Here is a 230,686-nt window from a genome sequence, read left to right as displayed (position 1 = left end):
TTACACCTGGACTTGGTCTTCGTGTAAAGGCTCAAGGTATCTGGGGTAAGACTGTTGGAGGTAACTATGTACCTGGTGCACAAGTACCATATGATAAGAATACTTACTTCAACAGATATTGGATCTTGAACGGTCACGCATTGTTCAATGTAAGTAACATGTTGTTCGGTTACAATCCTAACCGTGTTTGGAATGTAATTCCATTCGTAGGTGCTGGTTTCGGTCGTACAATGACTCACAATCTTTACGCTATGGATCTAAGCGGTGGTTTGTTAAATGAATTCCGTTTGTCTAAGAGAGTAGCTCTAAATGTTGAAGTTGGATTGAATCGTTTGGAAACAGATATCGACGGAACTGAAGTAACTAACGGTCACCGTGGTTGGGATTCACACGATAACAACTTCTATGGTGAAATTGGTTTGACATTCAACTTGGGTAAATCAACATGGGAAAGAACTCCAGATGTTGACGCTATCAAAGCGCTTTCTCAATCTCAAATCGATGCTCTTAACGCACAACTTAACGATGCAAATGCTGAAAATGCACGTTTGAAAGACTTGTTGGCTAACCAAAAGCCAGCTGAAAACACAACAATTAAAGAGTTCATCACAACTCCTATCTCTGTGTTCTTCAACCTAGACAAGACAAACATTGCATCTCAAAAGGATCTTGTTAACGTAGCAGCTCTTGCTAAGTATGCTAAAGCAAACAACTCAAATATTCTTGTAACAGGTTATGCTGACAGCGCAACAGGTAAAGCTCCTCACAACCAATGGTTGTCTGAAGAACGTGCTAAGACAGTTGCTAACGAGCTTGTTAAACTTGGTATCAACCGTGATAACATCTCAACTGTTGGTAAGGGTGGTGTAGATGAACTTTCACCAGTTTCATTCAACCGTCGTGCTACTGTTCAAATTACAGAATAATATTTGATAGTAATTTTTTTATTATCTCTGAAATTGGGGATGCTTCTTTCGTAGAAGCATCCTTTTTTTATGCCCTTTTGTTTACAGAGTGCCACGAAGTAAAATGCTATACTTATACCTTGGGACTTCAAAAGGATAGAAACGAGCCTCCTTTTGATTTTTTTGGTAAGAAGAACGCATTGCAACAACTTTTTCCTTGTTTGTTCCTTATACGTAACGCCATCGCTTTTATCTTCAAATTGTGAAACAATTACGCATAATGACATTGCCTTTATCCCCAAATAGAGATATAATTCCCCGCATAATATCATTGCTTTTATGACGCAAACACAATGCTTTTGTCGCCTAATTGCAATGCTATTGCCCATGGAACGCAATGCTTTTACATTGCACCTACACAATAATATATTTGTATCGGGGAGATATCGGAAGAAGAGAAGATTGATTTTTTTTAAGAGTAGGATACTTTTCAATATAGAAAGATAGATAAAAGCGCTTTAAAGACTCCAAGAAAAACCCTTTAAGCGATGCTGAATGAGATATCGTTAGCAAAGATAAAGAGAATGAAGAGTAAGAATATTGTGGAATAAGGGCAAAGAAAAACACCTCGATCAACATCAAATAGAGAGTTGAACGAGGTGTCGTTATGTTTTAAGAGTAGTTGAAAAACTCTTTATAAAGATCTAAAACCGATGATTTTTCTAACCTCTTTAAGAGTTGCCGAAGCGCTTTCTCTCGCTGCATCAGCACCTTGTTTAGCGATTTTATCTAAGAGTTCTTTGTTAGAACTGAACTCAGTTATACGCTCTCTGATAGGTGCAACGGTTGCACAAATGTCTTGTGCGATTTGCTTTTTCAATTCTCCGTAGCGAATAGTAGCATTGTTCCATTGCTCATTAAAATAGTCGTAAGTATCTTGTGTTGAGCAAATTTGCAAGAAAGTAAATAGATTTTCAATCACTTGAGGCTTCTCACTGTTCAGCTCAGTGGGTCCACTATCAGTCACAGCCTTCATCACTTTCTTAGTGATAGTCTTGTCATCATCGTGAAGATAGATACAGTTTCCTTCACTTTTACCCATCTTTCCGCTTCCATCTAAACCAGGAACCTTCACCGCTTTAGCGTTGAAATAGAAGTTTTGAGGCTCTGGGAAGAAATCAACACCATAGATATTGTTAAAACGTCGAGCACATTTTCTCGCCATTTCCATATTTTGTTCTTGGTCTTTTCCTACAGGAACCTTTACCGCTCTGTGCTGAAGAATGTCCGCAGCCATAAGAGTTGGGTAGGTAAACAAACCCGCATTCACGTTGTCTGGTTGCTTTCTTGCCTTTTCCTTGAATGTTGTTACACGACCTAACTCGCCAATATAAGTGTTCATATTTAAGTAAAGATACAGCTCAAGTGTTTCTTTTACATCGCTTTGAACATATATTGGGGCCTTGTTAGGGTCGATTCCACAAGCTAAATATTCTGCAAGAATGACACGTGCACTATTTTGAATGTCCTCGGGTTTTGGTGAAGTAGTGAGCGAATGCCAATCTGCAATGAAGAACATAGAATCATAATCATTCTGCATTTCAATAAAACTCTTCACCGCTCCGAAATAGTTTCCGAGGTGAAGGAAGCCTGTTGGGCGTATTCCACTAACTACTTTTTCCATATTTATTGTCTATTTTAAATTATAATAGTGCAAAGATACTACTAAAATTTGAATAATTATATAATAATGTGTGGTAAGTTTCAATGTAAAATGCAACTCTTTTTACATTAAATAGCATTGCTATTGGGGTGTAAAGTGATGCTTTTAGGGATTTAAAAGCAGTGTTATTAGATAGGAGTAGGCGAGGGTTAGAGTAGGAATATTTGAAAAAATAAGAATAAAAAGTAATTGAAAATTTGGAGGATTAAAATAAATGTATTACCTTTGCAATCGCTTTTAAGAACTAAAAGACGGGCGTTTAGCTCAGCTGGTTTAGAGCATCTGCCTTACAAGCAGAGGGTCGGCGGTTCGAATCCGTCAACGCCCACCGTTTCAAAAGACTTTATTTCAATCGAAATAGAGTCTTTTTTGTTTTATAATAGTTTCTCTCATTCGTTTTGAAAGAGACATAAATATATTTCCTTTCTTTTGATTTTCAGATGGTTAAGTCGTGAAAGTCGAATGCGAAATAGTTTTTGTTTGAAAAATAAAAGTGCTCTTGATAAAAATAAAAAAGTGCAGCTTTAAAATAAAAAGCTACACTATTGAATCGAGTTGTTTCTTCAAATTTTTCAGTTCATCACGCAAATTAATCATCATTTCTAAAATATCTGCGCTCTTGTCAACATTCTTTCTGTTTTCGTTTAGCATCTTTCTTGCTGCAGCAAGCTTAAATCCTCGAACCTTAACAAGGTTATAAATCACTTTAATTTGTTCGATATCTTTCTCTGTATATTGTCTAACGTTCTTGCTGTTTGTCTTGGGTTTGAGATGAGGAAACTCGCTTTCCCAATAACGAAGAGTGCTTTCGTTAATGTCAAACATCTTTGCTACTTCACCAATAGAGTAGTAAAGCTTTAGGTTTTTATTCATATTCAGAGCCATAATGCGATGCTTTTTGTTAAACAAAAACTAATTTATTTGCAAAAATAGTCAAACTTCGGTATCTTTGCAAAACTTTTAATAGAAATTTAAAATAATACATATAAATGATGACAGCTAACGAAATACGTGAGTCTTACAAGCAGTTCTTTGCTTCAAAAGGTCACACTATTGTGCCTTCTGCACCAATGGTGATTAAAGACGACCCCACATTGATGTTTACTAACGCTGGAATGAATCAATGGAAAGATATCATTCTTGGTACAAAAGACCCAGAACCACGTCGTAGAGCCGATTCTCAAAAGTGCTTAAGAGTAAGCGGAAAGCATAATGATCTTGAGGAAGTAGGACACGATACCTACCACCACACTATGTTTGAGATGCTTGGTAACTGGAGTTTTGGCGATTATTTCAAAGAAGAAGCCATTGACTATGCGTGGGAGTATTTAGTTGATGTACTTCATTTAGACCCCAAAGACCTTTACGTTACAGTATTCGAAGGCTCTCAAGAGGATAACATTGCTCGTGATGATGATGCCGCTTCATTCTGGAGAAAGCATCTTCCTGAAGACCATATCATCAACGGAAACAAGCATGATAACTTCTGGGAAATGGGCGATACAGGTCCTTGTGGACCCTGTTCAGAGATACATCTCGACTCAAGAACGCCAGAAGAGAAGCTAAAAGTAAAGGGTTCAGAGCTCGTTAACAAAGATGATCCACAAGTAATCGAGATTTGGAACATCGTATTTATGCAGTTTAACCGTAAGTCGGATGGTTCATTAGAGCCATTAAGCATGAATGTTATCGATACAGGTATGGGCTTTGAACGTCTAGTTCGTGCACTTCAAGGCAAGAACAGTAACTATGATACAGACATTTTCCAACCTATCATAAAAGAGATTTGCAAGCTTTCTCATAAGAACTACGGCGAAGATAATGCAGTAGATGTGGCTATGCGTGTTATTGCAGACCACCTTAGAGCTGTTGCTTTCTCTATTGCTGACGGCCAATTGCCAAGCAATGCAAAGGCAGGATATGTGATTAGACGTATTCTTCGTCGTGCTATTCGCTACGCATACACCTTCTTACACCAAAGAGAAGCGTTTATATACCGACTCATTCCTACTCTTATTGCAGAAATGGGACAGGCTTATCCTGAGCTAACAGCACAACGTGAATTGATTGGAAGAGTGATTAAAGAAGAAGAAGATTCATTCCTTCGCACCCTAGAAAAGGGTATTTCAATGCTTAACGATGCTATTGAAGTGTTGCAAAAAGAAGGTAAGAGCGAATTAGATGGCGTGCAAGCGTTCCGTCTTTTCGATACTTATGGCTTCCCACTCGACCTAACTGAGTTGATTTGTCGTGAACATCAAATTACAGTTAATGCTGAACAGTTTGATGAAGAGATGCGCAAACAAAAAGAAAGAGCACGTAATGCGGCTGTAGTTGAGAGCACAGACTGGGTTGAACTCGCTGCAGGTGAGCAACAATTCGTGGGATATGACTATACAGAATACGAGTGTCAGATCCTTCGTTATCGTCAAGTTACACAAAAGAAGAACACCTATTTCGAACTAGTTCTTAACAATACGCCTTTCTATGGCGAAATGGGTGGACAAGTAGGAGATAAAGGTGTGCTTGTAAATGAGAACGAAACCGTTGAAGTTATCGATACAAAAAGAGAAAACGGACAAAGCATTCACATTGTAAAAGCATTGCCTAAAGACGTTAAAGCAAGCTTTATGGCTTGTGTAGATACCGACAATCGCAATGCAAGTGCAGCTAATCACACCGCTACTCACTTAGTAGATTATGCGTTAAAGCAAGTACTTGGCGACCATGTTGAGCAAAAAGGATCTTATGTTTCGGCAGAATCTCTACGCTTCGACTTCTCTCATTTCCAAAAAGTAACAGACGAACAACTTCGTGAAGTGGAACGTCTTGTGAACCAAATGATAAGAGAAGACTATCCAATGGACGAACATCGTGACACACCTATCGAAGAAGCGAGAGAGATGGGTGCTGTTTCTATCTTCGGAGAGAAATATGGTGACAAGGTAAGAGTAGTGCGTTTTGGTCCTAGTTGCGAGTTCTGTGGTGGTATTCACGCAACATCTACAGGCCGACTTGGTATGTTTAAGATTGTAACAGAAACAAGTGTGGCAGCTGGTGTACGTCGTATTGAAGCTATTACAGGCGAGAACTGCGAAGAATTGGTCTACTCTTTAGAAGATACTATCAAAGCTATTAAGGGCCTATTCAATAACACTAAGGACCTAAAGAGTGCCATTGAGAAGTTTATTGAAGAGAACGAAGCAATGAAGAAGGAAGTAGAAAAGTTCAATGCACAAAACGTTGAACGTCTAAAAGAATTCTTATTGAATGGCGCTAAGCAACAAAACGGTGTTACAGTCGTAACAGGTGTGTTGCCAATCAATGCTTCAAACGCTAAAGACCTTGTGTTTAAGGTTCGTGAAGCGAATCCTTCTCACTTGCTATGTGTTATCGGAACCATAGCAGGAAACAAACCATTGTTGAGCGTTATGTTAAGCGATGACTTAGTGAAAGAGCACAACTTAAATGCTGGTGCAATGGTTCGAGAAGCTGCTAAGCTTATAAAAGGAGGCGGAGGAGGTCAACCTCACTACGCTTCTGCAGGTGGTAAAGACCTTGAAGGCTTAAATGCTGCAATCGAAAAAGTGATTGAATTAGCACAATTATAAGTATTTTTCAATACGAAATAATATAATAATAGACGAGCATTGATGAACAATCGATGCTCGTCTATTTTGTTTTTACCCGTTTGGTGATGCCTTACTCGAAGAGAGTTCGAAAGCTTTAGTCATCAGATATTTATCTCAAAATAGAGAAAAAGACGTGCTATTGCAATGCAAAAGCAGTGTAATTAAGATGCAGTTACATTGCTTTTAGGTTGTAAAAGCATAGCAATTGTTTTCCCCTTTCAGTCCCTTTGTTTTTCCTCGCCATGCTCATTGTCTTCCTCTTGCTTTGAGATAGAAAAAGATGCTCATTCATTTCATCTTTCTTTATCGACCTCTTTTCTTTCCATTTTCAATAAAGTTAGAACACTCTTGCTGAGGAAAAGAGAACTATTTTTATTGCTCAGTCGAAACAAAGACGCATCAAAAAAGGAAGAGTTTACCCCTTCCTTCCATCTTATTTCACTATATATTGATTTATTTCTCGCTCTTTTCTTTCCTCACCAGTACCACAGGTTGCAAAGACTTAATCACCTCTTCAAACTCATTTCGGGGCGTTTTAACTCCTCGCAGACTTCTAACTGTCGAGAAATGACTGAACCTTTCGTCGCTACTTTTATACCAACTAAATTTCAAGTTGTGCGTTGTTCGCTTTAATTCGTTTTGAATTTTAAACGCATAACGAGGGTTTATCACCGACAGAAAGCAGGTTCCATCGCTTTGTTCGATAGCTAAAATTAAGCGTTCTTTTATCTTTTTCGCTTTCGAAGAACTTGTCGTTTCGTTCGTTTTATAGTCTTTTGTATTGACAGAAACAGTTAGTTCCCATCCAAATTCGTTGTTAAATTGATTCATCAATCGCCTAAAAACAGGGCCGTGAGCCGACTTATCCTTGATATTTTTAAAGGCTATATAGAAGTGAATCATCTCGTGAAGCAAGATATTTTGCGCTTGTCGCTCGGTGAATTGATAGTGAGTTGACATACCAATTTTATAATCATACGACCGAAATCCTCTGAAGGTGAAATGCTTTTTGTGCACAAACCAACCCAATTTTGTCTTTGTTTTCGACACTAAAAACAACGGAGTGGGTAGCACCTTATCGAAATAAAGCGTATTGAAAAGCTCGAATTGCTGAGCTATCCACTCTATGTTTACAGTCATTGTCTGCACGTTTGCCTGCTTATCGATTAGAGAGTTCTGCTACAAGGTATTCAGATTGCGTTCCAATTCTAAATTTTCCGCCCCAAATACCAATACCACTGGTCACAAAATATTGCGTCTTTCCCTTTGTTAAAGGTCCGTATGCCTTTTCATAAATAAGGTCTTCGATCCACGAAATAGGCCAAACTTGTCCATAATGAGTGTGTCCGCTCAACTGAAAATCGATGCCTTCATGCTCCGATTGTTCAAGATGATAAGGCTGATGATCGAGCACAATGGTGTAAAGATCTTTGTCGATGCCCTTCGTAAGTTCGTGAAGAGTTTTGCGATGTCCATTTGTTCGGTCGTCTCGTCCAATGATATTGATTCCGTTTATCGTTGCAACCGAGTCACGCAAGAGCGTAATTCCAGCATCTTTATAAAACTTTTCGCTGTTTTGTTCGCCTCCAATATATTCGTGATTTCCAAGACAAGCATAGATAGGCGCCTTGATATTTCTAAACTCTTGTGCCATATTCTCTTCCCAAAGTGGGCGCAAGTTGCCATCAATAATATCACCACTAATCAACACAAGGTCTGGCTTTTCGTTGTTAATCAATTGCACCCAGCGTTTAAACTCCTCTTTTCTGTTGTGATATCCCAAGTGAACATCGCTAATCATTACTATCTTTTGCGCCTTAGGAAGCTGCTTTTGTGTGGTTAAAGTGATAGGTATTCTCACCTTTTTCTTGTAGTTGATGTTGCCATAAACAAACAATGCAGTGACGAAAATAAAGATACTTGCCGAGCCAATGACGCTCTTTCGCAAAAAGGTTTCGGGCAGAATGTGAGCTAATTTAGCTATATCTAACACGCCAAAGATAAGCGCAAGATAGAGAAGAATCATGGGCCAAGATGTTCCAAGCTCGTAAACAAACGACGCAAAGTTAAGCGGTAGTTTGTCGATTAAGCCCGAACCATAAATAATAAACGATGCTATTGCCATGAAAGGAATAATAAAAAGCAATCCTTTTATGGTGTTGGTAAACGGCAACATCTGCCATATTCTGGTGAGAGTGTAGCCCAATCCTGTGATGAGGACAAGCAACATAACGATTAATCCTACTTTCATTTCGATGTTATTTAAATTATCCTGAATGCTTGTTTTGTCTGTTTTCTATTTCTTTAAAATACAAATTGCAGTCCTTTTACATCAAACAAAAGACGTGCCAACATGTATATAAAATGTGATATGTTACGGTTTTTTAGAGCGAAAAGAGAACGAAAAAGGCAGTATATATCTTCAAAAAAATGTCGAAAGATACATACTGCCATTGTATTTTAGCATCAAAAGCGATGCAAATGAAAGTCTGTTGGGTTGCGAAAGAGCAGCTTATACCAATGCAGCAATAAGTTCTTCTCTATCACCTTCGAGCATATCGATAACAGGAATCTCAACCATTGTGTAGCAACCTGGTTGCAAACGCATTGAAGCACGAGCCACATTCACAAGAACTTGTGCTGTTAGTGCAGGATTGTTAATGCTCATATTGAACTCAAAGTGTTGGTTTTGGGTTTCACCACTCACACCTTTGCGAACCAAATGCACGCCATGTCCCATGTCTTTCACTTCATCTACCGATTTAACTGCAATGACATGAGTTTCATCATGTGCAAAATAAGGATCAGCTTTAATTGCTTTTGTCACCTCTTCAAGGCTTGCATTCTCTTCAAGTTCAACATAAACCATTCTTCTATGAATGCTTTCGCCCAATGGAATGGTCATTGAAAGGGCGTCTTTAACCCCTTCTTTGCCCTTAGCACATACACTATGACCCATTGACATGCCTGGTCCAAAGTTGGTATAGCTTAGTCCTTTGGGTGCAAGACTTTGCATAAGGGTGCGTACAATTGAGTCAGAACCTGGGTCCCAACCTGCAGATATCACGCAAACAGCTTGCTTCTCTTTGCAAAGTGGCATCATCTCGGCACGATATCCCACAATTCCTGTGTGAATATCATAGCTATCTACGGTGTTAATACCTAAGCTAATGATGTCTTTTGCATATTCTGGACAACTGCGAGTAGGCACTGCAAGAATGGCAACATCAACGTCTTTAAGATCTCTAATGTTCTTAACTACCTCATAGTTAGCCAATTCTTCAGGTTTGTTCTCTGCGCCATTACGACGCACAACGCCTGCAATTTCAAAGTCGTTAGCGGCTCTTAATGCCTCTAAAGTGTAACGACCAATGTTGCCGTAGCCCACAATTGCAGCTCTAATTTTCTTCATTTCACTCATATCCATTTCGTTTTTTAAGTTTTATGAGCACAAAATTACAAGAAAAGTATAAAAAGTTATGTTTTTGATAGTTTAATTTTTTATAAAAGAAAGGCGGTAAAAAGCGTGATGAAAAGGGATTCTTCGATTTTAAAAAGCATGCTTTTGTGGGCAAATCTTCAAAAAAATAGTATCTTTGCAAGTATGATTGATAGACTTACTGTTGAGAAAATAAAAGACGCTGCCAATATAGTTGATGTCGTTTCAGAGTTTGTTTCGCTTCGAAGAAGTGGTGCAAATTATAAAGGTTTGTGTCCTTTTCACAACGAAAGAACACCCTCTTTCTTCGTATCTCCATCGAGAGGAATATGCCATTGCTTTAGTTGTGGACGTGGAGGAACGCCCATTAACTTCATAATGGAGCACGAACAGATGACCTATGTTGAGGCACTTAGATGGTTAGCACGCAAATATAATATCGAAATTAAAGAGCGAGAGCTAACCGATAAGGAGCGACAAGAACAGAGTGAGCGTGACAGTATGTTTATAGTTAATGAGTGGGCGGCAGACTATTTCAAGCAAATCCTACTCGAAAGTGAAGGCGGAAACTCAATAGGATTGCAGTATTTCCGCTCAAGAGGCTTTAGAGATGACATCATTTCGAAGTTTCATTTGGGCTATGATGTGCAAGATCGACATCAATTAGCACGTGAAGCGCAAGCCAAAGGCTATCAACTCGACTTCTTATTAAAAACTGGAATATGCTATAAAAACGATAGATCGGAATACATTGACAGGTATGCTGGTCGTGTAATATTCCCTTGGTTGAGTGTAAGTGGAAAGATTGTGGGTTTTGGAGGACGCTTATTAGACTCGAGAACCAAAGGAGTTGCGCAGAAATATGTGAACTCTCCCGACTCAGAAATATACCATAAAGATCAGCTTTTATATGGTATTTATCAGGCAAAGAAGGCTATTTCGAGAGAAGACAGGGTGTATATGGTGGAAGGATACACCGATGTTATATCTATGCATCAATGTGGAATAGAGAATGTTGTGGCGAATTCGGGTACTGCTTTGAGCGTACATCAAATTCGAATGCTGCACCGTTTCACCTCAAATATCACCCTTTTATATGACGGAGACGCTGCAGGTATCCACGCAGCACTACGTGGAACGGACATGATTCTTGCCGAAGGAATGAACATTAAGGTGCTTGTTTTACCCGATGGAGACGACCCTGACAGCTTTGCACGTAAGCATTCGTCGGCTGATTTTAGGCAATATATAGAAGATCATCAAGTGGATTTCATTCAATTTAAAACCAACTTGATGCTCAATGGCGTGACCGACCCAGCTAAAAGGTCTGAAGCTATCAACTCAATAGTACAAAGTATTGCCGTAGTTCCTAATCAAATACTTCGTGATACCTATATTCACGACTGTGCACAGCGATTGAATATTGCCGAAAGCACATTGATAAACACAATGAATAAGTTTATTCGTGAGGCGCAAGACCGCATGAATAAAACGCCTAATGCAGAGGCTCAGCAAGCTAATTCGGCAAGTGCTACCACACAGAAGTATATCAATAATCCTTCAATTCCTAAGGTAGAAACCATGTTAATGCAGGTAATTATCCGTCATGGAGACTTTATTATCTATCGAGATATTGAAGATGAAGAGGGCAATCTCATTAATCTTACGGTGGCAGAGTGGATTAATTACAGTCTATCAGCAGAGAATTTGCGCTTTAGTGTGGAGATTTATAATCGTGTTTTAAATGAAACTTTGGAGCATTTGCGAGACAATAACTTCTCTGCAGAGCAGTATTTCATTCATCATAACGATATTGAAATAAGTCAGTTGGCTACTGAATTGATCTTAGATAAGTATCAATACATTCGTGAACAGAAAGAAGAAAGCACTGGAAAGCAGAATGTTAGCGATGAGGCTCGAATGGAAAAGGAAACAGAAAAGCTAAGAAATGAGGTGTTACACCTATTGTTAGACTTCCATTTCGACCTGCTTGAGCGTCGCTTGCAACAAATAAAAATGGAGATAACACAGCCTAATAACACTCCAGAAAGAATGGCTTCGTTGATGAAAGACTTTAGAGATACACAGCAAAAGCGCAACGAATTGGCTCAACAACGAGGCAATAACATCATTAGATAAAGTGCTTTTGCATTGCAAAGGTGCGTTTAATCTTCAGGTAAATCAGTGTATTTCTTATTCCAATTCACTAAATATACCTTCTCAGAGGCACGAGTTAAGGCCGTATATAGCCAGTGATAATAGTCTTGATTGAGCATATCTTCGGTTAAAAAGCCTTGATCTATGTACACATGAGCCCACTGCCCGCCCTGTGCTTTGTGGCATGTTATGGCATAAGAGTATTTCACTTGTAAGGCATTGAAATAGGCATCGCTCCTTATTTGCTTCATTTTTTCAGTCTTAACGCTAACATCTTGATAGTCTTCTAACAAGCCTTTATAGAGCATTTCGTTTTGTTCTTTACTCAAAGCAGCCGTATCTGAGAGCAGAGTATCAAGTATAATGGTAGTGTAAAGCTCATAATTATCATAGTCAGGGAACTGCAATAGCACATCAGCAAAGTGCAAACCATATAGCTCTCTCTTGTTTCTTACCCTGCGAACGATGGCTCTATCGCCATTAGCAAGAAAGCTAATAGGAGCTTTAGCCTGCTCAGTCCAATAGTAATTGTTCTTTACTACCATGAGAATGTCGCCCGAATTCAGTTCCTCTTCATAGTCGAATACCTTATTCCTAGTGCCTAAATTGTATATTTTAGCACGAGCATTAGAGCGTGTAATCACCATAGTTTCATCAACACCCACCTGCTTATAGCTGTTATTGAGGCACTCAATGAGTTCGTCTCCATACACCACTTCAATGTCACTAAATTGCTTTAGCTTCATAATAGGCAACTCGCCGTATGCCAATTCGTCAATCATTGTGCGAATAATGTTGGCATTCCATAATATACCACTATCCTTATTTTGTCTTAAAACCTCGTTCAATTCACTCTCATACACATAAAATGAGAACCGTTCAATCACCTCTTTGGTTAATGCAGGCGATGTTTCTTCACCTATTGGCGGTAACTGTGCGTTGTCACCAATAAGCAAAAGGCGACAATTAACGCCGTTATAAACATACGACAGCAAATCTTCTAAAAGGCAACCACTACCGAATGTAGAGGTAAAAGACGAAGAATTAGATATCATCGAAGCCTCATCGACAATGAAAAGCGTATCTTTATGAAGGTTATCGTTAAGATTAAAGGTCGTATCTAAGCCTGCAAAGGTCTTTTGTCGATAGATCTTGCGGTGAATAGTGAATGCCGTTGTACCACTATTGATAGAGAAAACCTTTGCAGCTCGACCCGTTGGAGCCATTAAAACTACCTTTTGTTTTAATGAAGTAAGCGATTTTACGATAGCAGAAGCTAATGAAGTCTTTCCCGTTCCTGCACTTCCTTTGATAATCATAATGCTGTTTTGCGCTCCTTCTGTTAAGAAATGAGCAAACGAAAGGGCTGCATTATGTTGGTCGTTTGTGGGAGAAAAGCCTATGAAAGACTCGATTTGATATGTTATTTCGTCTACTATCATCGATTATTAAAAAGTATTTTGTACTTTTGCAGTTGCACCTTTAGAACACAAAAAAGAACCAATAGCAATGCTTTTGTTTTGCTATTGTGCTCAAAACGATGTTTCTTTAGGTATTGCAAAGATAGAAAAAATAGGTAGAACAATGCTTAAAATCAATCAGAATTATATCTTAACGCTTTGTGTTCTTGCATTAGTTATATTGTGTTATTTAAGTATTCGAAATGCAATGGGAGGCTCATCGACAGACAAAGGAGCCACAAAAGCACAGCAAGAGCAACCGATTGAACCCGCCACTCAGCCCTAATTGAGTAGCCAAAAGACCAATATTCCTATTTGTTTTATCCCGAAATAGAGTAGAAGTACATTTTTCTTATTATATAATAAACCGATGCAAGAAACAGAATTCCATTCTTTGTCAAAGCAATTACCGCTTGTTTTCCGAATAGGAAAGCAAACACTTTCATTTGCAGTAAACGACCTTCAGACCGAACATCGTATACTTTTCGAACCTTATACCGTTCGAAGTGGCATCTCAATGGCAGCCAACTTGCGTGAAGCATTTAAGGAAAACGGTTTATTATTGCGCAAGTTTCAAAAGGCACAAGTGTTTGTTGACGCTCCAGTTGTGATGGTTCCTGTTGAAGAATTCGTTGAGGAAGAGGCCGAAAATATGTATAAGTATGTCCTAACAGACTGCGATAACATCGAAACTCTGCATTATATCATGCCCGAAACCAATGCCGTTGCCTTGTTTGGCATTAGTAAAGACCTTAAAATGGTGCTCACCGACAACATTCCTAACGTGCGTTTCATGCCCATTATGCAACCCGTTTGGAAATATATGCATAGAAGAAGCTTCTCAGGACATCATCAAAAGCTCTACGCTTGCTTTCATGATAAGAAGGTAGATGTATTTTGTTTCAATAAGAATAGATTTAAATTCACCAATAGTTTTGATGTTTCTCACCCCCACGATGCTGTTTATTACATTATGCATGTATGGAAATTGTTGGGTTTCGACGCCACAAACGACGAGCTATTTATCATGGGAAACATTCCAGAATACGAGTGGCATATCGAAAATCTCAATCGATATATCAATAAAGTCTACACCATTAACCCCACAGCAGAGTTCAATAGAGCCCCTGCAACACAAGTAAAAGGAATGCCATTCGATTTAATTACACTATTCACTAAAGGCTAATATGAGAGTAATTACAGGTAAATATAAAGGTCGTCACTTTGATATTCCAAGAACATTTAAGGCTCGTCCCACCACAGATTTTGCCAAAGAGAATATCTTTAACGTACTAAATGGTTATATAGATTTTGAAGATTGCAGAGCATTAGATTTGTTTGCAGGAACAGGAAGCATATCTATCGAGTTGTTATCTCGAGAAGCTCAGTATGTTGTTGGATTGGAGTTAGATCGTGATCACTGCACCTTTATTCGTCAATGTATTGATAAATTGGGCGCAGATAATTACTCTTTGATTCGAGGAGATGTGTTTCGCTATTTAAAATCGTGCCGAGAAACATTCGATTTGATATTTGCCGACCCTCCTTATGCATTGAAAAATCTTGAAGAAATACCTCAGATCGTTTTAGATAAAGACATATTAAGCGAAGATGGTATCTTTGTTTTAGAACACGGAAAGCATAATCATTTTGAGGAACACCCTTGTTTTTTAGAGCGAAGAGCATACGGAAGCGTTAACTTTTCGTTGTTTAAAGCAAAGCCAAAAGAATAAAACAAGATTCTTTTTCGTTAGAGATAAATAGAAAAGAGCAACGAAAAGCTCTTTTAAACAGATAGAGGATAAGGCATAAACGCTTTATCCTTCATTTTTTATGTGTGCGAATTTAGATTGAAAGAGAACAATTTTTGCGTAGAAGAATTAGAGTAATGGCGATAATAAACGCAAGATAGATTCCCATAAGCGCACGGCAAACGAACGCTTTTTATTGGCAATATAGTCTACCACCAAAATACTATTGTTTTCGTCTTCGATAAATACCTCCTTCATTCTCTTAGCCATTTTCGAATCATAGAAAATGATGTTCGATTCAAAGTTGTTCTCAAAACTTCTGAAATCGATATTCGTACTGCCACAAGTGCATAAGCTATCGTCGCATACAAGCAATTTAGAATGGTTGAACCCCTTTTGATATAAGAACACTTTTACACCCGCTTCGAGTGCCTCGGGGATGTAAGAATGAGTAGCTAAAGATGTGATGAGCGCATCAGATTGTGCAGGAATGAGTAGTCGAACATCAACTCCTGAGAGCGCAGCATTCGTTATTGCGGCCATAAAAGGCTCGGTAGGAAGGAAGTAAGGCGTTTCAATATAAACATAATTTTTGGCTTCTAAGATGATACGAATAAAGCCTTGCATGATGTCGGGCCACACACTTACAGGGCTACCTGTGACCACTTGTGCTATACACTCGTTGCTAATGTCGTTTGAAAGCGGTGGATAATAAATCGAAGAGGTGAGAAGTGTTTGCGAAACGAAGTACCAATCAATTAAGAACGCACGCTGAATGCCATAAACACCACCTCCAACTACTTTCAAATGAGTGTCTCTCCACTGCATTTTTTTCGTGCCTTTTAAGTAGCGCAAAGCAATGTTCATACCGCCAATAAAGGCAGTTTTGCCATCAACAACACACAGCTTGCGGTGATTTCGATAGTTCATTTTACTTGTAAAGGCAGGGAAATGCACAGGCATAAAGGCATAAACCTCGACACCCCCATTGCGAATGCGTTGCCAAAACTTGTTTTTCACCTTCCAACAACCCACATCGTCGTATATCAAACGCACCTCAACGCCTTGTTGAGCCTTATCAATTAGGGTGTCGGCAACGAGATATCCCAACGCATCATCTTCAAAAATGTAACTCACAAGATGAATATGATGCTGGGCAGAGCCTATCTCTTTTAATAAAGACAAAATGAAATCGTGTCCCGAAGTGTATATTTCTGCTTCGTTATCTTTAAACGGAAACGCCATATTTTGGCTTTGAAAGAATTGTATTAAAGCCGAATGAGCGAGCGGAAGGTGCAGGTTTTGTTGTTCGATATACTCGAACATGGTTTGCTTCGATAGCTTGTCGAGGCTTCGTTGACTTATAAATCGCTCTTTTCTGATGTTCTGTCCGAAGAAAATATATAGCACAAAGCCAACAATGGGTAAGAAAACAAGCACCAAAATCCACGCCATTGTTTTGGTTGGTTGTCTGTTATCCATTATGATTGTTATCATCGTTGCAATGATAATGCTTAGGTAGAATAATAAAAAAAGAATGTTTATATAAGTCATCTTTATTTATTTCTGTGCTTCGTTGGTTTCAATTTGGGGCACAATGATAGCACAAATATACAAAAAAAATAATTTCCTTGTTGTTTTTTGCTGATAATATTCGTTCGTAAGACGTGCGTGTTGGTCTGCTTTTGTTAAGGTTTGTTTACTGAGGAATATTGTTCTTGAATGACAAGAACTGGCGAGTAAAAAGATGTTTTTTGTTGATTTTGCTTGACTCTTGGATTGGTTTTGTGAGAGAAAAGAAAGAGAAAGTGAGGTAAAAGCATTGCTTTTGTTTTGTAGAATGATGTGTTGAGATGAAAAAGGAGAGGGGATAAACGAATAAAAGTGCAGCACTTAGGGGCGAAATAGCGTGGTTTTAGATGGCTGATGAGCTGTTTTTTAGCGAGAGATGATTGAAAGATGTGAGTAAAAGATAAGAGTTTGCATTGCAATAGCACTGCTTTTATGATGTAAACTCAATGAGATTGTATTGCAAACTCAATGCAATTATAACTCTCTGAGGTTGAGTTGCTTGCATGCTGATTTTCTTTTTCAGAACAAATCGATGTGAAGTGAAATAGGAACACAATGAGTTAGCAGGGCAAGAATGTTGCCTTGCGTTTTAAAGTAATTAACTCTTTGGTGGAGTTGGGGGTGAAAGAAGTGTTAAAATGAGAGCTAAAAATACTGGTTTTACTCTTCCTTTTTCTGCTTTTTCTTATCGTTTAAAATCTTAAACATAATGCGAGCGGCGTTGTCGTGTGCCACTTCATTGCCCAAAATAGCGTGCAACTGCTCATAATTGTTGAGCATTTCCTCACGTTTATCGCCTCCAATTAAAAGAGATTGCAATTCTTTCTGAATATCACTCACCACAAATCGGTCGGCAAATAGCTCTGAAACAGCTTCTTTGTCGAGGATAAGATTCACCAAAGAGATATACTTCACTTTGATGATGTGATTGAAGGCAAAGCGAATGACGGGTGGAATTGGGGTCTTATAACACACCACTTGTGGTACATTAAACAAGGCAGTTTCGAGTGTTGCCGTTCCACTTGTAACCAAAGCAGCCGTTGCATGACTTAAAAGTGCATAGGTGCTGTTTTCTATTAGGGTTACATTGCGCCCCTCGATAAAGGGTAAATAATAGCTTTTATCAATCGAAGGCGCACCCGCAAGCACCATTTGATAGTCGGTAAAAGCACTCGCTGCCTGTATCATAGCAGGCAAATTGTCTTTAATTTCTTGCTTTCTACTGCCTGCAAGTAATGCAATAATGGGTTTGTTGTTGGGCAATGAGTGGGCGGTTACAAAGCTATTGAAATCTTCTTGATAGTTGTTTTTAAACAAACGAACTTCGTCTGCGGTGGGGTTTCCAACGTAGTGAATGGGGTAGTTGTGCTTCTTTTCAAAGAAAGGAACCTCGAAAGGTAAGATAGAAAACAGCTCGGCAATATCTCGTTTAATGGCTTTTATGCGCCATTCTTTCCACGCCCATATCTTAGGAGAGATGTAATAGAAGGCAGGAATATTGGTTTCGCTCTTTAAATACTTTGCGATATTGAGGTTAAAGCCTGGATAATCTACCAAAATAACGACATCTGGGTTCCACGAAACAATGTCTTTTTTGCATTGTTTCATGTTGTTTAGAATGGTTCTAAGGTTTAATAACACGGGAACAAAGCCCATATACGCCATGGTTTGATAGTGTTGAAGACATTCTCCGCCTTCTTTTATCATCAAATCTCCACCAATAAAACGAAAGGATGCATTGGTATCTACTTTTTTTAGGGCTGCCATTAGGTGAGAGGCGTGTAGGTCTCCCGATGCTTCTCCAACGATAATATAGTATTTCATAAATGCGTATAGGGTGTTGTTGTGGATGTTATGCGATTAAAAGGTCCACTTCTTGGCCTTTTCTATCATATCATATGCGGTGACATCAATGGTTGTTGGGGTGATTGCCACATAGCCATTGTCGAGTGCCCAGCGGTCTGTATCTTCTGAATTAGGCTCTGAATTGAAGAAATGTCCAGCCAACCAATGGTATTCATGACCAAAAGGATGATTGCGATTCTCTACCTCTTTATCCCAATAACCATGACTCATTCGGCACACTTTAACGCCTTTGAAGGTAGGAAGGTTGGGAAAATTGACGTTAAGAAGGGTGTTTTGAGGTAGCGATTCTTCTAAAACTTGCTTTACAATGGTGCGTACATAGGGGAGAAGAGGCTCAAAATCGGCGTCTGAACGCTCGTTACATAGCGAGAAAGCGATAGATGGAATGCCTTTCATACAGCCTTCTTTAGCTACTCCAACGGTACCTGAATAGTGGTTGTTAATGCTGGCATTGTCGCCATGATTGATGCCACTGAGAATCAATGTGGGCTTTTCGTCTTTAAACCACTTGTCTATTGCTATCTTAATGCAATCTACTGGGGTTCCACTGCACGACCAAACGGGGAAGTCTTCGATGCTTTTTTGCTCTTTTATGGTGATTGGAAGGGCTGCTGAAAAAGCACAAGAGTAGCCCGAACGACCTGAGTCTGGAGCGCATACTACAACGTCTGCTAAGTCGGAAATCATGCTTACAAGGGCCTTTATGCCCTTAGCCTGGTAGCCATCGTCGTTGGAAACAAGTATAGTTGGTTTCTTTTTATTCATTATTCTTTAAGATTTATTTGTATGCAAAATTACAAAAAAGTCTTTTAAAGCATAGCTTTCTACGGTAAAATTGTGTATCTTTGCAATAAGAGAGGCGTCGTCTTAGCAATTTAAAATATCTTTTATTGCGTTCGGCTTGCACTCTCTTTGCATAAGAAAGGCATCGCCTTAGCAATTTAAAATATCTTTTATTGCGTTCGGCTTGCACTCTCAATAAAAAGAAAATAGGTATTTCTATTGATTGAAGATGTATTCTTTATGACTTTAGTTATCATAAGATAATACGATATGGGTAAAATAATCGCACTTGCAAATCAAAAAGGTGGCGTTGGAAAAACAACGTCAACAATTAACTTAGCAGCCTCTCTTGCAACATTAGAGAAGTCTGTTTTAGTGGTAGATGCAGATCCTCAAGCTAACGCTTCTAGTGGTTTAGGAGTGGATTTGAAGGAGGTTGAATGCTCAATATATGAGTGTATCGTTAATCGTGCCGATGTGCATGACGCTATTTACACTACTGATATTGAAGGACTTGATATCATTCCAAGTCACATTGATTTAGTGGGTGCTGAAGTAGAGATGCTCAATATCGATGAAAGAGAATATGTCTTGAAGCGCATCTTAGAGCCTATTCGCAATGAATACGATTATATTCTTATTGATTGCAGTCCTTCTTTAGGCCTTATTACGGTGAATGCTTTGACCGCAGCAGACTCTGTTATTATTCCAGTTCAATGTGAATACTTTGCATTGGAGGGTATCAGTAAACTGCTAAGTACCATTAAGATTATCAAGAGTAGATTGAATACGAAACTCGAAATTGAAGGTTTCTTGCTCACAATGTATGATAGTCGCTTGCGCCTTGCTAATCAAATATATGATGAAGTGAAACGACATTTCCAAGAATTGGTATTTAAAACGGTTATACAACGTAATGTAAAGCTAAGCGAAAGCCCAAGTCATGGATTGCCAGTGATATTGTATGACGCTGATTCTACAGGCGCAAAGAATCACTTATCATTAGCAAAAGAAATTATAAATCGTAATAAGTAGTCTTTAAAGGCTCAACAAGTGCTTTTGAAAACCAAAAGAACACGATTGGAATAAATAAACAAGAACAACGTAAATGGCAGTACATAAGAAATACAACTCATCGAACAAAGGCTTCGCTTTAGGGCGAGGTTTAGATGCTTTGATATCTACTGATGAGGTGAAACCACAAGGAAGCTCTACCATCAATGAGGTGTTATTAAGCGAAATAGAAGCTAATCCAAACCAACCTCGTCGTGAATTCGATCAAGAAGCATTGCAAGAGCTTGCTAACAGCATAAAAGAAATAGGAATTATTCAGCCTATCACTCTTCATCAAGTGGCTGAAAATAAATACCAAATCATTGCAGGTGAACGCCGTTGGCGTGCTTCTCAACTTGCAGGATTAACCGCAATTCCAGCTTATATACGCACCATTAAAGATGCAAGTGTAATGGAAATGGCCCTAGTTGAGAACATTCAACGTGAAGATCTCAATGCTATTGAAATTGCATTAGCCTACGAACAATTGGTAGCTCAAAGCGGAATGACTCAAGAAAAGGTTGCTGAAAGAGTGGGAAAGAGCCGTACTGCGGTTACAAACTATATGCGTTTGTTGCGTCTTCCTGCACAAGTTCAGATGGCATTGCAAAAAAAATCGATCGACATGGGACACGCAAGAGCTCTGCTTTCGATTGATAGTCCATCGCTACAAATCAAACTTTTCAATGAAATTCAAAAGAATGGATACTCAGTTCGCAAAGTAGAAGAGTTGGTTCAGAATATTAAAAGCGGTGAATCTTTAGGTGAAGCGAAGAAGAAAGTCAAAGCAACTACAGCTTTACCAGAGGAGTTTAATGTGCTAAAACAACAGCTATCGAAGTTCTTGAACACTAAAGTTCAAATGAATTACTCGGCAAAAGGCAAAGGAAAAATTAGTATTCCATTTGCTAATGCGGCTGAATTAGAGCACATTATGCAAGTCTTTGATAAGCTAAAGGAATAATAAACGCTTTGCAAACGGCTATATATAATAAATAGGTATAGTGTTAAATGTGTCTTGAAAGAATTGTTATTCTTGCTCAATAGACGATAAGTGAATTATCAATAGAGACACATTAAAAGAGTAGAGGTAAATAAAATAAGGAGTATAAGCAGTGAATATCAATAAAAGAATAAAAACTATTGTTATGTCAGGATTACTTTGCTTAAACGCAAATAATGCTTATTCGCAAACCGATAGTTTACGAATAATGACTGAACAGAACGATAGTATAACCGCATTGCAATCTTCTTTGCCTGCAGAAAATACACTTTCAAAAGACGATAGTGTACTTATTGCAAGGAATATGCCTTTAAAAAAGAAAGAAAAACGCAATTGGGAAACATGGCATCCTGAAGCAAAAAAGGCATTATGGTTGGCACTTGTGATCCCAGGAGCAGGTCAAATATACAATAGAAAATATTGGAAATTGCCCATAGTGTATGGAGGTTTCGTTGGATGTCTTTATGCTTTGCGTTGGAATAACCAAATGTATAAGGATTATTCGCAGGCCTATATCGATATAATGGATAACGACCCACAAACAAAGTCGTATGAATCGTTCCTGCATTTAGGCACTCAAGTAACTCAAGATAATCTTGCTCGCTATCAAACAGTATTCAAACAGCGAAAAGATAAGTATCGTAAATGGCGTGATATGAGTATCTTCTCATTGGTGGCAGTGTATGCTTTATCAGTTATTGATGCGTATGTTGACGCCTCATTGTCAGAGTTTGATATTTCAAAAGATTTGAGTTTAAAAGTTAGTCCAACAGTAATTAATAATAAAAATGAGCGCAATCCTCTCAAAGCAAACGCTTTAGGGGTTCAATGTAGCTTTACATTTTAAGATAAGATGAATAAACTAAGATTATTAGTAATGTCGTTTCTTCTAGGAACAGCGTGCGTAATGCAGGCTCAGAGCGAAGACAATGACACAGAAATAACAGTAACAAACAAGAATGGTAAGCAAGAGATAATCGACATTCCAGAAGCAATGACTTACGAAGTGGATAGTCTTTTGCACCTATATCACACACAACGCTATCTCAAGCCCTCTACAGATTGCAACTTTCCAAACGTTAATCCTGTTTTTGATAAAGAGGTTTATAAGGCACGTTTGAAGCGAATGCCAACCGTAATAGAGATGTCTTATAACGATGTTGTGCAGAAATTCATCGACCGTTACAGTGGAAAGCTACGTCGTTCGGTAAGTATTATGTTAGGATCGGCTAACTTTTACATGCCAATCTTCGAAGAAGCGCTCGAAGCTTACAATCTTCCTTTAGAGCTAAAGTACCTTCCTGTGATCGAATCAGGACTCAATCCTCAGGCAACCTCATACGTAGGAGCAGGCGGTTTGTGGCAATTTATGATCGGAACAGGTAAAAGATATGGCTTAGAAATCAACTCATTAGTAGATGAAAGACGTGATCCTATCAAGTCTTCGTATGCAGCTGCGAACTATTTAAGCGACCTTTATCGTATATTTGGTGATTGGCACCTTGCCATTGCGGCATATAATTGTGGCCCAGATAAGATCAATAAGGCGATACATCGTGCAGGAGGAAGCAAGGATTATTGGCAGATTTATCCCTATTTACCACAAGAAACACGTGGATATGTGCCCGCTTTCATAGCTGCCAACTATATAATGAACTATTATTGCGACCACAATATTTGTCCAATGGTAGCCGATTTACCAGCTAAGACCGATACCGTTATGGTCGACAGAGATATTCATTTCTCTCAAATTGCAGGTGTTTTAGGACTCGATATCAATCAGTTGAAAGAACTAAACCCACAATATCGCCGTAATATTGTTAATGGAAGTAGCAAACTATCAGCCCTTCGTTTGCCCTCAACAGAGGTAAATAAGTTTATAGATAAGCAAGAAGCCATTTACGCTTACAATGCAGATGAATTATTAAGCAAAAGAGATGAGGTTGAAGTAAACGACGATGTGCCAACCTATGTAGCAGCACATAGAGGCTATAGTAGCAGAACTTACGCAGCAAAATCATCACGTCATTCTTCTAAACACGACAGAAAGAAAGGTAGAAGAAGTAAAGAAAGAACCCAAGAGGTATCTATAAAGAGTGGTGATACATTGTCTGAGATAGCTGCACGCAATCATACTACAGTAGCAAAGCTAAAGAAACTCAACAAAATTAGCGGTAGTAACATTCGTGCAGGTAAGAAGTTAAGAGTAAAATAAACCAACTCATCATAGTTAAAACAAAAAGAGTAATATTATTGTTAGCATTCAATAGAACCATTACACCTTATTATATATAGGGTAGGTGAGCAGCAATAGTCTTACTCTTTTTTGCACTTTAAAGCTCGACACCATTCAATCTACGAGCCAATAACAACAAATAAACCCTCAAGATAGTCCTCTTTCACTTAGAAAGAGCGTCTTAACAACAAAGCACATTACATTATGGAGCAAACTAATAATAAAGATGTGAATATAGAAGAGCGCAATGAAAAGCTTATACAAGATGCCTTTCAGCATTTAATAGACACCTATCTTGCGTCACGACATCGTAAGAAAGTTGAAATCATAACCAAAGCATTTAATTTCGCAAAGCAAGCCCACAAAGGAGTAAAACGATTGTCGGGCGAGCCTTATATCCTTCATCCTATTGCCGTTGCACAAATCGCTTGCGGTGAAATGGGATTAGGGTCTACCAGTATTTGTGCTGCTCTTTTGCACGATGTTGTTGAAGATACCGATTATACCGTTGAAGATATCACCAACATCTTTGGTGAAAAGATTGCCCAAATAGTAGATGGATTAACCAAAATATCAGGTGGAATATTTGGCGATAAGGCATCAGCTCAGGCAGAGAACTTCAAGAAGTTGCTTTTAACCATGAGTGAAGACATTCGAGTTATCTTAATAAAGATATGCGACCGCCTGCACAATATGCGCACACTCGATAGTCAACCCGCCAACAAACAATATAAAATTGCAGGCGAAACCCTCTACGTTTATGCTCCATTAGCAAACCGCTTAGGTTTGAATAAGATCAAAACCGAATTAGAGAATCTAAGTTTTAAGTTCGAACATAAAGAAGAGTTCGAGCGCATTAACCAAAAGCTTTCATTCACAAAAGAGCAACGTGACGAGTTGTTCGAAGCCTTTACACAGCCCATAAGAGAAGTTCTTGATAAGATGGGAATCAACTATCAGATCAAAGAACGAGTGAAAAGCCCTTATTCTAGATGGAAGAAGATGGAGACAAAGCATCTTACCTTCGAAGAAATATACGATATATTGGCTGTGAGAATCATCTTCACTCCCAAGTCAAGAGAAGAAGAAATCAACGAATGTTTCAGCATTTACGTTGCAATAAGCAAGATATATAAGTCGCACCCCGACCGCTTACGAGACTGGTTGAACCACCCAAAGGCCAACGGTTATCAAGCTCTTCATGTTACATTGATGAGTAAACAAGGCCGATGGATAGAGGTACAGATTCGCAGTGACAGAATGGACGAGTTGGCAGAGCAAGGCTTTGCTGCCCATTGGAAATACAAAGAAGGAGGCGAATATACCGAAGATGAGAGCGAACTAAACAATTGGTTGCACACCATTAAAGAGATATTAGACGATCCACAGCCCGATGCTATGGACTTTCTCGATGCCATTAAGCTCAATCTTTTTGCCTCAGAGATCTTCGTTTTCACGCCAAAAGGTGAGATAAAGACCATGCCTGCCGATTGTACAGCACTCGACTTCGCTTTCCAAATACACACCTTTTTGGGCAGTCATTGCATCGGTGCAAAGGTAAATCACAAGCTTGTGCCCATTAGTCACAAGCTACAAAGCGGCGACCAAGTAGAGATTCTCACCTCAATGGCACAGCATGTGCAACCTTCTTGGATTAACTTTGTATCTACAGCGAAGGCAAAAGCCAAGATACAAGCAATCATTAGAAGAAAGAATAGAGAAACTCAAAAGAAGGGAGAAGAGGTTTTACAGAACTGGTTAAAGGCGCATGATTTGCGTGTAACCACATCTATTATCGAGAAACTCTGCGCCTGCCATAAGATAGAAACGCCCGAAGCGTTCTTCATTTCATTGGGAGAGCGCAGTACCATACTTGGAGATAAAGACTTAGAAGTGCTTAACAACAAGGGAGGAGTGAGTATTCAAGCTGCTCTTCGTAAGTTTGTTCCATTCTTATCAGGCGACAAAAAGAAGGGAAAAGAGCAAGAGAAGTTTATTGTTGGAAAAGACTTCAACAAGAAAATTCCAATCGTTATCAACGAAGAAAACATCAATACGTTTGTATTCCCAACATGTTGCCACCCCATTCCAGGTGATGATGCGTTAGGATATATAGACAATAAAGGACGAATAGAGGTGCATAAGCGTTCGTGTTCTGTTGCTGCTCGCCTTAAATCGAGCTTCGGTAACAAAATATTAGATGCCAAATGGGACATGCACAAGCGTCTATTCTTCAACGCAACCATTAAAGTTCGTGGAATAGACAGGCACGGAATGCTTCTTTCAGTATCAGAAGTGATCTCTTCGCAAATGAATATCGACATCCATAAGATCACCATTTCTACCGAAGAAGGTATCTTTGATGGAACAATAGAGATAGGAGTTCACGACAAAGATGAGGTGAACGAGCTCATTGCCAAACTAAAAAATATAGAGAATGTGAAAGAGGTTAGTCAATTGGTTTAATCTCATCGCAACATAAAAGTTAAGGAGGACGCTACAAGTTAGTGTCCTCCTTTTTTATATGTGTTATTTATATTGTCAATAAAAGCATAGCTTTTGCCCTGCAAAGTCAATGCTTTTAGCATGTAATTGCATTGCTTTTCCACCCTTAACTCAATGCAATTGCAATTCATCTTTCTACAAGCTGAAATGCAGTTAGAAAGAAAAGAATTATTTTTCTCATGTTGAAATGAAAACTATTATATTAATACTCGTTTACAAAATCCTACCTATTTTTTATTATCTCACCTGCTTAATGCCTGTATTTAGGCGGTTGTTTAATAAAAAAATACATATTAATGGGTATTGTAGGGCATGATAAAACTTAGTACCTTTGCACCATCATGAAAAAATATGATTAATAATTAAAACAAAACAAAAGTATGATGACAATAAAAAAAGCAATATTGCCTTTGCTTTTCTTGTCCATTTCAACATCTATTACTGCGGGAGTAGTGGTAGAATCGACCTACAAAATGACAGGAATAAACGTGCAAGGACATGTTATTGATTCAAAAACTAAAGAGTATGTACCTTACGTTTTGGTAGCAGTAAAGGGTACAACACTTGCAACAACCACAGATGCTAAAGGTTTTTATTCGATTAAAAACATTCCACAAGGAAAAGTAATATTAGAGGTTAAGCACCTTGGTTATCATAATGCAAGCGTAACTTTAAAAACAGACAAAGAAGAAACACTTGAGCAAGACTTTGAGTTGACAGACGATGTACTATCGTTAGACGAGGTAGTTCTCACCGCAAACCGTCAACAAACATTGCGAAGAGAAGCGCCAGTGCTTGTTAATGTGGTAGACAAACGACTCTTTAATCTCACCAACTCTGCAACATTATCACAAGGATTGAACTTTCAACCAGGTGTAAGAACAGAGAACAATTGCCAAAACTGCGGTTTTTCGCAAGTGAGAATTAATGGATTAGATGGTCACTACTCACAAATTCTAATCGATTCACGCCCCGTTTTCTCTGCATTGAACGGAGTTTATGGATTGGAACAAATTCCTTCGAGTATGATTGAGCGTGTTGAAGTGGTGCGTGGAGGAGGCTCTTCGCTTTATGGAGCATCGGCAATTGGTGGTACAATCAATGTAATCACTAAAGAACCTATCCGTAATTCAGCCGAAGTGGGTCACACCCTCTCTTCTTATGGCAATCATTCTGGTTGGGAAAACACCACCAATCTCAATGCATCTATCGTTACAGAAGATGCTAAAGGTGGATTGTTTATCTACGGAAATCACCATTATCGCCCTGGATACGACCACAATAACGATGGATATACAGAGCTTCCTAATCTTAAAAACCAAACACTTGGCTTTAGTGCATTCTACAAATTCACTCCATACTCACGCATAACACTTCGTTATCACAATCTTGCTGAGTTCAGAAGAGGCGGAAATCACCTTGAAAGAGCACCTCACGAGAGTGATATAACAGAGCAGTTAGAGCACGATGTGAATGGTGGTAGTTTGGCATACGACTGGTTCTCGAAAGACACTAAGCGTCAATTAAAGCTTTATTATTCGTTCGAAAACACTGCAAGAAAGAGCTATTATGGTGGAATTGGTGGCGGAACAGAGGCTGCCGACACCATTAAATCGGCTAAAGCTTATGGACGTACAAAGGAAATCAACCACTTGTTGGGTGTACAATATGTGCATTCGTTCGACAATTGCTGGTTTATGCCTGCAACATTAACCGCTGGTTTAGAGTATAACAACGATAAGATGAACGACGAAGTGCTTGGCTACGACCATTATTTGAATCAAAAAGTAAGTATCGGAAGTGCTTATTTCCAAAATGAATGGAAAGATTCTCGCTTCACTTTCTTGTTAGGTGCACGCTTAGATAAGCACAACTTAATTAAAAATGCTGTCTTCTCACCTCGTGTAAACTTTAGATATAACCCTTCAAAAGAGCTTAGTTTGCGTTTGAGTTATGCCGAAGGATTTAGAGCTCCACAAGCTTTTGACGAAGATTTGCACACTGGTTGGACCGATGGTTCACGTCAAATTATTGTAAGAGACCCTAACTTGAAGGAAGAAAGATCTAGAAGTATCAGCGCATCTGCCGACTTCTATCACACATTTGGTAGTGTTCAAACTAACTTCTTGATTGAAGGTTTCTTTACACATCTAACGAATGCTTTCGCAACAAGAACATTGGATAAGGGCGAAACAACTGATCCAAATTATGAAAATAACATTAGAAACATAATGCAACGTTATGGCTTAAGTCGTCCTAATGCTGAAGAAAACGAAATAGCAGAGCGTTTTAATGGTAATAATGCAACTATCTTTGGATTAAATATTGAAGCAAAGGCAGCATTTTCTCAATGGCTTCAAGTTCAAGCAGGACTAACATTGCAACGCAATATGTATAAAGATTCAGTTGAATGGTCGGGAGATGGTGCTAAGAAAGAACGTCGTTTCTTGAAAACTCCTAATGCTTATGGCTATTTCACAGTGAACATTCAGCCTCTAAAGAACTTGAGTGTTGCGCTCACTGGTACTTATACTGGTAGCATGTTGGTGGGACATCAAAAGACAGACGACTACACCTTTACACAAAATGGCACAACCATTACCTACCCAGGTTGGGCAGAAGCTAAGGCAGTTAACACTCCTTCGTTCCTTTCTATGAACCTAAAAGTAGCTTATGATATACAACTTTCACAATATATCAAGATGCAAATCAATGGCGGTTTCCAAAACATTACCAATGCTTTCCAACGTGATTTAGAGCGTGGACCATTGAGAGATGCCGACTATGTCTATGGTCCTGGAACCCCTCGATGCGCTTTCTTGGGCGTGAAGTTCAGCTATTAAGATGAGGAAAGGTAGCAAATAAAAGATAGCTTATTTGCTATTAGAGTAAAAGAAAACTCCTAAATAGAAGTCAATGCACTTCCTTTTAGGAGTTTTTTATTGTGGGTTATGGTTCAATATCTTTACACGAGCGTTTGGATTGTGTAGATATAAACTGCCGAAGCGGGTATTGCTAGCAACGAACTGTCGAAACGATCGAGCATACCTCCATGTCCTGGAAGAATTGTTCCGCTATCTTTTATACCTAAAGTACGCTTGATGAGGCTCTCAACAAGGTCGCCCCAAGTTCCAAATACAGTAACAACAAGTCCTAAACCAAGCCATTGTAGGGTGTTAAGTCCCGACAAATTACCATGGTTTTGATCGAGCAATGAAACCAAGAAAGCAGCAACAAGTACTAAAGTTCCACCGCCAATGCTTCCTTCCCAGCTCTTTGCAGGACTGATTCTGGGGAACAATTTATGCTTACCAAATAAGCTTCCAACGCAATAAGCACCTGTATCACTGGTCCATAAGAAGATGAATACGCTTAAAGGAAGAAGATAATAGAAATGAATATTATCATCGGTTGCAGTTCTAAAAGCAAGAACATTGATTATAGATAGGGGCAAAGCAACATACATTTGTCCCAACATGGTGTAGGATAAGTCGTGAACTGCATTCTTGTTCTTAGTGTATAATTCGCTAACAAACAAATAAATGATGGTTAAAAGATAGGGCATAAATACCGCATTTGTCTGTACAAAGCCACTATTGATTGCCGAAATGGCAAGGAATAGATACACACCTGCCACTGTAGAGATGAACCTATTGATGGTTACATCTTCGATATTATTCACTAATCCTGAGTATTCCCATAGGCTAAGGCATGTTATTAGGGCGAAAAGAAACACCATAGCGACGGGTTGAAAGAAGCATGTTACCATGATAGTAACAAAGAGTACGCCTGTAAAAGCACGCACCGTCATGTTTGTTAGTTTATCTGACATATTCGTATTTGTTTGTGTTTAGGATATTTGTTGTATGATTTAAAAAGAAAGTGCAATGTATGAAACGAACTTCAAACATTGCACTTGTTCTATATTATTCTGCCTCTTGAGACTGTTCGTTCTTCATTCTCTGATGTTCTTCCTCAGCTTTTCTAACCTCTTCGGGCATATTTTCTAATGTCAACTCATTCGCTTTCTCGTTTGCTTCGATAATCTCTTGAGTTCTACTACGCCATGGACGCTTTCCAAATATTTCCTCAACGTCTTCTGCAAAGATAACTTCTTTGGTTATTAAGAGCTCTGCAAGGCGTGCATGTCCTTCCTTATGTTCAGTTAATATCTGCTTTGCTCTGTCGTATTGCTCATTTAATATGCGCAAAACTTCTTCGTCAATTAACTTCGCAGTGGTCTCAGAATAAGGACGTTGGAATTGATATTCTTGGTTATTATAGAAGCATACGTTAGGCAATGCGTCGCTCATTCCAGCATAAGCAACCATTCCATAGGCGCTCTTTGTTGCTCTTTCGAGGTCGTTCATCGCTCCTGTTGAGATGTGACCAGTGCACAATTCCTCTGCAGCACGGCCTCCAAAGAGAGCACACATCTCGTCTAACATTTGCTCTTTGGTTGTAATTTGACGCTCTTCAGGTAGATACCACGCTGCACCAAGAGCCTGACCACGAGGCACAATGCTCACTTTTACAAGCGGATTAGCATGCTCGCAGAACCAAGAAATAGTGGCATGACCAGCTTCGTGCAATGCAATTGTACGCTTTTCGTTTGCAGTCATCACCTTAGTCTTCTTCTCTAAACCGCCAATAATACGGTCTACAGCATCTAAGAAGTCTTGTTTTCCAACTTGTTTCTTATTGTGTCGTGCAGCAATGAGCGCACTTTCGTTACAAACATTGGCAATATCAGCTCCCGAGAAGCCAGGAGTTTGACGTGCTAAGAAGTCGATATCGATGGTCTCATCAATCTTAACGTTGCGCAAGTGCACTTGGAATATTTCCTTACGTTCGTGCAAGTCGGGTAGTTCGACGCTGATTTGGCGATCGAAACGACCTGCTCTTAGTAACGCACTGTCGAGCATATCCACTCTATTTGTTGCCGCAAGGATAATCACTCCACTGTTAGTTCCGAAGCCGTCCATCTCTGTTAGTAAGGCATTCAGAGTGTTTTCACGTTCGTCGTTACCACCTGTTGAAGGGTTTTTACTACGTGCACGTCCCACAGCATCAATCTCATCGATGAAGATGATACATGGAGATTTCTCCTTTGCTTGACGGAATAAGTCTCTAACTCGACTTGCTCCGACACCTACGAACATTTCAACAAAGTCGGAACCACTCATAGAAAAGAATGGAACTCCAGCCTCTCCAGCTACTGCTTTGGCAAGAAGTGTCTTACCAGTACCTGGAGGTCCGACTAAAAGAGCACCCTTAGGAATCTTTCCACCCAATTCAGTATAACGGTTTGGGTTCTTTAAAAACTCCACAATCTCTTGTATTTCTTGTTTTGCTCCGGCTTGTCCTGCAACGTCTTTAAATGTAACTCCAAGGTCATTTCCCTTCTCATACATTTGCGCTTTGCTCTTTCCTACATTGAAAACTCCTGCGCCTCCGCCAGCATCTCCGCCGATTCTGCGCATTAAGAAGTAGCCAATGATGAAGAAAAAGATGAAAGGAGCGAAGTTAACAAAAATGTTTATAAGCTCGTTTCCTTTCTTTGATTCGAACGTGTAGCTTGTAATTTTGTGTTGTTCTTGCGCTTGTGACAAGTAGGTATCGATGTTGTCTACCGAACCAATACCTACGGTTACATAAGGATTTTCACCAAGTTGCTTAGCATCTCGGTGGAACACGTCTCTAATGTGTGCAGGTTTTACATACATTTTGAGCGTTTTCAACTCAGTATTAACAACCACTTCGTCTGCCCAACCTTTATTGATATATTGTTTAAAGTTGGCCATTGAAGTTTCTTTTGATGCAGAACCACCGCCTAATTTATTACCTGTTCCGGTCAGGAAAAAGATAGTTAGTCCCACAATGATAAGCCCATAAATCCAATTAAGATTAAACTTTGGCATTTTGGGTTGGTTGTTATCCTGGTTGGGTTGATTATTTTTCTTATCCATATTTCGACAATTTTGTTTCAGAAAATGCAATCTTCCAAAATCGTGCCAATTATTCTAAGTCGGGAATATTTGTCAATTTGGCATCTTGCCACAACTCTTCAAGGTTGTAAAAGCTTCTTGTTTCGGGCTGAAAGATATGCACAAGCACATCAGAATAGTCCATAGCAACCCATTCGCTATTGCCTAAACCGATGGTATTGATAGGCTTTTCGCCTGCTTCGATACGTGTTGTTTCTGCAATCGAGTCGCTAATAGCTTCGATTTGGTTGGGTGATGAACCTTGACAAATAACAAAGTAATTGGCAATACTGCCGTCAATATCTCTTAAATCTACTATTGTTATGTTAGAGCCTTTCTTCTCTTGTATTCCTTTTACAATTGTTTCTACTAGTTTGTTAATTTCTTTCATTTATAAAAATACTTGATAATTCTAGTTACAAAGGTACATATAATATATGTAAGAAACTGATTTGTGCTTTATCTTTTCCATATTTTTTACAAAAAAAGATGTGTCATAGATGGTGATTTTCGAAAAAATGTGTACCTTTGCAATAGTTTGTAGAGCGTTGATACGCTGCATTTATTGGGATATGGTGTAATGGTAACACTACAGATTCTGGTCCTGTCATTCTTGGTTCGAATCCGAGTATCCCAGCATTAACGAAGAGTTAGGTGATGAAAAAGCATTACTTAACTCTTTCTTTTTATGCTCTTTTATTCCAACAGAAAGATTTTTGTTTTCCAATTTTTCTGTATCTTCTCTATATTATGAATTCTATTTTGTAATAGGCTGATAATTAATGCTTTATGAGAGTATTAATCTCGGCATGTAAACTCATTGTTTTTGCAGGGCAAAAGCATTGCTTTTTCGATGTAAAAGCAATGCTTTTGTGATGAAAATAGGATGCTTTTGGAGAGCTATAAAAATGGAGTGAGATTCTTTTAAAAGGGATATTGTTTTAAAAGAGGGGAGAAGTGGATAGAGTAGAGGACTGATGTTAGAGAGGAGATAAAAAGAAAACAGTTACCTAAAATAGACTTGCCGTTGCTTTGAACGTGTCTGTTTAGATAACTGTTTTGTTGTATTGAGGTTCAACGAGCTGAATTATTCGTTGTCGTTTTCTTCTTTTTGTTGACGATCAATCTCTTTAATTTTCTCTTTTAAGAGTTGCATTTCTTCCTTAAGTTTCTCGGTCTTTTGTGTAAAGTTGCTGATAAGTGAGTTGCCTTTTTTGCTTGCTGCACTTAAGAAACCAAGGTTGTTTTCGTATGTTTGCAATTCTTGTTTCATACGTTCGTAAGCTCTAAACAATTTATTGCGTTCGTTATAAAGAGCGTTTTCACCGTTGCTTACAACATTCTTAAGGTTGTTTTTGAAGTCGTCTAAACGCTTGCGGTTGACCGAAATGTTTAGTTCTTTCTTCAACTGGTCGGTTACTTCCTTGAATTGAGCATACAAACGATCTTTCTCTTTGTATGGAACATGACCTGTTTGGTTATATTCTTTGATCAATTGATGAATCTTTTCGCTTGCATCTTCTGCCTTTGTTTCTATAAAGCTTTTCAACTCTTTTAAGATGCTTTCTTTGTGTTCAAGGTTCTTATGCTCTTCAGAATGACTGTCGCCATTAGCTGCTTTGCGTGCATCGAAGAACTTATTGCAATATTGAACGAATTCTTCCCAAAGCTTGTCGCTCACCTTTTGAGGAACGAATCCCACCTTTTTCCATTCTTTTTGAAGTGCAATAAGCTTGTCACTTGTTGATTTCCATTCGGTGCTATCGGCTAAGTTCTTCGCTTTTTCTATCAATGATTTCTTCTTTTCGATGTTTTCTGCGAAGCTTGCCTTTAGCTCTTTAAAGAATGTTGTTTTGCTTTGGAAGAAGGTGTTGCATGCTTCTCTGAAGCGTTCGAATATCTTTACATTCATTTTTTGTGGTGTAAAACCAATTGTTTTCCACTCTTTTTGAATGTTAGTAACCTCTTCTGTGATCTTTTCCCACTCGTTAATGGTTTGTATTTTCTTTGCGTTGATGGCTTCAACTTTCTCGCATAGATTGGTTTTCTTTACGAGATTTTCTTCTTCTTTGCCTCTAAGCTCTTCGAAATGCTGTTGATGACGTTTGTTGATTATTGTTGAAGCGTTTTTGAAACGAGTCCATATTTGCTCTCTGTTTTCTTTTGCAACAGGACCAATTTCACGATATTGTTGATGAAGTTCTTGTAGTTGATGAAATGCACTAACTACATCTTTCTCTTCAGAAAGCTTCTCTGCTGCTTCGCAAAGTTTGGTTTTTAGTTCTAAGTTCTTCTTAAAATCGTATTCTCTTGCTTCGTGGTTGAGTTTTAAGAGGTCGTAGAACTGTTCTGTGTATAATTGATATGTGCGCCAAAGCTCATTCACCTTGTCGGCTGGCACATTGTTTATTTCTTTCCATTTGGTTTGCAACTCTTTGAATTGGGCGTATGATTTGTTTGCTTCATCTGGAGAAGTTGCAATGGCTTTGATGCTTTCTATGATGGCAAGTTTTTGCTTAAGGTTCTCTTGTCTTTCCTTTTCTTGTTCTTGAAGCAACTTAGCTCTTTTCTCTTTGATTAGCGATAGCTCTGCTTTGAATATCATCTCGTCTTCGCTAGGCGCCACTTTATAAGCCGAAGGGTCGCCTCCTGCTTCAAGATAAGCTTTTTGTTCAGCTTCTCTTTCTGCAAGATGTATTCTATAGAAAGTAGACTTTAAGCTTTCTATCTCTTCTCTTGAAGGAACGGTTTCGCTACTTGCTAACGTCTTAATCTTATCGATTATCTCTTGTTTGGTGGTGTATTGCTTGTTAGATGTATTGCTTTGGTCGTCCAATACATTTTCTTCTGTTTGGATTGTTGCGTCACTTGTTGTTGCAGAAGTTTCATTACCACTGTTAGCATTACTTGAAATTACCTGGCTTTCGTTGTTTTCTGTTGCATCGAAGCCTTGTTCTTGAGAGTTCTTTTGAAGGTCCATTGCTATAGCTGCTTTAAGTTATTGTTTCGGATTTACAATTAATATGATAGGTGCAAACTTACTTAAAAATATTGAAAGTTGCTAATGAAATGCGTTAAAATGTTGTTCAAAAACGTCTTTTTATGTCGTGTTTGACTTTAAATTAGGCGTTTTCGTTTTAACAACCACCATGAAATTGCGGTAATAATAAATGATATGATGAGCGCAAGAGGGAATCCCCAAGGGCTCTGTTCCATTGAGTTGAGAAGGTTCATTCCTAAGAATGAAGATATAAGTGTGGGCACCATCATGATAATACTCACTGATGTGAGGGTACGCATAACGGTGTTCATGTTGTTGTTAATAATGCTAGAGTAGGTCTCCATCGTTGATTCTAGAATGTCAGAATATATCGATGTGGTTTCTCTTGCCTGTGTCATCTCAATGTTTACGTCTTCAATTAGGTCGGCATCTAATTCGTCTACCTGCAACTTAAACTTCAATTTAGCCAGCAAGTTCTCGTTACCTCTGATTGAAGTGGTGAAGAAGGTGAGCGAATCTTGTAGTCTACTTAATCCTATCAAGCTTTCGTTGTTCACCTCATGGTCGAGATTGTGTTTTGCTGTTTCAATGAGGGTGTTGATTTGTTTCAAACGCTTTAGATACCAAACTGCTGATGAAAGGAATAAACGGAAAATCATATCAACATAGTCTGTGAATCCAACTCCACGCTTTTGTTGATAACTTACAAAATCAATCATCATGTTTGTTTCAAAATAACAAACAGTTATGGTAACGTCTCTTTTATGTATAATACCTAAAGGAACGGTGGTATAAGGCGTTCTTGAACGTATTTCTTTCACGTAGGGAATACGTAAAATGATGAGCATCCAGCCGTCATCGTATTCGTAACGGGCACGTTCATCGGTGTCACTAATGTCGGGAAAGAAATAATCGGGAATGTTAAAACGTTCTTCTAACTCGTATTGATCCTCATTAGTTGGGCATGTTACTTGTATCCAACAATTGGGTTGCCACTCAGGTATGACCTTAAGTCGGTCGGTTGTATTCCAGTATGTCTTCATAAGTGCTTATCGTCAAGTATGTAAAAGTAAAGTGAAGATAAGCAACATTGTGCATTATCCTTCGCTTGTCTTTTTGTAATTTTCCGAATGATAATCGTCCATAATTAATTAAAAAAATGATTTGTGCTGCAAAAGTACAGCTTTTTTGTGGGATAAACGAATTTTTGTTGTAAAGAATGTGTTTAACGATTGCAGATGTAGTGTTGTGCTTTTGTTGGTTTTTAGGGTGAGATTGCTTTTAGAAGTGATGAAAGATGGCTTCTAAAAGCCAATAGAAAAGCAAAATAGAGAGAAGAAACTCCGAAGAATTTCAACTCTCTATATATTATAAAATGTAACCTTTTAACTTGTTATTGTTTTGGGTTATTTCACAGGAACAGTCTCGAATGTCTTCTTAAGCAATTGCCAGAATGGTTCAACTGTTTCGATTAAGCAACGTTCGTTGGTTGTATGTGGAGAACGAATGGTTGGACCTAATGATACAACATCCATGTTTGGATACTTGCCAAGAATGATAGAACACTCTAAACCAGCGTGGTCTACTTGCTCAACTGCTTCGTGTCCGAATAGTTCAAGATAGTTCTTTTCGAGCAATTTAAGTATTTCGCTGTCTGTATTTGGATCCCAACCGCCATAGCTTCCGCTGAAAACTGTCTTCATTCCGATAAGGTCGAAGCAGCTCTTTAGAGTGGTTCCGATATATTCTTTCATATCTTCATTAGAGCTTCTTGCAAGAATCTTGATTCCAGCTTTACCGCCTTCGATGTCAATAATTGCAAGGTTTGAAGATGTTTCTACAACAGAAGGAATAGAAGGAATCATTCTCATCACTCCATTATGGCAAGCATATATAGCGTTAACCAAGCTATCTTGTATTTCTTCTGGAACTTGTTTAGCAGGAGTTGGTACTTCTTCTGCAAAGAATTCGATATGGTCTTCGATGTGCTTGAATTCATTAATGAAATCATTTTCCCAGTCCTTAACCAACGCCTTCACGTCTTCTACGTTCTCTTTAGGCATTGTAATCACCACTTCTGCTTTAGGTGGAATAGCGTTTCTCATGTTACCTCCATGCCAAGAAGCAAGGCGAACTTCGCAATCTTCAATAGCTTCACGAAGGAAACGCACCATTAGTTTGTTGGCATTAGCACGTCCAATGTGGATTTCCAAGCCCGAGTGACCACCTTTAAGACCTTTCAATGTAACCTTAAGAGCAGCATCTTCGCTATCAGTGTCAACCTCTTGATAATCTAATGTAGATGTAACATCAACACCACCAGCACTACCAATAACGAATTTCCCCCATGTTTCAGAGTCTAAGTTCAAAAGAATATCGCCATTAAGAATGCCAGTTGGTAAGTCGTTAGCACCAAACATACCAGTTTCTTCGTCTGCTGTTATCAAGCCTTCGATAGGTCCATGTTGGATATCTTTAGCTTCCATAACTGCTAAGATGGCAGCAACACCCATACCGTTGTCGCTTCCTAAGGTTGTATTGCGAGCCTTAACCCATTCTCCATCGATATAAGTTTCGATAGGATCTGTGGTGAAGTCGTGTGTACTATCTGGTGATTTTTGAGGAACCATGTCCATGTGAGCCTGTAAAGTGATCACTTTTCTGTTTTCCATTCCAGGTGTTGCAGGCTTGCGAAGGATAATGTTTCCTGCTGAATCTTTAAATCCTTCCACTCCAACTTCTTTCGCAAAGTCGAGCAAGAATTGTTGTATTCTATCCAAATGTCCTGATGGACGAGGAACTTGTGTAAGCGCATGGAAGTTCTTCCAGATGCTTTGTGGTTTTAAATTTAATATTTCACTCATAACAAAAATATTTTTAATGTTCTATATTAATTCTTGTCTTATTATTTAATGTGTTTGTGTTTTTAATCTTTTTGTGAACGATAAAGACGCCCATCCATAAATTCCTAGAGCCACAACCAATAGTGTTTGAATGGTGTGAACAATAAGAACAAAGTATAAGGCATCTGCTTCGGCAACGCCATAGAGCATCAACATCACCTTAACAGCAAAGTGCCAAGGACCTGCTCCGTTAGGAGTTGGAACGATAACAGCAATACTTCCTACAACAAAAGTAACCAAAGCGCACATCAAACCCAGTTTAGCTGTTGCGCTAAAGCAGAAGAATGTGAGGTAATAGTGTAAGAAATAAGATGCCCAAATGCCTAATGTAAAGAACAAGAAAAGATATTTGTTTCGGACGCTTTTCAAAGAAGTTATGCCCTTCCAAACATTGTTTACTGTGTTCTTCACCTTGTTTATGATAGACAATTTGCGTGCTAATATTCCAATCATGATGAGCATTGCCACCAAACAAGCAATGGTGATGATATAGCCTGTTGATGAGAATGAAGCCAAAATGTCGTCTATTCGTGTTCCCGTTTTGTTAAAGAACGAGTCGAAAATCTTTACTTGCGCTAATATGGTACAACCCGTTATGGTTAAAACGAGCAGAGAATCGATGATTCGTTCGGTAACAACAGTTCCTAAAGCACTAGAGAAAGAAACTCCATCTTGACGCTTTAATATGGCGCAACGTGCAAATTCTCCAACTCGAGGAACCACTAGACTTGCTGCGTATGACACGAAGATAGAGGCAACAAGAGTGCTTTTTCGTGGGTGTTCGTCGAGTGGTTCGAGTGTTTGTTGCCATCTCCAGCCACGAAATACCTGTGCAAGAATCCCGAAAGGGAAAGAAAGTAACATCCAAGTCCAATTCATTTCGTGGAGCATTACATTCTTCACTCGGTCGAAATCGAAGTCCTTATACATCCAAAATAAAATAATACCGCCAAGTAAAAGCGATAAGATGATTTTTATAGAGTTGGATGTAATATTCTTCATAATGAGTAATCAGTTTATAAAATGTATAAGGCAAATCTTTTAAAACAACTTGTTCTTTTCGCATGTTGTTTGCTTTTGAAATGCCTATGTTATGCAAAGATAGTGTAATTTGTCTGTACTTACAAGTCTAAATATTTAAATTATGCCAAGAAAACGAGCCAAATAGAAAGTAAGTGATGTGGAATTAAATATAATTGATTTGATATGAGTCAACCGAAAGGAGTCCTCATGTTGATGAGAGTCAATAATATAGCCATTTTTGAGAAAAATAATTGAAATCTGTTTGCGCACACAATTTATCGCAGTACCTTTGCATCGAACAAAGAGTTCAAACGTAATTAATTAAAAAGAAAGGTAAAACAAATGGCAACATTAATGGTTTTAGCCGTAGTTGCAATCATGATTGCACAGGCAATTAACTTGGGAAATAAGATTAACTTGGGACAAAAGTAATCGAAGTTCCCTTCTTTTAATAAGAGAATAATAGGAAAAGAAAATATTAAGGCGAGACGATTTCTATCGTTTCGCCTTTTTCTTTTGTATATATTTTGTATCTTTGCAAGCATTATAAATAAGGTATGATAAAGCAAGTAAAGCCCAAAAAGAACCTAGGTCAGCATTTTTTGATCGACCAAAGCATTGCCCGTAGGATTGCAGACACCGTAGATGCGTGTCCAGATATCCCAGTTTTAGAGATAGGACCAGGCATGGGAGTGCTCACTCAGTATATAGTTCAGAAGCAACGACCATTTAAAGCCGTTGAGATAGACCGTGAATCGGTTGTCTATTTGAATGAAGCTTTCCCCACATTGCGTGAAAATATTATTGGAAACGATTTCCTTCAAATGGATTTAAACGATGTTTTTGACGGCAAGAGCTTTGTTCTTACAGGCAATTATCCTTATGATATCTCTTCTCAGATATTCTTTAAGATGCTTGATTATAAAGAACTTATTCCTTGTTGCACTGGAATGATTCAACGAGAAGTGGCACTTCGCATTGCATCAGAACCAGGAAATAAGTCTTATGGAATTCTTTCTGTACTCATTCAAGCATGGTATGACGTAGAATATTTATTCACAGTAGACGAAAATGTCTTTAACCCTCCGCCCAAAGTAAAGAGTGCTGTTATCAGAATGACACGTAATAAGGTTGAAAAACTCGATTGCGATGAACAGCTCTTTAAGCGAGTTGTGAAGACAGTTTTCAATCAACGACGCAAAATGTTGCGAGTAAGTTTAAAGCAAATATTTAATGTTTCGGCTGCTCGATCAGCGTTCTACGAACAAGAAATAATGACCAAACGCCCCGAACAGCTTAGTGTTGCTCAGTTTGTTGAATTGACAAACTTAGTAGAAACAGAGTTAGAAGCACTTAAAAAGCAATAGAACTGATTTGTAATATTGAATAAAGAGCACTTCAACCTGCTTATAATAAAGATTTTATATTAAAGAGTTGGAGGATAATAAATTATTCTTTAAATTTGTAGATGCGATATTAATACAAGATTAAATATGATAGATGTAAAGAGTACTTTGACCGATGCAGGCGAAAGAATGGAAATGGCTGCATTGTATCTTGAAGAACAATTGTCACGAATTCGTGCAGGACGAGCAAACATTGCTATCTTAGATGGAGTGCGAGTTAGCTCTTATGGTTCAATGGTTCCATTGAATCAAGTTGCTAATGTGTCTGCCCCCGACCCACGAACAATCGCTATTGCGCCTTGGGACAAGAAGACAATACGAGATATTGAGAAAGCAATTATGGACTCAGATGTTGGTATTACTCCAGAAAACAACGGAGAAGTGATTCGTTTGAACATTCCACAACCAACAGAAGAACGCCGTCGTGAACTTGCAAAACAATGTAATAAGATTGGCGAAAAAATCAAAATTGAAGTTCGCAACGTTCGTAGTGATATTAAAGATAAATTGAAAAAAGCAATTAAAGACGGTTTATCTGAAGATAACGAGAAAGATGCTGAGAATGAATTGCAAAAGATTCACGACAAGTATATCAAGCGAGTTGAAGACCTTTTAGCAGAAAAAGAAAAAGAAATAATGACTGTTTAGGATTATTTCTTTATTCACTAAAATAATTTTTGTTGAATAAACATCTTAAGATATCTATTGAAGAAGAGCGAAAAAGCAATGCTTTTGAGGCTTAATTGATAAGTAATTGAGAGGTAATAGCACTTCTTTTACTTACGAAAAGCAATGCTTTCTTCAATAGATATCTTTTCTTTTTTATAAAAACCAGAAACAAGTTATCCATAAAAGTGCACGGATTAGTAATAAAAAACACAGGCAGTTGGTATTCAGTAAAGACCGAAGACGGACGAATTATTGAAAGTAAAATCAAAGGAAAGTTTCGTCTTCAAGACATCAAAAGTACCAATCCCGTTGCTGTTGGCGATAGAGTAGAATTGCAAATCAACAACGAAGGAACAGCGTTTATCACAGCAATAGAAGACAGAAAAAACTATATTGTGCGTAAATCGCAGAACCTAAGTAAGCAAAGCCATATCTTAGCCGCCAATGTAGATCAGGCTTTTTTAATTGTAACTGTAAACTATCCACAGACATCAACTGGCTTTATCGATCGCTTCTTGGCGTCTGCAGAGGCTTATAATATTCCCGTTACGCTTGTTTTTAATAAGAAAGACCTATTGCAAGAAGATGAATTGCACTATCAAGATATGCTTATTCATCTCTACGAAACCATTGGTTACGAGTGTTTGGCAATCTCTGCAGAGACAGGAGAGGGCGTAGAAGAGCTTAAAAAACAATTGTTTAATAAAATAACTGTGCTCAGTGGCAACAGTGGAGTGGGCAAAAGCACCCTTATAAATAAGGTGTTACTTGCCAATTATATGCGAACTTCGGAAATTTCAGACGTTCATAACACTGGAATGCACACCACAACCTTCAGCGAAATGCTTCCTATTGAAGAGGGAGGGTACATCATCGACACCCCAGGAATAAAGGGTTTCGGCTCTTTCAACATGGAACCTGAAGAGATTTGTAGCTACTTTAAAGAGATTTTTGAGTTCTCAAAAGACTGTAAATTCAACAACTGTTCGCACACACACGAGCCTGGTTGTGCCGTTTTAAAAGCACTCGAAAATCACTATATAGCAGAAAGTAGATACAATTCCTACTTAAGTATGCTTGAAGATAAAGACGGAAACAAATATAGAGAAGCCTATTAAATAATACATTTTGCATAGATTGGTATCGCACTAAATAATCTATTGTCTACCTAAAAATATCGCACAATAATCTAATGCGGTGCACATCTTAAATAATATTGTGCACTTTAAACAGTGTTTTTTTTGTCAGAATACAAAAAATGACTATTTTTGAGCAGAAAATTTCACAATTATAATATATAATATGAGTTTGAAAATTGTTGTGCTTGCAAAGCAAGTACCCGACACAAGAAATGTTGGTAAAGATGCAATGAAAGCCGATGGCACAATTAATCGTGCTGCTTTACCTGCTATTTTCAATCCAGAAGACTTGAATGCACTTGAACAAGCTCTTCGAATTAAGGAACAAAATCCAGGTTCAACTGTAGGAATTTTAACAATGGGACCTCCTCGTGCAGGCGAAATTATTCGTCAAGGACTTTACAGAGGAACTGATACTGGATGGTTACTAACCGACAAACTATTTGCTGGAGCTGATACTTTGGCAACTTCTTATGCACTGGCAACAGCTATTAAGAAGATTGGTAATGTTGATATTGTTATCGGTGGACGTCAGGCTATCGATGGTGATACAGCACAAGTAGGGCCTCAGGTAGCTCAAAAACTAGGTATTAACCAAGTAACTTACGCAGAAGAGATTCTTAAAATAGAAAATGGTGTAGCAACAATTCGTCGTCATATAGATGGTGGTGTTGAAACAGTTGAGGCACCATTGCCAGTAGTTATCACCGTAAATGGTAGCGCAGCGCCTTGTCGTCCATGCAATGCTAAGTTGGTGATGAAGTACAAACGTGCTACATGTCCATTAGAACGTAGTAGCGAAGATCCTTATGCTGCATTATACGAAACACGCCCTTACCTTACATTAAACCAATGGTCGGTTGCTGATATCGATGGCGATCCTGCACAATGCGGTTTAAGTGGTTCGCCAACAAAGGTAAAGACTATTCAAAATATTGCGTTCCAAGCAAAAGAAAGCAAAACACTTACATCAAGTGATGCTGACGTAGAGAGTGTAATCAAAGAATTGTTAGACGAAAATATCATTGGATAGGCTATGAATAATGTATTTGTATATTGTGAGGTTGAAGGCACAAGAGTTCTCGAAGTATCACAAGAACTACTCACAAAGGGTCGTAAATTAGCTAATCAATTAGGCGTTCAGCTTCACGCAGTCGTTGCTGGAACAGGCATAAAGAATAACGTTGAAGAACAAATTCGCCCTTATGGAGTAGATAAATTATTTGTTTTCGATGGCGAAGGTCTATTCCCTTATACTTCAGCTCCTCATACTGAAATCCTCGTTAAGCTATTTAAAGAAGAGCAACCACAAATCTGTTTGATGGGAGCTACTGTCATTGGACGTGACTTAGGACCAAGAGTTTCATCTGCTTTGTTTAGCGGATTAACTGCAGACTGTACTCAATTAGAGATCGGTGACTATGATGATCGCAAGGCAGGAAAGCACTATGAGAACCTACTTTATCAAATTCGTCCTGCATTTGGAGGTAACATTGTAGGCACAATCATCAACCCCGACAACCGTCCTCAAATGGCAACAGTTCGTGAAGGCGTGATGAAACGTGAGATATTAGACGAAAATTACACTTGCGAATGTGTGTATCCAAACGTCAATGACTATGTTCCTGCAGAATGTTATGTGGTTAAAGTAATCGAAAGACACGTCGAAGCAGCTAAGCATAACCTTAAAGGTGCGCCCGTAGTTGTTGCTGGTGGTTATGGAGTTGGTAGCAAAGAAGGATTCGATTTGCTATTCCAATTGGCTAAAGAACTTCACGGAGAGGTAGGCGCAAGCCGTGCTGCTGTTGACGCAGGATGGGCAGATCACGACAGACAAATTGGTCAAACAGGTGTAACAATTCACCCAAAAGTGTATATTGCATGTGGAATTTCGGGACAAATTCAACATACTGTAGGTATGCAAGACAGTGGAATTATCATCTCTGTAAATAATGATCCTGATGCACCTATCAACGCAATTGCCGACTATGTTATTGTTGGTACAGTTGAAGAGGTCGTTCCAAAGCTTATTAAATATTATAAGAGTAACAGCAAATAAATAACACTTTGATGCTTTATGCATCAGAGTTCTATAAAAATAGATAACATGGCAAATTATTATACAGACCATCCAGAACTCGAGTTTTACCTTCATCATCCTTTGATGAAACGTATTGTAGAGTTGAAAGAACGTAACTTTGCAGACAAAGACACCTTTGAAGACGCTCCTGTTGATTATAATGATGCAATTGATAACTACAATCATTTGCTCGAAATAATGGGCGATATCACTGCAAATATTATGGAGCCCAATAGTGAATCGGTAGACTTAGAAGGTCCACATCTTGTAGATAAGCGTATGGTTTATGCTTCTAAGACATACGAAAACCTTGATGCTACACGCAAAGCAGGTTTATGGGGAATCTCAATGCCACGTCGTTACGGCGGCTTAAACCTTCCTATCACACCATATTCAATGGCTTCTGAGATGGTAGCAACAGCAGATGCGGGCTTCCAAAACATCTGGTCGCTACAAGATTGTATTGAAACTCTATACGAATTTGGTAGCGAAGAGCAAAGACAAAAATACATTCCACGTGTTTGTGCGGGTGAAACTATGTCTATGGACCTTACTGAACCCGATGCAGGTTCAGACCTTCAACGAGTAATGCTCAAAGCAACTTACTCTGAAGAAGAAGGATGTTGGTTGCTAAATGGCGTTAAACGTTTCATCACAAACGGTGACTCTGACATTCACTTAGTGCTTGCTCGCTCAGAAGAAGGCACCCGTGATGGTAGAGGTTTATCAATGTTCATCTACGATAAGCGTCAAGGTGGAGTTGATGTGCGCCATATTGAGCACAAACTTGGTATCCATGGTTCACCAACTTGCGAGCTTGTGTATAAGAATGCAAAGGCAGAGCTATGCGGAAGCACTCGTATGGGACTTATTAAGTATGTAATGGCCCTTATGAATGGTGCCCGTTTAGGTATTGCAGCACAAAGTGTTGGTGTGAGTCAAGCAGCATATACCGAGGCACTTGCTTATGCAGAAGAGCGTAAACAGTTTGATACTGCAATTGTAGACATGCCTGCAGTGTACGATATGGTCGCAAGAATCAAAGCAAAACTCGATGCAGGTCGTAGTCTATTGTATCAAACATCACGTTATGTTGATATCTATAAAGCATTAGATGATATTGCACGTGAGCGCAAACTTACTCCAGAAGAGAAGGCAGAGCAAAAGAAATACACCCGTTTAGCAGACGCATTCACTCCTATTGCAAAAGGAATGAACTCAGAATATGCTAACCAAAATACTTACGATGCAATTCAAGTGCATGGTGGTTCGGGTTTCATTATGGAATACAAATCACAACGCTTGTATCGTGATGCACGTATCTTCTCTATCTACGAAGGAACAACTCAGTTGCAAGTAGTAGCTGCTATTCGTTATATCACCAACGGAACATACGCAAGTATGATTCAAGAAATGTTGCAAAACGAGGTTTCTGCCGAAATGCAACCATTGAAAGACCGTGTTGTGAAGATGGTAGCTAAGCTTGAAGAGGCTATCGAAAAGGTGAAAGAAGACAACAATCAAGAAGTTTTAGACTTCCTTGCTCGTCGCCTATATAATATGACAGGAGACGTAATTATGTCGCTTCTTATCATCGAAGATGCAAGTAAAGCTCCTGAACTATTTGCTAAGAGTGCTAACGTTTATGTGCGTTATGCAGAAGAAGAAGTTGTTGGACACCACCATTTCGTGATGAACTTCACAGCAGAAGAACTTCCTTCTTATCGTCAAAGAGAACCAAAAGCAGAATAATCATTATTTTGATACAATTCAAAAGGGAAACATCTTTCGGTGTTTCCCTTTTTTCTTTACCCCAATTCCTTATTCTTTTCCCTTTTGAAAGGTAGGTGATGTTTTCCTCAATACCTATTTATATTATAAGAGCTTTGCTCTGTTTGAGTAGATGTTATGATGTTGTTGAAATAAAAAGCATAGCTATTGCCCTCTAAAAACAATGCTATTGCAGTGTAATATGACTGCAATTACAAGTTAAAGTCAATGCTATTGCAAGTTGATTGTAATTTGAATAAAATAATATGGGTGAAAAATTGTGCAATTTTATCTTTTGTATTTTCTTCCCTTCTCATTCAATGCTTTTATTGTTAATTTGTTTTTTAGAATAATTTTTTTTGTTATTTTTTTGTTTTTTTAGAGTATTAATGCCTAACTTTGCCACCATATTAGTGCTGAAAAATGATCTTTTGCGTATAAAACGCAATATGGAAATGATATAATTGGCTGAAAAAAAAATATACAATAAGCTATATTACAATGAAACGGCAGGTTGAGATATTGTATCTTGGCCTTATTATTTAAAACTGAAATTATGGATTTTAAGAAGCAAGGAACTGAAAAGTGGGCTTATGTAAAGCCTGAAGTAAAGTTATTTGTGTTAGAAAACGAGTTGTCTTTAATGGCGGCTAGTGGTGAACCAGGCTTTAATGGCCAGCATAACAATGCCAATCACCAAGAAGGACCAGGTGAAGAGGAAGATTAGTTAACTCTCTTTTGGGGTAGACTAAAATGTAATCAATTATTTTTCTAATAAGTAACAAATAACAAGTGATGAAAAAAATGCAATTAACTGTACTTCGTTCATTGGCGTTAGCAATGTTTGGTGGTATCATCTTAACATTCAGCTCATGTTCGAATAACGATTTAGTGCAAGATGAAACAAAATCAACTGCGGTTGAAAAGAAAGAAGGTTTAACAACATTTATCGCAGAACTACCTGCAACAGAGAAGGCAGGAACTCGTACAACTGTAGATTATACAACAGGAAAGTATACTTGGAGTAAGGGTGATAAAATCTTTGTGCTAGACGATGACAATGTATGGCAGCAAAGTACTAATGGTGTTGAAGGGCAAAGTTTTCTAGATGACGCTAAAGTTTCAACTTTTAACTTTCAAGTTCCAGGTAAATTTGCAGCAAAAACAAGCTATCAAGTATTATACTTAGGTAAGAATGCGACAAGTGGAAAGGTGACAATTTCTGCAACACAAAAGCAAACAAACCCCAATCAAACACTTCATTTAGGCGAATCAGGTGACTGGGGCATTGCAACTGCAAACAAAACAGGTGAGGGCGCATATTATTTCCGTCTAAACCACAAGTCTACAGTTCTTGCTTTCCAACCATTTAACTCAGCAACATCATTACAAAGCTGTGTAATTCAAAAGATTGTTGTTACTTCAGACAACGATATTGCAGGAACATATACAGTAGATACAACTACAGGTCAATTAAAAAATGATGGTAGTGGTAAAGAAATTGAGCTTACAACACAACTTGAATACTTACGAGGCTTCCCACTTCCAGATAGTGGTTTCCCTGTAAATAACACTAGTGCAAGTGTAACTAATAATGGTGCATTTGTGGTTATTAAGCCAGGTACACACAAACTTGCCGTTCAGTTCCACGTTTATGACAAAACAACTAATGTGCCTGTCGTTATAACAAAGAAGTTTAAGTCGTTTACTTATGCTGAGAATAACATCTATGACATGAAGGTAGACCTTAAAATTCTTAACTTTGATGCTAATTATTATATGTGGGATGCTCAACAAAACTATTGGTATCAACACGAATGGGGTACATCTGATGTATGGCAACCAACCGAAAGTGGTGCAGTTTTTGGTGTAGCAACTGCAGGAACATACAATGCCAACTATCCAAAGAGCAAAGCTACCGATGCAAATCGTTGGTATAACGATTCTTATTCGGGTGATGGCGTAAGCAATTCAGCTCTAACTGCAATCTTTAAGCAGCTTCCTAATGCAAACGAACTTGCTTGGTATTGTGTTCATGGTGATCCTCATGCAGATAAACTTAAGGTATATTCAATCTTCGGACATCTACGTAGAGGTGGTATGTGGTTCAAGAAAAAGGAACATATTGCAGGCTTTAGTGCAGAACGTGCACCAAGTGGAGAAGACTTACGTACTGTAGTTCCAACCGTAGATAACCAAGAATATGCTCAAAATACATCTCCTTCTAAGACTCCACCAGCAGAAAATGAATTAAAGAACTATTTCTTCTTGCCTGCTTTAGGTTGGTATCAAGACGGAAGACTTGCGAATGTAGAATATAATGGATATTATTGGAGCTCTACAGCACGTGCTAAGAATAATATAGCAGGTGATCCTGCGCAATATGCTTTCAATTTATTCTTTAAGAGTGACGATACATTTGGTTATGCAGTTTATGTAGAATCAAGTAATCGTAGATTTGGATTTAGAACTCATCGTTTTGAATAATATAACGAATTAAATATTTCAATGAAAGGAAGATAACACGTATTTGGTGTTGTCTTCCTTTTTTCTTATACCACTTTCCCATCTCTCTCTTAAAGTGACAAGCGTTCTTTGAAGAATTTAAAGCTCAATTCTTTCAAAATATAAAGAGATGTATCGAAAATCAATCTTTTTTCTTTTAGCATTTATTTAATCTACGTTTTTTGTTCGATTTATTTCGATTTGCGAAATTTTTAGTCGCCTTTTGCTTTGCAATAGCATAGCTTTTACCTTGTAATTACAATGCTATTACATGCCAATAGCAATGCTTTTAAGATGCAAAAGCATAATTATTTCTCAAGAAAAATTTGTTCATATAAAATAAATCTTATACTTTTATCGCCGATAAACCTAAACACTACGACGTAAAGAACTATGATAAAGGAACCTCTTGAATGGTAACGTCTTGATAATCAAAATTAAATGGAACTCTTTTTGTGTAAGAAAAACTTTTTAATTAACAATTGACAAGTATTATAAAACGCATAAGTACGCTTCTGTTTGTTTGATTTCAAGCTCCTTTCTTGAGTAAAAAAGAAATAGATACCGATAAAATCAAACTAAAACACATACAATTTATGTTACCTAAAAGACAAAGAAAAATCTATTACAGTTGTTGTTCCTCATTGCGAACAACAGTGTTTGCCTTGGGATTTTTAATGTGTGGCACAGCTGTTAGTGCAGCAATTAATAGTCCTACCTCTCCTAACTACAATGTAGAAGTAGCTAAAACTCATGTAGAGGGTGTTGTTGTCGACGCTAATGGTGCACCTCTTATTGGTGTAAGTGTTGTGCAAGATGGCACTTCTAATGGTTTCGTAACCGACATGGACGGACACTTTTCGCTTTCTGTTCCTGTTAATTCAACCCTAAAAATTTCTTATGTGGGTTATGAAACACAGTATGTTACGGTGAAAGACCAAAAGAATTTGAGAATTGTTTTGCGTGAAGACTCTAAGGCTTTGAGCGAAGTGGTGGTGGTTGGATATGGAACTATCCGCAAAGCAGACCTTGCTGGTTCGGTTTCTGTGCTAGGAAGTAAGAGCTTTAAAGATCAACCTTTGACTCGTGCAGCAGACGCTTTGCAAGGTAGAGTGTCGGGAGTTAACGTTGAAAATAGCGGTATTCCCGGTGGAGCTATTAAGATTAGAGTTCGTGGAACAGGTTCTATTAATAAGAGTAATGACCCTCTTTATGTTGTAGATGGTATCGTTAGAGAAAGCGGATTAGATGGAATTAACCCTGAAGACATTCAATCTATCCAAGTACTTAAAGACGCTTCGTCTACTGCTATCTATGGTGCACGTGGTGCAAACGGTGTTGTTATGATTACAACAAAGACAGGTAAGAACGGAGTTCGTGAGATTATGTTCGACGCTTCGCTTGGTATTGCAACACTTCCAAAGAAATACGACTTGCTTAAACCTTATGAATATGCTAAGGCTTTGGAAGAAGTGAAGGGCGTTAGAGATTTCACTGCCGACCAATTAGAGGCTTATCGCAACGGAAGTGCAGGTATTGACTGGCAAGATGAGATATTTAGAACAGGATATACTCAAAACTATAAGCTTGCTGTTTCTAACGGAAATGCTAATACTCAGTATTATATTTCTGGTAACTTCATGAAACAAAGCGGTATTATTATTAACTCAGACTATAGAAGATATCAAGCAAAAGCAAGTATTTCGTCACAACTAACCGATTGGTTACACGTTAATGCTGACGTAAATGCTTCTCACAATATTCGTCGTGGTGGTGGACTTATGTTCGATAAAGGTAATCCTTTGTGGGTTGCTTTGAACTATTCGCCCACTATGGAGATGCGAGATAAGTCTGGAAAATACAATGTAGACCCTTATAATAGTATCGCTAGAAACCCAATTGGTGATCTTCGTGAGAATACTTCAGAGTTTATGTCTAACGTATTTAATGGTCGATTAGAACTTAAATTCAATATCGCTAAGGGCTTAACATTCACAACTACCAACGGAGTTGACTACAATGATTCGAAAGCTTACTTCTTTACTTCTTCTTTAGTTCGTGCAACTAACGGAATGAGTAACGTTGATAACTATCGAATGATGTTGCAAACTTCGAACACATTGAACTATTTAGGCGACTTTGGTGACCATCATCTTGATGCAACTTTGGTATACGAAGCAACTTCTTCTAATGATAGAATGATTGATATTACAGGTAAGAACTTGTTAACAGAATCGGTTCATTGGTGGAATATTGGTAATGCTAACACCCGAGATGCAGAGAATGGAACTTCAAAATGGGCACTACAATCTTATGTTGGTCGTCTTGTTTATAACTATCACGACCGCTATCGTGTAACTGGTACATTGCGTGCAGATGGCTCTTCTCGCTTCATGAAAAAGAAATGGGGCTGGTTCCCTTCTATTGCTGCAGCGTGGACAGTTAGTAACGAGAACTTTATGAAGGACTTTAATGCACTACAAGACATTAAACTTCGCATGAGTTATGGTGTTGTTGGTAATCAAGCTATTCAACCATATTCAACCTTAGGTCTTCTAAAAACTATCGGTTATGGTTTCGGAAACTCAACAAACCTAGTAGGATATGCTAACGATGCTATCGCAACTCCTGATGTAACATGGGAAAGTACACGTCAATTCGACCTTGGAGTAGAGTTCGGTGTATTCAATAAACGATTGAATGTGAGCTTCGACTACTTCTATAAAAAATCTCCAAATGCTCTTGTTTTGAAAGATATTCCAGGCTATAGAGGCGGTGGAAAGTATTGGGTTAACGACGGTGTAATCACTAATAAAGGTGTTGAATTAACCTTAGATGCAAACATTCTTTCGACAAAAGACTTCTCTTGGAATTCAAATCTAAACGTATCTTATATCAAGAATAGAGTTGAAAAACTTGCAGGTGGCACTAATGACTTCGTTTGGGGCTCTAAACCAGCACCAGGAATGGTGGATCAAGCTACTATTATTAAACCAGGATATGCTATCGGAACATTCTGGGGATATAAGTGGACAGGTCTTGATAAAGATGGTAAAGACACTTACTTAGATGTAGATGGCAAGAATGGAGTAGACGGAAACGACCGTATGGACATTGGTAAGTATGCTCCAGATGTAACCTTTGGTTGGAACAATACATTGACTTACAAGAACTGGGACGTTAACTTCTTTATCAATGGAGCATTCGGTGCAAGTCGACTTAACCTCGTTCGCTTCGGTATGGCGTCAATGGTTGGAGACTCACGATTCATCACTTTGCGTGAAGCTTATACAGAAGGTTTCGACAAAAAGGGTGCAGGTGCATTCTATCCAAGTCTTACTGCAACTGGAAACCGCTATGAAGCAGTATCTACAAAGTGGTTCGAAAAGGCAGACTATGTGCGTCTTGAGAACTTAAGTGTATCTTATAACTTATCTAAAAAAGTAACCAAATTTGCTGATTTACGTTTAACTTTGAGCTGTCAAAACCTCTTTACAATAACAGGTTACAGCGGTTATGACCCTGCAGGAAGCAACTTCTCTGAAGGACATGTTGACGTAGACGGTGGTGTAGACATTGGAGCTTATCCAACTCCACGTACAATTACATTTGGTGTTCGTATGAATTTCTAAAATAAAAACTGAAAAAGTATGAAAGCAAAACATATAATTTTGACCTTAGCTTGTGGACTTACATTCTCTTCTTGTAGTGATTTCTTAACAGAAGAGCCATTAGGAAAAGAAACACCTGAAAAGGCTTTTACCTCTCAAGCTACAGTAGATGCAACCTTAGTAGGCTTATATTCTAGTGCAGTTGCAACACAAGCATGGACCAATATGCAAATATGCGAATGGCAAGGCGATGATATTACCACCAATCCAGGTAGTAATAAGCAGGCTTGTGCAGAGAGTGATAGGTTCGCAATGTCGAATACTAACAAGGGAGTTGTTGCTGCTTGGAAACAATTCTACGGATTGATTAAACGTGCAAACTTCATCATTAATAATGTAGATAAAGCACCAATCACAGACGAAGAGAAAAATATTACATTAGGACAGGCTAAATATTGGCGTGCATATGCTTACTTTACATTGGTTAGATACTTTGGAGCTCTTCCTTTAGTTACTGATGAAACTAATGACAATTACACCATGGAAATGTCGCCAGTAAGCGATATTTACGACCTAATTGTAAGCGACTTGACAGCTGCAGAGAACCTTCCTACAAAGTATGATAAGTATCCTCGCTTTGGAAACGGTGTGAACTTCTTCATCACTCAACAAGCTGCTAAGGCAACACTTTCTGCAGTTTACATGGCAATGGCAGGTTATCCTCTTAACAAAACCAACTATTATGAATTGGCAGCAAGCAAAGCTAAGGAAGTAATTGATGGTGTAAACAGTGGTAAATACGAGTTTAAATTAGACGATGACTTCAAGAAAGTGTATGCAATGGACAACAATTACAATCTTGAAACCGTTGTAGGTTTGAACTATTATCCTGTTATTGGTAGCTGGAGAGACGACACTTCACAGCTTACTTCTACAACTCTTTTCGAGTCATTAGGTGGCTGGGGCGACGCATGGGGTGAATTAAAGTTCTGGAAAGAGTTCCCAGAAGGACCTCGTAAGAATGCTGTTTATGTTCCACAAATCCGCTTAAAGACTGGTCAGTTGGTTAATTTCTGGGACAAAGATCAAGGTGCTCCTGTTGTAAGTGAGCAACATCCAATGCTTTCTACCTTCATGGTTAACGTAGATGAGAATGGTAAAAACGTTGATACTCCATTCGATTATACAAAAGCTCCAAGTAGAAATATGACCAATAACCATCGTCATCGCCTCATACGTTACTCTGAAGTTCTATTGTGGTATGCTGAAGCTAAGGCTCGAACAGGCAACGCAGATGCTCTTGCTTACGATTGTTTAAAGAAGGTAAGAGACCGTGCTGGCTCTACAGAAGCAATGCCAACAACAGCAAGTGAACTTGCAGAAGCAGCTTATAGAGAGCATGGTTGGGAAGTAGCAGGATACTGGGTAGCTCTTGTTACACGTCGTGCTGACTTATTTAGAATGAACCGTTTGAAAGATGTTTTTGCTGAACGTGCAGCTAATAACGGTGTAACTGTGGCTCCAGGAGTAGTATTAAAGGAAATGGAATATGAGAATAAGACATGGAATGAAAGTCTAATGTACATGCCATATCCTGACTCTGACGCTTCAAAGAACCCAAACTTGAAACGTTAATAGAAAGAAATTAGGACATAACTCCTTTTCTATCATTTTATTTCAACCCTTACATTCAGTGCTTAGGCATTGCTTGTAAGGGTTGTTTCTTTGTGTTGTTGACTGATGTTTTCAACCTGAAAAAGAGGGGAGAGATGCGCCAGTCTATAGCAGTAAGCATTCTTTTAGGGAGCTATAAACCGAAAAACGCACTTTTTCTCTTGCGTGTTAGGGCTTAATTTATCAACTTTTTCTATCTTTGCATAAAGTAGAAAGATGCAAGAAAGACCATTGGCACCTCTTTCTTATGATGGTAAAGAATTAGAATTCAGAAACAGATATAACGCAGATAGATGGATTATCAAAGAATAATAGATAAATATTACCCAACTGAAAATAAGCTAAAGAATATCTTAATGGTGCATAGTAGAGCAGTTGCCGACTATGCTTTGGCCGTAATTGCACGACACCCCGAGCTCAATATCGATGCTTCTTTTGTAGAAGAGGCTGCCATGTTGCACGACATTGGTATCTTTCAATGCGATGCCAGTGGTATAGAGTGTTTTGGTTCCAATCCTTATATCTTGCATGGACGTATCGGTGCAGAGCTATTAAGAAAAGAATCGTTTCCTCAACACGCTCGAGTTTGTGAGCGACATACTGGTGCAGGGATAACAAAAGAGCAGATACAAGAAAATAACTTACCCCTTCCACTACTTGATTTCTGTCCAGAAAGCATCGAAGAAAAGCTCGTTTGCTATGCCGATAAGTTCTTTTCTAAAACCAAATTAGATAAAACAAAGACCTTTGATGAGGCACTTCGAAGCTTAAAAAAGTTTGGAGACGATGGCATAGAACGCTTCTGTTCGTGGCACGAAATGTTCAAATAGAATATATCTTGTCTTCTTTTGTGAGTGCAGTTGATAAGTGATTACAAAAGAGGAATAATGAACAAAAGATGCAGTTGCACAGCGTTTGTAGAACGTTAAAAATGAAAAATATAAGATATATGTGCTATATAATAAGTAATTTTGCGGTATAATGAGGTCAAAGTTTTTAATCCTAATATTCTTGTTGGTTGTTACCTGCATGCTTGCAGGCAACTCTTTTGTTGTGCAAAAGCGCAAAGGACAAAACAAAAAGCAAGACACTATATCGTCAAAAGATAGTAATAAGGTTGCACTTCCGCCTGTTTCTCCTGTAGATACAACGGCTTTAGATTCTTTGCAACGAGCTATTTATCAATACAACAAGCACATTGACGATTCCATTCGCTTAGATTCGATTAATAAAACGAAAGCTACTGGAATTGATGCGCCTGTCACTTATCAGGCAAACGACTCGCTTGTTTACGATGCTTACACTAAAAAAGCCTATCTATATGGCTCTTCTCAGGTGAAATATGAGAAGATGGACCTCACAAGTGAAAAGATAAATATGAGCTTAGACAGCAGTTTGGTGCATGCAACTGGTGTGTATGCCGACACAACCAACACCAAACTCAAGGGAACTCCTATCTTTAAAATGGGCTCAGACACCTACGATAACGACACCATTGCATTTAATTTCAAATCTAAAAAGGGACTTATCACCAACGTACACACAAAGCAACAAGAAGGTTTTTTAAGCAGTAAGATTGCTAAACGTGATGGAAAAGGGGATATATACCTTGAACATGGTCGTTATACAACATGTGATAAAGATTGCCCCGACTTTTATATTGCCTTGTCAAGAGCAAAGGTTCGCACAGGAAAAGATGTTGTTTTCGGACCTGCTTATCTCGTAGTTGCCGACGTTCCGTTGCCTCTTGCCATTCCTTATGGATTCTTTCCATTCACCAAAAGCTATTCAAGTGGTTTCATCATGCCTACTTATGGAGATGAAAGTACTCGTGGATTCTATTTAAGAGATGGTGGATATTATTTTGCAGCAAGCGACAAATGGGACTTAAAACTATTGGGAGAGATTTATACAAAGGGCTCTTGGGGACTTTCTGCAGCAAGTAACTACCGCAAAAGATATAAGTATAGCGGAAGTGTTTTGGTGGCTTATCAAGACACAAAGACTGGTGATAAGGGGCTACCCGACTACACAAGACAAAAGAGTTACAAGGTTCAATGGAGCCATAGACAAGACAGTAAGGCTAATCCTTTCAGCAACTTATCGGCAAGTGTCAACTTTGCTTCATCAAGTTATGAAAGAAATAACCTCAATAGTTTATATAATCCGCAAACATTATCACAAAGTACTCGTACCTCATCTGTTAGCTGGGGCACATCATTCTCAAGCATAGGAATGACCTTAAGCAGTACAATGAACTTGACACAGAACATGCGTGACTCGTCGATTGCAATAACCTTGCCCGACCTTAACGTAAGTATCAGTCGTTTCTATCCCTTCAAACGCAAGCATGCAGCAGGCAAAGAGCGTTGGTATGAGAAGATTGCTGTGAGCTATACAGGACAGATGTCGAACTCTATTACAACGAAAGAAGACCGTCTTTTCCATTCTTCTTTGATCAAAGACTGGCGTAATGGTATTCAACATAGCATTCCTATCAATGCCAATTTCACCTTGTTTAAATTCATCAACGTTAACCCTTCGTTTAACTTTGTCGACCGAATGTATTCAAATAAGGTCACACGCTCTTGGAATGCGGTAACACAAAAAGAAGTAGCAGACACCACTTATGGCTTTCATAACGTGTATAACTGGAGCATGAGCCTAAGTATGTCTACCAAACTATATGGTTTTTATGTGCCCAACAGAAAGATCTTTGGAGACAAAATACGTGCTATTCGCCACGTTGTTACTCCTTCTGTGAGCTTAAACTATGCTCCTGACTTTGGAACTGCACGCTATGGATATTATCAAACCTATCAAAAGACCGACGCTGCAGGTAATGTTAGCTTGGTAGAATATTCGCCATATCAGAATAATATCTATGGAGTTCCTGGACGTGGACGCACTGGAAGCATTTCAATGAGCCTCGATAACAACATTGAAATGAAGGTAAAGAGCGATAAAGACACAACAGGTGTGAAGAAAATCAGTATTATTGATGCCTTCGGATTAGGTATGTCGTATAACATGGCGGCAAAAGATAGACCTTGGAGTGACCTTAGTATGAACATAAGACTTAAGTGGTGGAAGGGCTATACCTTTAATATGAATGCCGTATTTGCTACTTATGCTTACGAACTTGATGCCTCTGGACATCCTTATGTGGGCACTCATACAGAGTGGGGAAAAGGCCGTTTCGGTAGATTTCAAGGTATGTCGCAAAACTTCTCTTATACTTTAACCCCCGAAAAGATAAAGAGACTCTTTGGAGGTGGTAGTGATACTGATGATAAAAAGCGTTCGAAGAAGAACCAAGACGATGATGGTATCGACACAGATATCGAGAGTAATGTTGACGAGAACTTAGTAAAAGGTCAGCGAAAGGTGAGAGGTGAGGAACAAAATGCAAAGGCAGAGACCGACAACGATGGATATATGAAATTCTCAATGCCATGGTCTTTAACCTTTGGTTATGGTATAACAATGCGTGAAAACACCTCAGGTCGCTTCAATACCAAAACAATGCGCTATCCATATAAGTTCTCTCAGACTTTAAATGTCAGTGGAAGTTTGCGCTTAAGCGAAGGTTGGAACATCAGTTTCTCATCGGGTTACGATTTCGAAAACCACGCTTTGAGTATGACAACAGCATCTCTTCAACGTGACCTACACTGCTTCAACATGAGTTGTTCTGTGGTTTTAGCACCTTACACCAGCTATAATTTCACCTTCAGATGTAACGCTTCAACCCTAACAGACGCCTTGAAGTACGACAAGCGAAGTGGATACACCAATGCAGTGCAATGGTATTAAAATTTGAAAGCAATGCTTTTACCTTGCAAAAGGATTGCAATTGCACCTCAAAAGCAATGTAATTATAGCGTAAAAGCAATGCTATTACAAGTAGATTAAAATCGAATAAAATGATACAAAGAATGGTAGACGAGTGCAATGACACTTTAGTCTACCATTTTTTATGTCTTATTTTAAGTTAGGATTCAGCTCTTTCGCCTCGTAAGGGATAGGGAATAGCGTCTTATCTCCGCTCTTTCCTGTTGTATCTTTATTGAATTTGTTGAATCGAATGAGGTCAGAACGACGCCAACCTTCCCACATTAATTCCATAAGTCGCTCGTTTAAGATGTTCTCGAGCGTTGCAGTTCTGTTCGAAGCACCCACTCTTTGGCGCACAAGGTTCAGCTCATTATCACCCGACTCGCCATTTCTCACCTTCGCTTCACATAGCATCAACAACACATCTGCATATCTAAATAGAACGATATCGTTGTCTTGTAGCTTGCCATCAGAATAGGCTTTGCGGTCGATCTCATATTTCTTCATTCTCGCCCCCGCATTCTTTATATAGGGAGAGTAGGTTAAATTCAATTCAACAGCAAGTGGAAGATAAACCAAAGGAGTGCCATCTTCATTGCGAACTATCTTATTATCCACCTTAACCGTATCTGAATAGAAATTCAATTCGTAGCGTGGATCCACCGAAGTGGTGCCATATCCAAACGCTTTTACAGTAGAAACAGTGGCAGAAGCACCATTCTCAGAGCCTAATCCTAATGCTCTTCCGTGATTATAGTTGCGTGATCTGAATAAATATTGAAACTGATTGGCATATTTATTCTTATCCATTGGAATGGTAAAAATATTCTCTTTCGATGTTTCGTTATACACTTTAAAGTTCGAAGCATAGCTGTTTTCGAGCGAATAGCCTGCTTTGGTGATCTCGTTGCAATAATATTGGGTGGTTTCCCATGCGTTCTTCTTACTTCCTTCGACATCAAAATAAATCGAAGCTCCATTCTTTCTGGTCTCCGTTCCAGGCTTATTGCAAGTATAAACCTCTGCATTTAGAGCCAATTTAGCTAATAAGAAATACGCAACAGGTTTGGTTATTCTACCATAATAGGCACCTTCGTAGTTCGAATGTTCGTTAGCAAGATGCTTACTTGCCTCTTGTAGCTCTTTAAATACAAACGAAAATACTTCATTTCGGGGTGTTTTGGTCACCTCACTCACCTTTAATGAGGTAGAAGTAACTAAAGGAATGTTGCCAAACATATCCAAAAGATAGAAATAATACATCGCTCTTAACGCTCTAATTTCAGCGTTATAGCTTTGATATTGTTCGTCGGTGAGCACTGCTTTATGTGCTTTTAGAGCTTCAGACGATTGATTGCAGAGCATAACCACTTTGTAAAGATAACACCAAGTGGCATAAAGTTCGCTATCTTTTTCGGTCCATTGTTGTGTAAAAAGACGCTCCCAAAAGCCTCCATCATACCAATCTCCGCCTCGAATAGGTATAATTGCTTCGTCACATGTAAAGGTATTATAATCGTAAACACCTCTATAGGTGCCCTGAAGTCCGTTGCTATCTTCGTTTCCGCCAATGTAATTATAGAGTGTTCCCACAGTGTTGAGATACAAACGGGTGGGGTTGTTATAGCTATCTTCGGGTGAAATGCGGTCTTTCATGGGTTCTGATAAACAAGAACTCAATAACAACGACATTGCAGCAGTTGCGCCAATAGATGCCCAAAGGGCTTTTTTCTTCTTTATGATCATTATCGGTTTTGTTTAAAAGTTAGAACTGAATACCCACACTTATTGAGTAACTGCGGTAGGTTGGATAAGTATTTTTATCTTCAATGCCAAGTGTTTTGCCCACAATGAAGCTATTTATCATTGGCGAAACACCACTATAACTGGTTATGGTGGCTAAGTTATTCACGCTAAGTGATAGTCGAAGTGCGCTAATAAACTTACTTTTTATATCGAAATTATAGCCCAATGTAAGATAATCGAAGTTGAGATAGTCGCCTTTTTCAAGCCAATAGTCGGTGGCTCTTTGGTCTTTTAGGTTCATTTCGGGTGCTTTTCTCATTACATTATAATCAGGAAAGCTACTCATATTCATCATACTTAAAGCTGTTGCGTTGTAGATTTTATGACCAAAAGCACCATTCATTTGGAGCGATGCGTCCCAGTTCTTGTAACGAATACTGATGTTTGAGCCCAAAGTTGCTTTGGGAATGGCTTGACCTGCAATGTATCTGTCGCCTCCATCTTCAATATTTATCTCGTTATTGTTATCTAAGTCGACAATATTATATCGCTTTGAGCCATCTTGATTGGTTGCTAATCCCTTTGAATGAGGTAGATAAAACACGCCAAGAGGCTGTCCTACGATTTGATATACAATGTTATTCTGACCTCCATGGAACCCTGCTCCATCTAAAGAAGCTATCGGAGTGATGTTAGGAGATGATAAATTTTCACCTCTATAGGTACCACTTAGCGACAAAAGTTTATTCTTTTGGAAGGCAACATTCAAGTTAATGTTGAGCGATAGGTCTTTGGTTGCAATAGGAGTGAAGCCCATTCCCAACTCAAAACCGCTGTTACTCATGCTGCCAATGTTTGCTAATAGCGTGTTATAAACGAATGGTGGCACGCTAACTCGATAGTTATAAAGCATGTTTCGGGTCTTAGAATAATAGTATTCGGCTGTGAATACGAGCCTATTCTGCCACAATGCTGTTTCAACTCCAATGTTAAACGAGTTTTTATTTTCCCATTTTAAGTCGGGATTGATATTCTTTAAGTGTCCAAGAGTAATGGTTGGAACTCCCAAATAGGGCACAACTCCAGCAGGAAGCTGCGCAAATTGAGCGTTATACGATTGTATTCCGCCTAAGTTACCACTCATACCATAACTCGTTTTGAGTGTTAATGCGTTGATAACACGATTGTATCTTAACCAAGGTTCTCTCTTTATATCCCATTCGAGTGCAACAGAAGGGAAGAAACCCCAGCGGTTTTTGGGTGCAACAAGCGACGAACCATCTGCTCTAAGGGTTGCACTTAAAGTGTAGGTGTTGAGCAGTTTATATTTAGAAGTAACCAAAAATGATAGTAAAGACGGACTTGCATAACTGCTAAATGTGCCTTCTTGAGGGTGAATAGAGCCTGCTCCGAGGTTATTATAGCCCCATTCGTCATTCATAAAGCCCTTTACCGTGGTGTTAAAAGCCGTTCTTGTGCTCTTTTGATATTCGGTTTGAGCCTCTAAATCCAACACATGTGCACCCCATTTTTGATGGAATTGCGCTGCAAAATTAATCAGCCAGTCTTCTGTTTTGCGTTCTTGTCGATAAGCTTTGCCTTGTGCTTCGGTTGCAACTGGGAAATATTGATTGTGTTCTAAGCTGTTAAAGGCATAGGAACTGAATAGTTTTAGATGCAAAGGTTGTGCAACTGCCACGTCAAAGTTGATATGTGTGATGACACTAACACCATTTTCGTGGTCTTGAACGCTGTTATAAGCAAGTGGAGGAGGTATTTGTGAGGCCCCAGAGTTAAGATCCCAGTTCCCAGAAGCATTGCGATGCGCAGGATAAGTGGGGTTTTGTGCTATCGAAGAATAAATGAGTTTGCGTATGTCTGCAAGGTTTTTGACAGATGTAGACGAGCCAAATATGCCTAAATTAACGGTTAATACGTTGTCGAATGCTTTTTGATTGAGGTCGAATTTGGCTGTAAAATTGTTATAGTTGTTGTTCTTTACAACCATTTCGTGCCCCGAATAGCTCACAGAAGCACGATAGTTCGATTCATCAACACCACCACTAAAGGCAAGATGGTGGTTCTGTATGAATCCAACTCGAGTAATTTCTTTTTGAAAGTTGGTGTTATATCCGCCGTCAATGGCAAACTGGTTGAGTGCTTTGGCAGTGGAAATATATTGTGATCCGTTTAAAACTTCGATCTCAGAAGTGGTGTGTTCAACGCCAATATTGGTGTCGTATGAAATCTTAAACTTTCCTGCTGCACCCTTTTTGGTTGTTACTAAGATCACCCCCGATGCACCTCTTGAACCATAAATGGCTGTTTCTGAGGCGTTTTTCAATATAGTGAACGAGGCAATATCTGCGGGGTAGATGGTTGAAAGAGACGAAAGATCGCTCGAAACACCATCGATAATCACCAAAGGGTCATTGCCTGCAGTTACCGAAGTGGTTCCTCTAACACGCACACTGTTGAGCATTGCGAGGCGTTCGGCACCGCTATGGGCAATGTTTACACCTGCCACTTTACCACGAAGAATATCTAATGGGGCGGCAATAAAGCGTTTATCGAAGCTCTCACTCTTCAGCTTCTTAGTGCTATAAGTCGTCTTCTTCACTACTTTTTTGCGTTTGTGTTTTGTAGAATCGGTAGCTTCTACCGAACTATAAACCCCATTACCCAAAGCTATTGCGCAATAAGTGAGGAGCGAAAGAGTAGAGATGGAACGAAATAATAGCATTGAAGAAGATTTTAAAGGGTGAATTATTTATTATCTTGGTAATACTTTAAGCCTGCTTGGACGTTCTTTATAACTGCGTTTGACGAGTAAGTTGCACCGCTAACAGCGTCAGGTTCAGTCTTACTTGCTTTGCTTACGGTCTTTCCGTCCCATGAAGTTAAGAGATCTTTTAAGCGTGCAAAGAACTTAGGAGTTTCTCTATTGGGAAGGGCTTCTACCTTTATTACTTTGTTTTTCTTGATGAAAATCTTTACAGGTGTTGCACCTTTAAATCCTTTTACGTCTTTTGTTAAACTGGTAGTGTTAACGATAGTCACTCCATTTTCTTGTGTTATAACCTGATCTTCGGTTGATGCACTCATCAAAGTGAGTGAGAATAGGGCGAAACTTGCGCCTAAAATTAAACTAAAATACTTTCTTTTCATTGTCTAAAACATTATAATACAAAAACATCTTGTACCTCGAATTCATCTCACTTTCAATGATGGTACAAAGGAAACCAATATAAGTTATCCATTACAAAGATATAAATAATTGTGTAGTTAGAGGGGTTTTTGAGAGCGATATTTTTATCTTAATATTTTAAAAGACGTTTTTAAAGCTTGCAATTGCACTGCTTTTATGATGCAATTGCATTGATATTGAAGTGTAAAAACATTGCTTTTATTGTGCAATAGCAATGCTTTTAGAATAGAGTGGTGGAGGCTATTGATAATGAAGGCGATGAGTTTGTTATACAAAAACAAAAAAGGCAGACTCTAAAAAGAGTCTGCCCCAATTTCGAATACATTGTTTTGAGAACAAAATTACTTTTTGTTTATGATCAAAATATAAAATTAATCGTCTATAGAAAACAAAGGATCGTCGTATGTAAGCATGATAGGTTTTTGTGCTTCCATCTTAAGTAGGTTCTCAGGAACATACTTTTTGTCTACAACAAGGCGGAACATATATTCGTTAAACCAATCATTTGTCATAATTAAGTAACCTTTTTGTGCGTTATCTGTTCCCCAACTGTTTTCAACTTTCCATTTTGTTGGCTTTCCGTTAGCATCTAAATCCACTGCAGTTAGCGTCATAGCGTGTGTGCTTCCGCTATCAAATGTAGCGATTCTTTCTGCTTTATTCATCTTAAATGATGTGTCGAACAAAGTGGCATAGTCGTAGTTTTTAGGGTCTAAGAAGCCTCTTTCTTTGTCCATTTGCTTGCCAACGTCATAGCTTGAGTACATTTTTCTGCCGTCTTTTAATGATGCAATTGCCAAATTAGCAATGTCTTCCATTGGCAAGTTGAGGTATTTCCAGTTATGACCATCGTATGTATGGCGATCTAAGTCAATCTCATAAGTCTTATAATAAGGGTGTCTTGGGTCGTTCATCACCATGATAAATGAGCCATTAAGCTGTTTTCCAACTGTTTCTTGATAGAAACTTTGTGGTGTATACTTTTTAGTTGGAGTTACAGTTTTGCCTTCTTTGTTGGTGAATGCATAGTTAAACTCTTTAATTGGCTCACCAAGTGTCATGCTTAAGATATAATATATCTTGCTAAGCATTTCGGTTTTACGCTTTTGAATGTCGCTATCTTTCTTCTTGTTAGCTACCATTTGGCGTAGTTCTAAGCCATATTCACGCAATTTAGAAGAGATAATACGAGCCATTCTGCTTGTGTTTTCAGACGAATAAGTCTCTGGAACCACGCTCATAGGCACCAACCCATACTTCTCAACGAGGTCTGCAACACCGCAAAAGGTACCTCCATCGTTGATAGGATGTTTGAAAAAGAAAGTAACATCGTTATGATCTAAAGGCTTATTTGCTGTGTTAATTGCTCCTTGAAGCATGAGATTAGCCTTCTCTAACTGGTCATAAAAGAAGAGATAGCTATGAGAATATTCTACAGAAAGGGTGTCGTTGTGTGCTTTTGCAAAGTTAGCTCTTAGCACATTCAATCCTGTAAACATCCAACATCTACCACTACTCTTTTGATTATGAATGTTTTGTTTGGGTGTTTCTACACTAAAATAGGTGTCAACCTTACCCGAATTGGCGTGATTCTTAGCGAGATTATCGATAGAATTAGCTGTAAGTGCATTGTATAAAGCCTTGTTTTGGTTGGCAGAAACGCTGCCTTTGCTTATTTGTTGCAGCATATCTGCGCTAATTCCGCCATTCTTTTGCTGTGCATTAGCTGCTGTGGTAACGGTCATAAGGATACCTAAAAATAGTTGTTTCTTATTCATATTATCGTTAAAATGTTTGTTTTATGCAAACTTACGACTTTTTTTTTACATTTAATGAATTTGTAATTACATTCTTATTGCAAAGCCGTTGTTTGCCGAAAGCAAAACAATATTATGTTAACATGTTTCTTTGTTTGATGTCAAGATATTTGTTTATGACATCAGCTGTTAGCTTATCAGGAGAGGTGAGCAATGTAAGTACACCGTGATTCTTTAGGTGTGTAACTAAAGAATGCTTCTCTTGAATACCCTTATACAGCATTGCTTGAGTGTAATATCCTTGCACGTCGGTTGGAGTTTCTTTGGATTGGTCTATCATTTCGTTATCTTCAAAGAACACAACAAGCACTCGATGGTGTTGAGCAAGCTGTATAATATAAGGTAATTGGCGTTGTAACGACGATAGATTGATGAAGTTTGTGTAGAGAATAAACAAGCTTCTTTTGTTCACAAGTCGGTTAACTCCAATACAAAGATTCGAGAAGTCGCTCTCACCAAAGGTGTTTTTTTCGTTGTAAAGACGTTCTTGTATTTCTTGCATCTGCGTCTTTTTCTTGGTAGCAGGTAAGAAAGTGTTCACCTCTTTGTCGAAAGTTATGAGTCCAACTTTATCGTCTTTGTTCATAGCAATATACGAAAGCACCAGTGAAGCGTTAATAGCATAGTCTAAAAGAGTCATCTTTTCGAATGCTTGTTGCATCACTCTACCTTTGTCAATCACATTAAATATGCTTTGAGAACGCTCGTCTTGATAGACATTCACCATCAGTTGGCCACGTCTTGCCGATGCTTTCCAGTTCATAGAGCGATACTCGTCGCCCTTAACATACTCTTTAATGTGCTCGAAATCGGTGTTGTTTCCAATCTTTCTAATACGCTTTATGCCTTGATCTGTTATCTTATTGTTGATAGCCATCAGCTCATATTGATGCAATTGCTTATAAGATGGATACACTTTTACGGTTTCAATCTGCTTAAAGTGGTAACCTCTTTGAATTAATCCTATTGGACTTGAAGTGTAAGCGTGTATCACATCAAACTGATAAGCACCTCTTTTGAAGGGCTTTAGGTGATAAACAAGATCTTTGGTTTCTGCCTTTTTAATCTTAATTTTAAACAAAACGTCTCGTCGTTGAAATACAACTGGTATTTCATCGATCACCTCTATGCTAACGGGAAAGATGTATTTGTTCTCTATTTCGATAACAACTTTATTCTCATCTCCATTCGAAAATCGGTTGTTACACTTTCGCTGTGCCTTAATTGCTTTCTTATAGTAGAGTGAAACGAAATCGATTAGTATGAAACCAATTAGCGCAAGCAGCGTGAACCATGATATTTTGAATAACCATGGCAGTGAGTAACTGAGAGAAAACATCACAATGATGATTCCCATTGCTATGTAAAAGCGGAGTGTTAGAAACATTATAGATTCTATTTTTATCGTCTGTTAAATCAGATTAGAATGCAGAGCATTTTAATTACATATTCTTTTGAATCTTAAAAGCTATTCTTTTGCATTGCAATAGCTATCTTTTTGCGTCGTAAAAGCACTGCTTTTGTGAATGAAAAGCAATGTTTTTATTTTGAAAGAGATATTCTTTTAAGAATCAATTACTTAGGCACTTCGATCTTTTCAACAAGTCGTTGAATGATTTTGGTGCTGGTGTAGCCTTCCATTTCTGCCTCTGCGGTGAGCAAGATACGGTGAGCAAGTACGTAAGGTGCGCAATATTTGATGTCATCTGGAGTGATATAATCTCTTCCTTCCAATATTGCTATGGCCTTAGAGAGTTGCATAATGCCCACAGAAGCACGTGGAGATGCACCTAAATAGATGGCTTTGCTGTTGCGAGTTTGTTGCACAATGGCAGCAATATATCTTAAAAGACTTGGTTCGATATACACCTTTTGAAGCAAAGAACGAAGTTCGAGCAACTCTTTTGGAGTGATGATGGGTTGAATATCTTGAACCTTTGTGATGTTAGTCTTTTCATTATGTCTTATAAGAATTTCAACTTCCTCCTCAATGTTGGGGTAGTTCATCTGTATTTTCACAAGGAAACGGTCTAATTGAGCTTCAGGAAGCTTGTATGTTCCCTCTTGTTCTACAGGGTTTTGAGTGGCAAAAATGCTATAAATCTCGTCCATCTTGTAAGATTGTCCGTCGATAGTTGCCTGGCGTTCTTCCATCACTTCGAACAAAGCTGCTTGTGTTTTAGCTGGTGCTCTGTTTATTTCATCGGCCAAAATGATGTTTGCAAAGGCAGGACCTTTATGGAAATCGAAAGTTGAAGTCTGCATGTTAAACACCGTAGTACCTAACACATCACTTGGCATAAGGTCGGGTGTGAACTGTATTCTGCTAAACTTTGCATCAACAAGGCGTGCCATTAGTTTTGCAAGAAGGGTTTTAGCAACTCCTGGAACACCTTCAATTAGAACGTGTCCGTCGCACACTAAAGATGCAAGTAATAAGTCAACAACTTGCTCTTGGCCTACAATCGTTTTAGAAATTGCACTTTTTAGTTCTGCAATCTTATTTGAAAAGCCCGTAAGGTCTAATCTTTCTCTTACTATTTCACTCATATTTATAATGATAATTTATTTGTTATTTTATTGATATTCTTGAGATGTTTGATCATATCTGTTTCGGAAATGTTATATGAAAGCAGCGAAACGAAACGCAATTCCTTTATTGTTTTCTCAATAAACGATAGCTCTAAGCCTGTTCTTGACGCTAAAGCAGCAAAGTTTTTGCTATCATCTTCGGTGTCTTCAAGATGAATAAAGGTGGCTTTATACACATCTTCGATAAACGCTTGATATCGTTTTAAGACGACTTCATTTGTTGATTTGTCTCGTTTATATAGGTTTCCGAGTTGCTTTGCAAACATAATTGAAGCGTTTCGTGGCTCTCTTATGATTGGAATGATGTGCTGTTTGCGGCGTGCAAGCATCAGTAAAAGCACCAAACCCGTGATGACTAGCAATGCAAAAGCAGTTTTAAGACCAGGCTTTCCCGTAATATAACTAAGAATAGAAGGCTCTGTTGTCTCTCTAGCTGCCATGGTTCTGTCGATACGAATGATAGGTTTATCGCTTATTTGTGCCATCAAACGGTGTAGATAAACATTGGTATGAGGGTCGAGAACGCCCACATTTGTGAATACGATAGGGGTGCTAACGAAGGTGATTTTACCCTTTCCTAAAGGAATAGTAGCGGCTATTAGCTCTTGAGTTTCAACGCTACTATCGTTTACTACCGTTATTTCTGCAAGTGGAATAGCTTGAGTTGAGTCTACAATTAGCGTGTTTGCGGCTACTGGACTGTATAAATCAAAGACCTCTTTGCTATATCCTTTATTTGTATTTAGCCATGTTGCAGGTATGAAATTGTTTGGATCATCACTGCCAATGACATACTCTAGGTCTACATAATCATCTAATTGGTATGTGTCTATCAATACAGAATCCTTCTCAGAGTATATCCTAAAGTAGTTACCTGCAACCATAATGTGAGCTCCTTTCCTTACAATATCAAAGAAAGCGTCGGCTTCTATGTCTGAAACATAAAAGTCTCCATCGGCATAAAGTATATTATTTTTCTGATATGCTTTCGATGTTTTCAATTCACTAAAGGTTATATTCTGCACCGAATAGCCCTTTTTTAGGGTTGATTTCATAATGCTATCGAATGCAAAACACCCCAAAGGTTCTTTGTCATTATATGAATATGAGGGATACCAATCGTGTCTTACGGGTTGAATAAGAATGGCAAATGCTGTTAAAATAACTATGACAGCGATGGTGATAATAAGAATTGTGCGTCCTTTCATTTTGCTTTTCCTTTCAAAATAATAGATTGATATCTTTCCATCTCACTGCAAGTAGATTCGTCTGCATTATATTTTCCATAGCGAATCTTCATAAATTGCGATGTCATATAATTGAATTCACTCATCTTAACCTCGTAAGTATACTGCTTAACTGTTTTGTTTGGCAACCAAAGAATGCGCTCTTCCTTGCTCAATAGATACAGAGTTTGCAAATAGATGAGCAGTGTTAAACGATTGAGATCATTGTTTTGGCGAGCCAAGCTAATTTCTTTTTCAAAATCAGTTGTTTGAATATTCTCTTCTTTTAGGGCGTCATCGATTTGCACTTTCTTGTTAAATGAAAAGAGATGAGGGAATTTTCGGTAGATAGCAAAGCATACTATGACTATAAAAACGAAGCCAAAGGTATATAAAACAAAGTCTCTTATCTCTTCACCAGGTATTAATGCATCGAAAAACTTCCCGAGAATATCACCTAAGTTGTCAAAAAGTATCTCGAAAGAGGTGGTTTCTCGTGCTTTTTCAGCAGTGTAATGAAAGGCTTTATCATCATTAAATTGCTGAATAATAGCCGTATCTATCCTTAGAGTATCTATGGGATTATAATTCATTTTAATTACTTTCTAATCTTCAGAACTAATGTCTATATCGTTAATCTCGTCCAATTTTTGGTCTGTGATGTCGTTATTTAGTTGCTCAAAATAGTCGATTGAGCTGTCAATACTCTTGTATTCCGTCTTTTCCATCGTTGATCCATACACCAAAGTGGTGCCTATTGTGAAGAAAATAACCCACAATATATATCCCAGGTGCGACACAATTAGAGTTATAATATTTATCGCATTATAGTTAGATGACTGTGTATAACTATAAAGTGACGATGAATCCACACCCGTAAATATCTGCATAGCGATGAGAATATAGGTAGGAATGCTTGACAATAGGCGAATAAGAAAGAAGATAAGTCCTATTGTAAACACGAAACCTATAATGCTTAACCAATTATAAAAGCCCAATTTTATGCTTTTAGAGATGGCTTTCGACAAGCTAATATCTTCTAAAGCATAGTATGGAGTCAATAAAACTATAGCGGGAGAGAGTATTAAAAAGGTGAAAAATACAAAGCCCCCAATGAGAAGTGCCTTAGCAAAAAAGTCGAAAGAAGTAGTCGTTATTCCTACACTTGGTAAGTATAATGCGCATATAAGCGTAATAGGTATGATGGCAAACACCACTAAACGCTTTGCAATACCAGGTATATGACCTATAATGTCTTTAATTTTGATATTGGTTATATCAGTTGTTCTATCGAAATATACCTTCTCGAATGCAAAAACAATACTCATAAATAAAATGGCAAACAATACTTCTACTATCGAGACACATAGAAATCTGAGCAACATAGTGGTGCTTATAATATCGTTTGTGTCAAATTTAGAGCCAAAACTAAAGTAATTTTGGATAGCAAAATCGATAGGAATATTGATGAAAGCCGTTATCAATGCAATGATAGCAAAGAGCTTAAACAGAACACGTTTATTTTGTTTAGCAAACGAAAACAGCGTATTGATGTTTTCGTTAAAGCTTCTTTCTTCGTATAACTCAATCTTTTTTCTGTCTCTTGTCATATACATTGCGTTTGTAAGGTAAGTAAATATAATAGAAAAGAATAAAGCATAGCGACAAGAAGATGATGAGTCCTCTTACAAAGAAAGGCCACTCGGTGTGTCGAGTGATGTATCCTTCGATAAAACCAGCTGTAATTGTGATGGGAACAACACCCACAAAGATGCGCAAACCCTGCATAGCACTGCGTTTAAAGGCAATCTTTCTTGAATAAGTTCCAGGCACAATCCAACCCAAACCCAATGCAAGTCCTGCCGCACCACTAATCACCATCGTTGCAATTTCAAGCGTTCCGTGAACAAATACCGTAAAGAACGATTCTTTAAATACCCCCTGTTGATATAAGAACGTTTCGAAACAACCCACCATTATACCATTATATAATAGCGAAGTGATGGTTCCATAGCAAGTGATAAGACCCGAAGCGAATGTTCGAATATCTACCCAAAGGTTGTTTAAGGTGATATAAAAGAAGCTAAGAAACTCCCCTTCGGAAGCATAAACCGCCATAGGATTGCCAGCATCGATATTATCTAAGGTCATACTAATATAGGAAGGACCTAATATTGTGTTTGGAAAATCGGGGTCTCCGATGGTTGAAACGATGCCAATAAGCATGCTAACTGCTAATATAATGAGCGAAAGCAGGTGATAATATCTTGTTTTATACACCGTGTCGGGTACCTCTTGCGTCCAAAAAGTGATGAGCCTGCGCCACGATTCTTGCTTACTACTATATATATTAATATGTAGTGTGAGGGCAATATCGTTGAGATAATTGGTAATTGGCGATGAAGGATAATTGGTTTGAGCAAAAGAAAGATCAGAGGTGATATCAAAATAAAGGTTAGAAAGGCTCTCTGGACTTTCTGCTTGTATATTATCTAATCGCTGTTCTACATTCTTCCACTTAGCAAGATTTTGCTTTATAAATACTATTTCTTTCAAAATAACTAACGAGTTTATTTGTATTTAGATCGTTAAAACACACGCAAATATAAGTTTTTTTTGCCGTTCTTACAAGTAAAAAACATCTTTTAAATTTTCTGTTTTATGCCTTTGTGTATCAATGGGTTATTGATGCGCTTGTAAAAGCTATGAAATTGCTTGCAAAAAGCAATGCTTTTAGGGCGTAATAGCACTGCTTTTAGATACCAAAAACAATGCTTTTTATTTTTTATGGTTATGATGTTGTTTTAAAATTCTTCTATTGTTGTGTAATTGATTAATAGTTACTATCTTTGCGAAGTGGAGCTGTTTAGATTGAAAAAGAAACAACTCGCATTGTAATGCTAAAAGCAAAACGAATTAAGAAGAAAAATAATTACTAAATGTACGATAAGAATGATATTATAACTAACCAGTTTGTGCGAATTAAACACGACACGGTTGGAGTTGGACCACGTTTCTTTGCTCATATAATTGATGTGATAATCATCTTTTTCTATGGCTTTTTTATGATAAGACTGTATGATTATTTAGACCGTGGAATGCATTTTACTACCCAAATGGGATTGCTTTTGGGGTTCTTTTTCCTTTTGTTACCCATTCTAACTTACTTTATTGTATCAGAAACAGTAACGGGTGGGCAAACCATTGGCAAGTTTATTATGGGCATAAAGGTGATGAAAGCAGATGGAACTCCTGCCTCAATGGGTAACTATTTAATGAGAGGTATGTTGCTTCCTGTAGAGACTTATGGCTTTTTTTATCTCGGTGCGTGGTTTATGCTTATCACAAAACGACATCAACGATTAGGCGATTTAGCCGCAGGCACAATGGTGGTGCGAGTGAAACGCAAAAGATCTCTAACGCTAAATCTGAATAATTATAGGCATTTAGCACCCGATTATCAACCACTTTACAAGCAAGCTGAAGACTTATCTGTGCAACAAGTAGAGATTATTAAGAAGGCTTTGAAAGTGAATGAGGGTAAAGATACTGAGCAAGTGGTGATACTTGCAACCAAAGTTCGTGATGCGTTGAATATTAAAAAGGTTGAGCAATTGCCCACAGAGTTCCTCAAAAGGATTATAAAAGACTATGAGTTCTTGTCGGTTTATTATGTTTAAACCATAGGGCAACACTCAAAATGCAATATAAAACAAAATGAGTTGTTCTTCAACAACCCATCAACTATAAAAAGAAATAGGTAGGAGAAACATCTAAAAGATATTATCTCGCTACCTATTTTTTTGAGTATTAATCTAGATTATTAAATTCTTATTTAAGCTTAAGATCGTATTTTTCTGGTGTTTGAGATTCTAATTTCAAGTCAGCATTTACAACACGAACTGTAGAATCGTTAACGATTAGAAGGTAAGTATCATCTTCTTTTGTCTTACCTACAAGGCGATAAGCTTGTACTTCTTTACCATCTACGTCTTTTTTGATGTTTTCAACAGTACCAGTTGAAGCGAAAGTAGATTGTCCGTCCTTTGCTTCTAGGTATGTTTGAGTAAGGCTATAACCTACAGTTGAATCGTTAGAAGCGATTGCAACGTTGTATTTTATACCTGGACCATCAGCTGCTGGGATTACACCTTCATAGCGAACGCTATCTCCAAGAGTTGAATCTTGAGCCAAAGAGTCTACACCTGCACCTGTAGATGCTGTTTTTCCTGTGTTGTTGCAAGCTGCAACTAGAGCAGCAGCAACGGCTAATGTCAATAATTTCTTCATACTTTTTGTTTTTAAAATTAATACTACATCAATACAACTCTTATTTTATTGTTTTATTGTATATGATGATAAAAAAAATAATTAATTATCCTTTACAATTGCATTTTTCTTTATTCATAGCAGGACAAAGGCTCACTAAATAGCCATCTACAGAGAATTTTCCTGGTCCTGCGATAAGAAGTAGAGTGAAAACGATGAGGTATGCAAATGCTAACTCACCTTGTTCGATTGATCCTCCGTTTGCAATAAAGAATGCAACAGCCATCGTAAAGATCATAGGAATAAGCACTAAGCGACTTAATACGCCAAGAATAAGAGCAACAGAACATACCAACTCTGCGAAAATAGCAAGGATTAACGATGTTTGTGAGCCTACTCCTAATGGGTCGGGGAAGGCACTTGACATTTGATCGAACGCCATATACTTCTGTAATCCGTGATGAGCTAGGAGCAAAGCAAATATAACTCGTGCTGCAAGAAGCACGAAAGATGTTGTGCAACTTTCGTTATTTGTTGGGAAAATCAATTTTAATAACTTTTTCATTGTAATATGCTTTTTAATTGTTTGTATATATATTATGGTGTAATTGCAATGCTTTTGCAGTGCAAACTCAATGCTTTTAGAGTCTAAACTCAATGCTTTTACAACCTAATTTCAATGCAAAATGAGGGCAACACCACTCTTGATGAGTGTGTAACCCTCTTTAATAATAAATCTGTTCGCTATTTTTTGTATTCTAATCTACTTAATATCGTTTATTTTTTCTTCTTTTCTAAGAAAGAAAGAAGCATCCAAATAAGCTTTTCTTGACCTTTAAGATAGTCGCTCATAAGCGATACTGTTACATCATCATTAGCCTCATTAGCAAGTGCAATGATTGCTCTTTCTTCTTCAATCAAAAGCTTTAGTGTATCAAGAACTCTCTCTAAAGCGTGTCTTCCCTCACGTTCAAAGCCGTCTTCTTGTAGCTTTGACACCTTAAGATATTCGCTATAGCGGTTCTCTGGACGTTCTCCTAATTGAAGAATACGCTCTGCAACCTCATCAACTTTATTGGCTGTGTCGTTGTAAAGGTGCTCATAATGCTCGTGAAGCATAAAGAATCCTTTTCCTCTTACATTCCAATGGAAACCTCTAAGGTTTGCATAAAACACTTGATAGTCTGCTAATAGCTGTGATAAAGCTTTAACTACTGGTGCAACTTTCTCGCTGTTTAGTCCTAAATACTTAAGTGTGTTCATAATTATTATCCTTTCTTTTATTTGTGATTTTTATCTTATTGTTTTATTGATGATGCAAAGTTACAATAAAGATAAACTGCCTACAAATGGTTCTATCTATAGTGTTATAGACAAAATAAATAACTATCGTGAAACACCTTTATATAAAGTACTTTCAGAATTAACCGATAACGCCACGCATTTTGTCTTCGAATGCAGATAAAGAAGCTTTTGCTCCTTCTCCCATAGCAATGACAATTTGTTTGTAAGGCACGCTCGATACGTCGCCAGCTGCATACACTCCAGGGATAGAAGTACGGCAATGAGCATCGATAATGATTTCTCTTGCATTAGTAAGTGTTAGCTCTTCTGCGAAAGGAGCACTGTTAGCCGATAGTCCTATTTGTACAAATACACCGTCAAGAGCAATCTCTCGTTCTTCATTTGTAACTCTATCTTTCACCTTTAAGGCTGTAACCTTAGTGCCATTTCCTATTACTTGAGTTGTTTGAGATGACTTAAAGATTTGTATGTTTGGCATACTTGCAGCCTTGTTTTGTAGCACTTCGTCGGCTCTTAGTGTGTCAGCAAATTCCAAAACAGTAACGTTTGAGCAGATATTAGCAAGGTCTATTGCTGCTTCTATACCCGAGTTACCTCCTCCAATCACTGCAACTGCCTTGTTTTTGTAGAAAGGTCCATCGCAATGAGGGCAGAAATGCACACCTTTACCTAAGTAATCGCTTTCGCCTTCCACATTAAGTTTACGCCAACTTGCACCAGTTGCAATGATAACTGCAGGCGCAACGAAAGTTTCTCCACCTCTAACTACAATGCGTTTTTGTGCTTCTTTTAAAGAAACAGTTTCTATTTTGCGGTTTTCAAACACATCAATTGGATAAGTGCGAACGTGCTCTTTTAAGTCAGCAGCAAGCTTTGCACCAGTTGTTTGAGGCACAGATATAAGGTTTTCGATGCCTACTGTTTCCTTAACTTGTCCACCAATGCTTTCTGCAATGATAGCTACTTTAAGTCCTTTGCGTGCTGAATAGATGGCAGCAGATGAGCCTGCAGGACCTCCACCCAATACAATTACATCATAGTTCTGCTCTTCTTGAGGCTCATTGCTTAGAGTTGAAGATCCAAACTTATCTTCTAATTTCTGTAAAAGCTCTCCAAATTCACCCTTACCAGAATGAACTAGCTCGCCATCAATGAACACTGCGGGTACACCTTGAATGTGTTTTGCTTCCACTTCTGCTTGAAATAGAGCTCCATCAATCATCTCATGGGTGATAGAAGGATTGTTCAAAGCCATGATATTGAATGCTTGTACCACGTCAGGACAATTGGTACAGGTTAGAGATACATAGGTTTGAATATGTATTTCGCCATTAAGTGCAGCCACACGTTTGCATATATTGGCATCAGGAAGATTCTTTCCCTTACCGTCTGAGTTAAGAATTGCAAGAAGAAGAGATGTAAACTCGTGTCCATTAGGAATGCCTCTGAAACGGATTCCTGTTGGAGTTCCATTCTTAACGATATCGAAATAAAGTGTATTTTCTGTGGTTTCTTGCTCTTCTACGCTTATCTTTTCAGATGAAGAAGCGAAGTCTGACAAGAAAGAACGCATGTTATCGAGTTCTTCAAATGCTTTGTTGAAAGTTAATAATAAGGTATATTGGCCTTCAAGAGCACTGAAAATGCCTCTTACTTGTTCTATTATTTGTTTGTCTAGCATAATCTTTTATTTTAGTTAGGTATATGTGTTACGTAAATGTTCAATAAAAAAAGAGTTCCCATTTCTTACGCCTCAGGATGCAAAAGAAAAGGGAACGCTCATTAATAAATAATAAACTTAGATCTTACCAACAAGGTCTATGCTTGGAGTTAATGTCTCTTGACCTTTCTTCCACTTTGCAGGACAAACCTCACCAGGGTGATTTGCTACGAATTGAGCAGCCTCAACCTTACGTACAAGCTCTTCTGCATTGCGACCAATACTGTTGTCTTGAATCTCAGCTAATTTGATTTTGCCTTCTGGATCAACAAGGAATGTACCACGATAAGCCATACCTTCTTCTTCAATATATACACCAAAAGCTTCAGAAAGAGTTGCTAATGGGTCTGCAAGCATTGTATATTGAATCTTTTTAATGCTGTCAGAAGCATCGTGCCAAGCCTTATGTACGAAGTGAGTGTCAGTACTTACTGAGAAAACTTCAACACCCATTTTCTTCAATTCTTCGTACTTTTCTGCCAAGTCTACAAGCTCTGTAGGGCAAACAAAAGTGAAGTCAGCTGGGTAAAAGAAGAAGATTGCCCATTTACCTTTGATATCTTCGTTTGTAACTGTTCTGAATTCGCCATTTTGGAAGGCTTGAACTTTAAACTCAGGAACTTGAGTATTGATAATTGTCTTCATAATTTCTTATTGTATTTACGTTGTTATGTTATAATTTCTGTTTTACTATTACTTTTCTCTTCAATAGAGATGAATCTGTTTTAATGGGGTAGGTGAGAGCTATTTATTATCTTTTTCGACGATAAAACACCGCTCACCTTATCTTTATATTATTTGTTACGTAAAGAATTCTCTTTATTTAAGTCTTGAAGCTACAACGTCCCAGTTGATGATATCCCATACTGCTGCAAGGTGATCAACACGTCTATTTTGATAATCTAGATAGTAAGCGTGTTCCCAAACATCAATACCCATAAGTGGATTTTGACCGTGACGAAGTGGATTTCCAGCGTTAGCCTCTTTTGTAATGATTAGTTTTCCGTCTTTATCTTGTGCTAACCAAACCCAACCAGAACCGAAAAGAGTAGCTCCTGCTTGTGAAAATTGCTTCTTAAATTCATCGAAACTACCAAAAGTAGCATTGATTTCATCTGCAAGCTTGCCTGTAGGTACGTTATCTTTTACAGGTGATTTGAATTGACCAAAATACAAAGCGTGGTTCAATGTTTGTCCTGCATTGTTAAAGATAGGACCATCTGGCGCTGTCATAACAATCTCATCAACACTCTTTCCTTCAAATTCTGTACCCTGAACTAATGTTCCTAAGGTGTTAACATACGCTTGAAGGTGTTTACCGTAATGATAGTTTATTGTCTGTTCACTTATCACTGGCTCTAAAGCATTTGGTGAATAAGGTAACTGTGGCATTGCTATTGTCATCATAAATACTATTTTTGTTAATAACATATTATACTTTTTATTTTACGTTGTCATTTCTTTTAGACGATGCAAAGTTAGATATAACTATAAAACTATAAAACAGATAAAATCTATATGTAAATAGATAAAATCTATATATGTGGCTTAATCCCTTTGTTTATCAATGTTTTACGGAAGCAAAAGGAAAGCAATTGCATGTAAAAAAAGATATATAACACGTTGTTTAGATATAAATTAATGTGTATCTTTGCACAAACGATAAAACTAAAAGATAATGACCTTACAACAACTTGAATATATTATTGCCGTTTATCGACACAAACATTTTGCAAAAGCTGCCGAATATTGCAATGTAACCCAACCTACTCTTAGTTCAATGATTCAGAAGTTAGAAGATGAATTGGGCGTAAAAATATTCGATAGAAAGAAACAACCGATCACAACTACAGAGATTGGAAAGCTTGTTATCGATAATGCTTGGAACGTGTTGCGCCGTGCTAAGAGGCTAAAAGAGGCGGTTGAAGAAGAGAAACACTCACTAACTGGAACCTTTAAGATAGGCATTATCCCCACAATTGCACCTTATCTCATTCCTCGTTTCTTTCCTCAATTGATGAGTAAGTATCCTAATATGGACGTAAGAATCAGCGAAATGAAAACCGAAGAGATTAAAACAGCCTTGAAAAGAGGCGATCTTGATGCTGGAATTCTTGCCCTTTTAGAAGATATGGAAGAGTTCAATTGCGACCATTTGTTCTACGAACAGTTCTTTACTTACATTGCAGAGAATGATGAATTGCACCAACATTCGTCGATAAAGACCAGCGATTTGGCAGATGAATACTTGTGGTTGTTAGACGAAGGTCATTGTTTTAGAGATCAATTAGTGAAGTTTTGTCACCTAAAGTCGGCTACTGCAAGCAAAAAAGCTTATAGCTTGGGTAGCATTGAGACCTTTATGAGAATGGTAGAAAGCGGAAAAGGCGTTACATTTATCCCCGAATTGGCTCTTTATCAGCTAAGCGAATCGCAGAAAAAGCTTGTTCGTCCATTCGCAATACCAGTGCCCACACGTGATGTAGTGATGATTACTTCGCCCAATTTTATGCGCACTTCAATAAAAGAATTAGTGGAAAACGAAGTGAAAATGTCTGTTCCTGAAGACATGTTAGCACTCAAAAAAACAATACAAAAAGTGGTATAGGTTGCCACTTTCATTGTACTTCATTTTCAATCCTTTTGTATTATCGTTCTAATACGATAGCTTTTTGCGTGTAATAGCAATGCTTTTGAGATGTAAAAGCATTGCTATTGTGCTTTAAAAACATAGCTTTTACCAGCCATTTGCAAAGTCGTTGCAATTCACCTATTTATATAATGTATAGAAGAAAAATAGGAGATGCAGTGAAAAAATAAATCTTCTTTTTCGTAATAGTGCCACAATAGGGGTAAAAGACCATTCCTAAAACTTTGTTTTTATAGCCTTTTTTCTTACCTTTGCAATAGAGCAAGGGCAACGAAAGAGCTCTGTTTAATTCGAAAAATAGAAACTCTTGGTTCCAATTTTTTGTAACATTCGTTGCCTTGTGCTTGATAATGATATTAAAATAAGAAGTAAACAACATGAATATTGATGGTGTAAAAGGACTTTTAGAGAAAGATAAAGGCTTGTCGTTAACATTAGGAATGGAGTTTTTTTCAACCGATGATCCTAACACTTGCAAAGCCACTATGCGAGTAGACGAACGCAATCGTCAGCCATTTGGTTTCTTAAGTGGTGGTGCAACCCTTGCTCTTGCAGAGAATTTGGCAGGAGTTGGCTCGTTAGCTCTATGTCCTGACGATATAAGCGTGGGCATTAATGTTAGCGGAAACCACGTAAAAGCAGTGGTAGAAGGCGACACCGTAACCGCAACTGCACACCTAATTAATAAAGGACGCTTGTTGCATGTGTGGCGAGTAGATATTTGCAACAGCGCAGACGAGCTTATATCAGTGGTGAATGTCACCAATTATGTTATTGTTCGAGGCAATAAATGATAGGTTACACTTGGTTTAAAACACCCGATAGCAATTGCTTTCATTGTGTAGAACAGCACAAAGGAAGCATTAAAGAACTGTATTCTTTCGAGCAATTGGCAAGCGAGGAAGGCTTTGTTATAGCCCCTTTTTCGCCCACAACCAATTGTCCTATCGTTGTTTTACACCCCGATGAGTGCTCAACACATAGCTTTCCCACTTTAGAAAGCTGCGAATTGTATCTTCATCAACCCCAAAACGAACATCAACGCAAAGCCTATGCAGAGGTATTTCGTAAGTTTCACACTGCATTGTTAAAGCAACAATTCAGTAAGTTGGTGCTTTCTCGCACCGAAGAATACCCACTTCATATCACCGAAGAGCAGGCAAAGCAACTCTTTTTGCACGCTTGCGCACGCTATCCCCATTTGTTTGTTGCGCTAATCAACACCCCTAAAACAGGTCTTTGGCTAATGGCTACGCCCGAAACTCTGATAGAACAGACCGAAGAAGGGTGGCAAACAATGGCTCTTGCGGGAACTCAGAAAATAGAAAAAGAATGGTTTAGCTCTCTCAAAACAGGCGAGTCGCCCCACGATTTGGCAGTTGTTTGGCAAGAGAAAGAGCAAAAAGAACAACAAATAGTGACCGATTACATCGTAGATTGTTTGAAGAAGGTAGATGCCAAGATAAGCATTTCAAAGCCACACACGGTATTTTCTGCCGAATTAGCACATCTTCGAACCGACATATCCTTTCATCTTACCAACAAAACACAGTTAGGAAAGCTTTTAAATAGCTTGCATCCCACCCCCGCAGTGTGTGGTTTGCCACAGCAAGAGGCCAAAGAGTTTATTTTAAAGAATGAGGGGTATCACCGCAAATATTATAGTGGTTTTGTGGGAATGATGAACGTAAATAATTTTAAAACACATCTTTTTGTAACTTTGCGTTGCTTAAATATAGCCCAAGAGCACATCACCTTTTATGCAGGCGGTGGCTTATTGGCAGCCAGTAAGGAAGAAAACGAGTGGCAAGAAACAGAAAACAAGCTTCGAACAATGAAAGATTTGTTTGTTGAACAATAAGAGATGATCACTAAAAGCAGATATTATTTAATATAAACAGTATGTACTCAAACAAATGTAACGTAAATATTCTTACAGATTTAATGATTCAACACGGCATCAATACAGTGGTGATGTGTCCTGGATCACGCAATACTCCATTATTAAATAATTTCAATGAAAGTCCCAACTTTCAGTGTTTTTCTGTAACCGACGAGCGTTCTGCAGGCTTTTATGCCTTGGGTTTGGCTCAAACAGCAACGCGCAAAGTGGCTGTTTGTGTAACATCAGGCTCGGCATTGCTTAACCTTTTGCCTGCAGTGGCAGAGGCTTTTTATCAAAGAGTGCCTTTTGTTGTGATCTCAGCAGATAGACCAGAGGCGTGGATAGACCAGTTAGATGGTCAAACATTGCATCAACCCAATGCTCTAAAACCTTATGTTTCGACTTCGGTATCATTGCCCGAGCCTTTAAATAGCGAGCAAGAATGGCAGTGTAATCGCCTTGTTAACGAGGTTTTGAACCGCTTTAATGCGCCTGAAGCATGTCCCGTGCACATCAATGTGCCCATTTCTGAACCCTTATTCCAATTCAATCAAGCCGAACTTGCACCTCAACGCAAAATAACAAGCTATTTTTCTGTTGTCCCAAACCAAAGCGGAATGAAACAAGTTGCAACGTTGTTGTTGCAAGCTAAGCGACCTATTGTGGTGTTAGGGCAAGGCAATTACACCTTATTAAATAAAGAGCACATCAATTTTCTCAATAGTGTTGCGGTGCTTTTAACAGAGCCTTTGAGCGGAATTGATGCGCTGTCGAATTTTGATGACATTCTTTCTGCCCACTTCAACGATGAGCGTTTGTTACCCGACTTGGTGTTATACGCAGGCGAGTCGGTTGTTTCTAAACGATTAAAGCATTTTCTTCGCAAACAAAAAGAAGGCAATCAGGTGCGTTTTTCTACTCAAAAGAATATCGAAGACACCTTTTCTCATCTTTCATTGCTTGTCGAATGTAGTGCAATAGAGGGCTTAAAGGCTCTTTATTCCGCTTGCTCTGCTTTGCAAACAGATAGTCATTTGACGGTGACTGATGAGCAATTAAAGGAAAAGAAGGCGTATATCAGTCTTTGGAACGACCTCTCTTGCAAGGTGAAGGCGGTGCGCAACGATTTTAAACCCATTTATTCTTCTATGCAGGCGGTGGCTTTTTTAGAGCAAGAAATAGCACAACAGCAAGTAGATTGCGCTGTGCATTATGCCAATAGTAGCGCAGTTCGCTTGGCCAATATATACGCTTCGCATCGCATTTATTGCAATCGTGGTGTCAATGGAATAGAGGGTTGTTTGTCTACTGCAGTGGGTATGTCACTCGATAGTTCTGCAAACGTCTTCTGTGTAATAGGCGATTTGGCTTTCTTTTACGATCAAAACGCTCTGTGGAACAATCACCTTAAAGGAAATATGCACATTCTTCTATTGAATAATAGCGGTGGAGGAATTTTCAATATGTTGCCAAATATCAGCGAAACTGCAAGCTATGAAACCTTTGTTAAGGCGTATCACAACGCTAATGCACAAGGTATTTGTCAACAGAACAATGTTGATTATATGGCAGTTCACAAGGAAGAGGAATTAAAGAGGTTGTTGCCTCAATTTGTAAGTCATTGTGGCGACAGACCTATCTTGCTCGAAGTGTTCACCAATCAACAAGATGATACAAAGGCATTAAAAACTTATTATCAAGCAATAGCACAACTTTTAACTAAAAAATAAAGTACAATGAATAGACAATGGATACCCATTAAAGGGTTTGATTTTAAAGAAATATTATTCGAAAGCTTCGAAGGAATAGCTAAAATAACTATCAATCGCCCACGATATCGCAATGCTTTCACTCCTTTAACCACATGGGAAATGAGTCAGGCGTTTGCTTATTGCCGTGAAGCAAGCGATATTTCGGTTGTTATTTTAACTGGAGCTGGCGACAAAGCGTTTTGCTCTGGAGGTGATATGAACGTGAAAGGACGAGGCGGATACATTGGAAACGATGGTGTCCCACGCCTTAATGTGCTCGATGTTCAAAAGCAAATACGTTCTCTTCCCAAGCCTGTTATCGCCATGGTAAACGGCTTTGCCATTGGAGGTGGACACGTTTTGCACCTTGTTTGCGACTTAACTATCGCCTCAGAAAATGCTCGTTTCGGTCAAACTGGTCCACGAGTAGGTTCTTTTGACGCTGGCTTTGGGGCCTCATATCTCGCTAGAATAGTCGGACAAAAGAAGGCAAGAGAGATATGGTTTATGTGTTTGCAATACGATGCCTATGAAGCTGAACGCATGGGAATGGTGAATAAGGTCGTAAGTAGCGACAGATTGGAAGACGAATGCGTTGAGTGGGCACAGCGAATGATGGAACATAGCCCCCTTGCTTTGCGCATGATAAAGGCTGGTCTCAATGCAGAACTTGACGGACAAGCTGGTATTCAAGAGTTAGCAGGAGACGCAACAATGCTCTATTACTTCTTAGATGAAGCGCAAGAGGGTGGAAAAGCGTTCTTAGAAAAGCGCAAACCCGATTTTAAGAAATATCCCAAATTACCATAAATAAATAGCTATTGAGAAAGAGAAGCGTTGCAATTGTCCTTTAAACACTTCTCTTTCTTATCTTTTTTCTTGTTGAATATGACCTATTCTTATAGTCTTTCTCCATACGAACTCATTTTTAAAGAGCCTGCAGGAACATCTCGTGGCATTTATAAAACACGCAAAGTGTGGTTCATTAAGCTGTTTGACACAAGCAATCCGCAGGTGTTTGGAATTGGAGAATGTGCCCCTTTACCTAATTTAAGCTGTGATTTAACGGATAATTACGAAAGTATCTTGAAGGCAGAATGTGATTATTTCTGTCGTGAAGGACATCTTGATACAGAGCGATTGCGCCCTTATCCATCTATATTTTTCGGTCTTGAAACGGCTATTCTCAGCTTAAAAGCAACCAAAGAAAATGTGTTATTCAACACATCTTTTACCCGTTCAGAATGTGGAATACCCATTAATGGATTGGTATGGATGGGATCTTTCACCGAAATGATGCAGCGATTGGAGCGCAAACTCGATGAGGGTTTCAGATGTATAAAGCTTAAAATAGGTGCAATAGACTTCGAACAAGAGCTAACTTTATTGAAAGCCATTCGAGAAAGATATGCTTCTGATGTCTTAGAGATACGTGTTGATGCCAATGGAGCATTTAGTTGGGAGGTTGTTCAACAACGACTTGACAGCTTATCGCAATTCTCTATTCATTCAATAGAACAGCCCATAGCACCTGGAAACTGGCAAAAAATGGCGCAACTGTGCCGAAATACGCCCATTTCGATAGCTCTTGACGAGGAACTTATAGGTGTAAACGATCTCAAAAGCAAAGAGATGTTGTTACAAGAGATCAACCCTCAGTATATTATCTTAAAGCCTTCGCTACACGGAGGCATTGCAGGTAGCACAGAATGGATTGAACTTGCGAAGCAAAAGGGTATAAAGTCCTGGATAACAAGCGCACTCGAGAGTAATATTGGCTTAAATGTTATTGCGCAGTTTGCATCCTATATTTATCCAAAAGACCAGCAAATGCCACAAGGTTTGGGCACAGGACAACTCTATACCAATAACATTGAAATGCCATTAGCCATAAAAAAAGACGAATTATGGTTCTTAAAGAATTCTTAGAGCAATGGAATAGTGACGAAAAGACAATCGAAGTGCGCACCAGTGGCTCTACTGGTAAACCTAAAAAGATTGTCCTTTTTAAAGCAATGATGCAGGAAAGTGCCCGCAGAACATGCGACTTTCTGAATTTAAAGCAAGGCGATTCGGCTTTGTTATGCTTGTCTTTAGACCATATTGGCGGTAAAATGATGGTGATAAGAGCCTTAGAAAGGGGCTTAAAGCTAACTGATGTGGGGGCAACGGGTCATCCTTTAAGCTCTTTAAGCATTGCTCCTACCTTTGTTGCGATGGTTCCTTTGCAGGTATTTAATAGCTTACAGAACCCCAAGGAGCGTGAGTTGCTTCGAAATATCAAGCATATTATAATAGGAGGGAGTGCTATTGAGCCTGAATTAGCAGAGCAATTGAAAGATTTTCCCAATGCTATTTGGAGCACATACGGTATGACTGAGACTGCATCTCATATCGCTTTGCGTCGTGTAAATGGCCCTTCTGCCAGTGAGTGGTATATCCCTTTTGATGGAATTCACGTCTCTCAAGATGAGGATAAGTGCTTAATTATTCGTCAAGACTTGCCCCGTCACTTACAAACAAGCGATTTGTTGAATGATGAACGCTTGCAATCTTCGCTCTGTTTGCATACCAATGATATTGTAGAAATAGCCCCTAATGGGCGTGACTTCAAGGTGATTGGTCGCAAAGATAATGTTATTGTTAGTGGAGGAATAAAGATACAAGCTGAAGAAGTGGAGGCTCTTTTGAGGCAATATATACATACTCCTTTTGCAATAGCTAAAAAGAAAGACCCCAAGTTTTGGGAAATTGTGGTGCTATTGGTGGAGAATGGCAATGCAGAAGAATTGGACTTGATTTGCAAAGAGCATCTACCACACTACTGGAAGCCTAAAGAAATCATTGTAACCGATGCTCTTCCACGAACTGAAAACGGAAAGATTAAGCGACAATTATAGTGCTTTAGGCTTTTAATAGTGCATTGTTCTAGTTCGTTTCTCTAAGGAAATCGAGCGCATTTTTAATGTCTTCTTCTCCAACAACAGTGTTAAGAGCCAACGAACCAATATCTTTTAGAAGCGAGAAGTTGATGTCTTGTCCTTTATTCTTCTTGTCGTGACGCATCAAATCGATTATTTTATTATAGTCATTGCATGCAAATGGGAAGGTAGGATATAGCGAATGAATGAACATAAGCGTTTGTTTCATCTTGTCAAAGGGGAACTCTTGCAGTAGAGCAGATAAGTATAACTCACAAATAATGCCGTAAGCTACAGCAAAACCATGTGATAGTTCTTGCTCATTACTAATGCTCCATGCCTCAAAAGCATGTGCAAATGTGTGCCCAAAGTTAAGTGCTTTCCTTATATTTTGCTCCTTTGGGTCCTCAATTACAATCCTTTCCTTTACCTCAACATTCTTTTTTACAAGTAAAAGAAGCTCCTCCCAGTTGGGATTCTCTATGTCAAAACGAAGTGTTTCCGCCCATAATGTCTCGCTATCAATGAGCGCATGCTTAATCATCTCAGCGAAGCCGCCCAGTAATTCGTTATAAGGAAGAGTCTGTAAAAAGGCAGAATGCAAAATAACCGCATTGCTTTCAGAAAACAAACCAATTTCATTTTTAACACCATTGAAGTTAATTCCGGTCTTACCTCCAACCGAAGCGTCGACCATTGACAATAGAGTTGTGGGGATATTGATAAATTTTAGCCCCCTTTTAAATGTAGATGAGGCCATACCTCCAATGTCTGTAACCATTCCTCCGCCTAAGTTTATAAGGCAAGAGTGGCGAGTTGCTCCTTTAGTTGATAGCTCTTCCCAAATGAAACTCAAAGTGTTGAGGTTCTTATTGCTATCTCCGGGCTCTATAATAATGTGCTGAGCGTTGTGCAATAAGGTACTTTTGCCCAATAAATCCCAGCAAAAACGATGCGTATTGCTATCCATCAATACAAATATTTTATCGTATTGAAAAGTCGAAAGCACTGCTTCAACGTCGTGAATTATATCGTTTGTAAAGATAATTTTTTGTTTCATATAGGCAAAGTTACATCAAATAAATGAGAAAAGTTTAGTTAAACTTATTTGAATTGATAAGTTTTCATATCTTTTTTCTTTATATTTGTCTTTTCTTTATTATACAAATAGGATAACATATGGTGAAAAAAATAGGTGTATTTTTAGTTTTGTTATTTTGTGTAGTCACGTCTTTTGCACAAAATATTGTAGTAAAAGGAGTTCTAAAAGACGCAGATACCAAAGAAGGATTGATGCAAGCTACTGTGCAATTGTTGCGCAGTGACAGTACATTTGTGGGCGGTTCTATCTCAGATGAGCAGGGATTGTTCCAGCTTTCGGCACCTTCTGAAGGAAAATATCTTATAAAGATTTCTAACATTGGCTATCTTTCGCATTATCAAAAGATTGATGTTTCGGGCAAAGACACCATCGATGTAGGCTCAATTGTGATGAAAAGCGATGCTGTTATGTTGAAAGGAGCAGTCGTAACACGTAGAGCTACGAAGGTAGTGTTGAAAGAAGACACCTTTATTTATAATGCTTCGGCATATAAAACACCAGAAGGAGCAACCTTAGAAGAGCTTGTTAAACGCCTACCAGGAGCGACAATAGGAGACGATGGCAAGATAACTATCAACGGAAAAGAAGTAACTAAGATCTTAATAGACGGTAAAGAGTTCATGACAGGCGACACAAAGACTGCCATGAAGAACCTTCCGGTGTCGATAGTCGATAAGATTAAGAGCTATGACACCAAGAGTGACTTGGCAAAGGCTACGGGAATGGATGACGGAGAAGACCAAACCGTGTTAGACTTTGGTATTAAACAAGGTATGAATAAGGGTTTATTTGGAAACGTAGACCTTGGTATTGGAACGAAAAACCGATATGCAGAGCGATTAATGGGTGCGCTTTTCAAAGACGATCTTAGAGTAATGATGCTCGGAGCAGCTAATAATACCAATGATATGGGCTTTCCTGGCGGTGGAGGTCGTGGTGGATTTGGACGCAATAACAATGGACTAAATGCCTTAAAGATGGTTGGTGCCAATGTGAACTATGAGAAAAAAGACCGCTTTTTGATTGATGGTTCATTGCGTTGGAACCACTCTAATGGCGATATAGCAAGCATTGTGTCGTCTGAAAACTTTGTGGGTTCAACCTCATCATACAGCAATAGTATTAGTAATTTATATAAAAGAGGAAACGAATGGAATGCAAGAATGCGTGTAGAGTGGCACCCTGACAGCATGACCACTATCACCATGCGTCCCGAATTGAGCCTCACTACAAGCGATCAACTGCAAAAAAGCAGTTCCGCAGTGTTCAATACCGATCCTTACAGCTATGGTTCAGACCCCTTATCGGCATCTATTTTAAGTGCAATAGCAACAAATGGAGCCGTTGTTAATACTCAATCAGAAAACACCATTGCCTATACTGATAACCAAGCATTTAGCTTAAAGCTACAAGGAACACGCAAGTTGAACACCAGTGGTAGAAGTATTACTTTAGAAACAAAGTTCTCTACTTCTAAAACCGACGCCAATCAACTTGCCATGAGCAATGTGCATTTGTATCAAGTAGCCAACTCTTTGGGTCAAGATTCAACCTATCAGGTGAATAGATACATGGTTTCGCCAGAGAGAAGCAATAGTTATAGCGTTAAACTGATATACAGCGAGCCCATTGCACGCCGTGTTTATTTGCAGTTTGGATATAAATTTGGATATGGAGTGAATAAAGGCGACCGCCAAATATACGACTTTAGTAATTTAGGCGAAACCTTCTTCAGTGGCTTGCAACCATCTTATAGACGTTGGGACAGCTATCTTTCGATCTTACCCAATGATTATTCAACTTATAAAGACGATGCTTTGAGCCGTACATCTCGTTACGAAAGCTATACACATGATATTGAATTAGGACTTAAAGTAACTCGAAAAGCATATCAATTGAGTGCAGGTGTGATGTTAGAACCACAAAAAACACACTTCATTCAATCGTACTTAAATGTGAATACCGATACAGTTAGAACAGTATTGAACTTTAGTCCGACCTTTGAGTTAAACTATAAGTTCTCTGATGTGAGCAAATTGAAGTTAACTTATCGTGGAAAAACAAGTCAACCAACCATCACACAGCTGTTAGATATTCGTGATAATAGCAATCCATTGAATATTTATCAAGGTAATTCAGGATTGAAACCAGCCTTTGTAAACAGCTTGCGTTTGTTCTATAACAACTATATTGAGAAGAAACAAAGATCGATGATGGCACACATCAACTTCTCTTCTACACGCAATGAGATAAGCAACAAGGTAGAATACGACACACAAACAGGTGGAATGCTCACACGTCCTATCAACGTAAATGGCAATTGGAACGCTTCAGGAGCATTTATGTTTAACACTGCAATCGACTCTTTGGGCTATTTCAACTTCAACTCTTTCAGTAATGTTAACTACAATAACTATGTAAGTTATTTAGCTCTTAGCGCAGGAACATCAGCATTAAAGAACATTACTCGTGCGCTAACACTTTCAGAGCGTGCATCGTTTGGGTATAGAAATTCGTGGATTGAGGTAGAATTAAATGGTACAGTAGACTATACTCGCAGTAGCAATACATTGAAAGTGGGCAATAGTAATCTCAATACATGGCAGTTTTCGTATGGAACCAACGTCACTTTCATGGCTCCATGGAATATGCAAATCACCACAGGACTTACACAAAATAGTCGTAGAGGCTTTAGTGATAAGTCGATGAACACAAACGAATTGGTTTGGAATGCGCAGGTTTCGCAAAGCTTCTTAAAGTCAAAATCATTAACAGTGAGCCTTCAATTATACGACATCTTGCATAACTTGAGTAGCGTGAGCAGAACAATCGATGCATTAAAGCGTAGCGACACCTCTTATAACACCATCAACAGTTATGCCATGTTACACGTTATTTATAACGTAAACCTATTTGGTGGCAAAGAAAATCGTGACAAAATGCGTCCGAGCGGTGGCCCAGAAGGACGAGAAGGAATGCCACCTATGCCACAAGGAAGAGGCAATAGAGGAGGCTTTGGCGGTGGAATGCCACCACGATAGAAGCCTGAACAGAGGATAATAGCTATCCTATTATAAAATAGAACAGAAGCAAAAGTACAGCTTTAGCGAGGGTTTCTCGATAATTATATGTATTTTTGTTTCTGTTTTTTGTTGATACTTAGATTTAAGAGCATATAGAAATGGAAATAAACCTTACGAATAAAGCAGTGTTTGTGCTTCATGTTAAGAAAGGATATGAAGACAGAGAGCAACATATTAAAGCTATGTTGCAGAAGATGAATATTCCTTTTTCGTGGATTCTCGATGGAGATATTGTCGATTTAACTCCCGAAATTCTTGATAAATACTTTGCCGGTGACATGCATAAGGCAGGTGCAACCGCTTCTTGTGCATACAAACACGTGTTGGCTTGTAAAGAAATTATAGCGAAAAACCTCGATGGGGCATTGATATTAGAAGACGATATTCAGCTCGACCCATGTCTTTTTATTGATATATTCAATAAGAGTTTAACCGAATTGAATAGCGAAGAACAAAAGCCTTCGATTATTTCTTACGAAGACACTCGCCTTCGTTTTGTTCCCAAAAGTAAGAGAGTGGGAGGGAAAGTGTTATATCCTGGCGACAGAGATCGTATGGCTGGGGCTTATTATATCAACAAAAAAGGAGCTGAACTGATTATAAATGAATTGGAAAAGCAGGCGATGGATATTCCTGTAGACTGGTATCATGCTAAGTTGTTGCACGAAAATAAGTTGAAATATTATTGGTGTCAGCCCACTATTGCAACGCAAGGGAGTCATATAGGCACGTTTAAATCGAGTATAAGTATAAAAGATAATCTTTGGATTACGTTGAAATGGCGATTTAAACGCTTTTATAAAAAATGGTTATACGAGTTGAGATAGAACTCTAAGAGAGGGAAAGTGGAGTAGAATTGATATCGAATTGAAAATCAAGAACTTTCTAATTTCGTAAAATGCACATTCTTATTAGAATAAAAAAACAATGGTATTACACTATAAAAGCATTGCTTTTGAGGTGTAATACCATTACTTTTATGCAGTAAAAGCATTGCTCTTACTCCTTAAAAGAAATTGTATCGAAAAACATTCTTTTTTCTTTTTAAATACGAAAGCATCATCGCTACATTCTTATTCGAATGAATTGGCTAATGAGATGCAAACTTTTGGTTTTGATTTGAAGTGCTTTTGAGGTGTTTGCATTGAGGCTTTGCAGGACTTAATCAAGCTCGTCGAAGTCGTCGTCGATACCAAATATAACTGGTTCAACAAACGCATCAAGTGCTCTTCGCTCCTTCTTGGTGGGTCGTCCCGTTCCTCTTGCTCTGTCAACAAAACCACTTATTCTGCTCATCTCAAGTAATTCGTATTGCTTTGGGTCTGTAACATTCTCGTAAATCTCAGGAATGAGCTTTGCACCAACACGCTGTTCAATGGCTTTTAATACCTTGAACGAGTAGGTGATAGGCGATTTTTTCACATGAACTGTGTCGCCTTCTTTAATCATTCTACTTGGTTTTATGGTGCTTCCGTTGAATGTTACTCTTCCATTCTTACACGCATCGGCAGCTAATGAGCGGGTTTTAAAAATACGTGCAGCCCACAACCATTTATCAATTCTTGCTTCCATACGCACTTATTCAACTTCTTTTACAATGTGTTCTATTTGCGATTGAATTGGTTCATGGTGATATCTACTCCCGCAAGAACAAAACTTTTAATGATTTCTACAGCCATATCGATTTGGGGCTGTAGCGTTGTTAGTTCTTCATCGGTGAATTTTCCCAATACCCAATCAACCTGTTTTCCTTTCGAAAAGTCGTTACCTATTCCAAAACGCAATCGTGCATACTGCTGACCGATGAGCTGTTGGATGTGACCTGTGCCGTTATGACCGCCATTACTGCCGCTTGCTTTAAGTCTAAGGGTACCAAGTGGCAAGGCAAGGTCGTCTACAATAACAAGTAAACGCTTTTGATCAATGTTCTCTTGGTTGAGCCAATAGCGAACAGCATTACCGCTTAAATTCATAAAAGTGGTTGGCTTTAGCAAGAAAATCTTTTTTCCTTTCAATGTGGTTTCAGCAACAAAGCCATATCGTTTGTCGCTAAAAACAATATTGGATGCCTTCGCAAAGGCATCCAATATCATGAAACCGGCATTGTGGCGGGTGTTATCATATTCATAACCTGGGTTCCCTAATCCCACAATTAAGTATTTATCCATTTCTAATAATTAGAAAATGTCAATGTATCTTATTTACCTTCTTTTGCTGCTTGTGCTGCCATTGAAGCTGCACGAGTCATCTTAATAGAGCAAACAACAACGTCTTTACCTGTTACAAGTTCCAAACCTTCGTATGAAAGTTGTCCAACTTTGATGCTCTTACCGATTGTTAGAGCTGTAACGTCAACGTCTAAGTGCTCAGGAAGTGATTTGTATGGAGCTTTAACGTTAAGCTTACGCAATGAAAGACTCATTCTACCACCATCTCTAATACCTTGAGCAAGACCCACAAGTTTAACTGGTAGACCAATAGTAATAGGCTTTTCTTCATTAACTTCTAAGAAATCAACGTGAAGAACAGCGTCTGTTACTGGGTGGAATTGAATTTCTTTCAAGATAGCTGTGTGTAATTTACCATCAACTGTTAAGTTAACAAGGTAAATGTGTGGTGTGTAAATAAGCTTACGAAGCTCTGTCATTGGCACAGTGAATGAGAAAGCTGATGGCTTTCCATCGGTTGTTGCGATGCCATACATGTTACATGGGATAAGACCTTCTTTTCTTAAAGACTTTGAAGCCTTCTTTCCTAGGTCGCTACGAAGTTGACCTGTTAAATTAATTTCTTTCATTTTGTGTTACTCTAAATTAAGTGTTTATAAATAAAATGCCTTAATTCGCCATCACACGAGAATCTTTCTCAGATATAGATGTGCCACGAAAAAGCGGTGCAAAGATAATGCTTTTTTCTCGAAATATACACAATAGCATAAAAAAAGCATATTATTAGAAGTGTTTTTTTGTTTATTCAGTAGAAAAAAAGTACCTTTGCAGCATCATAAGAGGCTATAAACTAAGTTGGTCGCAACTGTCGTTTGTCTCTCAAAAATATAGCATTTCAAAAAACACAGATATAAAAACACAAACTTATTTACAACATGATAAATCGTGAATTGATAAGAATTAAAGTGGTTCAGTTGACTTATGCCTACTATCAAAACGGCAATAAAAATATGGATAACGCTGAGAAAGAATTACTATTCAGTATCTCTAAGGCTTACGATCTATATAATTATTTGCTTGCTTTGATTGTTGCAATAACCCAAGAAGAGCGCTTAAGGGTTGAAGTTGCTACACTTAGAGCGGTTAGAGAAGGCACACCTGCACCATCACAGAAATTTGTTAACAATAAGTTTGCGTTGCAATTGGAAGAGAATCTCATGCTAAATGAGTTCTTAGAGCACCAAAAACAAAGTTGGAAAGACGACATAGAATTTGTTAGACGCTTATGTAATACAATTGAACAAAGTAGTGCTTATGTTGAATATATGTCGACATCAACATCTACTTACGATGAAGATAAGGAGCTTTGGCGCAAACTTTATCGCCAAATAATACAAGATAATCCTGATCTTGATGCCCTTTTAGAAGAGAAAAGCTTATATTGGAATGATGATAAAGAGATAGTTGACACCTTTGTTATTAAGACAATAAAGAAGTTTGACGAAGCAAAAAAGGAACAACAAGAGCTTCTTCCTGAGTATAGAGACGTAGAAGATAAGGAATTTGCACGCAAACTGTTCCGTGCTACCATTTTAAATGCAGACCAATACCAAAGCTATATGAGCGAAACAAGTCGCAATTGGGATTTCTCTCGCTTAGCTTATATGGACGTAGTAATTATGCAAATTGCCATAGCAGAAATGCTAACGTTCCCAAGTATACCTGTAAGTGTAACCATAAATGAATATGTAAACCTTGCAAAATTGTACAGTACATCTCGTAGTGGTGGCTATATCAATGGTATGCTCGATGCTATTGCTCGCTTTTTGCTAGACACTGGCAAGATGTTTAAAATGATGAACTCACCTAAAAAGAACGAACAAGCAAACGGAGGACAACAACAATAAGTTGAAAGACCAATGCAAGTCTCTTATTATATGGTGTTGAAATAAAACGAATAATTAACAAACTAAATATTTAAAGCAAAATGAATATATTGTTTTTAGCAGCTCAAGGAGCAGCGAAAGGTGGACAATCATCTTTCTTAATCATGATGGTTGTAATCTTTGTAATCATGTGGTTCTTCATGATTCGTCCACAACAAAAACGTCAAAAGGAAACTCGTAACTTCCAAAATAGCCTTGCAGAGGGTACAAAAGTAATCATTGGAGGTGGAATTTACGGTGTTGTTAAGCACATTGACTTAACAACTAACAAGGTAGACGTTGAAGTTAGCAAGGGAGTTGTATTGACTGTTGACAAAGCAAGCGTATTTGCTGACCTTGCATCTCAAGCAGAAAACAAGGCATAAGCATGCTAAATGAGAAATAAGATACTTAAAAATATAATGAAAGTGAGGAATTCCTTATTGGCTTTTGCTAATAAGAAGTTTCTCATTTTCTTGTTTTTTTTGTTTCTTAGTACCATCTTTTGGCTCTCAATAGCATTAAATGAAATTGTAGAAAAAGAGATATCCGTTCCTATTCGTTTAGCGAACGTACCTCAAAATGCGGTGATCACAACGCCACTTCCAGATAGTGTGCGAGTTACATTGCGTGACAAAGGCTTTGCATTGCTACCTTATTTATACGGAGATAAGCTACGTTCCATTGCAGTTAACTTCTCAACGTATGCCAATAAGAATGGATATATCGGTCAAGTGCCTAATGCAGACATTCAAAAGTGCATTCTACAATCTCTTTATGCATCGACACAAATTACCTCAATCAAGCCAGATAAGTTCGAATTTTATTATAATTACGGCTTATCTAAAAAGGTTTCAATCCGCTTAAAGGGTACCATTAGAACCGCAAGTGGTTACTATCTTTCACAAGTTCGATTCAATCCCGAGCGTGTAACGATATATGCTAGCAAGCATTTGCTCGATAGTATCACCCATATCTATACGAAATCGCTCCACATCACCAATATGGTTGATACAATACAGCAGACAGTCGAGCTTCAAACTATAAAGGGAGTGAAGATCGTTCCCAATACAGTTAAGTTGACATTGTATCCCGATATCTTAACAGAAGAAGCCATAGAAGTGCCCATTACGGCAGTGAATATGCCACAAGGAAAGGTTCTTCGCACCTTCCCATCACGTGTAAAGGTGCTTTATTCGGTAGGAGCAAGCAGGTATAGAACCGTCTCTGCAAATGGATTTAGAGTGGAAGTAGATTATAACGAGATGCAAAAGAATCCATCAGATAAATGTACCATCGTTCTAAAAACATTCCCTTCGAACATTTCTAACGCACGATTAGAAACCAATCAGGTTGATTATCTAATAGAACAGCAATGAAACTGCTAAATGAAAAGCCCGCCAAGCGAGTTATTGCGTTAACAGGTGGCATTGGAACAGGAAAGAGTTTCGTTGCGAAAATACTTCAACAAAAGGGAATAGAGGTATTCGATTGCGATCGTTCTGCAAAGAAACTGATGCGTGAAAACGAAGAAGTGAAGCAGAAAATCGTTGATTTGGTGGGAAAAGAGGCTTATCAAAACGATGTCCTAAATAAAGCATTGTTGGCTAAGTTCTTATTAGCTTCGCCTCAAAATGCTACTGCTTTAAATGATATTGTGCACCCTGCGGTGGCAAAAGACTTTGAAAATAGCGGATTAGAGTGGATTGAAAGCGCCATATTATACGACAGTGGGTTCGATAAAAGAATCGATATTGATTTTGTAGTATGCGTTAGTGCACCTTTAGAAACAAGGATATCACGCATTATGCAGCGTGACAATATCACCCGAGAAGCCGCCCTTCAGTGGATAACAAAGCAGCTCAATCAAGATGAAGTCATTGCAAAAGCCGACTTTGAGTTGGTGAATGACGGAATAAAAGACGTAGAAATACAGTTAAACGAAATATTAAGTAAAATACAAGAATAAAAACATTAGAAAGATTATGGAGACAATTTTATCTATTGCGGGTAAGCCCGGACTTTATAAATTGGTATCACGTAGCAATACAGGACTTATTGCTGAGACCCTAGACGACCAACATAAACGCCTTCCTATCTTTGCAACTGATAGAGTAACAAGCCTCTCTGACATTGCAATGTATACCGATGCAGACGATATTCCTTTGTGGAAAGTGTTGAAAAGTGTAGGTGAAAAAGAACAAAGCAAAGAGAGTTCGTTTAACTATAAAAAAGCTTCTAAGGCAGAACTTCACGAGTATTTCTCTACTGTTCTTCCTTCTTACGATCGTGATCGTGTACACGATAGCGACATTAAGAAGCTTATTCAATGGTACAACCTATTGGTAAAGAATGGTTATACCGATTTCGAAGAGTTGTTAAATAACGATCCTTCTAGCGAAGAAGAATAATAATTTGTTGGAAAACTATCGACTTTCGTATGGGGAAAACCTTGTGAAAGTCCCCGATAGCAAAGCAACAAACCACAAAATATTTACTAATAACAACGTTGTTAGCATCAAAACAAAGCGTCCTCTAATACCTTTCGACTTAGAAAGACAATGGTGGATGCTTTTGTTTTATATCTTTTTTTACAATACAGATTTATTTATTCGAATATTATGATATTAAACATACTCCTTATTATAATAGGTGTAGCAGTGGTTTTATTAGGCGCAGACATCTTAACAAAAGGCTCTGTAGCTCTTGCTCAACGCATGAAAGTGTCGCAAATCGTTATCGGTTTAACGATAGTTGCAGCGGGAACGTCAATGCCTGAGTTCTTTGTGAGCTTTGTTTCTGCAATAAAAGGAACCCCCGACCTTGCTATTGGTAACGTAGTTGGTAGCAATATCTTCAATGCTTTGCTCATTGTTGGCGTGTCGGCAGCCGTTACTCCCATTGCTATTCTTAAAGGAACAGTGCGAAAAGACATTCCTTTTGCTTGCTTCGCATCATTGCTTTTACTTGGATTATGCTTCGATGGAAGCATCAGTAGAATAGATGCAGCCATTCTTTTTGCCACTTTCTTAGGTTTCCTTTTATTCACATTGAAGAATGCAAAGAGTGGAGATGAAGATGAGAATGAGCCGTTAGCGAATACAAGTGTTTTGAAATCGGTTGTATTTATCATTGGCGGTTTGGCAGGATTGATTATTGGAAGTAACCTATTTGTAGACTCTGCCACCTTCGTTGCACAACAACTTGGAGTAAGTGAGGCTGTTATTGGACTTACAATTGTTGCGGGTGGAACATCGCTTCCCGAGCTTGCTACAAGCGTAGTAGCGGCAAAAAAAGGTAATAGTGGCATTGCAATAGGTAATGTGTTGGGCTCAAACGTGTTCAATATCTTAGCTATCTTGGGTTTAACAGGTGTCATCTCTCCAATGAAAATCAACGGCATCACCATGCTCGATTTTGCTCTTCTCATCGTGTCAATGTTGCTTTTATGGGTGTTCTCTTATACCAAATACACCATTAAACGCTGGGAAGGCTTGGTGCTTATTGGTGTTTTCTTTGCTTATATGAGCTATCTTTTTATGCATATCTAATCCTCTTATAAAAGAAAGAGATTGCGAATAGAATGTAACTTAAGCAGATAGAAAAGGCAATGCTTTTGCATGCTAATAGCGATGCTTTTAGGGCGCAAACTCAATGCTTTTAAGGCGTAATAACAATGCAATTGCCAACCATAGGTAATGGGGATATATTCTAATACAAAAAGAAAGGGGTCTAAAACGAATTGTTTTAGACCCCTTTTCTTATGTCTTATAGATACTTCGAGAGTATCTCTTATTTGTAATTATCTTAGCTTGCAACCTTTAAATGCGTAGAAAGCAATGTAAATGAAGCAAGGAAGACAAAGCCAATAAGCGTTTTGTGCGCCGAAAAGATCTTTAAACCAACCGAAAAGAAGAGTTAGAATAGCACCTCCGAACAAGCCCATTGTTAGAAGAGAAGAACCTGTTTTTGTGAACTTACCAAGATCTTTCATTGCCAAAGGCCACAACGCAGGCCACATTAACGAGCAACCTAGAGCCACAATACCAATGCTATAGATACTTAAATGTGCAGGAAGAGTAGCCACACATATGGTTCCTATGAGTGCAATAATAACACAAATTTTAAGCGCAGTGTTTTGACTTAGATACTTAGGAATGAACAATATGCCCGCAATATAGCCAATACTCATTGCAATAGGGGTAATCCATGAGTAGTTTTCAGCCGCTGCAAGTCCTAGCGTTTTAGCATAGTCGATAACTGAACCTAATGCAATTGTTTCTACACCAACGTAGAAGAAAATAGCAATACTACCCAATACAAGGTGTGGGAACTGCAAAATAGAAGTCTTGCTGTTAGCATATTGTGTCACTTCTTGCGATCCTTCTTCGTTAGAATCGTCTTCTCCTGTAGCCTTAATTTCTGGTAATGGAGAAACAAGAGCAATCAAACCAAGAAGCAAGAACAATCCGCTTAGGATATAAAAAGGAAGATCTAATTGTGTAACTTTGATGTCGAGAGTACTTCCAAGCACTACTGCAATGAACAAAGGAGATATTGGCCATGCCAATTTATTAAGTATTCCGATGATGCTTATGCGCTTTGCTGCACTCTCAATAGGGCCTAATATGGTGATATAAGGGTTAATTGCTGCTTGCAAAAAGGTGTTAGCAATACCGCCTAAGAATGATGCTGCAAGGAAAAGAGGGTAGCTTTCTTGCTTTGCAGAAACCACAAAGATGAGGAAACTAACAGCGTAAATAGCATAAGAAAAGGCAATTGTTTTCTTGTAACCAATGGCCTTTATAAGTTGACCTGCAGGGTAAGCGAACAGCACAAAAGGTATAAACATAGCTGCAATGAGGGCATATGCACCTGCAGAAGACACTTTTAACGACTGGTTTAGGATAGGAATTAAGATTCCATTTACACTTGCTGCGAAGCCTCCTGAGAAGAACATCAATCCCAAAATGGAAAGGGGCAGGATGTAATTTTTATTTTCTTTCATAAAATAGTATGTATTAATTAATTTTGATTCTTTTCAAATTTGTATTGAATGATTTTGCTTTCTGTTTTAAATAGCCTTGCTTTTGATTTTAAAAGCGCAATTCTTATAAAACAACTTATTTATACTTGTTTTGTAAAAAGCATAAAGATCCGATGAAATAATATGTGTTATCCACCGAACCTTTAATTTTTGTGTGTTCTATTTGAAGATTTGAAGTTTTACTTAAAAGCCATAAATTTCTTTTAGTTTCTCGCCAAGTGCCTCGCTACGAAGGTCTCTTGCAACGATTTTTCCTTGTGGATCTACAAGTAAACTTGAAGGAATTGCATTGATGTTGTAAGCCTTTCCAGCTTCACTATGCCATGCTTTAAGGTCTGAAAGGTTCACCCAATTCATCTTCATTTCAGCAATTGCGTCCTTCCAAGACTCAGCTTTGCTGTCGAATGAAATAGCAACAATGTTGAAACCTTTATCCTTATATTTCTCGAAGTTAGCTCTTACGTTAGGCATTTCACCTCTACATGGTCCGCACCAGCTTGCCCAAAAGTCGATAAGAACATAGTTTCCTTTACCACAATACTCGCTTAATTTGTGCGAAACACCATTTACATCGTTCAAAGTTAAATCGATAAATGGTTGTCCAATGATCTTTTGTTTAGCTTCTTCGGCTGCTAATTGTTGCTTTAATGCTGAAAGCATAGGGTGATTAGCATACACATGAGTTGGTTTAAGCAATTCATTCAACTCCGATTCTGTAACGGCATCGGTAACATAGTTAATGTATAATGCAGGAAGAATGTTGTCTTTATTCTCGTTAATTACCTTTTTATAATATAGAGAAGAGGCGTTATGAAGATCCATAAACTTCTTTCTCAACTCGTTTACACGTGTTGTTTTCTCTGTATCGCTAAGCGAATTATCGCTAACTACCTTTTGATAATCTGCATAAATCTGCTTTCCTGGCTCGTTAATAGAGTCGAGTGCAGCGTTATATTTGCTGAGTTTCTCGTTAAGAGGAGAGCCTTTGAGCGTGTTTTTGTTAAGATTTATCTCCAAAGGTTTGCCGTCCATAACGAAAATAACAAAGTCTTCATCTTTTCCAATACCAAAGAATTGATCCTTGTTTTCAGGCTTATACTTCACAACGAAGTTACCTTTCACAACATCAACACTATCAACTATACGTTGATTCTTTTGCATATCGAGTAGATAAACCTTCTTAACGTTTTCTGGGCAGGTACCTTTTATAAGAGCAACAGGTGCTTTTACTGCCTTTTTAACTTGCGCAAAGCTTGGGAAAATGCTTGCAGCAAGGACACTGCATAATATCAGTTTCTTCATAATTCTAATCTTTTTAAATGAATAATGCTATTTTAAAATAGCTTTTTTAGATTCTTTTGAGGACAAGTTTTCATCTTTATCCGCTCTGAATAGTATGACAAAGTTATAAAAATATTTTTTTATTGCAATCAATTTACAATCTTTTATGTAACTTTGCACCGCTTTTTTAAAGTAAATGAGTGCTTGGTAAACCTCGTAAAAAACAAGAAAATGAAAGAAAATAGTAAAACTGTGAGTGTACTGTTTATGCTTTTCGGTATACTCTTTTGCGTTTGTTTGATAACGGCAAACGTGTTAGAAACAAAGCAAATATCAGTTGGTAGTATTAGTTTAACAGGTGGTTTGATTGTATTTCCAATCTCTTACATCATCAACGATTGTGTATGTGAAGTTTGGGGATATGCAAAAGCTCGCTTATTGATATGGCTTGGCTTTGCAATGAACTTCCTTTTTGTGCTCTTTGGTGCAATTTGTGACATTATTCCAGGTGCTCCTTATTGGACAAATCAAGAAGGTTTTCATCAAATTTTTGGTTTAGCACCTCGTATTGCGGCAGCTTCTTTCTTGGCATTCCTATGCGGATCTTTTGTAAATGCGTATGTAATGAGCCGAATGAAGCTACAATCTCAAGGCAAAAACTTTTCTTTGCGAGCAATTGTTAGTACTATCTTAGGCGAAGGAGTCGATTCAATTATCTTCTTCCCACTTGCTCTTTATGGTGTAGTTCCAAACGAAGCTCTACCTGCTTTGATGCTTTGGCAAGTTATTTTAAAGACACTTTACGAAGTGCTTGTGTTGCCTTTAACCATCTATATTGTGAAGAAAGTGAAGAAATATGAGCAAGAAGACGCTTATGATGAAGCGATAGATTATCGTGTTTGGAAGATTTTTAAATTGTAATTATTAGTAATATCTCACCTTATTATATAGTAAGTATGTCTGAAGAAAGAGAAAAAGAGGGCTTAAAACATTTGGGAAATAACACCAAATACAGCATGGATTATGCCCCAGAAGTGTTAGAAACATTCGTAAATAAGCATCCTCAAAACGATTATTGGGTACAGTTTAACTGTCCAGAGTTCACCTCTTTATGCCCCATTACAGGTCAACCCGACTTTGCCGAAATAAGAATTGCTTATATTCCAAATGAAAAAATGGTGGAAAGTAAGAGCTTAAAGCTTTATCTTTTCAGCTTTAGAAACCACGGAGACTTTCATGAAGACTGCATAAATATCATCATGAAAGATCTTATTTCGTTGATGAATCCAAAGTATATAGAGGTTATTGGCTACTTTACTCCACGTGGAGGAATAAGCATTTATCCTTTTGCTAACTATGGAATGCCTAACACTAAGTATGAAAAAATGGCAGAACAGCGATTTGTTCAACATTCCATTGCAAAATAAAAGAAGCAAGAAAAAGTTTATTTAGCACACTTTTAGAGTAAGTAGAAGTAGGAGATACCAAGTGAATCTTCTGCTTCTACTTTTTAATTACATAGCTATTAAACCTCAAAAGCAATGCTTTTACACTGCAAACTCAATCATATTACAAGCTAAAAGCATTGAGATTATAAGAAGAATAGCAAGAGTCCTAAGAATGAGACAATTGCGCCTATAATGCTTTTAATGCCAATGGTTTGTTTAAATACAAATTTAGCAGGAATCAATATCAAAATAGGTGTGAGTGACATAATGGTACTTGCGATGCCCGCAGCGGTATATTGTACTGCCATAAGCGAGAAACCAACTCCAATAAGAGGACCACAAATCACGGCGACGACAGTCATACTCATTCCTTTAGAGTCTTTAATTGAATGGGTAAAAGTACCCATCTCTTTTCTAATAATCAACCAAGAGCCAAAGCAAAGCAAGCCTGCAAAGCAACGAATGAGGTTGGCACTGAAGGGCATATACATGCTTACGCTGGGCAAAAGGTGCTGAGGCATGTCGTTAATGTATAAATCTAATCCCTTTTTGCTTAGTACTAAGCCCAAACCTTGCCCCAAAGCAGAACCTAACATAAATAAAACTCCTTTTAAAGGCAATTGCAAAGAGATTTTATTCGATTCGCCCTTGCCCAACAGAGCGATAGCTATTCCCGAAAGAGTGACGAGCATTGCTAACAGATTTTGCCATGTAAGCGTTTGATGAAGAAAGGTAAATGCAAAGAAAGCAGCGAAGAGTGGGGCGAGAGTCATAATCAATTGACCATATCGTGCGCCGATAATTAGATATCCTTTTAATAAACACCAGTCGCCAAAGAAATAGCCCACAACACCCGAAAGCATCAACCATATAATGGTGTTGGTACTGGCATAGATAGGGAAGGGATTGTCCATTGCCCACCAAAGGAAAAGAATGAGGGCAAAGAAGGTTAATAACATTCTCCAAACATTGAGGATAACAGCTCCAAATTGCTTTCCTGCTACCTCGCAAGCAATAGATGCTAGGGTCCATAAAAACGCAACTCCCAGCGATATAAGTTCACCTGTAAATTTCATTTCGATGCAAAGGTAATAACAATAAAATAAAGAACAAAGAACGAAAAGTTGCTTTTTATGCCGTAATGTGTCATAAGGAAGATTCTATCTGCATTTCTTTTTGTGCAAAATAGAATTCTTCTTTTCATTTTGTTAAAGCCATCTTACATCGGAATTAAGCTATAAATAAACCTTTAAAATATTGGGCAATGTCATATTTTCTTTGTATTTTTGCAACAAATTAATAAAGTAATTAAAAAGGTTTCAGCGTTGCAAAAATAGTTGTAATAGCTGAGTTGGCCTTGTTTATATAAACAACCGCATAAAAGAACTATGAACGTTTTAGAATTAAGTGAGCAGGAAATTATTAGAAGACAAAGCTTGCAAGAATTGAAAGACATGGGCATTGACCCTTATCCAGCAGCAGAGTATCCCACAAACGCTTATTCTGTAGAGATAAAGGAAAACTTCAAAGAAGATGAACAACGTGAGGTTTGTATTGCAGGAAGAATGATGACCCGACGCATTATGGGTAAGGCTTCGTTTGCAGAACTTCAAGATTCTAAGGGAAGAATACAGGTTTATATCACAAGAGATGATATTTGTCCTGACGAAAATAAAGACTTATATAACACCATCTTTAAGCGTTTGCTTGATATTGGTGACTTTATAGGAGTGAAAGGTTTTGTGTTTAGAACTCAAACTGGTGAAATCTCGGTTCATGCTAAAGAACTAGTGCTACTTAGTAAGAGCTTAAAACCACTTCCAATCGTTAAATATAAAGACGATGTTGCATACGATAAGTTCGACGATCCCGAACTTCGTTATCGTCAACGTTATGTAGATTTGGTTGTAAATGATGGTATTAAGGATACTTTCTTGAAGAGAGCTATTGCCATAAAGACCCTTCGTCGCGTTCTAGATGAAGCGGGTTACACAGAAGTTGAAACTCCAACTCTACAACAAATTGCAGGTGGTGCATCTGCACGTCCATTCATAACACATTTCAATGCCTTAAATACAGAAATGTATATGCGTATTGCAACCGAGCTATATCTAAAACGATTGATTGTTGGAGGCTTTGAAGGTGTGTACGAAATTGGTAAGAACTTCCGTAATGAAGGTATGGACAAGACCCATAATCCTGAGTTTACTTGTATGGAACTTTATGTTCAATATAAGGATTATAACTGGATGATGGACTTCACAGAGAAGCTTTTAGAAACCATTTGTATTGCTGTTAATGGTTCTGCAGAGACAGTTGTAGACGGAAAAACAATTAGTTTCAAGGCTCCTTATCGTCGTTTACCTATCTTAGATGCTATTAAAGAGAAGACAGGTTACGACTTAAATGGTCTTTCAGAAGAAGAAATTAGAGAGGTTTGCAATAAACTTAACCTCGAAATAGACGAATCAATGGGTAAAGGTAAGCTAATAGATGAAATCTTTGGAGAGTTCTGTGAAGGTTCATTTATACAGCCTACATTCATCACCGACTATCCTGTTGAGATGTCACCACTAACTAAAAAGCATCGTTCTAAGCCAGGATTAACTGAAAGATTCGAGCTTATGGTGAACGGAAAAGAGCTTGCTAATGCCTATTCAGAGCTTAATGACCCTATAGATCAAGAGGAACGCTTTGTTGAACAAATGCGTTTAGCTGACAAAGGTGATGACGAAGCGATGATTATTGATAAGGACTTCTTGCGTGCTTTGCAGTATGGTATGCCCCCAACATCAGGTATTGGTATCGGAATTGACCGTATGGTGATGTTAATGACTGGTCAAACTGCAATCCAAGAGGTATTGTTATTCCCACAAATGCGTCCCGAAAAGACTATTCCAAGAAGCTCTGTTGCAGATTGGGAAGCTATCGGTGTAGATGCAGAATGGGTGCCTTTATTCAATAAAGCAGGTTATAATTTAGTGTCAGATATCAAAGATTTGAAGGCACAAAAGTTGCAAATGGACGTTTGCGGCGTTAATAAAAAATATAAATTGGGGCTAGATAATCCTAAAGTTGAAGATTTTCAAGCATGGATTGACAAAGCTTCAAGTAATGCATAATTAGTTATTCGTAACTCATGTCATTTCTGTTTACAATCTAAATAGAGATGATGTGGGTTATGAATATTTTATTATGAATAAACAGAAGATATGTTTGATTGCGGAAAAATAGCAATAATTGGAGGCGGTAGTTGGGCAACAGCTATTGCAAAAATTGTTGTAAATAACACTCAACACATTGGTTGGTATATGCGAAGAGACGACAGAATAGAGACGTTTCGACGCTTGGGACATAACCCTGCCTATCTAACTAGTGTGCATTTCGATGTTAATCAAATATTCTTTTCATCAGATATAAATACTATTGTTGAGCAATATGACACATTAGTATTTGTTACTCCTTCTCCTTATTTAAAGAATCATCTGCGTAAACTCAAGACACGTTTGCGTGATAAGTTTATCATTACGGCCATAAAGGGTATTATTCCAGACGAAAACCTAGCGTGTTCGGATTATTTTCATCAAGTTTATGATGTGCCATACGAGAACATTGCGTGCATAGGAGGGCCTTCTCATGCAGAAGAAGTGGCTCTAGAACGTTTGTCATACCTCACTGTTGCGTGTGAAGATATTGAGAAAGCAGATGCTTTTAGCAATATTCTTTCGTCGAAATTCATTAAAACAAAGACCAGCACAGACGTACTTGGAATTGAATATTCGTCAGTTCTTAAAAACGTTTATGCCATCGCTTCGGGTGTATGTAGTGGTTTAAAGTATGGTGATAACTTTCAAGCTGTCCTTATTTCCAATGCGGTTCAAGAGATGAATCGTTTTCTTTCGACAGTGAAAGATATCCCAAGAAACATTTATGATTCTGTTTATTTAGGAGATTTATTGGTTACTGGCTACTCAAACTTTAGTAGAAACAGAACCTTTGGTACAATGATTGGTAAAGGATATAGTGTAAAGAGTGCCCAAATAGAAATGGAAATGATTGCAGAAGGCTATTTCGGTACAAAGTGCATGAAAGAAATTAATAGATATTTGCATGTAAACATGCCCATACTTGATGCCGTTTATAACATTTTGTATGAACGTATTTCGCCTCAAGTAGAAATAAAATTGCTTACAGACTCATTCAGATAAAATTTAAAAATTTCAGATATGAAGAAAATAAAATTAAACATTAGTAAGGCTGCATCATTCCTTTCACAAGGCGCAGTGCAAGCTTATGAACCTAAAGTGAAGGCTGCTCAACAAGCATTAGAACAAGGTACATGTCCAGGAAACGATTTTTTAGGTTGGTTACATCTACCTTCTTCAATCACAACAGCTTTTCTTCAAGAAATTCAAGATTGTGCTAACACATTGAGAGAAAAATGCGATACCATCGTAGTTGCAGGTATCGGAGGTAGTTATTTGGGTGCTCGTGCCGTTATCGAAGCCCTAAGTAACTCTTTTTCTTGGTTAGTTCAAGACCCAAAGAACCCTACAATTGTATTTGCAGGAAATAATATTGGCGAAGATTATCTTTATGAATTGAGCCAATATCTTAAAGGAAAGAAATTCGGAGTCATCAATATTTCAAAGTCAGGAACAACAACTGAAACAGCTCTTGCATTCCGTTTGTTAAAGAAACAATGTGAAGATCAAAGAGGAAAAGAAGAGGCTAAAGACGTAATTGTTGCTATTACCGATGCTACAAAGGGTGCAGCAAGAGCTGCAGCAACTAAAGAAGGCTATAAAACTTTCGTTATTCCAGATAACGTTGGTGGTCGTTTCTCAGTTTTAACTCCTGTAGGTTTGCTTCCAATTGCATGCGCTGGATTCGATATTCAAGCATTGGTTAAGGGTGCAACAGATATGGAAAAGGAAACAGGTGTAGACGTTCCATTCAGCGAAAACATTGCTGCTCAATATGCTGCAGTGCGCAATGGCCTTTATAATGAGTTGGGTAAGAAAATCGAAATCATGGTGAACTACCAACCAAAGCTTCACTTCTTTAGCGAATGGTGGAAGCAATTATATGGCGAAAGCGAAGGAAAAGACAACAAAGGCATTTATCCTTCATCATGCGACTTCACTACTGACCTTCATTCTATGGGTCAATGGATTCAAGAAGGCGAAAGAACTATCTTCGAAACCGTTATTAGTGTAGAAGAAAGCAACCACACATTGTTGTTCCCAAGCGATGAAGAAAACCTCGATGGATTGAACTTCTTAGCAGGAAAACGTGTAGATGACGTGAACAAGATGGCAGAACTTGGTACCCAATTAGCACACGTAGACGGTGGAGTACCTAACATCTTAGTAACCGTTCCACAACTAAACGAATATTATTTAGGACAACTTATCTACTTCTTTGAAATCGCTTGCGGTATCAGTGGTAATGTTTTAGAGGTTAATCCATTTAACCAACCAGGTGTAGAAGCATACAAAAAGAACATGTTTGCGTTGTTAGAAAAACCAGGATATGAAGCTGAAAGCAAAGCTATTAAAGAGCGTTTGCAAAGCGAACAATAAGTAGTTATATACTATAAGTTTACAAGTTAAGAGACATCTTGGCTATATCTGAAATAAAAGAAATACCAAAGGTGCTCTTCACTTGTAAACTTTTCTTTTAAAATCATCAATCAACCATCAAGACGTTTGTTTATAGTTATGTTTCAACAAGTCATTCATCAGTATAAAGAAGACCATCAGTTATCAACCTTTAAGCCCAAAGCTGTACTCTTTGATATGGATGGAGTGCTCTATGATTCAATGAAAAATCATACTTATGCGTGGCAAGAAGCAATGAAAAAGTTTGGTTTAGACGTGCCTGCAGAGATGACTTATCAATACGAAGGCATGCGAGGTGTTGAAACAATACAGATTTTGATGCGTGAACAACGCAACGAAACGATTGATGAAGATGAGGCTCTACGCATGTATAATGAAAAGGCTCGTGTGTTCGAAACATTGCCCACAGCACCCATTATGCCTGGAGTTTTAAAGTTGATGCATAAGATTAAGGATGCAGGACTGCAAATTGTGGTTGTTACAGGAAGTGCTCAAAAGCCTTTAATCGAGCGTCTTTTAACCGATTTCGAAGGCTTTATTGTGCGTGAAAAAATTGTTTCAGCTTATGATGTAACAAGAGGAAAGCCTGCTCCCGACCCTTATTTAAAAGGATTATTGAAGGCTGGTGGCTTGCAACCACACGAAGCTATGGTTGTAGAAAATGCGCCATTAGGAGTTAGTGCAGGTGTTGCTGCAGGCATATTGACCATTGCTGTGAATAGTGGACCATTGCCAAATGAGGCTCTTTCGTCACGAGGTGCAGCCGTGGTGTACGACAATATGGAGCAATTAGCTAACGACTGGCACGTTTGTTGGTAAGTCCTTTCCTTTTAATTGCACAACCCTTATTTCGTAATAGCTTTGTAAGTGCTTGCTAATAGCATAGCTTTTAGTGGGTAAAAGCATTCCTTTTACCGCTTAATTACATCGCTTTTACATTCAAATTACATTGAGTTTATTTTTCGATTGCATCGCCCCTTGTTGCAATCGCATATCTTCTTTATTTCAAGAAGTCGTCTTCTTTGAATAGAGAGGCAGACTTGTTGTGTTGATTTTGTTGCTCTAATTGTAATAAAAAAGCCTTTTTATTCAATCCGCCTGCATAGCCAACCAGTTCTCCTTTGCTTCCTATCACTCGATGACAGGGTATAATTATTGAAATGAAATTCTTGTTATTGGCATTGGCAACTGCTCTAACTGCTTGCTCATTTCCAACCTTTTGAGCAAGAGTTTTATAAGAAATGGTTGTTCCGTAAGGTATCTTTATCAGCTCATTCCACGTTGCTTGCTGAAAAGAAGTACCCCATAAGTGAATGGGAAGATGGAATTTAGAACGCTTTTTATTGAAATATTCGTCTAATTGACGCTTTGTTTCTTCAATAATAGGCGAAGACTTATGAACGAACGATGCACCGCTTAGGGTTTGAATCTTTTGTAATCTCTTTTCAAAAGATGCACTTTCTTCCCATAAACACAAGCAAATAAACTGCTCGTAGCTGCCCAATAGCAAGGTGCCAATAGGCGAGTGGTAGGGCGATAATTCTATTATTTCATTCTGTTTCATAAGCAATAAAAAAGGAAGAAATGTTCCATTACATTCCCTCCTATAATATAATAAGGTCTACTTAAATACTTATTTCACCCGAACCGATGCATCGATGGTGCTCTTCATCATACACAACGCAGAACTGTCCTGGTGCAACTCCGTGTATTGGGCACTCAGAATACAAACGATATTCATTGTCGTTGATTTTCTCCATGCGTGCTTTGTGGAACTCAGGAGTGTGTCTTATCTTGAAAGTAACGTTGCTTAAGTCAACCTCTTCGGTAAGGAAATGGAAGTCGCTAACGCCAAATTCAGATTTAAATGCACTGCTTGGCTCATATCCTTTGCTTACATATAAGATGTTGTTACTCACGTCTTTCTTCACAACAAACCACGGTCCGCCGCCAAAACCTAAGCCATGACGCTGTCCAATGGTGTAAAACCACAAGCCTTTGTGCTGACCTATGCGCTTGTTTGTTTGCAATTCGAGTACTTCACCAATGTTTTCGCCTAAATATTTGCGAATATAATCGTTGTAATTGATTTTTCCTAAGAAGCAAATACCTTGAGAGTCTTTTCTTTTAGCGTTGATAAGATGTTCACGTTCGGCAATAACTCGCACCTCATCTTTTTGAAAGTGCCCAATAGGGAATATGGCTTTTTTAAGTTGCCAATCGTATATTTGAGCTAAAAAGTCGGTTTGGTCTTTTACAGGATCAGGACTTGTAACCAGCCATTTCTTGCCATTTATAATCTCAGTTTGGGCATAATGGCCTGTAGCAATTAAGTCATAGTCCTTTCCTTTCTTATCATGAAAGGCGCCAAACTTAATCAATCGATTACACATTACATCGGGATTAGGTGTAAAACCTGCCTTTACCTTATCCATAGTGTATTTAGTTACTTGGTCCCAGTATTCCTTATGGCAATCAATTACTTCGAGTTTGCAACCGAAACGGTGTGCAACAGCGGTCGCCATTTCAAGGTCTTCTTCAGAAGAACAATCCCATTCTTCCTCTTGTTCTGGACCAATTTTGATATAAAAACAATCGGGGTGGAGGCCTTGTTGTACCAATTCGTAAAGTACAACCGAACTATCTACGCCTCCAGAAAGCAATACTGCGATCTTTTTATCCTGTAAATTTTCATTCATAGACTACAAACTTACAATATTTTTTTCGTTCTAACACTACGAAAGAGAATAAAAATAGCTAACTTTGCAACAAATGATGTTATTATAAAAGATATTACATTTTGTAGCAATACGATATTATTTGAGATATTGTTATTGAGCAAAAAGAGCACAATATGGAAGAATATATAGTTTCAGCCCGTAAATATCGCCCCGCATCTTTCGATACAGTGGTGGGGCAAAAGGCACTAACAGAAACACTAAAGAATGCAATTAAGGCGAATAAATTGGCGCATGCATACCTCTTTTGTGGACCTCGTGGAGTGGGAAAGACCACTTGTGCCCGTATTTTTGCAAAGACAATCAACTGCTTTACACCAACTGCTCAAGGCGAAGCGTGTAACCATTGCGAAAGTTGTGCAGCCTTTAATGAACAACGTTCGTTTAATATTTTTGAGTTAGATGCGGCAAGTAATAACTCAGTTGAGAACATAAAGGCCCTTATGGAGCAAACACGTATCCCGCCACAAGTGGGCAAATACAAGGTGTTTATTATCGATGAGGTGCACATGTTGTCGACAGCTGCGTTCAATGCGTTCTTGAAAACGCTCGAAGAACCACCCGCACACGTTATCTTTATCCTTGCAACTACAGAGAAACATAAGATTCTTCCAACCATTCTTTCACGTTGTCAGATTTACGATTTCGAACGAATGACAGTGCAAGACATTGTGAATCACCTCGAAAGTGTAGCAAAGCAAGAGGGAATAACTTACGAACCTGAAGCTTTAACCATTATTGCTGAGAAGGCAGATGGCGGTATGCGTGATGCACTTTCAATCTTTGATCAAACCGCTTCGTTTGCTCAAGGCAACATAACTTATGCTAAAGTGCTTGAAGATCTCAACGTATTAGATGTTGAGAACTATTTTAAAATGATTGATTTCTCTCTTGAAAACAAGGTAAGCGAATTGATGTTATTGCTCAATTCTATTGTTTCTAGAGGATTCGACTATGGAAATATATCGGTAGGACTTGCTGCTCACATTCGAAATGTATTGATGTCGAAAGACGAAAAGACCGTTTCTCTAATCGAAACAAGCGATTCTTTACGACAAAGATATAAAGAACAGGCGGCAAAATGCCCTACAACGTTCCTATATAAGGCTTTAAAACTCCTCAATCAGTGCGACATCAACTATAAGCAAAGTAGCAATAAGGCCCTACTTGTTGAGCTAACACTTATTCAGGTGGCGCAAATCACCCAGCCAGAGGATGCAGATTCAGATGCATCGGGGCGCAGCCCTAAGAGTTTAAAAACCCTGTTTAAGCTATTAACTGCCAGCAATCGCACCCAAACAGATAAGCAGGTGTCTGTAAGCGATAAACCAAAGGCGGTTCAACCCATCGTGTCTCAACCCAAAGAGCCTACAACTCCCGTTAAGACAGAGCAACCTAAGGCTAGCAATAACCCTTCTCGTCCCCGCTTAAAGATTTCAGATTTGGCTGTAACGTCAAAAGGAATGGGTACAAGAAGCAATGCTGCAAAAGAGGAATATGAAGAGTTAGTGAATACAGAAGAGCAGACTTCTACTTTCACCGACGAAGATTTGAGAGAGAAATGGATATCGATGTGCAACAGAATGCCACCCAATATGAAGGCAATGGCAATGCGTATGAAAAATATGAAGTTGCATATCACCACGCTACCCAATATCGAAGTGGTAGTAGATAACCAAATATTGCTTACCCAAATGAATGAGATTCTTGTCCGATTAGAGGTAACTATGGCGCAAGACCTCAAGAATAAAGATGTGAAAATATCGCTTCGTTTGGCAAAGAAAGAAGAGTTAAAACCCATATTGACCGACAGAGAGATCTTTGCAAAGCTGCTTAAAAATAACCATTCGCTTGCAACTTTAAAAGAAGCACTCAAGTTAGAGCTCTCTTAAATAAAGCACTTGTTGCAGAATTGCATAGCAACTCTTTCATAAAAAGAACAAAGCCTCTTTCAAGTCACTAACAAAAGAGATAGAAAAAGAAAAGAATAAAGGTATTTCTTCATTTGAGAAACACCTTTATTCTTATATTAGTGGAATGCCTGCAGCTTCACATTCGTTGCGCATTTCATCGGTCCAAATACTTGCTTGTATTTCTCCTATGTGCGCTTTGTGCAGTAATATCATACATAAACGGCTCTGACCAATACCTCCGCCTATTGATAAAGGCAACTTATGGTTGAGCAGTTGTTGGTGGAAATATAAGTCTTTTCTGTCCAAAGAATTACTTATTTCGAGCTGTTCCATAAGCGATTGCTCGTTTACTCTTATACCCATAGACGATAGTTCGATTGCTCTTTCCAAGATTGGATACCAAATTAAGATGTCACCATTCAATCCACGCAATCCATTTTCACCCATAGTGTGCCAATCATCGTAGTCAGGTGCACGATTATCGTGCTTCTCTCCGTTGCTCAAAACATCTCCAATACCAATGATAAACACCGCTCCAAACTCCTTGCAAATAGCATTTTCACGCTCTTTAGCCGACAGGTTAGGATAGCGTTGCAACAATTCTTCGCTATGAATAAAATGAATTTCCTTAGGTAAGAAAGGCTTTAAACCTTGGTAGGTTTCGCAAACGAGGTATTCGGTGCGACGAATAGCAGAGTAGATGCGTTCTACAACATTCTTAAGGAAAGCCACATTGCGATTACTATCGTTGATAACCGCTTCCCAGTCCCATTGGTCTACATACAAAGAATGAAGGTTATCCAATTCCTCATCGGCACGAATTGCATTCATATCCGTATATATTCCGTGACCGTCTTCAATACCATGTTCAGCCAAAGTCAATCTCTTCCATTTAGCAAGCGAATGAACCACCTCAGCATGTGCATCGTTCAAATCCTTGATGGGGAAAGTAACAGCTCGTTCAGTTCCATTCAAGTCGTCGTTAATACCCAATCCTTTTAAAACGAAAAGGGGAGCAGTTACACGACGAAGGCGAAGTTCTGTTGAGAAATTCTGTTGAAAAAAATCCTTAATCAGTTTAATTCCTTGCTCTGTTTGGTGCTTATTGAGCAGTGCATTATAATTTTTTGGAAGAATGAGTTGCGCCATATCTTTTTGTAATAATTTTGATTACAAAGGTATATAAAATGCCGTCAACAACGGCTTTTTATAGGTATTAATTTTGATTTCTCGTTTGTTTAGTTTAAATTTGCATGTCTTTGGCTCCGTAGCTTAGCTGAATAGAGCGTCAGATTCCGGTTCTGAAGGTCTTGGGTTTGAATCCCAACGGGGTCACAAAGTAAAAGGATACCATTTGAGAGGGTATCCTTTTATTTTTTTATTGTTCAACAAGTGTTTTCAAAAAGCATTGACTTTGCACTGCAAAAGCATTGCTTTTAGCCTGTAAGATCAATGCTTTTATATCATGAACTCAATGCTATTAGATAATCATCAACAGAACATTGATTCCTATTAGCACCCACGATAAAATCACCATGAGCCAACTTTTGGTGCTATTCTTTAAATAATTCTTCCACGCAAGGGTAGAGAGAACGATTGAAAAGACGCTACTTACGAAGAAAGGAAGGCCATATCTTGTTGCTTTTTCACTCTCTTGCAGACTATAAGCCGCCATTAAAATAAAGATCGAGGCAACGAGAATAAACGCCACAACAATGAGTCCAAAGTAGAAAACGAAGACAAACGAGGGTGAACGTTCACGCATTTTGTTGGCCAATTCGACATTAACAGGATCTTTAAACTCATCTTCAAGCATGTTGGCTGCACGCTTCTGATGATGTTCGAGCCACACCGTTATAGCAGTAAAGATGAGGGTTGCAGAGCAGAAAAGAATTCTTGCAAGGCCTTCAAACATCAAAAGAAAGACGATAAAGAGGCCTAAGCCGAATAGAATTATTTTCCAAGTAGATGGTCTTTTCTCACCATAATAGCTGTTATCGAACGGATTATTGGGATCTAACCATTTCATTTTGCACCTCCAGGAATCTTCACTTCATTGATATCACTAATAACATTCCATGTGAAATTGAAGCTCTCTCCCTTAAATTCTATATTGTTATTTTTGTATTTATAGGTCACCTTGTAGGTCTTTCCATCAAAAGTGCTGTGTTGAACTTGATTTGGTTTGAGATAATCTTTAGGCAAATCGGTACTTAATTGCAACACCGCAGTAGAGTCAGAAGGGTTAGATGATATAATTTTTGCCCATGTCCAAGAACTCAAAGTGCGTGGAGGTTCAGGATAATATTCAGTGTCTGTGGCACAACCAAAATACAAATCGCCAGCCTTTGGTGCAACAGCCGAAGCCTCTTTAAGTGCCTTTTGCTTTGGAAGATCAACTAAAATGAATCTCGCAGCCTTAAATGCAAAGAATGAAAGAAGGGCAATTGTAAGTGCAATCCATATCTTTCCAAAAAGTGTAAAGCGTCTTCCTGCACCCTCAACAGGGAAGTTTTGAGCCTGATGTTGTTGGAAAAGGCTCTTCATTTCCGTTGTCCAGTTGCGAGGATGTATAATCTGATCTGTTCCTATTTCATAGAAACGGCCCGAGCATTTCTTTGCGATTGTAACCGACATGCCCATTACATTGGTTTCTTCTTTGCTCAAAATTAAACGCATAGGTTCAATTCTTCCGCTAATGGGGCAGGTTAAATCTTCGACAATAACTTCTTTAAATGGAATCGTTTTACGTGTAATTGTAATAATCATAGTATGCTTTTATTTAATAATTTAGCACAAAGGTACAAGTAATGAACTTTACATTTAAAATGATAATATTGTTTTTACGAACTTTTTTGTTTTGAAATTGCAAATTAAGAACTTTTCATTAAGACTCGAAGTTATAATAAAATAGTTGAATTTATTTTGTTGTGTGTGGCATAATTGTTAACTTTGTAACAAATCATATCAATAAAAACGAATTTGAAAATGAATATAGTAGAAAGGTTTTTAAATTACACCAAATTCGATACTCAATCGTCTGAAGAGTCTGAAACCGTGCCCAGTACGGCAAAGCAATTGGTGTTTGCCGAGTATTTAAAAAAAGAATTAGAGCGTGAAGGCTTGAGCGATGTTGAAATGGATGATAAAGGTTATATCTATGCAACATTGAAATCGAATACCAAGAAAAAAGTTCCAACAATTGGATTTATTTCTCACTACGACACAAGTCCCGATTGTAGCGGTGCCAATGTCAATGCACAAATCATTAAAAACTATGATGGTGGCGACATAACACTTGCTTCAGGTCTTGTTTCTTCTGTGCAAAAATTCCCTGAACTTAAATCGCATGTGGGCGAAGACCTTATTGTTACCGACGGAACCACATTGTTGGGAGCTGACGATAAAGCTGGTATTGCCGAAATTATGCAGGCAATGTGCTATCTAAGAGATCACCCCGAGATTGAACATGGCGATATAAGAGTGGGCTTTAATCCTGATGAAGAGATTGGAAAGGGAGCGCATCACTTCGACGTTAAACGCTTTGGTTGCGAGTGGGCATACACTATGGACGGCGGAGATCTTGGTGGATTAGAATACGAAAACTTTAATGCTGCAGGCGCAAAGATAACCATTCATGGTGTAAGTGTGCACCCCGGTTATGCAAAAGGCAAAATGGTGAATGCCAATACTCTTGCTTTTGAATTGGCACAAATGCTTCCTGCAACCGAAACTCCAGAGCATACAGAAGACTATGAAGGCTTTTATCACCTTTATAGCGTAAATGGTTCTACCGAAAAAGCAACACTTAACTATATCATTCGTGATCACTCTTTCGATAAGTTCGAAACAAGAAAGAGCTTTGTTGAGTCGTGTGTAAAGGCAATGAACGAGAAATATGGAGAAGGAACCGTTGAATGTGCCATTAGCGATCAATACTATAACATGAAAGAAAAAATCGATCCAAATATGCATGTTATTGATATTGTGTTGCAAGCAATGCAAGAAAGCGGTGTAGCACCAAAGGTGGAGCCTATTAGAGGTGGTACTGATGGAGCGCAATTGAGCTTTAAAGGATTGCCATGTCCCAACATCTTTGCAGGTGGTTTGTATTTCCATGGCCCTCACGAAACCGTTTCTATTCAGGTAATGGAAAAGGCAGTAGATGTTATTGTGCGTATTTGTGCAATCACATCTAAGTTCAACGACTAGGTCTCTGAATAACATTTACATCATTAAACAGGCGACAATGGTTTTTGGTTGTCGTTTGTTTAATGGTTTTACTTATATAGAAGGCTTTGAAAAAGGCCTTCTAACACCTAACTAATAACATATAGACAACACAAAGTTAAGATAAAAACAAGAGAGAAATAAATGAGTAATATAGCCCCTTTAATAGGAGATTTGGGATTAATACTAGTAGTTGCAGGTATCGTTACATTGCTTTTTAAACGCCTTAAACAACCTTTGGTGTTGGGATATATCGTTGCTGGCTTCTTAGTTGGACCCAATATGCCTTATACTCCCTCGATAGTTGATAGAGTAGACGTGCAGGTTTGGGCGGATATTGGTGTGGTTTTCCTCTTGTTTTCTATGGGCTTAGACTTCTCTTTTAAAAAGATTTTTAAGCTGGGAACAGCCCCGTTTATTGCTGTTCTGGGTATAGTCGTCTCCATGTTCACCATCGGTTATACGGCAGGTTGGCTGTTCGGGTGGACGTCTATGGAGCGAATTTTCTTAGCATCTGTATTCTCTGTATGTAGTAGTTCAACCATTGTATATAAAACCTTCAATGAGTTGAAACTGAAACAACAACGCTTTGCCAGTTTGGTTTTAAGTGTATTGGTGATCGAAGATGTATTAAGTATTGTTATCATGGTGATGCTTTCTGCCATTGCTGGGGGCGATTCGCTTAGCTCTATGGAGCTCATTAAGATCACGACAAAGATTGCTTTCTTTATTATCTTATGGTTTGTCGTGGGTATTTATCTTGTTCCTATCTTCTTAAGAAAGACAAGAAAGATTATGACCAACGAGATTTTGCTAGTGGTTTCATTGGCAATGTGTTTCTTTATGGCCATATTCTCGGCGCAAGTAGGCTTTAGTAGTGCTTTCGGAGCATTCGTAATGGGTTCTATTTTGGCAGAAACAGTTGATGTTCACAAGATCATAAAGGTGGTAGAACCTATAAAAGACCTTTTTGGAGCGGTGTTCTTCGTGTCGGTAGGTATGCTTGTTGACGTGAAAATATTGATCGATTATGCCTTGCCTATATTGAGTATTGTGGCATTGGTGATAGTGGGTCAAGCAATCTTCGGTACTTTCTCGTTCATGCTTAGCGGTAATTCGCTTAAGACTTCAATGCAAAGTAGCTTCTCAATGGCGCAAATTGGTGAGTTTCCTTTTATCATTGCATCGCTGGGAGTGTCGTTAGGTGTTATCGGAAACTTTATGTATCCTGTGATAGTTGCTGCATCGGCAATAACTACTTTCTTAACTCCTTATGTGATAAAGAGCGCAGTTCCTCTTTATAATGGATTGGAACGAGTGCTTCCACGCAGATGGATGAAGATGATTAACCACATGAATGTGGGTACAGAACGTGACTCGTCGAATAGCTTGTGGAAGCCTTTTATGATAAGAATGTTGCGCACTGTGGTGATTTATAGTATCATCTCAACAGCTGTTATTTCGTTAATGCTCACTTTCTTCTTACCTTTCATTCGTTCTATCTTGCCTCATTGGTGGGCAAATGCCGTGTGTGGAGGTCTTACTTTGATGTTTATTGCCTCGTTCCTTCGTGCTATTGTGCTTGCACCTAACCATAGTGCAGAGTTCAAAGGTTTGTGGAATGAGAGTCATAAGAATCGCTTGCCGCTTACGTTTATGACTTTTGTGCGTATCGTTATCGCTGTGGCTTTCACCTTTTATATATGTAATTACTTAAGTAGATTCTCGTTTGCGCTAATGATGAGTATTGCTTTGGTGATGGTAATTCTGATGTTGATGTCGAGAAGATTAAAGAGTAGAACGATCAGAATGGAGCGACAATTTGTTGAAAACCTACGTGCAAGGGATATCGAAGCTGTGGTGTTGGGTCACAACAAGCCTTTATATGCTCGTAATTTGCAGGATAGAGATTTGCATATTGCAGACTTTGAGGTGCCCGAGAATAGTATTTGGATTGGTAAAACACTTGAAGAACTACAACTTGCAAGTATCTATGGAATTCAAGTGAGTAGTATCTTACGTGGCAAACATCGATTGAATATTCCTGGAGGGTCAACTATTATCTACCCAGGTGATGTGATTCAGGCCATAGGTAGCGACGAAAAGCTAACTGCTTTCCATACTGCTATGAGCGAAGCATTGGTTCCTGACGATTTAGAAATAGAGATGCGAGAAATGAAGCTCAAGCAACTAATTGTTGAAAAGGATAGTTATTTAATTGGAAAGACAGTACAAAACAGTGGTATTAGAGATCGGTTTAACTGTATGATTGTAGGTTTTGATGATGGAAATGAAGACCTAACCCCGGCTCATCCAACACGAGAATTTAAGATTGGAGACGTAGTTTGGTTGGTAGGAGAGCAAGAGTCATTAAAAGAATGGATGTCGTAAAGAAATGATACATCGTGCTTCTGCGATGTATTATTATATAATGTATAGAGCAAAAGAAAAGCTCATGGCTTAAAACCATGAGCTTTTTTCGTTGTATATGTTTTCGATTGATCTATCGATTGTTTACATATTAAGCTTCAGGACGCTCGATATAAGCAAGTACATCGCCCTTTCTAATCTTCTTACCTTGCTTTGCAGCGATCTCAACAAGCTTGCCTCCAAGAGCTGCAGGTATTGTTATTAGCTCGCCCCAAGTAGTTAAGATGTAGCAGAATGCATCGCCTTCTTTATATTCTTTACCGATAAATGGTTCTACAGAAGGTGCACATTCGCCCTCACCATTCATCTCCCAGAATACTTGTCCTGCAACAGGTGAAACGATTGCGTCTGCTTTTGCGTGCTTGAACTCTGCAAGTTGAGCAGGAGTTAGCTTGCTACCAAGTTTCGCATCTTTAGCTTTTTGAAGGTCAGCAAGGAAGTTTTTCTTTGCTTGTCCACTCTTATAGTTACGATATTGTTCTGGGTGCATAGCCAATTCGAATAGTTCTTCGTCGTCTTGTCCATAGTCCCAACCATTCTCGTCCATCTCTTTACGGAACTCATCAAGCTTATTTGTAAGCAAAGTACGTGGGTCTACGTCTGTAAATTCACGACCTTGTTTCTTAGCAAGCTCAATAATTACATCGTCAATCTTACCTGGAACCTTACCACTCTTACCGAGAATCATACCCCACATTGAGTCGTCCATCATCACAAAGCGACCCTTTCCTTGCTCAAGTGTTAGCAAGTTCATCAATGCTATGTTCTTAGTATATTGTGAGAAAGGTGTAACAAGTGGTGGATAACCAACTCTTGGCCATACATAAGCAACCTCTTCGAATAGCTTAACAAGCATATCGTCTGTTGATAGAGGTGCTTCTCCCTTCTTAGCTCTTAGGTTGTTGATGGTTTGTTGAATGCCTGCAAGGTCTGACATCATACTTCCCATCATACCACCAGGTAGACCTGACTCTAAAAGAAGAGAGCTCATGAGCATGTTATTGGGGTTAATAAAGTAGCCTAACCATTCATCTATGAACTCTTGAGTTAAGGCACGAGCACGCATATATGCGTTCATATTGATCTCAGGAACATCGAATCCTTCGTGTTTCAACATGCTTTGAACAGAAATAATGTCTGCATGCATCTTACCCCAAGATAGTGGTTCCATTGCACAGTCAATGATATCTGCACCATTGTTACATACTTCTAGGATAGAAGCCATGCACAATCCAGGTCCAGCATGACCGTGATATTCAATGATTATATCAGGATGTTTCTCACGAATAGCTTTAGTTAGTTGACCAAGAAGTGCTGGTTGGCCGATACCTGCCATGTCTTTAAGACAGATTTCCTCTGCTCCTGCTTCGATAAGTTGGTCTGCTATGTTGGTATAGTATTCTAATGTGTGGATAGGAGAAGTGGTAATACACAATGTTCCTTGTGGAGTCATACCAGCTTCAGCTGCCCATTTAATACTAGGAATGATGTTTCTAACGTCGTTTAATCCGTCGAATATACGAGGAATATCAACACCTTGAGCGTGTTTTACTTTGTACATAAGAGCTCGAACGTCATCGGGTACGGTGTACATACGCAATCCATTCAAACCACGGTCAAGCATATGAGTCTTGATTCCTGCCTCATTGAAAGGCTTACAGAATGCTCTTACTGCATCATTAGGATTTTCTCCTGCCAATAAATTAACTTGTTCAAAGGCTCCACCGTTAGTTTCTACACGTGAAAAGCAGCCCATTTCGATGATAACGGGTGCAATTCTCTCTAGCTGATCCTTACGAGGTTGAAACTTTCCAGATGATTGCCACATGTCTCTATAAACGAGACTGAACTGTATTTTCTTCTTCATATCGTTAATCTTTATTGTAAACTGTCTCTTATTAACTTTTTGATTTGCCTGCAAATTTAATCAAAAAATCCCGAAACACTTATGTTGTTCTCATTTTTTTAGTTACTATTGCTTTAGCAAAGCTTATTTATAGTTTTGCACATGTTTATTTCTTTTCTACTTATTTTATTTCGTTTGTTGTGTATAAATGTTAATTAATAGAGCTTTACTGAATAGAATTGAATTTTATTGATTACTTTTGTCTGTGATAAAAGACGTGGTTAAGTAACTCAAAATCATAAGTGAAAATCCATAACTATTGATGAAAAAGAATAATATTGGATTAATTTGGAATGTCATTGTGCACTATAAATATTATATAGTGTTCATACTTGGTGCGCTTGTTGTTTTAGTATTAGACGAGAATAGTGTTTTGCATCAAGTGCAACTTAATTCTCAAATAGAATCACTTAAAGACGAAATCACCAAATATACCGAAGATAATAAAGAAGCAACACGTCGACTTCGTGAGCTAGAACGCAATCCAAAGGCTATTGAAAAGATTGCCAGAGAACATTATTTTATGAAGGCTGACGATGAAGATATCTTCGTTTTGAGTGATGATCAGATAAAAGAAAAGGAACCAAATGAAAAAGTTAAGTAAGCTAGAAGCTATATTATACCTCGTGGGAGGACTACTGATGGTGCTCGGAGCCGCAGGATTTGTCTTCATGTTTCACCAAGAAATTGTTTGTTGGATATTTTTATTAGGAGCTATTTTCTTTACAGCTATCCAAAGCATGCAGACATATCAAGGTCGAAATGTAGTTATTACACGACTTAAAAAGATAATGAATCTAGCAAGCTTGCTATTTGTTTTCTCTGGAATATTAATGGTAGACAATGCTTATCACTTCTTAATGCCTTTGTTTAAAAGCCATTCAGACAACGGACATGTGCTTTATCTCACTTATGTTTACAATAAATGGGTGTTGCTTTTAATCATCGCTTCGATTTTAGAAATATACACAACACATCGTATGGATAGCGAGTTAAGACGTGAAGAGGCTAATAATAAAAATCTATAAAACAAGCATTTAAAGACAGAAATAACTGAAAATTCATTTCTTACATACAAGATATCGTCGTATATTTGTATAATTCAACGATAGAAATATCGACGAAAAATAAACCGAAACAACAAAATAATCATCTTAATAGTATAAAACGAACAAGACACATTCATATGAAAAAGCTCTGGTTTTTACTACTTGCACTTGTCCTTTTGGCTTCATGTGCAAATTCATATAATATCACTGGCTCTTCAAATATCTCCACATTAGATGGTAGAAAGCTATATTTAAAAGTCTTTACAGATAACGATTTCAAGAAAATAGACTCATGCGAGGTTGTTCATGGGGCTTTTTCTTTCTCAGGAAAGTTAGACAGTGTTTGCATGGCAAACCTCTTTATGGACGATGAAAGCTTGCTACCTTTGGTGTTAGAAGAAGGAAATATCGCTGTAACATTCAACACTACAAAGCAAACAGTAGGTGGAACGCCTCTTAACGACAAGTTATTTCAATTCTTTAGTAGATACAATCAGTTAAAAAATCAAGAGGTAGAGCTTGTTAGAAAGCACGACCAAGCCATTATGAATGGTAAAGATATGGAAGAAGTTGTGGTGGCATTGCAAAACACAGCGGCACAACTTGCGCAACAAGAAGACAACCTCGTAACCTCATTTGTAACCAATAACTTCGACAATGTTCTTGGTCCTGGTATCTTCTTTATGGTTACAATCGGACAAGAACATCCTGAATTAACTCCTTGGGTCGAAGATATTATGAGCAAAGCAACCGACCGTTTCAAGAACGATCCTTATGTAAAAGATTATTATCAGAAAGCTCAAGAGAACCAAGAGATTGTGAATGGACTAAAAGACAGCGGTTATATGGGTAGTGCACCCGTTGAAACTGCTACCCCAGCAAGCCCAGTTCCCACACCAAATGAATTGGCAAAACCAGCGCAATAATTTGTTATTTAAATATTTATTCAATGCGAATACTTGTAAAGAATGGATGGATTGTAAATGAAGGTCGAACCTTTAAAGGCTCGATAGTTATTGAAAATGATTATATTCAATCTGTTCTCGAAGACGAGTTAGATAATACTCCCCGTGGAACCTACGATAAAGAAGTAGATGCCACGGGGTGTTTCGTATGCCCAGGTGTAATCGATTCGCATGTACATTTTCGTGAACCAGGTTTAACCAACAAAGCAGATATAGCCTCAGAGACCCGTGCAGCCGCCTTTGGAGGAGTGACTTCGTTCTTCGATATGCCCAACACTTTGCCCCAAACAACAGCCATTGAGGCTTTAGAAGCGAAGTTCGACATTGCAAAAGAAAAGAGTTCAATTAATTATAGCTTTTTCTTTGGAGCAACCAACAACAATGCCGATCTTTTAAAAGAGTTGGATATTCATCGCATTCCAGGTGTAAAGCTCTTTATGGGAGCCTCTACAGGAAATATGTTAGTAGACCAACGCAATGCACTTGAGCGCATCTTTGCAGAGTCGCCCGTGTTGATTATGACACATTGCGAAGACTCTGGCATTATAAGTGCGAATATGAAGAAGGCAAAAGCAGAGCAAGGTGATGACCCAGATATTAGCTCTCACCCCCTCATTCGTTCAGAAGAAGCGTGTTATGCCTCATCTTCTTTAGCTGTAGAGTTGGCCAATCAAACAGGAGCACGCTTGCATGTGGCTCATTTAACCACCGAGAAAGAACTCTCATTGTTTGGAAATAACCCTAAAATAACAGCCGAAGCAGTTATACCTCATTTGTTCTTCTGTGATAAAGACTATGCTTCTTTAAAAGCATTGATCAAATGTAATCCTGCCATTAAGAAGCAATCCGATCGTGATGCTTTGCGTCTTGCTCTAACAAATGGCAAGATCACCACAATAGGAACCGACCATGCACCACACCTTTTAAGTGAAAAACAAGGAGGAAGTGCCTCTGCAATGTCGGGAATGCCAATGGTTCAGTTCTCTCTTTCAGCAATGCTTGAGTTGGTAGACCAAGGCGTTTTAACGATAGAAAGAATGGTAGAGCTGATGTGTCACAATCCTTCTAAACTGTTCGAGATAAACCAACGTGGCTTTATTCGAGAGGGATACAAAGCCGACATCATTCTTGTTCAACAAAATTCGCCCTATACTGTCACCGAAGACATAATACAAAGTAAATGTAAGTGGAGCCCACTTATGGGACATACCTTCAATTGGCAGGTGCAAACCACCATTTGTAACGGACACATATTATATAATAAAGGAAACTTCGACGATAGCTATCGAGGCGAAGAAATACGCTTCCGCTCAGCTCATTCGTAAGGTACTGCAACCTGTTTGCATAACACCTCACTTGTAAGAGCTGTATACATACATAATAAAACCATCATTAACAAGAACATCATTAATACTAAATTTTATAGTGTTGGCTAACAACTAACATTTTATTTATTTATGATTGCACGCATATTAGTTCTATTATTAATTATAATCATAATGCCCACGATGTATTTCGATTGGCGTTATTGGCGTAAAAAGAAAAGCTTCAATTGGCTAAAAAGAGTGTTATTGTGGCTTCCAACCATTGCAATGGTTGTTTATACCATTGTTCTTTCTACCGAAAAAGATTTTATTCCCCACGACACCACCGCCCTCTATTGGTATCTTTTCTTATTGGGTGTGTGGACCATTCCAAAGACCTTGGCAGCTATTTGCTCGTTCTTGGGTTGGCTATGGTGCCGTTTTAGCAAGTCGAAAAGGAATTATGGAAATCTACTTGCATTCTTCTTGTCTATCGCTTGCATCTTCGTTGTGATATACGGCTCTACTTTGGGTGTTAAAAAGTTGGTTGTTGAGCACCAAGATATTTTTTTTAAAGACCTTCCCAAAGCTTTCGATGGCTATAAACTGGTGCACATCAGCGACCTGCATGTGGGCACTTACACTGGCGAACGACAAGCTTTCTTGGCTCAAGTCATCGACTCTGTTAATGCACAAAAAGCCGATCTCATTGCATTTACAGGCGACTTGCAAAATGTTCAACCCTCAGAACTCTACGAACACGAAGACGTTTTGCGTTCACTTAAAGCCAAAGACGGGGTATATTCGGTGTTGGGCAATCACGATTATAGCGAATATATAAAGAAAGATGAGGCCATTAAGCGAGCTTATGAAAAAGAAACAGTGTCGTTAGAAAGACGCTTTGGCTGGAATCTTTTGATGAATGAGCATAGAAGTATACATCGTTTAAACGACTCAATTGTGGTTGTTGGAACCGAAAACGATGGTGTTCCGCCATTCCCACACAAAGCAGATATCAAGAAAGCAATGCAAAATGTAAAAACAAATAGCTTTGTTTTGTTTTTGCAACACGACCCTTCTGCGTGGGACCGAAACATACTTCCCAACTCACATGCACAGCTCACGCTCAGCGGTCACACCCATGGTGGACAAGTGTCGATAGGCTCTTTGCGTCCAACCATGTTGAAATATAAAGAAGATCGTGGTTTATATGAACACGACAAGCGTATGTTATATGTTTCAACAGGAGTGGGGGGAGTTCTTCCTTTCCGCTTTGGTGTGCCTCCAACAATAACAGTTATAACCTTACATACAGCAAGATGACACTCTTATATCGCATTTATCAGCTTTTTATAGCACTGCCTCTCATTGCTATTGCCACGTTGTTAACAGCCCTAACAACCACCATTGGTTGCACAATAGGTAACGGAAACTTTTGGGGTTACTATCCTGGAATGATATGGGGACGTGTGGTTCTCGCCCTACTTCTTTTGCCTGTTAAGGTCGAAGGACGTGAGCATTTAAAGAAGGGACAATCTTATGTTTTTGTGAGTAACCATCAAGGTGCTTTCGACATCTTTTTAATTTACGGATTTTTAGGTCGTAATTTCAAATGGATGATGAAACACCAATTGCGCAAAATGCCCTTTGTGGGTCGTGCTTGCGCAGCTGCTCATCATATTTTTGTAGATAAACGCACCCCAAAGAAGGTGAAAGAAACCATCGATCATGCACGTTCGGTGTTGCAACAAGGAATGTCTTTAATGATATTTCCAGAGGGAGCACGCTCGTTTACTGGCCATATGGGGGTGTTTAAACGTGGCTCTTTCAATCTTGCCGATGAGCTTCAACTACCCATTGTGCCTATAACCATCAACGGATCGTTCGATGTTATGCCTCGAACTCGTGATATGCGTTGGGTAAATTGGCACCCTTTAAAACTCACCATTCATCAACCTATCGAGCCAAAAGGGCAGGGGGCAGAAAATATTAAAGCCCTACTCGAGGAGAGTTATCAAGTGGTGATGAGCGGGTTGGTGAAAGAATATCAAGGATTTGTTGCAAATCCCGACCAATAAACCGCAAAGATAACTATTGAATAGTATATTTTTTAGATAAGACAAATCTTATGATAGTGGTGTAATTGCAGAACCAATGCAGTTGCACCACTTTTCTTTTTATGGCTTCTTTTCTATTCTTTTCGGTGCAATGATGAAGCTTTTCTGTGTGTCATTATTACTCTTGAAGAATAAAAGCAATCACTTTTCATCCTAAAAACATTGACATTGCATCACAAAAGCAATGTGTTTGCAATGTAAAAGCATTCCTTTTAAATACCTCTTTCTATCTCATTGAAAATCAATAACTCAACTCCTTTTTCTATAGTATGGCATAAGTGTTTCTAAATTTCTTTTTATCTGCAGTACAATATCGCCTTTATTTTCTTTTTATCTTATTCTATATATGTAGAAAGGGCTGCACTTTAAGAAGTTGATTTCTTAGAAAGTGGATTATGTCGAGCACGATACAAGTTAACAAAGGTAAAGTTATTAAGTATCGTGGGCGATATAGTTGAAAAGAAGTTAAAGTATGGTTATGTCGTTTGCGATATTAAAATTAAAATTATATCTTTGCATTGTCACTTAGAAAAACATCTATTTCGACACAGATAAAATTTTAAGAATAGTATAATAATAAACATTTCAATAACAATTAAAACGGAAAAAGATGATGGAAACAGTTTATAACTTTAGTTTAACAGACAAAAAAGGTAACGAAGTAAGCCTAGAACAATATAAAGGTAAGGTACTTTTAATTGTAAACACTGCAACAGGTTGTGGCTTTACTCCACAATATGAGCAACTAGAAGAGGCTTATAGTAGATTGAAAGACAAAGGACTTGAGGTGTTAGATGTGCCTTGTGACCAGTTTGGACATCAAGCTCCAGGTTCTGATAGCGAGATAACAGAGTTCTGTACAATGAAGTTTGGCACAACATTCCCACAATTCAAGAAATCTGAAGTGAATGGTGCTAACGAGCTTCCTCTATACACTTGGCTTAAAAAAGAAAAGGGATATGCTGGCAATGCCTATGAAGAAAAGCTTGCAGCAATTATGGAACAACTCTATAATGAATGTAATTCAACCCCAAGAAGCAAAGATGATATTCAATGGAACTTCACTAAGTTCGTTGTAAATCGTGAGGGAAAAGTAGTTGCACGCTTTGAACCTACAGAAGATTTTGCTAAAGTAGAAGAGTGCATCAAGGGTCTTTTATAAGGCAATTGATTGTAGTTAGAACAAGTAAAACGTAATAAATCGGGGTTGAACATACAAAAGTAAGATGTAAGTAGGCAGAGATTTTCACGGCTTTACAATCGAAATGCAAACAGAAAATCTTTGTATTAAAATCAATTTTATCATGACGTATGATCAACTAAAATTAGAAAGACAATTGTGTTTTCGTCTTTATACGGCCAGTAGGCTCACAACTCAAACCTACGAACCATTCTTAAAGCAACTCGGTATCACTTATACTCAATATTTAGTGCTATTGGTTCTATGGGAAAAAGACGATCAACCCATTAACGATATCGGCAAAACTCTGCTCTTAGGAATCAACACCATTTCGCCACTTATAAAGCGAATGGAGGCTCAAGACCTTGTTGCTCGACACAATAGCGATAAGGATAAACGCCAACAGCTGGTTTATTTAACCCCAAAGGGTAAAGAAATGAAAGAAAAAGCAGCCAAAATTCCAGGGTATATGCTCGATGCAATGAACGAAAATAATGTCGATGCAGAAGCACTTTCGAAGCTTATTCCTGTGTTAGACGATTATATTCAGAAATTGAAAGAAACAGAGTGATGTTTTAGATTATTAATAATTATAATTGAAAGAGGATATGTTTATGAACAACATATTCTCTTTTTTCTTGTTACAAGTACGTAAAAAAGAACTTAAAGATGGTGGTTCTCAATAAAAAACGCTAACTTTGCATAATATAGTTATGTGTATGAATCAAAGCGACAGCATTGTAATCATTCCCACTTATAATGAAAAGGAGAATGTAGAAAACATCATTCGAGCAGTATTTGCATTGGAAAAATGTTTTCATATATTGATAATTGACGATGGAAGTCCCGACGGAACCGCATCAATTGTTCAACGTTTGCAAGCCGAAGAGTTTGCAGATCGACTCTTTTTGATAGAACGTCAAGGTAAATTAGGATTAGGAACAGCCTACATAACAGGCTTTAAATGGGCATTAGAAAACAACTACGACTATGTATTTGAAATGGATGCCGATTTTAGTCACGCTCCTTCCGATCTTCCACGACTATACAATGCATGCGCACAAGAAGGCTATGATGTAGCAATTGGCTCACGATATGTAAGTGGAGTGAACGTTGTGAACTGGCCAATAGGACGAGTGTTGATGAGCTATTTCGCATCGAAATATGTTCGTTTCATCACTGGTTTTAAGGTACACGACACTACTGCGGGCTTTAAATGCTATCGAAGAAAGGTGTTAGAAACTATTCCTTTAGACCAAGTAAGATTTAAAGGCTATGGATTTCAAATCGAAATGAAATATACAGCCTATAAAATTGGATTCAAAATAAAAGAAGTTCCTGTTGTATTTGTGAATCGACAAGAAGGTGTTAGCAAAATGAGCGGAGGCATATTTGGTGAAGCTTTCTTTGGAGTGATGCGCCTTCGATGGGACGGTTGGTTTAGAAAATATCCCAAGATAAGCCATTAATAGCAATAATAAGCATGAATCGACAAACTCGATTCATGCCCTTTTCTTTTATAAACATTATTGTTTTAAATAGTAGTATTTAATGAAACTTAGCGACATAGCTACACTATATGGGGCTTTGCCACAAGCTATTGCCCTACGTAAGACACTCAGTGATAACGCAACAAACACCATTTGGCTAAAAAACATCAAAGCATCTGCAGTTCCATTGCTATTTGCTTCGGTTGCGCCAAAAGCACAACAAGTATTTGTTTTTATTCTTTCTGATGCCGACGAAGCAGGCTATTTCTATAACGATTTAGCGCAAATAATGGGTAAAGAGCAAGTAATGTTCTTTCCATCATCATACAGAAGGGCTGTGAAATATGGTCAACACGATCCCGCAAGTGAGATTTTGCGAACCGAAGTACTTGCAACTCTATCGGCAAAAGAAAGCTCTGACACCCTCAATAAGCAGGCTTTGTTTATCGTTAGCTATCCCGAAGCCATTGCAGAGATGGTGGTTTCGAAGCAATTGATAAGCGATAAGGTGGTGAAAGTGGCTGTTTCGCAGGTAATAGACCTTGTAGAACTGCGTAAAAGGCTATTAGAATTGGGCTTTAACGAATGTGATTACGTTTATGAACCAGGTCAATTTGCTATAAGAGGCAGTCTTTTAGACATCTATTCGTTTTCTCATGAATATCCTTATCGTGTCGATTTCTTTGGCGATGAGGTAGATTCTATCCGCACATTCGATATCGAAAGTCAGCTATCTCGTGATAAAAAGGAAAGTATTGAGATATTACCTGAATTGTCAACAGAGACTAATGAGCGAGTACCTTTATTGCGTTTCTTGCCCCAAGGGGCTATTGTGGCAATGAAAGACCAATCGTTTGTGCATCAAACAATAGATAATATCTATCGTGAAGGTTTTACTTCTGCCGCTATAACAGAGCGTCTTTCGGGCGCAACAGAGCAAGAACAAGCTGAAATACAGCGTGAATTGTGTCGTGAAAACATATTATGTAGTGCTTCGATGTTTGTTGATGATATTTCGAAAGTAAAGCGAATTGAGTTTGGTTCGTCTCCTGTTGCTATCCCAAATGCCACTATCGAGTTCAATATAACACCTCAACCGCTCTTTCATAAGAACTTCGAATTGTTGAAAAAGACCTTCGAAGACTTTCTATTAAAAGGCTATAAGCTCTATATCTTTGCTGATAGTGCCAAGCAACAGCAGCGTTTATATGATATATTGAATAGCGAAGTAAATGAGAAAAACGAAACGGTTAAGGTGTCAGAGATAAAGAAATTAGACTTTATCTCAGTGGATAAGACTATTCATGAGGGCTTTATTGATAATGATTTAGGGGTTTGTTTCTTTACAGATCATCAGATATTCGATCGTTTCCACAAGTATAATTTGAAGTCAGATAGCGCCCGTTCAGGTAAAATGGCATTGACTTTAAAGGAATTACAGGAGATGGAACCAGGTGATTTCATTGTTCATGTGGACTTTGGAATAGGTAAATTTGGTGGATTAGTGCGTGTTCCAAGTGGCGAAAGCTATCAAGAAATGATTCGAATCATTTACAATAACAATGATAAAGTAGATATTTCGATTCATTCTCTCTATAAAATCAGCAAGTATAAACGTGGAGATACAGAGCAACCACCACGCCTTTCTACCTTAGGAACAGGTGCTTGGGAACGTATTAAAGAGCGAACTAAGAAGCGAATAAAAGACATTGCTCGTGATTTGATTAAGCTTTATGCCAAGAGAAGACATGAAAAAGGCTTTGCTTTTAGCGTCGATTCGTTCCTACAACATGAGCTTGAAGCCAGCTTTTTATATGAAGATACACCCGATCAGCTAAGGGCTACTCAAGAAGTTAAAGCCGATATGGAGAGCGGAAGACCCATGGATCGACTCGTTTGCGGTGATGTTGGGTTCGGAAAGACCGAAGTTGCCATTCGAGCAGCATTCAAAGCGGCTTGCGACAACAAACAAGTTGCGGTGCTAGTGCCTACAACTGTGTTGGCATATCAGCACTTTCAAAGCTTTAGTTCACGCTTAAAAGGCTTGCCAGTAAAGGTAGATTATCTTTCAAGAGCACGCACAGCAAAGCAAACAAAGCAAGTTCTTGCCGACCTAGAGAAGGGCGATTTAAACATACTTATAGGCACTCATAAACTCATTAGCAAAACAGTTAAGTGGCATGACTTAGGTCTTTTGATTATAGATGAAGAGCAAAAGTTTGGCGTTTCGGTGAAAGAAAAGCTTAGAACCATTAAAACTAACGTCGATACACTCACGATGTCGGCCACACCTATACCACGAACACTTCAGTTTTCGTTAATGGGAGCAAGAGACATGAGTATCATTCGCACTCCACCTCCTAACCGTTATCCTATTCATACGGAGCTTTCTGAGTTCTCGTCAGATGTTATTCGAGATGCAATAAACTTCGAAATGAGTCGTAATGGACAAGTATATTTCGTGAACGACCGCATAAGTAACTTGCAAGAGCTATCGAATCTCATCTTAAAATATATCCCCGATTGTCGTGTTGCGATAGGGCATGGACGCATGCAGCCTGAAGAATTAGAGCAAATCATTATGGGCTTTATGAATCATGATTATGATGTTTTGCTCTCAACAACCATCATTGAGAGTGGAATAGATATCTCTAATGCCAACACTATCATCATAAATGATGCGCATCGCTTCGGTTTATCCGACCTACATCAAATGCGTGGACGTGTAGGAAGAAGTAATCGAAAGGCCTTTTGTTATCTTCTTGCGCCCCCAAAGAGCCTACTTAAGCAAGATGCAAGACGCAGGTTAGAGGCTTTAGAGACCTTTTCTGAATTGGGAAGTGGCTTTAGTTTGTCGATGCAAGACTTGGATATACGAGGTGCGGGCAATCTTCTTGGCTCTGAACAAAGCGGTTTTATAGAAGATTTGGGTTACGAAACCTATCAAAAAATATTGACTCAGGCTGTTACAGAGCTAAAGAATGATGAGTTCTTCGATTTATATCAGGAGCAAATCGATGCAGGAGAAGCCATTAAAGCGAGTGACTTTGTGGAAGATTGTGCGGTGGATTCTGACCTAGAAATGTACTTCCCAGATAGCTATGTGCCTGGAAGTAGCGAGCGAATGTTGCTTTATCGAGAATTAGATAATATCGAGTCGGACGACGCTTTACATGCCTATAAACAGCGATTATTAGACCGTTTTGGTGAAATTCCACATCAAGCAGAAGAATTGATGAATGTTGTTGCCTTGCGAAGACTAGGAAAGAACATGGGAATTGAAAAGATCATACTTCGTCAAGGACGCATGAATTTGCAGCTAGTGGGCAACACTAACAGTGCATATTATAAGAGTGAGGCATTCGGAAGGCTTATTAATTACGTGGGAAACAACCCTCGAAGCTGCAATATAAAGGAGCATAAAGGACTTAGAATGGTTACTATTGCAGATGTTCCAACAGTGAATAAGGCGGTAGAGGTGCTACAATCGATAGAAAAGAGCTAAGTCATTCTGTTGTTAGCCCATATATATTAAGGTGTAAAAGAAAAATAGTGTTAGACAATTGGATTGCCCAATGTGTCTAACACTATTGCTTTTTATGTGATAAAAGAAGAGTTATTAAAACTCAACTTTAGGTACATCTTTCAATGAATTACTGATTTCTTCGTCCGAGATGCTATAGTTTTGCAAGTCACCATTTAGATAACTTTCGTATGCAGTCATATCGATTAGACCATGACCAGATAGGTTAAATAATAGAACTTTAGCCTCTCCGCATTCTTTGCACTTAATAGCTTCACGAATAGTAGCGGCAATTGCATGCCCACTTTCAGGCGCAGGAATGATTCCTTCGGTACGTGCAAAGAGCATACTTGCATCGAAAGACTCTAACTGTGGAATGTCTTCTCCTCGCATCAATCCATCTTTTATAAGCTGAGAAACAAGCGTTCCTGCTCCATGATAGCGCAAACCGCCAGCGTGAATGTTTGCAGGTTTGAAGTCATGCCCTAGAGTATACATTGGAAGAAGAGGCGTATAGCCAGCTTCATCGCCAAAATCGTATTCAAACTTACCACGAGTTAGTTTTGGACAGCTCTCTGGTTCAGCCGCAATAAACTCAGTTTTCTTGCCAGAAAGAAGGGTATGGCGCATAAATGGGAATGCAAGTCCACCAAAGTTACTACCTCCTCCGAAGCAAGCAATAATTTTATCAGGATATTCTCCCGCCATTTCCATCTGCTTTTCAGCCTCTAATCCGATAATAGTTTGATGTAGAGTGACATGGTTAAGCACCGAACCTAAAGTGTATTTACAATTTGGTGTGGTGGTAGCAAGCTCAATAGCTTCTGATATTGCCGTACCTAATGTGCCGGGATGGCGTGGATCTCGGGTGATAATATCTTTACCTGCACGAGTCGACATTGATGGAGAACCAGTTACTTCAGCCCCGAAAGTGCGCATAATACTACTGCGATAGGGCTTTTGTTGCATACTAACTTTCACCTGATACACTGCTGCCGACAATCCAAAAAGGCTTGCTGCATAGCTTAAAGCAGCACCCCATTGACCCGCTCCTGTTTCAGTTGTAACGTTAGTTGTGCCCTCTTGCTTGCAATAATAGCATTGTGGAATAGCCGAATTCACCTTATGAGAACCCAAAGGGTTTACACTTTCATTCTTAAAGTATATATGTGCAGGTGTATCTAAGGCTTTTTCCAATGCATAAGCACGCACAAGAGGTGTAGATCTGTAGAATTTATATTTATCGAGCACTTCTTCTGGAATATCAATCCAGCTATTTGTGAAATCAAGTTCTTGTTTACTACATTCTAAAGAGAATATATGTGCCAAATCTTCAACACCCATTGGCTCTTTAGTTTGTGGATTAAGCAGGGGAAGAGGCTTCGTCTTTAAATCGGCTTGAATGTTATACCATTGTGTAGGAAGCTCTTTTTCAGATAGATAGAACCTTTTTTGTTTGCTCATACTACATCTTTTTAAATTGTGAATACTTACAAATAGGAATTTTAAAAGCAAAGATTTTAAATATATTTGTTATCCTTTTCCTTTGTTGTTTTGAGTTGAAAATATTGTATTTGCCATTATCCTATTATTGCAAAGTTAGCGAAAAAAACTAGTTTTTTGCATATTTCAACGCATAAATATTCGATCTTTTGTATTTATAAACAAATAGAATGCCTTACCTTTGTATGCAAGTATGGCTATATTATTAACTCTTTTTGTTTATTTTACCGTGCTCTTGCTCATCAGTAAACTAACTACACGCAAGGCAACTAATGGTGTTTTTTTTAAGGCGAATAACACTTCTCCTTGGTATATGGTGGCTTTTGGAATGATTGGAGCCTCGATTTCGGGGGTTACTTTCGTTTCAGTTCCAGGAATGGTGAATAAGATTTCGATGACTTATTTGCAGACTTGCATGGGTTTTATCGTGGGATATGTGTTGGTTTCTTTCGTGCTTTTGCCCGTATACTATCGCTTAAATCTCACCACCATCTATTCTTTTTTAGAGCAAAGGTTCGGTGTTTATGCCTATAAAACGGGTGCAATATTCTTTTTATTGGCAAAAATGATAGGCTCTGCCATACGCTTTTATGTTGTTTGCATCATTCTTCAGCAGTTTGTTCTCAATGCTTTGGGAATACCATTCTATGTAACTGTGCTCGTAATGGTGCTATTAATATGGCTTTATACTTATCGAGGAGGAATTAAAACCCTTGTATTTACAGATGTCTTTCAGACTTTCTGCATGCTAACGGCTTTAATATTAATTATTTATGGCGTTGTAGATGCTTTGGGAATGAGTATGTCTGAGGCAATAACAACGGTATGGAGCGACCCAAGAAGTAAGATATTTGAATGGAATGACGCATCGTCTACTCAATATTTTTGGAAACAATTCTTTAGTGGAGCATTCATTGTGGTGGTGATGACGGGCTTAGATCAAGATATGATGCAGAAGAATTTGACCTGTAAATCGTTGAAAGAGGCTCAGAAAGATATGTGTACTTATGGATTAGCATTCCTTCCTACCAACTTTTTATTCTTGTTTTTGGGAGTTCTTTTGTCGCTTCTTGCCACCCAACAAGGCATTGCTTTGCCAAAAGCAGGAGACGAATTGTTACCTATGTTTGCAGCAACAGGCAACCTGGGTCAGCTGGTATTGGTTCTGTTTTCTATCGGAATTATTGCTGCTTCGTTCTCAAGTGCCGACTCTGCGCTTACTGCTCTCACCACAACTATGTGTATAGACGTGTGCAATAAGCCCGAAAACGAATCGTTTAGAAAGCGTGTTCACATCGCTATGGCTGTTGTTTTTGCTCTGTTTATCTTGATTTTTAAGGCGTTAAACAACACAAGTGCCATCGATGCTATCTATATAATGTGTGCTTACACCTATGGTCCTTTGTTGGGATTGTTTGCCTTTGGACTCTTTACTCGCCACAAACTGCACGATCGTTTTGTGCCTTATGTTGCCATTTTGGCACCTTGTTTATGTTGGACTTTGAGCTATGTGTCTGAAAATTGGTGGGGATATAAGTTTGGATACGAGTTGTTATTGATGAATGGAGCCTTGTCGTTTCTTGGTTTCTACATGCTCAAACGCTCAAAATAATGTCGTAAAATCAACTCAAACTCGCTCTTCTTGTTTCCTTTTCAGGTGAGAAAATGGGATCGAAGTGTTGATTTTATCTTGTAAGTGAATTCATTTTATTAGACAAAATCTCTTTGAATTGTATTTTTATACATTCTGCTCCTTTTGTAAAAACATTGCTTTTAGTTGGTAATAGCTATTCTTTTTCATTCTAATAGCATCGCTTTTGCATTGTAAAAGTATTGATATTATACCTCAAGTTACAAACTATCTTCTTGCAAAGGCAATGAAGGTGAAAGCGAAAGACATAAAAAAGCACTCTAACGATGCATAAAACATCATTAGAGTGCCTTCTTCTTATATTCAGAAAATGTCTTTCTTACTTATTGATTGTAGTTAAATAGCGTTCTGCTTCCATTGCTGCTTTACAGCCAGAGCCTGCTGCTACAACTGCTTGACGATAGGTGTTGTCGGCAACATCGCCTGCTGCAAACACGCCTTCTACGTTTGTTTTAGGTGTGTTTCCTTGTGTTTTGATGAATCCTTGCTCGTCGGTTTCGATAGCATGGCTAAACACTTTAGAGTTAGGATTGTGTCCAATAGCCAAGAAGAAACCATCAATTGGAAGGTCATAATGTGTTTCATCGGCCTCACCAAGGCGTTTTACGAGGTGAACTCCTTCAACTCCATCTTCTCCATAGAGTCCTTCTGCATTGTGTTCGAATAGCACTTCGATCTTTTCGTTTTGCATAACACGTTGACGCATCACGTCAGATGCACGCAAATAGTCTTTACGAACGATCATATAAACCTTGCTTGCAAGTCCTGAAAGGTAGATAGCTTCTTCGCAAGCAGTGTCTCCACCGCCTACAACTGCAACTACTTTTTTGCGATAGAAGAATCCATCACAAGTGGCACAAGCACTCACTCCACGGCCATTATATTTGGTTTCGTCTGGCAATCCCAAATATTTTGCACTTGCACCAGTGGCAATAATCACTGTTTCTGCTTCTATTTCATCACCTCTATCGGTTGTAAGTATGTATGGTTTTTGTGTGAAATCGACCTTAGTTATTTCGCCATCACGAATGTCTGCGCCAAATCTTTCAGCCTGCTTGCGTAGGTCTTGCATCATAAGATTGCCGTCGACACCTTCAGGATAGCCTGGAAAGTTCTCTATATCTGTTGTTTGTGTTAACTGACCTCCAGGCTGAATGCCACAGAATTCGATTGGATTAAGGTTGGCTCTACCTGCATAAATGGCTGCAGTATAGCCCGCTGGACCACTTCCGATGATAGCGCAACGAGTGTATTCTCTTGTTGACATAATATTGTTTGTTTTGATTGTGTTATATAATAAGGTAGAACTAATGCCCTTTAAAATCACTAAATGATTGGCGGACAGCTTGTTCTTGCTTTTCTGTTGTTACGTTGTTTGACTGTAAACGCTTGTTGTTATTCTGCTAAAAGCTTTTCAATTTCTTCTGCAATAACAGCACAACTTGTTGTTGGTTCAAAGCGTTTAACAACTTCTCCTTGTTTGTTTATAAGGAATTTAGTGAAATTCCATTTGATATCTGATTTGCTCTTATAGTCTGGATCGGCCTCAGAAAGCATCTTTTCTAATATCGGTGTAAGCTCATGTTGCTCGTCCCAACCAGCAAAACCCTTTTCTTCTTTAAGGAACTTGTATAATGGCTCAGCGTCATCTCCGTTTACTTTGATCTTTTTGAAACGTGGAAAATCGGTACCAAAGTTTAGCTTACAGAACTCATGAATTGCCTCATCGGTTCCTGGAGCCTGTCCTCCAAACTGGTTACAAGGGAAATCTAATACTACAAAACCTTCTTTTCTGTATTTCTTATATAGTTCTTCTAGCTCTGTATATTGTGGAGTAAAACCACATTCTGTTGCTGTATTAACGATAAGAAGAACTTCGTTTTTATATTCTTTCAATGAAACTTCTACCCCTTTACGATCTTTTACGCTGTAGTTATATACTGTCTTCATACTTTCTTTTATTATATATGATTTAATTTTACTTATTAATTATAGTGCAAAGATAATGCCAAATCAGCTAAAAAGCACTGCTTTTACACGTTTTTCTACTTTAAAAAAGAATAAAGCAATACCCTTGTGTTCTGTGGGTTCCTATCAAGAATAGGGAAAAACCTATCGAAGTGTAGGGAATTTACATTTGGAAGTGACTTGGAATGCTGTAATTTTGCAATCGTAAAGTTATGAGAACAATTATCTGTTCGTTAGCAATAGCAATGAAAAAGATATGTTTCTTGTATCGAAGAAAATGAATAGTAACAAAACATAGTTAAGGTTTATGAAAAGGGTCAATGGTTTTCTAGTCTCATTTATGATGACTATTGCGGCGATAGGGTTTACTTCGTGCGACAATGATTATTATGATGGCTACTACGATGGTAACTACTATGGTGATCATAATCGTAATAACTCTGCAAATTTGCCTACAGCTGTACAAATGTCGAATGTATTACGAGGTACATGGCGTGGTCAAACCAAGGTGAAATATAAAGAAAATGGCCAAACGTTGACCGATATGTTGAACACAGAAATAACATTCAGACAAGCGAAGTCGAATGCAACTTACGGAGAAGGAACACAGATTGATTATCAAAATAACAGCGTAGTATCGTCAAGAAGCTTTACTTGGAATATAGATTATGCTACTCTTGACATTGTGATAAGCTATAAGAAGGAAAATGGAAATGTATTTACGATGAGAATCGATTATGATGATTTACAATTAAATGACCGCACTTTTTCGGGAGAAATGGAAGGTTATAATGAAACAGATGATTTCGATTATAGGAGATACGGATATAGTAGAACGATTAAAATGATAAAGTAAAAAGTTAGTTTTAGTGAAAAGAGCGTCAGGATAATAAAGCTCTTATTATAATGTATGTAAATGGTGTAGGCGCAGAAAACTCTCTCTTCTGTGCCTATTTCTTTTGTATATATTTGAAAGGGTTCTGGCTTTTAAATGTAAGAACTTTAAATTGAAGTGGCTATATGCTTTTTTATATGAACTGTTTTGTGCTCTTTTCTAAATCAGAAGGGGCTTTTTTATTTATTCTCTTTGCTTGTTGGGATAGAGGGAGAGTGTTCTTTCGTTGAAAGAGGGTGAAAAAGAAGGTGGTATAAGAATGTTTTGGGCTTTATTTCTGCTGACTCTTGAGTTAGGCGAAGGATATTCTTTTATTGACGAAGGATAGAAAAGAAGGTGGAATAAGAATGTTTATCGTTTTTATTCTCTTTGTTTATAGAAGTTGAATAGAGTATTCTTTTGCAGAAAAAGAGTAGGGAGGAAGGTTGAAAAGGAATGCTTTTCACTTTATCATCTTTGATTATTGAGGGTGAAGAAGGTTTTTATTTCTCTAAAAAAGGATAGAAGGGAGAGCGGAATAGGAGTGCTTTTTCATTGAAGAAAGATAGAAAAGGAAGACGAAAAGCTGCCTCTTTTGAGTAGAGATAATAAAAAAACTGCTGTAAATGCATGGAGCAAAAACAGCAGTCTTTGTGTTGTTATTATTTTAGATCCCACAAATTGTTGTTTACAGGCACAGCTTCAACTGTGCGTTCTATGTTGTCTGGCAGATTACAAAAGAAGTCTATGCCAGTCTTTTCTTCTAATTCTTTAATCGAAACAGCATATTTTGCCAATTTATTATCCTTGTTATTCTCGTGCTTAACCCAGAATCCTACGGCATTGTATACGCCATTTTTCACTCTAAGGATAGCCATAAAGAAGTAGCTTGGCACAACCATTCCCTTGCCTGTTGTGGTATATTGTGCACTATTATCGATGGTTCCACCCTTACAAACATAAAGAGTGTCGGCAAAATTATAATTATTTTTGGTAGCCCAGTTGCGTACTTTGTTTTCCATTTCGAGCCAAACCCCTGCATTGAAATCATGCTTTTGAGGTTGCATATTGGTCATATAGAAGGTTTGATATTGTGCCTCTTTGTTGTTAAGTCTATCTGCAGAAGGGCAAATATGGCCGTGATCGTATCCTGAACCTCTATAAGGATCGGGCGTAATAGTGAACTGCGAGGGTAGAGAAGGATCGTAAGGGTATTGATATCTGTAGTCACTTGTGTAATAACGATTGGTGTTTTTCGTTAAATTAGAACGATACATCTGATAGCAACTCCATCTTTGCGACTTCTTATTGGTATCCCATTCTACGCAATAATTTACCTCTCCGTTGGTCGTTTTGTAGATAAGTACCTTGTTGTTGGCAGTGTTTTTTATCTTAGGAAACTCTAAACGAGCATAATCTTTCGATATAGTTGTAGGGTTACTGTTGCTTTCTCCTTGAGTATTTTTGCTCGAGTTGTCTACAACATCGTCCTTACTACATGAGTGCAAAGCACCTAAAAGAAGCAGAATTGCACCTGTTTTAAATAATATTTTTTTCATTTTGTATTAATGTTTTCTGTGTATCTAAATCCTGTTCAATCTCTTTTAATAACGAATGTCTCTCGTTTTTATTACTTTTTCGATTGCAATGAGCGCAATTTTTTATGTTTGCTTGTCGCAATCTCATTGCTCTTGCAATGTAATATCAATGCTTTTAGGGCGCAATAGCATTACTTTTATCTCACAATATTAATGCTTTTTGTTCTTGCTTTGATGCTTATTTTTTTCAAAGCAACATTGCTCGTAAGTATAAAAAAATAGTATTGAAGTTTGAAAACCTTTATCGAAAAGGGCTTATTGGTGTTTCCTGGTTACCTAAAACCGCTCTAATCGTGGTTTTATTTCAAAAAAAATAGCATGGAATAGTGTATATGCAACTACACTATATCCATGCTAAAATGTCGTTAAATATATTCTGTAAAAGATATATTATTTGTTAATCTTACCGTAACGGTTCATGAATCTATCAACACGACCAGCTGTATCGACAAGCTTGCTCTTTCCTGTATAGAAAGGATGTGATGTACTTGAGATTTCAATCTTAACCACTGGATAAGTCTCACCTTCAAATTCTACAGTCTCATTTGCTTTACATGTAGACTTTGTAAGGAACATATCGCCGTTGGACATATCTTTAAATACGACGGGACGATAGTTGTCTGGATGAATACCTTTTTTCATTTTACTTTATTGTTATTTATAAATTATACTCTGTAATGAGTGTGCAAATTTACTAATCTTTTTGCAATTGGCCAAATAAAATGCACTTTTTATTGAACGTAAGTAATTGAAATTGATTGAAGTCTCAATTGAACTCCGCCCTTAGTTGCACCTACAAGAGTGTTAGTGTAAGTAGCGTCATTACCTGTAAATGAAACAGTTGCAGTTGTATTACCTGTGTAATTAGTTCCTTGGTACACATCACAAGTAATCACAATCTTAGCAATTGCCTTCTTACCTTTAAGTGTGAAGGTGTTATTCGCATAAAGTCTAATACCTTTTGACTTAGCAAAGAACTTAGGAGTTGTTGTTTGTCCGTTTGCAGAGAAAGATAAAACAGAACCGTCACTCAATGTAATGTTGCTCAAATCGTTTGTTTCTGTAAGACCAATAGCGTTCAAATCAACATTCAATGTTTCTGTTCCTGCAGTTGCAGTAGTGTTGTTTAATGTAAGAGTGTTACCGCTAATTACAACAGCTTCTGCTGCTGGTGTTGGAGGAGTTGGTGTTGGATTGCTATCATGTTGTTTCTTTCCATTGATAGAATACAAGTAACTCTTGTTTGTAACGGTCTCAGGTGTGTTGCCTTTGTAGTTTACAAACTGACCACGGATAACCACTTCGTCACCTACCTTAATAGCATTTGCATCAGTAAACTTCTTGTTATCAAGGTCTAAGCTTCTGAAAATAGTAAGTTGTCCTGTTGCAGTTCCATCGTCAGAGATAAAATATGTAGCATTACCAAAGCCACTTGTTTGAAGCTCTTTGATAGAAACAATCTTACCTTTAACGAACGTTTCTGCTGTAGCAGAGTCAGCTTTTAAAGATGTAAGATGTGCAACCATTGTAGCAACGTTATATGGAGACGCTTCAGTTCCTTCACCAACCTTAGTTGTTGGAGTTGTAGGAGTGGTGCCATGTTGCTTATTTCCGTTGATAGAATACAAGTAACTCTTGTTTGGAACGGTCTCAGGTGTGTTACCTTTGTAGTTTACAAACTGACCACGGATAACCACTTCGTCACCCACTTTAATAGCATTTGCATCAGTAAACTTCTTGTTGTCAAGGTCTAAGCTTCTATAAATGTAAAGTTGTCCTGTTGCTGTTCCATCGTCAGAGATAAAATATGTAGCATTACCGAAGCCGCTTGTTTGAAGCTCTTTGATAGAAACTACCTTACCTTTAACGAAGATTTCTTCTGTATTAACGTCTGCTTTCAAGCTCTTTAAGTGTGCATTTAATGCAGCAACGTTGTATGGATCAGCTTCTGTTCCTGAGCCATTTGCTTGAGAAGGAGTAACTTCTTGCTTTTTATTATTAGGATTATCATAAGGAGAAGGTACATCCTCACAACTTGTTAATGTGCTTGCTGTAACAGCAAAAGCCATCATTAAATAAAAGAACTTTTTCATTTTGTTTTGTATTATATTTCTTATTGAATTGTTTGAATATCACTCTTTTGGCGAATAAGGATTTGCCATGTATTGCGGAAGCGTGTGAAGATTCCTGTAATGTTTACTCGTCCTGTAGGAAGAGGCAATGCAGCGAAATCTGCATAAGTACTTGTTCTCACTACAAGTTGATTAGAATTGATGCCTATAAGTGCTCTGTTTACGCTGTTAGCAGCATCTTTTTCAGACTCAGTAGCAAACACTTTCTTACCGTCTGCGCCTTCAAAGCTCACATTTTTTATTGTCATTAGCTTACCGCTGTTGCTTTCAAGGTAGCTAGCATCATTAATTCTTGTAACATCGAACTCTTCTGCTGTAACGCTAGTAGCATCTGCTTTGCCAATAAGCTTAAAGTGATCGTTCCATAAGAAACGGTTCATTCTACTTACATAGGTTGCTCCTCGTGGGTTAGTGTATGGAGTTCCGATCTGAGCTTGTTGTCCATAGCTACCAATGTACAAACCTTTTAGGTTGACGATGATTTCTTGTCCAACAGGAAGATAGCCGAATAAACCACCTTGAGCGATACCTATTAGAATAGAGCCGCTGCCATCTTCAATTGCAACATTATTAAAGATGTTACCTTCGATGTCGTTTCCTGTGATGCGACCTTTTATTTGAATGTTGTCTTCTATTAGCTGATAACTATTTTGAGTTGCGCTAATTGCAGACGCATAGGTTGTCTTTAAACTTGCAATAGTAATAACATTTGATTCTGTTATGCTGTTATTTCCGTATGCATTGGTTGTTTGTGGAGTATCCCAATCGTTGTTCATACAACTTGAAAGACCGATACAAACAAGTGCAATAATGATATATTTTAAATTTTTCATTGTGCAATGAATTTAGAATTTATATGTGATATTAAGCATACCGTTGGTTCCGTAAGCATAGTATTTCTTAGGATTACGAGAGAACTTGTAGGCTCTTGCGTTTCCAGAAGCGGTGAAGTCTGAACGACTTTGTTCGTAACCACCTGTAACAATATTTTGGTTGTTGAGAACATTGGTAAGCATTAGGTTGATAGACAACGAACCTTTCTTTAGATAAATGCTCTTACCAATAGATGCATCTAGCATAAATCCGCCTTTACCTTTCTCTTGAGCAAGACGCAATACGTTTCCATTACTATCCACGTTTCCACGTTTTTCGCCCACGCTCTTATATCTATAATAAGGTGAGTAACCTAAATAAATGCGGTCATAGTAATTTCCTGCTAAGTCAATAAACCAACCCTTCTTGTGATAACTCAATATTGCACTAGCTGCAGTTAATGGAGTTCCAGACTCACGCATATCCTTATTTAATAGCTTGTCTTCGTTATATACTCCTTGAGTTGAATTAAGATAGTTTACATTTGCATCGTTTGTGTTCTTAGCTTCACTAACAGTACCAAGTAACTTGATATCGAATGTGCTGTTCACTTTATACTTAAGAGCTGCTTCTACGCCATAATAAGCCTTCTTTCCGCCTGTTATAGAAACGTAAGAGAAAGAGTTGATATCATCAAAGTAGAAGTTTTGCCACTCTGTGACATTGTTTATCGCATTGTAATAAGCATTAAGATTGATGTGAACTCTTGCAGATTGATATTGATAAGCAAAGTCGGTGCTAAGTACTCGTTCGTTCTTTAGATTTAAAGCGAAGTCGTTATTCATTTCAGGAGCAGCGAAAGATACAGCTGCTGTTGGTGCATTGTATTGATAACCTGCGCCAACAGAGAATGTATGACCACGTCCTGCGCTGTAATTGATAGCCACTTTAGCTCCACCTTCAAGGAATCTTGCAACACCACTCTTGCCGTATGAGTTTGCTTCGAACAAACCATTGCGCATCTTTCCATCACGTTGCATGCTCACACCGCCTATTCTTGCAGCACCCATAAGGTTGAAACGACCAACCAAACGGCTGTAGCTTGTCCACGCTTGTGCTTTATTTATAAGGATATTATAGTCGTAACCAAATACGTCTCCCTTACCAACTTTAGCGTTAGGGTTGTTCAAGTCGTATTGAACTTGGTTAGAAGTAGGTGCGTAAGTACCAATAGCATAGGTATTTACGTTGTGATATGAGGTTGCACCTAACAAGTCTTCCATTGTTTGATAATGGCGAGTATTGTTAGTAACAAAGATGTATCCAAGGTTCCAAGCAGACTTTTTGTCTAAGTGTGCGTTAAGAGTTGAAGCCAAAGAGAGTGTAAATGCATCGTTTCTTCTTGCTTGAATGAAATACATAGCGTCTACTCCTTGAGCGTTTGCATTGATGTTTGCTTGGTATAAACGATCCCAATTGATTTGGCGATTAGCCTTAGATGCAGTTAAATAGTTATATGCAGTCTTCCAATCAGCTAAGCTTTGATCTGTTCTAAATTGGGTGCTTGAAGCATCGAACACATCATAATAGCTACTTGGAAGCATCTTCCAATAGTCTGGTTGTGGGTTATCGCTGTTGTTATAGTTTAGCTTTGTGCTCTTATACATGCTGTATTTTCCCAAAACAGAAGTAGTAAGCTTCATGTCATCAGTAATCTTCCAGTCCCATGTAAGTACAGCAGATGGAGCGAAATCGTTCACAATTCGTGAATTTCTTTTCTTGCCATTTTGGTATCCCCAATATGGGTTATAGTAGCGATCGTTAGCAATCCAGTAGCTTTCATCAGTGGCTGCGCCTTGTGAAGCACGTTCTGTTGGGTTACCCCAAGTGCTGAATGCGATAGAATGTTTGTCTTTATTGCCGAACACTTTTTGTACTCCGAAGAAATAAGAAAGAGCGTTATAGAATGTTCCTTCTATATAACCTTCTTTCGCCCAACGATAAGTTAGGTTTCCAGAGAATGCCCATCCGTTTTTGTTTAAGCCACTATTGTAAGTGTACATACCACGAAGTGTGTAGTTACGGTTGGCTCCTCCTAATGTAAATCTATGACCAGCTGCTTGATTTGCGGGGCGGAAATCATAGTTATTAGAGCCTGCCATATCTGGCATTGTAAAGCTGTTCGATTCGAAAGGTAAAGCAAAATCAGCATTTTTTGTTTGTTGATTGAGTCCACCTACATGTGAGAAACGGAATTGTCCGCTTTCAATATCGTTGGCAGGAGCACCATTTACGTATACTTCATTATACTTTTGGTTGAGTGCTCTGTAACGAAATCTCACAGGAGAGAATAAGAATCCTACTTGAGACGCATAAAGATTGGTACCAGAATTGATAATGGTTACATTTTGCGACATGTTTTCATTTTCTCCTAATTGGGCTTCTGTAAAAGTAAAAGCCGCTTCGTTGGCGCTTGATGTTTGGCTCTTTTGCTTGTCATCATTCGTGTTTTGAGCCATCACAAATGGTGAGTAACAAAGAGCAAAAATCGCTAGATGAAGCTTAATTTGCATAATATGTGTTGATTAATAATTAATTATTCTTTGCATGCAAAGTAACAAAAATAAATCGAAATATCAAAATTTTTTAACACTCAAGACTCTCTTCGAATTGTTAAACCTAATTGAATATAATTCAATGACTTGTAAAATGCGCTGTTTTAACACTTTATACGCTTACTTTTCCCTGAGTATTTGCACCGCATTTTCATCTCTTTTTTCGAATAATTCACTGCTTTTTTGAGCGTAAAAATGCTTATTTTGATGCTTTTTGTATCCTTTTCTAATCTTCTTTGCTAAAAAATTAGAATGGCTTTGTATCCTCTTGTCAAAATAAAGAATACAAACCAATTATTTATCTCCTTTTTATTATAACGTAATAGCTATGCTTTTAGTGTGTAAAAGCATAGCTATTGTATGTAAAAAGCATTGACTTTGTGATGCAAAAATAAAGCTTTTGTTTTTCGTTTGATTTGAGTTGATGTAAAGTCTTGATAGAGATTGAATTATATTCTGATATCTATCAGCTTTTACACTTTGTGGTTTGATGTTATTTTATCAGCTCTTTATGTGTTGTTCCGTCGCTCATTTTCACGATATTGATGCCTTTTTCAGGCTTATCAATGCTCATTCCTAAAACGTTATAGCGACCTGTTTCGTGCGCTTTGTTTGCTGTTTGCGTTGTAATGGCAGTGGGGTAGTGATGAGCGTTCATAGGAATAATGATCTTTGCAGGGAACATTCGCAATGGATCGCACCACAAACTAAGCGCATCTGCCATTGCTCCTACGTTAGGTTGAACAAGTTGTTTAAACACCAACTTACCCTCTTTATACACCTCAACGGGCTTACTAAAGTCTACATCGTTGATGAATAAGCCTAAAGAACCTTGCACTTTGGTATTGTTTACATCATCTGTTGTGATGTTAAATACATTTCCTTTGTGTTCTACCTCAAACATCACCTCTGCATTGGGTTGATGTTTCAACTCACGAAAATCAAGATAATACACTCCGTTAGAATATGCTTCTTCATCATAATCGTGGGTCATATTATAATATAAGTAGGTAATCTTGTTTGGATAAGTACGCTTTTCGTTTTGCAAAAGCCAAGTAGTATGGTCGGTAGGACTGATGTGATGGCCCCTTCCAGGAATCATATTTACTTTGTGAATGTAGTCGTTTTGTGCCTGTTTTTGTAGTTCTGCTAGCTTATCTTTCCACAAACGAGCATACGAAGCACGTCCAAAACCATTGTCTTCTTCGCCCATATGCACTGCGAATGCAACGTTTCTAAGGTTTTCGGGGGCCTTTAATGGTTCACAAGCAGCGATAGGTGAGACCCCAGCAAAATAGTCGGGCATGAACAAAGCCAATCTATGTGAGCCGTAACCACCTTCAGAATAACCAAAAATATAAATCTTTTTAGGGTTCACAAAGCCCGAAACAGCAGCCAATCTGCATACTCTTCTCACCATCATACGTTGTGGTTGCAAGTACCATCGACCAACTCTGTCGTCAGCCATACGTGGAATAAAGAACAAAGTGAACCACTCTCTTTCACGATTAGCTAAATTAATGTTGTTTTGATAGGCAACTGTGTTGGACTGAGAGTCCCATGGATTGTTTACAAAAGCTTTACCACCGCCATGCAAAGAGATAAAAAGAGGGAAACCACCGTTAGGAGTTGTGCCTCTACTTAGCATGGTTGCTTTCATCTTTTGTTGTTTTGGTAGGTCCCAAATCAATTCGTGTTGTCCTTGTAGAACCTTGTTAAACTCGCTTTTTTCAAGACTTTCTTTATTCACTTCTACCCATAATTTCCACATACTATCTTGCTCTTTGGCAATTGAAGAGGCGTCGAATGTTTTATTATAAAGGTCTTTTTCGGGCATTTCAACCATGTCTTTATCCAGTTGTGAGATAAAGAATGTTTTGAGCTTTTGCTGCATTTGCGCATCAGAAGCAATAGAATGGGTTGCGGGTTGAAGTGCAGAAGCGGTTGAAGTGCTGTTGCCTTGCAGTTCGGTTGTGGTTTTAATTGTTTCTGAAGTTGATGCACTTGTTGCGGGTTGTGCGTATAAACAAACGCAAGAAAGCAATAGAATAGAGAATAATGGCTTATTAGTCATTGTCGTAAAGGGAAATATTGATGATATAATAAAACAATGTATTTCAAACACTTTAAAAGCGTCTGAAATACAATTTCAATGTAGATGAGCTTAAAATCATCTTACTTGATGTTAGTTTTTCTATTTTAAAAGTCTCGTCTAACTGGTTAATTCCCATTAAAGAGGTTATCGAAGTGTCGGTAATTTTAGGGTCTCCGTCTTCTCTGTGGTTTGCATATGGGTCGTAAACTCTAAGAGTATTGTCTTTATTCTCAAATCTAAAGACAATTAAACCCGTACCTCCTTCTTGCCTTGCAATCTGCAATAGGTGCATTTGTACAGACCAAAAATAACGCTTTTCACTAACATCTAGGTGCCCTTTTGTGGCTATTGTGTCGATAGTTGTTAAGTGCCAAAAGCCGTCAAGCTTTCCATTTTTAGACGATTCTATCTCACATGAGACCATAATGAGCGACAAACAGAAGAATAATAGTATTTTTTTCATAATCCTAATATGCCTTTCTTAGATATTGTTAGTTGAACACCTGTGTTGTTACCGATATACTTTCCAAAATCCATTGCATATGAACCTGTTATTAACCAGCGTTTCTTTAGCTGGTAAGAAGCCTCTAACATGCAGTGAAAGCTTTCCTTTGGATGGACATAAGGATGATTATACGAGCCATAACCACGTCTATAAGTAGCTAAGAAACGATAGTTTAGATGGTCGTATGGGGTTCCTTCTAATCCAATATGATAGGCAACAAAACGATTATCCTTTACTTCTGTTTCGCCGCTCTTATTATATTGAGGTGAAAGATATAAGGGATTGCCCATCACTTGTCCCCAATGTTGCCACGAAGAGTAAACAAGATGGTTGTAAAAGTCGTCTCGTCCGGCTGTATGATCAGGTATATTAGGCGTTCTATCGTGATATATTGGACCGCTTTGGTATTTAGAATAGACATATTCGAACACGATATTGCGAATCCAAGTGCCGTATTTCATTTGCAATTCGGCTCCTAATAGAAAGTCTTTAAAGTCGTATACGAACCAACGAGATTTGGTTCTTTGATTCCATTCCGCCCCTGTTCCATAACCATTGTAGTCGATTTGCAACATAGCAGAATGGTCTTCGAAGAACTTATCGGCATAAATTGAAGCCTTCCAGGTGTCTGTATCATAGTTAATACGAGCCAACCAGCTACCTAAGTGGTTTCCTGTTACGTTCTTATACACGATGTCCGACTCTGTAACTTCGTGTCCTCCGGGGATAAAAGCGTGTATAATGTCTTTAAAACTCGTTCCACCTTTATTAATAATAGGATTTCCTAATGGGTCGGTTCGATAAGAAGTACCTCCAAATTGGGTAGCCATTTCGAGTCCCATTTCGATAGATAGCGGTGCAAAAACATCTTCATTGCCAATCTTTAAGAACCCTGCTTTACTGTTATAAAGCACCTTTTCGGTGTTTTTAGATTGTTGTTTGGTGAAGGTTTTCATCCATTGGTCGTCTGTAAAGCGTCCAAGTGCAATGTGACCTTTAAAGTGTAGCCAACCATTTGCAATGGGAAGACGCCAATATTCGGGTAAACTTAATCGTACTTGAGGCACAGGTCGAGCGTTAATACCCAATGTTTGTGCTCCAGAACTTAAGCGATTGTTTTTCAATTCCATTGTTCGTTCTTTGCTTCCAATGGTCAATGCGCCATGCAACCAACGCAATTCGGCAAAAGCTTGTTGCACAATTAGTTTAGAAGAGTAGTTCACTGGCAATGCAACATCAATGCCATAGCCAAATCCCCAACGTCGAATTGAATCGTTTTCAACGGGTCTTATGAGCGAAGTTCTTAAGTAACCATTGGTTGTTTCTAATGAACTTAAGCCGTATTTATTGGCATTGTGCCACAAAGGAGTGGCGTTTTTAGAGAACGAACCTTGCATTTCTATTGTGTATTCAATATCCTTAAAGGGTTGGGCAGGGGTGCTTTTTTCTGCATCTACCCATGCTTGCGCAAAGCAGTTAATAGAGAATAAACAACAAAAAGATATGATATAAGCTTTTTTCATTATTATATATAATATAATTTCATAACGCAATTATAGCACTTTTATTATATTATTGCAACAAAAATATTGATTTTTTACATCTCCTATTCTCATCTTTTGGTTGGCAATAGGATAGGGGTAGAAAGATAGAAGCATGTTTAGGGATATTCCTTATGATGTTAGGGAAAATCCTTTTCGATGCTACCTATAAAGCGATATCTTTGCATCAACAATAACAATTTAAAGGTTTAGCTTATGAAAAGATATATAGTTACATTCCTATTGTTTGTGAGTGCAGTTGTAACAACACAGGCAATGAGTTATTTACAAGCACGGCAACACGCATTGTTCTTGGCAGATAAGATGGCTTATGAGTTGAACTTAACCGAAGAACAATATGAGGCTGTGTATGAAATAAATCTCGATTATTTGATGAGAGTAGACTCATACAATGATATATATGGCATTTATTGGGAACGAAGAAACTTAGATTTGCAGTATATCTTATACAACTGGCAATATAGAGCCTTCTGTAATGCATCTTATTTCTACCGCCCATTGTATTATAATGATGGTTACTGGCGTTTCTCTTTATATGCAAGATATCCACGAAGAAATTACTATTATTTCGGAGAACCTGATTTCTATTCAACATATAGAGGTGCTCATAGCTGGTATAACAATGGCAATCGCTCTTGGTATGATGGCAGAACATTTGGTAATGGCAACTCTTCTCGCTCTAGATATGGTATGAGAGACTACTATGATAATGGCTCTTGGGTGAGTGGAAGTGGACAATATAGCCCAAGTAGACGCCGCTCTTACGACGATACTTACAATCAAAGTTCGTTTGGTGGACGTGCTTCTGGATACTATGACAATAGCTCTACAAGATCATTTGGTAACGGAAGAAGTCGCAATAGCTCATCAAGTCAAGACTCATTTGGTAACAATGGCTTTGGAAATGATGGCTTTGGACGTGGCAGTAACTTCTCTGGAAGCGGTGCAACACGCAGTCAAAGCGCTCCATCAAGTGGTAGTTTCGGTGGCTCTTCTGGTTCTTCTTCGAACTTTGGAGGCAACAACAACCCATCAGGAACAACAGGTTTCGGAGGCAATTCACCTTCAAGAAGATAATATAAAAGATGATAATATAAGTAAGGTCTTTGCAAAAAGACACCCAAGGTTTGGCTTCTTCCTTCCTAAAAAGAGCAACGAGTTATAATAGAAAGACTTATGAAGTCTCTTAAATACACAAGAGCTCCTTCATAAGTCTTATTCTTTTGTATTTAAAAAGCATAGCTTTTACAATGTAATAGCTATGCTTTTATGCTGTAATAACATTGCTTTTGCAAGTCAATAGCAATGCTTTTATTTATCAACTGAATTGTAGCGCAGTTTGAATTTCTTTCTTATTGAAAAAGAGAAACTTATGGAACAAGATGCTTGATGTATGCACAAACGATGCCAATACCCTTTTCATTCTCTCCACCTTGTGGTATAATGACGTCTGCATAACGCTTTGTTGGTTCGATAAACTGCTCGTGCATGGGTTTAAGAACTTCGATATAGCGCTCCATAACCATTGTAACAGTGCGTCCACGGTCGATTGTATCACGCTGAATATTGCGTATTAGGCGTTCATCTGGATCGCAATCAACAAAGATTTTGAGGTCCATCATCTCACGAAGTTTCTTGTTTAACAAGGTCATAATGCCCTCGATGATAATCACAGGCTTTGGTTCTACGGTGATAGTTTCGCTCAATCGGTTACAAAGAATATACGAATAGGTGGGCTGTTCGATTGTTAGTCCATTGCGAAGGTCGTTTACTTGCTTGATAAGTAGCTTCCAATCGAATGCGTCAGGGTGATCGAAATTAATCGCATGACGCTCTTCTTCGGTCATTCCTGTTGTGTCGTTGTAATAAGAATCCAATGGAACTACGGCTACATGGTGCGGTGGAAGCGCTTCAACTATTTTGCGAACAACGGTTGATTTGCCTGAACCTGTTCCGCCTGCAATGCCTATAATGGTTATATCTGTTGCCATATTATCTGTATTTTATGATTGTATGAATATTGATATAGAATGTTCTTTATTGATTATTGCTTGCAAAAACATCGCTAAACATTTGTCTGTAGAACTCTGCTTTGCGCTCTATTTTCATGGGATATGCCCTTGAACTACTTGGCATTCGATAGAGTTTCATCTCTTTGTTGTTAAAAGTAAAGCTTACAAAGCAACCCACTTTGGGCTTTTCTTTAATGTTAAATTGTTGCATCAGCACTTCTGTTGCCTTCTCACCAGTGGTTACAATGGCGGTGCATTGTGGTATCTTATCGAGTAATGCTGCTACATCTGTTGTTTCAACTACCTCTAAGTCTTTATCGGCAGCAGTGCCTTTGGTTCTTATTATCGCTGTGGCAGTGTCGAATAAAGCTATCCCTTTGTCGGTTAAAAACGATATAAGTTTGTCTACATAAAAGCTTTTTTGCTCTTTATCAACGAAGTATTCTTTGTCGTTAAAGAAGATAATGCCCACAATTCGCCACATATCATTGATGTAATTAGGATAATAAAAGTGCATTGTCCATCTGTGTTCAGCAGGCGGAAAGCTACCTAACATCAATAATTTAGCGTTCTTTGGCAAGAAAGGTTCAAAGGGATGGCGTTCTACTTCGCCTGTGATTGCGTTAGAACTGTTATTGCTTTGAGTCTTGTTTGGGGTGATATCGTTTGCTTGTTTTTGTGCTGTCATAAAGAAAGAAGCAAAGAGTTGGGTAGTGATAATAAAGAACTCTCCCATCTCTTTCATAACGGAAACGGGAGAGTTGATATCTAACTATTGTTCTTTTACTAAATAAATAACTACCGGAAGGTGGTCACTATAACCGTCTAACCACACTCCTCCAGCTGTAGTTCGCTTGGGAGAACCTTTGTATTTGCCCTCTGTTTGGAACAAATAATCACGTTTAAAGATTTGATTTTTCCAAAATTTCAAAGACGAAAAGTCTTTCTTATCATCTTTATTCAATAGGTTTGGCGTTACAAGTATTTGGTCGAAAAGATTCCAAGAGCCTTGATATAGAAGCGTTCCAACGCCTTCTTTCACTAAAATATTATACCAAGGGTTATACATATCGCCTTCGTTTACGTCTTTAATATTGCCTTTTCCTTTTAAAATACCAGCCATACTCTTGTCTATTGGGTCGTCGTTCATGTCGCCCATAACGAACACTTTGCAGTTAGGATCATCGTTTAAAAGAGAGTCTTTAATTGCTTTTACTTGCTCAGTACCTAGCTCTCGGTAGAAAGATTCACTGAAACGACTTGGCAAGTGACATACAATTACTGCCACATTTTCATCTGCAAGTGTTCCACTAACAGTTAAAAAGCCTCGAGTATAGAATGCACTATCCTTCTTTAACTTTTGAACATAGGGTACAAGACGGGTGTTCTTTACGCTAAATAAAGAGGGATTATATAATAAAGCACAATCAATTCCACGGCGATCGGGACCTTCTATGTGCACATATTGATAGTTACGAGCACTTAAAGCGGGTTGTGCAATAAGGTCATCTAAGGCTTTTGAGTTCTCAACTTCAGCCAAACCAATAATTGCGCAGCCTATATTTGGGAGCACATCTGTACCCATATCTGCTAAAGCTCGTGACATATTGTTGAGCTTATGGTTGTATTTCATGGCGTTCCATTTATACGAACCAGTTGGAAGAAAATCGTAATCACGCTTTCCTTCATCATGACATGTGTCGAATAAGTTCTCTTGATTGTAGAAACCTACTCCGTAAACAGAATACTTTTTTTGTGCACTAGCGGGTAGAAAGGCTAAAAGAACCCCTATAACCGCAAAGAAAAAATGCTTCATAAATAATGCTTATCTTTGTTTAATTGTAAATAATCTTATCCCTAAAAAGTAGTGCAAATATCGTAATTTTATTTCAAAAAGAGGTCATTTCGACCGTTTTTTTATTGCAAAAGAATAGCTTTTCGAAAACAATTTGTATTTTTGCACAAATCAATTATTATGAAAGTATTACAGAATTCTTTTTTTCGTGCATTGTGTGCACTGATAGTTGGTGCTTTAACTATTATGTATAGAGATGAAGCACAGAAGTGGTTAGTGATTGTTATCGGGGTATTATTCTTTCTATCAGGCGTGATTTCTTGTGCCGTTTATTATGGAAGTAGAAAGAACTTTGCAAATGTTCAAGTGCTAGATAACAACGGAGTGCAAATTGCAGGTGCTGCTCCTACCTTCCCATTGGTGGGCATTGCGTGTGCAATTCTTGGTGGAGTGTTGGCTCTTATGCCTGCAACTTTTCAGCAATGGGTAAGCTATTTGCTTGCATTTCTACTTGTAATTGGTTCAATTAATCAATATATCAACTTAGCTCAAGTGTCAAAATTGGCAAAGATTGGTCCTTTCTTTTGGATAACTCCTTGTATAACAATGCTCATTGGCTTAGTTGCTTTGGTTAAACCAACCCTTTTTGGAACCTCATTCTTATTTATTTTAGGTTGGGCAATCCTACTTTTCGGGGTGATAGAAGCTATCAACTCGATTAAAATTTATACCGTAAAGAAGGCTTATAACAAAGCTGTTATAGTAGCACAGCAAGCTGTTGAGGCTGAAGAAGTGGCACCAACCACAACAGAAACACCTCAAATAGAAGAGCCAAAAGCACCTGAGACATCTACAGAAGCAACTGAAGTGGAAGACAAAACCGATACAGATATTGTGGAAGAAGTGCCTCCAACTGTTACAGAAGAATAAGCATTGTAGCTCTTTCGTAGAGCTTTTATATAGGCAATAAGCTATAAAGCTAGTAAACATATAATCCATTTAGGTTCAAATGTTTACTGGCTTTCTTTGTAAAGAGACATCTTATCAAAAATAAAAGCATCGCTTTTGGTGTACAAGAGCAATGCTTTTAGAGTGTAATATCAGTGTTTTTGCAGGGCAAAAGCAAGGCTTTTATAATCGCCTTGTATTGTGAATGTATGAAGAAAATCTTACTTTAGAATTTCTTTCCAATAGCAATATTGAGGAAAGTGTTGATTAATATCTTGATATCGAACCACCAAGAGCGCTTTCTAAGATAGTAAAGATCAAGCTCAAGACGGCGTAACATCTTGTCCATTGTATCAGTATAGCCATTGTATAGTGTTGCATACGAGGTTACACCAGGACGCACTTGGTATAAGAAAGTATAGCGTTCGTCGTGTTGAATGATTTGATCTATATAGAATTTACGTTCTGGTCGTGGACCAACAAACGACATATCGCCAACCAATACGTTCCAAAGTTGAGGCAATTCGTCGAGGTGGTGCGTTCTAAGAAACTTACCAATGCTGGTTAATCGATGGTCTCTTTCGTGTTGAAACAATGCAGGTCCGTTCTTTTCAGCATCTTCTTGCATGCTTCTAAACTTGTAAATATAGAACGGACGACCAAATCTTCCAATGCGTTCTTGCTTAAATATAACGCTACCTCCATCTTCTTTCTTTATTAATATGTAGCAAATAATAAAGAGAGGAGAGAACAATATAAGGGCAATAGCAGCGGCAATAAAGTCGAAAATGCGCTTTACATCTCGTTCTAATCCATTCATTCCGTCGTAAATGTATTCGTTTTTAGTTTTAGTTGCAGTCTTGGTATCTAAATTTTTCTTTGTAGTCATTATGAATATTCATTTATAATACAAACGCAAAGAACTGAATAATATTGTAAAAAAATAAATAATTCTTGATTTTTTCTAATAAAATACCTTGCAATAAGAATCCTATTATGCTTCTTATTGCCTTATTAGTAAAGGAAAGTAGGGTGAAAATGCGATTGAAAGGAAGTACTATCTTTTATTTGTTTTATATTGAAAACAAAGGAAAAAGGGCACTTTTAGTGTGTTTTGAGGTCGCTAAAAAGGCGATATAGTTCTTTAACAATGTTCGAAGATTGATATTTTTCGACATTGATATTGGCCATTTTGTGGTATAAGTTTTTATCGTTTATTAAGAGTTCAACCTTTTCTTGCATCGCATGATAATCGTTTAAAGGAACCAAAAAGCCGTTTTCGCCATCTTTTATGATGGTGTTATGACCTCTATTGCTTACTGCAACGATGGGTAAATGGCAATATTGGGCTTCAATTAGGTTAATTCCAAAGCCCTCACGAATGCTGGATGCTATGCAAATGTCTGCGGTATTCATTAGCTGAGCAATATCTTTTCGCCAGCCTAAGAATCGTATTTTGTCTTTAATACCTAATTGATTAGCTAACTTAATGTAGGCTCCATTCTCGTTTAAAGAGCCTGCAAGAAGGAGATAAACATAGTGATTAGATTGCTTATTCATATTTTCTACAAGGCGAATAAGCATTTCTTGATTCTTATTTTTAGAAACCTCGGCAACGTAAATCAATGCAATAGCATCTTGAGGAATATTCAATTGAGTTCTATATTCTTGGCGAATTGCCTCACGATTGTCTATCTTTAATCTATTGAAATCAACCCCAATACCATTGATGAGGGCTACTTTCATCTTTTGATTAAAATGCTTTTGAACCAAATTATAATCTTCGGGATTGATTGTTATGAATAGATTTGTGAAATAAGACATCAGCTTTTCTATTGGATAATATAACAACCAATTGAGCAAAGGTGCTCCTTTAAAGAAATGAAGTCCATGTGCAAAGTAGGCAACTTGGGGCTTTTTGCCACGTAAAAGAGCCACTGCCATGCGAGAAATAACGCCCCCTACGGGTGTATGACAATAGATAATGTCGTAGTTATTCTTTGCTATTAGATTCTTTAATTGAAAGATTCCTTGTATAGTTTTAAAGGTAAAAGGACTGCGTTTCCAACACATTGCATAGATATTGTCACCTGCTTCTATTGGTTCATCAACAGAACAAGCAACGTCTACCTGCCAATTTTGGGCCTGTAAGTATTGTATTGTTGGGATATGAAACTTGTTTACGTGTCCTCTTCCAACGTTAGCAACTAACAATATCTTCATCTTTTATAACTTTAAAATGTTCTCTTTGCAGTAGAGAAAATATGGGTTTATGGTGCAATAGCAATGACTTTTACCCCTATTTATAGTGCAAAGATAATATGTTCTTGCTGGTTTTGTCTTGAAAACTCTATCTTTATGCTTGTTTAAATGCAAAAAAGTGCGTTTAAAGTGTTAGTCTTTCGCCTGTGTGTTGCGTTGCAATGCTGTTGTTAAAGCGCTTTTAATGCCTTCGAGGTCGTTAGAGTTGGGAATCGACTTAGAGCGCAATCGGAGTAGAACATCAATTAAATGAAGATGCGAGAAGCAGTAGTATAGCACGCATTTTAGGTAGTTCTTCAGTAGAACTACATGATAATTGGGAATAATTTCCTTATGCTTTCGCAGCTCTTTGCGTTCTCCTTTCATCGATAATAAATATTTATCGAGATAAGGAAGGCCCGAAACACGATAGAACATCAATGGTTCTGCAATGTTATAGAAACGATATTTCGAGAAAGTACGCATCCATAAGTTGTAATCTTCCATGCGAATGGCTCCTCCATCGTATGGATTTTGAACGAACCAAGAACGCTTTGCCATGATAGAAGGATGAATAAAGCATTGGTGTTGAATTACATTCGAGATGTTATTGGGGTGCTCTGGATAGCGAATAATACCCGTAATGCTGTTGTTTATGTCGATTGTTACAGCGCTACTACCTACAACATCAACCTCATTATGTTGTTGTAAATAAGCTAATTGACGTGATATTCGCTGTGGAAACATAAGGTCATCGGCATCCATTCGCACGAAATATTCTCCTTTCGACAATGCAACAAGTTCGTTAAGACGTTCTGAAAGCCCTTTATTTTGCCCGTCATGAATCACCTTTATCCTTTCATCTTGAAAGCGATAGGCTATATCTAACGATCGATCTGTACTGCCATCATCTATCAATAACAATTCAAATGATTTGAAATCTTGATTGAGTACAGATAAAATGGCTTGCTCTAAGAAGTCTTGAGCATTGTAAAAAGGAATTCCAATACTTACTTGTATCATCGAATTATAGTGTAATCTTATTTGTTTTCCAATTGTTTTATCACTCTTGCAGGGTTTCCTACGGCCACAGAATAAGCGGGAATGTCTTTTGTTACGATGCTTCCTGCCCCGATAATACAGCCGTCTCCAATCGTAATGTCTTGCAAAATAACAGCATTCTCGCCAATCCATACGTTCTTTCCAATGGTTATTTCGCCTCTACTTGTTATGGGACGTTGGATCGGTGGGGTAGACATTGCCTTGAAAGTAATATCTCCATGCGAGTTATCTGTTATGGTAACGTGTTGTCCAAGAAGGCAGTTTTCGCCTAAAGTGATGCGTTTTAAGGTGGTGATATGGCAGAAACGACCAATATGACAGTTGCTTTTTATATCGATAACTCCATCTTCTATGGGAGTAATCATACAGCTATCGTCTATCACAACATTATCTCCTATGATCATATTGTGATGGTTTATCATAATGATATCATCTCCAAAGAATACTTTTTTACCGCATTTTCCAATGAAATTCTTAAGCCATAACGAACGCAATGTCTTGCGTTTGGTACTTAAAAAGCGACTTTTTGAGGGCGAAATGATCAAAGAAAAAAACTTCATTAGTGCGCAAAAAGCAGAGTATAGAACATCTTTCATTGTTATATTATTATCAATTATAATCGAATCCACGTTGGTGGTATAAGGTCTTTTGTAGCATTGTTCATGCTTATATCATTGTACCAATGTTTCGGAGCGATAACTTTTTTATCGCTATTGTTAATGAGATAAGCCGCCCACCAGCTGAAAGTGCTATTCGAAATGATAGCATGTTTGCAGCGAGTCATGAGGTAAAAGTCCTTTAAATCACAGCTGTTGCCTTCGTTTTGAATAAAGGTTACCTCATTATCATTGAGCTTTAAGTGGCTTTTAACCCACTGAATATCGTTGGAAAAGACAAAGAAATGAACGTTTTTGATATCTTCCTTTATTCTATTAGCAGCGTTTTCAAAGTAATTTAGAGGGCATTCTGCAAATACTTTTTGGTTCTCTTTGTTGAGATAATCACCCCTTCTGATATGCAAAAACACTGCTTCCGACTGCTCAATAGCATTGATATAATCGGCAGAAATATCGTTTATTAGCTGGTCTTCAAACTGCAATGAGGGCGTGAAAGCACTGAGATAGCGATACGATTGCCAGTAACCATCGAAGCAATAAGTGTCGTTAAACGATTGATTTTGATAGTTAGAGCCATTCTCTATCTTTACTTTTCTGTTCAAAAAGGGAAAGAGAAGCAATAGCTTTCGCATGCATCTATAAGCCAATTGCTGTGTGAAAGAATAATGATAAGGCCTTAACTCTGTGTTATGAGATATGCGCAAAGCAGGGAAGAAACGATGTATTTGTAGCTGATTGATATCTAATGCAGGCTCAGAAAAAAAGGAAATAGAACAGTTATACTTCTCTTTTAGATACTCTCCAAAGAAGTATTGGAACAGTTGATTACCGAAACCGCCCGATAGTTTGATATGTTTTAGAAATTGAGAATCCATAAAATATTTCTATATAGCTCTTTTATTCTACGCTTAATGCGTTGAACGTATGCTGTAGTTGGTAGTTTATCAAAATACTTTCCGCCATGTTTCATCTTATTTCTAATGACGATATAAGGCTCAAAAGGAATATTACCTCCTTCAGGAAAGCCAAAAGAAGGAGGTAGAATCTTTATCTTTTTGTTGTGAAAAAAACGATTTAAGTGCGACTCATCGTGATAAATTGCGATGCAATTGTGGTCTAAGTCTTTCTTAATATTTTCGCTACAAACGTGTGAAAGACGGTAGAATGCCTCGTGAGTACCGCCATTTACGCCCCCCATAAAATAGTTATAGGTTTCTCCTTTCGTGTGTTTTATGTAGGCAGTAGAACGCTTTCGTTTTTCATAAGGCAACGAAATAGGGTTGTGTTTGTAGTAATGTCCTGGGTGTAAGACGCCCAATAAGCCATTATCTTCAGCCGTTGGAAGGAACATTTCGGGTGTAACTACCTTCTTAAACTCCATGTTTGAGTTGAAGAAAAAGACGTAATCGCACTCTTTTGAATCTTCTTCTGCCTCAATAAACATATCAAATCTCAATAGAGTATCTAAGGGAAAACCTTGTGATTGCTTGTAATATGTTTTGATATTGTTGGTATCTTGAATGTCAGAAGCATCAGTAAATACATAATATTTCTTTTCAACTTGCGGTAAAAAGAACTGCTCACAACTATCAAAAAAGCCTTTCCAAAAGATGGAATACTTGCCTGTGCAGATGTAAAAAATACCTATCTTCATTTGTGAAACTTGCTTTTTATAAATTGTTTGATATCGATTCTATTGTTTAGTTCTCTATAACTAAAGAACGTAAAGATAGCCAATAAAATTATATTTGCAACGTAATATAATGACGAATCACGCATAAATAGCGTGCTCATGAATAGACCTAACAACACAATATAGATGCTTTGCAACTTCCAAAAGCTGTTACTAAACTCCATTCCGTAATGCTTTTTATATACAAAATAGAGCAATAAAGATACAAAAAGATTACCAATGATCATGGCAAAGCCAATGCCATTGAGTCCAAATAGATAGTAGGCTACAATGGTAATGATAAAGTTTCCGCCGTTACCCAACAACGCATCGTATATTAAATACATCTTTTTATCGCCATGAGCCAATGGAATATACGACAAAGTGGCCCACATAATGCGGAACAAAAGCGAGAAAGTGATGCACTGAGTGAGCAGCTCTATTGAATAGAACTCAGCCGAAAGCAAAAGCCATAAGATAGGTTTTGTGAAGAGAATGAGTATTACTGAGACAATAGAAATAAGTATAATAAGCAGCTCAGCCTCTTCAGATACAATGTTGTTAAATTCCTTTTTATTGTCAAGAGCCTTCGAAAGTCGAGGATAAAAGTCGGCTATTAGGGTTGCAGCAAGTATCGAAAAGTTGCGCATTGTAATGGAATAAGCGGCTTGAAAGTATCCAACATCTTCGATAGAGCCAAAGAATCGAATGAGAATGTTAGTGAGATAGGTAAATAAGTTCATTAAAAGCGAACTGAACATAATGATTATTCCCAGTTTAATCATGGGCGAACCAATAGTCCAAACCTCATTCCAAGAGAGGCGAATACGCTTTATGGATAATCTTTTTACATATAAACTATTGATGATAAACGTGATGATAAAACCGCACGAGATGGCTAAAGACACGCCTTTATGATTGAAAAAGTAGAGTAGTGGTATAGCTATTATTACACTACTTATCGCTGCAAATATCGTTGTTTGCGCTAAAGCGTTGAGCCGTTGCATACCTTGTAGAATCGTTGTGTTGCCGTATGACAACAGCATAGCGCAGGCTCCGACAGACAAGATCATGAAATCTGTGGTGTGATTATTGGCTACTCCAAACGAAATGTTGCTGAGAACAGGAGCTGCAAAGATGCAAAATAAGAACGCAATAACGGCTAATAAACGGATAAGCGTTCTAAAAGCGGAGATTATTTTTTGCTGTTCTATTGGGTTTTCGCTATTTTGTGACTGAGCAATGTCACGAATAGCACTTTGTGGAAGTCCCACACTTGTGACCTGATAGAGGGTGTTGAGCGTGATTAAAAAGATAGAATTGAGAGCAATACCAATAGGACCAAGCAATAAAGCGATAACCTTTGCTCGGACGATTGACATGAGTGCTTCGATGATTTGTGCACCACTCATCACTATTGTAGCCTTTAAAAGGCTTTTATAACCATTGCCCATTAAATCTTCTTTCTTGTGTTTTTAATCTTGTTTTTTAAGCAAATGTAATTGAAAAACGAGCTAACAGCACCGCAATTTTTCATCAATTGATATTGAGTTGCCATTTCTTTAAAGCGAACACACAGGCTTTTCCCTTTTTGAGAGCTTACAAAGTTGCCCGTAACATTATTGCCATGTTTGCGATAAAGCATTTGAGGTGTTTCTACAAAGCCCACCTTTCCGTTAGCCTTATAAATGCAGATAGCCACCCACCAGTCGTGCATTGGGGCATATTGGGCTACTGGAAACGATATTTCCTTAGCCTTTTTGTTAAACAACATGGTGCAACCTGTGATGTAACCAATGAATGCTTGTTCGATAAAAGAGTTGAAAATATAGGGCGAAAAATGAATACTTTTCCAAAAAGAAGCAGACAAAACATTTAAATTTTCGTCTACCAATTGAAGATTAGTGAATACCAATCCTGGCGTTGTTTCGTCGCAATTTAAAGAGTGAAAAGCTGCTACTTCATTTTCAATCTTATGTGGAAGCCACACATCATCTTGGTCGATGAACATGTATAGTGGTGAATCTACCTTTTGAAGAAGCTCCATAAAGTTCATAAAAGGACCGAGATTCTTTCCCTCATTGTCAATGATAACAATGTTATGGTGCTCTTTTTGATAGCTTTCTATTATGCTTATTGTGTTATCTTTTGAACCATCGTCACGCACAAACAACGTCCAATCTGTATAAGTTTGGGCGAAAAGAGAGTCTAATTGTTCACGAATAAACTGCTCTCCATTATAGGTTGCCATCAAAATGGCTATAGATGTGCTGTTTTTTATCATGGTTTTAAATAATCATCTCATAAGGTTTGATGTTCTGTGCCAATATAATATTGATGTAGAAGTATAGAAAAGCATAAATAGTGATGCCTCCTAATGCTATATATCGCTGTTTAATGGTGTATAGGAACATCGGAAGTAGAACCAATTCGCTTGCTGCAAAGATGTCTAAAAGACGGAATGCAACGGGCGGAATGTCTGCAATGAAGACCAAAAGAACGAGTCCTACGATGTAAAGTTTAAAGAAAAGATAGAATAAAGAATTGTGTTTGCTCAGCTCTTCTCTATAATAATACAAGGCAGCAACAATGGCTACACGCAATAAAATTACCGTACTAAAGATACTAACTGGCTCGAAATCTTCTGTAGAATAAGCGTTAGACTTCACAGCTATAAACTCAATCACACTGAAAAATGCAAAGAATTCGTCTATATCTATCAAGGTGTGGAAGGCAAAAACAATGGGTATTGCGGCTAAAAATGCCTTTAAATACTTGTTGTTATTGCGCACAATGGGGTAGAACAAGAACAGAATAGCAAATGAATAGTGCAACGATGTAGCCAAAGCAATAAGCCCAAGAGTGATCAATGTTTTGCGTTCTGCCCAATAACTCCACGCTATCATCGTGATACCTAAGGCGGCTCCAGAACGCATTGCGTTCATATTTAAGATGACAAAGTAGGTTGGAAAGAAGAAAAGAAGCGATATCCAAAAGAAGTTGGAGTGCTTATATAGGGCGTAAAACTGCGTTGGAACGGTTATCACGGCATAGATAACAAACATCAACACTGCGCTATTGGTGAGCGAATAAGATATATTAGAGAAAATATAAAAGGTGAATTCGGAAATACCCGAGCCATATTTTGATTCTCGAAGGTAATTTTGATAGTCTTGATCTATATAGGGACTGCGTAGTCCAATGATAAGAATAAAGATCACAATGAGTGTTATCAATGTGATGAAATTGGGCTTTTCTTTAGTAAGTAGAGCACAAAGAAGGAATATAAGGAATATTAAAATATACATATCTTCGTTGGTTCCTTAGTCTGTTTCTTATCGTCTTCTGTATTTATTCTTATTCTATTGGGGCGTAAAACCTATGCTATTGAGGTTAAAAAGCAATGCTTTTGCGCATCAATTAGCATGCTTTTACAAGCAAATGTCAATGCTTTTGCGAGTCGTTTAATATCTTATTGAAAACTAATGATTTAGTTGTTCTCTTACACTTCTTGTCCTGTTGCTGGCTCAGGTGTGTCTTCTTGCTTTTTAAAGGCACCCTTGTTCTTTAGATAAGTCCATTGAAGTGTTCCCAAGAAGTTGAGTAAAAGAATGATACCAACAATTAAACCACGACGTGGAGAGGCTTTCTTTAAAGGCACAACTGCCGACTGAATGATGGTGAAAGCAGGAGTTCTCTCTTGCACCTTTGCTCTTGCCAATTGTAATTGTTGAGCCAATTGAGAGTAGATATTATACTTTAATTGCATCTCATTCTCTAAATCTGTTTGCTTCAATTTATAAGATTGCAAGATAATATCTGTGTTGGCGTCGGAATAAGAGCCGTATCTTTGACGAGACTTGTCGTAATCTACCTTTGCTTCATGATATAGCTTTTCTGTATAAGACAAGTCATTTCGAGCTTTAGTGGTACGATATTTAATGATATATGTTTGCAAGGCACGTTGCACATAATCTGCAACAGTAGCCGCAATAAGAGGGTCTTGCGCCTTGGTTGTGATGGTAATCATGTCGGTTTTCTTATCCACAACGCATTTAAGCATGCCCTTTATGGCGTTGGTTGCATTCTCTTGCTCTTGTGTAAGCTGTATAGCTTCGGTCTTTTGGGTTTGTTTTACAGGAGCACCAGCTTGTGGTTTAGGTGCAAATGGCAATAGCATAAGCTGCTTAATCTTATTCCACCATGCTGCTTTTCGATGTTTTAAAACATAGTCGTATAATGTGGTTGAGAGACTTCCGTCTTGACTTTGTACCTTTAAAGACCACAAAGGAATGATAAAATCGTCTGAAGCACAGATCTCAGGATATATCTGTGGGTACACAGCATCACTGTTACTCATATTTCCAAGCTTTGCTCCTACCATTGAAGCAAGCGACCCTAAGTTGCCAGAAAGACCGCTTTCTGATGCCTCGGGCGCAAGAACTACGGTTGAGGTGTATTCTTTTGGAATACTAAAAGCTATGACAAGGGCAACCACAAACGAGGCACAACTGGTGGCTGCAAATAGCTTTTTATTGTTTAAAACAAGCGTTTTGATTATTTTAAAATCAACAATTGGTTTATTCATTATTGCTTATGTAATTGAAAAAACAGTTTTATTGGTATTGGGTTGTATCTCTATGGAGAAATAGAAACTCAAAACTTCTTTTGCTATAACTCTGCACTTTTATGATGATGGAGGAGCAGTTCTATGCAAGTAGTTACCTATACCTATTATAATAACTAACTACTGTCTTCTTTCTTCCTACCTATTTCTATTATAAGGTCGAGTTGAAAAGCTTTGAGTTCCTATTCTTCTTTATTTCAATAGATTGGCCATTGTGGCGATCATTGTGGCTATTGAGGCCACAGAAGTGCCGATAGAGAGCCATTGTGTTAATGACTTTCCTGAGCTTTCGGGCTTACTTGGCACGATAATTTCACTGCCTGGGCGAACCTTTGCGTTATGTCCTACCTTCGCAACAGTGCCATTCATGTACACAATATATGTGTGACTCTTCTTCGCTCTGTTACCCCATCCACCTGCTTGGTTGATATACCAGCCTGCTTTTCGGCCCTTTTCGTAAGCCACAGTGTTTGGATACATCACGTCACCGCTAATCTTTACGGTTCCATTATACTCGGGAACGATGATTCTATCGAATTCTCTTAGCACCAAATCGGCATCTCCTCCTGGTTCTTTTAAAGCCTTATCAAGTTCGATACCTACATAATATGTATCGCCTAAATCAAGCTTTTTCATATCAAGAGAGTCTTTCTTGCCACTTTGCATCTGTGCCATTTTGATTACAGTTTGCATTCTTAATCGCTCATCGGGAGTGATTCTGCGCTCTAAACGTGCACCAGGTACATAAGCAAGGTCGGTTACTCCGCCCGCTTTCTTGATGATATCGCTGAGTCGTTCGTTCTTACTTGATAGTGTATAAGTACCTGCAAACATCACATTTCCTTCTACTTGGATATTTTGTTGATGGCTATAACCAGGGCTTTTGCGTACATATACCTCGTCGAAGGGCTGTAATTCGAATCCAGGAGTACCGTCAATAACGAATCCTTCCTTTAATGCAAAGGTGTAAGTTTTAGCAATTACGCTATCATTGGTTATGGCTTTAGGATTCAATATACGACGAGCTACGTCTACTTTAATGATAGATGCCTTGTCTTTTAGGCCTCCTGCTTGTAGAATAAAGTCTTCAAGTGTTTCGTGATCTGCATACACATACATGCCAGGATAATTCACTTCGCCATGTATAGTAATTGTTCTTTTGGTCTGCATTTCACTCTTTGTGGGAATAAAAAGAACGTCATTTTTCTTCAAAGGCACGTCAGCAACGCTTCCATCCATTATTCCTTTGACGTCAACTGCAATAACTTCGAGCGTTCTATCACTCTTCATACGATGAATAATAGCACGATTTGTAAATGCTTCTTCGGTTAATCCTTCTGCATGTTCAATTAAAGTGCGTACGCTATTGATGTCTTTTCCGATGTTATACATACCTGGACGGAAGATAGCCCCTTTGATTTCAACCATGTTTTCATATCGATTAATGATTGAATCAACGCCGATAGAGTCGCCATCTGCTAAGTGGAAAGAGTTGATATCGAATTCTCCTATGTTGAAAACAGAATATTCTCTGCCTGTTTTTCGAAGCAAACGAACAGCCTTTGTGTAAGCATCTCCAGTGAAACCTCCTGCATATTTAATGATAGAACCAACGCTTTCGCTTTTCTTCATTTCGTAAATCATTGGGCGTTTCACCTTTCCTGAGATGGTAACCAAGCAGTCGTAAGGACCAACAACGATTACGTCATTGTCCATAAGACGAATGTTTCCTGTTAGTTTTCCATTGAGAATGTAATCGTAGATGTCTACAACTGTAACCAAACGGTTTTGACGATATACCTTAATATTACGCAAAGTTCCGAGGTCGTTGATACCTCCTGCCATATAAAGAGCATGGAATACAGTTGCAAAAGCAGAAAGGGTGTATGTTCCGGGCACTTTAACTTCACCCATAACATTCACCATCATGGTCTTAGTTTGACCCACAGTGAGCTTTGTTTTCGAGCTACTATAACGTGCACCCAATAGCGAACGCACCTTAGCATTAGCCTGTTCAACAGTTAATCCGCTCACTTTTATAGGTCCAAAGTCTTCTATTGTCACCTCACCATCAGGCGAAACAACAACATTAAAGGTCTTTTGTGAAGCGCCATAAACATCAATTATGACGTTATCTCCAGGTCCTAATACATATCGTTGAGGCGTTGCTATATTCATATTAGGCTCGAACGACAATTCTTTATTGTTGAAGATATCTCGTCCGAACACCCTTTTCTTCATCTTACTCTTCTCATCAAGCAACTCTTTTAGCCACTCAATAGAATCTTTAGGAGTTAAATAAGATAATTCTTTTTGCATCAATAAGAATTCAGGGTCTTTCTCATTGATTTCTATTCTGTCTGCACTATTACGCTGAATGCGATTGTTTGAATATTTATTTAATGCGCTATTGGCTGCATCTTGTTTGTTTTTACGCATTCTAGAATCATCTGATTGCAATGCTTCATCACTTACATTGCCGAGTCCTTTTTGATTCATTTGACGGTCGTATTTATCCTTTAATCTTCTAATTTGGGAGATATCTACACCGCTTTGCATCAGCTTTGTAACGATTTGCGCTTGAGATGAGCCTGCTTTTTGCTCTCTTTGAATCATTCGAATCACTTGATCATCGGTCATTCCAGATTGTGCATACAAGCATTGAGCAGCACTTATCAATAGAAATATGCAGAAAAATAGTTTTCTCATGAATATATATGTTGTCTTAAATTCTCTGTATTTATAAATAAAATGAGGCGTTGGGGTATAGTCAATCAATTGCTATCGGTTCGGCCTTAGTATATATTTATTAACGCTTAGAGTTGTTTTTTGTTGTGTAATTATTTGCTTTTATGTAATAAGGGGTTGAAAACACCCTTGCAAAAGTAATAAAAACTTCTGAAAATCAATTAAAGAATAGGTGTTAATATGGGTGGAAAAGCGGAGATTTTTGCTTTCATATAGCTATAATTAGTATGTAGATGTGTAGCAATTGCGTTTTTGTTGTTATAGCTTTGTATGGTGAAACGAAAATAACTGATTGACAATTGCTTTGAAATGAGCATGAGTAGGCAACCCGATAGCAGAAAAATAGTCTTCCTGATGATGTGTTATAAAACTTCCTTTTTATATATTTTGAAAGGGAGTTTTTAGACTATTGTGAACCAACTGGATTTTATCTTCTCTGTATGTCTTATTTTACTGGATGTAAATAGAGTAGAATGTGTGTTCTTTTGTGGTGTGAAGAAAGAGAAAAATAGAGTGGACTTGAGGGCCAAAATAAATGACTTTAAATAGCGAACTTGATGTGCTCTTAATAGAATAGTCGAGTGTTTTATATCTTATTGTATTGATGAAACTATTTTTATCAGTTATTATTAATCTTTGCCAAACCCTACTTAAAGAAGATGGAACACCACGAAACACTCTCCCTACTAAATGAACTTCAAACACTTCGTGAAGAATTCAGACAGATAGCCTGCTTTATCAGGGAGCTAAAGCGTGATTATTCCGTTTTGGAGGAAAAGATTGAGTTGGGTTCGGCAGATGTTCTGCACCTGCTTGGAATATCAAAGGCATCACTTGCAAGATGGAGGGAATCTAATTCTATTCCGTACAGATATGTATCTAGTAATCATGTAGTTTATCCATTTAAAGGACTCTATCTCTCTCTGTTAAGACGGGTAGAGCCACATTCAAGGGCTTTCGTCGTTTAGAGGCTTTGCAGCGTTTAAACGCTTACAAGGAAGGTGTGCTAAAAGGCTATATGGGAGAATCTCAAACCTTATTCGAAGAGCTATGAACATTAAAGAAGAAATATTATTGCGTACCAACAAAGGACTTGAAATATTTTGTTTCTATATGCCATTGATTTCGTGATTAAGCGTAATTTTCGTAATCCTTTGTATAACGATAAACGTTCTTCATGCAATATATATCTTGATAGAAAGTCAGACTGCTATCGCATGAAAGACTTTGGAAATGATGCTTATTCTGGAGATTGTTTTTGGTTTGCTGCCACAATGATTGGACTGGATGTGAAGAAAGATTTTGTTAAGGTACTTGAAACTATTATTCGAGACTTGCAACTAAACATCTACATAGGAAAACAAGAACACTTTGAACAACGAGCTACGATAATAAAACCTCCTAAACCGAGTATTTTACAACCCGTAGACCAACCAAAGTTAATGGAAGAGAAGAAGTGGTATAAACTAATAGAGCAATCTTTTGGTATCGAGGAAATAAAATATTGGCAACAATATGGTATTGATTTCAACACCTTACAACGTTTTCATGTAAAGTCGCTTGCTCGTTATGAATCTATCTCTAATCAAGGTAAGCCGTTTACATTAGGAGCGACACATGACGAGCCGATGTTTGCTTACAATATGGGGACGTTTGTAAAGGTCTATCGCCCAAAGAGCAAACTACGCTTTCTTTATGATGGCGAGAAAGTGACCGATTATGTCTTTGGTTTTCAGCAATTGCCAAGTAAAGGAGATATCATATTCATTACTGGTGGTGAGAAAGATGTACTATCTTTATCTGCCCATGGTTTTAATGCTATTTGTTTCAATAGTGAGACGGCAGAGATTCCTGAGAATATTATCGAAGGGTTACAGCTTCGTTTTCGACATATTATCATATTATATGACACTGATGAGACGGGAATAAGAGAAGCCAAACAACAAGCAAATGCACTCATTCAATATAAGGTTTTGAGCTTGACCTTACCATTGCAAGGAATTAAGTCAGAGAAAGATATATCTGACTTCTTTGCCTTGGGAAATAACTCGAATGACTTGAAAGTTCTCCTTTCTGATATGTTTACCAATATGTATTCGCAGACAATGATGATATTAAAATCTTGTGAAATCGACTACGATAATCCACCTGATGCTTCAAAATCAGTTGTGGCAGTCAATGGTGTTCCACTCGGAACACAGGATAATCTGTTTTGTATTACAGGTGGAGAAGGAACAGGTAAGAGCAACTATATTTCTGGAATCCTTTCAGGCACACTTGGTTCGGAACGATTACAAGCTGAACAGACATTGGGATTAGAGATAACTGCTAACCCAAAAGGCTTAGCGGTTCTTCACTATGATACGGAGCAGTCTGAAGCACAACTGCACAAGAACTTGGGAAAGACACTTCGTAGGGCAGGAGTAAAGGCTGTGCCAGAGTTCTACCATTCACTCTACTTGGCATCACTATCCCGCAAAGACAGGCTAAAAATCATTCGTGAGAGTATGGACTTATTCCATCACAAGCATGGTGGCATCCATATTGTGGTAATTGACGGTATTGCTGACTTGATACGCTCAGCCAACGATGAAACGGAAAGTATAGCCATTGTTGATGAACTCTACCGATTAGCAGGAATATACAATACTTGCATCATCTGTGTGCTTCATTTTGTGCCTAATGGTATAAAGCTACGCGGGCATATCGGTTCCGAGTTGCAGAGAAAAGCCGCAGGAATCCTCTCTATTGAGAAAGATGATAATCCCGAATATTCAGTCGTAAAGGCGTTGAAAGTCCGCGACGGAAGTCCCTTAGATGTGCCAATGATGCTATTCGGCTGGGACAAAGATGAGGATATGCATGTCTATTGTGGTGAGAAGTCAAAGGAAGATAAAGAAAAACGCAAGTCCGATGAACTCTTGCTTGTCATCAAATCTGCATTTCGTACTAAATTAAGGCTTTCATACCAAGAACTTTGTGAGGTGCTGACGCGTGAAATGGAGATCAAAGATCGAACAGCAAAAAAGTACATTGCATATATGAAAGAGCAGCGTATTTTGACACAAGATATAAATGGAAACTATCAAAAAGGAGAACTATGCCATACTTAAACGATACTTCAGAAACAGACTGGTGCAAGCGATTGTTTGATAAATTAAAAGCTGTCGAGTATAAGCTCGATCAGCTACTTGTCCTGCAAGAGCAATCCGTTGATACAAATGTCCATCCACCTTTGAAACCTGAATATCTGGATATCATAGATGTTTCTAAGATCTTGAAAGTGGAGCAAAAAACCATCTACAACTGGGTATGGTCAGAGAAAATTCCTTACCTCAAAGCTAATGGGCGGTTGCTTTTCCTTCGGGAAGAGATAGATAAAATGGTACGAAAGCAAGATGGTTAGTAAGTCTCCTTACACTAAAATTTTGTTGTGTAAATACTTGCATTTACACAACAAAATATATACCTTTGCAAAAGGAACAATTTGTATGACAAGCAAAAGTATTAAAAATAAAATTTCTAATTTTGAGACGGGAAAAGTTTTCCGATTGGAAGACTTAGGGCTTCCTCGCAGTGAGCAAAATGCGGCCGTAGTCACTTTGGGAAGACTGGTTCAGGAGGGTGAAATAGAGCGCCTTAGTCGAGGTACTTATTATAAACCAAAACGAACAAGATTTGGTGTTGTTGGTCCGTCCATGGAAGAACGATTCCGTGACTTGCTCTATGACAACGACACCCCTATAGGCTATCTGACCGGGTTCTATGCATTCAACTTATTTGGATTGACAACTCAACAGTCTGCAACTCTTGAGATAGGTTCCAATTTCCCTAAACGGAATGGGAAGCGTGGAATATATACGATTCGTTTTGTATTGCAGAAAAATCCCATCAACAGAGATAATATCGAAATGCTGCGTATATTAGACTGCTTGAAATGGATTAAGAAGATACCTGATACAACTACTGACAGATCATATACTCTCTTAAAGGCAAAAGTCAATGAGTACTCCAAGGATGAGCTGACTCAACTGGTCAATCTTGCCTTAAAATACTCTCCGCTCACGCGAGCTTTATTGGGATCTATGCTAACCAATGACTCTCTTGCAACTACATTATTTCAAACATTAAGTCCGCTTACACGATTTAGAGTCGGACTCTCACCAACTTTAGTTTCTAGTCAATGGAACATACAATAAAAGATTCTCTATATTTAGACACTGAGTTATTCATGGATTTGGTACAAACTTCGTCAGAAGATTTGAAAATCCCTATACAGTTAATAGAGAAAGACTACCACATTTCAAGAATACTGCGTGCATTGTCCAGAAGTTCTTATGAATCAAAAATCGTATTTAAGGGAGGAACTTCTTTATCAAAGGCATATCAACTGATAGATAGGTTTTCAGAGGACGTGGACTTTGCTGTTATCAGTGGGGATATGAGTGGTAATCAGGTTAAAATACTTTTATCAAACTTGATGAAAGAGGTTACTATGGGCTTGACAGAGGACAAAAGCTTTTCAGATATATCCAAGGGCTCAAAATATAGGAAGCAAGCCTTCTCTTATACAGCCCATACAGGTTTTGACACTTCTGTAAATCCTGTTCCTGCGAGAATTATTGTAGAGATCAGTGCATTTGCCAATCCTTTTCCATACGAGAAAAGGATGATAGAGCCTTTTGTTACTACATATCTGAAAAAGCAAAAGATGGAAGATGTGATAGAGAAGTATCACCTTGAACCTTTTGAACTGAATGTCTTATCTCTTAGACAAACCTTGTGTGAGAAAATAGTGTCTCTCATTCGCTTTTCAATGAGCGAGCAGCCAACAGCATCATTATCATCTAAAATACGCCACTTCTATGACTTGAATGCGCTATTGAATATCAAAGAATTAGAAGATTATGTATGTAGAAAAGAATTTGTTCGAGACATAAAGATTTTGGTGGAACATGACCAACAAGCTTTTGACGAGCCTTTGGGCTGGAAAGACCTAAAAGACATAAATCAGTCTCCATTGGTAGTGGATTTTGATCATTTATGGGAGATTTTGACTCCCAAATACGTAGAGAACCTATCTGCTATAGCTTATCGAGATATTCCATCTTCAAATACCATAAAAGCATCATTTCTGAAAATACTGAAGTCTTTGAGAGAAATTGACCTCACGAATGAATAGGGATTATCTTCTATAGATTCTTAAAGCAAATATCAAAGGGAGGAGATAGATGAGGTAGTACGAAAGCGAGATGATTGATGACAAAGGGCTTCAAACCTAACAGTTAGATTTTGGCAAAATATTTATTTTATTGCCAAAGTCTAACTATCGCATAGATATATATTGGCTGATTTTCCTCTTGGGAATAGTTCGGAAATTTCCTCATAAGTCAACTATTAGTTTACTTGCAGGAAAGAAAAACAACCATTCTTTTAACGTCTCCACTTGGGGCTGAAACTCTGCAAACGACTATATTCCTCTTTGTCTTGGGCAGGATTGTTCTCATTCTTTATTTTGGCAGAGTTGTTGGATAAATCTTTTCCTTGCTTTATTTCCTCTTTTTCTTCATCTGGCGGAGTAAGGGTAAGCGCAATCTTTCTGTCCAATTCAGCAGCTTCACTTTTAAGTGAGCGAAGCTCGTCCTCTTTCTTCCAAGAACTGTTGGCAATATTGGTGTAAACGTCTTTATTGGCTACAATCTTTACCATTTCCTTCTCATGCGATTCTATCACCTTTGGGATACGCTCCAAGGCGTTAATGAAGTTCTGGCAAGCAAGTTTCGGGTCTGTTGCCAACTTTCCATTATTGTAAGTGTAGTAGATAGACTCCTGCCCTTTCACAAAAAAGCGGTTCACCGAACAGTCAAACAAATCCTTGGAAGTACTCTCTGTCTTGACCATAATGGAGAAACCATAAACTTCACCGATTTTATTATACTCTCCTTTGGTGCGTGCTTTTTCGTCTATCTCCTGCAGACGGGCAGCAATGGCCTTGATGTCTGTATAGTCTTCCACACCTTTGATAGTCAGCTTATTGATGGGCTGTCCATCGGCATCACGTTCTACACACTGCTCAAATAGAGCTAAGTCAGACTGTGCCTCCTTGATTTTATCCGTATGGAAGGACACAGAACTCTCAATCTCTGCTAGCTTTCCTGTTGCGGCATCACGCTCACGGAGGAAGTTCTTGCGCTCGGATTCCAAGGTGGCAATCTTCTTATCCAATCTTGCTTTCTCTAAAAGGTCGGTATTACCCGAAAGCACTGCTACGTATTCTGAGAAGCTCATGCCGTTGTCCTCATCCATTGAACCCTCGTCAATGGTGCGACTGCCAAGCGTGTTTGTCTTTAGCTGATTGATGAAGAGCTGCTTGTTATGCAGCAAATTGAACTTATAACTGTCCAAAGAACGTTCTACAGCGTAGATAATCACATCGACCTTGTTGTCCGCAAACTCTTTTGCGATAAGGTTTCCCTTGCGCACAGCTCGTCCATTGCGCTGCTCCAAGTCTGAAGGTCGCCAAGGCGTGTCCAAATGATGGACCGCCACGGCACGCTGCTGAGCATTCACACCAGTACCCAACATGGATGTAGAGCCGAAAATAATACGAATCTCTCCACGGTTCATCGCATCTACCATCGCTTTTTTTGCCTTCTCGTTCTTACACTCTTGGATAAAGCGTATCTCGTAGGACGGGATATGATAGTCCTCTACCAACTTACGCTTGATTTCCGAATAGACATTGAAGTCTCCGCCGGACTTATAAGTACCTAAATCAGAGAAAACGAACTGCGTTCCTTTCTGTGCATCGAACTTTTGGTAATAGTCATTGAGCATCTTGGCACAGTGACTTGCCTTGTTGTCGATATGATCTGAGTACCCATTTTCATCTATCATGCGTAAATCAAGGCTCATCTTGCGGGCATAATCAGTCATTAAGAATTAAGGGAAATAGGAGGAATTATAGGGAATGTAACTATTTGAAATAGTACCATTTAGCATTTCCCTGCTATTTTGATGGTAAGCGAAAACGAGCATCAAACGGCAGGAGTTCCGTTACCAAATCGTAACCCATCAGGGAAAAAGCAAAAAGGGGTTACGAATTGAAGGTAAACAACTGTGTCATAGGTTTTTATTCTTCATCTTTCATTTTTCTGCATCGCTCAGGAATACTTGTTCATCTGTACCTTTGCAAGCAAAGGAAATTTAGAAAAAACGACAGAAAAATGAAAGAAAACAAACTCAAAATATCGTTCTTCGTTCAGGCGAAACGAACCGACAAGAAAGGACTTGTGCCTGTCATTGGGCGAATCTCCGTTGGCAGAACCCATTCGGGCTTCTCCACCAAGTGTAAGACTCCGCTCGCTCTTTGGGACAGCCGTAAGCAACGGCTCATCGGTAAGAGCAGCATGGCTGTGTCCGTCAATCAGAAACTCGGTGAATGCACCGCACTCATCCACGCACGCTTTCATGAACTCTGTGAAAGAGAAGAATCTTTTACCGGCACAGACGTGAGGGATGCCTATCAGGGGCAAATCCACCGTCAGGCCTTGCTCTTGGAGAGTTTTGGGGAGTATCTCACACAGACAAAGGAGCGCATAGGCATCGACCGAGCCTTGAAGACGTTCAAACTCCGTACCTACCAACTCTCCCTGCTTCGTGAGTATGTGCAGGAGAAGCACAAGGTAAGCGACATTCCCCTTTCACAGTTGGACAAAGCCTTTATCGAGGGCTTCGAGTATTATCTCACTATTGACCGCAAACTGAAACGCAGCAGCATATCGAGTACCGTGTCTACTTTGCAGACCATCGTCCGCATGGCGGTGAAGAAAGGTGTGCTGGACTTTTATCCGTTCTTGGGTTACAGTTACGAGCGACCAAAAGGCGAACCGAGAAGCATTACGCAGGAAGAACTTGAGCGCATCATCGACTTGGAGATTGAATGGGAAAACTACCGCATTGTCCGTGATTTGTTCGTCTTCTCCTGCTTTTCTGGGCTGGCAATCTCCGACGTCCGTAATCTTCGGGAGGAAAACATCGTTTTGGAAGAAGGCGAACTCTGCATCAAGGGCAGGCGAATGAAAACCAAAACTCCGTATCGTGTACAGGTGCTTCCCCCTGCGCAGACTATCATGAATCGTTATAGAGGGATAAGGGCAGGCTTTGTCTTTGACGTTCCAACCACCGACGTTATCCTCAATGGCATGCACTATATACAGCGAAATATCGGTATGAAAACTCCGCTGACCTTTCACATGGCAAGACACACCTTTGCATCGCTTATCACACTCTCGGCAGGTGTACCTATAGAAACGGTGAGCCGTATGCTCGGACACACAAATTTGAGAACAACACAAATCTATGCAGTTGTTTCCTCCGAGAGAATCCATCGGGATATGCAGAAAGTACAACAACGCATACAAGATACATTCACCTTAAAACTTTGAAATCATGGCACGAAGCACATTCAAGACACTCTTTTATATCAACCGTTCCAAAGAAAAGAAGAACGGCAAATGCCCGATTATGGGGCGCTTCACAATAGATGGTGAGCAGGTGCAATACAGCACGGGCAAGGAAATCGCTCCCGAACTTTGGGACAGCCATAAGGGACGATGCAAGGGAACAGGCGAAGAAACAAAGGTGATCAACCACTACTTACAAAGCAAAGAGGAACAAGCCAAAGCAAAGTATCAAGAATTAGTTTGGCAACGTGGCTATATCACCGCCGAGCTCCTCAAGCGTGAACTCATGGAAGAGGACAAGCCCAAAGGTTTTCTTTTGGAGGAAGCACGACTATTTATTGAGGAAAAGCGTCCTTGTGTGGGAATAACGGTAGCCAAGCCGACCTTCACCAACTACATCTATGCTACCCAACTCATAGAGGGTTATCTGCGTGAACGCTTAGGATTAGAGGATATTCGTTACTCCCTGTTGGACTATGGCTTTATTGAGGGGATGGACTTCTACCTTAAATCAGAGCGCAACCTTTCTCTTGCCACTATTCAGGTAGCGGTCATCTTCCTTAGAAAACTCATCGGCATCGGGCAGCAGAAGAAATACATTCGCATCGATCCCTTTGTGGATTACAAGGCAGAACTACCACACCGAACACGCAGGTATCTCACAACCGAAGAACTGCAACGAGTACTACAAACGCCCATTATTGACAAGCAGTTCGAGCGTGCAAGGCAGCTCTTCCTTTTCTGTGCCTTTACTGGTCTGGCTCGTGTGGATATGCAACGGCTCAAGCCGAAGCATATTATCCGTAATGCTGATGGCACAGAGGAAATCCGCATCAAAAGGCAGAAAACGGATGTGGAGGCCATAATTCCACTCTTGCCCATTGCGGGGCAAATCCTTTCACTCTATGTCAAGGACAAGAAAGCAGACGAATTGATATTCCCCAATCTCACAATTAGGAAAGCATCTTTAGCTTGTGTGAACATCGGTCAGATATGCCGAATAGAGAAAGGCTTGACCTTTCACATGGCTCGCCACACATTCTCAACCACGATTTGCCTTTCCAATGGTATTTCGATGGAAACGCTCAGCAAGATGCTCGGACACAGCAATATCGGTACGACACAGATTTATGGAAAGATAACCGACCATAAGATACAAGAGGATATGACTGCACTCACAGACAGGGAGCATACTGTATTTGAGGGTTATTGTGAGTCGATAGCACGGCAGAACGTTCCATTGCAACAAGCATAAAAAGGAAGTAATTATCAAACATTTATTATTCACGATTGAAAACCAAACGATTATGAAAGAGCACAACAAACAGGAACTTTCTTACTTTCGGTTGAAATTAAGAAGTTATATGAGTGAGCATCACCCCGAAAAATTGCACGACACGGAGTTTATCACTGCACGGGCAGATATGGCTCTTACCGCCTACTGCGATGCTGTAGTGCAGGGTTTCACGCACCTCGAAGCGGAGAGCATAGCAAGTGAGGTATTGTATCAAGGTTTGCACTTTTCCAAGTACGACACGCTTGTTTCTGTATTGGAAAATGAGTTTGAAAGGGAACTGCCTGCACCTCTTCCAGAGAAACTCGTACCTATACTGTTGTCGAACAAGGCTGTTCAAGCCACATTCGACAAGTTCGGTTTGACGGACACATTTGCCGCAAGCGGACAATACGACCGTCTTTACACCGAACTCACAGGCACAATAGTGCTGCTTACCAAGAGCAATCATTTGCCAATAATCGGTCAGACGGAGGGGGTAAGCCCAAAGGCGTTGTAAGCAAAGGCACACGCAAAGTCCCTGATGCCGTTTCTTATCGTGCAAAGGTACAACGGCAGCCAATCTGCCCTGACAAGGTCGAGTCTTGCGGATGGAGAGAAGAATCTCCACCGCAGGATTTTTCTGTTTCAAGGCGGTATTGCCATTTTCTGTATTCGTGCGGTCGTATTCATCTCTCCCAACCTTGCAGGGCTGGGCTGCCGTAGAGAGTATAGGCACGACAAGAATACGGCATACTCAGGCTCTTTGGACGCAAGGCGTAACAACCAACAACAGATAGGACTGACGATAATACGGACAATCTGTTGTTTGTACAATTTGTTGTCATGACTATCTGTTGTCAAAACTATATATCGTCAAAATAATCTATCGATAAAACTATCTATCGATAGTTCTACATATCGATTTGTCGAACTATCGAACTGTCGAAAGAATAATTGCTATGTGATAAAAGGAACGAGCCGGCACCTCATCTCATTACCGCAATAACACAGATGGATCTCCTTTGGTCTTTTCTCTTGTTTTCTCTCTATTTCCCTGCTTATCCTCATTTCTTGCAGCGGTGCTTCCGAGGGTTTACTTTTGCACTCGATAAGTACGGCAATGGACTGCATAACAGTTTGTTTGCCGAGTAACAATAAAGTAATCAAAACAAAATCAAGGCAATGAAACTCATTATCATCGACCGCAAAGCGTGGGAGCGACACCGCTCCGAATTTGCAGACTTTATCCACAGTATCGAACAACTCATCGGCAATCCGCCCGTAAAGGACGAATGGCTCGACAACGAAGCCGTATGCAAGCGTTTGAGCATCAGCAAGCGTACCCTGCAATCATACAGAGATACGGGGAAAATCCCTTTCTCAATGATTGGACACAAGTGTTATTACAAGGAGAGCGACATCACGGAGTTACTGAACGCAAACAATGAATGAACTATGGAAGAGAAAGAAATCATTACGCAGGAAGACCCTCAGATGCAGTCGTTTTCACAACTGATGGAAGGAATATTGAAGAAATTGGAGCGGTATTGCGCTACCGCCCGACCGATGCTGGGCGGAGAAGTTTACCTCACTGGCGAGGAGGTTTGCAGCCTGTTACGGCTCAGCACACGTACGCTCCAAGAGTACAGAAACTTAGGAACGCTTCCTTTCTACAAAATCGGAGGGAAGATACTTTACAAACAGAGCGACATACAAACAATGCTTGAAAGGCATTATAACGCAATACCCAAGAAATTATGGCAAGAATAGATGAACAAAGGAAACAGCGTCTGGAACAAGCCCTTCGAGATATGGGCAATTATGGCGTTAAGCTCCGCAAGCCCGAAGAGTTGCCCGATTTTGATCAGCCCATAGATTATGAAGAGGAAAAGAAAAGGTTTGAGCCTGTTAAAGTTGAGGAACAAAATGACAAGGAGAGTCACAAGGACTATTCTCAACCGTCCAATCAAGAAACAAAGTTGTCACCAACGGAAAGGGCTACTTCTACCGAAGAGAATCATCAACGAATGGGAAAAACAAGGGACAGGAAGCAATTATCCGAGTTTCAGGGGAAATATCTCCAGCCCTTTCGCAACAGCCACCGCAAAGCCGTGTATGTATCAGAGGAAACTCAACGAAAGTTGGACTTCGTGGTGAGGAAAATCGGTGAGCAGGGAGCAAGCGTTTCAGGATATGTGGAGCAGGTGCTTCGAGAACATCTCGACCAATACAAAGATGATGTGGAAAGATGGCGGAAACTCTGAAGTACTGCATTCCTCGAATGCAAGCCTACGCTGAGTTACTGTATTCAATGAATGCAGTAACACGGCATGGGCTTATAATCCCATTTTCTACATCAGCAAGGTGTGTCTTTGTACCACAAATTGCCGTTTGTACCACAAAGACCCTGCCCCGAAAGGGGATTAAATCACTCCAAAGTCGTGATTAGAAAACATAGAAACGATGAAAAGAAAGAAAACTAACAAACCTGACGGCAGGTGTGCCACCTCCCAAAAATGGGACAGATGGCACATCAGGTTACCTAACTACGAAGACCAACAAAAGGTCATCAATCTTTATCGAAAGTCGGGAGCAAAAACTAAGAGCGATTATCTAAGGGCAAGATTACTTGGAGAATCTTTCAAGGTTATAACAGAGAATTCTTCTAATGAGAAATACATGCGTGAACTCACTAACATAATATCCCAAGTTTATAAGATTGGTGTTCTCTATAATGAAGCTGTCAAGACACTTAACTGCTACCACTCAACAGCTACCGCCCAAAGAATGCTCCGCAAAATCGAAACTTATTCTGAAGCAATCATTAAACTGCAAGTGCAAGCGATAAAACTAACAGAGGAGTATTCCATGATTGTTGGGTAAATCATAATTTAGAGGCGATGGCAAAGCAACTCTACGACTACTGGTTTGTGCAATTTGACTTTCCCGATGAGAATGGGAAGCCGTACAAAAGTAGCGGTGGTAAGATGGGGTGGAATGAGAAGTTGAAGAGAGAGATACCACAAGGGTGGAAAGATTGTAAAATCAAAGACTTTATGAGAATCTTCACTGGTAAGAAAGATGTGTCCAAAGCTGTTCCTGGAAATTATAAATTCTTTTCTTGTGCGCCAGAGGCTATTACTTCTAACGAATACATTTATGACGGATATGCAGTGTTGGTTTCAGGAAATGGGAGTTATACAGGACGAGTAGGTTTTTATAGAGGTAAATTCGATTTATATCAAAGGACATATGCTTGCGTTTTAGATGAAGAGGTGCGTAACGTATCATTCTTCTATTATACTTTAAGATACTTATTTCAACCTATATATAGCGGTGGTAAACATGGCTCTTCTATTCCATATATTGTCTTAGGTGATTTGGCTGATTTCCGTTTTGCCTTTAATGAAACGATTTGTAAGAAATTTGTAGATACAGTAACGTCTATGTTCGATGAACAACTATTGAGGCTACAAGAAATCGAAAAATTGACTAAGCAGCGCGACGAACTTCTCCCTCTTCTGATGAACGGACAAGTAAAAGTCGGTATCGAGCGTTCTCGACTAAATTATGATTTACTTCTTTGTCTTTTCGCTCAAATTTTGTATAATGCGACTAAAAATCCTATGAAAGAAGAAGTAAAAACGAGAATAGTAACTGCAATGGCTCAAAATTTGACTCCAGAACAATTATTATTTCTTAATACAGTATTGAATGACAACTTTAAGAACTTAGAAATCAAACCATTAGGCGATGAAGTGTCGCAAAGAAATAAGGCTAATAATGAATTGCTTAATGCTTTTATTTCTGCGAAGAAGATAGAAGGCTGTTCTGATAAAACATTGCATTATTATCGTAGCTCAATAGAAGCCCTGCTTGCAAAGTTGAATAAAAAGATAGATGTGATAGTTACAAACGACATTCGCAATTACCTCTCTGATTATCAAGAAGAAAGACTTTCAAGCCGTGTTACCATAGATAATCTTCGGCGCATCTTCTCCAGCTTTTTTGCATGGTTGGAAGACGAGGACTATATTGGTAAAAGCCCTGTGCGAAGAATACACAAGGTTAGAACGGAAAGCCTTGTAAAGGAAGTGCTGAGTGATGAAAATATGGAAGTATTGCGAGATACCTGCCACGAGATACGCGACCTTGCAATGATTGATTTATTGGCTTCTACGGGTATGCGTGTAGGTGAATTAGCAAAGATGAACCGAGAAGATATAGATTTTCAGGAACGGCAATGCGTGGTCTTTGGCAAGGGCAATAAAGAACGAGAGGTATATTTTAATGCTCGCACCAAAATCCACCTTAAACGCTACTTAGAAAGCCGAAAAGACACCAATCCTGCGCTTTTTGTATCATTATCTTCACCACATAATCGCCTAACAATAAGTGGTGTAGAAGTTCGGTTACGGCAATTAGGGCGTAAAGCTGGCATAAATAAAGTACACCCTCATAAGTTTAGACGCACATTAGCGACAATGGCTATTGATAAGGGAATGCCGATAGAACAAGTGCAGAAGTTATTAGGGCATGTAAAGATTGATACCACTTTACACTATGCTATGGTCAATCAAACTAATGTAAAGATTGCACATCGCAAGTTTATAGGCTAATTATAGCCATTTTATCTTATGAAAATTCTTGATTACAAGCTTCATTCTGTATCTTTGCAATAGCAATTAGCTTATAAACACACTTTGAATATGGAACAAGCTAAAAATCAAGAAGCTACTAAACCAATTACTAATGCTAATTGGTTAGGAGAGGTCTTACCATCCAATTTCAAGAAATACAAATTAGGAGATGTAGCTGAAATCGTAATAAGTAGCATAGACAAAAAGACCAAAGAAGGGGAACATAAAGTAAAGTTGTGCAATTTTGTGGATGTGTATCATAATTGGGCAATTACTGAATCTATGTATAATTCCTTTATGATTGCTTCTGCTAATGATAAAAACATCGAACGTCTCTCTCTTAGAAAAGGGTATGTCGCTTTTACAAAAGATAGTGAAACACGTAATGATATTGGTATTTCGACATATATAGCAGATAATTTTGATGATGTTGTCCTTGGTTATCATTGTGCATTAGTAAAGCCCAATGAAGATATTTTATTGGGAAAATATCTCAATGCGTTTATGCATTCAGATTATATCAAAAAGTATTTAGAACTAAATGCTACTGGTAGTGGAATGCGATATACGTTATCTGCACAAACTTTATATGATATGCCTATACTCTTGCCTTCTGTAGAAGAACAAGAGTATATTGGCAATATATTTTCAACAATAGACAGAAAAATAGCTGTTAATCGTGCGGTAAATCATAATTTACCGATACTTGACCATTCATTAAAAGGGGCAGAAGTTCGTCCCGCTGCTTAATAAGCAGAAATATTTCGTGCTTGTTCTGTATTATGGCTTTACGAATCGTATTTGCTTTTCTATTATATTTACACAATATATTGTAGTCTGGAATATAACAGTCAGTTTTACATAGTTCAACTGGACTTAGATTTGCTTGTGCTGCACCATTTGCGAGATTAGCGACCATCATTCTCATCGAATTGCTATTTAGGAAATTATAAAAGTATTCCAAATATATTGCATCACAATATAATAATCCCACACGCTGATTTAATAATAGGTTTTCTTCGCATACGACACATAATCTCCCACAATTTCCTGTTAGCGAAATTAATCTATCTCCAAATTTGAGAGATATGTAATCGTTTGCTCGGCTTGGAATCTCATCGACATAATCACAACCAGATGTTACAAGTTCACCATCTTGGACATTTTTAATAGTAATAACTTTATAGCGACCAAAAGTTTTATATGTATCAGATTTGAATGGAAATCCTGACTTGATTTCAAGCCTATTATTAATAGGACACACTTCCCATCCTTGGGGTATTTCTCTTTTCAACTTCTCATTCCAGACCATCTTACCACCGCTCGACTTGTACGGCTTGCCCTCCTCGTTTGGGAAATCAAACTGCACAAACCAATAATCGTAGAGTTGCTTTGCCATCGCCTCTAAATTATGATTTACCGCACGATTAAGCGCAATCTTCGCATCAATATCAGATAGCAATTGCCCCACTCTCTTTTGAACATCAAGATTGGGTATCCATACCGTACAGTCTTTGATTTTATCAGGTGAGGTGTGTCTGATTTTTGTCTGTTGTGCGCCTGCGCTCAATTGTTGCTTAACTATATCGGAAGAAAGAAGATAAAACGCATATTTTTTGTCTAATAGTTCTTCATTACAAGTAACTTTGGCAACATCTTGACTTTGAATATACTTTCCACTTTCAGGAATGAGTGCAGTAGAGCCTAACAATCCAATTGCCTGCTCGGTAAGTGGGGTAATTATATCGCCCTCCTCTAGCAAAAACTCCGGTTTGAACTCTCCAACATAATATAGATTGTCTTTGGATGTGTTTTCTTTGAAACAATTATTACGATAGTCAAAATTGCCACAAGTCAAGCGAATATATTCGCCCTTTGTGGCATAATATTCCCCACTAAGGCTTGCTCCTCTCGAAATCTCTATCAATTCTCCAAGTTTATATTTTTTCATTTTAGTTTTGCTTAAAAGGGTATCTCGTCATCTAAAGTTACCTCAGACTTAACAATAGGTGGATAATTAGATTTGTAGAAATTTAAGAGAAATAGGCCAACAGTTGTTGTTGCATTGACAACAAAGTAAGCATATACCGCATCTGTAATCATTAAATCTCCATCTGTTTTCCCATGAAATTCAGTTTTATCACTACGCAAATTTTCTATAGCTTGCCCCGCACTTATTAGAGAACTGGCTAAAGTTTTTATCTCTGTCGGGAATTTGCCATTACTCTGAAAGCCAAAAACTTTGCATATATTTCCAACGAGTTTTGTCAGAGTATCTTTTTCACTCCATGTTACATTTATTCTTGAATCCTTCAGAATCTCCTTAATAATGCTTTCAAGGGCTGAATTTGCTAATCCGATAGCAAGGCTTGGATCTGTCTCTACATTTCTAAATGCCTTTTCAAAGGTCAGGCTTGCTATTTCATAACTGGACTTTAATTCATTTTTGAAAGTTGGTATGCTTGGGATATAATCAGGAGTTTCTATCCCCAAATCAATAGCAATCTTCAGTAATGTTTCGCCATCAACATTATGGAGAGTTTTAGCTGCATCTATTTTCTTTTTTGCCTCATCCCTGTAATAAAACTGGAAGTTCTCCCAGAAATAATTAAAATCATCATGTTCCACTTGATGCCATTTATTCAGATATGCTTCCACATTCTCATAACTTGTGAATTGCTCAAATAGGCTATCAGTTATCTTTTGAACAATGCTCATTTGATATTTTGGAGAGATACTTTGATTCATAACAATTTCTTTAATTCATCAATACTTGGCAAAGCCTTCCGCAACTTTTCAGGCATTTCTGCCGATGTCTTATAGGTTGCCACTCCCATAGGCTTGTCGTACTGGCGCACCATGTACTCGGCATAGTTCTTATTTGCGCTTCTGCAAAGCACAATGCCAATAGTGGGGTTTTCGTGTGGTTTGCGTATCTTATCATCAGCAATGGCAAGATAGGCATTGAGTTGTCCAAGATAGGACGTTTTGAACTCGCCTGTTTTCAGTTCAATAACAACCAAAGCATTGAGTTCTCGGTTGAAGAATACAAGGTCGGGGAAATGCTCCACGCCATATATCTCCATACGATATTGATTACCTACAAATGCAAAGTCGTGCCCGAAAGTCATAATAAACTTCTTGATATTGTGGATGATTTGCTGTTCCACCACACGCTCGTCTATATCCGCGGCATCACGTTCTCCTATTTCTTCAACATTGATAAAGTTTAATAAGTACTCATCTTTGAAAGCCATAACCGCCTTACGTGCCAAATCTTCTTTATTGATAGTGGCTATAAAGTTGTTCGGGAGGTCGGACTGATGATGAAAGTCATCATTAGCCATTGCCTTTTTTAGAGTTTCCACCGACATGTGTTCTTCGGCACAACGATGGATATAGTAAAGACGTTCATCGAGCGACTTTACTTTGGCAATAATACGGGAATGATGGGTAAAAGGAACTTTGAAGAAATCATCGATGGGGAAGTCTGCTGAATTTGTGAATTGCAATTCACGAATTGATAACTGTTGCCCTTCAGAATTATTTAATTCGTGAATTGTGATTAACGGTTTATCCTTTCCGCCTTCAGGCTCTAAGGACTTTGCATCTAATTCTTTCCATTCTTCATAGAAAATACGCATCAATTTAAGGCTATCGGCAGAATATCCTCTCAAGCCTGGCAATAGTTGGCGTAAGCGGGAACTGATAGTTTCCAAAGCCCCTGTACCCCAAACTCCATGCCGAGTATTAGCCGAAACATATTTACCTACACTGAAATAAGTCGCCAACTGAATGCGATTAACACCTTTAGCAGCTTCGTACTGCCCTTGTAAAATTGCGTTTTTTATGGTTTCAGCCGCAATTTCGTATGCTTGTGATATACTATGTTGTTGCTCCATAACCTAAACTTGCTTATTAAATTTCAAGTTGTCAAGCTGACGCATGATTTCCTTCTCAAGTCTATGACTTTCAGCAAACTGTTCGGTAAGCGTCTGACGGAAAGAAGCCATACGAGCGTTGAACTCCTCTCCTGTAATATCCACATATTCTATCTTGATGTCGAAATACTGACCAGCGGAGAAACTATAGCTTTTTTCTTTTATCTCATCAAACGAGGGTGTAACAGAAAAATCATCAACAACTTCCTTGTTGCGGAAGGTTTCTACAATTTGCTCTATCTCCTCAGTACGCAACTTTGTTTTCTGTATGCCATTGTCCTTGATGGTTTCTCCAAGTTTGCTTGCATCTATCAATACTGGTTTATCCACTCCTGACTTGTCAATGAAAACAACACTGACATTTGTTCCAGTATTAGCAAAGATATTGCTTGGCATACTAACAACGCCACGTAGAATGGACTTTTCTCCATCTACTAAATGCTTGCGTATTTTATGAGCAATACCGCTCTTGGCTGTAATGAAACCCGTAGGGACCACGATAGCTGCCTTGCCATCATCTTTCAGACTGTAAAGCAGATGTTGGAAGAAGCAAAGATAAATCTCCATCCCTGCTTTGTTCTTGTTGGGTATATTGGGAACACCTGCAAAGAATCGCCCCTTGTAGGTGTCATTCTTCAAATCGCTGTGATAGTCGGAGAAATCCAGTTTGAAAGGTGGATTGCTGACTATATAGTCAAATTTACGCAACGATCCATCATCGTTCTTGTGGAACGGATGTTTCAATGTATTGCCCTGGATAACATGTGTGAGCGAATGGCTCATGCTATTAAGTATCAGGTTAAGCATCATCATAGTGGAAGACTTGTCGCTGATGTCTTGTGTGTAAACCGTACAATTCTGCTCGCCAATGGCATGAGCCAAGGCAATAACTAGCGTACCAGTACCAGCGGAGGGGTCATAACAGGTTACACTCTTTACATCCTCTGATGGAGCGACAAGCAATTTTGCCATAATCGCGGCAATGGAGTGAGGAGTATAGTATTCGGCATAGTTCCCTCCACCATTGGCATTGTAATCTTTGATAAGGTACTCGAATATGGTGGAGAAGAAATCATAGCCCGCTTCAAAAGCATTTTCAAAGGAGAAACTTGCCACATCACCTATTAGCGAGCGGCAAAAAGCATTTTTCTTATTTGTTCCACCTGATACCACATCTGAAATGGGCTTCATGATGGATATTCTCGTCTCGTCCTCATTGAGAATGTAGAATATTTCTTCATTCTCATTAGCGATACTTTCCAAAGTGGAATCAAACAACTCTGCAAACTTATCCTCATTCTGCCTTTTGGCAAGGAACGGTATCAAATGCTCTTTCTTCAGAATAATAGTATCTAACATGCTGTCGCACATCTCTTCGTACTCATCTTCGGTCATTGTATCCAACGTCGCAAAGAAATCATCAGTCGCTGCCAAGTCGGGCTTTTCTTTCTTTGCTTCATAAATAAACTTGTCATTGAGGAACTTATATAGGAAAGTCTCCACAATCACTACGTACTCATTACCGCTTCCTGCCAATCCGTTATTGGTAGTGGTGCTCTTCAATCGGTCAATGAGAGCGTAAGTCTGATGTTTGATTTCTTCTATATTATTCATTTCTTTATCTTGCTATTTGGTATTCTCTGTTGATAACCTCACTTACATATTTCCTAACTTCACGGTCTGTATTGATTTGTTCTTCCTTAAAATGGCGTGTAACGTATGTTAGTATATTTTTCTTGAAGTAAGCGGGTACTTCAAGTATTGCCTGATTATGGAAATACACATCATCTACATCCTCTTTGATGGCAAGGAGAATAACTGTCATTTTTTCTTTTTCTTCTGTCCAAGCATAATTGCGTGGCGTTTTCTTATTCTTTACCTCTTCCTTGTCTTTTTCCTTCAAGCGTTTCTCTATTCGCACGAACTTTGTATCTCCATTGTATTTTATGGCTTCCAAAGCATCACGCTCATTCAATCGCTTAATACGCTTCAAAATATCGTTTACATTTTGAACCTTATCATGCATATTGAACTCTTCCTGCGACTCCATTTCTTTCTTGCGGAAAAGGCGGAGAAATTCTTCCAAGATAGAGCGGTATTCTGGGTCTTCTGTATCTACACATGCTTTCAACTGTTGGCGGGCGTGTTCTACAGACTGCTTGTATTGCTCTTGTATCTCCAACTCTCCCTCTCCCCGTTTATCAAACGAGAACTCTATATTCTCCAAAGCCATGTTAAGAAGTTGGCGTGCATTGGATTTCTCATCGGCATTATCAATAAAGCCCAACAAGTCCAAACGATTTCGAGCAGCTTTTATCAAGTTGTGAATATCACTGATTTCAACGATTGTTTCAGCCTCAGAGCCCTGTGCTGTAAGCATGTTCTGCAAGCTTCGCATATCTTCCAATGAGCGCACAATGCTGCGGACAACTTCTCGATCGTCCTCCATGTTAAGTTGTCGAGAGAATATTTCGGGGTTCCCCAACTCATAGGAGTCAAGCACTTTCTTTGCTTCATCAACTCTTGATTTGGCTTCCTCCATCGTTACAAGAAGACGGTCGGTATGCTTGAGGTTGTCTTTTCCAACCTCATGCTCAAGTTCTTCTTGATATTCTCGATTGGTTTTGCTGTATTCTTCTTCTATATTAGCAAAATCCACCACATAACCATATTTTATTTCCTTGTAAGGGCGATTGACACGAGTCAGTGTCTGGAGCAGATTATGTTCCTTAACCATACGATGCAGGTAAAGTTTCTTTAGACGAGGTGCATCAAAACCTGTTTGGAGCATTTGGAACACGATGAGCAAGTCTATCTTACCATCTTTGAAAAGTTCTATCCACTTCGCCCTTGTTTCTTTGTCAAAGCTGTCATATGTAATCAGCGCCGCACGGTAGCAGCCTTTTTTGCAAGGTTTCTTCTTGACTTCCATTTCTCCTGCACTGATACTGCGATATACCGTTGCTCCATCCTCATCTGTCCCATTGTCAAGTTCGTTTTCATCGGCATACTTTTCAAGGAAGAGCCTATACATCATTTGTGCCTGCTCTTTACTGTTGCATACCACCATACCACCCAAAGTGTTGTCTTCGTTTCTGACACGAAACTGCTGCAAGTCGTTTATCACATAATCAAGAAGTGGCTGAACATACGATCCGTGTGCATATACATCGCTTTCTTTTACACTATGTGCCTTTACACGAATGCTGTTTAAGGCTTCCTGCAACCTGATTTTGTAATTAGAGCCAATATCTTCCCGTATTAGACGGCGCGTATAGCCATCTGCAATGGAAGCATTGTAGAAATAAGTGTGTATGTAATCTCCGAAAATGTCCTTTGTATTGTATTCCTTGCTAATTATAGGGGTACCCGTCAAAGCTATTTTCACTGCTTTGCCATCGCTGGATATAAGATTTTTCAGAAAACAGCCATCAGGACTATAATTACGGTGCGCTTCATCGATAAAGTATATGCGCTGCACAGGTACATTATAGGCATTTTTTGGCAAAGCCTTTGAGTCGTTGGAAAACTTTTGTATGTTCACAACGGTTATCTCTGGCTTACCTTCTCTGTTCTGTGTGGTCAACCCGCTACTGAGAATCTTCGCAAAATCCTCTTTCGTTTGTACAGAATTAACTTTTAACCCTCTATACGAAAACTCTCTTTGGGCTTGTATCATCAAGTCCAAGCGGTCAACAATAAAAAAGAATTGGGGGACAATCCCTTTCGAGGAATAAAAGTCTGTCAGAAATTTCACATTGTAAAACGACAAGGCTGTCTTTCCACTCCCTTGTGTGTGCCAAACAATACCCTTTGTCTTTCCTGCCTCTAAATGTCTCTCAATAGCTTTGGTCGCAAACAGTTGCGGATAGCGCATGATATGCTTCTGAAGTCCATTTGTGTAATCCACATAGGCAATACCGTATTTCAATAGAAAGTGTAACCGATTGAAAGAAAAAAGACTGTCGCACATACGCTTGGTAGGTGTGTTGGCAAGACAATTTGTCTTATACTCACTACTGTTCTTATATGGAGCAACATTGTTATCACGCAACAATATTTCCTCCTCTTGTGAAGTTACTTGACGAATATGCCGTTCGATAGGGAAGCTGTCTTGCCCATCTTCGCGAAAACAATTATATTTGGTGTTTTTCTTTCCGATTGTGGCATAGAAAGCACCGATAGTAGGAGTAACCTCATTGCTGTCGTATTCCATATCGTTACTAAATACCATAATTTGAGTGAGGTTAAGGAAGCGTCTGTATTTGGGATTTATGAAGCGTTGTTTCATACGTTCAGTTTCCGCTTGTATTCCTTTGTGATTGTTTTCTTTCTTTACTTCAATAAAAGCTAAAGGCAACCCATTTACAAATAGGGTGATGTCAGGACGATAGTTATCACTATCCTTGTCGCCACAAGTCATTTCCGTGGCAACTTGGAAGGTGTTGTTCTTATAGAAATTTGCAGGTGAAGACAAGTCTATAATTCTTTCTCCTGTATTGAGCAGAATCTCATTATAGAATTGCCTTCCTAAATCATCATTCATCAGGGAAGACTGTATTTTTGCAAGCATCTTCTCTGCCTCTCCACTTTCTGAATCGGGATTGAGCTTACCGTAGGCTTCAGTAAAATAGCCTGTCAGAATATTCGTGAGAGGATCAAACTCCGTTTTAGGAGTGCTGACATACTTCGTTTTCAAACCTTTAAGGGAAACATAGTTGAACCCCATACCCATAAGATGCATGAGAGTTGGGAACTTTACCCTGCTATCCTCGCAGAAAGCTGACTTTGATATTTTATCTTCCATATCTACTTTCTTATTTATCGACAATTAAGTCCTTGATACTTACGGACAGATATTCCGCAATTTTATTCAGCAAGTCTAAGGAGGGTTGTTTGCGATTGCTGCAATACGCATTGATTGTACTGAAACTCTTGCCAAGTTCCTTTGCCAATTGCGTTTGAGAAATTTCTTTTTCCACAAGCACAAGTTTTATTCTGTTCAGTTTCATCTTCCAAGCCTTTGATTTACAATTATCAAATGCAAAGATAACGATTATATTTCATCAAACCACTTCTTTTACGCTATATTTATAGATTAACTTTATGTATTTAGCCTTTTATCGTTATTTGGATAGCAAAAAAATGGAACAACAAGCACTTTTACCCTAATTCCTATTGCTTTTCATCAAGAAATCATTATCTTTGCAACATAGAATAATGTGTTCTTTGAAGCATTGCAGAATAAAGAAAGGGAAAGAAACTCGCTCGTTTCCAAATCGTAACCCTTTTATCCTTTATTCTTTCTTATTTTACTGATTATCTGAAAGATATAAATTTATAAAATCTTTTGCGGGCGTAGTCGGTTGCAATAAGCATCTTTGCCTTTTCCTCGCTCTCACTCAGAGGTGCTCGTCCCAAAAGCGTGGCATCGCCACTCTTGGCAAACTCCATCAGCTTGCCGATAAAAACTTCCTGCTCGGGTGTAGGCGGTATGTTATGCAGTATCTCGTTCTTCTCTGGACGGTCAATACCGATGTCCTTGGCAGTACGAAAATCGCAAATCTCCGCATAAAATCATCTCACAAATAGTAAAATCCTGATTATTAGAAATCTGAGAAGGATATGTATCAAAAGGTGAACGAATAAGAAACGAGCGAGTTTCTTTCCCTCTCTTTATTCTGCAATGTCTCAAAGAACCTTCTGTTAATGTTGCAAAGATAGCAATTTTCTCGTAGAAAACGAAGTGGACGGGAAAAAATTGGACTATAAACTTTGAATTTCTTATCATCTTCGATTTCAATTGGTACTTTTACATTCTTTTTACCACTTTGGTATATTCTATTAACCACACTATACATATATTCAGGTTCTTCCGTTAAATGCGTAGACGCCTATCAAGCAGTGCATATAGTCTTAATTTGAAGTATTCTTCATTTCTGAACCCATATATCTGTCTTTTCAAAACCTTTATTTTGTTGTTAATTCCTTCTATTGTTCCGTTTGTTATATAATGGTCATACCATGCTAATATGTATGTCTTGTATGCTCTAATAGTTGACGCCATTTTCATTAATGGCTGTATTTTGGATTCTATAGCTTGCTTTATCCATTCATTCAACACAGCTTTAGCCTTTTGCTTACTACACTGATTCCATATTTCCTTAAGATCTTCTTTGAGGTAATAGGCAATCATCAGCGGACGGTTTAGGCTCAAGGCATTCTCCAGTCTATTTTTGTGTGCATAATCAAAAATATCATTTCCATTTCTGAGTAACAACCAACGTGTTCCTTTGATTACTTTACGCTTGTTGACGTCCTTTTCCACATGCCATAACTGTCTCCTTAACAAGTCCTGTTTTTCGTTCATCAGCTTGGTTACATGAAAGTGGTCTACTACAAGTGCTGCATTGGAAAGGTGTTCACTTACTGCTCTTGTATATGCTGCAGAAAGCTCTGTACATACGGCTGAGACTTTTGCAAAACCTACTATCTTCTCAGTCTTCATCTCTACAGCTTCGAATGAGTGAACATTTATAAGAAAATAATGTCGTAGGAGGTCATTTCGGTCGAGAAAGTGCTCTTTTTTAGGTGTATTTCCCCCTTATTTAATACAATTGGACACAATAATTCGCTATAAACATAAATGCAGTTTAATCCATAATATGTGCTAATATCTTGTAAAAAAATAAATATATTCATGAAAGAATATTGTTGCGTCAGTAGGACTTAACTTATTAAATGTTAACTCATCAGAATCTATTTTTACGTGCATTTCGAAAAATGCTGGCACATAGTATCCCAAAACCTTGTGTAATTGTCTAATATTTGCCATATATATTTATAAGACGGTTTGTATTTTGAAAATATAAATGATTTTCAATGCATTTACTAAATGCAGTTGATGGCTTATTTCACAGCTTAAATGTATATTGAATACATATAACAAACATAGCCGATTATTACTCTCCATTAGAGCTAAACAAAGTGTCGTTTATGTTGTTCTTGAAACATCGTCAACCTACATTCTTTTTTATTTCATTTTGAACATATTTGATAACTTCGTTCTTGATTTCTTTTTCATTGTTGACGATGTCAAGTACTTTATCTGCAAGCCAGATAGTAAGTAATTCTTTTTCGTTTACATTGAGTTTTTTGGCAATCAGCTTGACATGTTCTCGCTTTGCTTTTCTTTTGCCACGCTCTATTTTACTATACATAGGCGTATCAACTTCAATGACAGTAGCCAATTGACGTTGAACAAATCCTTTTTCCTCTCTCAGTTCTTTTATTTTTTGACCAAATATCATATGCAGAATCAATTATTGATAGTTTTAAAACAAATTGTTCACCTGAGGAAATAATCCTTTATCGTATTTTGCTAAAAAGATAAAGAGTCGTTCTATATTGGTTTTGCCAATAATCCTCTTTCCATTAACTATATAGTGACAAAGATTATTCATACTTTTAGTATTTTTATCTTTGACGGCATCTATTATCTTTTCCCAATATCTAGATTTAATCAATGAATACTCTTCTAATTCAATTAGAGTTAATGCATTGGTGTCAACGATATATTTAAGTGTATTGAATAAATGACAAGGGACGTCCGGATCAAAATCATATACCTCAACATCAATATCTTCAAGGGAAGATAAATATTTCCGTGTAAGATATTTAATTGTCTCAAGTGGAATTCCTCCATTCATCGCACCCATCCATGGGAATGCAATTGATGTAATCCCAAGTTTTTTATAGTTATTAACGAATTTCTGCAGTGTTTCTTCTACCCATTCAACTTTTGATGGATCTTTCCAATCCTCTTTTATTGCAAAATTCAATATAATAGGAGTCGATTTCTTGTAAGGAAGAATCTGACCAGGTTTAAGAAGGTGTTGAAAACAAATTCTCTGATACTCTTTAAACATTTCAGGAAATCTTAGCTTGAAGTCAAGTGCGATTCCTTTACCCATAGCACCTACACAGTTGACAGTATTAACAATTGCCATTACTTTTGAGTTGAATATATTTCCTTTTTTTTCTATGTATGACATATTCTTTATCTATTTGTTGTTTGTTACGACTTCTCTAAAATAACTATTAATCAGAATCAATTGATATTATCTGACTGTATTATCAACGATTCAAGAACGCTGCATAATTCATCTAGAGGAGTATTCCATAAACATCCTTCAGTTAATGATGGTAGCAGTGATGCAAGAGATAACAACTCCTTCCCTTTCTCTGATGTGAAAATTTGATTTCTTAAGAAGGAAGGATTACATCCTTTTCCAGGTAATCTGCTACGATCTAAAGCATCTGCATCTTTAAGAATTTCCCATATTTTATTTGAATGAACATGAGTAGGACATTTAGAGTCATCAATTGAATGAAATTTTACAGCTTCTAGTACATTTGAGGCATTTCGATTATCTAACAACTTATTGATTTTTTCCTGATACAGTATTGCAGAGTTTTCACCGTGAATTTCACCTTCTGTATCACTTTTCTTTCCTAAATCATGTATAAGTGCTGCATACAAAATATTAGAAACCATTGTTTCGTTAACAGAATTATCAATATTGGCAATTAAAAATGCATTTAGCATTACTCTTATTGTATGTGCTATGCCATGATATGAATATAACATGTAGTCCTTAAACAATGATTTCGAGATTGAAATGTTTAGCTTTGACACCTCAAGTCTAAAATTGTTGATTAAAGATGACGTTATGATAGAGTAGCCAGTATTACTTGATCTTATCTCCTTGCTATTTGAATATATTACCCATGAATTGCAGTCGTATTTCTGAAGATCCATAAAGCGCACAGTAATAGGAATCGAAGGCTTTATAAGGCTTATTGAAGGATAAGCTTGAATTTTGCCTGTTGATATATTCGTGATGTTCGACTTGTCTGTAATTTCAAGTTTGTCAATATCTTCGCATTCAATGATAATTGAACTAGGATCTCTATAATTTGTTGAGAAACAAATAGTCTCTTCCGTTTCTTTTACCGAAACAGTTCTGTTTTCACGATGGAATACATCAATTCCAGAGTCTGTATCCGAATCTGTTGTAATGTGATTACAAATTGGATCATCACCCAGCTGCATCTTTAATAGTTCAGCCTGTTCCTTGTTATAACAGATAATTCTGTAGTTTTCAAGTTGTGAAAAATCCAATTCATTCCATACAAGAAACTCTTGCTGAGAATATGCTTTATATGTATCAAATCCGTCTTCAATCGTTGCATATAAATTTTCAATATTGAGCTTGTTCGGATTATCTGCAACTGAGATTACCAGACTATTGTTTTTTTGCATGTTTCCAGTACTATAATAGCATTTATCTAAGCATTTGTTTAAAACTTCTCTAAGATCAAATTCGAAAAAGACTGGCATTGGACATTTTGGCGAGCCCAATCTTTGAGCACCCCAATATTTTTTAGTTGGACATTTAAAATCTGAACTCCAAATCTTCTTTCCTCTGCTATCATATCCTCCAAATACCCATATCTCTTTTGATGAATGGGAATCTTCTCCTAAAGATTCGTTATAATATTGTGTTGGAGTCTGTGGACGATAGTAAAATCTAGCGTAATAATGTGCAGTATCCCTTCTATGTACATTACTTCCTGCTGAGTTTTCAAATAATCCTTTACCGCCAATTCTGCTTAGTATTTTTCTTGTTTTAATAATACTTAATGCATTGAATAAATGAGCAAAGTGATATATCTTAGGATTACTATCAGAAAAACGCTCAATAAATTTTTTACCATTGAGTTTATCTTTAAATGTAGATTCGTATATTTCAGCTTTCTCTTTAATTAAAGGATTATTAAACAGAAGAGTCCAATCCCATCTATCAATATACTTTCTAACAAATTCTACAGAGAAATCAATAGTATTTGTTTTTGATGCTTCTGTCCAATTAATATAATCAGAGAATTCATTAAGAAGCAAGTTGGTGTATTTTAAATCTTTTCTTTCATTGATGACACTCCAATCAAGACAGTCTTTGAATTCTTTCAAATTATCTATTGATGGCGTAAAGGCTTTTGATGCAGATATGATAGTCCAATCTAAGAATGATTTATATTTTACAAAGAAATCCAAACCTAGATTCTGGAAAGTTTCATTCTGACTAATATATTGCCAATTAAGCTTTTCTCTATATGGCCATAAGACATCTTTTGACAAGGAATGGTTCTGCGAAATTGCATCCCAATCCAAGTCAAAAGATGATAATTTTGATAATACATTAATTGTTGGGCAGAAGCTATTCATTCTTGATACAGCATGCCAATCTAATGACTTGTTATAAATTTTCAGGACAAAGTCTTCTGTATACTGCAGATCAGATCTTGATGATAATAAGTTCCAATCCCATGAAATATATGATTTGTCAACTGTTGATAGAATGCTATCATTGTCAAATGGAATGTCCATTCGACCTGATAAAGTTTCCCAGTCCCATCCTGATATTCCTAGGGATAACAGCTCTGCAATTGTCATTCTTAGTGAATTATTAGAGGACAAAAGTGTCCAATTCCAAGGCCTATTCTTTGTATGTTCTAATAATTCTTTATCAATAGCAATGATACCTCCTTGAGAAAGTATATCCCAATCCCAGTCTTTATCTTGATTATCTATAAGGAAACTATTTGATATGTTTAACTTCTTGGATGCCGATATTGACTTCCAATTCCAGTCTTCTTCAAGAAAAGTATTTAGCAGTAAGTCGGAAAACTTAACGTCTTCTCTTTTGGACAATAAGTTGAAATCAATATTATCCTTAAACTGCTGGATATTTTTTATTATGTTGTTTTCGTCTTTAGGATGACTTGCAAAGCACCGACTAAACTGAGACAGGTATTGCCAATCCCATTGGCTTCGACGTATTTTTAATATTGCAGGATGCCAATTTATAGACTCATTTTGAGACAGGGTAATGAAATCCCAACAATAATCATCATTGTAAAGGAGAGATTTCACCATCTCAAGCCATAGCTTAAAGCTTAATATGACTTTGTCATAATAGAAGAGTCTCTCTGCTGATTTTGACTTAGATAATAACTCCCAATCAATATCATCACTATACTGTTCAACGTATGCATCGAGGTTAAATTCTTCATGGTCATAAACATACAATAAGTCCCACTGGAATAGACTTGAATAGTCCTCCAATGTGTTTGATTTGTTAATTTGATCATAAAGCTCTTCAAGTGTAAAGCGTCTTGTGATTTTACCCCATAACATGGGTTGAATATCTTCATCTTTTTGATTGATGATTGTGGCTATTGTTGGAAGATATCCTTCGATGCACAAGTCTTCTTTATCAAAGATTTCATCAATTAATATATTCCATTCCCATTTGTCGACAAAGTTCGTAAGATGTTCGAGGATAGTTGATTTAGACAGTCTTCTGGACAAGATAGTCCAATCCCAATAGTTTTGATATTGTGCTATGTAATCGGATACTTTATCGACTGGAAGTTTTGAGGATAATATTTGCCAATTCCATTTTTCTGCCCAGCGAGTGTCGCCTAATTTGTCAATTTTTAGAGAATCAACTATTTTAGATGTAAGTAGGTTCCAATCCCAATCAAAACTAAAATTCTCTCTCACAAGTTGGATTGTAGCCAGTTCTGTAGCCCTTGCCTTTGTCTCTGGATGTGACAAGAGGAAATTTAGAATATCTTCATTATCAAACAAGGCACAGAAAGTCTCGCTTGAGAATAGATCGAAAGACTTTACTAAATTGAGTTTTTTAATATGTCTCTTTACAAAAAGAGTATCAGCAATCCATTCTTCTTTTGATGAAATTATATCCCAATTCCAATGAAAATTTGGATACTCGTCAACTATTGTAAAATCGCTAACTCGCGATGTTACAGCAGTGTAAGCCAATGATGTCTTTATTCTATTTGAGTAAAGATTAAAGAAAGATTTATCCCATAGAATAAATTGATTACATTCAAAGCCGCCAACAATAGGAACACACCAGGTTAGTGCTCCTGCTGCTTCCAGAAAGTTAATACATTCATTATTCCATATAAGGTTAGAGGTATTAACATTGAATGGTGTATTTGAAGATTCTATAGAATTTTTCAGTTCATTTTTGAAAATGTCTGATCTACAAAATGCTTTTGAAAATTCAGTTGTACTAAGAGCTCGTGTTGTTACAACTTTTAAATCTAGTCGTTTTGCAAGGAGCTCAATATTATCTAATATATAGTTTAGATCATATGCTTTTGATATATAGGTCCAATCCCAACTTTTGTCAGGATAGTCTAATATCAACCTCTTAACAATAGCTTGATTTTTCTCTGTAATTATTGATAAGTCGAAATCAACATCGTCGATATGTTGGATTACGAATTCGTCGGAAAGAGATGGCATAATCTCCTTCCAAAGCCACTGCACTGATGTAAGATGAGGATTTGTTAATAGCTGTTGTAGGTTCTCTTTGCTTACATTGTCATTATGGATAATGATGTCAAAATTCCATGGATATTGATGTGCATATTCAGTTATAAAATCTCCATCGATACGTGCTGATAATATACTCCAATCCCAGTTCTCAGAATCGATTTTTAAATATCTCTTTACATCATCAATTGGGCATAAAGAAGAGACATAGTGCCAGATATTTGCATCAATATTGTTGGCTATCATTCTGAAAAGAGCAGAATCGTCCCAACAAAATCTATTATCCTTTACGACGACTTCCCATTCAATGATATCTTCAAATGGTTTAAGTGCTTCCGAGTCTAATTTTGCATTAGGGTCGTTAAGTAATCGTAAATAATACCCCCATTCAACTTTTATTGATTTGACATTCGAATTAACTTCTGCATTAATTAGTTCTGACGCATTTTCACTTATTGAACCATCGTTAGAATATATAATGACAAAGTCTTCTCTTTGGTCATTGTAAACAGCAATGCCTATCTTTTCGCTTTCAATTACAAAGTCATTGGACAATAGATTAGCCGAAAAAAGATTTGTATTGCTAGGCACTTGTTGTAGAAGCGCTTCTACCAAGATTCTTTCATCGTCCTTTACTTCAGGAATAATATCGTACGAAGATAACTGCTTGTAAAATGAAATGCGCTGTTTCTTTTCTACTTGTGTTGTTAGTGCAAGCGCATCTCTAAAAGGAAACAGCTCTTCTTTTATCTGTTTTAAACTGAAATTCTCGTAATATTTGCATTCTGCAGAATAGAACAATCGCTTTTTTGTATTTCTTACAGCAAATTCTCCTAATGTGGTTAATTGAATATTATCCGCATCTACGTTAATAAGTTCATCAGACTTTAATGAATTTAGCAAATTGTTAAAGATAGCGACTTCTGCTTCATCCTTGTATCTTATAGGATTGGAGCTAAAATCATCTTTTACATTAAAACCAAGAATCGTAGCTAAATCATCAACTGATAAAACTCCTTCATGTAGATATAAAGTAGAGCATATAATAGTATCAATGTCAGAACATGACACATCTTCGTACAAATAGATTCTGCACTTTGTTTTTTTTAAGGGCCAAGTATTGAACGTTGAATCTGATGCTTGCGACTTATAGATTTTTTGTGACTCAGATATTTTATTTGCAAATGTCTTCATATGGATTACATTTTATTATTTTACCATTAGGATTTGCTTTAATAATGTTGTAAACATTGTCATAAATACTCTTTTGCCTGAACAATTCGCTGTTACCAATTATAATCAATAGCCTTTTTGATCTTGATAACGCAACGTTCAATCTATTTGGTGATTGCGCAAATCCCAGATCATGTTGTTCTGGGAATCCTAATTCATATTCAGAATAATCAGGTTGTTGTTGAGAATCCGAAATAATGGTGTTACTTCTGACCATAGAAACAATAATTATATTTCTTTCCATGCCTTGGAATCTATCCACAACATCGATTTTCAACGGCAAGTCGTTAAACGATTTACACATTCGTCTGATTTTATTTCTCTGTTTACTGTAAAAGCTGATGATACCAATTTCTTTATCATCTTCATCAGCCCATTTGTCACAATATTGTTTAAATGAGTCTGATTCTGAGAATTTTTTCAAAATATGTGATATGACATTAACCTCTCCTTCGTTGACTCTTGATGTTCCTTCAATCATTTCAGGAGAGTTTACATCAATCCAAATTACATGGTTATTTGTAGATAAGGCTTCTCCACAAATAAAATCATCTATTTGAATGCCATGATACCTTGAAAATGGATTTGACATATCTGGATTATTTACTCCTAAATCAATTGGATCTATGAGTCCACATATTAGTCCGTTAGCAGAATCATTACCATCTTTCTCTTCATAGAATTGCTTAATGACTTCATTAATATCAGGATGCATTCTATATTGTCTCGTGAATTTTCCTTTCAAACTAGGATCAATACTTTCATAAATTCTTTGGAAATGTGATATTTCCATTTCATCAAAGTTTTTTATGACATATGTTTTTAATTTTCTCAGTTGCTTCATCTCTGACTCGCCAGTTGCGTTGTCAACAAGGAAGTCAAGAGTATTTATGAACTCTTCTTTGTCGAGCATTGGAGGCAACTGACGATGGTCACCAATCACGATATTTTTTTTACCGTAGACAAGGGGTAATGCCAATTCTGCAGGAGTGGCTTTGCTAGATTCATCCTGAATGACGGTTGAGAATTTAATTCCATCTTTACAATTATAGGTGGTTATTTCAAGTTCATTATCGTCTTCATTGAAATCCATTCCTTTTTTATAAATTGTCTTTTTGCCAACTTCACCAAATATAGTACAATAATTCATGTAAAATTTTGTTGGCCTATTTTTGGTGTTTTTTTCTCCAATAGAACTACATGTGGCACCAACCACATTACAATGTGATCTGTATTGGTCAAATATTAGCTGCCTAAGAGATTTACTAGGATTATCAAGCATATTTTCCCATAATAATACAGATCGCGAATCCATATTACTATAGTCAATACGTTTTTTGATATTTTCTAGCCAATTAACTAATATCATCTTTCCAGTCTTGGTTATCGCTTCATCATCCTCAGCAGATTCTTCAAGATCTTCAATGAATTCATATTTGCCAGTTTCTACCCATTCTTCCATAGCTGCTAGAGAAAATTGTCGACCTTCTACTGCAAGCCTATCATCCGAACCAAAGCGTATTGGCTTGACAAGATTATGCCTGCCATTAACAATTCTGTCAATGGCATTATCAACAGCGAGGTTAGTTTCTGATGTTAGAAGAATACGTTCCTTCGGATTTAATCTTATATGCTGCCAAATAAGTTCCGCAATAGCTGTTGATTTACCTGTACCTGGAGGTCCTTGAATAAGAGATAGATCCTTGGCTTTTAAGCATTTAATAATAGCATTTAACTGCGATGGATTGATGTGCTTATTCAATAAATTATGTTTTATATCCTGATAGTAGTCACTAGATTCATTTGTATAAAAGTCTATATCCTTTGTAGGTGTAGCTTTCTGGGCATCAAAAATAAAACTACTGATGTTCGGATTTCTTACGCCTTTTCCAGAAGTAATATTATCAAAAGCATCTTTTAATCTTTTAATTTTCTCTAAATCGCCTTCAAGATTTGGGGTTATCTGGTTAAAAGACATGGCACCATCTTCTGAAAAGTTATAGTCAGTAGATGAAGTGTCGAATAAAAGTTCAGGGAAAAATATCTTGAATAATTTTCCAATGGAATGACCTCCAACAGAAAACTCTGCACCACGAAGACTATTAACTATACTTTTTTTATTTTCCGCTATTTTATTTTGATCAACACGTAGAAGATATTTCTTCTTACCAATTTCATTTGGATGTATTTCGCACTCACATCCCATTTCTCTCAAATGGTTTAATGATGCAGAAATTGAAAAACGAAATTGTGATGATTGCTCAGGTGTACGATATTCCTGAACAAAGTGCATAGATCCATCATTGGGACTGATATAGGTCTTTAAAGAAGAGTAGTTCTCCTTTAGGAAAGCTTCAATTTTATCCCAATCTGCATTTTTATCACTTATCTCTACATTGCATCTATGATCAGAGAAAATAGAAACTTCCATGTCATCGTACTTATTGCTAAGTTCAATTTTAAGATGATCAGGATCTGTCTCTCTCCAATTAAAGTCTACGCCAATTGATTGTTTTGTTTCACTTACTGATATACTTTCCTCATCTATTATATTTTTGAGATCTTGAAAAAACTCGTAACTATTAATATCTTCAACAAATTCATGAAACAATCTTGAATCATATATATAATTATAATCTATATTGAGTTCAAAATTATTTTCTCCAAACTCTTTTTTGCAAATGTTTTCTAATAGATCCACTTGCCATTTGGCCATAATGATAGAAGGGATACTTTCTTCATTACTATTATTAGCATTAAAATGATAATGAAAGTATCCCTCTTTTAGCTTAGGAAAATCATAAAGTGAGTTATTAAAATTGTAACTATTTGCTGTCTTATCTGACAATTTGATAAGTACATCAAAAGAAAACAATCGGAGTCCCCAAATTGTGTTGAGTTTATGAAGAGCTGCTTCTGAGAAATAATTATTTTTAATGGATAAAAAGCGTCTCAGTCTTCTTTCTTCTTTACCCTCATGTTTAACCGTTTGATATTTAATTTCGTGTTTGCATTTAAGAAATAACCATTTTCTAAGAAAATAGGCTGGGGTAGGAGATACACTGAAAATACCACTTGCTTTTTCTGGCAAAATGTCATGAAGAAAAGAATGCTCTTTATCTAATATGCGAAGAGCATCAACTGAAACTTGCAATCGTCTATTATTATCAACGGAATATTGAATATTAGCTTCCTTTAATGCTTTTACACATAGTAGAAATGACGATTTCTGAGATCGAATGACACCATCTATAACAGGATTGGTTGATAACTGAATATAGTATTTTTGACATTCTGTTGCCAATTGTGTAATTTCCGACGTATGCGCCTCAAAATGACCATCGCAGGTAATTGTATCGTTGTCAGAATCAATTGCGTCATCAGATACACCGAAGAAAGCCTTTACTTTATCTATTTTCGAGTCAAGTTCATCGGTCTGACTAACAATAAGTTTTAGTCTCTGTCCTGAAACGTTGATAGAATCAGGTTCAATTGCTAATGGTGCTGAATTGAGTTGAAGAACACGTTCTTGAACTTCGATATGTTTTAACCATATCTCTTTTAATAAATCTGTATTGAATCCCATATTAAAGAATTGCTAAGATTATTCTTTTTCTGTTCAAATCAATCTCTTTAATCTCACAGATAAGTTTACTGCTTTCCTCTATAGACAAATCGTGAGACGAGAAATTGGATGGTATAAAGGCTGGTAAATTAGTGCCTACAATTTTCACTTGGATACCATTTTTTGCAATGTTATCAACAGTTGCATTTACTTGCTGACCAGTTTGATATATAAGCCAGGGATTTGGACTAACTTGTTTGAAACTTAATTCTATTTTCCTCTTATCCTTATCAATTGATAAAATAACAGCCTTCAATCTATCATCAATGTTATAAATATCCTTTGGCTTTTTAATTTTTTCTATCCAAGACAATTCGGACACATGAATTAAGCCTTCTATTCCGTCAACTATCTTGACGAATACTCCAAAGTTAGTAAAACTTTTAATAGTTACATCAACAATATTACCAACTGCAATTTTTTCATCAATACTACTCCAGGGATCACTTGTCATCTGTTTTAAACTGAGAAGTAGTTTTTCTTGTTCCCAATCTATTTTGATGATTTTTGCAGTAAGTGGTTGCCCTATAGAGAAATCTTTAGAAGAAATGTGTGTATCCCAAGCAAGTTCTGACTTGTGGATAAAGCCTTGAATCCCACAAGAAAGTTTTAAAAAAATACCAAAATCCATTATATTGCAGACAGGACCTGTAACAATATCTCCCTCCTTAATGTTTCTATCAAAGCGTTCCCAAGGTTTTTTAGTTAATTGTTTCAAACCTAAACTAATATTGGTTTTTCCTTTATTCTGCTTTATATCAAGTATTTTAACAGTAATACTTTGACCTACAGAAACAATTTCAGTAGGATTAGAAATTCTCTCCCAAGATAGATCAGTAATATGTATTAGTCCATCAATGGAAGGGAGCAAAGTAACGAAAACACCGTAATTTTCTATATTCTTTACTATTCCATTTACAATACTACCGATGCTTAGTGTATTTATCTTTTCAAGATTCCGCTCTTCTGTCAATATCTTATGTGATACAATTGGAAGAAAACGGTTTCCTGCCTTTTCTTTAAGTTTAATACTTATCAGTTTCACTTCTATCGTTTGACTCACAAAGCTCCTAAGATCAGTATGATTTTCTACACCAATTTGACCCTCTGGCAAAAAACATTGTAGTCCTTCGACAGACACAAGAAGCCCTTGCTTTGTAATATCAGTTACTATGGCGTTGAAAACGTGACCATTTGAAGCTTTTGATAATATATTTTTGTAAACTTCATATTTACCATTGTCTTTATATGAATTTCCTTCTGCATCATAATAAATGTCAATTACATCATTAGGTGACATATTTATAATTTCTTCAGACTTTGCTCCTTGTAAAAGACTTGTGTCATCATCAGGAAGAGAGACAATAAGTCCATTGTTTGATCTAAACACAACTTTAGTCCTGAGTGCTACAATATCAGAAATGGTATTTGTAACATGTTCAATATCCACAAATGGATTTGATGATTCTATGCTTTTTTTATTCATAATAACTTTTTACTCATTGTAAATTCGTGTTTCTCTAAATACAATAACAGGGGTTACATTCCTCAAGACTTCCTTATCCACAATACTATTATACGGAAGATTTGAAGCATATTCTGATTTAATCCAATTGTTGTTCCACAATGATTTAACATCTTTACCTGCAACTAGCTTACAAAGACGCAGGGTATAAGGAGATTTTCCATGCTTTGCATCTTGGGAGTAAGTCATATTTTGAAGCCAAAGCTGATTATACTGAGAGTTTGGTTGGTCACATAATTTGTGATATACCAAGTCTATAATAGAACTTTTCTCATTTGCATCCTTAAGGGAATCTATCAGGCGACTGATAATACGTAGGGCATAGTGAGCACAACCTACATTTTCAAGGGCAATCTGGGTACAGACAGCTATCATTGCACGCACACTACCTCCAGGGATGTGTCTAATTCGTTTATATGTCTTTATGGTTGAGAAGACATTCTCCTCTTCCGTATTCTCTTTTGGTTCTTCATCAAGATTTACGTCCTCCCACTTAATATTTTCAGTTTTCATATCAGACATCTTTGGATTAAGCCATTGCTCAATTCTATTATCAATATCAGAAAGCATAGTCTTTAGAGAACCACAGTCTGGATATTGACGTGAAAATATCAAAATATACAGTAGGTACTTTTCGAAACTGTCAAAGTCACATCCTTTTTTGTTGAAGATAGGAGTGTTATAGATGTAGGCGAGCTTGTCTGTTTTTACAGCATCCGTAACAATGCTGTCACTAATCTTTGTCTTACTACTATTCATTCGAAAGTTGAGACGTTCAAGAACATTCTGTAGGGTATAAGAAATGTTCTCGAGGGCGTTCTTGTCATTGCAGAACACTCGATAGTCATCACGATAGCGTATAATCTCGTAAGAAGGAAAGGACTTACCCTCATTTTCGTAGACCTTGGCTTTAGTCTGCAATGCTTCGTGAAGCAAAAGATCTGAATAGCCGAGTATGATTTCGCCAACAAAGTCAAAAATGGCGCTTCCTTGTGGTATGCCCATATTTCGGCCTTCCTGAAAAGCTCGAAGGTACCTCTGAATGTTGTTAGCTATATTACTTTTCTCTGTTCTTGCATGTTGTGTGTCTTTCAACTGAAATGCCCAATCAAAAGCTTGTGGATTTACCGACCCGTAGCAGTTCGTGATGTCAGTCATAAACATGTAGCGATATTCCAAAGATAACTCTATGGCACGCTGTTCCATACTATACCACCAGTTCATGATGGTTGTAGAATTATGGAATGGTTCTTTTTCTGCTCTAACTATAGGTATGGCACAAGATGTTATGTGTGGTACAGTAAACTCATCAAATAGATTCTTCACTACATTCCAATTATTTTCATTACACACTTCACGTACCAAAAAATAATAGAGAAAAGGATTGGCAAGTATAATAGGACGTACAGCGTAATGTCCGTCTTTATTAAGTAAAATATCTAAGTTAACATCAGATAGATTTTCTGGTAAAAAATTATTTTGAAGACATTCCTCATATAGGGTGTCTCCAACAGTTTTTTGGACGAATTCAAGAACTTTGTCAAATGTGAAGTATTCTGGCAGTTCAAAACCGTGATACTGTTCCGATTTCATAAAGAAATCAAATACTTCTGAAAATGTGAGCGATAGTATATTTTTTGCCATATAAGAGAGTAAGATGTACTAGAGAAAATATCCTCGATTAGATTTGTCACTTCTTGGACACAAAGATAACATATTATTTTTACACTTTAGTATAATCATTAAAGAAAAAATGCTTTTTCTAGTGTTTTTACGGAAGGAAAAGGTAACTATTCAGCGATAAGGTTTATAAACTATTATTGATTATCAGTATGTTACATAAAGACATACAGACAAATTCTAATAAAGAATGTCATTTCGAGCCTTTTTGCCACAATGTTAAGTTTATAAGCTCTTGATATTCAACGTTTATTATCGCTGAATAGTTACAGGAAAAGTAAAATAAGTAAAATATTGTAAAATCTACTTTGTTAGAAAATGACCTTGTATGTGAATTGAACGGATGGGTCAAAAGTGGGGAGACTCAAAAATTCCGTGGCGATTTCCGATTAGGATAATCATCACGGAATTTTATGGCTCTTCCGGAATTTGGAGTGATGCGATGATGTTCTTTATGCCACTTGTTAGTAAAGAAAATTTGTAAATAGTTCATTATAAGCGTTTTGTATCGTGTATAACCCATGTGATACAACAACAACTTTCGTAACCTTTAAATTAGTACTTTGTATTCTTTAATATCAGTAAACAAAGGGGATATAAAAGTATATAAATTATAAATGTTATTGATAATCAGATATTAAACACTATCACTCCAAATTCCTGAAGACCCAATTTTATTTTACATTACTGGTTTTGAGCCCAAAAGTGGGTCAAAATACAATACCCAACTCCATAGGCAAGAATTTACTTAACCAATCTGCCAATCTGCGAAGCAATCCACAGCCACAGGCATATACTTTGAATGCCGACGGATCCGCATAGGCAGAAACAGGAAGTCCGGGCTTGGTGATGTTGAATACCCTGTAAATCATACCGGCATTTTCTAGCCAGAGCAGTGCGTCCTTATAGTCCTTTGACCGTGCACCTGGCTTCACGACCTTGAAAATGAACTTTCGATTTTCTTTGGCAAGCTGCGAGGGAAGCGAGTAGCAGATGGCATGGATGCGAAGAATATCCCTCGGTGTAGTGTACTTGGCAAAGTCAAGTTTGTAGAGGTCGAGAATATCCTACAATACCTGCTCTACAGCCTCGGGCATACCGCCACACACGAGGTAACGTCTGTACTCAGTCTTTAACTTATTGAGAACAATCTCCAGTAGGTGGCTGGGTTCATACAGTTCCTCTACATAGTTGAATGCCCTTTTATCAGCAGCACGCAGGAGTGCCATCTTTCCCATTATGGACAAGTGGTATGTCTGCCATCAGGCTTCTTGCATTTCTGTCTTTTCATTGCTATCTAATCACGACTTTGGAGTGATTTAATCCCCCTTTCGGGGCAAGGGTCTTTGTGGTACAAATGGCAGTTTGTGGTACAAAGACACACCTTGCCAGTATAAAGAAAGAGATAGTTTGTTATGTTCCATAAAGTAACCTTTCTGGGGTGCTTTTGATAGACGAGAGTTCAAAGTTCAAGAAGTAAGTCAAGAGATAAGTTTAGACTAATTTCTTGACTTACTGACTTTATGAGCTGACATATTTTTGACTAAAGTTAATTTTGACTTAGGTCGAAACTAATTTCTTGACCAAAGTCATAACTGACCATTTGACTTAAGTCGCGACTGAGTTCTTAACTTAACTCATAACTTACCTGTTTGCGGTATTGGATTATAATGCCTTTCAAGCATAGCTTGTATGTCGCTCTGCCTGTAGAGTATCTTTCCTCCGATTTTGAAATAGGCAATCGTGCCATTGTCCCGATAGTCCTGAAGTGTGCGAGGACTCAACCGTAAAAGTTTGCACACCTCCTCGCCTGTCAGGTAAACCTCTCCACCCAACATCGGACGGGCAGTAGCGCAATACCGCTCCAATTTCTTCAATATTCCTTCCATCAGTTGTGAAAACAACTGCATCTGAGGGTCTTGCTGTGTAATGATTTCGTTCTCTGTCATAGTTCATTCACTTTTTGCGTTCAGTAATTCCGTGATGTCGCTTTCTTTGTAATAGCACTTATGTCCAATCATTGAGAAAGGGATTTTCCCCGTATCTCTGTATGATTGCAGGGTGCGTTTGCTGATGCCGAGCCTGCGGCATACGGCTTCATTGTCGAGCCATTCGTCCGTTTCGGGCGGATTGCCGATAAGCTGTTCAATACTGTGGATAAAGTCTGCAAATTCGGAGCAGAGCCGCTCCCACGCTTTGCGGTCGATGATAATGAGTTTCATTGCCTTAATTTTGTTTTGATTACTTTATTGTTACTCGGCAAACAAACTGTTATGCAGTCCATTGCCGTACTTATCGAGTGCAAAAGTAAATCCTCGGAAGCACCGCTGCAAGAAATGAGGAAAAGCAGGGAAATGTCAGGAAAACAAGAGAAAAAGCAAAGGAAATCAGTCTGCATTATTGCGGTAATGAGATGAGGTGCCGGCTCTTTTCTTTTATCACATAGCAATTATTCTTTCGACAGTTCGATAGTTCGACAAATCGATATGTAGAACTATCGATAGATAGTTTTATCGATAGATTATTTTGACTATATATAGTTTTGACAACAGATAGTCATGACAACAGATAGTCATGACAATAAATTGTACCAACAACAGATAGTCCGTATTATCGTCAGTCCTATCTGTTGTTGGTTGTTACGCCTTGCGTCCAAAGAGCCTGAGTATGCCGTATTCTTGTCGTGCCTATACTCTCTACGGGAGCCCTGCCCTGCAAGGTTGGGAGAGATGAATACAACCGCATGGCTATTGAAAAAGGCAATACCAACTTGAAACAGAAAAATCCTGCGGTGGAGATTCTTCTCTCCATCCGCAGGACTTGACCTTGTCAGGGCAGATTAGCTGCCGTTGTACCTTTGCACGATAAGAAACGGCATCAGGGACTTTGCGTGTGCCTTTGCTTACAACGCCTTTGGACTTACCCCTACGTCTGACCGACTATTGGCAAATGATTGCTCTTGGTAAGCAGCACTATCGTGCCTGTGAGTTCGGTGTAAAGACGGTCGTATTGCTCGTCAGAAGCAAATGTGTCCGTCAAACCGAACTTGTCGAATGTGGCTTGAACAGCCTTGTTCGACAACAATATGGGTGCAAGCTTCTCTGGGAGCGGTGCAGGCAGTTCCCTCTCAAACTCGTTCTCCAAGACAGAAACAAGCGTGTCGTACTTGGAAAAGTGCAAACCTTGATACAATACCTCACTTGCTATGCTCTCCGCTTCGGGGTGCGTGAATCCCTGCACTACAGCATCGCAGTAGGTGGTAAGAGCCATATCAGCCCGAGCGGTGATAAACTCCGTGTCGTGCAATCTTTCGGGGTGATGCTCACTCATATAACTTCTTAATTTCAACCGAAAATAGGAAAGTTCCTGTTTGTTGTGCTGTTTCATCTTTATCTTCATCTTCATTTAGCATTGATATTCAATGATGGTTGCTTTGCTGTCAAAGGAAAAGTTGCTTGTCCTCCGCTTGGCTTTCTTGGCGGACAGACACGCAGGGCCTTTCGCAGTTCCCTTGTGGTGTTGCTACCTATGAGTGGCTGCATTTCCCGTGCAATCTTACTCTTGCTAACCTTTGCATAGAGTTCGGTGGTTGAAATGAAGCGGTGTCCGAGCATCTTACTGACGGTTTCTATCGGCAAGCCGTTCTCCAAACAGATGGTCGTTGCAAAGGTATGTCGTGCCGTGTGCGAGGTGGCTTCGGTATGAGATGGGAGTCCAGCCTTGATGATGATGTCCCTTATCTTGCGGTTGAAATGGCTATTCGTGGGGAACTCACGAAAGAGCAAACCCTCCTTTCGTCCATCGTTGACAATGGTGAGTATCTCTTCGGCAATGGGCAATAAAGGAACAATGCTTCTGTTCTGAGTTTTTGTGCGACAGAGCGATATGTACCTGCGCCCATCGTCAAGTGTGTAAACATCGTCCATTCGGAGTTTCTTTAAATCAGAAAAAGCTAACCCCGTAAAACAGCCCAAGAGGAAGATGAGCCTACAATGGTTGTCCACCGAGCGGTGAGGACGATATGAGAGAAGTTTGTGTAAATCGTCAGAAGTGAGGGCATTGCGCTCGTAGGTGGGCGTTTCAATGTCTATCAGTTCAAAAGGGTCTTCACGGATATATCGCTCCTGCTGTGCCTTTCTAATAACCTGATGCAGGTGGCGCAGACGGTTGGAGACGGTGCTCTCCTTGTTTCCTAAGTCACTAAGCATGAACAGACGGTAGCTTTCTATTAGGTCCTTGTCGGCTTCTTTGGGAAGACAATCCTCATTCCTCCTTGTTTTCAGAAATTGAACAAAGCTCTTCTTGCTGTCCCTAAAAGCCCTGACGGTAGCCTTTCCTATAGTCTTGCCCTGCAATTCCTCCTTACTTTCGCAGACAGCTTGGTAAAGCTCTATGAGTGTAGGGGTGGGCTTGTTTTGATGCAGATACTGCTCTTTGAGGTATTCTGCCGTGATGTAGTTCTCTTCCCTTAACGTATGTTCATAGAGTGCGTGAAGTCGTTTATCTATTGAGTCCAGTTGATGATTGACGGCATTCGCTCTGTTAGCTGCCACTTTTATACGTCCTATCTTTGATTGCCAATCATCGGGAGAGGTGTGCAATCCTGTTGAGAATGAAGCAGACGCACCATTGCAGGTGATACGGCAGCGGATAATGCATTCATTCCTTTCGCTTGTCTTGCTTCTATCTATATAGAATAGAATTGAAAATGTACTTTTCATTGTTCTTGGACTTTTAGTTGATTAAACGATATTGTGCGATGAGAGGGAGAATCTTCTCCACATCCCGAAAGACACGCGCTGGAGAAGTCTCTGCATACACCTGTGTGGTCTTTATTTGGCTGTGTCCGAGCATTTTCGATACGCTTTCGATAGACACGCCTTCAGAGAGTGTCATCTGCGATGCGAAGGTATGCCTTGCCATGTGAAAAGTCAGTGTTTTCTGAATACCGCAAAGCCGTGCTATCTTTTTGAGGTGTATGTTCACCGTATCGCAGCCCGGTATGGGCAGCAGATACCCTTTGGGCGGTTCGTGACGGAACGCCCTTGTATGGATACCCCTGTACCGCTCGATGATGGCGGATGCTTCGGGCAATAGCGGAATGTGGCATAGGTTGCCCGTCTTCACTCTCGGCTTTCGTATCCAATTCATACCAGACTCGTGGATGATATGCTCTGCCGTGAGGTGGTACACATCCGTATAGGAAAGACCGGTATAGCACGAAAAGAGAAACATATCCCTTGATACCTGCTCGTAGCCTTGCAGTTCGTTATCGCTTAATGCTGCTATTCTGTTTACTTCCTCCCTTGTGATGTATCGGGGTGTACCCACGTCCCAACGGATAGAGTGAGCGATGAAAGGATAGATGTCTATGATGTGCCGTTTGTGCAGGTCCTTGAGTAGGGATGCCAGCATTGTAAGATAACCAGCTGAGGTGTTGAGTTTAAAACCCTTTTCTTTGGCAAAATACTCCTCCAAGTCTTTGATAAGGGCAGTATCGGCTTTTTGCACGGGAATATCGTCCACACGGTAGCGATGTCTGAGAAATTTTGCCAGATGCTTACGGAAGAGCAGCAGACATTTCAGTCTTCTTTCACTGCGGTCTATACCCACTCGCTCACGGAAGCGGTCGATATACTCGTCTGTATGATGAAGCAGCCCCTGCGATCCGCTATTCAACCCGAGAACAAGTTCCTTTACCTGCTCTGCCCTTACTGAAACATTAGACTTCTTTAAAAGCATCTCATAAACTTTACAGACACTTACTTGCAGTCGGTCAAGTTCGTTGTTTACTGATACGGCTTCAGCACTCTTGCCCACAAGTCTTTGTTTGCGACTGTCCCATAGATTGGGTGTACAGGCACATTTGCAACTGAACTGAACCATTGAGCGACCGATACTGATGCGTCCCATGATGGGACTTTTCCCGTTTTTGTCCTGCGTACCTCTCTTGAGGTAGAAAAGCAGCTTCATTTTTTCTTTTTCCATTGTCTTTTTGCTTGCAAAATTACACTTCTTAGAGGAACTTTGAGTGATGCAAAACATTGATAATGAAAGAGAAAACACCGTTTTAGTTACCACTTTTAGCCGTTCTTTTCCTTTCATCGTTTCTCGAACGATTTGGTAACTGAACTCTTGCTTTTTCACTCCTTTCTTAGCCTATTTCCTTTGATGCAACTCAATGAGTAAAAAGGCAATATATCCTCTATTTCAATCAGATACGCATTCTTCGCCTTTTCTTGCTTCCAAATCCTATACTTCCGCATAGAAAGCAGCCAGCTCAGGCACCTTAATGAATGTCCTAAACCGTTCCTTCTGTATGATGTCGTTTGTGATGGAGAACTCGTAGTCGGTCGACTTTTTGGCAAAGACGGCTGCCCATGCGTCAAAGCTGTTGATACCTTGCCTCTCCAAAGCCTGCGGACGAAGATACTTGAACAGAAGATACAGTTCCGTCAGGCTATTGGAAATGGTCGTTCCAGAAAGAAATGTTGCTCCCAAATCCTTGCCAGACCTCTCCTGTATGGTGCGAATGGCAAAGAGCATGTTTAAAGCACGCTGTGAGCCATCAGGATTGCCCAAACCCGACACACGGTCATGGCGGGTATTGAACATCAGGTTCTTGAACTGGTGTGATTCATCTACAAAGAGGTGGTCGATACCCATCATCTTGAAGTCCACGGCATCGTCTTTTCTTTCGGCGATGCTGTCCTGTATGTTCTGCAGCTTTGCTTCCAGTGTCTGCTTGCGCTTCTCCAAGCCTTTGAGCATACCACGGGAGATGTCTCTTCCTTGTTGTCGCAACACTTCGAGATTCTCTTCCACGGAGTCCAGTTCCTTTTGCATAATCGCTTCCTGTATCTCCAATGCCTGCGGTATCATGCCGAACTGTTCATGCGTAAGTATAATACAGTCCCAATCGTTGTTCTTGATGTCGTTGAAAATACGCTGGCGGTTCTGCTTGTTGAAATCATTCTTGCCTGGATAGAGTACCTTAGCATTGGGATAAGCTTTCCTAAAGGTATCAGCAATGTCGAATACGTTTGCCTTCAGACCGATAATCATCGGCTTGTTTGCCAGTCCCAATCGCTTCATCTCGTAGGCAGCTGTACACATGATGAGCGTCTTTCCCGCTCCCACCTCGTGGTCGCATATACCGCCACCGTTGGTTTTCAGCATCCATACGGCATCTTTCTGACTCTTGTAGAGGTCGGTTATACCCAATCGTTTTAGGTCAAGATCGGGAAAAGTCTGGTGCGTACCGTCAAAGTTGGGTCGCACAAAACAGTTGAAAAGACGATTATAACGGTCAGAGAGTTGTTGCTTGAACGTGTCAGGTGTACGTCCGAGCCAATCAACAAAGCCCTGCCTGATTTCCTCTATCTTGGCATTTGCCATCTGTATGGCATGTCCGTCCCTTACTTTGATGGTCTTGGCCTCTCCCGTAACCTTATCCGTCACTTCCTTGCTCTTGTTGATATCGGGAATGGTATTGTGCAGGGCGTGCTTCAGGAGGTTGATGCCGTCATAGCGGCGAAACTCTCCCTGTACGGCATACTTGTGCCAGATATTGGCATTCTTTCGGTCACAGACAATACTGTACTCGTCCATGTTCGAATGGTAGGATACGCTAATATCCGTTCCGAAAAACTCCGAGGCAAACCTACCATAGACTTTAGCAGGTATCCAGCGTTCACCGAGATTGAAGTCCAAATCGGCAAAAGGAATGGGTGTTGGCGTGGCTGCACGCAAGGCGGCAAGGCTCTGCTTTGCCTCTTCGTGTTCAGGATGTTCCAAGAGCCATGACTCGATACGTTCCGTCTTCTCTATCACATTGCCAGAAATGAACTTATCGGCCACCTCGTAAGTATTTTCTTCGGGATTGAAATAGATGCGACCTTCCAAGGAAGAAATGATGTCGCTTTCCTCCATATCAGGTAAAAGCGAACTCATGTAGTCAAGCTCCACCGTACCGTACTTGTTGAGCGATGCACCCAATGCCTCCATCGGGTCTGCGGCAACGGTTAGTTCCGTGGTAGAAAATGCCGTGGGATGGTCGAAGATGTCCGCCTTGATGTACCTGCCGTTTTCGGAGCGTTCCAAGAAGAGCATTTCCACGCCTGTAGCATCCATCTTGATAATGTCAGTGTTAGCCTTCTGATTGAAGTAGCCCCAGCGGGATACATAATCATCATAAAGGTGATTGAGTCTGCTGCGGTCTTCCCTGTCTTCTGCATGGTTCTCTGCCTCGTAGTCATAGAGGCGATGATAGCACTCCCGTATCTCGATATAGGCTTTGAGACGGGAAAGCTGGGCATACGGCAAGTCCATCGGGTTAAAGGTGGGATGTCGCTTCAGGTCAGAAAGAAAGCCTACCTGCCCTTTCTGCACGACAATGGAGCCGTCTCTTAGATGAGAGTCCGGCGAAGAGAGAAAAGGGCGCGGTGAAGCGTCAAACTCTTTTCTGACTTCTGCTATCGGCTGCGGCTTACGCTCCTCGGTTTCGTTCATGAAGTCGAAAAGTGATGGCTCACGTGAAGAGGAAGAAGCTGCTTTCCTGCTACCACGGGTACGCCGTTGAGGAATGGTCGCTGCCTTTTGCATTTTGAACTCCGATGGTTTCTGGGGAGCAGTTTGTGTTATAGGACGGCGTGCCTGTGAAGTTCCTGAATTATCCTTAATTTCATTGTTCACACGGCTGATCTCTCTAGTCCAAAGGCTGTATTCCTCTGGAACAAATAGTGACAGCTGTTCTGGTTGTCCGATGTCTTCCATGTTATTGTCCACCACTGGATGATGATCATCGTCAAAGAATATTGTCTGCCCGTTCATCTCTCTTGGAGCTTCAATATCCGTACGGATTTCTTGTGGTTCCTGATCGTATTGATGGTGAAGTGTCAAGGCGGGTACGCCTTCAGGAGCAGGTTCAACAGTTGTGGAAGGCTGTTCTGATACTAATTGTTGTGGAGCGGACTCTGATGATGACGACTGTAATGGAATTGTCTCTCCGCTAGGAACGGTATCTTCCATTACCTGCGTATCGTTCTCAGAAGGAATGGCCACAGTCTCCTTAACCTTATTCTCTGTTTCTGCCTTTGTTATCACTTCTTCCTTGATTTCCTCTGCTATCACTTCTTCTATGGTATATTGTCCCCTGACGATTTCTTCCAGTTCGGCTATCTCATGCAATTTCTTAGGAGAGAAGTACAGGTCGCGTTCAATCCCCAGTCCTCTTACCTTCACGCCTTCCATCTCATCGAGGGACATATTGCCAAGCTCCCAGCCGTAACCCATCGTGACGGCACCGAAACCAATACGGCTCTTAGGATCATACTCCAGAAGGTAGGCTGTGTATGCTCCCATAGGGAAGAAATAGCGTGCATACGCAACCTTATCGCCAATGAGTTCCTTTTCCGTGCTGTAAAGTTTAGGCAGTTGCTTTCTGATACTGTCGGGCATGAGGTTATAGGCATCGTTTATTCCCTTGTCTTCAGTCTTTGTTTTCTCTGTTTCTTCTTCTCGACTTATGGTAATACCCAACTTGCGAAGCTGTTTCTCTGCTTCTGCCTCTCGCTCTACCTCTACCTCTGTCATTGGTATACCTGTTTCATATAGTTTACGGTCGATACGTTGTTCCATTTCAAGGGAGAGCCGTGTTCGGAGACTTTCTGCCATTTTCTCAATCCCTCCTGTGAACCGATACTCCCATGCAGGTCTTCCATAAGGGTCTGTACCCATTATGCGCTCTGTAGCAATGGTGCGATGAGATATGTCTTTCCAATCTCCTACAAAAAGAGAGTTATGCTTGAAGACGACAGAAGAGCCTTCTTCCTTAGCAACGGAAACGGTTTCTACGAACTGCTGTTCAATTCCCTCGCTGATTTCTTTACCCGTCTGCTTCTGCAGGACGATGAGGTCACTGCCTACGTCCGTTCCTGCATTGTCTGAAAACATACCCGATGGCAGGCGGAGAGCGGAGATAAGGCGGCTATTCTGCATGAGGTAACGGCGTATGGCTTCATTGCGGGGACTGTCCAAAACGCCCTGTGAGGTGATAAATGCCAGTAAGCCACCTTCCTTGACGCAGTCCAGACCTTTCACAAAGAAGTAATTGTGAATGGCACGTGTGGACTCACGCTTGAGAGTGTCCTTGCCTTTGCTATACTCTCGGTCATAGACCATGAAATCACCGAAAGGAATGTTATTTGTAACAAGGTCGTATTTGTCCTTGTCTTCCAGTTCTCCAATAGCTTCAAAAGGCTCGTTGCAAACAAACACATTGCCTTTACCATAGGGGTGAAGGGCTTGCGAGATGCGGGTAGTGAGCAGGTCCTTTTCCATTGTATCTACAACTCCCGCTTGCCTTGCAAAGGTTTCAGCAAATGCTCCCATGCCAGCTGAAGGATCCAAACATCGACGTATGGGTACATTTACAGAAGTGAGAGCGTCTGAGATGGCTGAAACGATACGGGTATCAGTATAGAAGGAGGTTAGTACGCTTGCCTTGATGCTCTCCCAATACCGCTTGGCGGTGTTAGCATCTAAGGCTTCACGATAAATCATCTGTTTGAGCTGCTGGGTAGGTTCAAAGAGATTCTGCTCTGACTTGCTCCAATAGCGTATATCATCGGGGGTATCTGTACGGTTGAGTACACATTTCAAGCCACCGAAGCCCTGATAGTTTCGTAAGATACTTTTTTCAGCTTCGGTGGCTTCGCGGCGTTCTTTTTCCAGGCGCAAGACCACACGGATAGCTTCCGTGTTGGCTTGTAGGACTTCTTTCTTATTGTATGCCATAGTGTTTGCTTTTAATAAGTGGAGGTAAAAAGGTCGGGAGGCAATACTTGTATCTCCCAACCTATATCCGTTCCTCGTTGTTTCTGCCAGGATTATTTCCCTCTTTGTTTTCCTTTATTGTTCTCAAATTCAAAGGAAGTGGCGTAGTCTTCACCCAAAACCAGTCGGGCATTAAATTTCTTTCCTGCCTTGCTGGTCAGTCCTTTAAGGATAGGCGTACGACCAGAATTTATCAAGTCACGGATGTTATCTTCAGAGAGAAGTATGCTGCAGACTTCACGAAATACGTGGAAACCACAAGTTTCATGCCTGCACTTGGCTACCTTGGCATAGATGCCTACACTCTGCTGTCCGCACTTTGGGCAGCGGTATACAGGATAGGACTTCTGTTCGGGAGTAAGTGTTAGGAGTTCCTCGCAGATTGTTCCCACGTATGAGTTGATACCTTGTGAGAACTTATCAGATGGCATCTTTCCTGCTTCAATAACAGCAAGGGCAAGTTCCCAACTGCCAGTCATCTCTGCATTGGCAATCTTCTTGTCCTTGACAATTTCATAGACAGCTAAGCCTTTCTCGGTAGGTATGATGGATTTCTTGTCTCTTCGGATATAATCACGGAGAATAAGCGTCTCGATGATGTTGGCACGGGTGGCAGGTGTTCCAATACCACACTCTGCCATTGCCTTGCGCTTATCGTCTTCCTTCACTTCCTTGCCGGCGTTCTCCATAGCAGAAAGCAGTGTCGCTTCTGTGTAGAGAGGTTTAGGTTTGGTCTTATGTTCGGTGATGTCCGCATTGACAAGTGATAGGACTTCACCTTCTGTCAAGTTCGGCAATGAAGACAAAATATGTTCATCACTATCTTCTTTCTTATCTGCTTCCGCTTCTTTACCTTTCTGTACGACTTTCCATCCCAAGGAAATCTGCCTACACGCTTTCCAAGTAAAGATGTTGGTACCGTCAGTAAACCGCACCTGCATACGCTCGTCCTCGGAATCGGGAGAAAAGGCTTCTATGAAGCGATTAACTACCATTTGATAGATAGTTATTTCATCTGTCGACAATCCTGATGGTGTTTCACCAGTCGGGATGATGGCGTGGTGGTCGGTAACTTTGGTATTGTCCACAGAATGGCGGTTAAGCGGAGTCAGAAGTGTTTCTCTTATCTTGCGCAGCAGGGCGGGGACTTCCTCGAAGACATCCTCGCTGATGTATCGGCTGCCAGTGCGGGGATAGGTCGTGATTTTCTTCTCATAGAGGCTTTGGGCTATCGAGAGGGTCTTTTCTGCAGAAAAGCCGTGGCGTCTGTTGGCATCCTTCTGCAAGGCAGTAAGGTCGTACAAGAGTGGTGGCGGTGTACCAGCCACCTTTCTTACGACCAATTCCACTGTAAGCTGGCTCTGACTGCGAAGCGTAGCGAGAGCAGTCTGTGCCAATGCTTCATTTTCATAGTCTTTACTGCCAATGGTTTTCAGCGACACACCCTCTTTTTCTGTAAGGACGGATATTTTCCAATAGGGTACGGAAGAAAAATCACGGTTCTCTATGTACCGACGGCAGACCATAGCAAGTGTTGGGGTCTGTACCCGTCCCAAAGAATAGCTGCCTTTGCGGGCAATGGACAGCGCACGACTTGCATTGATACCCACCAGCCAGTCAGCTTCGCTTCTTGCCTTGGCAGAATGATAGAGATTGTCGTAATGGATACCAGGCTTGAGGTTGGAAAGTCCTTCACGGATAGCCTTGTCTGTGAGTGAACTTATCCAAAGTCTTTCGAAAGTCTTTTTACAATCTAGATATTGATAGATGTAGCGAAAGATGAGCTCACCCTCTCGCCCTGCATCGGTGGCGACAATGATACGATCTGCCTTGTCAAAACAGGAGCGTATCACTTTGAGTTGCTTCAATGCCGCAGGATCTGATACATACTCCTTGTCCCTGCGCGCTTGTCGTACCACTAACTGAAAAGGATTGGGACGGATGGGTAGGTCTTCAGCTTTATAGGCAGAAAAACCGTAGGCTTCAGGCATGGCAAGGGCGATGAGGTGTCCCATTGCCCAAGTAACGACATAGCCGCAGCCTTCCATATATCCGTCTTGCTTGCTCGTTGCTCCTACGATGCGGGCAATATCTCTGGCTACCGAGGGTTTCTCGGCGATAATACAAGTTGTCATAGTCGATAATAGAATTATGGATTACATCTTACGTCCACGGGACTTCTTCTGTTTGTTCTCGTCCTGCTTTTGCTTTTGGGCAGCAGTAGGCTGTGTCTGTCCCGTTTTCAGCGGTTCTTTCACGTTCTTGGTAGCTTCATTCGTCTTGCCGTGGTTGTTGACAGCTACCTGTGTTTTGTGTTCTTCGGCTACAGCTACCACCTTTTCCTTGCCAGTTTCCTGCTTCTTGTCAGGATTCCACTTGTAAAAACGTGGTCTATTCTGTTCTTTGTCCATACGAACGTACGCATTGAAAGGTTGCCCTTGTTTATCCACCATATTCTTTAGATATAGTGTACGACCGCTATCCAAGGCTTCACGCTGTTTATCTGATAAGTCTAAGCCGCAAAGCTTATGTGGAACACCTTGCTGCTGTGTCTGTTTGTGTTCCTGTCGTTCTCTTAAACTCTTGTTGTCGCCAAAGATAAACTCAATGCCCTTTCGCTCGGCATTGACCTGCAAAGTTGCATCAAAGGTCTTACCACTCTTGGCAGTCATACCTTCCACCTTCACGGCTTTGCCTTCCACAAGATCTTTGTACTGGACATCAGAGAGCGTTACGCCCTTGATCTCCTTAGGGATGTTCACACGGTCGGCACGCAGGGCTATGATTTCATTCGTCTGCGAATCGATAGATACGTAGGCAGAGAAAGACTCTCCATTCTTAGGTGTTACCTCAATGGTCTTGCCAAGATTACCCGTAGCAAGGAGTTGCTCCTTTTCTTCGGGAGAGAACTTGTAACCCATATAGGGAAAGTCAAGCTGTGGTTCTTTTCTCAAAGGATGAATTGCCAAACCGATATTGCCGTTATCGTCCGTGCGAAAAGCAAGGCGAGCTTCGGTGTAGATAGTAGTGTCTCCAATAGGTACGGCAAGCGTTACGAGGTTGGTCTTCTGCCAGTTAAGCAGTTTCTCCAATTCTCCGCTCTGTTCTAAGTGTTCGCGGGAAAGACCGAGATTGTCGAGCATCTTCCAATCCACCTTTTCAGGGTCGATAGCGGTGGCATTTTTCTGCCGAGGCAAATAGTCCTCAAAGGGAACGCCCATCTCAGCCAGTTGCTGTTTGCTTTCGGGCTTCTCACGGCTTTGGAGCAGGGTACGCAGGTTGTCCACGCCTTGCTCCACATTGTCTGCCACGACCTTGTACAACCCGAAATGAGTCGGCTTGTTGAATTGTTTAAGGAAATTGGTCATAAAGTTCTTCAGAAGTCCGTCCTTGTTGTTGAACTTCAAGAATGCCGCTTGGTTAGCAGCGATTGCTTCGGTGCTTTTAAGGTTTCCCTTGTCGTCAACACTGGATATGACGGACAATTTACCCACTTCCTTTTCGTTCTTCACTTCCGTGCGGTCTTCCAAGACCAGCACATAGTTGTCATTGTTGTTTGATTCCATAATTCTTATATTTTTATGAGTAAATCCTTGTGATATTACAAAAATATAAGTATAAAATGAATCAAACCGAAATCAGAGATAAGGCTGGATAAATAGGGAAATGTCGGGAAAAGTACAGATTGTACCCCTAATAGAGAAAATAATCCATCAAAAATTTCCGCATCTGAAAGAAAAATGATAAATTTGTCCATACTGATAATATGACATATGTTCATTGTAGAACTTGAGAATAAGTATGATTGTAAAATCGACATTATGGGACTGTGCACAAGGCTCAGACTGGTTTGTAAGCGGAAAATGTCTGAGTGGTGCTGGAGTCTGTGCGTTCTCTGTGGAGTACCGTGACTGCGTCCGTATAAGTAATCTAATTTTAGTAGGGGGGGCGGTCGCTCTCCCTGCTTCGTAATTGTAAGAAGCATCCTATGAAAATCTGTAAAAATCTTGGAATATTTCTCCTGTTGGGTCCGTTCTTCCTGACTGTATTCGGTCAGAATCAACCGCATATTGCACGAGATTTGGAGGTAATCCATGCGGCACTGCCTCAAGATCAGCCATACATGCTCTTTAGCAAGGGAGTCTATGAGACGGGGGAAGACATGTGGTTCAAAGCCTGGCTGTTCGACCGCTCCTTATTAACACTGTCAGACAGGAGCCAGACTCTCTTTCTGAGAATCTATGATTCCGCCGACAGTCTTGTGTGGAATGAGAAATATCCGATTTCCGGTGGGCGAGCTGAGGGACACGTCTTCATCGGGGAGAAATGGAATACTGGGGAATACCGGGTGGAAGGATATACTCAGTCTTCGTTCTATGCAGACAGCACAGAAGCCATCTTTCCTCAAAAAATATGGGTTGTTGACCGAATCGACAAACAGAAACCACAAGACACGAAAGCTAGACAGCAGAGAGATAACATCAGACTTGGCTTGTATCCGGAGGGGGGCTATCTGGTTCAGGGTATAAAAAATTATGTTGCATTTAAGACAACAGACAACCAAGGTATGCCTGCCCCCTTGAATGGCTGGCTATGTGAAAACGGAGCGAGGATATTGGACTTAGAAAGCTATCATGACGGAATGGGGCTCTTTTCGTTCGTCCCTCAAGAAGGAATCCGCTACACGGTACGACTAACCAATGGGCAAGAGTTTCCTCTTCCCACATCTCTCCGTTCTGGCATGGTAATGCATTTGGAACACACAGACAGGAAAAATGTTGTGTTCTCGGTGAGGCAGCCCAAGGGAAGCATGCCCCGCCGTATAACTCTATTTGTGCAGATGCGTAATGTGCCCTGTTGTCGGGCCAAAGGCATACTTCGGGATAGCCTCATCATCACTTTGCCTACGAGCGAGTTTATCGGACAGGGAATTGCCGAGGCAACCCTTTACGATGAGCAGCAGCGTCCGGTAGCTGAAAGGTTGTTCTATGTCTTGCCTGATAAACAGCTGGCGATAACAGCTCGTCCGTCGAAAGAAGTCTATTCACGCCGTGATAAAGGTAAAGTAAGGATACATGTGACCGATTCCGAGGGAAAACCGGTACAGGCAGAAATATGCGTGAGTATCTTTGACAAAGCTTACATGAATCAATCCTACCGGGAAACGATGCTGTCCTATAATTTACTCTCAACCCAGATACGTGGTAATATTCATCACCCCGCCTACTACTTCGACCGGAATAACCCGGACAGATTGCATGCTTTGGACCTGTTGCTTCTTACGCAAGGGTGGCGGCGGTATACCTGGCAGGAAAGTCGGAAGGACTATCATGGGAAACCATTCCTATGTGACAGCATCATCGGAAGAGAAACCGTGGGAAGTCGTAAGATGAAAAGAAATACCACCAACGGAGGTGAGCAGGTGATTCAGGTGTTCGGACCTTCCGGGGATAGTCAGTTCCTATGGACCGATTCCGTGGGCAACTTCTCTGTTCCCGTGTCTGTCATGAATACACTTCGGGGTGGATATGTCTATATCAAGCCACTTCTGGGAAAAGAGTTCAAGCCACATCTGACGCTCTCGGATGGTACGGTACTGATAGACTCCATAAGGAAGTCGAAAAAATCATACCAATCTTATTTGAACAATGTCGAGAAAGAAAAGAAAGACGCGGAGCTTGTCACAACCCAGACAGGGACAGTGCTGCTGAACGAGGTACTTGTCACCAGGAAGCGCAGGATTCCCTTCAGGGATAAGTTCATGGGGAGGCTGGATAGCCTGGTAAATATAAATTTAGGCCCATGGGTCTGCAAACACGGCTTTTTAGAAAACTACAAAGAGGGATATTCCCACTTAATGGGAGATGAAAGAGCACCTGTCCAATGTGCTCAACATAGTAGAGATACTTTAAATGTTCGGAGGAAACCCGTTATCGGAAAGATGTATCGGATTATAAAATACGAACCTAATACACAGGGAATATCGATCGTCAAAGATGTCGAGGACATAAAGTATGAGGGTCCTATCTACACCGATGAGGAATTGCTCCGTATGAATAACATCACGCGTGTCAAGGGCTACTATGGCCAACGCGAGTTCTATACGCCCGATTCCGTGGAGATGCTGTCCTCGCTACCCGATGCGCGGAATACATTGCTATGGAGTCCCTCTGTTCTGACTGACAAGAACGGAGATGCTACCGTGCCATTCTGGACATCTGACATCAATACGCAGTTTATAGGAGTCGTGGAAGGTACCGATGGCCTGGGACTGTTAGGCAGTAACACTTTTGAGTTTCATGTATCAAAAACCGTGGAAGAATGAAGACGAGAATAGCTGAAAACCGGACGGTGGGGCTGATATTCATGATACCGCTGTACATAGCCTGTACAGCGGTTGCCTCTGCACAGACACGCAATGACACCCTCAGCCAGATGAGAGACTCGACCGTACATCTGAAGGAGGTGCAGGTCAGTGCCTCACGCCCGCTGATAAAGGCAGAGCTCGACAGGATAACCTATCATGTAACCGATGATCCCGACGGCAGGAGCATGACGCTGTTGGAAATGCTGCGGAAGGTGCCTATGGTTACGGTAGAGGGGAATGATGTCGTGAAAGTAAAGGGCAGTACTGATTTTAAGGTATATGTGAACGGAAAGCCAAACACCATGATGAGCAACAAGCCCACGGAGATGATGAGGACCATCCCCGCTTCGACCGTCAGGAAGATAGAAGTCATTACGAATCCCGGTGCCAAATATGATGCGGAGGGCGTGGCAGGGATACTCAACATCATTACGTTAGGCAGTTCGAAGCTGGAAGGCTACAACGTCAGTCTGGGCGTGGGAGTAATGAATATAGCACAAAGTGCAAACGTGTCAGGCCTGGCCAAGGTCGGGAAATTAACCCTGTCAGTCACGGACGGAGTAAGCTATTCAAGACCACCCAAGGCATGGCAGGAGACGGAACGCACAGGTAAAACGCTGTCGGCAGCAGGACAGATGCACTCCTACTCTGATTATCAGGTCAAGGCACCCGCCCATTTCATGGAATTGGGCGGCAGCTATGAGTTTGACAGCCGCCACTTGATCAGTATGACGGCAGGAGTAGAGAACTACACAGGGAAAAGCCGGACGGACATGCACACTGATATGTACGACGGCAATGGTGGGCATAGATACAGCTTCGATAATGAGCATGCGTCACGCAATCGAATTAATAGCCTGTACGCAGGAATCGATTACCAACACACGTTTGGCAGACATGGCGGTGTCATAACGCTGTCGTATCGCTTTTCAGCAGTACCTTCCACCGTTATGTCCTCCAGCCTTTATTACTGGCAAAAAGGCCAGACACCGGATTTAAGTTTCAAGGACCTGTGTACCACGTCCGATCTGCATATGGACGAACATACCAGTCAGATAGACTATACCGTAACCAGAGGTGGAAAGCATACATGGAGTGTGGGGGCTAAATACATCCATCGCAACCATAAGAGTGACAATGTCGAAGCTACAAGAACGGCAGGTACGGAAGAACCTTTTGCGGAAGACCAGAGTCCGTCTCTTTCTTACAGACAGAGGACTGATATTTCATCCGCATACGCGGAATATGCCATACAGCATAAGCAAATATCAGGAAAGATGGGATTGCGTTATGAGCATTCTTCGCAGAAAGTAAGCTATCCTGAAGATAACCTCCTGACGCGTTATGAAAGTTTCGGTGCGCAATTCGATAACGTGGTCCCTTCCTTGTCAATCGGCTACCGTATAGGGGAGACACGGATGCTCACGTTCTCTTATGCCATGCGCATATCACGCCCCAACATCTGGAATCTGAATCCCTATGTAGACCGGACGAATCCTACAGTCATCAAGACAGGAAACCCTGACCTGACCACATCATCCTCGCATAACCTGAGCCTCTCGTTCAACTCGTTTGCCCGGCGCTTTGGAATAAACATGACGGCAGGACTCGACTTACAGGATCGTGGCATCATCGGCTACTCCTATTGGGGTAATCCTGTCTCCCTGACCGACAATATGGTAACAGGGGAAGATGCCACCCTTATCTCCACGTATGGCAATCTGCTCAAGAGAAGTAATGTTTATCTGAACCTTTACATCCGGTGGGCACTCTCTGGGAGCGCCACCTTGAATGTCAATGCAAACGGAGCATATACCAATCTTAAAAGTTCACAGCTGGGACAGCATAATAATGGATATTCAAGCAGTCTTTCGGTCAATTTACAGAAGAACCTGCCGTGGAGGTTGAGAATGGTGGCAGGTTGTTCGCTGAACAGCCGAAGCTTAAATCTGCAAGGGTATACCGAAGGCTCCATGATGTACCGTCTTATGCTGATTCGTTCTTTCTTGAAAGACGACAGGTTGACGGTGACCGTCTATGGAAATAATCTGTTCCAAAATGATTTGCGTATAGAACAGCTTACCGAAACTGCCGACTTTACAAATCGCTTTACAAATGTAAGACGTGACTATCGCAGCTTCGGTATAAACGTCAGCCTGCGTATAGGAAAGCTGCATGATAAGGTGAAACGCACATCGAAGAGCATATCAAACGATGACATTATCATAGATGGAAATCCAAGAAACCAGAAATAGTAAATAACAAATGAAGAGAAAGTTTGTTTTCCTGATTTTTACATACTTGGTTTTAGCGTCATGTACTAATGGCAAAGTAAATACCTCGCAATAGATGCACTTGCCAATGTTCCGCAGGTAATACGTTCCATCAGAAGTCTCGACCTGATAATTTCCACAAAAAATGTCTATCAGAATGCAAAGACTTCAAAACTGGCAGCTCAGTTCGAAGAGTTATGGAAGAGTGGGAAGACTTCTATAAATATTAACGAGATACAAGGCCAGGCCAGAAAAATTGCCATTGCAAGATATGGCAAGAAGGCAGAGCAGCTTATTTACGTTAAATTCAAAGAAAATGGTGGTGCTGCTGCAGAAATAATAGCATACTATGAGCAGAAGGGAATTGATGCCTTGAAAAAGGTTGATAATATACAAGACGCAGCCCCAGAATTGATAAAAGGAAAAATAGGATATAGGTATATTGGTTCTCAAGCAAAGTATATAGAAGAACTTAAGAGAACAGGTGTTATTCCTCCTATGAGAGGGGATGATTTGACATACTTTTCGTTGGATAAGTTTGATAATCCAATTGAAGCTATATCAAAATTACAATTAAATGGAGATATGACAGATGCTACTTGGCGTGCAGAATTTAGTGCTGATCAAATAAAAACATCTGTGGCTTTTCCAAAAGCGAATTGGGATGATGCTCCTAATATAGAAATAATTACTCGTAGTTATCCTCAATATGGAAAAGGTGGTGGCACACAGTTTGTGACACAAGAAACAATAAAATTGAGAAGACTTATAAATCTTAAAACTGGCGAAATTATTATTTTTTAATATATGAAAAAGAGAAAAATGACAACGATGTTAATTAAAGTACTCAGACATGATTTTGGGTTCTATAACTCAGTATTTAAATGGGATGCTTTACCATCACCACTAGATTCTTCTTTTGAGTATTTATTACCTATATTGGAACTGTGGGAAGAACAAGGATTTATCAGATTATTCAAAATAGATGACGAACAAATGATAGAGGTCTTGAAACCACCAAGCATGAAACAAATCACTCACATAAAGAAAGATCTGTCAAAAGAATGAGGGGGATTAACGAAATAAAAAAGGAGTTTCTACACAAACTGGAGTTTCTCTATAGAAATTTGGGTAGCATTTGGTCTGTAGAAGACTTTACAAACAATAGAAATGTTCAGAGTCTCTTAAAAGATTATTTATTGGTTCTTGAAGAAAAGGGTATCGTAAAAATTATCGAAGGCAATAAGTTTAAAATAACGAATTTGCCATCGAGTATAATGTCTCGTCAGTCTAATAGCGGAACTAAAGAATGATAAACTTGAAAACAGGAGAAGTCATAAACTTCAAATAATACATGAGTAATGAAACGTAGTAGATTAATAATAATAATAAATTATATTTATCACGATAATATTTATTTGATGTCTCCAATTGTTGATTGGAATTTATTAGATATGCTAAATAAAAATATTCGAAATAATTATAAAAGAATTAGACCCATTTTGTTGAAATGGCAGGAAAATGGATATATAAAATTAATAGAAGATGACGACATTGTTTTTTCTTTTATTCCAGAGAAATTACCATCAAAAGAACAACTAATAGAAGAAAGTCGTAATATTAAATAAAGAATTGTAGAAGTAGAAAAGAAATTAACGAAGAAAGTATGGGACTTTGCCTATAGCTGCTTTATTTGTTCAAAGACAAAGCATAGATAGAAGATAACCTGCATGTTGCATGGCATAATAGAATATCAAATAAGGAAAATGAAAAAATGTAATATCCTATATCATTCAATAACAATGTTATTCTTTACAACTTTGTTATCATCATGTCTCAAGGAGACTACCGTTCCTATCGAATTGGCATTCACCATTCACCATAGAGACATCGGAAGACAAAACCTCACCTGTAACTATCCAATTGAAAAACGAGAGTTATACAGCTGGAATAAAAGGGAGAATTGGAGTCCCAGAATTTACGATGAAAGAAGGTTCTAAAATATCCATTAAAGATGGAACTGAAATTTGGAAGATAACACGTGATGGTAAGCAAACTTTATATGCAGTATTCAAAGAAGGAAAATTTATAGTTATCAAATGATGAAAATAGAAAAAAAGGTAGGTAAGCGAATCTTAATAAATGGAAAAGAACTACGATTAGATACTTACTGTAATAATGACAATATGTGGTTCTGGTATATCTATACGAAAGAAGAGGTTGATTCAAGGTTATTCTCAAAAAGCGGAGAGTATTTTAAGCTATTCCTTAAAATGGATCAGAAGTATCCTTATTCTGCCTATGAAGGTCGTATGTATTGCATTTACTTGGGGTACAAGTATAATATTGAGAATATATGGCATGGATTATTCATACTATATCCAAACGAACGTAAAACGAGAAGATATTTGAAGTTATATGATCATGATGATAGCCGAATAGAAGTTCCTTATGAGGAATTCATCGCTTCTGCTCCAATTATTTGGGAAGAGCGAAAGCCTATCTCTGATTTTGTTTTTGATGTAGAACCATTAGTCTATCTGTTCAAAGATAATTCATATATTGAAGAGAATCTGCATGGTGCATGGCATAACAAAATATCAAATAAGCAAAATGAATAATGGTAATTTCTTGTCTCAAGGAGACTGCTGTTCCAATCAAGTCTGCATTCTTAAGCGAATCATCAGAAGACAAGACTTTGTCTGTAATGATTCAACTAAAGCATTTAAAATTGTTGGGGATGAGGGTAAAAGTTATTTTAGATGAAGTTGCGTTACAATATATATCATATTATCGGGCAAAAGATATAATTTTATGCGCTAATATGCGTTATATTGAACCACAAAACGATATAGATTAGAAGTCGGGTCTATCCGTTTACTTCTACAGGATTTACCTCTGGTAACAATGGTAGATTAGGAATACCTGAATGGAATTTGTTACGAAGAGTAAAATTCAATGAAGGTGATGAAATATGGGAGGTGTCTAATGATGGCAAAGAAATTTTAAGGGCAATCTACAGTAAAGAATATGAAAAATTTATTATCATAAAATGATGTGTTATGTTGAAAATAAAAAATGATGACTATGCCTTTTTTAAAGGTATAGAATGTCGGTTTTGGAAAGTAGAAGAAAACTTATATCGTCTTCAAACCTCTTTTACAGAAGGTCTATTGAGTATTGGATTCAAAAGATATGAAAATTGCAAAACAGATGAGTTTTTATCAGATAAAGTTTTCATAACTCTATCCGCTGAACAGATACAAAGTGCTTTTCAGAGGGAGAATTATTGTAACTATCAGGATGGAAAGTATTATTTAGAAAATATCATTTAAAAAAATAATGACATTATATTATCTCCTGAATTAGAGACAAAGAAAAAATTAGGATTACATTTTTATGATGATAGAAGAATTCATTTACCTTATGAACTTTTTGTGAATGAAGTAACTGACATTTGGGAGGAACGTATCCCCATTGAGGGTTTCAAATTTGATGTAGAGCCAATTGTTTATCTTAAAAAAGATGGCGTATGGTTGGTAGAGCTTTAAAAAATAAATATGAAGGAAATTATCAAATAAAGCAAAATGAATAGCAGTAATCCGAGTCAAATCAGAAGATGCCCCCAGATACTTGTCATCCCTACTTCAGAAGATATGGGTTATCCATTTACAGTACATGGCTTTACCTCTGGTAATAATGGGAGATTAAGTGTTCCAGAATGGCATTTTCAAAGTAGAATAGATATTCAAGAAGGTACTGAGATATGGGAAATATTTAATGATGGTACTGAAGAACTCAGAGCTATATACAGAAGTGGTAAATTCGTAATAATAAAATAACAGTATATGGAAAGGCAAAAGTGTGATTATTTTCAGACTGGTGAATATATATATATTGCTAATGAATGGATAAATATAAATGTTAGTTATATGTTTAATAATCCATGTTGGCATCTTTATACTCAGAATTCTAATTTTTTAGATCTTGGTTTTCACAAAGAAGAGGATGACTATTTTGGTTTATATTTACCTTACGGAGACAATTATGATTATTCCGCCTATAGGAAAAGTTGTTTTTGTAATTATAAAGGTTATAAATGCCAGTGTTTAGGACTTACAGATGACAGGATTATAACATTAGATCCATCTATAGAATATCAAACCATGTCGGGAGACCATGCTATGCATGGATATGATCCTCATTTGGATGTAAAAGAAAGTGAAATAGATGACATTTGGGAGGAACGTACCCCCATTGAGGGTTTCAAATTTGATACAGAGCCAATTGTTTATCTTAAGAAAGATGGCGTATGGTTGGTGGAGGAGTAAAACAAGGACATTAAGTTGCATCTTTCAAAAAATAGTTGTGGGGGCATAAGATTCACATCAAAAGAAATTGAAATAGAAGGAAGATTATGAATATGAGAAAGTTCTTTTTAGGAGGATTAGTATTTTGCCTTGGAAGTCTTGTCTTTTTTATATCAAGATGCAATATGATTGACAAAAGCAGTTATTATGTCCTTGAATATCGTACAGGTAATACAGGTAATGACAACGAGAAAAAGATATATGCAGCGAGTACTATCCTTGTGGCGAATGCTCCTTGCCTAAAGAACTCTTTAAGGAGAAACTTAGAAACTTTCTTTTGGAAAAATATAACACTGGATACAATAAATAGATATAACTCTATGTATGGTTATAGTTTTTATAGGGAGACAAAATATCTCACTAAAGATTTTAAAGAAGGGGGGCAATATAATCCAGAATTTAGTAGCTGGGATAATACAATGGACTGGAGAAATCATCTAGAAGATAGATTAGGAGAGGTATGTTTTTTTTGCCGAGAGGATAAAACAGGATTTTATGTTTGTAGAATCGCCAAGCAGTCTATCGTTTTTCATTGGTTTGAACCTCCTTATGAAGATTTTGAGTATGGAGAAGATTTTGATAATATAAATGACTTCTGGAAAAAGAAGCGAAAAGAATTAGGAATTGACAATACGTGATATTATGACTACAGATGGTTTATGTGCATGGGGCATCCTCCAATACATAAGAGGATACAAACCTTTTGTGACTATGATTCTAAAAGAAACTAACTTTGAAAATGTATTGAAATAATGATATTGAATAAGATAAAAAATAAAATCATAATAGCAAAGATTCCATATCGCTCAATAGCGATATGGCTTTTTACAGTTTTGCTATCATCCTGTCTCAAAGAGACTGCCGTTCCTATCGAATCGACATTCACCATAGAGGCATCGGAAGACAAAACCTCACCTGTAACTATCCAATTGAAAAACGAGAGTTACGGAGCAGAAGAATATGAATGGATATTCGAGGGTGGTATTCCCAGTAGTTCCAATGAGAGAACTCCGGCTAAAGTTGTGTTCACTCAGGCTGGTGAGCACAATATAACCTTGCGAGTGTGGAATGCTGTAGAGGAAAGAACAAGCCAGCAAACCATAAGGGTTGATTCCGCCATGACTATAGACTTTGATTTTTCAATCGCTCTCAACGACATTGCCCCGGGCTTCTTTTGCATTTCCCAAAATGGCTAGGAACTGGGATAATGTTAAAGAGCATGTTGCTTTCAATGCCTTCAAGCCTATTCAGGCATTTATGAGTTGCTATGCAGAGGGAGATATAAGAGGGAAAGACCGACAGTACTTCCATACCTTCTTCAAGGTTAAGGATGAGGGAAAGACTATCTTTGAAATATTTGCTCCAGCTCCATATTTTTGGCTTACTTCCGGGACTGGTATAGCTGCTTCTAACAAGCAATATTTTGGCATCTATCGTTATGCAGAAGTCTTGCTTATGGCAGCAGAAGCCATAGCATATAGTGAAGGAGTTACTCCAGAGGCTGTAAATTATCTTTTTCAAGTTCGGGCACGCTCTACCTCAGATTTGCAAATTGAATTAAGTAAAAAACTTTCAGTATTACCAGTAAATAAATTTGTTGAGGAAGTGTGGCTGGAGCGTTTAAGAGAATTACCCTATGAGATGAAACATCTTTCAGATATTTTGCGTACAGACCACTATT

At 38.6% G+C, this 230,686-nt stretch carries 178 protein-coding genes, 3 tRNA genes and 7 pseudogenes (2 of these 188 cut by a window edge); 94 read left to right on the top strand and 94 right to left on the bottom strand.

Annotated elements, in window-relative coordinates; genetic code table 11:
* Positions 1–926, top strand: the 3' portion of a protein-coding gene (locus A3GM_RS0107600) for an OmpA family protein (protein WP_018362790.1). Its footprint begins 244 nt before the window's first position; the window shows 926 of its 1,170 coding nt (coding positions 245–1,170); its start codon lies beyond the left edge, outside the window; it ends in the stop codon at positions 924–926.
* Between the two features lie 673 nt (positions 927–1,599).
* Here A3GM_RS0107600 and trpS read toward each other — a convergent pair.
* On the bottom strand, positions 1,600–2,589 hold the full coding sequence (trpS, locus tag A3GM_RS0107590) for a tryptophan--tRNA ligase (RefSeq protein ID WP_018362787.1): 990 nt from the start codon (positions 2,587–2,589) through the stop codon (positions 1,600–1,602).
* Positions 2,590–2,881: 292 nt separating this feature from the next.
* On the opposite strand from trpS, the gene A3GM_RS0107585 reads away from it, so the two are divergent.
* Positions 2,882–2,956, top strand: a tRNA-Val gene (locus tag A3GM_RS0107585).
* 209 nt (positions 2,957–3,165) lie between these two features.
* On the opposite strand, the gene A3GM_RS0107580 is transcribed toward A3GM_RS0107585, so the two are convergent.
* A complete protein-coding gene (locus A3GM_RS0107580; protein WP_018362786.1) occupies positions 3,166–3,513 on the bottom strand; it encodes a MerR family transcriptional regulator in 348 nt (115 codons plus the stop codon).
* Between the two features lie 107 nt (positions 3,514–3,620).
* Here A3GM_RS0107580 and alaS point away from each other — a divergent pair, with 107 nt between their 5' ends.
* A complete protein-coding gene (gene alaS / locus A3GM_RS0107575; RefSeq protein ID WP_018362785.1) occupies positions 3,621–6,239 on the top strand; it encodes an alanine--tRNA ligase in 2,619 nt (872 codons plus the stop codon).
* A gap of 474 nt (positions 6,240–6,713) precedes the next feature.
* On the opposite strand, the gene A3GM_RS0107565 is transcribed toward alaS, so the two are convergent.
* From A3GM_RS0107565 to A3GM_RS0107555, 3 genes are all read right to left on the bottom strand, one after another.
* Positions 6,714–7,400: a SprT-like domain-containing protein gene (locus A3GM_RS0107565; protein ID WP_018362783.1), complete on the bottom strand. Its 687-nt coding sequence runs from the start codon at positions 7,398–7,400 to the stop codon at positions 6,714–6,716.
* Between the two features lie 19 nt (positions 7,401–7,419).
* A complete protein-coding gene (locus tag A3GM_RS0107560; protein WP_018362782.1) occupies positions 7,420–8,511 on the bottom strand; it encodes a metallophosphoesterase in 1,092 nt (363 codons plus the stop codon).
* A 261-nt stretch (positions 8,512–8,772) separates the two neighbouring features.
* On the bottom strand, positions 8,773–9,672 hold the full coding sequence (locus A3GM_RS0107555; protein ID WP_025830017.1) for a diaminopimelate dehydrogenase: 900 nt from the start codon (positions 9,670–9,672) through the stop codon (positions 8,773–8,775).
* A 192-nt stretch (positions 9,673–9,864) separates the two neighbouring features.
* On the opposite strand from A3GM_RS0107555, the gene dnaG reads away from it, so the two are divergent.
* Positions 9,865–11,838 carry a DNA primase gene (dnaG, locus tag A3GM_RS0107550; protein ID WP_026216152.1) on the top strand — a complete coding sequence of 658 codons (1,974 nt, stop codon included), beginning with the start codon at positions 9,865–9,867 and terminating at the stop codon, positions 11,836–11,838.
* 26 nt (positions 11,839–11,864) lie between these two features.
* Here dnaG and A3GM_RS0107545 read toward each other — a convergent pair whose 3' ends face one another.
* The gene (locus tag A3GM_RS0107545; protein ID WP_018362779.1) at positions 11,865–13,298 is read right to left on the bottom strand and encodes an ATP-dependent DNA helicase; all 1,434 of its coding nucleotides are present in this window, start codon (positions 13,296–13,298) and stop codon (positions 11,865–11,867) included.
* Positions 13,299–13,365: 67 nt separating this feature from the next.
* Here A3GM_RS0107545 and A3GM_RS0107540 point away from each other — a divergent pair, with 67 nt between their 5' ends.
* The 3 genes from A3GM_RS0107540 (at position 13,366) to rsmD (ending at position 15,049) form a co-directional block, all read left to right on the top strand.
* On the top strand, positions 13,366–13,602 hold the full coding sequence (locus A3GM_RS0107540) for a hypothetical protein (protein WP_018362778.1): 237 nt from the start codon (positions 13,366–13,368) through the stop codon (positions 13,600–13,602).
* A gap of 84 nt (positions 13,603–13,686) precedes the next feature.
* Entirely contained in the window at positions 13,687–14,502 is an 816-nt protein-coding gene (locus A3GM_RS0107535; protein ID WP_018362777.1) for a DUF3822 family protein, read from the top strand.
* A gap of 1 nt (position 14,503) precedes the next feature.
* On the top strand, positions 14,504–15,049 hold the full coding sequence (rsmD, locus tag A3GM_RS0107530; RefSeq protein ID WP_018362776.1) for a 16S rRNA (guanine(966)-N(2))-methyltransferase RsmD: 546 nt from the start codon (positions 14,504–14,506) through the stop codon (positions 15,047–15,049).
* Between the two features lie 147 nt (positions 15,050–15,196).
* Here rsmD and cls read toward each other — a convergent pair whose 3' ends face one another.
* The 3 genes from cls to surE all read right to left on the bottom strand — a co-directional run bounded on the left by cls (position 15,197) and on the right by surE (position 19,270).
* On the bottom strand, positions 15,197–16,621 hold the full coding sequence (gene cls, locus A3GM_RS0107525; RefSeq protein ID WP_025830015.1) for a cardiolipin synthase: 1,425 nt from the start codon (positions 16,619–16,621) through the stop codon (positions 15,197–15,199).
* A 678-nt stretch (positions 16,622–17,299) separates the two neighbouring features.
* Positions 17,300–18,463, bottom strand: a complete 1,164-nt coding sequence (gene lpxB / locus A3GM_RS0107520; protein WP_018362774.1) for a lipid-A-disaccharide synthase — start codon at positions 18,461–18,463, stop codon at positions 17,300–17,302.
* Positions 18,464–18,499: 36 nt separating this feature from the next.
* On the bottom strand, positions 18,500–19,270 hold the full coding sequence (gene surE, locus A3GM_RS0107515; protein ID WP_018362773.1) for a 5'/3'-nucleotidase SurE: 771 nt from the start codon (positions 19,268–19,270) through the stop codon (positions 18,500–18,502).
* A gap of 288 nt (positions 19,271–19,558) precedes the next feature.
* Between surE and A3GM_RS0107510 the strand changes: the two genes are divergently transcribed.
* The 6 genes from A3GM_RS0107510 (at position 19,559) to A3GM_RS0107480 (ending at position 28,928) form a co-directional block, all read left to right on the top strand.
* Positions 19,559–20,323, top strand: coding sequence for a ParA family protein (locus A3GM_RS0107510; protein ID WP_018362772.1), 765 nt, complete (start codon positions 19,559–19,561; stop codon positions 20,321–20,323).
* A gap of 73 nt (positions 20,324–20,396) precedes the next feature.
* Positions 20,397–21,305 (top strand): ParB/RepB/Spo0J family partition protein, encoded by a 909-nt coding sequence (locus tag A3GM_RS0107505; RefSeq protein WP_018362771.1) that lies wholly within the window; start codon positions 20,397–20,399, stop codon positions 21,303–21,305.
* A 184-nt stretch (positions 21,306–21,489) separates the two neighbouring features.
* Complete coding sequence (locus A3GM_RS0107500) at positions 21,490–22,191, top strand: DUF5683 domain-containing protein (RefSeq protein ID WP_018362770.1); 702 nt, start codon at positions 21,490–21,492, stop codon at positions 22,189–22,191.
* Between the two features lie 6 nt (positions 22,192–22,197).
* A complete protein-coding gene (locus A3GM_RS0107495; RefSeq protein WP_025830013.1) occupies positions 22,198–23,559 on the top strand; it encodes a lytic transglycosylase domain-containing protein in 1,362 nt (453 codons plus the stop codon).
* Positions 23,560–23,784: 225 nt separating this feature from the next.
* Entirely contained in the window at positions 23,785–26,046 is a 2,262-nt protein-coding gene (locus A3GM_RS0107490; protein WP_018362768.1) for a RelA/SpoT family protein, read from the top strand.
* 422 nt (positions 26,047–26,468) lie between these two features.
* On the top strand, positions 26,469–28,928 hold the full coding sequence (locus tag A3GM_RS0107480; protein ID WP_018362767.1) for a TonB-dependent receptor: 2,460 nt from the start codon (positions 26,469–26,471) through the stop codon (positions 28,926–28,928).
* Positions 28,929–29,050: 122 nt separating this feature from the next.
* Here A3GM_RS0107480 and A3GM_RS0107475 read toward each other — a convergent pair whose 3' ends face one another.
* The 3 genes from A3GM_RS0107475 to rsfS form a co-directional block, all read right to left on the bottom strand.
* The gene (locus A3GM_RS0107475; RefSeq protein WP_018362766.1) at positions 29,051–29,917 is read right to left on the bottom strand and encodes a phosphatidate cytidylyltransferase; all 867 of its coding nucleotides are present in this window, start codon (positions 29,915–29,917) and stop codon (positions 29,051–29,053) included.
* Positions 29,918–30,011: 94 nt separating this feature from the next.
* Positions 30,012–32,054 carry an ATP-dependent zinc metalloprotease FtsH gene (ftsH, locus tag A3GM_RS0107470; RefSeq protein ID WP_018362765.1) on the bottom strand — a complete coding sequence of 681 codons (2,043 nt, stop codon included), beginning with the start codon at positions 32,052–32,054 and terminating at the stop codon, positions 30,012–30,014.
* 49 nt (positions 32,055–32,103) lie between these two features.
* A complete protein-coding gene (gene rsfS / locus A3GM_RS0107465; protein ID WP_018362764.1) occupies positions 32,104–32,463 on the bottom strand; it encodes a ribosome silencing factor in 360 nt (119 codons plus the stop codon).
* Between the two features lie 175 nt (positions 32,464–32,638).
* Here rsfS and A3GM_RS0107460 point away from each other — a divergent pair.
* A tRNA-Gln gene (locus A3GM_RS0107460) sits at positions 32,639–32,709 on the top strand.
* A 450-nt stretch (positions 32,710–33,159) separates the two neighbouring features.
* Here the strand turns inward: A3GM_RS0107460 and A3GM_RS0107455 are convergent.
* The 4 genes from A3GM_RS0107455 to A3GM_RS0107440 form a co-directional block, all read right to left on the bottom strand.
* Positions 33,160–35,052: a DUF349 domain-containing protein gene (locus A3GM_RS0107455; RefSeq protein WP_018362763.1), complete on the bottom strand. Its 1,893-nt coding sequence runs from the start codon at positions 35,050–35,052 to the stop codon at positions 33,160–33,162.
* A 137-nt stretch (positions 35,053–35,189) separates the two neighbouring features.
* A complete protein-coding gene (locus A3GM_RS0107450; RefSeq protein WP_018362762.1) occupies positions 35,190–36,116 on the bottom strand; it encodes a magnesium transporter CorA family protein in 927 nt (308 codons plus the stop codon).
* Positions 36,117–36,479: 363 nt separating this feature from the next.
* Entirely contained in the window at positions 36,480–37,937 is a 1,458-nt protein-coding gene (locus A3GM_RS0107445) for an aminoacyl-histidine dipeptidase (RefSeq protein ID WP_018362761.1), read from the bottom strand.
* 45 nt (positions 37,938–37,982) lie between these two features.
* Positions 37,983–38,978: a lysylphosphatidylglycerol synthase transmembrane domain-containing protein gene (locus A3GM_RS0107440; protein ID WP_018362760.1), complete on the bottom strand. Its 996-nt coding sequence runs from the start codon at positions 38,976–38,978 to the stop codon at positions 37,983–37,985.
* A gap of 581 nt (positions 38,979–39,559) precedes the next feature.
* Here A3GM_RS0107440 and rsmA point away from each other — a divergent pair.
* The 12 genes from rsmA to A3GM_RS0107355 all read left to right on the top strand — a co-directional run bounded on the left by rsmA (position 39,560) and on the right by A3GM_RS0107355 (position 57,669).
* Entirely contained in the window at positions 39,560–40,366 is an 807-nt protein-coding gene (gene rsmA / locus A3GM_RS0107430; protein ID WP_025830011.1) for a 16S rRNA (adenine(1518)-N(6)/adenine(1519)-N(6))-dimethyltransferase RsmA, read from the top strand.
* Between the two features lie 126 nt (positions 40,367–40,492).
* Complete coding sequence (gene frr, locus A3GM_RS0107425) at positions 40,493–41,053, top strand: ribosome recycling factor (protein ID WP_009228419.1); 561 nt, start codon at positions 40,493–40,495, stop codon at positions 41,051–41,053.
* Positions 41,054–41,259: 206 nt separating this feature from the next.
* A complete protein-coding gene (gene rsgA, locus A3GM_RS0107420; protein WP_018362757.1) occupies positions 41,260–42,192 on the top strand; it encodes a ribosome small subunit-dependent GTPase A in 933 nt (310 codons plus the stop codon).
* A gap of 184 nt (positions 42,193–42,376) precedes the next feature.
* Complete coding sequence (locus A3GM_RS0107415) at positions 42,377–43,246, top strand: electron transfer flavoprotein subunit beta/FixA family protein (RefSeq protein WP_018362756.1); 870 nt, start codon at positions 42,377–42,379, stop codon at positions 43,244–43,246.
* A gap of 3 nt (positions 43,247–43,249) precedes the next feature.
* Positions 43,250–44,272, top strand: a complete 1,023-nt coding sequence (locus tag A3GM_RS0107410; RefSeq protein WP_018362755.1) for an electron transfer flavoprotein subunit alpha/FixB family protein — start codon at positions 43,250–43,252, stop codon at positions 44,270–44,272.
* A gap of 48 nt (positions 44,273–44,320) precedes the next feature.
* Entirely contained in the window at positions 44,321–46,045 is a 1,725-nt protein-coding gene (locus A3GM_RS0107405; protein WP_018362754.1) for an acyl-CoA dehydrogenase family protein, read from the top strand.
* A gap of 574 nt (positions 46,046–46,619) precedes the next feature.
* Positions 46,620–46,790: a hypothetical protein gene (locus A3GM_RS11600; protein WP_018362752.1), complete on the top strand. Its 171-nt coding sequence runs from the start codon at positions 46,620–46,622 to the stop codon at positions 46,788–46,790.
* A 68-nt stretch (positions 46,791–46,858) separates the two neighbouring features.
* On the top strand, positions 46,859–48,550 hold the full coding sequence (locus A3GM_RS0107390) for a hypothetical protein (protein WP_018362751.1): 1,692 nt from the start codon (positions 46,859–46,861) through the stop codon (positions 48,548–48,550).
* Between the two features lie 695 nt (positions 48,551–49,245).
* The gene (locus tag A3GM_RS0107375) at positions 49,246–52,200 is read left to right on the top strand and encodes a SusC/RagA family TonB-linked outer membrane protein (protein ID WP_044124443.1); all 2,955 of its coding nucleotides are present in this window, start codon (positions 49,246–49,248) and stop codon (positions 52,198–52,200) included.
* An 18-nt stretch (positions 52,201–52,218) separates the two neighbouring features.
* A complete protein-coding gene (locus A3GM_RS0107370; RefSeq protein WP_018362749.1) occupies positions 52,219–53,814 on the top strand; it encodes a RagB/SusD family nutrient uptake outer membrane protein in 1,596 nt (531 codons plus the stop codon).
* A 332-nt stretch (positions 53,815–54,146) separates the two neighbouring features.
* Positions 54,147–54,683 carry an HDIG domain-containing metalloprotein gene (locus A3GM_RS0107360; RefSeq protein WP_018362747.1) on the top strand — a complete coding sequence of 179 codons (537 nt, stop codon included), beginning with the start codon at positions 54,147–54,149 and terminating at the stop codon, positions 54,681–54,683.
* A 151-nt stretch (positions 54,684–54,834) separates the two neighbouring features.
* A complete protein-coding gene (locus A3GM_RS0107355; protein WP_026216150.1) occupies positions 54,835–57,669 on the top strand; it encodes a putative LPS assembly protein LptD in 2,835 nt (944 codons plus the stop codon).
* A 168-nt stretch (positions 57,670–57,837) separates the two neighbouring features.
* On the opposite strand, the gene A3GM_RS0107350 is transcribed toward A3GM_RS0107355, so the two are convergent.
* From A3GM_RS0107350 to A3GM_RS0107305, 10 genes are all read right to left on the bottom strand, one after another.
* Entirely contained in the window at positions 57,838–59,436 is a 1,599-nt protein-coding gene (locus A3GM_RS0107350) for a RagB/SusD family nutrient uptake outer membrane protein (RefSeq protein ID WP_018362745.1), read from the bottom strand.
* A 19-nt stretch (positions 59,437–59,455) separates the two neighbouring features.
* Positions 59,456–62,179, bottom strand: coding sequence for a SusC/RagA family TonB-linked outer membrane protein (locus A3GM_RS0107345; protein WP_018362744.1), 2,724 nt, complete (start codon positions 62,177–62,179; stop codon positions 59,456–59,458).
* A 23-nt stretch (positions 62,180–62,202) separates the two neighbouring features.
* On the bottom strand, positions 62,203–62,604 hold the full coding sequence (locus A3GM_RS0107340; protein WP_018362743.1) for an FMN-binding protein: 402 nt from the start codon (positions 62,602–62,604) through the stop codon (positions 62,203–62,205).
* Positions 62,605–63,015: 411 nt separating this feature from the next.
* The gene (locus A3GM_RS0107335; protein ID WP_018362742.1) at positions 63,016–64,422 is read right to left on the bottom strand and encodes a C1 family peptidase; all 1,407 of its coding nucleotides are present in this window, start codon (positions 64,420–64,422) and stop codon (positions 63,016–63,018) included.
* A 112-nt stretch (positions 64,423–64,534) separates the two neighbouring features.
* Positions 64,535–65,848 (bottom strand): DUF58 domain-containing protein, encoded by a 1,314-nt coding sequence (locus A3GM_RS0107330; RefSeq protein ID WP_018362741.1) that lies wholly within the window; start codon positions 65,846–65,848, stop codon positions 64,535–64,537.
* A 188-nt stretch (positions 65,849–66,036) separates the two neighbouring features.
* Positions 66,037–67,011 carry an AAA family ATPase gene (locus tag A3GM_RS0107325; RefSeq protein WP_018362740.1) on the bottom strand — a complete coding sequence of 325 codons (975 nt, stop codon included), beginning with the start codon at positions 67,009–67,011 and terminating at the stop codon, positions 66,037–66,039.
* A gap of 2 nt (positions 67,012–67,013) precedes the next feature.
* Positions 67,014–68,261 carry a DUF4350 domain-containing protein gene (locus tag A3GM_RS0107320; RefSeq protein WP_018362739.1) on the bottom strand — a complete coding sequence of 416 codons (1,248 nt, stop codon included), beginning with the start codon at positions 68,259–68,261 and terminating at the stop codon, positions 67,014–67,016.
* Positions 68,258–68,872, bottom strand: a complete 615-nt coding sequence (locus tag A3GM_RS0107315; RefSeq protein ID WP_018362738.1) for a hypothetical protein — start codon at positions 68,870–68,872, stop codon at positions 68,258–68,260. The genes A3GM_RS0107320 and A3GM_RS0107315 overlap by 4 nt, the downstream gene beginning before the upstream one ends.
* 12 nt (positions 68,873–68,884) lie before the next feature.
* The gene (locus A3GM_RS0107310) at positions 68,885–69,889 is read right to left on the bottom strand and encodes a hypothetical protein (RefSeq protein WP_018362737.1); all 1,005 of its coding nucleotides are present in this window, start codon (positions 69,887–69,889) and stop codon (positions 68,885–68,887) included.
* Positions 69,864–70,835: a stage II sporulation protein M gene (locus A3GM_RS0107305; RefSeq protein WP_018362736.1), complete on the bottom strand. Its 972-nt coding sequence runs from the start codon at positions 70,833–70,835 to the stop codon at positions 69,864–69,866. Before A3GM_RS0107305 ends, A3GM_RS0107310 begins: the two co-directional genes overlap by 26 nt.
* 383 nt (positions 70,836–71,218) lie before the next feature.
* Here A3GM_RS0107305 and A3GM_RS0107300 point away from each other — a divergent pair, with 383 nt between their 5' ends.
* Positions 71,219–71,959, top strand: coding sequence for an RDD family protein (locus tag A3GM_RS0107300; protein WP_018362735.1), 741 nt, complete (start codon positions 71,219–71,221; stop codon positions 71,957–71,959).
* A gap of 151 nt (positions 71,960–72,110) precedes the next feature.
* On the opposite strand, the gene A3GM_RS0107295 is transcribed toward A3GM_RS0107300, so the two are convergent.
* From A3GM_RS0107295 to A3GM_RS0107270, 6 genes are all read right to left on the bottom strand, one after another.
* Complete coding sequence (locus A3GM_RS0107295; RefSeq protein ID WP_018362734.1) at positions 72,111–72,569, bottom strand: copper resistance protein NlpE N-terminal domain-containing protein; 459 nt, start codon at positions 72,567–72,569, stop codon at positions 72,111–72,113.
* Between the two features lie 85 nt (positions 72,570–72,654).
* Positions 72,655–73,113, bottom strand: a complete 459-nt coding sequence (locus A3GM_RS0107290) for a DoxX family protein (protein ID WP_018362733.1) — start codon at positions 73,111–73,113, stop codon at positions 72,655–72,657.
* Positions 73,114–73,325: 212 nt separating this feature from the next.
* The gene (locus tag A3GM_RS0107285) at positions 73,326–73,811 is read right to left on the bottom strand and encodes a Dps family protein (protein WP_018362732.1); all 486 of its coding nucleotides are present in this window, start codon (positions 73,809–73,811) and stop codon (positions 73,326–73,328) included.
* A gap of 160 nt (positions 73,812–73,971) precedes the next feature.
* Entirely contained in the window at positions 73,972–75,534 is a 1,563-nt protein-coding gene (ahpF, locus tag A3GM_RS0107280) for an alkyl hydroperoxide reductase subunit F (RefSeq protein WP_018362731.1), read from the bottom strand.
* A gap of 117 nt (positions 75,535–75,651) precedes the next feature.
* Complete coding sequence (gene ahpC / locus A3GM_RS0107275; RefSeq protein ID WP_018362730.1) at positions 75,652–76,218, bottom strand: alkyl hydroperoxide reductase subunit C; 567 nt, start codon at positions 76,216–76,218, stop codon at positions 75,652–75,654.
* Between the two features lie 174 nt (positions 76,219–76,392).
* Positions 76,393–77,004: a superoxide dismutase gene (locus A3GM_RS0107270; protein WP_018362729.1), complete on the bottom strand. Its 612-nt coding sequence runs from the start codon at positions 77,002–77,004 to the stop codon at positions 76,393–76,395.
* Positions 77,005–77,251: 247 nt separating this feature from the next.
* Between A3GM_RS0107270 and A3GM_RS0107265 the strand changes: the two genes are divergently transcribed.
* The 7 genes from A3GM_RS0107265 (at position 77,252) to A3GM_RS0107230 (ending at position 84,759) form a co-directional block, all read left to right on the top strand.
* Entirely contained in the window at positions 77,252–78,181 is a 930-nt protein-coding gene (locus tag A3GM_RS0107265; RefSeq protein WP_018362728.1) for a hydrogen peroxide-inducible genes activator, read from the top strand.
* A gap of 419 nt (positions 78,182–78,600) precedes the next feature.
* Complete coding sequence (locus A3GM_RS0107255) at positions 78,601–79,017, top strand: PaaI family thioesterase (RefSeq protein ID WP_018362726.1); 417 nt, start codon at positions 78,601–78,603, stop codon at positions 79,015–79,017.
* Positions 79,014–80,084, top strand: coding sequence for an isochorismate synthase (locus A3GM_RS0107250; protein ID WP_018362725.1), 1,071 nt, complete (start codon positions 79,014–79,016; stop codon positions 80,082–80,084). Before A3GM_RS0107255 ends, A3GM_RS0107250 begins: the two co-directional genes overlap by 4 nt.
* Before the next feature lie 41 nt (positions 80,085–80,125).
* Positions 80,126–81,838 carry a 2-succinyl-5-enolpyruvyl-6-hydroxy-3-cyclohexene-1-carboxylic-acid synthase gene (menD, locus tag A3GM_RS0107245; protein WP_018362724.1) on the top strand — a complete coding sequence of 571 codons (1,713 nt, stop codon included), beginning with the start codon at positions 80,126–80,128 and terminating at the stop codon, positions 81,836–81,838.
* 6 nt (positions 81,839–81,844) lie between these two features.
* Positions 81,845–82,669, top strand: coding sequence for a 1,4-dihydroxy-2-naphthoyl-CoA synthase (gene menB, locus A3GM_RS0107240; RefSeq protein WP_018362723.1), 825 nt, complete (start codon positions 81,845–81,847; stop codon positions 82,667–82,669).
* A 78-nt stretch (positions 82,670–82,747) separates the two neighbouring features.
* Complete coding sequence (locus tag A3GM_RS0107235) at positions 82,748–83,788, top strand: o-succinylbenzoate synthase (protein ID WP_018362722.1); 1,041 nt, start codon at positions 82,748–82,750, stop codon at positions 83,786–83,788.
* Complete coding sequence (locus tag A3GM_RS0107230) at positions 83,767–84,759, top strand: AMP-binding protein (protein ID WP_018362721.1); 993 nt, start codon at positions 83,767–83,769, stop codon at positions 84,757–84,759. The genes A3GM_RS0107235 and A3GM_RS0107230 overlap by 22 nt, the downstream gene beginning before the upstream one ends.
* A gap of 28 nt (positions 84,760–84,787) precedes the next feature.
* On the opposite strand, the gene aroB is transcribed toward A3GM_RS0107230, so the two are convergent.
* Entirely contained in the window at positions 84,788–85,840 is a 1,053-nt protein-coding gene (aroB, locus tag A3GM_RS0107225; protein WP_018362720.1) for a 3-dehydroquinate synthase, read from the bottom strand.
* 119 nt (positions 85,841–85,959) lie between these two features.
* Here aroB and A3GM_RS0107220 point away from each other — a divergent pair, with 119 nt between their 5' ends.
* Complete coding sequence (locus A3GM_RS0107220; RefSeq protein WP_018362719.1) at positions 85,960–88,923, top strand: TonB-dependent receptor; 2,964 nt, start codon at positions 85,960–85,962, stop codon at positions 88,921–88,923.
* A 140-nt stretch (positions 88,924–89,063) separates the two neighbouring features.
* Complete coding sequence (locus tag A3GM_RS0107215; protein WP_018362718.1) at positions 89,064–89,792, top strand: glycosyltransferase family 25 protein; 729 nt, start codon at positions 89,064–89,066, stop codon at positions 89,790–89,792.
* Between the two features lie 334 nt (positions 89,793–90,126).
* On the opposite strand, the gene A3GM_RS0107210 is transcribed toward A3GM_RS0107215, so the two are convergent.
* From A3GM_RS0107210 to A3GM_RS0107200, 3 genes are read right to left on the bottom strand one after another with little or no spacing between them, the layout of a single operon-like run.
* Positions 90,127–90,537 (bottom strand): RNA-binding S4 domain-containing protein, encoded by a 411-nt coding sequence (locus A3GM_RS0107210; protein WP_018362717.1) that lies wholly within the window; start codon positions 90,535–90,537, stop codon positions 90,127–90,129.
* A gap of 32 nt (positions 90,538–90,569) precedes the next feature.
* Complete coding sequence (gene pth / locus A3GM_RS0107205; protein ID WP_018362716.1) at positions 90,570–91,133, bottom strand: aminoacyl-tRNA hydrolase; 564 nt, start codon at positions 91,131–91,133, stop codon at positions 90,570–90,572.
* Between the two features lie 29 nt (positions 91,134–91,162).
* Complete coding sequence (locus A3GM_RS0107200) at positions 91,163–91,762, bottom strand: 50S ribosomal protein L25/general stress protein Ctc (RefSeq protein WP_018362715.1); 600 nt, start codon at positions 91,760–91,762, stop codon at positions 91,163–91,165.
* 306 nt (positions 91,763–92,068) lie between these two features.
* Here A3GM_RS0107200 and nusB point away from each other — a divergent pair, with 306 nt between their 5' ends.
* The 6 genes from nusB to A3GM_RS0107170 all read left to right on the top strand — a co-directional run bounded on the left by nusB (position 92,069) and on the right by A3GM_RS0107170 (position 96,609).
* Positions 92,069–93,040, top strand: a complete 972-nt coding sequence (gene nusB, locus A3GM_RS0107195; RefSeq protein ID WP_018362714.1) for a transcription antitermination factor NusB — start codon at positions 92,069–92,071, stop codon at positions 93,038–93,040.
* Positions 93,041–93,120: 80 nt separating this feature from the next.
* Positions 93,121–93,444: a preprotein translocase subunit YajC gene (gene yajC, locus A3GM_RS0107190; RefSeq protein ID WP_018362713.1), complete on the top strand. Its 324-nt coding sequence runs from the start codon at positions 93,121–93,123 to the stop codon at positions 93,442–93,444.
* 9 nt (positions 93,445–93,453) lie between these two features.
* The gene (locus A3GM_RS0107185; RefSeq protein WP_018362712.1) at positions 93,454–94,437 is read left to right on the top strand and encodes a CdaR family protein; all 984 of its coding nucleotides are present in this window, start codon (positions 93,454–93,456) and stop codon (positions 94,435–94,437) included.
* Positions 94,434–95,027, top strand: coding sequence for a dephospho-CoA kinase (gene coaE, locus A3GM_RS0107180; RefSeq protein ID WP_018362711.1), 594 nt, complete (start codon positions 94,434–94,436; stop codon positions 95,025–95,027). Before A3GM_RS0107185 ends, coaE begins: the two co-directional genes overlap by 4 nt.
* A 16-nt stretch (positions 95,028–95,043) precedes the next feature.
* Entirely contained in the window at positions 95,044–95,469 is a 426-nt protein-coding gene (locus tag A3GM_RS0107175) for a DUF5606 family protein (RefSeq protein WP_018362710.1), read from the top strand.
* A 210-nt stretch (positions 95,470–95,679) separates the two neighbouring features.
* The gene (locus A3GM_RS0107170; RefSeq protein WP_025830004.1) at positions 95,680–96,609 is read left to right on the top strand and encodes a calcium/sodium antiporter; all 930 of its coding nucleotides are present in this window, start codon (positions 95,680–95,682) and stop codon (positions 96,607–96,609) included.
* 251 nt (positions 96,610–96,860) lie between these two features.
* On the opposite strand, the gene gluP is transcribed toward A3GM_RS0107170, so the two are convergent.
* Positions 96,861–98,066: a glucose/galactose MFS transporter gene (gene gluP / locus A3GM_RS0107165; RefSeq protein WP_018362708.1), complete on the bottom strand. Its 1,206-nt coding sequence runs from the start codon at positions 98,064–98,066 to the stop codon at positions 96,861–96,863.
* 222 nt (positions 98,067–98,288) lie between these two features.
* Positions 98,289–99,407 carry a TlpA disulfide reductase family protein gene (locus tag A3GM_RS11130; protein ID WP_018362707.1) on the bottom strand — a complete coding sequence of 373 codons (1,119 nt, stop codon included), beginning with the start codon at positions 99,405–99,407 and terminating at the stop codon, positions 98,289–98,291.
* Positions 99,408–99,617: 210 nt separating this feature from the next.
* On the opposite strand from A3GM_RS11130, the gene A3GM_RS0107155 reads away from it, so the two are divergent.
* On the top strand, positions 99,618–100,307 hold the full coding sequence (locus tag A3GM_RS0107155) for a queuosine precursor transporter (protein ID WP_018362706.1): 690 nt from the start codon (positions 99,618–99,620) through the stop codon (positions 100,305–100,307).
* 35 nt (positions 100,308–100,342) lie between these two features.
* Positions 100,343–100,813: a preQ(1) synthase gene (gene queF, locus A3GM_RS0107150; protein ID WP_018362705.1), complete on the top strand. Its 471-nt coding sequence runs from the start codon at positions 100,343–100,345 to the stop codon at positions 100,811–100,813.
* Between the two features lie 164 nt (positions 100,814–100,977).
* Here the strand turns inward: queF and A3GM_RS0107145 are convergent, their stop codons facing one another.
* Positions 100,978–101,910 carry a DMT family transporter gene (locus A3GM_RS0107145; protein WP_018362704.1) on the bottom strand — a complete coding sequence of 311 codons (933 nt, stop codon included), beginning with the start codon at positions 101,908–101,910 and terminating at the stop codon, positions 100,978–100,980.
* Between the two features lie 312 nt (positions 101,911–102,222).
* On the opposite strand from A3GM_RS0107145, the gene lysS reads away from it, so the two are divergent.
* The 4 genes from lysS to A3GM_RS0107120 all read left to right on the top strand — a co-directional run bounded on the left by lysS (position 102,223) and on the right by A3GM_RS0107120 (position 107,277).
* Positions 102,223–103,956 carry a lysine--tRNA ligase gene (gene lysS, locus A3GM_RS0107135; protein ID WP_018362703.1) on the top strand — a complete coding sequence of 578 codons (1,734 nt, stop codon included), beginning with the start codon at positions 102,223–102,225 and terminating at the stop codon, positions 103,954–103,956.
* A gap of 90 nt (positions 103,957–104,046) precedes the next feature.
* Entirely contained in the window at positions 104,047–105,042 is a 996-nt protein-coding gene (locus tag A3GM_RS0107130) for an NAD(P)H-dependent glycerol-3-phosphate dehydrogenase (RefSeq protein WP_018362702.1), read from the top strand.
* An 18-nt stretch (positions 105,043–105,060) separates the two neighbouring features.
* Entirely contained in the window at positions 105,061–106,419 is a 1,359-nt protein-coding gene (locus tag A3GM_RS0107125; protein ID WP_018362701.1) for a glucose-6-phosphate isomerase, read from the top strand.
* 138 nt (positions 106,420–106,557) lie between these two features.
* Complete coding sequence (locus A3GM_RS0107120; protein ID WP_018362700.1) at positions 106,558–107,277, top strand: inorganic diphosphatase; 720 nt, start codon at positions 106,558–106,560, stop codon at positions 107,275–107,277.
* A 181-nt stretch (positions 107,278–107,458) separates the two neighbouring features.
* On the opposite strand, the gene A3GM_RS0107115 is transcribed toward A3GM_RS0107120, so the two are convergent.
* The gene (locus tag A3GM_RS0107115; protein ID WP_018362699.1) at positions 107,459–108,022 is read right to left on the bottom strand and encodes a methylated-DNA--[protein]-cysteine S-methyltransferase; all 564 of its coding nucleotides are present in this window, start codon (positions 108,020–108,022) and stop codon (positions 107,459–107,461) included.
* Positions 108,023–108,083: 61 nt separating this feature from the next.
* A complete protein-coding gene (mnmA, locus tag A3GM_RS0107110; RefSeq protein WP_018362698.1) occupies positions 108,084–109,157 on the bottom strand; it encodes a tRNA 2-thiouridine(34) synthase MnmA in 1,074 nt (357 codons plus the stop codon).
* A 155-nt stretch (positions 109,158–109,312) separates the two neighbouring features.
* On the opposite strand from mnmA, the gene A3GM_RS0107105 reads away from it, so the two are divergent.
* A complete protein-coding gene (locus tag A3GM_RS0107105; protein ID WP_018362697.1) occupies positions 109,313–111,088 on the top strand; it encodes a DNA polymerase III subunit gamma/tau in 1,776 nt (591 codons plus the stop codon).
* A 132-nt stretch (positions 111,089–111,220) separates the two neighbouring features.
* Here A3GM_RS0107105 and asnA read toward each other — a convergent pair whose 3' ends face one another.
* Complete coding sequence (asnA, locus tag A3GM_RS0107100) at positions 111,221–112,258, bottom strand: aspartate--ammonia ligase (RefSeq protein WP_018362696.1); 1,038 nt, start codon at positions 112,256–112,258, stop codon at positions 111,221–111,223.
* A 112-nt stretch (positions 112,259–112,370) separates the two neighbouring features.
* Here asnA and A3GM_RS0107095 point away from each other — a divergent pair.
* Positions 112,371–112,444: transfer RNA gene (locus tag A3GM_RS0107095), tRNA-Arg, on the top strand.
* Between the two features lie 145 nt (positions 112,445–112,589).
* Here A3GM_RS0107095 and A3GM_RS0107090 read toward each other — a convergent pair.
* A complete protein-coding gene (locus A3GM_RS0107090; RefSeq protein ID WP_018362695.1) occupies positions 112,590–113,138 on the bottom strand; it encodes a hypothetical protein in 549 nt (182 codons plus the stop codon).
* Complete coding sequence (locus tag A3GM_RS0107085; RefSeq protein WP_018362694.1) at positions 113,135–113,878, bottom strand: hypothetical protein; 744 nt, start codon at positions 113,876–113,878, stop codon at positions 113,135–113,137. Before A3GM_RS0107085 ends, A3GM_RS0107090 begins: the two co-directional genes overlap by 4 nt.
* Positions 113,879–114,097: 219 nt before the next feature.
* Between A3GM_RS0107085 and pepT the strand changes: the two genes are divergently transcribed.
* Both pepT and A3GM_RS0107075 read left to right on the top strand, forming a co-directional pair.
* Positions 114,098–115,321, top strand: a complete 1,224-nt coding sequence (pepT, locus tag A3GM_RS0107080) for a peptidase T (RefSeq protein WP_018362693.1) — start codon at positions 114,098–114,100, stop codon at positions 115,319–115,321.
* Positions 115,322–115,483: 162 nt separating this feature from the next.
* Positions 115,484–117,730, top strand: coding sequence for a cation:proton antiporter (locus A3GM_RS0107075; RefSeq protein WP_018362692.1), 2,247 nt, complete (start codon positions 115,484–115,486; stop codon positions 117,728–117,730).
* Positions 117,731–117,860: 130 nt separating this feature from the next.
* Here the strand turns inward: A3GM_RS0107075 and A3GM_RS0107070 are convergent, their stop codons facing one another.
* Positions 117,861–119,636, bottom strand: a complete 1,776-nt coding sequence (locus A3GM_RS0107070; protein WP_018362691.1) for a biotin/lipoyl-binding protein — start codon at positions 119,634–119,636, stop codon at positions 117,861–117,863.
* 301 nt (positions 119,637–119,937) lie between these two features.
* On the opposite strand from A3GM_RS0107070, the gene A3GM_RS0107065 reads away from it, so the two are divergent.
* The 10 genes from A3GM_RS0107065 to mfd all read left to right on the top strand — a co-directional run bounded on the left by A3GM_RS0107065 (position 119,938) and on the right by mfd (position 131,285).
* On the top strand, positions 119,938–120,279 hold the full coding sequence (locus A3GM_RS0107065) for an FtsB family cell division protein (RefSeq protein ID WP_018362690.1): 342 nt from the start codon (positions 119,938–119,940) through the stop codon (positions 120,277–120,279).
* Entirely contained in the window at positions 120,263–120,703 is a 441-nt protein-coding gene (locus A3GM_RS0107060; RefSeq protein WP_018362689.1) for a hypothetical protein, read from the top strand. Before A3GM_RS0107065 ends, A3GM_RS0107060 begins: the two co-directional genes overlap by 17 nt.
* A 158-nt stretch (positions 120,704–120,861) precedes the next feature.
* Positions 120,862–121,650 carry a DUF4369 domain-containing protein gene (locus A3GM_RS0107055; RefSeq protein WP_018362688.1) on the top strand — a complete coding sequence of 263 codons (789 nt, stop codon included), beginning with the start codon at positions 120,862–120,864 and terminating at the stop codon, positions 121,648–121,650.
* Between the two features lie 23 nt (positions 121,651–121,673).
* A complete protein-coding gene (locus tag A3GM_RS0107050; protein WP_018362687.1) occupies positions 121,674–123,014 on the top strand; it encodes a dihydroorotase in 1,341 nt (446 codons plus the stop codon).
* Positions 123,015–123,197: 183 nt separating this feature from the next.
* Entirely contained in the window at positions 123,198–124,316 is a 1,119-nt protein-coding gene (locus A3GM_RS0107045; protein ID WP_018362686.1) for a metallophosphoesterase, read from the top strand.
* Positions 124,313–125,071, top strand: coding sequence for a lysophospholipid acyltransferase family protein (locus A3GM_RS0107040; RefSeq protein ID WP_018362685.1), 759 nt, complete (start codon positions 124,313–124,315; stop codon positions 125,069–125,071). Before A3GM_RS0107045 ends, A3GM_RS0107040 begins: the two co-directional genes overlap by 4 nt.
* A 652-nt stretch (positions 125,072–125,723) precedes the next feature.
* A complete protein-coding gene (locus A3GM_RS0107035; protein WP_018362684.1) occupies positions 125,724–126,272 on the top strand; it encodes a glutathione peroxidase in 549 nt (182 codons plus the stop codon).
* A gap of 142 nt (positions 126,273–126,414) precedes the next feature.
* A complete protein-coding gene (locus tag A3GM_RS0107030; RefSeq protein WP_018362683.1) occupies positions 126,415–126,861 on the top strand; it encodes a MarR family winged helix-turn-helix transcriptional regulator in 447 nt (148 codons plus the stop codon).
* Positions 126,862–127,009: 148 nt separating this feature from the next.
* The gene (locus A3GM_RS0107020) at positions 127,010–127,759 is read left to right on the top strand and encodes a polyprenol monophosphomannose synthase (RefSeq protein WP_018362681.1); all 750 of its coding nucleotides are present in this window, start codon (positions 127,010–127,012) and stop codon (positions 127,757–127,759) included.
* 82 nt (positions 127,760–127,841) lie between these two features.
* Positions 127,842–131,285, top strand: a complete 3,444-nt coding sequence (mfd, locus tag A3GM_RS0107015; protein ID WP_018362680.1) for a transcription-repair coupling factor — start codon at positions 127,842–127,844, stop codon at positions 131,283–131,285.
* 114 nt (positions 131,286–131,399) lie between these two features.
* Here mfd and A3GM_RS0107010 read toward each other — a convergent pair whose 3' ends face one another.
* Complete coding sequence (locus A3GM_RS0107010) at positions 131,400–132,767, bottom strand: TrpB-like pyridoxal phosphate-dependent enzyme (RefSeq protein WP_018362679.1); 1,368 nt, start codon at positions 132,765–132,767, stop codon at positions 131,400–131,402.
* 232 nt (positions 132,768–132,999) lie between these two features.
* Here A3GM_RS0107010 and A3GM_RS0107005 point away from each other — a divergent pair, with 232 nt between their 5' ends.
* Positions 133,000–134,418 carry a sodium:solute symporter gene (locus tag A3GM_RS0107005; protein ID WP_018362678.1) on the top strand — a complete coding sequence of 473 codons (1,419 nt, stop codon included), beginning with the start codon at positions 133,000–133,002 and terminating at the stop codon, positions 134,416–134,418.
* A gap of 358 nt (positions 134,419–134,776) precedes the next feature.
* Here the strand turns inward: A3GM_RS0107005 and trxB are convergent, their stop codons facing one another.
* On the bottom strand, positions 134,777–135,724 hold the full coding sequence (trxB, locus tag A3GM_RS0107000) for a thioredoxin-disulfide reductase (protein WP_018362677.1): 948 nt from the start codon (positions 135,722–135,724) through the stop codon (positions 134,777–134,779).
* A gap of 128 nt (positions 135,725–135,852) precedes the next feature.
* Positions 135,853–136,407: a glutathione peroxidase gene (locus tag A3GM_RS0106995; protein WP_018362676.1), complete on the bottom strand. Its 555-nt coding sequence runs from the start codon at positions 136,405–136,407 to the stop codon at positions 135,853–135,855.
* Positions 136,408–136,732: 325 nt separating this feature from the next.
* Between A3GM_RS0106995 and A3GM_RS0106990 the strand changes: the two genes are divergently transcribed.
* Positions 136,733–137,281 carry a hypothetical protein gene (locus A3GM_RS0106990; RefSeq protein ID WP_154648119.1) on the top strand — a complete coding sequence of 183 codons (549 nt, stop codon included), beginning with the start codon at positions 136,733–136,735 and terminating at the stop codon, positions 137,279–137,281.
* 680 nt (positions 137,282–137,961) lie between these two features.
* Here the strand turns inward: A3GM_RS0106990 and A3GM_RS0106985 are convergent.
* The 8 genes from A3GM_RS0106985 to A3GM_RS0106940 all read right to left on the bottom strand — a co-directional run bounded on the left by A3GM_RS0106985 (position 137,962) and on the right by A3GM_RS0106940 (position 148,580).
* Positions 137,962–138,858 carry a DNA/RNA non-specific endonuclease gene (locus tag A3GM_RS0106985; protein ID WP_018362674.1) on the bottom strand — a complete coding sequence of 299 codons (897 nt, stop codon included), beginning with the start codon at positions 138,856–138,858 and terminating at the stop codon, positions 137,962–137,964.
* A gap of 429 nt (positions 138,859–139,287) precedes the next feature.
* A complete protein-coding gene (locus tag A3GM_RS0106975) occupies positions 139,288–139,539 on the bottom strand; it encodes a type B 50S ribosomal protein L31 (protein ID WP_009227330.1) in 252 nt (83 codons plus the stop codon).
* An 89-nt stretch (positions 139,540–139,628) separates the two neighbouring features.
* Positions 139,629–140,990 (bottom strand): OB-fold nucleic acid binding domain-containing protein, encoded by a 1,362-nt coding sequence (locus A3GM_RS0106970; RefSeq protein ID WP_018362672.1) that lies wholly within the window; start codon positions 140,988–140,990, stop codon positions 139,629–139,631.
* A gap of 20 nt (positions 140,991–141,010) precedes the next feature.
* Positions 141,011–141,862, bottom strand: coding sequence for a DUF5689 domain-containing protein (locus A3GM_RS0106965; protein ID WP_018362671.1), 852 nt, complete (start codon positions 141,860–141,862; stop codon positions 141,011–141,013).
* A 12-nt stretch (positions 141,863–141,874) separates the two neighbouring features.
* Positions 141,875–144,415, bottom strand: a complete 2,541-nt coding sequence (locus A3GM_RS0106960; RefSeq protein ID WP_018362670.1) for a TonB-dependent receptor — start codon at positions 144,413–144,415, stop codon at positions 141,875–141,877.
* 535 nt (positions 144,416–144,950) lie between these two features.
* The gene (locus A3GM_RS0106950; RefSeq protein WP_018362668.1) at positions 144,951–146,531 is read right to left on the bottom strand and encodes a hypothetical protein; all 1,581 of its coding nucleotides are present in this window, start codon (positions 146,529–146,531) and stop codon (positions 144,951–144,953) included.
* A gap of 52 nt (positions 146,532–146,583) precedes the next feature.
* Positions 146,584–147,015, bottom strand: a complete 432-nt coding sequence (locus tag A3GM_RS0106945) for a lipocalin-like domain-containing protein (RefSeq protein ID WP_025829989.1) — start codon at positions 147,013–147,015, stop codon at positions 146,584–146,586.
* Complete coding sequence (locus A3GM_RS0106940) at positions 147,012–148,580, bottom strand: capsule assembly Wzi family protein (RefSeq protein ID WP_018362666.1); 1,569 nt, start codon at positions 148,578–148,580, stop codon at positions 147,012–147,014. The genes A3GM_RS0106945 and A3GM_RS0106940 overlap by 4 nt, the downstream gene beginning before the upstream one ends.
* A 234-nt stretch (positions 148,581–148,814) precedes the next feature.
* Between A3GM_RS0106940 and A3GM_RS0106935 the strand changes: the two genes are divergently transcribed.
* A complete protein-coding gene (locus tag A3GM_RS0106935) occupies positions 148,815–149,696 on the top strand; it encodes a hypothetical protein (protein WP_018362665.1) in 882 nt (293 codons plus the stop codon).
* Between the two features lie 293 nt (positions 149,697–149,989).
* On the opposite strand, the gene udk is transcribed toward A3GM_RS0106935, so the two are convergent.
* From udk to A3GM_RS0106920, 3 genes are all read right to left on the bottom strand, one after another.
* A complete protein-coding gene (udk, locus tag A3GM_RS0106930; RefSeq protein WP_018362664.1) occupies positions 149,990–150,610 on the bottom strand; it encodes a uridine kinase in 621 nt (206 codons plus the stop codon).
* A gap of 46 nt (positions 150,611–150,656) precedes the next feature.
* On the bottom strand, positions 150,657–151,187 hold the full coding sequence (locus A3GM_RS0106925; protein WP_044124439.1) for a uracil-DNA glycosylase family protein: 531 nt from the start codon (positions 151,185–151,187) through the stop codon (positions 150,657–150,659).
* Positions 151,188–151,403: 216 nt separating this feature from the next.
* Positions 151,404–152,447: an endonuclease/exonuclease/phosphatase family protein gene (locus A3GM_RS0106920; protein ID WP_018362662.1), complete on the bottom strand. Its 1,044-nt coding sequence runs from the start codon at positions 152,445–152,447 to the stop codon at positions 151,404–151,406.
* A 159-nt stretch (positions 152,448–152,606) separates the two neighbouring features.
* On the opposite strand from A3GM_RS0106920, the gene A3GM_RS11125 reads away from it, so the two are divergent.
* A complete protein-coding gene (locus tag A3GM_RS11125) occupies positions 152,607–153,356 on the top strand; it encodes a DUF308 domain-containing protein (protein ID WP_018362661.1) in 750 nt (249 codons plus the stop codon).
* Between the two features lie 244 nt (positions 153,357–153,600).
* On the opposite strand, the gene A3GM_RS0106910 is transcribed toward A3GM_RS11125, so the two are convergent.
* The 11 genes from A3GM_RS0106910 to A3GM_RS0106860 form a co-directional block, all read right to left on the bottom strand.
* Positions 153,601–154,263, bottom strand: coding sequence for a sugar transferase (locus A3GM_RS0106910; protein WP_018362660.1), 663 nt, complete (start codon positions 154,261–154,263; stop codon positions 153,601–153,603).
* A 215-nt stretch (positions 154,264–154,478) separates the two neighbouring features.
* The gene (locus tag A3GM_RS11120) at positions 154,479–155,597 is read right to left on the bottom strand and encodes a glycosyltransferase family 4 protein (RefSeq protein ID WP_018362659.1); all 1,119 of its coding nucleotides are present in this window, start codon (positions 155,595–155,597) and stop codon (positions 154,479–154,481) included.
* A 171-nt stretch (positions 155,598–155,768) separates the two neighbouring features.
* Positions 155,769–156,638, bottom strand: coding sequence for a glycosyltransferase family 2 protein (locus A3GM_RS0106900; protein WP_018362658.1), 870 nt, complete (start codon positions 156,636–156,638; stop codon positions 155,769–155,771).
* A 17-nt stretch (positions 156,639–156,655) separates the two neighbouring features.
* Positions 156,656–157,273, bottom strand: coding sequence for an acyltransferase (locus tag A3GM_RS11290; protein ID WP_154648118.1), 618 nt, complete (start codon positions 157,271–157,273; stop codon positions 156,656–156,658).
* Between the two features lie 17 nt (positions 157,274–157,290).
* Positions 157,291–158,169 (bottom strand): alpha-1,2-fucosyltransferase, encoded by an 879-nt coding sequence (locus tag A3GM_RS11840; RefSeq protein WP_018362656.1) that lies wholly within the window; start codon positions 158,167–158,169, stop codon positions 157,291–157,293.
* Positions 158,151–158,948 (bottom strand): family 6 glucosyltransferase, encoded by a 798-nt coding sequence (locus A3GM_RS0106885; RefSeq protein WP_018362655.1) that lies wholly within the window; start codon positions 158,946–158,948, stop codon positions 158,151–158,153. Before A3GM_RS0106885 ends, A3GM_RS11840 begins: the two co-directional genes overlap by 19 nt.
* The gene (locus tag A3GM_RS0106880; protein WP_018362654.1) at positions 158,945–160,420 is read right to left on the bottom strand and encodes an oligosaccharide flippase family protein; all 1,476 of its coding nucleotides are present in this window, start codon (positions 160,418–160,420) and stop codon (positions 158,945–158,947) included. The genes A3GM_RS0106885 and A3GM_RS0106880 overlap by 4 nt, the downstream gene beginning before the upstream one ends.
* On the bottom strand, positions 160,420–161,250 hold the full coding sequence (locus A3GM_RS11110; protein WP_154648117.1) for a glycosyltransferase family 2 protein: 831 nt from the start codon (positions 161,248–161,250) through the stop codon (positions 160,420–160,422). The genes A3GM_RS0106880 and A3GM_RS11110 overlap by 1 nt, the downstream gene beginning before the upstream one ends.
* A gap of 4 nt (positions 161,251–161,254) precedes the next feature.
* A complete protein-coding gene (locus tag A3GM_RS0106870; protein ID WP_018362652.1) occupies positions 161,255–162,274 on the bottom strand; it encodes an EpsG family protein in 1,020 nt (339 codons plus the stop codon).
* A gap of 194 nt (positions 162,275–162,468) precedes the next feature.
* Positions 162,469–163,554, bottom strand: coding sequence for a GumC domain-containing protein (locus A3GM_RS11105; RefSeq protein ID WP_018362651.1), 1,086 nt, complete (start codon positions 163,552–163,554; stop codon positions 162,469–162,471).
* A 231-nt stretch (positions 163,555–163,785) separates the two neighbouring features.
* Positions 163,786–166,302 carry an SLBB domain-containing protein gene (locus A3GM_RS0106860; RefSeq protein ID WP_018362650.1) on the bottom strand — a complete coding sequence of 839 codons (2,517 nt, stop codon included), beginning with the start codon at positions 166,300–166,302 and terminating at the stop codon, positions 163,786–163,788.
* A 698-nt stretch (positions 166,303–167,000) separates the two neighbouring features.
* Here A3GM_RS0106860 and A3GM_RS11100 point away from each other — a divergent pair.
* The 5 genes and pseudogenes from A3GM_RS11100 (at position 167,001) to A3GM_RS0106835 (ending at position 171,523) form a co-directional block, all read left to right on the top strand.
* Positions 167,001–167,395: pseudogene (locus tag A3GM_RS11100) on the top strand (hypothetical protein).
* Positions 167,392–169,454, top strand: a pseudogene (locus A3GM_RS11095) (AAA family ATPase). Before A3GM_RS11100 ends, A3GM_RS11095 begins: the two co-directional pseudogenes overlap by 4 nt.
* On the top strand, positions 169,442–169,747 hold the full coding sequence (locus A3GM_RS0106845; RefSeq protein WP_018362648.1) for a helix-turn-helix domain-containing protein: 306 nt from the start codon (positions 169,442–169,444) through the stop codon (positions 169,745–169,747). The pseudogene A3GM_RS11095 and the gene A3GM_RS0106845 overlap by 13 nt, the downstream one beginning before the upstream one ends.
* A gap of 85 nt (positions 169,748–169,832) precedes the next feature.
* The gene (locus A3GM_RS0106840) at positions 169,833–170,540 is read left to right on the top strand and encodes a DUF6088 family protein (protein WP_018362647.1); all 708 of its coding nucleotides are present in this window, start codon (positions 169,833–169,835) and stop codon (positions 170,538–170,540) included.
* Positions 170,525–171,523, top strand: coding sequence for a nucleotidyl transferase AbiEii/AbiGii toxin family protein (locus A3GM_RS0106835; protein ID WP_026216147.1), 999 nt, complete (start codon positions 170,525–170,527; stop codon positions 171,521–171,523). The genes A3GM_RS0106840 and A3GM_RS0106835 overlap by 16 nt, the downstream gene beginning before the upstream one ends.
* Positions 171,524–171,774: 251 nt before the next feature.
* Here A3GM_RS0106835 and A3GM_RS0106830 read toward each other — a convergent pair.
* Positions 171,775–173,280 (bottom strand): annotated as a pseudogene (locus A3GM_RS0106830) (helicase-related protein); the annotation flags it as partial.
* 287 nt (positions 173,281–173,567) lie between these two features.
* Between A3GM_RS0106830 and A3GM_RS0106825 the strand changes: the two are divergent.
* The 10 genes and pseudogenes from A3GM_RS0106825 (at position 173,568) to A3GM_RS0106785 (ending at position 181,472) form a co-directional block, all read left to right on the top strand.
* Positions 173,568–174,788, top strand: coding sequence for a site-specific integrase (locus A3GM_RS0106825; RefSeq protein WP_018362644.1), 1,221 nt, complete (start codon positions 173,568–173,570; stop codon positions 174,786–174,788).
* Between the two features lie 4 nt (positions 174,789–174,792).
* On the top strand, positions 174,793–176,061 hold the full coding sequence (locus A3GM_RS0106820) for a site-specific integrase (RefSeq protein WP_025829981.1): 1,269 nt from the start codon (positions 174,793–174,795) through the stop codon (positions 176,059–176,061).
* A gap of 52 nt (positions 176,062–176,113) precedes the next feature.
* On the top strand, positions 176,114–176,599 hold the full coding sequence (locus A3GM_RS0106815; protein ID WP_018362642.1) for a DUF1896 domain-containing protein: 486 nt from the start codon (positions 176,114–176,116) through the stop codon (positions 176,597–176,599).
* A 665-nt stretch (positions 176,600–177,264) separates the two neighbouring features.
* Complete coding sequence (locus A3GM_RS11440; protein WP_081614697.1) at positions 177,265–177,534, top strand: helix-turn-helix domain-containing protein; 270 nt, start codon at positions 177,265–177,267, stop codon at positions 177,532–177,534.
* A gap of 3 nt (positions 177,535–177,537) precedes the next feature.
* Positions 177,538–177,852 carry a helix-turn-helix domain-containing protein gene (locus A3GM_RS0106805; protein ID WP_018362640.1) on the top strand — a complete coding sequence of 105 codons (315 nt, stop codon included), beginning with the start codon at positions 177,538–177,540 and terminating at the stop codon, positions 177,850–177,852.
* A complete protein-coding gene (locus A3GM_RS0106800; RefSeq protein WP_018362639.1) occupies positions 177,840–178,346 on the top strand; it encodes a DUF3408 domain-containing protein in 507 nt (168 codons plus the stop codon). The genes A3GM_RS0106805 and A3GM_RS0106800 overlap by 13 nt, the downstream gene beginning before the upstream one ends.
* Before the next feature lie 199 nt (positions 178,347–178,545).
* A complete protein-coding gene (locus tag A3GM_RS0106795; protein ID WP_018362638.1) occupies positions 178,546–178,965 on the top strand; it encodes a plasmid mobilization protein in 420 nt (139 codons plus the stop codon).
* 17 nt (positions 178,966–178,982) lie between these two features.
* A pseudogene (locus A3GM_RS11775) lies at positions 178,983–179,417 on the top strand (restriction endonuclease subunit S); the annotation flags it as partial.
* Between the two features lie 291 nt (positions 179,418–179,708).
* On the top strand, positions 179,709–180,701 hold the full coding sequence (gene xerA / locus A3GM_RS11770) for a site-specific tyrosine recombinase/integron integrase (RefSeq protein ID WP_025830219.1): 993 nt from the start codon (positions 179,709–179,711) through the stop codon (positions 180,699–180,701).
* A gap of 90 nt (positions 180,702–180,791) precedes the next feature.
* The gene (locus tag A3GM_RS0106785; RefSeq protein ID WP_018362636.1) at positions 180,792–181,472 is read left to right on the top strand and encodes a restriction endonuclease subunit S; all 681 of its coding nucleotides are present in this window, start codon (positions 180,792–180,794) and stop codon (positions 181,470–181,472) included.
* Here A3GM_RS0106785 and A3GM_RS0106780 read toward each other — a convergent pair.
* The 23 genes and pseudogenes from A3GM_RS0106780 to A3GM_RS0106665 all read right to left on the bottom strand — a co-directional run bounded on the left by A3GM_RS0106780 (position 181,396) and on the right by A3GM_RS0106665 (position 219,561).
* The gene (locus A3GM_RS0106780; protein WP_018362635.1) at positions 181,396–182,673 is read right to left on the bottom strand and encodes a restriction endonuclease subunit S; all 1,278 of its coding nucleotides are present in this window, start codon (positions 182,671–182,673) and stop codon (positions 181,396–181,398) included. The two genes, A3GM_RS0106785 and A3GM_RS0106780, sit on opposite strands and share 77 nt — an antisense overlap.
* A gap of 11 nt (positions 182,674–182,684) precedes the next feature.
* Positions 182,685–183,470, bottom strand: coding sequence for an abortive infection family protein (locus tag A3GM_RS0106775; RefSeq protein ID WP_018362634.1), 786 nt, complete (start codon positions 183,468–183,470; stop codon positions 182,685–182,687).
* On the bottom strand, positions 183,467–184,624 hold the full coding sequence (locus tag A3GM_RS0106770; RefSeq protein ID WP_018362633.1) for a PDDEXK nuclease domain-containing protein: 1,158 nt from the start codon (positions 184,622–184,624) through the stop codon (positions 183,467–183,469). Before A3GM_RS0106770 ends, A3GM_RS0106775 begins: the two co-directional genes overlap by 4 nt.
* 3 nt (positions 184,625–184,627) lie before the next feature.
* Positions 184,628–186,277 carry an HsdM family class I SAM-dependent methyltransferase gene (locus A3GM_RS0106765; protein ID WP_018362632.1) on the bottom strand — a complete coding sequence of 550 codons (1,650 nt, stop codon included), beginning with the start codon at positions 186,275–186,277 and terminating at the stop codon, positions 184,628–184,630.
* Between the two features lie 4 nt (positions 186,278–186,281).
* Entirely contained in the window at positions 186,282–189,470 is a 3,189-nt protein-coding gene (locus A3GM_RS0106760) for a DEAD/DEAH box helicase family protein (RefSeq protein WP_018362631.1), read from the bottom strand.
* 10 nt (positions 189,471–189,480) lie between these two features.
* Complete coding sequence (locus A3GM_RS0106755) at positions 189,481–189,675, bottom strand: helix-turn-helix transcriptional regulator (RefSeq protein ID WP_018362630.1); 195 nt, start codon at positions 189,673–189,675, stop codon at positions 189,481–189,483.
* A gap of 307 nt (positions 189,676–189,982) precedes the next feature.
* Positions 189,983–190,240: pseudogene (locus A3GM_RS11895) on the bottom strand (helicase); the annotation flags it as partial.
* 301 nt (positions 190,241–190,541) lie between these two features.
* A pseudogene (locus tag A3GM_RS11420) lies at positions 190,542–191,141 on the bottom strand (transposase); the annotation flags it as partial.
* A 538-nt stretch (positions 191,142–191,679) separates the two neighbouring features.
* A complete protein-coding gene (locus A3GM_RS0106740; RefSeq protein WP_018362627.1) occupies positions 191,680–191,973 on the bottom strand; it encodes a helix-turn-helix domain-containing protein in 294 nt (97 codons plus the stop codon).
* 24 nt (positions 191,974–191,997) lie between these two features.
* Positions 191,998–192,717, bottom strand: coding sequence for a macro domain-containing protein (locus tag A3GM_RS11085; protein ID WP_018362626.1), 720 nt, complete (start codon positions 192,715–192,717; stop codon positions 191,998–192,000).
* A 56-nt stretch (positions 192,718–192,773) separates the two neighbouring features.
* On the bottom strand, positions 192,774–198,290 hold the full coding sequence (locus A3GM_RS0106730) for an HD domain-containing protein (protein WP_018362625.1): 5,517 nt from the start codon (positions 198,288–198,290) through the stop codon (positions 192,774–192,776).
* A complete protein-coding gene (locus A3GM_RS11080; RefSeq protein WP_018362624.1) occupies positions 198,271–201,915 on the bottom strand; it encodes a DEAD/DEAH box helicase in 3,645 nt (1,214 codons plus the stop codon). The genes A3GM_RS0106730 and A3GM_RS11080 overlap by 20 nt, the downstream gene beginning before the upstream one ends.
* A gap of 1 nt (position 201,916) precedes the next feature.
* Positions 201,917–203,440 carry a S1 RNA-binding domain-containing protein gene (locus tag A3GM_RS11075; RefSeq protein WP_018362623.1) on the bottom strand — a complete coding sequence of 508 codons (1,524 nt, stop codon included), beginning with the start codon at positions 203,438–203,440 and terminating at the stop codon, positions 201,917–201,919.
* A gap of 9 nt (positions 203,441–203,449) precedes the next feature.
* Positions 203,450–205,072, bottom strand: a complete 1,623-nt coding sequence (locus A3GM_RS0106715) for an RNA-directed DNA polymerase (protein ID WP_240430790.1) — start codon at positions 205,070–205,072, stop codon at positions 203,450–203,452.
* 845 nt (positions 205,073–205,917) lie between these two features.
* Positions 205,918–206,379 (bottom strand): annotated as a pseudogene (locus A3GM_RS11070) (DUF4143 domain-containing protein); the annotation flags it as partial.
* A 417-nt stretch (positions 206,380–206,796) separates the two neighbouring features.
* Positions 206,797–207,108, bottom strand: a complete 312-nt coding sequence (locus A3GM_RS0106700; RefSeq protein WP_018362619.1) for a helix-turn-helix domain-containing protein — start codon at positions 207,106–207,108, stop codon at positions 206,797–206,799.
* Between the two features lie 3 nt (positions 207,109–207,111).
* Positions 207,112–207,381 carry a helix-turn-helix domain-containing protein gene (locus A3GM_RS11415; RefSeq protein ID WP_081614696.1) on the bottom strand — a complete coding sequence of 90 codons (270 nt, stop codon included), beginning with the start codon at positions 207,379–207,381 and terminating at the stop codon, positions 207,112–207,114.
* A gap of 703 nt (positions 207,382–208,084) precedes the next feature.
* Positions 208,085–208,546 carry a DUF1896 domain-containing protein gene (locus tag A3GM_RS0106690; protein ID WP_026216143.1) on the bottom strand — a complete coding sequence of 154 codons (462 nt, stop codon included), beginning with the start codon at positions 208,544–208,546 and terminating at the stop codon, positions 208,085–208,087.
* Positions 208,547–208,560: 14 nt separating this feature from the next.
* Positions 208,561–209,880: a site-specific integrase gene (locus A3GM_RS0106685; RefSeq protein WP_018362615.1), complete on the bottom strand. Its 1,320-nt coding sequence runs from the start codon at positions 209,878–209,880 to the stop codon at positions 208,561–208,563.
* Positions 209,881–209,893: 13 nt separating this feature from the next.
* A complete protein-coding gene (locus A3GM_RS0106680) occupies positions 209,894–211,147 on the bottom strand; it encodes a site-specific integrase (protein WP_018362614.1) in 1,254 nt (417 codons plus the stop codon).
* 264 nt (positions 211,148–211,411) lie between these two features.
* Entirely contained in the window at positions 211,412–215,956 is a 4,545-nt protein-coding gene (locus tag A3GM_RS0106675) for a DUF2958 domain-containing protein (RefSeq protein ID WP_018362613.1), read from the bottom strand.
* Positions 215,957–216,048: 92 nt separating this feature from the next.
* Positions 216,049–218,130, bottom strand: a complete 2,082-nt coding sequence (locus tag A3GM_RS0106670) for a type IA DNA topoisomerase (RefSeq protein WP_018362612.1) — start codon at positions 218,128–218,130, stop codon at positions 216,049–216,051.
* Positions 218,131–218,151: 21 nt separating this feature from the next.
* Entirely contained in the window at positions 218,152–219,561 is a 1,410-nt protein-coding gene (locus A3GM_RS0106665; RefSeq protein WP_018362611.1) for a DUF3945 domain-containing protein, read from the bottom strand.
* 422 nt (positions 219,562–219,983) lie between these two features.
* Here A3GM_RS0106665 and A3GM_RS11060 point away from each other — a divergent pair, with 422 nt between their 5' ends.
* The 13 genes from A3GM_RS11060 to A3GM_RS0106585 all read left to right on the top strand — a co-directional run.
* Positions 219,984–222,320: a hypothetical protein gene (locus tag A3GM_RS11060; RefSeq protein ID WP_018362610.1), complete on the top strand. Its 2,337-nt coding sequence runs from the start codon at positions 219,984–219,986 to the stop codon at positions 222,318–222,320.
* Complete coding sequence (locus tag A3GM_RS0106655; protein WP_018362609.1) at positions 222,317–224,617, top strand: outer membrane beta-barrel family protein; 2,301 nt, start codon at positions 222,317–222,319, stop codon at positions 224,615–224,617. The genes A3GM_RS11060 and A3GM_RS0106655 overlap by 4 nt, the downstream gene beginning before the upstream one ends.
* A gap of 390 nt (positions 224,618–225,007) precedes the next feature.
* Positions 225,008–225,439: a hypothetical protein gene (locus A3GM_RS11720; RefSeq protein WP_018362608.1), complete on the top strand. Its 432-nt coding sequence runs from the start codon at positions 225,008–225,010 to the stop codon at positions 225,437–225,439.
* A 3-nt stretch (positions 225,440–225,442) separates the two neighbouring features.
* Positions 225,443–225,703 (top strand): hypothetical protein, encoded by a 261-nt coding sequence (locus A3GM_RS0106645; protein ID WP_240430789.1) that lies wholly within the window; start codon positions 225,443–225,445, stop codon positions 225,701–225,703.
* Between the two features lie 293 nt (positions 225,704–225,996).
* Positions 225,997–226,263, top strand: a complete 267-nt coding sequence (locus tag A3GM_RS0106635; protein ID WP_018362605.1) for a hypothetical protein — start codon at positions 225,997–225,999, stop codon at positions 226,261–226,263.
* Positions 226,264–226,401: 138 nt separating this feature from the next.
* Positions 226,402–226,635: a hypothetical protein gene (locus A3GM_RS11585; RefSeq protein ID WP_240430788.1), complete on the top strand. Its 234-nt coding sequence runs from the start codon at positions 226,402–226,404 to the stop codon at positions 226,633–226,635.
* A gap of 99 nt (positions 226,636–226,734) precedes the next feature.
* The gene (locus tag A3GM_RS0106625) at positions 226,735–227,256 is read left to right on the top strand and encodes a hypothetical protein (protein WP_018362603.1); all 522 of its coding nucleotides are present in this window, start codon (positions 226,735–226,737) and stop codon (positions 227,254–227,256) included.
* Between the two features lie 441 nt (positions 227,257–227,697).
* Positions 227,698–227,970 carry a hypothetical protein gene (locus A3GM_RS11715; RefSeq protein ID WP_018362601.1) on the top strand — a complete coding sequence of 91 codons (273 nt, stop codon included), beginning with the start codon at positions 227,698–227,700 and terminating at the stop codon, positions 227,968–227,970.
* A 252-nt stretch (positions 227,971–228,222) separates the two neighbouring features.
* Positions 228,223–228,477, top strand: coding sequence for a hypothetical protein (locus A3GM_RS0106610; RefSeq protein ID WP_018362599.1), 255 nt, complete (start codon positions 228,223–228,225; stop codon positions 228,475–228,477).
* A gap of 6 nt (positions 228,478–228,483) precedes the next feature.
* Complete coding sequence (locus A3GM_RS0106605) at positions 228,484–228,966, top strand: hypothetical protein (RefSeq protein WP_018362598.1); 483 nt, start codon at positions 228,484–228,486, stop codon at positions 228,964–228,966.
* 86 nt (positions 228,967–229,052) lie between these two features.
* Positions 229,053–229,643: a hypothetical protein gene (locus A3GM_RS0106600; RefSeq protein WP_018362597.1), complete on the top strand. Its 591-nt coding sequence runs from the start codon at positions 229,053–229,055 to the stop codon at positions 229,641–229,643.
* Between the two features lie 195 nt (positions 229,644–229,838).
* Positions 229,839–230,201, top strand: coding sequence for a PKD domain-containing protein (locus A3GM_RS11050; RefSeq protein WP_238299370.1), 363 nt, complete (start codon positions 229,839–229,841; stop codon positions 230,199–230,201).
* Positions 230,194–230,686: the 5' portion of a RagB/SusD family nutrient uptake outer membrane protein gene (locus A3GM_RS0106585; protein ID WP_018362594.1), read on the top strand. 110 nt of this gene lie beyond the right edge of the window; the window shows 493 of its 603 coding nt (coding positions 1–493); it begins with the start codon at positions 230,194–230,196; the stop codon falls past the right edge of the window. Before A3GM_RS11050 ends, A3GM_RS0106585 begins: the two co-directional genes overlap by 8 nt.

The sequence above is a fragment of the Hoylesella nanceiensis DSM 19126 = JCM 15639 genome (genome assembly GCF_000379965.1).
GTDB lineage: Bacteria > Bacteroidota > Bacteroidia > Bacteroidales > Bacteroidaceae > Prevotella > Prevotella nanceiensis.
The sequence above is the reverse complement of the archived record's forward strand: the minus strand, read 5'-3'. Positions and strand labels throughout refer to the sequence as shown.

Coding starts and splice junctions, on each gene's coding strand:
- surE (WP_018362773.1), bottom strand. CDS start 19,270: ATGAATAAAAAGAAACCAACTATACTTGTTTCCAACGACGATGGCTAC.
- A3GM_RS0107390 (WP_018362751.1), top strand. CDS start 46,859: ATGAAAAAAATGCAATTAACTGTACTTCGTTCATTGGCGTTAGCAATG.
- A3GM_RS0107220 (WP_018362719.1), top strand. CDS start 85,960: ATGGTGAAAAAAATAGGTGTATTTTTAGTTTTGTTATTTTGTGTAGTC.
- A3GM_RS0106900 (WP_018362658.1), bottom strand. CDS start 156,638: ATGATACAAGTAAGTATTGGAATTCCTTTTTACAATGCTCAAGACTTC.
- A3GM_RS0107475 (WP_018362766.1), bottom strand. CDS start 29,917: ATGTCAGATAAACTAACAAACATGACGGTGCGTGCTTTTACAGGCGTA.
- A3GM_RS0107215 (WP_018362718.1), top strand. CDS start 89,064: ATGGAAATAAACCTTACGAATAAAGCAGTGTTTGTGCTTCATGTTAAG.
- A3GM_RS0106870 (WP_018362652.1), bottom strand. CDS start 162,274: ATGTATATTTTAATATTCCTTATATTCCTTCTTTGTGCTCTACTTACT.
- A3GM_RS11130 (WP_018362707.1), bottom strand. CDS start 99,407: ATGAAGAAACTGATATTATGCAGTGTCCTTGCTGCAAGCATTTTCCCA.
- ahpC (WP_018362730.1), bottom strand. CDS start 76,218: ATGAAGACAATTATCAATACTCAAGTTCCTGAGTTTAAAGTTCAAGCC.
- A3GM_RS0107125 (WP_018362701.1), top strand. CDS start 105,061: ATGAAGAAAATAAAATTAAACATTAGTAAGGCTGCATCATTCCTTTCA.
- A3GM_RS11290 (WP_154648118.1), bottom strand. CDS start 157,273: ATGAAAGATGTTCTATACTCTGCTTTTTGCGCACTAATGAAGTTTTTT.
- aroB (WP_018362720.1), bottom strand. CDS start 85,840: ATGAAACAAAAAATTATCTTTACAAACGATATAATTCACGACGTTGAA.
- A3GM_RS0107560 (WP_018362782.1), bottom strand. CDS start 8,511: ATGAAAGTAGGATTAATCGTTATGTTGCTTGTCCTCATCACAGGATTG.
- menD (WP_018362724.1), top strand. CDS start 80,126: ATGTACTCAAACAAATGTAACGTAAATATTCTTACAGATTTAATGATT.
- A3GM_RS0107440 (WP_018362760.1), bottom strand. CDS start 38,978: ATGAAGAATATTACATCCAACTCTATAAAAATCATCTTATCGCTTTTA.
- A3GM_RS0106920 (WP_018362662.1), bottom strand. CDS start 152,447: ATGAAGCATTTTTTCTTTGCGGTTATAGGGGTTCTTTTAGCCTTTCTA.
- A3GM_RS0107500 (WP_018362770.1), top strand. CDS start 21,490: ATGTCAGGATTACTTTGCTTAAACGCAAATAATGCTTATTCGCAAACC.
- udk (WP_018362664.1), bottom strand. CDS start 150,610: ATGGCAACAGATATAACCATTATAGGCATTGCAGGCGGAACAGGTTCA.
- A3GM_RS0106645 (WP_240430789.1), top strand. CDS start 225,443: ATGAAAAAGAGAAAAATGACAACGATGTTAATTAAAGTACTCAGACAT.
- A3GM_RS0107055 (WP_018362688.1), top strand. CDS start 120,862: ATGAAAAAGCTCTGGTTTTTACTACTTGCACTTGTCCTTTTGGCTTCA.
- A3GM_RS0106845 (WP_018362648.1), top strand. CDS start 169,442: ATGCCATACTTAAACGATACTTCAGAAACAGACTGGTGCAAGCGATTG.
- rsmD (WP_018362776.1), top strand. CDS start 14,504: ATGAGAGTAATTACAGGTAAATATAAAGGTCGTCACTTTGATATTCCA.
- gluP (WP_018362708.1), bottom strand. CDS start 98,066: ATGAAAGAAAATAAAAATTACATCCTGCCCCTTTCCATTTTGGGATTG.
- A3GM_RS0106740 (WP_018362627.1), bottom strand. CDS start 191,973: ATGATATTTGGTCAAAAAATAAAAGAACTGAGAGAGGAAAAAGGATTT.
- A3GM_RS0106970 (WP_018362672.1), bottom strand. CDS start 140,990: ATGAAAAAGTTCTTTTATTTAATGATGGCTTTTGCTGTTACAGCAAGC.
- A3GM_RS0107265 (WP_018362728.1), top strand. CDS start 77,252: ATGACCTTACAACAACTTGAATATATTATTGCCGTTTATCGACACAAA.
- mfd (WP_018362680.1), top strand. CDS start 127,842: ATGAAACTTAGCGACATAGCTACACTATATGGGGCTTTGCCACAAGCT.
- A3GM_RS0107340 (WP_018362743.1), bottom strand. CDS start 62,604: ATGAAAAGAAAGTATTTTAGTTTAATTTTAGGCGCAAGTTTCGCCCTA.
- A3GM_RS0106675 (WP_018362613.1), bottom strand. CDS start 215,956: ATGGCATACAATAAGAAAGAAGTCCTACAAGCCAACACGGAAGCTATC.
- A3GM_RS0107350 (WP_018362745.1), bottom strand. CDS start 59,436: ATGATCATAAAGAAGAAAAAAGCCCTTTGGGCATCTATTGGCGCAACT.
- A3GM_RS0106800 (WP_018362639.1), top strand. CDS start 177,840: ATGGCAAGAATAGATGAACAAAGGAAACAGCGTCTGGAACAAGCCCTT.
- A3GM_RS0107050 (WP_018362687.1), top strand. CDS start 121,674: ATGCGAATACTTGTAAAGAATGGATGGATTGTAAATGAAGGTCGAACC.
- A3GM_RS0106625 (WP_018362603.1), top strand. CDS start 226,735: ATGATGAAAATAGAAAAAAAGGTAGGTAAGCGAATCTTAATAAATGGA.
- mnmA (WP_018362698.1), bottom strand. CDS start 109,157: ATGAATGAAAATTTACAGGATAAAAAGATCGCAGTATTGCTTTCTGGA.
- A3GM_RS0107175 (WP_018362710.1), top strand. CDS start 95,044: ATGGAGACAATTTTATCTATTGCGGGTAAGCCCGGACTTTATAAATTG.
- A3GM_RS0107445 (WP_018362761.1), bottom strand. CDS start 37,937: ATGAGTGAAATATTAAATTTAAAACCACAAAGCATCTGGAAGAACTTC.
- A3GM_RS0106950 (WP_018362668.1), bottom strand. CDS start 146,531: ATGACTAATAAGCCATTATTCTCTATTCTATTGCTTTCTTGCGTTTGT.
- A3GM_RS0107360 (WP_018362747.1), top strand. CDS start 54,147: ATGGATTATCAAAGAATAATAGATAAATATTACCCAACTGAAAATAAG.
- A3GM_RS0106945 (WP_025829989.1), bottom strand. CDS start 147,015: ATGAAAAAAATACTATTATTCTTCTGTTTGTCGCTCATTATGGTCTCA.
- A3GM_RS0106690 (WP_026216143.1), bottom strand. CDS start 208,546: ATGAAACAGCACAACAAACAGGAACTTTCCTATTTTCGGTTGAAATTA.
- A3GM_RS0107580 (WP_018362786.1), bottom strand. CDS start 3,513: ATGGCTCTGAATATGAATAAAAACCTAAAGCTTTACTACTCTATTGGT.
- A3GM_RS0106835 (WP_026216147.1), top strand. CDS start 170,525: ATGGAACATACAATAAAAGATTCTCTATATTTAGACACTGAGTTATTC.
- A3GM_RS0107555 (WP_025830017.1), bottom strand. CDS start 9,672: ATGAAGAAAATTAGAGCTGCAATTGTGGGCTACGGCAACATTGGTCGT.
- A3GM_RS0106975 (WP_009227330.1), bottom strand. CDS start 139,539: ATGAAAAAAGGTATTCATCCAGACAACTATCGTCCCGTCGTATTTAAA.
- A3GM_RS0107030 (WP_018362683.1), top strand. CDS start 126,415: ATGACGTATGATCAACTAAAATTAGAAAGACAATTGTGTTTTCGTCTT.
- A3GM_RS0107310 (WP_018362737.1), bottom strand. CDS start 69,889: ATGACAAGAGACAGAAAAAAGATTGAGTTATACGAAGAAAGAAGCTTT.
- A3GM_RS0106760 (WP_018362631.1), bottom strand. CDS start 189,470: ATGGAAGATAAAATATCAAAGTCAGCTTTCTGCGAGGATAGCAGGGTA.
- A3GM_RS0107320 (WP_018362739.1), bottom strand. CDS start 68,261: ATGAAAGGACGCACAATTCTTATTATCACCATCGCTGTCATAGTTATT.
- A3GM_RS0107505 (WP_018362771.1), top strand. CDS start 20,397: ATGGCAGTACATAAGAAATACAACTCATCGAACAAAGGCTTCGCTTTA.
- A3GM_RS0106910 (WP_018362660.1), bottom strand. CDS start 154,263: ATGACTACAAAGAAAAATTTAGATACCAAGACTGCAACTAAAACTAAA.
- A3GM_RS0107060 (WP_018362689.1), top strand. CDS start 120,263: ATGAAAAAGTTAAGTAAGCTAGAAGCTATATTATACCTCGTGGGAGGA.
- A3GM_RS0107535 (WP_018362777.1), top strand. CDS start 13,687: ATGCAAGAAACAGAATTCCATTCTTTGTCAAAGCAATTACCGCTTGTT.
- A3GM_RS0107370 (WP_018362749.1), top strand. CDS start 52,219: ATGAAAGCAAAACATATAATTTTGACCTTAGCTTGTGGACTTACATTC.
- A3GM_RS0107230 (WP_018362721.1), top strand. CDS start 83,767: ATGGTTCTTAAAGAATTCTTAGAGCAATGGAATAGTGACGAAAAGACA.
- trxB (WP_018362677.1), bottom strand. CDS start 135,724: ATGTCAACAAGAGAATACACTCGTTGCGCTATCATCGGAAGTGGTCCA.
- A3GM_RS0107285 (WP_018362732.1), bottom strand. CDS start 73,811: ATGAACACACTTAAGTATTTAGGACTAAACAGCGAGAAAGTTGCACCA.
- A3GM_RS0107010 (WP_018362679.1), bottom strand. CDS start 132,767: ATGAGCAAACAAAAAAGGTTCTATCTATCTGAAAAAGAGCTTCCTACA.
- A3GM_RS11415 (WP_081614696.1), bottom strand. CDS start 207,381: ATGAAACTCATTATCATCGACCGCAAAGCGTGGGAGCGGCTCTGCTCC.
- A3GM_RS0106755 (WP_018362630.1), bottom strand. CDS start 189,675: ATGAAACTGAACAGAATAAAACTTGTGCTTGTGGAAAAAGAAATTTCT.
- A3GM_RS0107405 (WP_018362754.1), top strand. CDS start 44,321: ATGGCAAATTATTATACAGACCATCCAGAACTCGAGTTTTACCTTCAT.
- A3GM_RS0107325 (WP_018362740.1), bottom strand. CDS start 67,011: ATGAGTGAAATAGTAAGAGAAAGATTAGACCTTACGGGCTTTTCAAAT.
- A3GM_RS0106965 (WP_018362671.1), bottom strand. CDS start 141,862: ATGAAAAATTTAAAATATATCATTATTGCACTTGTTTGTATCGGTCTT.
- A3GM_RS0107290 (WP_018362733.1), bottom strand. CDS start 73,113: ATGAAAAAGTTATTAAAATTGATTTTCCCAACAAATAACGAAAGTTGC.
- A3GM_RS11105 (WP_018362651.1), bottom strand. CDS start 163,554: ATGAATAAACCAATTGTTGATTTTAAAATAATCAAAACGCTTGTTTTA.
- rsfS (WP_018362764.1), bottom strand. CDS start 32,463: ATGAAAGAAATTAACAAACTAGTAGAAACAATTGTAAAAGGAATACAA.
- A3GM_RS11080 (WP_018362624.1), bottom strand. CDS start 201,915: ATGGGATTCAATACAGATTTATTAAAAGAGATATGGTTAAAACATATC.
- A3GM_RS0107540 (WP_018362778.1), top strand. CDS start 13,366: ATGCTTTTGTTTTGCTATTGTGCTCAAAACGATGTTTCTTTAGGTATT.
- A3GM_RS0106700 (WP_018362619.1), bottom strand. CDS start 207,108: ATGACAGAGAACGAAATCATTACACAGCAAGACCCTCAGATGCAGTTG.
- A3GM_RS0107065 (WP_018362690.1), top strand. CDS start 119,938: ATGAAAAAGAATAATATTGGATTAATTTGGAATGTCATTGTGCACTAT.
- A3GM_RS11120 (WP_018362659.1), bottom strand. CDS start 155,597: ATGAAGATATTGTTAGTTGCTAACGTTGGAAGAGGACACGTAAACAAG.
- A3GM_RS0107480 (WP_018362767.1), top strand. CDS start 26,469: ATGACAATAAAAAAAGCAATATTGCCTTTGCTTTTCTTGTCCATTTCA.
- A3GM_RS0107105 (WP_018362697.1), top strand. CDS start 109,313: ATGGAAGAATATATAGTTTCAGCCCGTAAATATCGCCCCGCATCTTTC.
- A3GM_RS11840 (WP_018362656.1), bottom strand. CDS start 158,169: ATGGATTCTCAATTTCTAAAACATATCAAACTATCGGGCGGTTTCGGT.
- A3GM_RS0106960 (WP_018362670.1), bottom strand. CDS start 144,415: ATGCAAATTAAGCTTCATCTAGCGATTTTTGCTCTTTGTTACTCACCA.
- A3GM_RS0107335 (WP_018362742.1), bottom strand. CDS start 64,422: ATGAATAAGAAACAACTATTTTTAGGTATCCTTATGACCGTTACCACA.
- asnA (WP_018362696.1), bottom strand. CDS start 112,258: ATGGCGCAACTCATTCTTCCAAAAAATTATAATGCACTGCTCAATAAG.
- A3GM_RS0107375 (WP_044124443.1), top strand. CDS start 49,246: ATGTGTGGCACAGCTGTTAGTGCAGCAATTAATAGTCCTACCTCTCCT.
- ahpF (WP_018362731.1), bottom strand. CDS start 75,534: ATGCTAGACAAACAAATAATAGAACAAGTAAGAGGCATTTTCAGTGCT.
- ftsH (WP_018362765.1), bottom strand. CDS start 32,054: ATGGATAAGAAAAATAATCAACCCAACCAGGATAACAACCAACCCAAA.
- A3GM_RS0107255 (WP_018362726.1), top strand. CDS start 78,601: ATGAATATTGATGGTGTAAAAGGACTTTTAGAGAAAGATAAAGGCTTG.
- A3GM_RS0107040 (WP_018362685.1), top strand. CDS start 124,313: ATGACACTCTTATATCGCATTTATCAGCTTTTTATAGCACTGCCTCTC.
- A3GM_RS0106685 (WP_018362615.1), bottom strand. CDS start 209,880: ATGAAAAGTACATTTTCAATTCTATTCTATATAGATAGAAGCAAGACA.
- yajC (WP_018362713.1), top strand. CDS start 93,121: ATGAATATATTGTTTTTAGCAGCTCAAGGAGCAGCGAAAGGTGGACAA.
- A3GM_RS0107490 (WP_018362768.1), top strand. CDS start 23,785: ATGGAGCAAACTAATAATAAAGATGTGAATATAGAAGAGCGCAATGAA.
- A3GM_RS0107020 (WP_018362681.1), top strand. CDS start 127,010: ATGAATCAAAGCGACAGCATTGTAATCATTCCCACTTATAATGAAAAG.
- A3GM_RS0106600 (WP_018362597.1), top strand. CDS start 229,053: ATGAATATGAGAAAGTTCTTTTTAGGAGGATTAGTATTTTGCCTTGGA.
- A3GM_RS0106670 (WP_018362612.1), bottom strand. CDS start 218,130: ATGACAACTTGTATTATCGCCGAGAAACCCTCGGTAGCCAGAGATATT.
- A3GM_RS0107130 (WP_018362702.1), top strand. CDS start 104,047: ATGTTTGATTGCGGAAAAATAGCAATAATTGGAGGCGGTAGTTGGGCA.
- A3GM_RS11585 (WP_240430788.1), top strand. CDS start 226,402: ATGAAAAAATGTAATATCCTATATCATTCAATAACAATGTTATTCTTT.
- A3GM_RS0107145 (WP_018362704.1), bottom strand. CDS start 101,910: ATGAAATTTACAGGTGAACTTATATCGCTGGGAGTTGCGTTTTTATGG.
- A3GM_RS0107210 (WP_018362717.1), bottom strand. CDS start 90,537: ATGGAAGCAAGAATTGATAAATGGTTGTGGGCTGCACGTATTTTTAAA.
- A3GM_RS11060 (WP_018362610.1), top strand. CDS start 219,984: ATGAAAATCTGTAAAAATCTTGGAATATTTCTCCTGTTGGGTCCGTTC.
- A3GM_RS0106770 (WP_018362633.1), bottom strand. CDS start 184,624: ATGGAGCAACAACATAGTATATCACAAGCATACGAAATTGCGGCTGAA.
- A3GM_RS0107345 (WP_018362744.1), bottom strand. CDS start 62,179: ATGCTATTATTTCGTTCCATCTCTACTCTTTCGCTCCTCACTTATTGC.
- A3GM_RS0107120 (WP_018362700.1), top strand. CDS start 106,558: ATGTTTCAACAAGTCATTCATCAGTATAAAGAAGACCATCAGTTATCA.
- A3GM_RS11600 (WP_018362752.1), top strand. CDS start 46,620: ATGGATTTTAAGAAGCAAGGAACTGAAAAGTGGGCTTATGTAAAGCCT.
- A3GM_RS0107565 (WP_018362783.1), bottom strand. CDS start 7,400: ATGACTGTAAACATAGAGTGGATAGCTCAGCAATTCGAGCTTTTCAAT.
- pth (WP_018362716.1), bottom strand. CDS start 91,133: ATGGATAAATACTTAATTGTGGGATTAGGGAACCCAGGTTATGAATAT.
- A3GM_RS0106680 (WP_018362614.1), bottom strand. CDS start 211,147: ATGGAAAAAGAAAAAATGAAGCTGCTTTTCTACCTCAAGAGAGGTACG.
- trpS (WP_018362787.1), bottom strand. CDS start 2,589: ATGGAAAAAGTAGTTAGTGGAATACGCCCAACAGGCTTCCTTCACCTC.
- A3GM_RS0107200 (WP_018362715.1), bottom strand. CDS start 91,762: ATGAAAGAAATTAATTTAACAGGTCAACTTCGTAGCGACCTAGGAAAG.
- frr (WP_009228419.1), top strand. CDS start 40,493: ATGATAGATGTAAAGAGTACTTTGACCGATGCAGGCGAAAGAATGGAA.
- A3GM_RS0106935 (WP_018362665.1), top strand. CDS start 148,815: ATGAAAAGATATATAGTTACATTCCTATTGTTTGTGAGTGCAGTTGTA.
- A3GM_RS0107450 (WP_018362762.1), bottom strand. CDS start 36,116: ATGAAGACATACTGGAATACAACCGACCGACTTAAGGTCATACCTGAG.
- xerA (WP_025830219.1), top strand. CDS start 179,709: ATGAAAGAAGAAGTAAAAACGAGAATAGTAACTGCAATGGCTCAAAAT.
- menB (WP_018362723.1), top strand. CDS start 81,845: ATGAATAGACAATGGATACCCATTAAAGGGTTTGATTTTAAAGAAATA.
- A3GM_RS0107510 (WP_018362772.1), top strand. CDS start 19,559: ATGGGTAAAATAATCGCACTTGCAAATCAAAAAGGTGGCGTTGGAAAA.
- A3GM_RS11715 (WP_018362601.1), top strand. CDS start 227,698: ATGTTGAAAATAAAAAATGATGACTATGCCTTTTTTAAAGGTATAGAA.
- A3GM_RS0106785 (WP_018362636.1), top strand. CDS start 180,792: ATGGAACAAGCTAAAAATCAAGAAGCTACTAAACCAATTACTAATGCT.
- queF (WP_018362705.1), top strand. CDS start 100,343: ATGTCTGAAGAAAGAGAAAAAGAGGGCTTAAAACATTTGGGAAATAAC.
- A3GM_RS0106880 (WP_018362654.1), bottom strand. CDS start 160,420: ATGGGCAATGGTTATAAAAGCCTTTTAAAGGCTACAATAGTGATGAGT.
- A3GM_RS0106815 (WP_018362642.1), top strand. CDS start 176,114: ATGAAAGAGCACAACAAACAGGAACTTTCTTACTTTCGGTTGAAATTA.
- coaE (WP_018362711.1), top strand. CDS start 94,434: ATGAAACTGCTAAATGAAAAGCCCGCCAAGCGAGTTATTGCGTTAACA.
- A3GM_RS11075 (WP_018362623.1), bottom strand. CDS start 203,440: ATGAATAAAAAAAGCATAGAATCATCAAATCCATTTGTGGATATTGAA.
- A3GM_RS0107270 (WP_018362729.1), bottom strand. CDS start 77,004: ATGTTATTAACAAAAATAGTATTTATGATGACAATAGCAATGCCACAG.
- A3GM_RS11110 (WP_154648117.1), bottom strand. CDS start 161,250: ATGATAAAAAACAGCACATCTATAGCCATTTTGATGGCAACCTATAAT.
- A3GM_RS0106940 (WP_018362666.1), bottom strand. CDS start 148,580: ATGAAAAAAGCTTATATCATATCTTTTTGTTGTTTATTCTCTATTAAC.
- alaS (WP_018362785.1), top strand. CDS start 3,621: ATGACAGCTAACGAAATACGTGAGTCTTACAAGCAGTTCTTTGCTTCA.
- dnaG (WP_026216152.1), top strand. CDS start 9,865: ATGATTGATAGACTTACTGTTGAGAAAATAAAAGACGCTGCCAATATA.
- A3GM_RS0106825 (WP_018362644.1), top strand. CDS start 173,568: ATGAAAGAAAACAAACTCAAAATATCGTTCTTCGTTCAGGCGAAACGA.
- A3GM_RS0106780 (WP_018362635.1), bottom strand. CDS start 182,673: ATGAAAAAATATAAACTTGGAGAATTGATAGAGATTTCGAGAGGAGCA.
- A3GM_RS0106840 (WP_018362647.1), top strand. CDS start 169,833: ATGACAAGCAAAAGTATTAAAAATAAAATTTCTAATTTTGAGACGGGA.
- A3GM_RS0106605 (WP_018362598.1), top strand. CDS start 228,484: ATGGAAAGGCAAAAGTGTGATTATTTTCAGACTGGTGAATATATATAT.
- A3GM_RS0107495 (WP_025830013.1), top strand. CDS start 22,198: ATGAATAAACTAAGATTATTAGTAATGTCGTTTCTTCTAGGAACAGCG.
- A3GM_RS0106925 (WP_044124439.1), bottom strand. CDS start 151,187: ATGTTAGGTAGCTTTCCGCCTGCTGAACACAGATGGACAATGCACTTT.
- A3GM_RS0106995 (WP_018362676.1), bottom strand. CDS start 136,407: ATGAAGACAGTATATAACTACAGCGTAAAAGATCGTAAAGGGGTAGAA.
- A3GM_RS0106860 (WP_018362650.1), bottom strand. CDS start 166,302: ATGAGAAAACTATTTTTCTGCATATTTCTATTGATAAGTGCTGCTCAA.
- A3GM_RS0107045 (WP_018362686.1), top strand. CDS start 123,198: ATGTATTTCGATTGGCGTTATTGGCGTAAAAAGAAAAGCTTCAATTGG.
- nusB (WP_018362714.1), top strand. CDS start 92,069: ATGATAAATCGTGAATTGATAAGAATTAAAGTGGTTCAGTTGACTTAT.
- A3GM_RS0107455 (WP_018362763.1), bottom strand. CDS start 35,052: ATGGACCTTCAAAAGAACTCTCAAGAACAAGGCTTCGATGCAACAGAA.
- lysS (WP_018362703.1), top strand. CDS start 102,223: ATGAACGTTTTAGAATTAAGTGAGCAGGAAATTATTAGAAGACAAAGC.
- A3GM_RS0107315 (WP_018362738.1), bottom strand. CDS start 68,872: ATGAATTATAATCCCATAGATACTCTAAGGATAGATACGGCTATTATT.
- A3GM_RS0106775 (WP_018362634.1), bottom strand. CDS start 183,470: ATGAATCAAAGTATCTCTCCAAAATATCAAATGAGCATTGTTCAAAAG.
- A3GM_RS0107410 (WP_018362755.1), top strand. CDS start 43,250: ATGAATAATGTATTTGTATATTGTGAGGTTGAAGGCACAAGAGTTCTC.
- A3GM_RS0107005 (WP_018362678.1), top strand. CDS start 133,000: ATGGCTATATTATTAACTCTTTTTGTTTATTTTACCGTGCTCTTGCTC.
- A3GM_RS0107355 (WP_026216150.1), top strand. CDS start 54,835: ATGAGGTCAAAGTTTTTAATCCTAATATTCTTGTTGGTTGTTACCTGC.
- A3GM_RS0106730 (WP_018362625.1), bottom strand. CDS start 198,290: ATGAAGACATTTGCAAATAAAATATCTGAGTCACAAAAAATCTATAAG.
- A3GM_RS0107115 (WP_018362699.1), bottom strand. CDS start 108,022: ATGAAACAGAATGAAATAATAGAATTATCGCCCTACCACTCGCCTATT.
- A3GM_RS0106990 (WP_154648119.1), top strand. CDS start 136,733: ATGAAAAGGGTCAATGGTTTTCTAGTCTCATTTATGATGACTATTGCG.
- A3GM_RS11440 (WP_081614697.1), top strand. CDS start 177,265: ATGAAACTCATTATCATCGACCGCAAAGCGTGGGAGCGACACCGCTCC.
- A3GM_RS0107235 (WP_018362722.1), top strand. CDS start 82,748: ATGACCTATTCTTATAGTCTTTCTCCATACGAACTCATTTTTAAAGAG.
- A3GM_RS0106765 (WP_018362632.1), bottom strand. CDS start 186,277: ATGAATAATATAGAAGAAATCAAACATCAGACTTACGCTCTCATTGAC.
- A3GM_RS0106665 (WP_018362611.1), bottom strand. CDS start 219,561: ATGGAATCAAACAACAATGACAACTATGTGCTGGTCTTGGAAGACCGC.
- A3GM_RS11125 (WP_018362661.1), top strand. CDS start 152,607: ATGAAAGTATTACAGAATTCTTTTTTTCGTGCATTGTGTGCACTGATA.
- A3GM_RS0106795 (WP_018362638.1), top strand. CDS start 178,546: ATGAAAAGAAAGAAAACTAACAAACCTGACGGCAGGTGTGCCACCTCC.
- A3GM_RS11085 (WP_018362626.1), bottom strand. CDS start 192,717: ATGTCATACATAGAAAAAAAAGGAAATATATTCAACTCAAAAGTAATG.
- A3GM_RS0107090 (WP_018362695.1), bottom strand. CDS start 113,138: ATGAAATGGTTAGATCCCAATAATCCGTTCGATAACAGCTATTATGGT.
- A3GM_RS0107185 (WP_018362712.1), top strand. CDS start 93,454: ATGAGAAATAAGATACTTAAAAATATAATGAAAGTGAGGAATTCCTTA.
- A3GM_RS0106655 (WP_018362609.1), top strand. CDS start 222,317: ATGAAGACGAGAATAGCTGAAAACCGGACGGTGGGGCTGATATTCATG.
- A3GM_RS0107075 (WP_018362692.1), top strand. CDS start 115,484: ATGAGTAATATAGCCCCTTTAATAGGAGATTTGGGATTAATACTAGTA.
- A3GM_RS0106635 (WP_018362605.1), top strand. CDS start 225,997: ATGAAACGTAGTAGATTAATAATAATAATAAATTATATTTATCACGAT.
- A3GM_RS0106715 (WP_240430790.1), bottom strand. CDS start 205,072: ATGAAATCGGAACAGTATCACGGTTTTGAACTGCCAGAATACTTCACA.
- A3GM_RS0107545 (WP_018362779.1), bottom strand. CDS start 13,298: ATGATAGTAGACGAAATAACATATCAAATCGAGTCTTTCATAGGCTTT.
- A3GM_RS0107155 (WP_018362706.1), top strand. CDS start 99,618: ATGAAAGAAAATAGTAAAACTGTGAGTGTACTGTTTATGCTTTTCGGT.
- A3GM_RS0106805 (WP_018362640.1), top strand. CDS start 177,538: ATGGAAGAGAAAGAAATCATTACGCAGGAAGACCCTCAGATGCAGTCG.
- A3GM_RS0106610 (WP_018362599.1), top strand. CDS start 228,223: ATGAATAGCAGTAATCCGAGTCAAATCAGAAGATGCCCCCAGATACTT.
- A3GM_RS0107070 (WP_018362691.1), bottom strand. CDS start 119,636: ATGAAGAAGAAAATACAGTTCAGTCTCGTTTATAGAGACATGTGGCAA.
- A3GM_RS0106985 (WP_018362674.1), bottom strand. CDS start 138,858: ATGAAAAAAATATTATTTAAAACAGGTGCAATTCTGCTTCTTTTAGGT.
- A3GM_RS0106885 (WP_018362655.1), bottom strand. CDS start 158,948: ATGAAGATAGGTATTTTTTACATCTGCACAGGCAAGTATTCCATCTTT.
- A3GM_RS0106820 (WP_025829981.1), top strand. CDS start 174,793: ATGGCACGAAGCACATTCAAGACACTCTTTTATATCAACCGTTCCAAA.
- A3GM_RS0107330 (WP_018362741.1), bottom strand. CDS start 65,848: ATGTTTCTAACACTCCGCTTTTACATAGCAATGGGAATCATCATTGTG.
- A3GM_RS0107250 (WP_018362725.1), top strand. CDS start 79,014: ATGATAGGTTACACTTGGTTTAAAACACCCGATAGCAATTGCTTTCAT.
- A3GM_RS0107300 (WP_018362735.1), top strand. CDS start 71,219: ATGTACGATAAGAATGATATTATAACTAACCAGTTTGTGCGAATTAAA.
- A3GM_RS0107170 (WP_025830004.1), top strand. CDS start 95,680: ATGATATTAAACATACTCCTTATTATAATAGGTGTAGCAGTGGTTTTA.
- A3GM_RS0107415 (WP_018362756.1), top strand. CDS start 42,377: ATGAGTTTGAAAATTGTTGTGCTTGCAAAGCAAGTACCCGACACAAGA.
- lpxB (WP_018362774.1), bottom strand. CDS start 18,463: ATGAAATACTATATTATCGTTGGAGAAGCATCGGGAGACCTACACGCC.
- pepT (WP_018362693.1), top strand. CDS start 114,098: ATGAATATAGTAGAAAGGTTTTTAAATTACACCAAATTCGATACTCAA.
- A3GM_RS0107085 (WP_018362694.1), bottom strand. CDS start 113,878: ATGATTATTACAATTACACGTAAAACGATTCCATTTAAAGAAGTTATT.
- A3GM_RS0107295 (WP_018362734.1), bottom strand. CDS start 72,569: ATGAAGAAATTATTGACATTAGCCGTTGCTGCTGCTCTAGTTGCAGCT.
- cls (WP_025830015.1), bottom strand. CDS start 16,621: ATGACTTATATAAACATTCTTTTTTTATTATTCTACCTAAGCATTATC.
- A3GM_RS0107035 (WP_018362684.1), top strand. CDS start 125,724: ATGGAAACAGTTTATAACTTTAGTTTAACAGACAAAAAAGGTAACGAA.